Source organism: Curtobacterium phoenicis (assembly GCF_047238015.1).
In the GTDB taxonomy this organism is placed as follows: Bacteria; Actinomycetota; Actinomycetes; order Actinomycetales; family Microbacteriaceae; genus Curtobacterium.
In genome coordinates this window covers 2,741,741-2,969,384 of record NZ_JBDFLZ010000002.1, presented here as the reverse complement: position 1 = coordinate 2,969,384, position 227,644 = coordinate 2,741,741, and the positions used below count along the sequence as shown (strand labels likewise).

At 71.4% G+C, this 227,644-nt stretch carries 214 protein-coding genes, 8 tRNA genes, 1 other RNA gene, 3 pseudogenes and 1 riboswitch (2 of these 227 cut by a window edge); of the genes and pseudogenes, 152 read left to right on the top strand and 74 right to left on the bottom strand.

Going from position 1 to position 227,644, the window contains the following annotated elements; translation table 11 throughout:
- From nadB to ABC270_RS14115, 4 genes are all read left to right on the top strand, one after another.
- Window positions 1–1,438, top strand: partial view of an L-aspartate oxidase gene (gene nadB / locus ABC270_RS14130; protein WP_412881364.1) — the 3' portion only. The gene continues 182 nt to the left of window position 1, outside the view; the window shows 1,438 of its 1,620 coding nt (coding positions 183–1,620); the start codon falls outside the window, past its left edge; it ends in the stop codon at window positions 1,436–1,438.
- Window positions 1,435–2,361 carry a carboxylating nicotinate-nucleotide diphosphorylase gene (gene nadC, locus ABC270_RS14125; RefSeq protein ID WP_412881363.1) on the top strand — a complete coding sequence of 309 codons (927 nt, stop codon included), beginning with the start codon at window positions 1,435–1,437 and terminating at the stop codon, window positions 2,359–2,361. The genes nadB and nadC overlap by 4 nt, the downstream gene beginning before the upstream one ends.
- A gap of 1 nt (window position 2,362) precedes the next feature.
- Window positions 2,363–3,502, top strand: a complete 1,140-nt coding sequence (locus ABC270_RS14120) for a cysteine desulfurase family protein (RefSeq protein WP_412881362.1) — start codon at window positions 2,363–2,365, stop codon at window positions 3,500–3,502.
- Between the two features lie 158 nt (window positions 3,503–3,660).
- Complete coding sequence (locus ABC270_RS14115) at window positions 3,661–3,948, top strand: hypothetical protein (protein WP_412881361.1); 288 nt, start codon at window positions 3,661–3,663, stop codon at window positions 3,946–3,948.
- A 251-nt stretch (window positions 3,949–4,199) separates the two neighbouring features.
- On the opposite strand, the gene ABC270_RS14110 is transcribed toward ABC270_RS14115, so the two are convergent.
- Window positions 4,200–4,673 (bottom strand): MSMEG_6728 family protein, encoded by a 474-nt coding sequence (locus ABC270_RS14110; RefSeq protein WP_412881360.1) that lies wholly within the window; start codon window positions 4,671–4,673, stop codon window positions 4,200–4,202.
- Window positions 4,674–4,768: 95 nt separating this feature from the next.
- Here ABC270_RS14110 and ABC270_RS14105 point away from each other — a divergent pair, with 95 nt between their 5' ends.
- The gene (locus ABC270_RS14105) at window positions 4,769–5,365 is read left to right on the top strand and encodes an NAD(P)H-dependent oxidoreductase (protein WP_412881359.1); all 597 of its coding nucleotides are present in this window, start codon (window positions 4,769–4,771) and stop codon (window positions 5,363–5,365) included.
- 198 nt (window positions 5,366–5,563) lie between these two features.
- Here the strand turns inward: ABC270_RS14105 and aroQ are convergent, their stop codons facing one another.
- Window positions 5,564–6,016 (bottom strand): type II 3-dehydroquinate dehydratase, encoded by a 453-nt coding sequence (gene aroQ, locus ABC270_RS14100; RefSeq protein WP_412881358.1) that lies wholly within the window; start codon window positions 6,014–6,016, stop codon window positions 5,564–5,566.
- A 152-nt stretch (window positions 6,017–6,168) separates the two neighbouring features.
- Here aroQ and ABC270_RS14095 point away from each other — a divergent pair, with 152 nt between their 5' ends.
- Window positions 6,169–7,839 (top strand): sodium:solute symporter family protein, encoded by a 1,671-nt coding sequence (locus ABC270_RS14095; protein WP_412881357.1) that lies wholly within the window; start codon window positions 6,169–6,171, stop codon window positions 7,837–7,839.
- A gap of 21 nt (window positions 7,840–7,860) precedes the next feature.
- Complete coding sequence (locus tag ABC270_RS14090; RefSeq protein WP_412881356.1) at window positions 7,861–8,187, top strand: hypothetical protein; 327 nt, start codon at window positions 7,861–7,863, stop codon at window positions 8,185–8,187.
- Window positions 8,188–8,438: 251 nt separating this feature from the next.
- Here ABC270_RS14090 and ABC270_RS14085 read toward each other — a convergent pair whose 3' ends face one another.
- Complete coding sequence (locus ABC270_RS14085) at window positions 8,439–8,969, bottom strand: hypothetical protein (RefSeq protein WP_412881355.1); 531 nt, start codon at window positions 8,967–8,969, stop codon at window positions 8,439–8,441.
- A gap of 98 nt (window positions 8,970–9,067) precedes the next feature.
- On the opposite strand from ABC270_RS14085, the gene ABC270_RS14080 reads away from it, so the two are divergent.
- Genes ABC270_RS14080 through ABC270_RS14070 form a run of 3 tightly spaced genes read left to right on the top strand, consistent with a single transcriptional unit; the run spans window position 9,068 to window position 10,988 of the window.
- The gene (locus tag ABC270_RS14080) at window positions 9,068–9,484 is read left to right on the top strand and encodes a VOC family protein (RefSeq protein WP_412881354.1); all 417 of its coding nucleotides are present in this window, start codon (window positions 9,068–9,070) and stop codon (window positions 9,482–9,484) included.
- A 33-nt stretch (window positions 9,485–9,517) separates the two neighbouring features.
- Entirely contained in the window at window positions 9,518–10,132 is a 615-nt protein-coding gene (locus ABC270_RS14075; protein ID WP_412881353.1) for a DNA-3-methyladenine glycosylase I, read from the top strand.
- A 37-nt stretch (window positions 10,133–10,169) separates the two neighbouring features.
- On the top strand, window positions 10,170–10,988 hold the full coding sequence (locus tag ABC270_RS14070) for a DJ-1/PfpI family protein (RefSeq protein ID WP_412881352.1): 819 nt from the start codon (window positions 10,170–10,172) through the stop codon (window positions 10,986–10,988).
- 14 nt (window positions 10,989–11,002) lie between these two features.
- On the opposite strand, the gene ABC270_RS14065 is transcribed toward ABC270_RS14070, so the two are convergent.
- Window positions 11,003–11,779: a LysR family transcriptional regulator substrate-binding protein gene (locus tag ABC270_RS14065; protein WP_412881351.1), complete on the bottom strand. Its 777-nt coding sequence runs from the start codon at window positions 11,777–11,779 to the stop codon at window positions 11,003–11,005.
- Between the two features lie 33 nt (window positions 11,780–11,812).
- Between ABC270_RS14065 and ABC270_RS14060 the strand changes: the two genes are divergently transcribed.
- Together ABC270_RS14060 and ABC270_RS14055 are read left to right on the top strand one after the other, a co-directional pair.
- Entirely contained in the window at window positions 11,813–12,202 is a 390-nt protein-coding gene (locus tag ABC270_RS14060) for a DUF5997 family protein (protein ID WP_412881350.1), read from the top strand.
- A 19-nt stretch (window positions 12,203–12,221) separates the two neighbouring features.
- Window positions 12,222–12,737 (top strand): hypothetical protein, encoded by a 516-nt coding sequence (locus ABC270_RS14055; protein ID WP_412881349.1) that lies wholly within the window; start codon window positions 12,222–12,224, stop codon window positions 12,735–12,737.
- Between the two features lie 3 nt (window positions 12,738–12,740).
- Here the strand turns inward: ABC270_RS14055 and ABC270_RS14050 are convergent, their stop codons facing one another.
- Window positions 12,741–13,175: a phage holin family protein gene (locus tag ABC270_RS14050; protein WP_412881348.1), complete on the bottom strand. Its 435-nt coding sequence runs from the start codon at window positions 13,173–13,175 to the stop codon at window positions 12,741–12,743.
- A 208-nt stretch (window positions 13,176–13,383) separates the two neighbouring features.
- Between ABC270_RS14050 and ABC270_RS14045 the strand changes: the two genes are divergently transcribed.
- A complete protein-coding gene (locus ABC270_RS14045; RefSeq protein ID WP_412881347.1) occupies window positions 13,384–13,926 on the top strand; it encodes an Lrp/AsnC family transcriptional regulator in 543 nt (180 codons plus the stop codon).
- On the opposite strand, the gene ABC270_RS14040 is transcribed toward ABC270_RS14045, so the two are convergent.
- Window positions 13,916–14,347, bottom strand: a complete 432-nt coding sequence (locus ABC270_RS14040) for a GNAT family N-acetyltransferase (protein ID WP_412881346.1) — start codon at window positions 14,345–14,347, stop codon at window positions 13,916–13,918. The genes ABC270_RS14045 and ABC270_RS14040 overlap by 11 nt on opposite strands.
- Window positions 14,348–14,470: 123 nt before the next feature.
- Here ABC270_RS14040 and ABC270_RS14035 point away from each other — a divergent pair, with 123 nt between their 5' ends.
- The 10 genes and pseudogenes from ABC270_RS14035 (at window position 14,471) to ABC270_RS13990 (ending at window position 25,930) form a co-directional block, all read left to right on the top strand.
- Window positions 14,471–15,763, top strand: a complete 1,293-nt coding sequence (locus ABC270_RS14035; protein WP_412881345.1) for a hypothetical protein — start codon at window positions 14,471–14,473, stop codon at window positions 15,761–15,763.
- A 91-nt stretch (window positions 15,764–15,854) separates the two neighbouring features.
- Window positions 15,855–18,077 carry a beta strand repeat-containing protein gene (locus ABC270_RS14030; RefSeq protein ID WP_412881344.1) on the top strand — a complete coding sequence of 741 codons (2,223 nt, stop codon included), beginning with the start codon at window positions 15,855–15,857 and terminating at the stop codon, window positions 18,075–18,077.
- Between the two features lie 190 nt (window positions 18,078–18,267).
- Entirely contained in the window at window positions 18,268–19,587 is a 1,320-nt protein-coding gene (locus ABC270_RS14025) for an alpha/beta hydrolase (RefSeq protein WP_412881343.1), read from the top strand.
- Entirely contained in the window at window positions 19,584–22,010 is a 2,427-nt protein-coding gene (locus ABC270_RS14020; RefSeq protein ID WP_412881342.1) for a bifunctional lysylphosphatidylglycerol flippase/synthetase MprF, read from the top strand. Before ABC270_RS14025 ends, ABC270_RS14020 begins: the two co-directional genes overlap by 4 nt.
- Before the next feature lie 137 nt (window positions 22,011–22,147).
- Window positions 22,148–22,281, top strand: a riboswitch (FMN riboswitch).
- A gap of 81 nt (window positions 22,282–22,362) precedes the next feature.
- Window positions 22,363–23,031: a riboflavin synthase gene (locus ABC270_RS14015; RefSeq protein ID WP_412881341.1), complete on the top strand. Its 669-nt coding sequence runs from the start codon at window positions 22,363–22,365 to the stop codon at window positions 23,029–23,031.
- Window positions 23,031–23,702 (top strand): annotated as a pseudogene (gene ribB / locus ABC270_RS14010) (3,4-dihydroxy-2-butanone-4-phosphate synthase); the annotation flags it as partial. The gene ABC270_RS14015 and the pseudogene ribB, both read left to right, overlap by 1 nt.
- Before the next feature lie 35 nt (window positions 23,703–23,737).
- Complete coding sequence (ribH, locus tag ABC270_RS14005) at window positions 23,738–24,217, top strand: 6,7-dimethyl-8-ribityllumazine synthase (RefSeq protein ID WP_412881340.1); 480 nt, start codon at window positions 23,738–23,740, stop codon at window positions 24,215–24,217.
- 72 nt (window positions 24,218–24,289) lie between these two features.
- Window positions 24,290–24,967 carry a TetR/AcrR family transcriptional regulator gene (locus tag ABC270_RS14000; RefSeq protein WP_412881339.1) on the top strand — a complete coding sequence of 226 codons (678 nt, stop codon included), beginning with the start codon at window positions 24,290–24,292 and terminating at the stop codon, window positions 24,965–24,967.
- Between the two features lie 67 nt (window positions 24,968–25,034).
- Window positions 25,035–25,565, top strand: a complete 531-nt coding sequence (locus ABC270_RS13995; protein ID WP_412881338.1) for a hypothetical protein — start codon at window positions 25,035–25,037, stop codon at window positions 25,563–25,565.
- Between the two features lie 158 nt (window positions 25,566–25,723).
- Window positions 25,724–25,930: a hypothetical protein gene (locus ABC270_RS13990; protein ID WP_412881337.1), complete on the top strand. Its 207-nt coding sequence runs from the start codon at window positions 25,724–25,726 to the stop codon at window positions 25,928–25,930.
- Window positions 25,931–26,437: 507 nt separating this feature from the next.
- On the opposite strand, the gene ABC270_RS13985 is transcribed toward ABC270_RS13990, so the two are convergent.
- The 5 genes from ABC270_RS13985 to ABC270_RS13965 form a co-directional block, all read right to left on the bottom strand.
- Window positions 26,438–26,608 (bottom strand): hypothetical protein, encoded by a 171-nt coding sequence (locus tag ABC270_RS13985; RefSeq protein WP_175329491.1) that lies wholly within the window; start codon window positions 26,606–26,608, stop codon window positions 26,438–26,440.
- Between the two features lie 66 nt (window positions 26,609–26,674).
- Window positions 26,675–27,223, bottom strand: coding sequence for a TetR/AcrR family transcriptional regulator (locus tag ABC270_RS13980; RefSeq protein ID WP_412881336.1), 549 nt, complete (start codon window positions 27,221–27,223; stop codon window positions 26,675–26,677).
- A gap of 123 nt (window positions 27,224–27,346) precedes the next feature.
- On the bottom strand, window positions 27,347–28,270 hold the full coding sequence (locus ABC270_RS13975) for a carbohydrate ABC transporter permease (RefSeq protein WP_412881335.1): 924 nt from the start codon (window positions 28,268–28,270) through the stop codon (window positions 27,347–27,349).
- Window positions 28,267–29,334 (bottom strand): carbohydrate ABC transporter permease, encoded by a 1,068-nt coding sequence (locus ABC270_RS13970; protein WP_412881334.1) that lies wholly within the window; start codon window positions 29,332–29,334, stop codon window positions 28,267–28,269. The genes ABC270_RS13975 and ABC270_RS13970 overlap by 4 nt, the downstream gene beginning before the upstream one ends.
- Window positions 29,331–30,635: an ABC transporter substrate-binding protein gene (locus tag ABC270_RS13965; RefSeq protein ID WP_412881333.1), complete on the bottom strand. Its 1,305-nt coding sequence runs from the start codon at window positions 30,633–30,635 to the stop codon at window positions 29,331–29,333. Before ABC270_RS13965 ends, ABC270_RS13970 begins: the two co-directional genes overlap by 4 nt.
- Window positions 30,636–30,876: 241 nt before the next feature.
- On the opposite strand from ABC270_RS13965, the gene ABC270_RS13960 reads away from it, so the two are divergent.
- The 5 genes from ABC270_RS13960 to ABC270_RS13940 all read left to right on the top strand — a co-directional run bounded on the left by ABC270_RS13960 (window position 30,877) and on the right by ABC270_RS13940 (window position 37,170).
- Window positions 30,877–32,952, top strand: a complete 2,076-nt coding sequence (locus ABC270_RS13960) for an aldo/keto reductase (RefSeq protein WP_412881332.1) — start codon at window positions 30,877–30,879, stop codon at window positions 32,950–32,952.
- 134 nt (window positions 32,953–33,086) lie between these two features.
- Window positions 33,087–34,043, top strand: a complete 957-nt coding sequence (locus ABC270_RS13955; RefSeq protein ID WP_412881331.1) for a LacI family DNA-binding transcriptional regulator — start codon at window positions 33,087–33,089, stop codon at window positions 34,041–34,043.
- 304 nt (window positions 34,044–34,347) lie between these two features.
- The gene (locus ABC270_RS13950; RefSeq protein ID WP_412881330.1) at window positions 34,348–35,871 is read left to right on the top strand and encodes an MFS transporter; all 1,524 of its coding nucleotides are present in this window, start codon (window positions 34,348–34,350) and stop codon (window positions 35,869–35,871) included.
- 108 nt (window positions 35,872–35,979) lie between these two features.
- Window positions 35,980–36,510, top strand: a complete 531-nt coding sequence (locus ABC270_RS13945) for a flavin reductase family protein (protein ID WP_400413048.1) — start codon at window positions 35,980–35,982, stop codon at window positions 36,508–36,510.
- Window positions 36,511–36,555: 45 nt separating this feature from the next.
- On the top strand, window positions 36,556–37,170 hold the full coding sequence (locus ABC270_RS13940; protein WP_412881329.1) for a superoxide dismutase: 615 nt from the start codon (window positions 36,556–36,558) through the stop codon (window positions 37,168–37,170).
- Between the two features lie 102 nt (window positions 37,171–37,272).
- On the opposite strand, the gene ABC270_RS13935 is transcribed toward ABC270_RS13940, so the two are convergent.
- Window positions 37,273–37,851, bottom strand: a complete 579-nt coding sequence (locus ABC270_RS13935) for a TetR/AcrR family transcriptional regulator (protein WP_412881328.1) — start codon at window positions 37,849–37,851, stop codon at window positions 37,273–37,275.
- Window positions 37,852–37,992: 141 nt separating this feature from the next.
- On the opposite strand from ABC270_RS13935, the gene ABC270_RS13930 reads away from it, so the two are divergent.
- Complete coding sequence (locus tag ABC270_RS13930; RefSeq protein ID WP_412881327.1) at window positions 37,993–38,967, top strand: carbohydrate kinase family protein; 975 nt, start codon at window positions 37,993–37,995, stop codon at window positions 38,965–38,967.
- Between the two features lie 64 nt (window positions 38,968–39,031).
- Here the strand turns inward: ABC270_RS13930 and ABC270_RS13925 are convergent, their stop codons facing one another.
- The 5 genes from ABC270_RS13925 to upp form a co-directional block, all read right to left on the bottom strand.
- Window positions 39,032–40,450, bottom strand: a complete 1,419-nt coding sequence (locus ABC270_RS13925; RefSeq protein WP_412881326.1) for a serine hydrolase domain-containing protein — start codon at window positions 40,448–40,450, stop codon at window positions 39,032–39,034.
- The gene (locus tag ABC270_RS13920) at window positions 40,447–41,796 is read right to left on the bottom strand and encodes a cryptochrome/photolyase family protein (RefSeq protein ID WP_412881325.1); all 1,350 of its coding nucleotides are present in this window, start codon (window positions 41,794–41,796) and stop codon (window positions 40,447–40,449) included. The genes ABC270_RS13925 and ABC270_RS13920 overlap by 4 nt, the downstream gene beginning before the upstream one ends.
- A complete protein-coding gene (locus ABC270_RS13915) occupies window positions 41,793–42,275 on the bottom strand; it encodes a MarR family winged helix-turn-helix transcriptional regulator (RefSeq protein WP_412881324.1) in 483 nt (160 codons plus the stop codon). The genes ABC270_RS13920 and ABC270_RS13915 overlap by 4 nt, the downstream gene beginning before the upstream one ends.
- 452 nt (window positions 42,276–42,727) lie before the next feature.
- Window positions 42,728–43,495, bottom strand: coding sequence for a winged helix-turn-helix domain-containing protein (locus tag ABC270_RS13910; RefSeq protein WP_412881323.1), 768 nt, complete (start codon window positions 43,493–43,495; stop codon window positions 42,728–42,730).
- Between the two features lie 506 nt (window positions 43,496–44,001).
- Window positions 44,002–44,637: a uracil phosphoribosyltransferase gene (upp, locus tag ABC270_RS13905; RefSeq protein WP_412881322.1), complete on the bottom strand. Its 636-nt coding sequence runs from the start codon at window positions 44,635–44,637 to the stop codon at window positions 44,002–44,004.
- Between the two features lie 76 nt (window positions 44,638–44,713).
- Between upp and ABC270_RS13900 the strand changes: the two genes are divergently transcribed.
- Window positions 44,714–45,145: a nucleoside deaminase gene (locus ABC270_RS13900; protein ID WP_412882101.1), complete on the top strand. Its 432-nt coding sequence runs from the start codon at window positions 44,714–44,716 to the stop codon at window positions 45,143–45,145.
- Between the two features lie 113 nt (window positions 45,146–45,258).
- Here the strand turns inward: ABC270_RS13900 and ABC270_RS13895 are convergent, their stop codons facing one another.
- Both ABC270_RS13895 and ABC270_RS13890 read right to left on the bottom strand, forming a co-directional pair.
- Complete coding sequence (locus tag ABC270_RS13895; protein ID WP_412881321.1) at window positions 45,259–45,633, bottom strand: hypothetical protein; 375 nt, start codon at window positions 45,631–45,633, stop codon at window positions 45,259–45,261.
- A gap of 73 nt (window positions 45,634–45,706) precedes the next feature.
- Window positions 45,707–46,663 (bottom strand): cation diffusion facilitator family transporter, encoded by a 957-nt coding sequence (locus ABC270_RS13890; RefSeq protein WP_412881320.1) that lies wholly within the window; start codon window positions 46,661–46,663, stop codon window positions 45,707–45,709.
- 60 nt (window positions 46,664–46,723) lie between these two features.
- Between ABC270_RS13890 and proC the strand changes: the two genes are divergently transcribed.
- A complete protein-coding gene (gene proC / locus ABC270_RS13885) occupies window positions 46,724–47,554 on the top strand; it encodes a pyrroline-5-carboxylate reductase (RefSeq protein ID WP_412881319.1) in 831 nt (276 codons plus the stop codon).
- Window positions 47,555–47,663: 109 nt separating this feature from the next.
- Here proC and ABC270_RS13880 read toward each other — a convergent pair whose 3' ends face one another.
- A complete protein-coding gene (locus ABC270_RS13880; protein WP_412882100.1) occupies window positions 47,664–48,350 on the bottom strand; it encodes a potassium channel family protein in 687 nt (228 codons plus the stop codon).
- Window positions 48,351–48,366: 16 nt separating this feature from the next.
- Entirely contained in the window at window positions 48,367–49,800 is a 1,434-nt protein-coding gene (locus ABC270_RS13875; protein WP_412881318.1) for a TrkH family potassium uptake protein, read from the bottom strand.
- 74 nt (window positions 49,801–49,874) lie between these two features.
- Between ABC270_RS13875 and ABC270_RS13870 the strand changes: the two genes are divergently transcribed.
- From ABC270_RS13870 to ABC270_RS13850, 5 genes are all read left to right on the top strand, one after another.
- Complete coding sequence (locus tag ABC270_RS13870; RefSeq protein WP_412881317.1) at window positions 49,875–50,390, top strand: ArsR/SmtB family transcription factor; 516 nt, start codon at window positions 49,875–49,877, stop codon at window positions 50,388–50,390.
- A 184-nt stretch (window positions 50,391–50,574) separates the two neighbouring features.
- Complete coding sequence (locus ABC270_RS13865) at window positions 50,575–50,769, top strand: helix-turn-helix domain-containing protein (protein WP_017888579.1); 195 nt, start codon at window positions 50,575–50,577, stop codon at window positions 50,767–50,769.
- Between the two features lie 134 nt (window positions 50,770–50,903).
- The gene (locus ABC270_RS13860; RefSeq protein WP_003792170.1) at window positions 50,904–51,002 is read left to right on the top strand and encodes a 30S ribosomal protein bS22; all 99 of its coding nucleotides are present in this window, start codon (window positions 50,904–50,906) and stop codon (window positions 51,000–51,002) included.
- A 146-nt stretch (window positions 51,003–51,148) separates the two neighbouring features.
- A complete protein-coding gene (locus tag ABC270_RS13855; protein WP_412881316.1) occupies window positions 51,149–51,403 on the top strand; it encodes a glutaredoxin family protein in 255 nt (84 codons plus the stop codon).
- Window positions 51,400–51,693, top strand: coding sequence for a Dabb family protein (locus ABC270_RS13850; protein ID WP_412881315.1), 294 nt, complete (start codon window positions 51,400–51,402; stop codon window positions 51,691–51,693). Before ABC270_RS13855 ends, ABC270_RS13850 begins: the two co-directional genes overlap by 4 nt.
- A gap of 89 nt (window positions 51,694–51,782) precedes the next feature.
- Here ABC270_RS13850 and aspS read toward each other — a convergent pair whose 3' ends face one another.
- Window positions 51,783–53,123, bottom strand: a complete 1,341-nt coding sequence (gene aspS / locus ABC270_RS13845; protein ID WP_412881314.1) for an aspartate--tRNA(Asn) ligase — start codon at window positions 53,121–53,123, stop codon at window positions 51,783–51,785.
- A 154-nt stretch (window positions 53,124–53,277) separates the two neighbouring features.
- On the opposite strand from aspS, the gene ABC270_RS13840 reads away from it, so the two are divergent.
- Window positions 53,278–53,619 carry a hypothetical protein gene (locus tag ABC270_RS13840; protein ID WP_412881313.1) on the top strand — a complete coding sequence of 114 codons (342 nt, stop codon included), beginning with the start codon at window positions 53,278–53,280 and terminating at the stop codon, window positions 53,617–53,619.
- 191 nt (window positions 53,620–53,810) lie between these two features.
- Here ABC270_RS13840 and ABC270_RS13835 read toward each other — a convergent pair whose 3' ends face one another.
- Window positions 53,811–54,185, bottom strand: coding sequence for a MerR family transcriptional regulator (locus ABC270_RS13835; RefSeq protein ID WP_412882099.1), 375 nt, complete (start codon window positions 54,183–54,185; stop codon window positions 53,811–53,813).
- A gap of 58 nt (window positions 54,186–54,243) precedes the next feature.
- Between ABC270_RS13835 and ABC270_RS13830 the strand changes: the two genes are divergently transcribed.
- From ABC270_RS13830 to ccsB, 6 genes are all read left to right on the top strand, one after another.
- Window positions 54,244–55,734: a SulP family inorganic anion transporter gene (locus tag ABC270_RS13830; RefSeq protein ID WP_412881312.1), complete on the top strand. Its 1,491-nt coding sequence runs from the start codon at window positions 54,244–54,246 to the stop codon at window positions 55,732–55,734.
- 79 nt (window positions 55,735–55,813) lie between these two features.
- Window positions 55,814–56,470, top strand: a complete 657-nt coding sequence (locus ABC270_RS13825; protein ID WP_412881311.1) for a histidine phosphatase family protein — start codon at window positions 55,814–55,816, stop codon at window positions 56,468–56,470.
- Entirely contained in the window at window positions 56,467–57,087 is a 621-nt protein-coding gene (locus tag ABC270_RS13820) for a TlpA family protein disulfide reductase (RefSeq protein ID WP_412881310.1), read from the top strand. Before ABC270_RS13825 ends, ABC270_RS13820 begins: the two co-directional genes overlap by 4 nt.
- 44 nt (window positions 57,088–57,131) lie before the next feature.
- The gene (locus ABC270_RS13815) at window positions 57,132–57,830 is read left to right on the top strand and encodes a cytochrome c biogenesis CcdA family protein (RefSeq protein ID WP_412882098.1); all 699 of its coding nucleotides are present in this window, start codon (window positions 57,132–57,134) and stop codon (window positions 57,828–57,830) included.
- Window positions 57,814–59,598 carry a cytochrome c biogenesis protein ResB gene (gene resB, locus ABC270_RS13810; protein WP_412881309.1) on the top strand — a complete coding sequence of 595 codons (1,785 nt, stop codon included), beginning with the start codon at window positions 57,814–57,816 and terminating at the stop codon, window positions 59,596–59,598. Before ABC270_RS13815 ends, resB begins: the two co-directional genes overlap by 17 nt.
- 2 nt (window positions 59,599–59,600) lie before the next feature.
- Window positions 59,601–60,593 carry a c-type cytochrome biogenesis protein CcsB gene (gene ccsB / locus ABC270_RS13805; protein WP_412881308.1) on the top strand — a complete coding sequence of 331 codons (993 nt, stop codon included), beginning with the start codon at window positions 59,601–59,603 and terminating at the stop codon, window positions 60,591–60,593.
- A gap of 277 nt (window positions 60,594–60,870) precedes the next feature.
- Here the strand turns inward: ccsB and ABC270_RS13800 are convergent, their stop codons facing one another.
- Window positions 60,871–61,857 carry an o-succinylbenzoate synthase gene (locus ABC270_RS13800; protein ID WP_412881307.1) on the bottom strand — a complete coding sequence of 329 codons (987 nt, stop codon included), beginning with the start codon at window positions 61,855–61,857 and terminating at the stop codon, window positions 60,871–60,873.
- Window positions 61,858–62,000: 143 nt separating this feature from the next.
- Between ABC270_RS13800 and ABC270_RS13795 the strand changes: the two genes are divergently transcribed.
- The 4 genes from ABC270_RS13795 (at window position 62,001) to ABC270_RS13780 (ending at window position 65,878) form a co-directional block, all read left to right on the top strand.
- Entirely contained in the window at window positions 62,001–62,636 is a 636-nt protein-coding gene (locus ABC270_RS13795; protein ID WP_412881306.1) for a hypothetical protein, read from the top strand.
- 38 nt (window positions 62,637–62,674) lie between these two features.
- Window positions 62,675–63,604, top strand: a complete 930-nt coding sequence (locus ABC270_RS13790; protein WP_412881305.1) for a 1,4-dihydroxy-2-naphthoyl-CoA synthase — start codon at window positions 62,675–62,677, stop codon at window positions 63,602–63,604.
- A 28-nt stretch (window positions 63,605–63,632) separates the two neighbouring features.
- Window positions 63,633–64,769 carry an AMP-binding protein gene (locus ABC270_RS13785; RefSeq protein ID WP_412881304.1) on the top strand — a complete coding sequence of 379 codons (1,137 nt, stop codon included), beginning with the start codon at window positions 63,633–63,635 and terminating at the stop codon, window positions 64,767–64,769.
- Window positions 64,770–64,879: 110 nt separating this feature from the next.
- Window positions 64,880–65,878 carry a 1,4-dihydroxy-2-naphthoate polyprenyltransferase gene (locus tag ABC270_RS13780; RefSeq protein WP_412881303.1) on the top strand — a complete coding sequence of 333 codons (999 nt, stop codon included), beginning with the start codon at window positions 64,880–64,882 and terminating at the stop codon, window positions 65,876–65,878.
- 232 nt (window positions 65,879–66,110) lie between these two features.
- On the opposite strand, the gene ABC270_RS13775 is transcribed toward ABC270_RS13780, so the two are convergent.
- Window positions 66,111–66,431, bottom strand: a complete 321-nt coding sequence (locus tag ABC270_RS13775) for a DUF4229 domain-containing protein (RefSeq protein ID WP_412881302.1) — start codon at window positions 66,429–66,431, stop codon at window positions 66,111–66,113.
- 63 nt (window positions 66,432–66,494) lie between these two features.
- Between ABC270_RS13775 and ABC270_RS13770 the strand changes: the two genes are divergently transcribed.
- Together ABC270_RS13770 and menD are read left to right on the top strand one after the other, a co-directional pair.
- On the top strand, window positions 66,495–66,854 hold the full coding sequence (locus tag ABC270_RS13770) for a PLD nuclease N-terminal domain-containing protein (protein ID WP_412881301.1): 360 nt from the start codon (window positions 66,495–66,497) through the stop codon (window positions 66,852–66,854).
- A 40-nt stretch (window positions 66,855–66,894) separates the two neighbouring features.
- Window positions 66,895–68,625 carry a 2-succinyl-5-enolpyruvyl-6-hydroxy-3-cyclohexene-1-carboxylic-acid synthase gene (menD, locus tag ABC270_RS13765; protein WP_412881300.1) on the top strand — a complete coding sequence of 577 codons (1,731 nt, stop codon included), beginning with the start codon at window positions 66,895–66,897 and terminating at the stop codon, window positions 68,623–68,625.
- Between the two features lie 218 nt (window positions 68,626–68,843).
- On the opposite strand, the gene ABC270_RS13760 is transcribed toward menD, so the two are convergent.
- Entirely contained in the window at window positions 68,844–70,103 is a 1,260-nt protein-coding gene (locus tag ABC270_RS13760) for an isochorismate synthase (RefSeq protein ID WP_412881299.1), read from the bottom strand.
- Between the two features lie 196 nt (window positions 70,104–70,299).
- Here ABC270_RS13760 and ABC270_RS13755 point away from each other — a divergent pair, with 196 nt between their 5' ends.
- The 4 genes from ABC270_RS13755 to ABC270_RS13740 all read left to right on the top strand — a co-directional run bounded on the left by ABC270_RS13755 (window position 70,300) and on the right by ABC270_RS13740 (window position 74,872).
- Window positions 70,300–71,109, top strand: coding sequence for a demethylmenaquinone methyltransferase (locus ABC270_RS13755; RefSeq protein WP_412881298.1), 810 nt, complete (start codon window positions 70,300–70,302; stop codon window positions 71,107–71,109).
- A gap of 30 nt (window positions 71,110–71,139) precedes the next feature.
- Complete coding sequence (locus tag ABC270_RS13750) at window positions 71,140–72,216, top strand: polyprenyl synthetase family protein (protein ID WP_412881297.1); 1,077 nt, start codon at window positions 71,140–71,142, stop codon at window positions 72,214–72,216.
- 81 nt (window positions 72,217–72,297) lie between these two features.
- Window positions 72,298–73,671, top strand: coding sequence for an FAD-dependent oxidoreductase (locus ABC270_RS13745; RefSeq protein WP_412881296.1), 1,374 nt, complete (start codon window positions 72,298–72,300; stop codon window positions 73,669–73,671).
- Between the two features lie 13 nt (window positions 73,672–73,684).
- Window positions 73,685–74,872 carry a heparan-alpha-glucosaminide N-acetyltransferase domain-containing protein gene (locus tag ABC270_RS13740; protein ID WP_412881295.1) on the top strand — a complete coding sequence of 396 codons (1,188 nt, stop codon included), beginning with the start codon at window positions 73,685–73,687 and terminating at the stop codon, window positions 74,870–74,872.
- A 156-nt stretch (window positions 74,873–75,028) separates the two neighbouring features.
- On the opposite strand, the gene cls is transcribed toward ABC270_RS13740, so the two are convergent.
- Together cls and ABC270_RS13730 are read right to left on the bottom strand one after the other, a co-directional pair.
- Window positions 75,029–76,489 (bottom strand): cardiolipin synthase, encoded by a 1,461-nt coding sequence (gene cls, locus ABC270_RS13735; RefSeq protein WP_412881294.1) that lies wholly within the window; start codon window positions 76,487–76,489, stop codon window positions 75,029–75,031.
- A 38-nt stretch (window positions 76,490–76,527) separates the two neighbouring features.
- A complete protein-coding gene (locus ABC270_RS13730) occupies window positions 76,528–77,016 on the bottom strand; it encodes a YajQ family cyclic di-GMP-binding protein (RefSeq protein WP_242088468.1) in 489 nt (162 codons plus the stop codon).
- Window positions 77,017–77,161: 145 nt separating this feature from the next.
- On the opposite strand from ABC270_RS13730, the gene ABC270_RS13725 reads away from it, so the two are divergent.
- From ABC270_RS13725 to ABC270_RS13705, 5 genes are all read left to right on the top strand, one after another.
- Window positions 77,162–77,243 (top strand) — tRNA-Tyr (locus ABC270_RS13725).
- Between the two features lie 57 nt (window positions 77,244–77,300).
- Entirely contained in the window at window positions 77,301–78,131 is an 831-nt protein-coding gene (locus ABC270_RS13720) for an inositol monophosphatase family protein (protein WP_412881293.1), read from the top strand.
- A 149-nt stretch (window positions 78,132–78,280) separates the two neighbouring features.
- Window positions 78,281–79,432: a M23 family metallopeptidase gene (locus ABC270_RS13715; protein ID WP_412881292.1), complete on the top strand. Its 1,152-nt coding sequence runs from the start codon at window positions 78,281–78,283 to the stop codon at window positions 79,430–79,432.
- A 92-nt stretch (window positions 79,433–79,524) separates the two neighbouring features.
- Window positions 79,525–79,596, top strand: a tRNA-Thr gene (locus ABC270_RS13710).
- 33 nt (window positions 79,597–79,629) lie between these two features.
- Window positions 79,630–79,703, top strand: a tRNA-Met gene (locus ABC270_RS13705).
- Window positions 79,704–79,903: 200 nt separating this feature from the next.
- Here the strand turns inward: ABC270_RS13705 and ABC270_RS13700 are convergent.
- The gene (locus ABC270_RS13700; RefSeq protein WP_412881291.1) at window positions 79,904–80,293 is read right to left on the bottom strand and encodes a hypothetical protein; all 390 of its coding nucleotides are present in this window, start codon (window positions 80,291–80,293) and stop codon (window positions 79,904–79,906) included.
- Window positions 80,294–80,404: 111 nt separating this feature from the next.
- Between ABC270_RS13700 and ABC270_RS13695 the strand changes: the two genes are divergently transcribed.
- Genes ABC270_RS13695 through ABC270_RS13685 form a run of 3 tightly spaced genes read left to right on the top strand, consistent with a single transcriptional unit; the run spans window position 80,405 to window position 82,325 of the window.
- Window positions 80,405–80,854, top strand: coding sequence for a MaoC family dehydratase N-terminal domain-containing protein (locus ABC270_RS13695; protein ID WP_083513605.1), 450 nt, complete (start codon window positions 80,405–80,407; stop codon window positions 80,852–80,854).
- Window positions 80,851–81,276, top strand: coding sequence for a MaoC/PaaZ C-terminal domain-containing protein (locus ABC270_RS13690; protein WP_412881290.1), 426 nt, complete (start codon window positions 80,851–80,853; stop codon window positions 81,274–81,276). The genes ABC270_RS13695 and ABC270_RS13690 overlap by 4 nt, the downstream gene beginning before the upstream one ends.
- Window positions 81,273–82,325, top strand: a complete 1,053-nt coding sequence (locus ABC270_RS13685; RefSeq protein ID WP_412882097.1) for a UDP-N-acetylmuramate dehydrogenase — start codon at window positions 81,273–81,275, stop codon at window positions 82,323–82,325. The genes ABC270_RS13690 and ABC270_RS13685 overlap by 4 nt, the downstream gene beginning before the upstream one ends.
- A 74-nt stretch (window positions 82,326–82,399) precedes the next feature.
- On the opposite strand, the gene ABC270_RS13680 is transcribed toward ABC270_RS13685, so the two are convergent.
- Complete coding sequence (locus tag ABC270_RS13680) at window positions 82,400–83,641, bottom strand: pyridoxal phosphate-dependent aminotransferase (protein WP_412881289.1); 1,242 nt, start codon at window positions 83,639–83,641, stop codon at window positions 82,400–82,402.
- Window positions 83,642–83,754: 113 nt separating this feature from the next.
- Between ABC270_RS13680 and ABC270_RS13675 the strand changes: the two genes are divergently transcribed.
- The 6 genes from ABC270_RS13675 (at window position 83,755) to ABC270_RS13650 (ending at window position 87,255) form a co-directional block, all read left to right on the top strand.
- Window positions 83,755–83,827, top strand: a tRNA-Trp gene (locus ABC270_RS13675).
- 34 nt (window positions 83,828–83,861) lie between these two features.
- A complete protein-coding gene (secE, locus tag ABC270_RS13670; protein ID WP_400413601.1) occupies window positions 83,862–84,125 on the top strand; it encodes a preprotein translocase subunit SecE in 264 nt (87 codons plus the stop codon).
- Window positions 84,126–84,200: 75 nt separating this feature from the next.
- Complete coding sequence (gene nusG, locus ABC270_RS13665) at window positions 84,201–85,244, top strand: transcription termination/antitermination protein NusG (protein ID WP_412881288.1); 1,044 nt, start codon at window positions 84,201–84,203, stop codon at window positions 85,242–85,244.
- Window positions 85,245–85,365: 121 nt separating this feature from the next.
- Window positions 85,366–85,797: a 50S ribosomal protein L11 gene (gene rplK / locus ABC270_RS13660; protein ID WP_017888638.1), complete on the top strand. Its 432-nt coding sequence runs from the start codon at window positions 85,366–85,368 to the stop codon at window positions 85,795–85,797.
- 74 nt (window positions 85,798–85,871) lie between these two features.
- Window positions 85,872–86,561 carry a 50S ribosomal protein L1 gene (rplA, locus tag ABC270_RS13655; RefSeq protein ID WP_022834225.1) on the top strand — a complete coding sequence of 230 codons (690 nt, stop codon included), beginning with the start codon at window positions 85,872–85,874 and terminating at the stop codon, window positions 86,559–86,561.
- Between the two features lie 85 nt (window positions 86,562–86,646).
- Complete coding sequence (locus ABC270_RS13650) at window positions 86,647–87,255, top strand: Pr6Pr family membrane protein (RefSeq protein ID WP_412881287.1); 609 nt, start codon at window positions 86,647–86,649, stop codon at window positions 87,253–87,255.
- Here the strand turns inward: ABC270_RS13650 and ABC270_RS13645 are convergent.
- Window positions 87,252–87,833 carry a YqaJ viral recombinase family protein gene (locus ABC270_RS13645; RefSeq protein WP_412882096.1) on the bottom strand — a complete coding sequence of 194 codons (582 nt, stop codon included), beginning with the start codon at window positions 87,831–87,833 and terminating at the stop codon, window positions 87,252–87,254. The two genes, ABC270_RS13650 and ABC270_RS13645, sit on opposite strands and share 4 nt — an antisense overlap.
- 216 nt (window positions 87,834–88,049) lie before the next feature.
- Window positions 88,050–89,261, bottom strand: coding sequence for an ROK family transcriptional regulator (locus ABC270_RS13640; RefSeq protein WP_412881286.1), 1,212 nt, complete (start codon window positions 89,259–89,261; stop codon window positions 88,050–88,052).
- Between the two features lie 144 nt (window positions 89,262–89,405).
- On the opposite strand from ABC270_RS13640, the gene ABC270_RS13635 reads away from it, so the two are divergent.
- The 6 genes from ABC270_RS13635 (at window position 89,406) to ABC270_RS13610 (ending at window position 95,901) form a co-directional block, all read left to right on the top strand.
- Complete coding sequence (locus ABC270_RS13635) at window positions 89,406–90,152, top strand: sugar phosphate isomerase/epimerase family protein (RefSeq protein WP_412881285.1); 747 nt, start codon at window positions 89,406–89,408, stop codon at window positions 90,150–90,152.
- Window positions 90,149–91,303 (top strand): Gfo/Idh/MocA family protein, encoded by a 1,155-nt coding sequence (locus tag ABC270_RS13630; protein ID WP_412881284.1) that lies wholly within the window; start codon window positions 90,149–90,151, stop codon window positions 91,301–91,303. Before ABC270_RS13635 ends, ABC270_RS13630 begins: the two co-directional genes overlap by 4 nt.
- 67 nt (window positions 91,304–91,370) lie before the next feature.
- A complete protein-coding gene (locus ABC270_RS13625) occupies window positions 91,371–92,672 on the top strand; it encodes an ABC transporter substrate-binding protein (RefSeq protein WP_412881283.1) in 1,302 nt (433 codons plus the stop codon).
- Between the two features lie 203 nt (window positions 92,673–92,875).
- Entirely contained in the window at window positions 92,876–93,871 is a 996-nt protein-coding gene (locus ABC270_RS13620; protein WP_412881282.1) for a carbohydrate ABC transporter permease, read from the top strand.
- Window positions 93,864–94,703 (top strand): carbohydrate ABC transporter permease, encoded by an 840-nt coding sequence (locus tag ABC270_RS13615; protein WP_412881281.1) that lies wholly within the window; start codon window positions 93,864–93,866, stop codon window positions 94,701–94,703. The genes ABC270_RS13620 and ABC270_RS13615 overlap by 8 nt, the downstream gene beginning before the upstream one ends.
- A gap of 259 nt (window positions 94,704–94,962) precedes the next feature.
- Window positions 94,963–95,901, top strand: coding sequence for a TolB family protein (locus ABC270_RS13610; RefSeq protein WP_412881280.1), 939 nt, complete (start codon window positions 94,963–94,965; stop codon window positions 95,899–95,901).
- 213 nt (window positions 95,902–96,114) lie between these two features.
- Here ABC270_RS13610 and ABC270_RS13605 read toward each other — a convergent pair whose 3' ends face one another.
- Both ABC270_RS13605 and ABC270_RS13600 read right to left on the bottom strand, forming a co-directional pair.
- Entirely contained in the window at window positions 96,115–96,789 is a 675-nt protein-coding gene (locus ABC270_RS13605; protein ID WP_412882095.1) for an ABC transporter ATP-binding protein, read from the bottom strand.
- A 185-nt stretch (window positions 96,790–96,974) separates the two neighbouring features.
- Window positions 96,975–98,519: an ABC transporter permease gene (locus ABC270_RS13600; RefSeq protein WP_412881279.1), complete on the bottom strand. Its 1,545-nt coding sequence runs from the start codon at window positions 98,517–98,519 to the stop codon at window positions 96,975–96,977.
- 152 nt (window positions 98,520–98,671) lie between these two features.
- On the opposite strand from ABC270_RS13600, the gene ABC270_RS13595 reads away from it, so the two are divergent.
- The 4 genes from ABC270_RS13595 to rplL all read left to right on the top strand — a co-directional run bounded on the left by ABC270_RS13595 (window position 98,672) and on the right by rplL (window position 102,191).
- Window positions 98,672–99,412 (top strand): response regulator transcription factor, encoded by a 741-nt coding sequence (locus tag ABC270_RS13595; protein WP_096897817.1) that lies wholly within the window; start codon window positions 98,672–98,674, stop codon window positions 99,410–99,412.
- Between the two features lie 11 nt (window positions 99,413–99,423).
- The gene (locus tag ABC270_RS13590) at window positions 99,424–100,956 is read left to right on the top strand and encodes a sensor histidine kinase (RefSeq protein ID WP_412881278.1); all 1,533 of its coding nucleotides are present in this window, start codon (window positions 99,424–99,426) and stop codon (window positions 100,954–100,956) included.
- 284 nt (window positions 100,957–101,240) lie between these two features.
- The gene (gene rplJ, locus ABC270_RS13585) at window positions 101,241–101,756 is read left to right on the top strand and encodes a 50S ribosomal protein L10 (protein ID WP_290131240.1); all 516 of its coding nucleotides are present in this window, start codon (window positions 101,241–101,243) and stop codon (window positions 101,754–101,756) included.
- A 51-nt stretch (window positions 101,757–101,807) separates the two neighbouring features.
- Entirely contained in the window at window positions 101,808–102,191 is a 384-nt protein-coding gene (gene rplL / locus ABC270_RS13580; RefSeq protein WP_114849690.1) for a 50S ribosomal protein L7/L12, read from the top strand.
- 184 nt (window positions 102,192–102,375) lie between these two features.
- Here the strand turns inward: rplL and ABC270_RS13575 are convergent, their stop codons facing one another.
- Window positions 102,376–102,669: a hypothetical protein gene (locus tag ABC270_RS13575; RefSeq protein ID WP_412881277.1), complete on the bottom strand. Its 294-nt coding sequence runs from the start codon at window positions 102,667–102,669 to the stop codon at window positions 102,376–102,378.
- An 817-nt stretch (window positions 102,670–103,486) separates the two neighbouring features.
- A complete protein-coding gene (locus ABC270_RS13570) occupies window positions 103,487–104,908 on the bottom strand; it encodes an APC family permease (RefSeq protein ID WP_412881276.1) in 1,422 nt (473 codons plus the stop codon).
- A gap of 125 nt (window positions 104,909–105,033) precedes the next feature.
- Here ABC270_RS13570 and ABC270_RS13565 point away from each other — a divergent pair, with 125 nt between their 5' ends.
- The 6 genes from ABC270_RS13565 to ABC270_RS13540 all read left to right on the top strand — a co-directional run bounded on the left by ABC270_RS13565 (window position 105,034) and on the right by ABC270_RS13540 (window position 114,108).
- Window positions 105,034–106,902: an ABC transporter ATP-binding protein gene (locus ABC270_RS13565; protein WP_412881275.1), complete on the top strand. Its 1,869-nt coding sequence runs from the start codon at window positions 105,034–105,036 to the stop codon at window positions 106,900–106,902.
- Window positions 106,903–107,199: 297 nt separating this feature from the next.
- Entirely contained in the window at window positions 107,200–108,564 is a 1,365-nt protein-coding gene (locus ABC270_RS13560; RefSeq protein ID WP_412881274.1) for a cystathionine beta-synthase, read from the top strand.
- Window positions 108,565–108,632: 68 nt separating this feature from the next.
- Window positions 108,633–109,778, top strand: a complete 1,146-nt coding sequence (locus ABC270_RS13555; protein ID WP_412881273.1) for a cystathionine gamma-synthase — start codon at window positions 108,633–108,635, stop codon at window positions 109,776–109,778.
- 137 nt (window positions 109,779–109,915) lie between these two features.
- On the top strand, window positions 109,916–111,307 hold the full coding sequence (locus ABC270_RS13550; protein WP_412881272.1) for an MFS transporter: 1,392 nt from the start codon (window positions 109,916–109,918) through the stop codon (window positions 111,305–111,307).
- Window positions 111,308–111,317: 10 nt separating this feature from the next.
- Complete coding sequence (locus ABC270_RS13545) at window positions 111,318–111,890, top strand: substrate-binding domain-containing protein (protein ID WP_412881271.1); 573 nt, start codon at window positions 111,318–111,320, stop codon at window positions 111,888–111,890.
- 211 nt (window positions 111,891–112,101) lie between these two features.
- Entirely contained in the window at window positions 112,102–114,108 is a 2,007-nt protein-coding gene (locus ABC270_RS13540) for a S53 family peptidase (protein WP_412881270.1), read from the top strand.
- A gap of 93 nt (window positions 114,109–114,201) precedes the next feature.
- On the opposite strand, the gene ABC270_RS13535 is transcribed toward ABC270_RS13540, so the two are convergent.
- Window positions 114,202–114,783, bottom strand: coding sequence for a TetR/AcrR family transcriptional regulator (locus ABC270_RS13535; RefSeq protein WP_412881269.1), 582 nt, complete (start codon window positions 114,781–114,783; stop codon window positions 114,202–114,204).
- Window positions 114,784–114,949: 166 nt separating this feature from the next.
- On the opposite strand from ABC270_RS13535, the gene ABC270_RS13530 reads away from it, so the two are divergent.
- Both ABC270_RS13530 and ABC270_RS13525 read left to right on the top strand, forming a co-directional pair.
- Window positions 114,950–116,206, top strand: coding sequence for a multidrug effflux MFS transporter (locus ABC270_RS13530; protein WP_412881268.1), 1,257 nt, complete (start codon window positions 114,950–114,952; stop codon window positions 116,204–116,206).
- 150 nt (window positions 116,207–116,356) lie between these two features.
- On the top strand, window positions 116,357–118,243 hold the full coding sequence (locus ABC270_RS13525) for a helicase HerA-like domain-containing protein (RefSeq protein WP_412881267.1): 1,887 nt from the start codon (window positions 116,357–116,359) through the stop codon (window positions 118,241–118,243).
- A 71-nt stretch (window positions 118,244–118,314) separates the two neighbouring features.
- On the opposite strand, the gene ABC270_RS13520 is transcribed toward ABC270_RS13525, so the two are convergent.
- Window positions 118,315–118,959, bottom strand: coding sequence for a hypothetical protein (locus ABC270_RS13520; protein ID WP_412881266.1), 645 nt, complete (start codon window positions 118,957–118,959; stop codon window positions 118,315–118,317).
- A gap of 277 nt (window positions 118,960–119,236) precedes the next feature.
- A tRNA-Ser gene (locus ABC270_RS13515) sits at window positions 119,237–119,324 on the bottom strand.
- Between the two features lie 123 nt (window positions 119,325–119,447).
- Here ABC270_RS13515 and pta point away from each other — a divergent pair.
- Both pta and ABC270_RS13505 read left to right on the top strand, forming a co-directional pair.
- Window positions 119,448–121,556, top strand: coding sequence for a phosphate acetyltransferase (gene pta / locus ABC270_RS13510; RefSeq protein WP_412881265.1), 2,109 nt, complete (start codon window positions 119,448–119,450; stop codon window positions 121,554–121,556).
- Between the two features lie 92 nt (window positions 121,557–121,648).
- Window positions 121,649–122,845, top strand: coding sequence for an acetate/propionate family kinase (locus ABC270_RS13505; RefSeq protein WP_412881264.1), 1,197 nt, complete (start codon window positions 121,649–121,651; stop codon window positions 122,843–122,845).
- A gap of 33 nt (window positions 122,846–122,878) precedes the next feature.
- Here the strand turns inward: ABC270_RS13505 and ABC270_RS13500 are convergent, their stop codons facing one another.
- Complete coding sequence (locus ABC270_RS13500) at window positions 122,879–123,553, bottom strand: NAD(P)H-binding protein (protein WP_412881263.1); 675 nt, start codon at window positions 123,551–123,553, stop codon at window positions 122,879–122,881.
- Between the two features lie 36 nt (window positions 123,554–123,589).
- Here ABC270_RS13500 and ffs point away from each other — a divergent pair.
- The 13 genes from ffs to ABC270_RS13435 all read left to right on the top strand — a co-directional run bounded on the left by ffs (window position 123,590) and on the right by ABC270_RS13435 (window position 145,636).
- Window positions 123,590–123,686: signal recognition particle sRNA small type (gene ffs, locus ABC270_RS13495), an RNA gene on the top strand.
- 515 nt (window positions 123,687–124,201) lie between these two features.
- On the top strand, window positions 124,202–131,791 hold the full coding sequence (locus ABC270_RS13490; protein WP_412881262.1) for a choice-of-anchor G family protein: 7,590 nt from the start codon (window positions 124,202–124,204) through the stop codon (window positions 131,789–131,791).
- A 132-nt stretch (window positions 131,792–131,923) separates the two neighbouring features.
- Window positions 131,924–134,782, top strand: a complete 2,859-nt coding sequence (locus tag ABC270_RS13485; RefSeq protein ID WP_412881261.1) for a DNA polymerase III subunit gamma and tau — start codon at window positions 131,924–131,926, stop codon at window positions 134,780–134,782.
- Window positions 134,782–135,381, top strand: coding sequence for a recombination mediator RecR (recR, locus tag ABC270_RS13480; protein WP_058725994.1), 600 nt, complete (start codon window positions 134,782–134,784; stop codon window positions 135,379–135,381). The genes ABC270_RS13485 and recR overlap by 1 nt, the downstream gene beginning before the upstream one ends.
- Window positions 135,382–135,499: 118 nt before the next feature.
- Window positions 135,500–136,765, top strand: a complete 1,266-nt coding sequence (locus tag ABC270_RS13475; RefSeq protein ID WP_412881260.1) for an aspartate kinase — start codon at window positions 135,500–135,502, stop codon at window positions 136,763–136,765.
- Window positions 136,766–136,791: 26 nt separating this feature from the next.
- Window positions 136,792–137,844, top strand: coding sequence for an aspartate-semialdehyde dehydrogenase (locus ABC270_RS13470; protein WP_412881259.1), 1,053 nt, complete (start codon window positions 136,792–136,794; stop codon window positions 137,842–137,844).
- A 116-nt stretch (window positions 137,845–137,960) separates the two neighbouring features.
- A complete protein-coding gene (locus tag ABC270_RS13465; RefSeq protein ID WP_412881258.1) occupies window positions 137,961–139,448 on the top strand; it encodes a malate:quinone oxidoreductase in 1,488 nt (495 codons plus the stop codon).
- Window positions 139,449–139,497: 49 nt separating this feature from the next.
- Complete coding sequence (locus ABC270_RS13460) at window positions 139,498–140,580, top strand: Rv2578c family radical SAM protein (protein ID WP_412881257.1); 1,083 nt, start codon at window positions 139,498–139,500, stop codon at window positions 140,578–140,580.
- Between the two features lie 127 nt (window positions 140,581–140,707).
- On the top strand, window positions 140,708–141,955 hold the full coding sequence (locus ABC270_RS13455; RefSeq protein WP_412881256.1) for a sensor histidine kinase: 1,248 nt from the start codon (window positions 140,708–140,710) through the stop codon (window positions 141,953–141,955).
- Window positions 141,952–143,088, top strand: coding sequence for a hypothetical protein (locus tag ABC270_RS13450; RefSeq protein WP_412881255.1), 1,137 nt, complete (start codon window positions 141,952–141,954; stop codon window positions 143,086–143,088). The genes ABC270_RS13455 and ABC270_RS13450 overlap by 4 nt, the downstream gene beginning before the upstream one ends.
- The gene (locus ABC270_RS13445) at window positions 143,075–143,776 is read left to right on the top strand and encodes a response regulator transcription factor (RefSeq protein ID WP_242863021.1); all 702 of its coding nucleotides are present in this window, start codon (window positions 143,075–143,077) and stop codon (window positions 143,774–143,776) included. Before ABC270_RS13450 ends, ABC270_RS13445 begins: the two co-directional genes overlap by 14 nt.
- Complete coding sequence (locus ABC270_RS13440; RefSeq protein WP_412881254.1) at window positions 143,776–144,402, top strand: thymidine kinase; 627 nt, start codon at window positions 143,776–143,778, stop codon at window positions 144,400–144,402. The genes ABC270_RS13445 and ABC270_RS13440 overlap by 1 nt, the downstream gene beginning before the upstream one ends.
- 193 nt (window positions 144,403–144,595) lie before the next feature.
- Window positions 144,596–145,636, top strand: coding sequence for an LLM class flavin-dependent oxidoreductase (locus tag ABC270_RS13435; RefSeq protein WP_412881253.1), 1,041 nt, complete (start codon window positions 144,596–144,598; stop codon window positions 145,634–145,636).
- Window positions 145,637–145,960: 324 nt separating this feature from the next.
- Here the strand turns inward: ABC270_RS13435 and ABC270_RS13430 are convergent.
- From ABC270_RS13430 to ABC270_RS13420, 3 genes are all read right to left on the bottom strand, one after another.
- Window positions 145,961–146,034 (bottom strand) — tRNA-Pro (locus ABC270_RS13430).
- A gap of 100 nt (window positions 146,035–146,134) precedes the next feature.
- Entirely contained in the window at window positions 146,135–147,097 is a 963-nt protein-coding gene (locus ABC270_RS13425) for a metallophosphoesterase (protein WP_412881252.1), read from the bottom strand.
- Window positions 147,094–149,658 carry a transglycosylase domain-containing protein gene (locus ABC270_RS13420; RefSeq protein ID WP_412881251.1) on the bottom strand — a complete coding sequence of 855 codons (2,565 nt, stop codon included), beginning with the start codon at window positions 149,656–149,658 and terminating at the stop codon, window positions 147,094–147,096. Before ABC270_RS13420 ends, ABC270_RS13425 begins: the two co-directional genes overlap by 4 nt.
- A gap of 50 nt (window positions 149,659–149,708) precedes the next feature.
- On the opposite strand from ABC270_RS13420, the pseudogene sp36 reads away from it, so the two are divergent.
- Both sp36 and ABC270_RS13410 read left to right on the top strand, forming a co-directional pair.
- A pseudogene (gene sp36, locus ABC270_RS13415) lies at window positions 149,709–149,852 on the top strand (Sp36 family protein); the annotation flags it as partial.
- Window positions 149,853–149,863: 11 nt separating this feature from the next.
- The gene (locus ABC270_RS13410) at window positions 149,864–150,325 is read left to right on the top strand and encodes a RidA family protein (RefSeq protein WP_412881250.1); all 462 of its coding nucleotides are present in this window, start codon (window positions 149,864–149,866) and stop codon (window positions 150,323–150,325) included.
- An 81-nt stretch (window positions 150,326–150,406) separates the two neighbouring features.
- On the opposite strand, the gene acs is transcribed toward ABC270_RS13410, so the two are convergent.
- Complete coding sequence (gene acs / locus ABC270_RS13405) at window positions 150,407–152,362, bottom strand: acetate--CoA ligase (protein WP_412881249.1); 1,956 nt, start codon at window positions 152,360–152,362, stop codon at window positions 150,407–150,409.
- 557 nt (window positions 152,363–152,919) lie between these two features.
- Between acs and ABC270_RS13400 the strand changes: the two genes are divergently transcribed.
- The 9 genes from ABC270_RS13400 (at window position 152,920) to ABC270_RS13360 (ending at window position 161,772) form a co-directional block, all read left to right on the top strand.
- Window positions 152,920–153,924 carry a TadA family conjugal transfer-associated ATPase gene (locus tag ABC270_RS13400; protein WP_412881248.1) on the top strand — a complete coding sequence of 335 codons (1,005 nt, stop codon included), beginning with the start codon at window positions 152,920–152,922 and terminating at the stop codon, window positions 153,922–153,924.
- Between the two features lie 149 nt (window positions 153,925–154,073).
- On the top strand, window positions 154,074–154,874 hold the full coding sequence (locus ABC270_RS13395) for a hypothetical protein (protein ID WP_412881247.1): 801 nt from the start codon (window positions 154,074–154,076) through the stop codon (window positions 154,872–154,874).
- Window positions 154,875–154,987: 113 nt separating this feature from the next.
- Window positions 154,988–155,185, top strand: coding sequence for a DUF4244 domain-containing protein (locus tag ABC270_RS13390; RefSeq protein ID WP_412881246.1), 198 nt, complete (start codon window positions 154,988–154,990; stop codon window positions 155,183–155,185).
- A gap of 10 nt (window positions 155,186–155,195) precedes the next feature.
- The gene (locus ABC270_RS13385) at window positions 155,196–155,498 is read left to right on the top strand and encodes a hypothetical protein (RefSeq protein WP_412881245.1); all 303 of its coding nucleotides are present in this window, start codon (window positions 155,196–155,198) and stop codon (window positions 155,496–155,498) included.
- A gap of 556 nt (window positions 155,499–156,054) precedes the next feature.
- Window positions 156,055–158,835, top strand: coding sequence for a type I DNA topoisomerase (gene topA / locus ABC270_RS13380; protein ID WP_412881244.1), 2,781 nt, complete (start codon window positions 156,055–156,057; stop codon window positions 158,833–158,835).
- On the top strand, window positions 158,832–159,467 hold the full coding sequence (tmk, locus tag ABC270_RS13375) for a dTMP kinase (RefSeq protein ID WP_412881243.1): 636 nt from the start codon (window positions 158,832–158,834) through the stop codon (window positions 159,465–159,467). The genes topA and tmk overlap by 4 nt, the downstream gene beginning before the upstream one ends.
- A 25-nt stretch (window positions 159,468–159,492) precedes the next feature.
- A complete protein-coding gene (locus ABC270_RS13370; RefSeq protein ID WP_412881242.1) occupies window positions 159,493–160,635 on the top strand; it encodes a DNA polymerase III subunit delta' in 1,143 nt (380 codons plus the stop codon).
- Window positions 160,636–160,981: 346 nt separating this feature from the next.
- Entirely contained in the window at window positions 160,982–161,605 is a 624-nt protein-coding gene (locus tag ABC270_RS13365; RefSeq protein ID WP_412881241.1) for a TetR/AcrR family transcriptional regulator, read from the top strand.
- A gap of 91 nt (window positions 161,606–161,696) precedes the next feature.
- Window positions 161,697–161,772: transfer RNA gene (locus tag ABC270_RS13360), tRNA-Thr, on the top strand.
- 132 nt (window positions 161,773–161,904) lie between these two features.
- On the opposite strand, the gene ABC270_RS13355 is transcribed toward ABC270_RS13360, so the two are convergent.
- Window positions 161,905–162,207 (bottom strand): hypothetical protein, encoded by a 303-nt coding sequence (locus ABC270_RS13355; RefSeq protein ID WP_412881240.1) that lies wholly within the window; start codon window positions 162,205–162,207, stop codon window positions 161,905–161,907.
- 160 nt (window positions 162,208–162,367) lie between these two features.
- Here ABC270_RS13355 and ABC270_RS13350 point away from each other — a divergent pair, with 160 nt between their 5' ends.
- The 3 genes from ABC270_RS13350 to ABC270_RS13340 all read left to right on the top strand — a co-directional run bounded on the left by ABC270_RS13350 (window position 162,368) and on the right by ABC270_RS13340 (window position 164,577).
- Window positions 162,368–162,589, top strand: a complete 222-nt coding sequence (locus tag ABC270_RS13350; protein WP_412881239.1) for a hypothetical protein — start codon at window positions 162,368–162,370, stop codon at window positions 162,587–162,589.
- Window positions 162,590–162,873: 284 nt separating this feature from the next.
- Complete coding sequence (locus ABC270_RS13345) at window positions 162,874–163,584, top strand: Ltp family lipoprotein (protein ID WP_412881238.1); 711 nt, start codon at window positions 162,874–162,876, stop codon at window positions 163,582–163,584.
- A gap of 171 nt (window positions 163,585–163,755) precedes the next feature.
- Window positions 163,756–164,577 carry a GAF domain-containing protein gene (locus tag ABC270_RS13340; protein ID WP_412881237.1) on the top strand — a complete coding sequence of 274 codons (822 nt, stop codon included), beginning with the start codon at window positions 163,756–163,758 and terminating at the stop codon, window positions 164,575–164,577.
- Between the two features lie 284 nt (window positions 164,578–164,861).
- Here ABC270_RS13340 and ABC270_RS13335 read toward each other — a convergent pair whose 3' ends face one another.
- The 5 genes from ABC270_RS13335 to ABC270_RS13315 all read right to left on the bottom strand — a co-directional run bounded on the left by ABC270_RS13335 (window position 164,862) and on the right by ABC270_RS13315 (window position 167,208).
- The gene (locus tag ABC270_RS13335; protein ID WP_412881236.1) at window positions 164,862–165,347 is read right to left on the bottom strand and encodes a hypothetical protein; all 486 of its coding nucleotides are present in this window, start codon (window positions 165,345–165,347) and stop codon (window positions 164,862–164,864) included.
- Window positions 165,338–165,682 (bottom strand): phage terminase small subunit, encoded by a 345-nt coding sequence (locus ABC270_RS13330; RefSeq protein WP_412881235.1) that lies wholly within the window; start codon window positions 165,680–165,682, stop codon window positions 165,338–165,340. The genes ABC270_RS13335 and ABC270_RS13330 overlap by 10 nt, the downstream gene beginning before the upstream one ends.
- 223 nt (window positions 165,683–165,905) lie before the next feature.
- Window positions 165,906–166,217 carry an HNH endonuclease gene (locus ABC270_RS13325; protein ID WP_412881234.1) on the bottom strand — a complete coding sequence of 104 codons (312 nt, stop codon included), beginning with the start codon at window positions 166,215–166,217 and terminating at the stop codon, window positions 165,906–165,908.
- Between the two features lie 216 nt (window positions 166,218–166,433).
- Entirely contained in the window at window positions 166,434–166,595 is a 162-nt protein-coding gene (locus ABC270_RS13320) for a hypothetical protein (protein ID WP_412881233.1), read from the bottom strand.
- Between the two features lie 73 nt (window positions 166,596–166,668).
- The gene (locus ABC270_RS13315; protein WP_412881232.1) at window positions 166,669–167,208 is read right to left on the bottom strand and encodes a hypothetical protein; all 540 of its coding nucleotides are present in this window, start codon (window positions 167,206–167,208) and stop codon (window positions 166,669–166,671) included.
- Window positions 167,209–167,627: 419 nt separating this feature from the next.
- Between ABC270_RS13315 and ABC270_RS13310 the strand changes: the two genes are divergently transcribed.
- From ABC270_RS13310 to ABC270_RS13300, 3 genes are all read left to right on the top strand, one after another.
- Window positions 167,628–168,077: a hypothetical protein gene (locus tag ABC270_RS13310; RefSeq protein WP_412881231.1), complete on the top strand. Its 450-nt coding sequence runs from the start codon at window positions 167,628–167,630 to the stop codon at window positions 168,075–168,077.
- Between the two features lie 69 nt (window positions 168,078–168,146).
- Window positions 168,147–168,350 (top strand): hypothetical protein, encoded by a 204-nt coding sequence (locus ABC270_RS13305; protein WP_412881230.1) that lies wholly within the window; start codon window positions 168,147–168,149, stop codon window positions 168,348–168,350.
- Window positions 168,351–168,360: 10 nt separating this feature from the next.
- On the top strand, window positions 168,361–168,723 hold the full coding sequence (locus ABC270_RS13300) for a calponin homology domain-containing protein (protein WP_412881229.1): 363 nt from the start codon (window positions 168,361–168,363) through the stop codon (window positions 168,721–168,723).
- Window positions 168,724–168,725: 2 nt separating this feature from the next.
- Here ABC270_RS13300 and ABC270_RS13295 read toward each other — a convergent pair.
- The 3 genes from ABC270_RS13295 to ABC270_RS13285 all read right to left on the bottom strand — a co-directional run bounded on the left by ABC270_RS13295 (window position 168,726) and on the right by ABC270_RS13285 (window position 170,507).
- Window positions 168,726–168,797, bottom strand: a tRNA-Arg gene (locus ABC270_RS13295).
- A 92-nt stretch (window positions 168,798–168,889) separates the two neighbouring features.
- Window positions 168,890–169,072: a hypothetical protein gene (locus ABC270_RS13290; RefSeq protein WP_412881228.1), complete on the bottom strand. Its 183-nt coding sequence runs from the start codon at window positions 169,070–169,072 to the stop codon at window positions 168,890–168,892.
- A gap of 718 nt (window positions 169,073–169,790) precedes the next feature.
- The gene (locus ABC270_RS13285) at window positions 169,791–170,507 is read right to left on the bottom strand and encodes a hypothetical protein (RefSeq protein ID WP_412881227.1); all 717 of its coding nucleotides are present in this window, start codon (window positions 170,505–170,507) and stop codon (window positions 169,791–169,793) included.
- A gap of 159 nt (window positions 170,508–170,666) precedes the next feature.
- On the opposite strand from ABC270_RS13285, the gene ABC270_RS13280 reads away from it, so the two are divergent.
- Window positions 170,667–171,188, top strand: a complete 522-nt coding sequence (locus tag ABC270_RS13280; RefSeq protein WP_412881226.1) for a hypothetical protein — start codon at window positions 170,667–170,669, stop codon at window positions 171,186–171,188.
- 38 nt (window positions 171,189–171,226) lie between these two features.
- Here the strand turns inward: ABC270_RS13280 and ABC270_RS13275 are convergent, their stop codons facing one another.
- Entirely contained in the window at window positions 171,227–172,327 is a 1,101-nt protein-coding gene (locus ABC270_RS13275; RefSeq protein ID WP_412882094.1) for a tyrosine-type recombinase/integrase, read from the bottom strand.
- A gap of 104 nt (window positions 172,328–172,431) precedes the next feature.
- On the opposite strand from ABC270_RS13275, the gene ABC270_RS13270 reads away from it, so the two are divergent.
- The 3 genes from ABC270_RS13270 to ABC270_RS13260 are packed head-to-tail and all read left to right on the top strand — an operon-like array spanning window position 172,432 to window position 175,606.
- Window positions 172,432–173,457, top strand: coding sequence for a Gfo/Idh/MocA family protein (locus ABC270_RS13270; RefSeq protein WP_412881225.1), 1,026 nt, complete (start codon window positions 172,432–172,434; stop codon window positions 173,455–173,457).
- Window positions 173,458–173,468: 11 nt separating this feature from the next.
- The gene (dacB, locus tag ABC270_RS13265) at window positions 173,469–174,962 is read left to right on the top strand and encodes a D-alanyl-D-alanine carboxypeptidase/D-alanyl-D-alanine endopeptidase (RefSeq protein ID WP_412881224.1); all 1,494 of its coding nucleotides are present in this window, start codon (window positions 173,469–173,471) and stop codon (window positions 174,960–174,962) included.
- A 23-nt stretch (window positions 174,963–174,985) separates the two neighbouring features.
- Entirely contained in the window at window positions 174,986–175,606 is a 621-nt protein-coding gene (locus tag ABC270_RS13260; protein ID WP_412881223.1) for an isochorismatase family protein, read from the top strand.
- Window positions 175,607–175,658: 52 nt separating this feature from the next.
- On the opposite strand, the gene ABC270_RS13255 is transcribed toward ABC270_RS13260, so the two are convergent.
- The 8 genes and pseudogenes from ABC270_RS13255 to ABC270_RS13220 all read right to left on the bottom strand — a co-directional run bounded on the left by ABC270_RS13255 (window position 175,659) and on the right by ABC270_RS13220 (window position 184,008).
- Entirely contained in the window at window positions 175,659–177,497 is a 1,839-nt protein-coding gene (locus ABC270_RS13255) for an ABC transporter ATP-binding protein (RefSeq protein WP_412881222.1), read from the bottom strand.
- A gap of 7 nt (window positions 177,498–177,504) precedes the next feature.
- Window positions 177,505–177,720: a hypothetical protein gene (locus ABC270_RS13250; protein ID WP_290131285.1), complete on the bottom strand. Its 216-nt coding sequence runs from the start codon at window positions 177,718–177,720 to the stop codon at window positions 177,505–177,507.
- Window positions 177,721–178,012: 292 nt separating this feature from the next.
- Window positions 178,013–179,467, bottom strand: coding sequence for an MFS transporter (locus tag ABC270_RS13245; protein WP_412881221.1), 1,455 nt, complete (start codon window positions 179,465–179,467; stop codon window positions 178,013–178,015).
- A gap of 296 nt (window positions 179,468–179,763) precedes the next feature.
- A pseudogene (gene ribA, locus ABC270_RS13240) lies at window positions 179,764–180,387 on the bottom strand (GTP cyclohydrolase II); the annotation flags it as partial.
- 29 nt (window positions 180,388–180,416) lie between these two features.
- Complete coding sequence (ribD, locus tag ABC270_RS13235; RefSeq protein ID WP_412882093.1) at window positions 180,417–181,451, bottom strand: bifunctional diaminohydroxyphosphoribosylaminopyrimidine deaminase/5-amino-6-(5-phosphoribosylamino)uracil reductase RibD; 1,035 nt, start codon at window positions 181,449–181,451, stop codon at window positions 180,417–180,419.
- Window positions 181,452–181,541: 90 nt separating this feature from the next.
- Complete coding sequence (locus ABC270_RS13230) at window positions 181,542–182,114, bottom strand: GNAT family N-acetyltransferase (RefSeq protein ID WP_412881220.1); 573 nt, start codon at window positions 182,112–182,114, stop codon at window positions 181,542–181,544.
- A 7-nt stretch (window positions 182,115–182,121) separates the two neighbouring features.
- Entirely contained in the window at window positions 182,122–183,132 is a 1,011-nt protein-coding gene (gene trpS / locus ABC270_RS13225) for a tryptophan--tRNA ligase (RefSeq protein WP_412881219.1), read from the bottom strand.
- Between the two features lie 33 nt (window positions 183,133–183,165).
- Complete coding sequence (locus ABC270_RS13220) at window positions 183,166–184,008, bottom strand: exodeoxyribonuclease III (RefSeq protein WP_412881218.1); 843 nt, start codon at window positions 184,006–184,008, stop codon at window positions 183,166–183,168.
- 54 nt (window positions 184,009–184,062) lie between these two features.
- On the opposite strand from ABC270_RS13220, the gene ABC270_RS13215 reads away from it, so the two are divergent.
- From ABC270_RS13215 to ABC270_RS13205, 3 genes are read left to right on the top strand one after another with little or no spacing between them, the layout of a single operon-like run.
- Window positions 184,063–184,245, top strand: a complete 183-nt coding sequence (locus ABC270_RS13215; RefSeq protein WP_412881217.1) for a hypothetical protein — start codon at window positions 184,063–184,065, stop codon at window positions 184,243–184,245.
- A gap of 57 nt (window positions 184,246–184,302) precedes the next feature.
- On the top strand, window positions 184,303–185,121 hold the full coding sequence (locus tag ABC270_RS13210; RefSeq protein ID WP_412881216.1) for a tetratricopeptide repeat protein: 819 nt from the start codon (window positions 184,303–184,305) through the stop codon (window positions 185,119–185,121).
- Window positions 185,118–185,402, top strand: coding sequence for a hypothetical protein (locus ABC270_RS13205; protein WP_412881215.1), 285 nt, complete (start codon window positions 185,118–185,120; stop codon window positions 185,400–185,402). Before ABC270_RS13210 ends, ABC270_RS13205 begins: the two co-directional genes overlap by 4 nt.
- A 113-nt stretch (window positions 185,403–185,515) precedes the next feature.
- On the opposite strand, the gene ABC270_RS13200 is transcribed toward ABC270_RS13205, so the two are convergent.
- Both ABC270_RS13200 and ABC270_RS13195 read right to left on the bottom strand, forming a co-directional pair.
- Window positions 185,516–185,788 (bottom strand): HPr family phosphocarrier protein, encoded by a 273-nt coding sequence (locus ABC270_RS13200; protein ID WP_022904964.1) that lies wholly within the window; start codon window positions 185,786–185,788, stop codon window positions 185,516–185,518.
- A 72-nt stretch (window positions 185,789–185,860) separates the two neighbouring features.
- Window positions 185,861–186,631, bottom strand: a complete 771-nt coding sequence (locus ABC270_RS13195) for a DeoR/GlpR family DNA-binding transcription regulator (RefSeq protein WP_412881214.1) — start codon at window positions 186,629–186,631, stop codon at window positions 185,861–185,863.
- 255 nt (window positions 186,632–186,886) lie between these two features.
- Here ABC270_RS13195 and ptsP point away from each other — a divergent pair, with 255 nt between their 5' ends.
- The 7 genes from ptsP to ABC270_RS13160 all read left to right on the top strand — a co-directional run bounded on the left by ptsP (window position 186,887) and on the right by ABC270_RS13160 (window position 194,406).
- Window positions 186,887–188,542 carry a phosphoenolpyruvate--protein phosphotransferase gene (gene ptsP, locus ABC270_RS13190; protein ID WP_412881213.1) on the top strand — a complete coding sequence of 552 codons (1,656 nt, stop codon included), beginning with the start codon at window positions 186,887–186,889 and terminating at the stop codon, window positions 188,540–188,542.
- Window positions 188,543–188,615: 73 nt separating this feature from the next.
- A complete protein-coding gene (locus tag ABC270_RS13185; protein WP_412881212.1) occupies window positions 188,616–190,172 on the top strand; it encodes a PTS mannitol transporter subunit IIBC in 1,557 nt (518 codons plus the stop codon).
- A gap of 85 nt (window positions 190,173–190,257) precedes the next feature.
- Window positions 190,258–190,695, top strand: coding sequence for a PTS mannitol transporter subunit IIA (locus tag ABC270_RS13180; RefSeq protein WP_022907882.1), 438 nt, complete (start codon window positions 190,258–190,260; stop codon window positions 190,693–190,695).
- Complete coding sequence (locus tag ABC270_RS13175) at window positions 190,692–191,849, top strand: mannitol-1-phosphate 5-dehydrogenase (protein WP_412881211.1); 1,158 nt, start codon at window positions 190,692–190,694, stop codon at window positions 191,847–191,849. The genes ABC270_RS13180 and ABC270_RS13175 overlap by 4 nt, the downstream gene beginning before the upstream one ends.
- Before the next feature lie 133 nt (window positions 191,850–191,982).
- Window positions 191,983–192,927 (top strand): NADP-dependent oxidoreductase, encoded by a 945-nt coding sequence (locus ABC270_RS13170; protein WP_412881210.1) that lies wholly within the window; start codon window positions 191,983–191,985, stop codon window positions 192,925–192,927.
- Window positions 192,928–193,032: 105 nt separating this feature from the next.
- Window positions 193,033–193,659, top strand: coding sequence for a DUF805 domain-containing protein (locus ABC270_RS13165; protein ID WP_412881209.1), 627 nt, complete (start codon window positions 193,033–193,035; stop codon window positions 193,657–193,659).
- Between the two features lie 90 nt (window positions 193,660–193,749).
- Entirely contained in the window at window positions 193,750–194,406 is a 657-nt protein-coding gene (locus tag ABC270_RS13160) for a DUF805 domain-containing protein (RefSeq protein ID WP_412881208.1), read from the top strand.
- Window positions 194,407–194,464: 58 nt separating this feature from the next.
- Here the strand turns inward: ABC270_RS13160 and ABC270_RS13155 are convergent, their stop codons facing one another.
- The 6 genes from ABC270_RS13155 to ABC270_RS13130 form a co-directional block, all read right to left on the bottom strand.
- Window positions 194,465–195,106, bottom strand: coding sequence for a TNT domain-containing protein (locus ABC270_RS13155; RefSeq protein WP_412881207.1), 642 nt, complete (start codon window positions 195,104–195,106; stop codon window positions 194,465–194,467).
- Between the two features lie 23 nt (window positions 195,107–195,129).
- Complete coding sequence (locus ABC270_RS13150) at window positions 195,130–195,903, bottom strand: succinate dehydrogenase iron-sulfur subunit (RefSeq protein ID WP_400413309.1); 774 nt, start codon at window positions 195,901–195,903, stop codon at window positions 195,130–195,132.
- Window positions 195,903–197,711 carry a succinate dehydrogenase flavoprotein subunit gene (gene sdhA, locus ABC270_RS13145; RefSeq protein ID WP_412881206.1) on the bottom strand — a complete coding sequence of 603 codons (1,809 nt, stop codon included), beginning with the start codon at window positions 197,709–197,711 and terminating at the stop codon, window positions 195,903–195,905. The genes ABC270_RS13150 and sdhA overlap by 1 nt, the downstream gene beginning before the upstream one ends.
- Before the next feature lie 41 nt (window positions 197,712–197,752).
- Complete coding sequence (sdhD, locus tag ABC270_RS13140; protein WP_412881205.1) at window positions 197,753–198,199, bottom strand: succinate dehydrogenase, hydrophobic membrane anchor protein; 447 nt, start codon at window positions 198,197–198,199, stop codon at window positions 197,753–197,755.
- Window positions 198,200–198,208: 9 nt separating this feature from the next.
- Window positions 198,209–198,658 (bottom strand): succinate dehydrogenase, cytochrome b556 subunit, encoded by a 450-nt coding sequence (gene sdhC / locus ABC270_RS13135; protein ID WP_412881204.1) that lies wholly within the window; start codon window positions 198,656–198,658, stop codon window positions 198,209–198,211.
- Between the two features lie 75 nt (window positions 198,659–198,733).
- Window positions 198,734–199,972, bottom strand: coding sequence for a glycosyltransferase family 4 protein (locus ABC270_RS13130; protein WP_412881203.1), 1,239 nt, complete (start codon window positions 199,970–199,972; stop codon window positions 198,734–198,736).
- A gap of 163 nt (window positions 199,973–200,135) precedes the next feature.
- Here ABC270_RS13130 and ABC270_RS13125 point away from each other — a divergent pair, with 163 nt between their 5' ends.
- From ABC270_RS13125 to ABC270_RS13065, 13 genes are all read left to right on the top strand, one after another.
- Window positions 200,136–201,251 (top strand): mannose-1-phosphate guanylyltransferase, encoded by a 1,116-nt coding sequence (locus ABC270_RS13125; protein ID WP_412881202.1) that lies wholly within the window; start codon window positions 200,136–200,138, stop codon window positions 201,249–201,251.
- Window positions 201,252–201,448: 197 nt separating this feature from the next.
- A complete protein-coding gene (locus tag ABC270_RS13120; RefSeq protein ID WP_412881201.1) occupies window positions 201,449–202,522 on the top strand; it encodes a BMP family lipoprotein in 1,074 nt (357 codons plus the stop codon).
- A 77-nt stretch (window positions 202,523–202,599) separates the two neighbouring features.
- Window positions 202,600–204,120, top strand: a complete 1,521-nt coding sequence (locus ABC270_RS13115; protein WP_412881200.1) for an ABC transporter ATP-binding protein — start codon at window positions 202,600–202,602, stop codon at window positions 204,118–204,120.
- A complete protein-coding gene (locus ABC270_RS13110; RefSeq protein WP_412881199.1) occupies window positions 204,117–205,517 on the top strand; it encodes an ABC transporter permease in 1,401 nt (466 codons plus the stop codon). The genes ABC270_RS13115 and ABC270_RS13110 overlap by 4 nt, the downstream gene beginning before the upstream one ends.
- A complete protein-coding gene (locus ABC270_RS13105) occupies window positions 205,514–206,806 on the top strand; it encodes an ABC transporter permease (protein ID WP_412881198.1) in 1,293 nt (430 codons plus the stop codon). The genes ABC270_RS13110 and ABC270_RS13105 overlap by 4 nt, the downstream gene beginning before the upstream one ends.
- A 19-nt stretch (window positions 206,807–206,825) precedes the next feature.
- Window positions 206,826–207,320, top strand: coding sequence for a cytidine deaminase (locus ABC270_RS13100; protein WP_412881197.1), 495 nt, complete (start codon window positions 206,826–206,828; stop codon window positions 207,318–207,320).
- A 4-nt stretch (window positions 207,321–207,324) separates the two neighbouring features.
- Complete coding sequence (locus tag ABC270_RS13095; RefSeq protein WP_412881196.1) at window positions 207,325–208,623, top strand: thymidine phosphorylase; 1,299 nt, start codon at window positions 207,325–207,327, stop codon at window positions 208,621–208,623.
- Window positions 208,624–208,744: 121 nt separating this feature from the next.
- Entirely contained in the window at window positions 208,745–209,857 is a 1,113-nt protein-coding gene (locus tag ABC270_RS13090; RefSeq protein ID WP_412881195.1) for an adenosine deaminase, read from the top strand.
- A gap of 3 nt (window positions 209,858–209,860) precedes the next feature.
- Window positions 209,861–210,331 (top strand): PTS sugar transporter subunit IIA, encoded by a 471-nt coding sequence (locus tag ABC270_RS13085; protein ID WP_412881194.1) that lies wholly within the window; start codon window positions 209,861–209,863, stop codon window positions 210,329–210,331.
- On the top strand, window positions 210,328–210,606 hold the full coding sequence (locus ABC270_RS13080) for a PTS sugar transporter subunit IIB (RefSeq protein ID WP_058726707.1): 279 nt from the start codon (window positions 210,328–210,330) through the stop codon (window positions 210,604–210,606). Before ABC270_RS13085 ends, ABC270_RS13080 begins: the two co-directional genes overlap by 4 nt.
- A 29-nt stretch (window positions 210,607–210,635) precedes the next feature.
- On the top strand, window positions 210,636–211,499 hold the full coding sequence (locus tag ABC270_RS13075) for a purine-nucleoside phosphorylase (RefSeq protein ID WP_412881193.1): 864 nt from the start codon (window positions 210,636–210,638) through the stop codon (window positions 211,497–211,499).
- Entirely contained in the window at window positions 211,496–213,160 is a 1,665-nt protein-coding gene (locus ABC270_RS13070; protein ID WP_412881192.1) for a phospho-sugar mutase, read from the top strand. Before ABC270_RS13075 ends, ABC270_RS13070 begins: the two co-directional genes overlap by 4 nt.
- A gap of 221 nt (window positions 213,161–213,381) precedes the next feature.
- Window positions 213,382–214,320 carry a hypothetical protein gene (locus ABC270_RS13065; protein ID WP_412881191.1) on the top strand — a complete coding sequence of 313 codons (939 nt, stop codon included), beginning with the start codon at window positions 213,382–213,384 and terminating at the stop codon, window positions 214,318–214,320.
- Between the two features lie 98 nt (window positions 214,321–214,418).
- Here the strand turns inward: ABC270_RS13065 and ABC270_RS13060 are convergent, their stop codons facing one another.
- Window positions 214,419–216,197 carry an acetyl/propionyl/methylcrotonyl-CoA carboxylase subunit alpha gene (locus ABC270_RS13060; protein WP_412881190.1) on the bottom strand — a complete coding sequence of 593 codons (1,779 nt, stop codon included), beginning with the start codon at window positions 216,195–216,197 and terminating at the stop codon, window positions 214,419–214,421.
- Between the two features lie 79 nt (window positions 216,198–216,276).
- Window positions 216,277–217,122: a Maf family protein gene (locus tag ABC270_RS13055; protein WP_412881189.1), complete on the bottom strand. Its 846-nt coding sequence runs from the start codon at window positions 217,120–217,122 to the stop codon at window positions 216,277–216,279.
- A 14-nt stretch (window positions 217,123–217,136) separates the two neighbouring features.
- Here ABC270_RS13055 and ABC270_RS13050 point away from each other — a divergent pair, with 14 nt between their 5' ends.
- The 4 genes from ABC270_RS13050 (at window position 217,137) to ABC270_RS13035 (ending at window position 221,648) form a co-directional block, all read left to right on the top strand.
- Window positions 217,137–218,396 carry a class I SAM-dependent RNA methyltransferase gene (locus ABC270_RS13050; protein ID WP_412881188.1) on the top strand — a complete coding sequence of 420 codons (1,260 nt, stop codon included), beginning with the start codon at window positions 217,137–217,139 and terminating at the stop codon, window positions 218,394–218,396.
- A gap of 119 nt (window positions 218,397–218,515) precedes the next feature.
- A complete protein-coding gene (locus tag ABC270_RS13045) occupies window positions 218,516–219,235 on the top strand; it encodes a response regulator transcription factor (protein WP_412881187.1) in 720 nt (239 codons plus the stop codon).
- A gap of 128 nt (window positions 219,236–219,363) precedes the next feature.
- Window positions 219,364–220,602, top strand: a complete 1,239-nt coding sequence (locus tag ABC270_RS13040; RefSeq protein ID WP_412881186.1) for a sensor histidine kinase — start codon at window positions 219,364–219,366, stop codon at window positions 220,600–220,602.
- The gene (locus ABC270_RS13035) at window positions 220,599–221,648 is read left to right on the top strand and encodes a hypothetical protein (protein WP_412881185.1); all 1,050 of its coding nucleotides are present in this window, start codon (window positions 220,599–220,601) and stop codon (window positions 221,646–221,648) included. Before ABC270_RS13040 ends, ABC270_RS13035 begins: the two co-directional genes overlap by 4 nt.
- Before the next feature lie 542 nt (window positions 221,649–222,190).
- Here the strand turns inward: ABC270_RS13035 and ABC270_RS13030 are convergent.
- Window positions 222,191–222,448 carry an acyl-CoA carboxylase subunit epsilon gene (locus ABC270_RS13030; RefSeq protein ID WP_412881184.1) on the bottom strand — a complete coding sequence of 86 codons (258 nt, stop codon included), beginning with the start codon at window positions 222,446–222,448 and terminating at the stop codon, window positions 222,191–222,193.
- Complete coding sequence (locus ABC270_RS13025) at window positions 222,445–224,040, bottom strand: acyl-CoA carboxylase subunit beta (RefSeq protein WP_412881183.1); 1,596 nt, start codon at window positions 224,038–224,040, stop codon at window positions 222,445–222,447. The genes ABC270_RS13030 and ABC270_RS13025 overlap by 4 nt, the downstream gene beginning before the upstream one ends.
- Window positions 224,041–224,113: 73 nt before the next feature.
- Here ABC270_RS13025 and ABC270_RS13020 point away from each other — a divergent pair, with 73 nt between their 5' ends.
- From ABC270_RS13020 to ABC270_RS13005, 4 genes are all read left to right on the top strand, one after another.
- Window positions 224,114–224,935 (top strand): biotin--[acetyl-CoA-carboxylase] ligase, encoded by an 822-nt coding sequence (locus ABC270_RS13020; RefSeq protein ID WP_412881182.1) that lies wholly within the window; start codon window positions 224,114–224,116, stop codon window positions 224,933–224,935.
- Between the two features lie 4 nt (window positions 224,936–224,939).
- Window positions 224,940–225,488, top strand: coding sequence for a PH domain-containing protein (locus ABC270_RS13015; RefSeq protein ID WP_412881181.1), 549 nt, complete (start codon window positions 224,940–224,942; stop codon window positions 225,486–225,488).
- A gap of 83 nt (window positions 225,489–225,571) precedes the next feature.
- Window positions 225,572–226,879, top strand: a complete 1,308-nt coding sequence (locus ABC270_RS13010; RefSeq protein WP_412881180.1) for a UDP-glucose dehydrogenase family protein — start codon at window positions 225,572–225,574, stop codon at window positions 226,877–226,879.
- Window positions 226,880–226,889: 10 nt separating this feature from the next.
- On the top strand, window positions 226,890–227,644 hold the 5' portion of the coding sequence (locus tag ABC270_RS13005; RefSeq protein ID WP_412881179.1) for a hypothetical protein. 733 nt of this gene lie beyond the right edge of the window; the window shows 755 of its 1,488 coding nt (coding positions 1–755); the start codon lies at window positions 226,890–226,892; its stop codon lies beyond the right edge, outside the window.

The following is a 227,644-nucleotide window of genomic DNA, read 5'->3' as shown; positions in this document are numbered from 1 at the left end:
CACCCACGTCGCGGCAGCCGGCAGCGCCGACGCCCGCGCCGTCGAGGTGCTCTGCACCGACGGACCCGCCCGCGTCCGCGACCTGCTCGCGCTCGGCGTGCCCTTCGACCGGACCGCCGACCCGGCGAGCCTCGACCGTCACGGCGACGACCTCGCCCGCGGTCGCGAGGCCGCGCACGGACGCTGGCGGGTCGTCCACGCCGACGGCGACGCGACGGGAGCGGCGATCGAGCGGACCCTCGTCGACGCCCTGCACCGGCGACACGTCACGATCCTCGAGCGCACCTGCCTCGTCGACCTCGTCGTCCAGGGTGGCGCGGTCGTCGGGCTCGACGTCCTCGACCTCCTCGGCGAACCGCGGCGACTCGACGCCGACGCCGTCGTGCTCGCCTCGGGCGGCGCGGGACACCTCTACCGCGAGACCACCAACCCGCTCGTCGCGACGGGGGACGGGCAGGCTGCGGCCTGGCGGGCCGGGGCCGTCCTCGCCGACCTCGAGTTCGTGCAGTTCCACCCGACCCGCCTGGCCGTCCCGGACGGCGGGCTCGTGTCGGAGGCGGTCCGCGGCGAGGGAGCGGTGCTCCGTGACGCCCGCGGGGACCGCTTCATGACCCGCGTCCACCCGGATGCCGAGCTCGCCCCGCGTGACGTCGTGGCACGGGGCATCGCGGCCGCCGTGCGCGCACAGGGCGGCGCGCCGGTGCTCCTCGACGCCACCGGCCTCGACCCGGACTTCCTCGTCCGACGGTTCCCCGGCCTCACCCGGGCCACACGCGCCGCCGGGTTCGACTGGACCCGCGAGGGCGTCCCGATCGCCCCCGCCGCCCACTACGCCATGGGCGGGGTCGCCACCGACGCCGACGGACGGACCAGCCTGCCCGGACTCCTCGCGGTCGGCGAGGTCGCCTGCACCGGCGTGCACGGTGCGAACCGGCTCGCCTCGAACTCGCTGCTCGAGGGCCTCGTCTTCGCGGTCCGCGCAGCGGACGCGCTCGGCGCACCGCGACCCGACCGGGTCCGCCTGCGGGGCGACGGGACACTGGACGTCGAGACCGTCACCGACGCGGCGGACGCGACCCGTGCCTCCCGGCAGGACCGGACGGGAGGCGCTGCCCACCGCACCGACACCGCGCACGTCCGCCAGGCGGTCCAGTCCGTCATGACGGACCGTGTCGGGCTGCTGCGTGACGCGACCGGCCTCGCGAGCGCGCGCCGCGACCTCGACGCCCTGGGCGTGCCGGCGCCCGTCGGCGTCCGCGAGCACGAGGACCGCGCCCTCCTCGACCTCGCCCGGTTGACCGCCCGCGCGGCCGAGGCCCGCACCGAGTCCCGCGGTGCGCACGCCCGGACCGACCACCCCGACACCGATCCCCGAGCCGCACGACCGAACGGCTGGGTCCTCCGACCCGCGGCCGTCCGCCAGGAGGTACCCGCATGACCGACGTGACGACCAGCACCACCGACCCCGACCGCACCGCCGGTGGCGACCGTGTCGTCGACCCCGGCACCATCCCGCCGCACGTGCTCCGACGCGTGGTCGACACCGCGCTCGAGGAGGACGCGCCGTGGGGCGACGTCACCAGCGAGACCCTCATCCCAGCAGGTGCCACGGCGACCGCGACCCTGGCCGCGCGGGAACCGGGCGTGCTGAGCGGCGGCGGCGTGTTCGTGTCCGTCATGCACGCGGTGGACCCGGCGATCCGGGCCGAGGTGCACGTGGCCGACGGTGCGCGGTTCGTCGCGGAGGACACCCTCGTGACGGTGTCGGGGTCGGCGCGCTCGGTCCTCCGTGCCGAGCGGGTGGCCCTCAACCTCGTGCAGCGGATGTCGGGGGTCGCCACGCTGACGGCGGCCTACGTGGCGGCCGTCGCGGGCACCTCGGCGCGCATCGTCGACACCCGGAAGACGACCCCGGGGCTCCGCGCGCTCGAGCGGTACGCGGTGCGTTGCGGCGGCGGGCGGAACCACCGCACGTCGCTGTCGGACGCCGTGATGGCGAAGGACAACCACCTCGCGGTGCTCCTCGCGAGCGGCATCGACATCGGCGACGCGGTGCGCGCGGCCCGGGAGCGGCTCGGGCACACCGTCCACCTCGAGGTCGAGGTCGACCGCGTCGACCAGGTCGAGCCCGTCGTGGCGGCCGGCGTCGACACGATCATGCTCGACAACTTCGAACCGGACGCGCTCCGGGAGGGCGTCGCGATCGTGGCCGGGCGCGCGCTCGTCGAGGCATCGGGCGGGGTGAACCTCGACACCGTCGCCGCGATCGCCGCCACCGGGGTCGACGTGGTCTCGGTCGGCGCGCTGACCCACTCGGCTCGGGCCCTCGACCTCGGGCTCGACATCGCCGTCTCGGCCTGACGTGTTCTACCTCGACCGCGCCGCCACGACGCCCGTCCGCCGCGAGGTCCTCGAAGCGATGTGGCCGTACCTCACCGGCACGTTCGGCAACCCGTCGTCGACGCACGGTGTGGGCGACGCGGCCGCGCGGGGGCTCGCCGACGCCCGGTCCGCCGTCGCCCGGGTGCTGGGCTGCCGACCGGCCGAGGTCGTGTTCACCACCGGCGGCACCGAGGGTGCGAACACGGCCGTCAAGGGCATCGCGCTCGCGGCGCCGCGGGGTCGGCACGTCGTCACGAGCGCGATCGAGCACGAGGCCGTGCTCGAGAGCTGCCGGTACCTGGAGCGGCACCACGGCTTCGCAGTGACCGTGCTGGCGGTCGACCGCGACGGTGTCGTCGATCCCGACGTGCTCGCCGACGCGCTCCGACCCGACACGACGCTCGTGACGATCGCGCACGCGTCGAACGAGGTCGGGACCGTGCAGGACGTCCGCGCGCTCGCCACGGTGGCGCACGGGGTCGGCGCCCGGTTCCACACCGACGCGGTGCAGTCCGCGCCGTGGCTGCCGGTCGGGCCGGCGGACACCGGCGCGGACGCGGTCTCGCTGTCCGGGCACAAGCTCGGCGCACCGAAGGGGACCGGCGTGCTCGTCGTGCGGGCCGGGACCCCGCTCGAACCGCTCCTGCACGGGGGTGGGCAGGAGCGCGGGCGGCGGTCCGGGACCGAGGACGTCGCCGGTGCCGTCGCGGTCGCCACCGCGCTGACGCTGCACGCGGGGGAGCGGTCGGACGCCGCGGTCCGCGCGACGGCCGTGCGGGACGCCGTGCTGGACGGGGTGACCGCGGCCGTACCCGGGGCGTTCGTGACCGGGTCGCGGACGTCGCGGCTCCCGGGACACGCGTCGTTCTGCTTCCCGGGGGTGCACGGGGAGACGGTCCTGCTCGAGCTGGAGCAGCGGGACGTGGTGTCGTCGTCGGGCAGTGCGTGCGCGGCTGGCAGCACGGAGGCCTCGCACGTCCTCACGGCGCTCGGACTCGACGAGGACACGGCGCGGTCGGCGGTGCGGCTGACGTTCGACGAGTCCCTCACGCCGTCCGACGTGCCCGTGGTGGTCGGTGCCGTGCGGGACGCCGTCCGAGCGGTCCGCGCGCTGGCCTGAGACGGTCGTCGCCCGCCTCGGGCGCTCGTCGTCAGCCCCGGCGCTCATCGCTCGACTGCGGCATCCGTCACTCCCCAGAGGTGGACTAGACGTTCTACTCCATGAGTGGGGACGTGTCCCCCCTTTTGCGGACCCGAGAAGTGCGTCAGGCTGTCTGCATGGCAAACGCGATCACGACTCGGGTCCGGCGGGAGGACCGCTTCCGGGCAGTCCAGCTCCTCCCTGCACCGGCGACCGTGCTCGCGCTCGTCGTGGCCGCCCAGCACGACCTCGGCGCCGGACCCCTCGCGGTCGTGGCCGTCGTCGGAGCCCTCGCGACCGTCGGGAGCGCCCTGCTCCCGATGATCCGGCCGGCCGTCGGCAGAGCAGCCACCCCTGAGCACCGGTCGATGCCTGCACCGACCGAATCGGACCGGTACCGAGAGGACACCGAACACCCCCTCTGAGGAACGGCCCCACCGGACCGGCACCGTCGGACCCGTCCCCCTGTGGGTCGGCGGTGCTCCCGGCCGGACGCGACCCCCTGATCTGCGTCCGGCGCGGGGCACGACATCCCCCTGTCGTCGTGCCCCGCCGCACACCGCGACCCGCCGTGGGCGTGGCGTCGACCCTGCGACGCCGTCCCCCTGACGCCCACGGCGGGCCCGGTGTCGCACCCGCCCGAGCAGTCCGCCCGGACCCTCGGTCGGCGCTCCCGTCAGCGGCGTCGGTCGCGCGTGGGTACCGCGACCGTGCCCGGCCAGACGTAGGCGAGGTCGTCCGGGTCGTCCGGGAACAGCGGCCGGTAGAACTCCGGCGCCTTCTGCAGCAGTTTGGAGCGGTGCGACCGGTGCAGCGCCTCGTCCTCATTCCACGGCGGCACCGCGAAGTCGCCCGAGGCGTAGGCCTCGAGGTCCTCCGGGACGAGCGCCAGGTCCGCCACGGTCTTGTCGCGGCAGGTGTCCGGGTGCCCACGCTCGACCCACACCGCGCACGTCGCGTCCTGGTAGGCCATGAGCGCCGGTCGGTACCCGCGCCACATCGCGGTCACCGGGTGGTTCTGCCAGCCGTAGCCGGGCAAGGTCAGGGCTCGCATGACCTGCAGCGTCTCGACCCGCTGCTTGCCGAGCCGACGGTCGTCGAGCACCTCGGCCGAGGCACGGAAGTCGGCGTACGGCAGGAAGGTCTGCATCGACCGGACGCTACCCGCAGCGCGCTGGCAGGGCTCCCCGACACATGCCGTCACACGCACACCACGGGAGAGTGGAGCGTGTGAGCATCGAGGACATGAGCGCAGCACTCGTCGTCGGCGTCAGCGGCAGCCCGTCGGACCCGTCACGGACCTCGACCCTGGTCGCCGCCACGGTCGAGCGCCTCGGGCAGGAGTTCGAGGACGCCCGGACCGAGACGGTGGAGATCGGTCCGCTGCTCGCCGACCTCGGCGCGGCGGGATCGCGCGAGGCGATGGCCCCGGCGACGATCCGCGCACTCGAGCTCGTCGAGTCGGCCGACGTCCTCGTGGTCGGCAGCCCTGCGTTCCGGGCCGCGTACTCCGGCGCGTTCAAGCTCTTCTTCGACTGGGTCGGACAGTACGACCTCGTCGACACCCCGGTGCTCCTGACCGCCACGGGGGGCAGCGACCGGCACGCCCTGCTCGTCGAGCACCAGATGCGCCCGCTGTTCGGCTTCTTCCAGTCGACGACCCTGCCGCTCGGCGTGTTCGGCAACGAGCGCGACTTCACCAAGCGCGAGGGTGGCTACGACATCGCGAGCGTCGACCTCGAGCTCCGCATCGACCAGGCCGTGCGACGCGCGCTCCCCATCATCCGCGGGGGCTTCGCGACCGCAGGCGCCACCGACGTGCGCCGCCCCGCCGAGTTCTAGCGGATCGCGACCCGAAGCGACCGAAACGCAGGCGGCCGCGAGTGGGCGAGGTTCCACGACTCCCCGCTCACGTTCGCCGCGGTTCCCGAGACGGGCCGCAGGGGCGGCGAGATGCCACGATTCTGGAACTTCGCGACGCGGCGCGACCAGCAGCCGGACGGGAGGCACGGGGCGGGCCCGCACCGCGCCTTCAGGCCGTCAGTCGGTGGGGTCCGCGACGAGCGACGCGACGTGCGCGACGGCCAGCCGGTACCCGTCGGCGCCCGCGCCCGCGATGACGGCGCTCGCCGCGGTCGCGACGTGGTCGACGTGCCGGAACGGTTCGCGCTTCCACGTGTTGGACAGGTGCACCTCGACGACCGGGACGGTGAGTGCCTCGACCGCGTCGTGGAGGGCGACCGAGGTGTGGGCGTAGGCCGCGGGGTTGATCACCACGGCGACGAAGTCGTCGAGCGCCTCGTGCAGCCACTCGACGAGCTCGCCCTCCCGGTTCGTCTGCCGGAAGTCGGCCTCGAGCTCGTGGACCGCCGCCTCGGTGTGCACGATGGCCTCGATCTCGGCGAGCGTCGTCGTCCCGTACTGCGCCGGATCGCGACGGCCGAGGATGTCGAGGTTGGGGCCGTTGAGCACGAGGATGCGCGGTGCGGTCATGCGCCGAGCCTAGCGAGGGGTCGCCGGCACGGAGCGGCACGGGCGTGCCGGGGCGGAACATGTGTCGGCTATGTGAACGGTCACAAACAGGTGTAGCGTCTCCGTCCGGGCCGGCGGAGTTGTCGGCTGCAACACATCGACGTGGAGTGTGAATGGTTCTCGCGGCAGCGAACAGCGGGATCCGGCTCGACTTGGGCTGGGTCGACTACTTGATGATCATCGTGTACTTCGCGGTGGTGATCGGCATCGGGTTCACCGCCCGGCGGCAGGTCCGCACGAGCATGGACTTCTTCCTGTCCGGCCGGTCGATGCCGGCGTGGATCACGGGCCTGGCGTTCGTGTCCGCGAACCTCGGCGCGACCGAGATCCTCGGCATGGCGGCGAACGGTGCCCAGATCGGCATGGCGACCCTGCACTACTACCTCATCGGCGCGGTGCCGGCGATGGTGTTCCTCGGGCTCGTGATGATGCCGTTCTACTACGGGTCGAAGGTCCGCAGCGTGCCGGAGTTCATGCTCCGCCGGTTCGGCAAGGCGCCGCACCTGGTGAACTCGATCGCGTTCGCGGTGTCGAACGTCCTCATCGCCGGCATCAACCTCTACGCCATGGCCATCGTCATCGAGGCCATGCTCGGCTGGCCGGAGTGGCTCGCGATCCTCGTTTCCGCCGCCTTCGTCCTGGCCTACATCACCCTGGGTGGCCTGAGCAGCGCGATCTACAACGAGGTCATGCAGTTCTTCGTGATCATCGCCGGCCTCGTGCCGCTGACGATCGTCGGTCTCCACCGCGTCGGCGGTTGGGGTGGTCTGACCGAGGCGATCAAGCAGACGCAGGGCGTGCAGCACCTCCAGGCCTGGGCAGGCACCGGCATCGGCGACGTCACGAACCCGATCGGGGCGAACTGGCTGGCGATCGTGCTCGGCCTCGGCTTCGTGCTCTCGTTCGGCTACTGGACCACCAACTTCACCGAGGTCCAGCGCGCGTTCTCGGCGAAGAACATGTCGGCCGCGCGCCGCACCCCGCTCATCGCCGCGATCCCGAAGCTCTTCATCCCGTTCATCGTCGTCATCCCGGGTCTCATCGCCGCGGCCGTCGTCGGCAACCAGTTCGCCTCGGGTGCGCTCACCTACAACGACGCGATCCCGAAGCTCATCCAGATGTACCTGCCGACCGGTGTGCTCGGCATCGCGGTGACGGGCCTCCTCGCCTCGTTCATGGCAGGCATGGCCGCGAACGTGTCGTCGTTCAACACCGTCTTCACGTACGACATCTGGCAGCGCTACATCAAGCCGAACATGCCCGACCTGCACTACCTGAAGACCGGACGCTGGGTCACGGTCGTCGGCGTCCTCGTCGGCATCGGGACCGCGTTCCTCGCCGCGCAGGCCGGCAACATCATGACCTACATGCAGACGCTGTTCTCGTTCTTCAACGCACCGCTCTTCGGCGTCTTCATCCTCGGTCTGCTCTGGAAGCGGATGACCACCGCCGGGGCGCTCTGGGGGTACATCCTCGGCATCGTCGCCCCGACGATCACCTGGATCGCGTACCTCGTGAACCCGAAGCTGTTCGCCACCGCCACCGCAGAGACGCTCTACGGCGCGATCATCTCGTTCGTCACCGTGCTCGTCGTCGCCGTGGCCGTGTCCCTCGCCACGAAGCCGAAGGACGTGTCGGAGCTCGGCGGGCTGGTCTACGGCGTCGGCAAGATCGACATGACCGCCGGGGCCGTCGCCACCGACACCGCGTGGTACCGCTCGCCGGCCCTCCTCGGGACCGTCGCGCTCGTGCTGTGCGTCGCCCTCTACCTCCCGTTCCTCTGATCCGCTCGAAGGAGATCGCTCATGCGTGACGACACCACCACGATGACCGAGGAGCAGCAGGCCCTCGTCCGTTCCACCCGCCGACTCGACCTGCGCCGCATCCTCGGAGGCCTGTTCGTGGTCTACGGCGTGATCACGACGATCGTCGGGATCGTCAACTACGGCACCGACCCGGAGAAGACCGGCGGCATCCACATCAACCTGTGGGTCGGGCTCTCGCTGCTCGTCGGCGGCCTGCTCTTCTTCCTGTGGGACCGGCTGAACCCGGTGCCCGCGGCGGACATCATCGGCCAGGCCGAGGCCGAGGAACACCAGAAGGCGGCCGGCGAAGGCCGCGAGCGCGCCTGACACACCGCACCGGTCCGACGGCCGTCCGCTCCGGCGGGCGGCCGTCGGTCGTTCCTGGCGGCGTCGGCCTGGAGGCACGGTGCGCGTCCGTCGCACCGCTGACGCTGTCATCAGGGTCGCGTGACGTTGACACCCGAGCAAGCGCGCGCTTAGTATTGATATGTCGATCGAGTGCTCTCGGTCGGAAGTGATCCCCGGATTACCTGCAGCGAGCGCGGGGCCCGGGGATTTGCGCTGTCGGAGCCGCTTCATCACGCGACGGTGATCTCGGTCACGTCAAGGTGCTCATCCCTCAGTGTTCCGCGTGCACCGCAGGCGATGTCCGCGAGAGCCAGGAGGGGCTCTGCGTCGCCGCGAGCGTGATCCCACACGATCGACCGGCCGGCCCCCTGCGTCCGGAACGCGTCGAGTACTCGGCGATCGGCGCGGTCGAGTGCCGGCCCGCGAGACTCGATCGTCACGTGGCGAACCGCGCGGGACTCCAGCTCGAACACCAGGCGCTCCAGGCAGCGCCGGCGACGACGTTCCGCACGAGCCGGCGCGCCGTCGTAGCGGACGATGATCGTCGCGACCGCCAGCCTGAGCAGGCCGCGCCAGGTGTGACGCTGCACCTCGATCGCCTCGTACCAGTGCAACTTCCTCATCCGTGCCGGTCGCAAGCGCTCGACGGTCCGTCGGAGGGAATCACGCTCGGAGTCATCCACGACCACCGCGGCCAGGATGTACGTAGAGTGGTCGAGTCCGCCGCCGGGCTCTGATTCGTCGCAGTACGCGCGGTGCATCCTCGTAGCATATTGCGTATCACAATCGTTCCGGATCGGAACCGTGCTTGCGGCGCGACGATGGGTGCGAGAGGTTCTGGGGGAGCGAAGGAGCCCTCATGCCCACCATGGTGTTCATCAACCTGCCGGTCGCCGACCTCGACCGGTCGAAGGCCTTCTACGAGGCCCTCGGCTACACGATCAACCCCGACTTCACCGACGAGACCGCCGCGTGCGCCGTGGTCAGCGACACCGTGTACGTGATGCTCCTGACCCACGCGAAGTTCGCCGAGTTCACCGACAAGACGATCGCCCGGCCGGACACGATCGAGGTGATCAACTCCCTGAGCGCTGACTCGAAGGACGACGTGCACCGGATCGTCGACGCTGCCGTCATGTCCGGTGGGAGCGAGGACCGGCCCGAGATGGACCTCGGCTTCATGTACCAGCGGAGCTTCACCGACCCGGACGGCCACCGGTGGGAGCTCGTGTGGATGGACCAGGCCGCCATGCAGGACGGCCCGCCGAGCGAGTAGCAGCGTGTCGGCGGTGGACGACAGGATGGGTGCGTGAGCACCGGAGAACCCGTCGTCCCGCAGTCCCTCGTCGTCGGTGCGGATGGTCTCGCCCGCCCGGTCTGGGCGTCGACCGACGAGATGCTCCGCACGTACTACGACACGGAGTGGGGCATGCCCGTCCGTGACGAGCGGGGGGTGTTCGAGCGACTGTCGCTCGAGGCGTTCCAGTCCGGGTTGTCGTGGCGGACCATCCTCGCGAAGCGCCCGGCGTTCCGCAGCGCCTTCGCGGACTTTGACCCGGACACCGTCGCCGGGTTCGGGGAGGACGACGTCGCGCGACTCGTGGCCGACGCCGGCATCGTCCGGAACCGGGCGAAGATCCTCGCGACGATCACGAACGCGAACGCGACGATCGCCCTGCGTCAGGACGGGGGACTGGCCGACTTCGTGTGGTCCTTCCGGCCGGAGCGGACGCCGGAGCCGGTCACGTTCGCCGACGTCCCGACGAAGTCGGACGAGTCCGTGGCGCTGTCGAAGGCGCTCCGGAAGCGTGGGTTCGCGTTCGTCGGCCCGACCACGATGTACGCGCTCATGGAAGCACTCGGCATCGTCGACACGCACCTGCTCGGCAGCCACCGTCGGGGGACTTCCGGCGTCTGGAGCTGAGCGGTCGCCGGAACGCGTGCGGGGCTACGGTCGGAGCATGACGACGGACCCGGACCCTGCTCCGCACCACGCTCGGACGGTGCCGGTGCAGCCGATCGGCGCCGAGCACGTCGCGGTCCCCGTCGACACCGCCGCGCCCGAGCCGGAGATGCCGGGGGACACGCGTCCGGCGCACGACCCGGCGGAGGTCCGGATCGCCTTCCTCCTGTTCCCGGACGTCACCCAGCTCGACCTCACCGGTCCGGCGCAGGTGCTCGCCCGCGTCCCCGGGGCCTCGGTGCAGTACGTCGCGGCGGCCCTCGACCCGGTCCCGAGCGACTGCGGGCTCGCGCTCGTCCCGACCGCGACGTTCACGACCGCACGGGCCGCGGACGTCCTCGTCGTCCCCGGTGGTGACGGCGCGTTCGAGGCGATGCTCGACCCGGACGTCGTCGCGTTCGTCCGGCGCACGGCGGAGCAGGCGACGTGGGTGACGTCGGTGTGCACCGGCGCGTTCGTGCTCGGAGCGGCGGGGCTCCTGGCGGGCAAGCGCGCGACGACGCACTGGGCCTCGAAGCCGATGCTCGCGGCGTTCGGCGCGGACCCGGTGGAGCGGCGCATCGTCGACGACGGTGCGGTGGTCACCGCGGCCGGGGTCAGCGCGGGGATCGACATGGCGCTGTGGTTGGCCGGTGAACTCGCGGGGCGTCCGGCGGCGGAACGCATCCAGCTGCAGATCGAGTACGACCCGCAGCCGCCGTTCGACGCCGGGGCTGCGGAGCGGGCGGATGCACGACTCGTCACCGAGGCGCGTACCGCGGCCGAGGCGGCACGTGGGGAGCGGGTCGCGCGGGCGGCGGCAGCGGTCATCCGCTGACGCGAGGCCATCCGCTAGCGGTTGCCCTTGGAACCGCGCTTCGGCTTGCCCTTCATGCCGCGCTGCACCTTTCCGCGCCCGGCCTTGCCGCCGCCGGTCTTCCCGCTGGTGCCCTTCGTGGCACCGCGCTTGGCGGTGGTGCGGCTGTTCGCCGCCGTCGCCTTGCCGCCGCGGGAACCGGATCCGGACCCGGCGCGCGACGGGCGCGAGCCGGTCTCCTCGGCGTGGTCCGTGCCTCCCGGCTGGTCCTGACCACCTCGGGAACTGTTCGCGGTCCGACCACGCACCACGCCGATGAACTCCTCCGTGGTCGCGGAGGCGTCCTCCGTGCGCCAGGCGAGCAGGATCCGGGTGCCCGCTGCGTCGGCGAGCGTCCGGGCGACGAGGTCCTTCCGGCTCGCCGCGCGGAACAACGACTGCGGCAGGACCGCGACGCCGACGTTGGCCTCGACCAGGTCCAGCGTCGCGGCGACGTCGGCGGGCACCGGGCCGGCGTCGACCACGTGGACGTCGGTCGCGGCGAGGTCGACCTCGGCGAGGTCAGCGAGCGGGGAGTCCTTCGGCATCGCGACCACCGCGGTCTCGGTCCAGAGCGGGATCGCGTTGTGCCGTTCCGAGACGGGTTCGCGCGCGAAGGCCATGTCGGCCTCGCCGGCGAGGGCATCGTCCACCTCGTCCGCACCGATCGGTCGGAGGCGGAGCTCGGTGTCGGGGAACCGCTCGCGCCAGACGCGGGCCCACTTCGCAGGGGAGACCCCGGGCACGAAGGCGATGGTGAGGGCCTCGGTCATGCAACCGAGCATAGGGGCCGTACCCTGGTGTGCATGGCGCAGGAACAGACCATGAAGCCCGAGACGGCCGCGAAGAAGCTCGGCATCCTGCTGTCGGCCGCCCCGGAGTCCTTCCGTGGCGCGCCGATCAGCAGGACCGCGTTCGACGAGCTCCGGACCGAGCCGCCGGCGTGGCTCGAGGACCTCCGTCGAGACGGCCCGCACCCGCGGCCCGTCGTGGCGCAGAAGCTCGGTGTGTCCATCTCCGGGCTCGCCCGTGCCGGCGTCGACGAGCCGCTCACCACGGCGGAGATCAAGACGCTGCTGCAGGAGATGCCGGAGTGGCTCGTCCAGGAGCGTGCGACCCAGGCCGCGGTGCACGCCGAGAACGCCCGGGTGAAGCAGGACCGCGCGGCGAAGGCTGCCGCTCGCGCCGAGGACTGACGACCCCTCCCGCCCACCGATGACCGCCGTGCACGAGACCGTCGCCGACGCGATGCTCGTCGTGCCGCAGTTCGCCTCCGTGTGCTGCATCGTCGGTGACCGCTACCGACCGCGCGTCGCCGTGATCGTCCCGGCGGCCGTGATGCTCATCGCGATGCTGCTGCCGGTCGTGCACGCCGGCGCGGTGTGGACGTTGCTCGCAGCGACGGTCCTCCTGCTGCTCGCGCCGCTGCCCGTCGTGCGACGGCGTCGGGCCGACGGCCGCCGGGCGGAACCGATGGACGTGCACCGGGCGCTCTCGGCGGTGGTGATGGCCGGGATGCTCCTGATGGGCCACGCGACCGGTGCCGTCGACGGACACGCTGGTCACGGCATCGCGCTCACGGCGGTGCTCGGCGCGGGCGTCATCGGCTACTGCGCGTTCAGCGGTTGGCTGCTGCGCCACGAGTGGGCGCGGGAGGACCGACGTGCCGTCCGCAGCGGCGAGGTCTTCGCGATGACCGTCGCCGTGGTCGGCATGACGCTCGCGATGTAGCGGTCAGTCGCGCGCCGGTTCCTCGGACGACCGCGAGACGCGGTCCTTCGCGGCGCGGAGCGTGTCCTTCGGCACCGGCGGGACACCGCGGCGGATGCCCCGGACCCCGACCACCGCGAGGACGCCCGTGACGACCGCGAACACGACGAGCGTGATCCCCGTCGCTGCCCACACCGGCAGCGCGAGCGCGAGCAGGGCCACCACGAACCCCGCGAGCAGGACGAGCGTGGTGAGGGCGAACGCGACGGCCACGCCCGTGAGCACCAGGCCCGTCCTCGCGCCCTTCGCGCGGGCTCCGACTTCGCGGCGGGCCGCGGCGACCTCCTCGCGGACGGCGCGCAGGAGCGGCTCGAGGGCCTTCTGCACGAGCCCGGCCGTGACGGAGTCGCGGAAGGACGGCTTGGGGGTGTCCTGGTCGTCGGGTTCGGTGGTGCTCACGGGACTCCTGTTCGTCGGCGCAGTGGGATGGCCGGCCTGCGCTCGGGTGCGAGGCTCACCGGCGCAAGCCTGGGGCGCCTGCGCCTGCGCCTGGCTCGGCTGTGGCTCGCCACGCTACGCGTCGCTCCGGATCGGAGTGACACGGACGCGGAGACGGGCCAGCGTCCTCGGGTCGTGCCGTCGCCCCACGGAGCGGTAGCGTCGTGCCATGTCCGACCGAGCCGCCCGCCGTCCTGACCCCACCCCGCGGTTCGACGAGGTCGACGAGCGCATCCTGTGGACCCTGGCCGAGGACGCCCGCATCCCGAACAACCGCCTCGCGGCCGCCGTCGGCATCGCCCCCTCCACGTGCCTCGCCCGCGTCCGTGCCCTCGAGGATGCCGGGGTCGTCCGCGGGTACCGGGCGGACGTCGACGTCGCACGGCTCGGGTTCGCGATCGAGGCGATGGTGTCGGTCCGTGTGCACGCCGCTGCACGGCACGAGCTCCGGGAGTTCGCGAAGCGGCTGCTGCGGGTGCCCGTCGTGCAGGACGTGTCGTTCCTCGCGGGCGACAAGGACTTCCTCGTGCACATCGCGTGCACGTCCACCGAGCAGCTCCGGGACTTCGTGGCCGACGAGCTGAGCGGGGACCCCTCCGTGGCGACCACCCAGACGAACATCGTCTTCGAGCGGCTGGTGGCCGACCGGACGCACCAGGGCCGGTCCTTCGACGAACTCCGCCGGTGGCGAGCGTCGCGGCCTAGCGGGTGAGGGTCATCGGGATGTGCGGGATCCGGTCCTCCGAGTAGGGTGCACCGGAGCGCACGAAGCCGAACCGGCCGTAGAAGTCCTCGAGGTGCTCCTGCGCGCCCAGCTGGATCTCGGGGGCACGGGCCTCGGCGATCGCGGCCTCGATGAGCCGTCCGGCGAGCCCCTGACCGCGGGCGTGCCGAGCCGTGGCGACACGACCGATGCGCTCGCTGCCGTCCGGCTCGCGGAGCAGTCGGACCGTCGCATCGACCGATCCGCGTCCCGCCCAGAACTGCACCGTCCCCGGCTCGAGGTCGCGGCCGTCGATGTCGTCGTAGGCGGCGCCCTGCTCGACGACGAAGACGTCCTGCCGCAGCCGGAGGATCTCGTGCAGCGTCACGGGGTCGAGGTTGCGGGTCGGGGCGCTGAAGATCGGGACCACTGCCGGCCTTTCCTGACGATCCCCCATGAAAGGGGGTGCGATTTCGGTCGGACGGGCGTACCGTACCGGCCAACCACTCTACGTGCGCAGCCAGGATCAGGAGGTGAGCGCATGGATCAGGCGATGCGTGCACCCCTGAGCGCGCTGGTCCGGTACGTCCTGCTGGGCGTCGGACTCGCTGCTGCCCTCGTGCTGCTCTCCCTCGTCCTCGGCGTGCGGTCCGCTTCGGCGTCGACCGCCGTTCCGACGTCCGCCGTGTCCGCCTCCGACCGTCCCGGCCTGCTCGGCGGGGTCACCGAGGGACTCGGGTCGACCGCGCAGGGTGTCACGCGCGGCGTCGGTTCCGTGGTCGGTGAGGCCGTCGACCCCGTCCGCACCGCCGTCGCGCCGAAGCCTCCGAAGGCCGCGTCCCCGGCGCCCGAGACGCCCCCGGCGCCGGCGGCGCAGCCGGCGCCGGCGCCCGCAGCACAGCCTGCCCCGGCCCAGTCCGCTCCGGCGCACCCCGCCGTGCGGCCGGCCCCGGTACCTGCCGCACCCGTCCACACGGCGGCACCGGCGCCCACGGCGCCGCATGCACACGTCCCCGCGGAGCCCGCGGCACCGTCTCCCGCACCGACGACCGCGTCGGGATCCGCGACGGAGGCGACCAGTGCCTCCCGGCCGCTGACCGGGACGCTCGCGACGGCGCTGCACCCCGTCACCGGAACCGTGCAGGAGCTCACCGACGCACGCCCCGTGACCGGTCTCGTCGACGCCCTCGACCGTGTCGTCGATGGGCTGCCGGTCGTCGGACCGGTCATCGGCGACGACGCCCTCGGCACGGTCACGTCGCCCGTCACCGGGCTCGTCGACGACACGCTCGGTGGCGTCGGCGGCACGGTCGGCGACCTCCCCGGCGTGGTCGACGGCACGGTCCCGCTCACGCCGGGAGGCGTGCTCCCGCCGCTCGGCAGCGCGGTGCCGCCCACGACGACCCTGCCTGGAGGCACGACCCCGGTCACCGGGACCGCCCTGCCCCCGGGGGGCAGCGGCTCAGCGGGCACGCCGGTCGCGGCGACGGCTCCTGCCTCCGCGCGTCAGGCCGGGCAGGCCGACGCTGCGGCACCGGTCTCGGCGGTTCGGGCCGCCGCGGTCGGTGACGCGTTGCTCGGCGCTCCCGGAATGGCCGCCGTGGTCGTCGACGGGCGCGCGCTCCTCGTGCCGGAGGGCGGTGCCCCCGTGCACCTGCCGGCCGACGGCCCCGGCGCCACCGGGACCTCCGGCGGTGCCGCCAATGGCTCTGGGCCGAGTGCGCCGGTCGCCACCGCGGCCGGCTCGGCCGCCCGGTTCTCCCTCGCCGCGGGGTCACGCGGCTCCCTCGCCGACGACGTGGTCCCCGCGTCCCTCGTCGGCGACCACGACGTCGCCCCTGATTGAGATCGGTGCGCCTGTCCGCCTCGGCAGGCACACACACACCCCCGACCGTGACCGCGGTCGGGCAACGATCTCGATCAGGAAGTGAACGACCATGAACAAGTACGTCTCGAGAGGGCTGTGGTTCGCCCTCTTCGTCGGCGGCCTGACCCTCGGGGGAGCAGCGGCAGCGAACGCCGCGACGACCTCCGGAGCGGACGGAGCCGTCTCGGGCACGCAGGTCGCCCCGTCCGTCGACGCCCCGGTGTCCGTCTCCGGCAACGCGCTCGGCGTCCTCGGCGACGCGGTCTCCACGGCGACCGGGTCCGGCGCTGCGTCGACCCCGGCGCCCTCGGCTCCGGCTTCGGCTCCTGCTCCTGCTCCGGTCACCTCCGGCGCGGACGGCACCGCTTGGGGAACGCAGGTCGCGCCGGACGTCAGCGTCCCGGTGACGGTCTCCGGGAACGCGATCGGCGTCGCGGGTGACGCCGCGTCGACCGCCGCTCCGGCCGCCCCGGCGTCCTCGGCGTCGACGACCCCGGCCGCCGCGACCCCGAGCACCTCGGGTGCCGACGGCACCGCTTCCGGCACCCAGGTCGCCGGCGACGTGTCCGTGCCGGTGTCGGCGACGGGCAACGCGATCGCCGTCGGCGGGGACGCTGCGAGCGGGTCCACACCGTCCGCCGAGCCCGCACCGGCTCCGGCTCCGTCAGGGGCCGCCACGTCGGCACCGACCACCTCAGGGGACGACGGCACCGCCGCCGGTACCCAGGTCGCGCCCGTCGTGTCCGTCCCGGTGACGGTGTCGGGCAACGGGATCGGCGTCCTCGGCGACGGCACGGCCTCGGGTTCGACGACCGGCGCCGGTCCGACCGGGTCGTCCTCGGGTGGATCCCCGGCGACCACGTCCGGATCCGACGGGCTTCTCTCCGGCACGCAGGTCGGTGGACTCGTGTCGGTGCCCGTGACGATCTCCGGCAACGGGATCGGGGTCGTCGGTGACGGCACGAGCTCGGGTTCGACGGCCGGGACGGCGCCTGCGGGTTCGACGGGTTCGACGCCGTCGGCCGGTGGGACGACGGACGGTTCGGACGGGATCGGTTCGGGCACGCAGGTCGCCCCGGTGATCAGCCTGCCGGTGACGGTCGGCGGGAACGGGATCGGCATCGTCGGTGACGGCACGAGCTCGGGTTCGACGGCCGGGACGGCGCCTGCGGGTTCGACGGGTTCGACGCCGTCGGCCGGTGGGACGACGGACGGTTCGGACGGGATCGGTTCGGGCACGCAGGTCGCCCCGGTGATCAGCCTGCCGGTGACGGTCGGCGGGAACGGGATCGGGGTCGTCGGTGACGGCACGAGCTCGGGTTCGACGGCCGGGACGGCGCCTGCGGGTTCGACGGGTTCGACGCCGTCGGCCGGTGGGACGACGGATGGTTCGGACGGGATCGGTTCGGGCACGCAGGTCGCCCCGGTGATCAGCCTGCCGGTGACGGTCGGCGGGAACGGGATCGGCATCATCGGTGACGGCACGAGCTCGGGTTCGACGGCCGGGACGGCGCCTGCGGGTTCGACGGGTTCGACGCCGTCGGCCGGTGGGACGACGGACGGTTCGGACGGGATCGGTTCGGGCACGCAGGTCGCCCCGGTGATCAGCCTGCCGGTGACGGTCGGCGGGAACGGGATCGGGGTCGTCGGTGACGGCACGAGCTCGGGTTCGACGGCCGGGACGGCGCCTGCGGGTTCGACGGGTTCGACGCCGTCTGCCGGTGGGACGACGGACGGTTCGGACGGGATCGGTTCGGGCACGCAGGTCGCCCCGGTGATCAGCCTGCCGGTGACGGTCGGCGGGAACGGGATCGGCATCATCGGTGACGGCACCAGCACGACGCCGGGCGCCGGGACCGACCCGGGCACGGGCACGGACCCCGGTGACGGCACGGACCCCGGGACGGGTACGGACCCCGGTGACGGCACCGACCCCGGGACGGGCACCGACCCGGGTGACGGCACGGACCCCGGCACGGGCACGACGCCGGGGAGCGGCACGACCGACCCCGGGACCGGGTCGACGCCGGGAGCCGGCACCGGCACGACCACCGGGGCGGCGCCCGTGACGGCGACCACCCCGGTGACCGCGGTCGTCGCGACCGAGGCGACCGGTGCCTCCCGGTCGGCCGCCGTCACCGCGGCCACGGCCGCCGCTGCCGGCACCACCTCTGGGAGCACCGCGACCGGTCTGGCCTACACGGGCGCACCGTCGCCCGTCCTGCCGCTGACCGCCGCGCTGCTCCTGCTCCTCGCCGGTGCCGGAGTGCTCACGCTGCGCCGTCGGCCCTGACCGGACGGGTCGCCGACCCGGCGGTCGCGCCGGGACCACCCTCGCGGGTGGTCCCGGCGCACCGCGCTGCCTGCTGGACCTGCACCTGTGAGCAGCCCGGACGCATCCTGGAAGGTGGTGATGCTGATCCTGTGAGCAGTGGAAGCGCCTCGGCGGCTGGTCGGCAGCCCGCCGGGGCCACGATTGGCACGTGCTCCACGAACTCCTGCGCCTCAAGATCACGGACAGCGACGTCCTCGTCCCGGTCGACATCGTCGCCGGTCTCCTGGTGGTCTGGGCGCTCGTCGTCCGACCGTGGTCGCTCCCGCGGTTCCTCGTCCGGATCGCGGCGATGGGCATCGGGGCGCTCGTGGGGCTCGGCCTCGTGTGGTGGTTCGGCGACGTCCAGGACGCGTTCGGGGTCGCCTTCACCCCGATCACCCGGATGTGGGTGGCGTTCGCGGTCGCGGGCATCGCCCTCTTCCTGACGGTCGCCGTGCAGGGCGGGTGGGGTCGACGGGTCGTCGCACTGGGCGCCGCGTGCGCCGTCGTGCTCGCGGCCGGGCTCGGCGTCAACGTCGACTTCGGGTTCTACAAGGACATCCAGCAGGCGCTCGTCACCAATCCGTACCCGTACAAGGACCTGCCGGTGCTCGCGACGGGGCCGACCACCCGGCCCGCCGTCGACCCGTCCGGGTGGCACGCTCCCGCCGGCATGCCGGCGAAGGGCGAGGCGATCAGCGTCCGCATCCCGGCGACGGTCTCCCACTTCCACGCGCGGAAGGCCGTCGTCTGGCTCCCACCGGCCGCACGCACGGCGCACCCGCCGACCCTGCCGGTGATCGTCGCGCTCTCCGGGCAACCCGGGGAGCCGTCCGACCTGTTCCAGACCGGCGACATGGGGAAGTTCCTCGACCGCTACGCTGCTGCCCACGGTGGGCTGGCCCCGATCGTGGTGTCGCCCGACCAGCTCGGCGCACCGAACCGCAACCCGATGTGCGTCGACTCCCGGCGCCTCGGACGGAGCGAGACCTACGTGATGACCGACACCGTCGACTGGATCCGGAAGCACCTGCCGGTGGCCGCGGCCCCGTCCGGCTGGGCCGTCGCCGGGTTCTCGGAGGGAGCGACCTGCGCGATGCAGTTCTCCTCGGAGTTCCCGGACGTCTTCGGCTCGGCACTCGCCATCTCGAGCGAGCCCGCACCGCTGACCGGGAGCGTGGCGAACAGCATCAAGGTCGCGTTCGACGGCTCCGCGGCGAAGTACCGCGCCGCCGCACCCGCCGCGCTCATGGCGGCGCACGGACACTACGTCGACCACCTCACGGTCTTCGGTGTCGGGCAGGACGACGCGCCGTACCGGAAGTCGACCGCGATGCTCGACGCGGCGGCGCGCAAGGTCGGCATCGCGACGCAGGTCATCGTCTCGCCCGGGTCGGCGCACGACTGGAACACCGTCCGCTACGTCCTCGCCCACGGTCTCCCGCCGGTGATCGCCCACCTCGGCCTCCCCACGAGCGGTGCGCTGTGAGTCCGCAGACCCGCGCATGGCCGGGGCGTGTGCAGCAGACGCTGGGGCGGTACCCGGTCACCGCGGCGCTCGCCCTGCTCGTCCTCGTCACCTCCGTCGCCGGCGTGGTCCTCCGCGTGCAGCACGGCGTGCAGCCCGCGTCGTTCGGCCCGTTCCGGGTCTTCGCTGCATCGACCGGTGTGGTGGCGATCCTCGTGACCATCGCCGGCGTCGTCCTGCTGATCGGTGCGTCGGAACGCCTCATGGGGCCGTGGCGGACGATCGTCGCGTTCGTCGTCACCACCGTGGTCGGCACCGGGGTCGGCGCACTGACCGCGTTCGTGGACAGCGACGGCCGCAACGTCGCGCAGCTCCTGCTCGGCCGCGCAACAGCGTTCGACCCGTGGACCGCGATCGTCGGCACCATCGTCACCGCGAGCGCGTTCGCCGGCACGCTCTGGCGGCGGCGCATCCGGGTGAACGCCCTCGCCGTCGTGGCGGCGCTGCTCCTCTACGCCGGCCACGTGTCGGACCTGTACGCCGTGCTCGCCGCGGCCGCCGGCTGGGTGCTCGGCGAGCTGCTCCGACGGACGCCGAAGCGCACCGGGTGGCTCCGCAGCTCCCACCGGGAGATCCGGGTGCTGCTCGGGACCGCCGTCCTCGTCTCGGCGGTCGGTCCCGTCATCGCGCTCGTCTCGCGGGCGCGTGTCGGACTGCTCGCGCCGCTCGCCGCGGTCGTCGGCGCCGGGCCGGTGAGCCCGGTGCGCGGGTGCCGGGCCGACGGGGTCGCGGGGGAGTGCCTCCGCGGACTGCTGTCGTTCCGCGCGACCGACCCGTGGACGCTCGTCCTCGCCGTGGCACCGCTGCTGGTGCTGCTCGTCGGCGGTCTCGGGCTCTTCCGCGGCAGCCGGTTCGCGGTGTGGCTCGTCGTCGTCGTCGACGTCGTCACCGGTGTGGCCGCCGCCGTCACCTACGGACTCGTCCCGGGGCGTGTCACGGCCCTCCACGGCTTCGAGGACCAGTTCGTCGTCGACGTGTCGATCGCCGCGTCGATCGTGGTGCCGCTCGCGACCGCCGTCGTGCTCGTCCTGCTCCGTCGCTCCTTCACCGTGCTGCCGTCCCGTCGTCGGGTCGTCGGGTTCGCGATCACCGTCGGAGCGTCGGCACTGGTGCTCGTGACGATCGTCCTCGTCGTCGCGGCATCGTCGCCGGCTCGCGTGGAGGACCCCGTCCGGCTCGCGCTCGCCGCCCTCGGCCCGCTCGCGCCGGTGTCGTTCTGGGACCGGCTGCCGTCGCTCGACCCCGCACTCCGGCTCGTCGTCGGCCTGAGCGGGCCGGTGCTCTGGGTCGTCGTCGCGCTCGCCGCGGTGCGGCCGACCGGCGCGGTCGAACCGGACACCGACGCGGACGGCTCGCGGGCCGACCGCGAACGTGCCCGGGCACTGCTGCTCGCCGGCGGGGGCGACACGTTCGGCTGGATGACGACGTGGCTCGGCAACCAGTACTGGTTCGCCGCCGACGGTCGCGCGGGCGTGGCCTTCCGGCGCAACGGTGCGGTGGCGGTGACGGTCGGCGGACCGTTCGGCTGGCCCGATGCACGGCAGCGTGCGCTGACGGACTTCGCCCGGTACTGCGACGACAACGGCTGGACAGCAGCCTTCTACGGCATCGAGGCGGACGTCGCTGGCCACCTCACGCGGCAGGGGTGGGGCACGCTGCCGGTCGCGGAGGACGCCGACTTCGATCCCCGCACCTGGACGACGACCGGCAAGAAGAAGCAGGACGTCCGCACCGCCGTGAACAAGGCCCGGCGCGAGGGGATCACCGCCACGTGGTCGTCCTGGCAGGACCTCCCCGCGTCGACCGTCCGGCAGATCGAGGCGATCTCGGAGGAGTGGGTGGCCGAACGCGAGCTCCCCGAGATGGGCTTCACGCTCGGCGGGGTCGACGAGATGCGGGACCCTGCGGTCCGGACGCTCGTCGCGCAGGACGTCGAGGGCACGGTCCTCGCGGTCACGAGCTGGCTGCCGAGCCACCGCGACGGCCGGGTCGTCGGGTGGACCCTGGACGTGATGCGCCGGACGGACCACGCGCCGAACGGCGTCATGGAGTTCCTCGTCGCGAGTGCCGCGGAGCAGATGCGGGAGGACGGGGCGGAACGGCTCAGCCTGTCGGCCGCGCCACTCGCGCAGGTCTCGAACCCCGAGGCGCCGGCGGACGGGGTGCAGAACCTCCTCGAGCTCGTCGGCGGGGTGCTCGAGCCGGTGTACGGCTTCCGTTCGCTGCTGCGCTTCAAGCAGAAGTTCGGCCCCGAACTGCACCCCCTCGTGCTCGCCTACCCCGACCCCGTGGCGCTGCCGGCCATCGGCATCGCGGTCGTGCGCGCGTACCTGCCCGACCTGTCGTTCCGGCAGGCGGTCGCCTTCGCGCGCGGGCGTGGCTGACCGACGCACCACCGGACGGCCTGGAGGCGCGTGGCGGACCCGCCACGCGCCTCCAGGCGGTCCCGTGTCACGGGACGCAACCGTCGCGACCGGCGCAACCAGACCGTCATGCAAGTGGGGTATCGTTCCCGGTACGCAAGCGCTCCGGGGTCGGTGCAAGTCCGAACCGGTGGTGACAGTCCACGAACTGATGACGGGTGTGAACCCGGCAGAGGTTGACCTGGTGGGATTCCAGGACCGACGGTGAAAGTCCGGATGGGAGGAAGCGCTGACGGGCAGGTCGACCGTGTCGACCCGTCCGCCCGTGTCGACGTCCGTCGGCCACACCCGGAGTCCCGTTGAGAGGACACCAGTGTTCACCGGCATCATCGAGGAACTCGGCACCGTCACCGCCGTCGAGCAGCACGGCGACTCCGTCGCGCTCACCGTCCGCGGCCCCCTCGTCGTCGCGGACGCGTCGCACGGCGACTCCATCGCGACCTCCGGGGTCTGCCTGACCGTCGTCGAGCAGACCCCCGAGACCTTCACCGCCTTCGTCATGAAGCAGACGCTCGACATGAGCGCCCACGGCGCGCTCGTCGTCGGCGACCGACTCAACCTCGAGCGCGCCGCGTCGGTGGGGGACCGCCTCGGCGGTCACATCGTGCAGGGCCACGTGGACGGCACGGCGACCGTGCTCGAGACGTCCGACGGCGACGGCTGGCGGCGGGTGCGGTTCTCGCTCGCACCCGAGCTCAGCCCGCTCGTCGTCGACAAGGGCTCGATCGCACTCGACGGCGTGTCCCTCACGGTGAGTGCGGTCTCGTCGGAGGACACGGCCCCGGACGCCGCGTGGTTCGAGGTCAGCCTCATCCCGGAGACGCTCGAGGCCACGACCCTCGGGCTCCGGGTGCCGGGGGACCGGGTGAACGTCGAGACCGACGTGCTGGCCCGGCACGTGCGGCGGATGCTGCGGCTCGACGCCGCGGCGTCGGCCGCCGGTGGTGCCGCTGCGGCGGACACCGTCCTGGAGGCGCGGTGATGGTCGGCGACGTCACGCACGTCGCGGACGCGGTCACCTCCGGCCCGGGCGAGCACCGCGTCCCGGGACTGTCGAGCGTCGAGGATGCCGTCGCCGCGATCGCCGCCGGCCGTCCGGTCATCGTCGCGGACGACGAGCACCGGGAGAACGAGGGTGACGTCATCCTCGCCGCCGAACTCGCGAGCCCGGAGTGGATCGCGTGGACCGTGGCACACTCCTCCGGGTTCGTCTGCGCGCCGGTGTCGGCCGAGATCGCCGACGCGCTCGACCTGCCGCCGATGGTGGCGCACAACGAGGACCCGCGCGGCACGGCCTACACGGTCACCGTCGACGCCGCCTCGGGCATCACCACGGGCATCAGCGCGCACGACCGCGCCCGGACCCTGCGGGTGCTCGCCGACCCGGCGTCCGTCCGGTCCGACCTGCACCGTCCCGGCCACGTCGTGCCGCTCCGTGCCCGCCCCGGCGGTGTCCGCGAGCGTGCGGGCCACACCGAGGCGGCCATCGAACTCGTGACCGCCGCGGGCCTCCGCCCGGCGGCGGCCATCTGCGAGATCGTCGACGAGGACGGCAGCATGATGCGGCTGCCGCGGCTCGTCGAACTCGGGGCGCGCGAGGACGTGCCCGTCATCACCATCGCCGCGCTCGTCGAGTGGCTGGACGCGGCCGACCGGGCGGGGAAGTCGCCCACGGAAGGAACGACACGATGAGCGGAGCGGGAGCTGCGGAGCGCGGCCACGTCGACGGCACCGGAGTGCGGGTCGCGATCGTCGCCGGGCAGTGGCACGACGTGATCGCGGCGGGCCTCCTCGCGGGGGCGCAGCGCGAGGTCGAGCGGCTCGGCGCGTCCGCGACCGTCATCCCCGTGCCCGGGAGCTTCGAGCTGCCGGTGGTGGCGAAGACGGCGCTCGAGTCCGGGTTCGACGCGGCGGTCGCCCTCGGGGTCATCATCCGGGGCGGCACCCCGCACTTCGAGTACGTGTCGGACGCGGCGACGAGCGGTCTCACCCGGGTCGCGATCGAGACCGGGAAGCCGGTCGGCTTCGGTGTCCTCACCCTCGACGACGAGCAGCAGGGTATCGACCGCGCGGGGCTGCCCGGTTCGAAGGAGGACAAGGGCGCCGAGGCTGCGCACGCGGCGATCGCGACCGCGGTCACCCTGCGGTCGCTGCACGTCCCCGCCTGACCGACGCCCCTCGAGAACGCACCCCTCCGGTGAGGGGTGCGTTCTCGCATGTCCGGGGTGTAGTTTTTGAACGTGTTCGAAAATGATGCTCCGCAAACGAAGCGTGAGCGGACCCGTGCCCGCATCCGCGAGGTCGCCCTGCGCTCGCTGCGTGAGCGGGGTTACGACGCGACCACCATGCGGGGGATCGCGGACGAGGCCGGCCTCTCCGTCGGGAACGCCTACTACCACTTCCCGACGAAGGACCACCTCGTGCAGGAGCTGTACGTCGAGGTGCAGCGCGAGCACCGCGCCCTCGCCGAACCGCTGCTCGAGGGCGTGGACGACCTCGCCACCCGGATCGGGATCGTCGTGCGCACCGGCCTCGGGAACCTGCGCTCATGGCACGCGCTCGCGCCGCAGTTCCTCACGACGGCCATCGCCCCCGGCTCGCCGAACAACCCGATGTCCGCCGAGTCGGCGCCGGCTCGTGACATCGTGCTCGGACTCTTCCGTGATGCCGTGCAGGGATCGCGCGCGCCGTTGCCGGGCACCCTCGGTACCGACCTGCCGCATGCGCTCTGGACCGCCTACCTCCTGCTGACGCTCTTCTGGGTCTACGACGCCTCACCGGGACAGCGACGGACCGACCGGCTCGTCGACGCCGTGCTCGGGGTCCTGCGGTTCGCGCTGCCGATGCTCCGGGTCCGTCCGTTCCGCCGGTCGGTCACGCAGATCGTGGGCATCGTGGCCGGGCGGGACGACGCATGATCCGCCGGGAGCTCGACGACACGACCAGCCCCGTCGCGATCATGCGACGGCTCGAGGGGGTCTTGCGGTGACCGGTCCGGACCAGGGCCGAGACCCGGTGCAGGCGGGCGTCGCGCAGCGGTGGACCGTCGAGGACGCCGGGGCGCTGAACGCTCGTGCCGCAGCCTGGATGCTCGGTGCGACGCTTCCGGCGGCGTCGTTGCTCGGGGTGTTCCTCGCTCCGTTCTTCTCGGACTCGTGGGTCTTCACGGGCGGGCCGTGGTGGTCGGCGATCGGCGGGACCGTCAGCTGGATCGTGCTGGTCGACGGGGTCTCGGCGCTGTTCGTCCTCGGGTCCGCGTTCGTCACCGTCCCGGTCACCTACGCTGCGGGCCGTCTGCTCGAGCGGGCGCGGCGACCGCGGACGCAGGTGATCGTGACCGCGTTGCTCGCCGGGGCCATGGCTGCGGTACCCGCCTGGGTCCTCGGTCTCGACTCCCTTCCGGTCACCGCGCCGATCAGTCTCGCCGCCGGTGCCGCGGGTGCTCTCGCCCGGCGCGGCCAGCAGCGGCACGCTCGTGCTGTCGGTGAGCGGGCGGCGCCGGAACCGCCCGCCTGACGGACGGGTGCCACGCGGGCGGTGCTGACGTACGCCGTCCACGGTGCGCCCCTGACGACCGTCGCGCGCTGTCGGTCCGTGGCCAGCTGGGGTCGGTAGAGGATCCGCTCCCGGTCGCCCTTCGGCGAAGACCCGATGGCGTCGGCAGGATCGAGAGCATGCGCTCTCTCGCCACTGCCCTGTTCATCATCGGCGCTCTGTCGTTCGCGAGCGGCATCGTCTGTCACGTCGTCGATTCGCGCCGAACAGGCAAGCTCTACCGGGAAGAACTTCCGTGGTTCCCGATCATCATCACCGGATGGGTGCTCGCCGCCGCCGAGGTGTTCCTCGGGATCTTCACCACGTTCGGGCAGGGGTTCGGGTGAGCACGGAGCTGACCGCCTCGCATCGCGCTGGCTGGAGCCATGCGATCGACGTCACTTCCGTCGTCCTCGTGTGAAGGCGAGGACACCGCCTACCGCCACGAGCGCAAGGACAACGACGATCCAGATCGGAAACGGGATGCTCCCACCAGGGTTCATCACCGCCAGAGAGTGAGGGGTAGAGGTGGACTCGAGGCTCCGATCGATCGCAACCCGCCGAGGCTGTCCCTCGTCCAGCCCGCCTCCTTGGGTCACTTCTCGCGCCCGCGCCACCGTCCGGTCCCCGACCGCCCATCGCGACTCTGCTCGTAACAGGACAGGCAATCCGGCAGTAGTGCCGGACATCGACCTCCTGGCGGGGCCTGGCCGCCCTGGTGCGGGCAGGTTGGTCGGCGGACGGGAGCTGCGCGCCGGAAGTGAGCCGTGCCTCCAGGCCGTACCCGCTGGGCGGATCAGCGACGACGGCCCCGCACCGGAGGGTGCGGGGCCGTGCGTGCCGTGCGGTGGTGACTACCGCTTGCCGAACACGTGGATCGGCAGGAAGAACGAGATGCACATGAGGATCAAGCCGCCCATGAAGACGAAGGCCTGACCCGACGCGACCTGGAACGCGAAACCGAACAGGTACATCGACACCAGCAGCAGCAGGATCGAGAAAACAGCGGCGATGACGCGGCCCACGGTGGTACCTCCGGAATCAGCGGGTGATGCAGTCGCCAGTCTATCCCCAGGAGTGCGGGTGCTGGTTCACGCCGTGGGCTTCGTGGCGATCAGGCGGTCGACGACGGCGAGCAGGGCCTCCATGTCGACGACCCCACGGGTGGGTCGGACGTCCGTCGTCGCGCCGAGGGAGGCTTGGTGGTAGAGCCCGTCGCCGAGCAGCTTGACGGCCTGCGCCGTCGGCTCGTCGCCGAGCTCGTCGACGAGCGTCTCGAGCCAGGCGTTCTCGGTGTCGTCGAGGGTCCGGCCGGCCTCTTCGTACCCGGCCTGCTGCAGCCGACTGGCGGCGAGGAGGGCGAGGTCGAGCTCGCTGCCGACCCACTGGCAGTTGCGCACGAAGTAGCGCGCGACACCGTCCTCGGCCTCGCGCATCCGCTCGACGTCGATGTGCGACAGGTCGGAGAGCCGCTTGCAGAGCCCCTCGACGAGGGCGGCCTTCGAACCGAAGTGGTAGAGGAGCCCGCCCTTCGAGACGCCGGCGCGCGCGGCGACGGCGTCGAGGGTCGCCGGACGCTCGCCTTCCTCGCACACGATGGCGACGAAGCTGTCCAGGACACGATCGCGGGCGCTTGCCATGCCGGAAGTCTGCCATGCGCGGGACGGGGGAGCGCGCAGCGGTCGCGCTCGGGCAGGCGGCGCACCGCTGCCGGGCAGCGCGCAGGCGCCGTGGGCCATCCTCCACGGCGCCTGCGGGTCGGGTCAGCCCTTGAGTGCTCCGGCTGCGATGTTCGCGATGAAGTGCCGCGAGCCGATGATGAACACCCCGATGAGCGGGAACACGCTGATCACCGCGCCCGCCATCACCGAGCCGAGGTCGGTCGCGTTCACCGAGCTGAGGGACGCAAGCCCGACCTGCAGCGTCTGTCCCTTCGGGTCGATGAGCACGATGAGGGGCCAGACGTAGTCGTTCCACGAGCTGATGAACGTGAAGATCCCGAGGAACGCGAGGCCGCCGCGGAGCATCGGCACGGCGATCGACCACCACGTCCGGAAGAACCCGGCGCCGTCCACCCGCGCCGAGTCGATGATCTCGTTCGGGATCGACCCCGTCGCGAACTGCCGGAGCAGGAAGATGCCGAACGCGTTCGCGGCGCCGGGGACGATGAGCGCCTGGAGTCCTCCGATCCAGCCGAGGTGCGCCATGAGGACGAAGCTCGGCACGAGGGACAGGCTGCCCGGCACCAGGAACGTCGCGAGCATGATCGTGAACAGCGACCGCTTGAACGGGAACTCGTACTTCGCGAACGCGAACGCGGCGAGCGAGTCGAACAGCATGACGAGCACGGCCGTCGCCCCGGACACGAGCACGGTGTTGCCGAGGGCCCGGATCATGTCGACGCTGCTGAACACCGTCGCCAGGTTCTGCATCGTGTGGTCGCTGAACCAGAGCGAGGGCGGGTAGCCGAAGATCTGCGCGTTCGACGACGTCGACATCACGAGCAGCCAGTAAAACGGGAAGATCGACAGCACGACGCCGACGACGAGGCAGAGGTGCGTGACGAGCCGGCCGACCCAGCCGTGCCGGAACCCACGACGATGGTCGTCCGGGCGGTCCGCGACGGCGTTGGGTCGGCCGAGCGCGGCCGCGGTGTTGGTCGTGCGCGGTGCGGTGTCGGCGCTCATGCGCGGTTCCCCTTCGTGGCAACGGTGGCATCGGCTCGGCCGGACGTCGTCGGCGCGAGGGTGCGGGCGGTACGGAGGCGCCGCGGTGTCTTCAGTCCGTCGCGCTCGCTGAGCAGGCGCCAGTTGATGATCGCGAAGACCACGGAGAAGAAGAACAGCACCCAGGCGATCGCCGACCCGTAGCCGAAGTCGAACTGGTTGAAGGCCTGGTCGTACTGGTAGAGCACGATCGTCATGCCGGCCTCGTCCGGTCCGCCCACGGCCTGCCCGTTGAACAGGATCTGCGGCTCCGTGAAGAGTCCGAGGCCGCCGATCGTCGACGTGATCACGGTGAAGAGGATCACCGGGCGGAGCATCGGGATCGTGATCCGGGTGAAGATCTGCCAGGTGTTCGCCCCGTCGACCTTGGCGGCGTCGTACAGCTCCGTCGGGATCGACTGCAGTCCGGCGAGGTAGATGATCGCGTTGTACCCGGTCCACCGCCAGATCACCATGACCGCGATCGTGACCTTGACTCCCCAGTAGGTCGACAACCACCCGACCGGGTCGGCGCCGAGGGCACGGAGCGCGGCGTTGACGAGGCCGAACCCGTCCGAGAACACCGACCCGAAGACGATCGCCATCGCGACCATGCTCGTGACGTTCGGGATGAAGAAGGCGACGCGGTAGAAGCCCTTCGCCCGGATGTTGCCGTGCAGCAGGAACGCGAGCACCAGTGCGAGGAACAGCATCGGGACCGTCGAGATGATCCAGATGATGAAGGTGTTCGAGACGGCGTTCCAGAACCGCGGATCGCCGAGCAGGTACTGGTACTGCGCGAACCCGACCCACGCGGGGGAGCCGACGCCGTCCCAGTCGGTGAAGGACAGGACGATCGAGAACACGATCGGGAACAGCCCGAACACGAGGAACAGCACGTAGAAGGGTGCGATCGCGACGTACTGCGGCCAGAAGCGGCGCAGGCCGGACCGGTGCCCGGCGGCCGCGGTCGAGACGGACGAGGTGGGCGTGCCGCCGACGGTCGGGTTCGCCGTGGTCGCGGGCGCTTCACGGGTCGAGGTCATGCCGCCACACCCCGCTTCGCGAGGACCCGGTCGGTCTGGTCGACGGCGTCCTTCCAGGCCCGCTCGGGGTCCTTGCCGGTCGACTCGACGTTGGTGATCTCCGTGGCGAACGCCCCGATGAAGCGCTCGCGGTTCGAGATGTAGGTCACGGGCACCTCCGGGGCGGCGTCGCGGAAGAAGTCGAGGGGGTCCTGGTCGCCGAAGTAGTCGCCCGGGTTCCGCATCAGGCCGTTGGTGAACGACGCCGGCGTGGAGGGGAAGAGCTGGATGTCGTTGTACGTGTGCGACTGCACCTCGGACCCCGTGATCCACTTCGCGAACGCCACGGCTGCCTCCGGGTCCTTCGACGACTTCGGGACCGCCAGGAACGAGCCGCCGCTGTTGCCCGGGCGCTCAGGCTGCTTCGCGATCCGCCACTTCCCGGACAGGTCGGGCGCGGTGTCGTGGATGACCTGCGTCCACCACGCGCCCTCGATCTGCCCGGCGACACGGCCGGCCACCCACCCGGCGTTCTGGTCGGTGCCGGACTGCAGGTTGCCGGTGATCCCGGCGCGGATCGACTCGACCGCGTTGTCCCAGGCCTTCCGCACGGCACTGTCGTCGCGCTGGTAGAGCGGCTCGTCGTCACGATCGAAGTACCGGGTCGGACTCGCGGCGATGTACTGGTTGAAGAGCTGCGTGGCGGTGATGATCGTCGCCGCGCCGGTCTTCCGCTTGATCTGCTTGCCGAAGTCCCGGAAGTCGGCCCAGGTGCTGATCGCCGCGCCGACCTCGTCGGGCTCGGTCGGGAGGTCCGCCTTGCGCAGGACCTCCTGGTTGTAGAAGAAGCCGGTGGGCCCGGTGTCGACCGGCCAGAAGCACTGGCGTCCGGACGGGGTGCGCCCGAGCGACAGCTTCCAGTCGTAGTACTCCGCCTTCTCGGCCGCCGTGGGCCGGAAGTCCGTGAACAGCTCCTCGTCGGGGAAGTACAGCCAGCAGTTCGAGTTGATCATCAGGACGTCCGGGATGAACGCGTTCCCGGCCAGCGCCGTGCGGAACTTCGTGTCGTACGAGGCGCCGCCGATGAGGTCCGGTCGCAGCCGCTTCGCTCCCTGCCCCGGGATGCCGCCGGCCGCCCGGCGGAGGAACTTCGGGTCGAGTGACCGGTTCCAGTACCAGAGGACCAGTTCGTCGGGGTCCTTCGAGATCGCGGTCCCGGTGGAACACCCGGCGAGGAGTGTGGTGGTGGCGAGTGCCCCGAGGGCTCCTGCGCCGGCCAGGAACCCCCGCCTGCTGAGACGGACGGATGGTGCTGCTGTCACGGACGACCTGCTCTCGTCGTTGAGATTGCCGGACACCTCGGCGGCGCGCTCGTCGGGCAGCGGCCGGCGCACGGGAACTCACCGTCGAGACCCGTGCCGAGCGTTCGACCGTGAACGCTCACGAAGTGGTCAGAGCATGCTCTCCGCGACACGCCGTGTCAAGCCTCCGCGGCATTGTGTCGGGGCGGAGTTCGGGCTAGCGTCACTGCGACCGTGAAGGTTCACGACGAACAGGATCCGCATGTCAGCGCAGACCGCGACCCCCGCCAGCACCCGCACCCAGGAAGGGTGGGCCGTCCTCGGACCGGGTGACATCGCCCGCCGGTTCCTCTCCCAGTTGCCGGCGAGCGGGAACGGCGTCACGGGTGCCGTCGACCCGTCGGTCGGCGGCGTGCTCGTCGCGGCCGGCAGCAGCGACGCGGGCCGGGCGCAGGCGTTCGCGGACGAGGCGGCCGAGCACGGCTTCGCCGACGTCACCGCTGCCGGCTACGACGAGGTGCTCGCCGACCCGCGGGTCGACGCCGTGTACGTCTCGACGGTGCACACCGGGCACGCGCACCTCGTACTCCGTGCCCTCGCGGCCGGCAAGGCGGTCCTCTGCGAGAAGCCCCTCGCGCCGAACCACGGCACCGCGATGGCGCTCGTCGACGCGGCCCGCCAGGCGGGACTCCCGCTGGTGGAGGCGTACATGTACCGTTTCCACCCCCAGACCGCGGCGCTCCGCGAGCTCGTCCGTGACGGCGCGATCGGCGACGTCACGCACGTCGACGCATCCTTCGCCTTCCGCGCCGGCTCCCGCACGGGGCGTCTGTTCGACGTCGACACCGCCGGTGGCGGCATCCTCGACGTCGGCGGGTACCCGGTCACGATGACCGCGGCGATCGTCCAGGCGGCGACGGGCGTCGCGGTCGCGGAGCCGACCGAGCTCACCGCCACGGGGACCCTCGGGCCGACGGGCGTCGACGAGTGGACCACGGCACACTTCACCTACCCGTCCGGCATCACCGCGGTGGTCCGGACCGGCGTGCGGGTGCAGGACGAGAACGCCGTGACGGTGTACGGCACCCGCGGCCGCATCGTGCTCACGGACCCGTGGACGCTCGGCGACGACCCGACGATCGAGGTCCGCACGGTCGACGAGGAGCCCCGCACCCTCTCGTTCGCCGGTGCCGCGCCGTACGCGCTCGAGGCCGACGCCACGACGACCGCCCTGCGCGAGGGTCGCACGGACGCTCCGGAGATGACGACCGACGAGTCGCTCGCGACCGCCAGGACGCTCGACCGCTGGCGCGAGGCGATCGGTCTCCGCTACCCGTTCGAGGCCGAGGACGCCGACATCCCGACCGTCGACGGTGCGCCGTTGACCGTCGCGGCCCACGAGCCGGACCGGGCGGGCAACCCGATGCGGTACGGGGAGATCCCCGGGGTCGGCAAGCGCCTCTCGCGACTGGTGATGGGCGTCGACAACCAGCTGGACCTCGCCCACGCGAGCGCGATCTTCGACCACTTCGTCAGCCGGGGCGGCAACGTCTTCGACACCGGGTACATCTACGGCGGCGGCACGATGGAGGGCCGACTCGGGAAGTGGATCCAGAACCGCGGCGTCCGCGAGGACGTGGTCGTCATCACCAAGGGCGCGCACACCCCGTACTGCGACCCGGAGTCGCTGACCAGGCAGCTGCTCGAGAGCCTGGAGCGTCAGGGCACCGACTACGCGGACATCTACATGATGCACCGCGACAACGAGGACGTGCCTGTGGGGGAGTTCGTCGACGTGCTCGACGAGCACCGCCGCGCCGGCCGCATCCGGGTGTTCGGCGGCTCGAACTGGAGCCTCGCCCGGTTCGACGAGGCCAACGCCTACGCCGCGGCGAACGGGAAGCACGGGTTCGAGGTGCTCAGCAACCACTTCGGCCTCGCCGAGGCGTACGACGTGCCGTGGGCGGGCTGCCGCCACGCGACGGACCCGGAGTCGAAGCGGTGGCTCGAGGAGCGTCAGGTCCCGCTGCTGCCGTGGTCCTCGCAGGCGCGCGGGTTCTTCACCGGTCGTGCGACCCCGGAGGACACGAGCGACGCCGAGCTCGTGCGCTGCTACTACTCGGACGAGAACTTCGAGCGGCTCCGTCGAGCCCGGGAGCTCGGCGAGCAGTTCGGCGTGCCGGCGACGGCCATCGCCCTCGCGTACGTCCTGAACCAGCCCTTCCCGACGTTCCCGCTCTTCGGACCGCGTACGATCGCGGAAGCCCGGTCCTCGATGCAGGGCCTCTCCGTCGACCTCACTCCCGAACAGGTGGCATGGCTGGACCTCCGCGACTGACCGATCCGCAGCACGCCGTGGGCGCGCCGGAGCAGTCCGGCGCGCCCACGGCACCCGCGTCGGACGCGCCTGCCGCGCCGGCGACGCCGCCACCGGCAACACCCCCGACCCCCGCGAGGGCCACGATCATCGACGTGGCCGCCGCTGCCGGGGTCTCCCGGCAGACCGTCACCCGGGCGATGAACGGGATGTCCGGGATCAGCGCCGCGACCAAGGAACGGGTGCTCGCGGTCGCCGAGCAGCTCGCCTACCGTCCGTCGCGGTTCGGGCGGGGCCTCGTGACCGGCGGCGACCACCAGCTCGGTCTGGTCGTCAACGACCTCCGCAACCCCTACTCGCCGCAGCTCGCGTCCGCCGTGTACCGACTCGCGGCAGAGCAGGGCTGGAACGTCATGCTCGCCGACACGACGCTCGCCGGCGACGCCGACCGCATCGTCGCGGCACTCGGCAGCCAGACGGACGTCGTCATCGGCTACCTCGGCAACCGGCGCGAGCGGTGGACCGCACTCCTCGGCTCCGTCCCCATGGTCGAGCTCGACCCGTCCGCCGACCCGCCGACCGCCGCCGTGTGGATCGACCCGGCGGAGGCGATCGAGCAGCTCGCAGACCACCTCGTCGCGACGGGCGTCCGGCACCCCGTCGTCCTCGACAACTCCCAGCCCGGGCAGCCGAGCGCGCGCGGTGTCCTCATGCTCGACGCCCTGCACCGGCGGGGGTACCTGCCGGAGCTCGTGCACGGCCCGCACGGGACGGCGGAGTGCGGCGCGGAGGAGACGACGAAGGTGCTCGCCCGTCGCCGCCGGCTCGACGCGATCCTCGCGTTCAACGACGTGATGGCGCTCGGGGTGCTGCAGGCCTGCAGGCGCGCGGGCAGGGACGTCCCGGGTGACGTCCGTGTGGTCGGCGTGGACGGGCTCCCGCTCGGCGCACTCGTGTCGCCGACCCTGACGACCCTCGCGGTCGACCTCGACGCCGTGGCGCGTGAGGCCCTGGACCTCGCGCTCGGGATGCTCGCGGGGGAGCTGCCGCGCAGCGGCGCCGCCGCGCAGCGCACGGTGCGGCACCGGCTGCTGGTGCGCGAGAGCGCCTGAGGCCGCCAGCCCCCGCCTGACGCCGCTCGATCCGGCGGGCCCCGCCTGACCCGGCGACCCCGACGGGCTTCACGGCCCCCGCGGGTGCGCCAGCTCAGCGCTCCACACGACGGCCTGGAGGCTCGTGTCGGGCCCGCACCGCGCCTCCCGGCCGCCTGTTGGTTGCATTTGCAACCAACACCGTCCAGACGGTACACTAACGGAGTCCTGACGAGGCGCGTGTCGATCTCCGCGCCTCGTCCCGGACCGCCCCCACCGAAGTGCCGTCGACCTGGTCCGGCTCGAAGTCCTCCAGGAGTCCCCCGTGTCCGCTCTGCTCACCAGCTCGGTCCCCACCGTCGCCACCGGCAGCCGCGCCCGACGGTTCGCCGCGCTCGCCGTGTTGATGCTGCCGGTGCTGCTCATCTCGGTCGACAACACCGTGCTGAGCTTCGCGCTCCCGTCGATCAGCCGCGCCCTCGACCCGGACGCCACCACCCAGCTCTGGATCGTCGACGCCTACCCGCTCGTCCTCGCGGGTCTCCTCGTCGTCATGGGGAGCATCGGCGACCGGGTCGGACGCCGACGCATCCTGGTGATCGGAGCGACCGGCTTCGCGCTGCTCTCCACGGCAGCCGCCTTCGCGTCCGACGCGTGGATGCTCGTCGCCGCGCGGATCGCGATGGGCGTGTTCGGTGCGATGCTCATGCCGGCGACGCTCTCGATCATCCGGAACGTGTTCACGGACGCAGGGGAGCGGCGCATGGCGCTCGCCGTGTGGTCGACGATGTTCGCGGCCGGCAACGCACTCGGCCCGCTGGTCGGCGGCGTGCTGCTGGCCCACTTCCAGTGGGGCAGCGTCTTCCTGGTCGCGGTGCCGATCCTCGTGCTCATGCTCGTCGGCGTGCCGTTCTTCGTCCCGGAGTCCCGCGATCCCGCACCCGGCCCGGTGGACGTGCCGAGCATGCTGCTGTCCCTCGGCGCGCTCGCCCCGACCGCCTGGGCGATCAAGTCGGTCGTGCACCCGGAGGAGCGTGGCCTCGCGATCGCGATGCTCGCGGTCGGCGTGGTGTGCGGCATCGCCTTCGTCCGTCGGCAGCTCCGCTCCCGGACGCCGATGCTCGACCTCGCGCTCTTCCGCAGCACGGCGTTCACCGGCAGCGTGCTCATGAACCTCGCGGCGATGTTCTCGCTCACCGGCTTCCTGTTCTTCATCGCACAGCACCTGCAGCTCGTCGCCGGACTCGATCCGTTCACCTCGGGCGTCGTGCTCGTCCCCGGGTCCGTGCTGACGATCGTCGCCGGCCTGGTGGTCGTGCCGATCGTCGCCCGGGTCGCCCCGCGCTGGGTCGTCGCCGTGGCACTGCTGTTCTCCGCGGCCGCGTACGCCATGGTCGCGGTCCTCGGGCACCACGCCACGGTGGTCGGCCTCGGGTTCGCCTTCGTGCTGCTCGGCATCGGGATCGGCGCGTCCGAGACGGTCACGAACGACCTCATCATCTCGACCGCTCCGGCGGACAAGGCAGGCGCTGCGTCCGCCCTGTCGGAGACGGCGTACGAGATCGGGGCTGTGCTCGGGACGGCGGTGCTCGGGACGATCCTCGCGACCGCGTACCGTGCGCACGTGGTGGTGCCCGACGGGTTGTCGTCGACCGCGCACACCGCGGCGCAGGAGACCCTTGGCGGTGCGGTCTCGGCGGCAGCGGACCTCGGCGGCCCGGCCGGACAGGCGCTGCTCGCCTCGGCCCGCGCGGCGTTCGACTCCGGCGTGACGATCACCGGCTCGGTGGCGGCGGTGCTCATGGTGGTGGCCGCGTTCGGTGCCGTGGTGATGCTCCGCCGCCGGTAGCGGGCCACACGGCGCGCCCGGGATCGCGGGAACCTGTGAATCGTTGACCTCAACCCCGGTTCAGGTCCTACGTTGGGACGTGGCCGCGACGGACGCGGTCCACCCCCGATGACAGGAACGACCACGACCACGATGCCCGACGCGCCCGCGAACCTCGCCGAGGCCTACAAGTCCGCCTTCCGGGGCCACCCCGCCGGCGTCGCCGTGATCACCGCCGAGGGGCCCGACGGCCCGACCGGTCTCACGGCGTCGAGCGTCGCGAGCGTGGCGATCGACCCGCCGGTGCTCGTCTTCTCACTGTCGACGAACTCCGGTTCCGCCGGCGTCGTGCTCGGCGCGCCGATCTTCGTCGTGCACCTCGTCGACTCGCTCGGCGTCGCGCTGGCGAAGCGGTTCGCGAGCACCGGGAGCCCCGCCGCGGACGACCCGATCTGGGGCACCCTGCCGTCGGGTGACCGGTACCTGCCCGGCGCCGCGACCGCCCTCCGCTGCCGGCCGCTCTCCACGACGCCGATCGGCTCGTCCACGGTCGTGGTGGCCGAGGTCCTCGACATCGTCGTCGGCCTCGAGCGCGGCGAGCCGCTGGTCTACCACAACCGGGAATTCCACTCCCTCACCGACCGTTCCCGGCTCTCGTGAGCCGCGGAGCACCGTTCCGCCAACCACCGATCGAAAGGACCTCACATGGCTGAGTACACCCTGCCGGAGCTGCCGTACGACTACGCGGCGCTCGAGCCGCACATCAGCGGCAAGATCATGCAGCTGCACCACGACAAGCACCACCAGACGTACGTGACGGGCGCCAACACCGCGCTCGAGCAGCTTGCCGAGGCACGCGAGTCGGGCAACCTGGCGAACGTGAACAAGCTCGAGAAGGACCTCGCGTTCAACCTCGGTGGCCACGTCAACCACTCGATCTTCTGGACCAACCTCGGCCCGGACACGAAGGTCCCGGAGGGCGAGCTCGCCGCTGCGATCGACGAGTTCTTCGGCTCGTTCGAGAAGTTCCAGGCGCAGTTCGCCGCCGTCGCCACGGGCATCCAGGGCTCCGGCTGGTCGGTGCTCGCGTGGGACCAGGTCGGGCAGAAGCTCACCACGTTCCAGCTCTTCGACCAGCAGGCCAACGTGCCGCTGGGTGTCGTGCCGATCTTCATGCTCGACATGTGGGAGCACGCCTTCTACCTCGACTACCTCAACGTCAAGGCGGACTACGTCAAGGCCGTGTGGAACATCGTCGACTGGGAGAACGTCGCGGCGCGCTTCGCGAACGCGAAGTCGCAGAGCTTCGTCACGCTCTGAGTCGGATGCTGCGGGTCGTGTGACACGATCTGGACGACACACTGGAGGCGCGGTGCCGGTCGGCACCGCGCCTCCAGTGTGTCCTGGGGGGCCGTCCGACCGTCACGGAGCGACGGGCAGCGGCGCACCGGACACCAGCCGGTCGGCGACCGCGCGCAGCGCGGCGTCGACGTCGGTGCTGTCCGGATCGACGAGCGCTGCCCACTGCGCTCCCCGCGCGGCACGGATCGCTTCGCCCGCTGCCTGCTCAGCATCGGAGGCGGGGTAGCCGTGGGTCGTGCACCAGGCTGCGACCGTCGCGAGGTGGCGACGGTGCACGAGACGTTCGCGCTCGCGTCCGTCGAGTGTCTCGACCGCGCCGAGCTCGAAGGTGAGGCGCGCCGCGAGGAAGCGTTCCCGGTGCGCGAGTCCGCCGAACACTGCGACGAGCCAGTCGTGGAGCGCGGTGGCGTCGGCGTCGGGGAGCAGTCGGACGTCGGCGAGGTCCCGGTCGAGGTGCTCGACGACGGCGTCGATGAGTGCCTCCCGGGAACCGAAGTGGTACACGATCGGGTAGGCGCTCGTCCCGAGGACCCGGCCGAGGCTCCGGACCGAGACGGCCTCGAGCTTGGTGTCGTGGAGGTGCTCGGCGACCTTCTCGATGATCGCGGGCTTGAGCGTGGGATCGGGTTTCCTGGGCACGGGGTCCTCCGGGACGACTGTCACGGCCGCCGTGTGCGACCAGGAGAAATATTACCGTACGTGCGATGTATTCGTTTACCCGACTCTGAGGGACCTGGGAGGAAAGCGGAGCAATGCTCGGCTCCACGTACACTGGGGCCGATGTCCACGTCCCACGAGCCTGCCGTGCCGCCGCTGCCGCCCGCGACGCGGCGGGCGCTGCCGGCGGACCGTGGGCGCCGTCGGGGCGCCGGGAAACGGTTCCTGGTCGTCGGCGACGTCCTCGACGGCATCCTCGTCCACACCACTGCCGACGCGATGGGCGTCCACGACCCGGCAGCGACGATCCGCCACCGTGCGGTCGGTGCCGGCGGCAACACCGCGACGTGGCTCGGGTGGCTCGGGGCCGAGGTCGACCTCGTGGCCCGGGTGGGAGTGGACGACGTGCACCGACACGAACGAGGACTCGAGGACGCCGGCGTCCGTCCGCACATCCGGTACGACGCACGGTCGAGCACCGGGACCGAGGTCTCGGTGCGGAACCGCGACGGGCGGACGGCGATGTCGGACCCCGCTGCCGCGGGTGTGCTGTCGGCGGCCGACGTGCCCCCAGAGCTCGTCGCCCGCGCGGACATCGTGCACCTGACCGGCGCGGGGATGTTGTCCGGTGGCGGGGCGGGCCGGCTCGCCGAACTCGTGACGTGCGCCCGGTCGGGAGCGGCCCGTGTGTCGCTCGACCCGTCGTCGCCTGCCGTCGTCCGCGCACTCGGAGCCGCGGCGTTCCTCGACGCCCTCGCCGGCGTCGACGTGCTGTTCCCCGGACGTGAGGAAGCCCTGGCGCTCACCGGAGCCTCGGACCTCCGCGAGGCCGTCCGGCGGCTCACCGAACGCGTCCCCCTGGTGGTCGTGACGGTCGGAGCCGACGGCGCCCTGGTCGGGCGGCCCGGGCGGAGTCCCCAGCGTGTGGCGGCCACACCGGCGACGGTCGTCGACACGCTCGGTGCGGGGGACGCCTTCGCCGCGGGGTTCCTCCGTGCGTGGGCGACCGATCCGGTCCGGATCGGCTCGGCCGCGCGGGAAGGGGGCCGGGTCGCAGCGCGGGCGCTGGGGTTCGTGGGCGGCCGTCCGCCGGTCTGACCCGCAGTCGGGTGCGTCCAGGTCCGGTGCGGACGTGGCGACCCTCTGAGGCGGACCTCGACGCTCAGGCCTCGCTCGGCTCGGCCGTCACCGTGAGGGTCTGCACGAGACCGGTGGCGAGCGGTGCCAGTCGGATCTCGACCCGCAGTCGACCACTCGTGCCCGGGAGCCACCACCGGAGGTGCGTCGGCGCGACCGAGTTCTCCTCGACCGGGTCCGCTGCGAGGTCGCCCCCGACGGCGGCGGTGGCCTCGGCCAGGTGCCGACGCCGACGCTCGTAGGGCTCGTCGAGTGCGACGTTGGGGGAGAAGACCCGATCGGCGAGGGCGTCGTCCCAGGCGGTGAGGAGCGTCGAGACGCGCCGCTGGGCAGAGCGGGCCTGTGGGAGCACCTCGACGCCGACCGTGGTGGCCGGTCGTGCGGCAACGTCCGCGTCGAGCAGGACGTCGAGGGCCTCGGTGGCGGCCTGTGACACCTTGGCCTGCGTGGCGTTCTCGAACGCGACGACGCCGATGCCGTGTCGGGTGGACCAGCGCATGTGCGCGGAGAAGCCCGGGTAGCCACCGGAGTGCGAGGCGATCGGTCCGTGTCGGTCGTCCTGCTCCACGAAGAGTCCGAAGCCGTACGCCGTCGGACGGCTCGAGCCCGGGACCGCGACCGGCGGGACGACCCGCATCGCCTGCTGCATGAGCCGTCGATCGGCCGGTGGGACCGGTCCGGGCTCGGGCTGGTCCGAGAAGGCCGAGGCCAGGTGCCCGCCCCAACGGGAGAGGTCGGCGACCGTCGAGAACAGTCCTCCGATCGAGGAGAAGGCTCCCGGACCGGTCATCGGCAGGGGCTCCCACGTGCCGGCGTACGGGCGGACCCCGGTCACGACGAAGCCGTTCGCGTCGTCGGCGGAGAACACCGTGTCGTGCAGCCCGAGGGGGCCGAGCACGCGGTGCGTCGCCGCTGTCGTGTAGGGCTCTCCGGCGGCGACCGCGACGACACGGCCCAAGAGTGCGTAGCCGAGGTTGGAGTACGCGAACCCGGTACCCGGGACGGTGTCGAACAGCAGTCCGTCGGCCAGCACGGTGTCGAGCTCGGCGTCGGTGATGGACTCTTGGCGGTCCGCCCAGGGGTCGTCGGTGGGGAACCCGGCGGACATGGTCAGCAACATCCGTACGGTGGGCACGGGGGAGTCCGGTGTCGGCAGCTGTACCGCGCGGAACGCCGGGACGAAGTCGGTGACCGGGGCGTCGAGGTCGAGTCGGTCGTCGGCGACGAGCGTGAGCAGGGTCGCCGCCGTCACGCTCTTCGTGCACGACGCGATGCGGTAGAACGTCGACGCGTCCGGCGCGGAACCGTCGCCTCGGTCGCCGTGACCACCCGACGCCACGAGTCCGTCCGGACCGAAGACGCCCCAGACCGAGCTCGGCGCCACGCTCCGCGCGACGCGGTCGGCGAAGACCGCGTCGACCCGGGCGAAGGTGTCCGGTGTCACGATCGCCGCATCCGGTCGTAGGCGTCGAGCGCGCGCTGCCGGGTCTCCTTGAGGTCGACCATCGGCTCGGGGCGGTCCTCGTCGGCGGGCACCCACCGACGCACGTACTCGCGGTGCGGATCGAAGCGTTCGAGCTGACGGTCCGGGTTGAACACGCGGAAGTACGGCGCCGCGTCGAAACCCGATCCCGCCACCCACTGCCAGTTGCCCGGGTTGTTCGCGGCGTCCGCGTCGACGAGGGTGTCCCAGAACCACCGTTCGCCCACACGCCAGTCCACGAGCAGGTTCTTCACGAGGAAGCTCCCGGTCGCCAGACGGACGCGGTTGTGCATCGCCCCGGTGTGCCAGAGCTCCCGCATGCCGGCGTCGACGAGGTCGAAGCCCGTCGTGCCGGTCCGCCACGCGTCGAGCTCGGCCTCGGAGGCGTCACGCCAGGGGAAGGCGTCGAACTCGCGGCGGACGTTGACCGTCGCGATGTCCTCGCAGTGGAAGTACTCGTTCCAGTTGAACTCGCGCCAGGCGAGCTGCCGGAGGAACGCCGGCGCCTGCTGCCGCTGCGACGGCTCGAGCTGTCCGTGCAGGCGGTGCCACACCTGGTACGGGCTGATCTCGCCCCAGCGCAGGTGCGGGGAGAGGCCGCTCGTGGCCTCCGTCGACGGTTCGTCGCGCTGGTCGTAGTCCTCGAGTGCGTGCTCGACGAAGTGCTCGAGGCGACGGTGCGCTCCACGCTCGCCCGGGGTCCAGGCGTCGCGGAGACCGGCGGCCCAGTCGGGCTTCGTCGGCAGCAGGGCCCAGTCGTCGAGGTCGTCCCCCGTCGCGTCTGCGGGCGCGGGGAGGTCGCGCGGCTTCGGCAGGGGGTGCCGGGGCTCCGGCATCGCCTGCGCCGCGCGCCAGAAGGGCGTGAAGACCTTGTACGGCTCGCCCTGACCGGTCGTCACCGTCCAGGGCTCCCAGAGCAGGTTGGCGGCGAAGCTGTGTGCCTCGACGTCGCGGTCGTGCAGTGCGGACTTGATGCCGGCGTCGATCTCCCGCTCGGCGTGCCCGTAGCGGCGGTTCCAGAAGACGGCATCGGCGGCGGTCTCGTCGACGAGGGCGTCGATGACTTCGGCAGCAGCGCCGCGGCGGAGGACCAGCCGGGACCCGCGCTCGCGCAGCGCGTCGTCGAGGGCGGTCAACGAGTGGTGGAGCCACCACCGTGCCGCGGCGCCGATCGACCGGACGCCCGGGGACTCGTCGTCGAGGACGTACACGATCGTCAGCGTCCCGCCGTGGTCGATGCCCGCCCGGAGCGCCGGGTTGTCCGCGAGACGGAGGTCGTCGCGGAGCCAGACGATCGCGCCGGTCACACGGAGGCCGTGTCGGGAGCGGACCGTCGAGCCGGCACCACGGTCCCCGCCGCGCGGCGGACCTTCGTGCAGAGTTCGGTGAGGGTGCGGAGCTCGACGTCGGTGAGCCCGGCACCGAGCTGCGCGGCGATGCTCGCGGCGTGCTGGACGGCGACGGACCGGTAGACGTCGAAGCCGTGCGGGGTGAGGGCGACGTAGACCCCCCGTGCATCGGTGGGGTCGGGCTGCTTCTCGACGATGCCGCGCGAGGCGAGGCGGTCGACGAGGCGGCTCACACTCGGCTGGGTGAGGAGGAGGTGCCCGGTGAGGTCACGCATCCGCGACCGCCGACCCGGTTGGGTGGAGAGGTTGAAGCAGACGTCGTACTCGTTGAACGAGATCTCGTCGCCGGGGAACTCTGCGTTGAGGTTCCGCATCACCTGCACCTGGGCGCGGAAGAGGGCCTCCCATGCCGTGACCGCAGTGGCCTTGTCGCTCACCTTGCTGCTCCCTCCGGTCCGTCGCCCAACCCTACCGACGACACCCGACAGACGGACGAGGGCCGGCCGTCCGAAGACGACCGGCCCTCTGCCTTGCAGGACGAGCGCAGTTCCGGAAAGCACGAGGGCCGGCCGTCCGAAGACGACCGGCCCTCTGGCTTGCAGGACGAGCGCAGTTCCGGAAAGCACGAGGGCCGGCCGTCCGAAGACGACCGGCCCTCTGGCTTGCAGGACGAGCGCAGTTCCGGAAAGCACGAGGGCCGGCCGTCCGAAGACGACCGGCCCTCTCCCTTGCACCAAGAGTGTCCTGCAATCACATTCCACAGGCGGTGCCACAGCAAACACTGCCTGCGAGGACGATCGTATAACGAAGCGGTAACGGCACGCTAGGCCCCGCGCGACCCGTTCGCTGCGAGTTCACCAGGAGCGGTCGATGTCCTCGCCGTGAGCGATCAGAAGAGATCGGGCGACGGCGTCGACGCGTACCGGACCGCGACGTCCGCGTGCCGGTCGAAGCGGTAGCCGACACCGCGGACCGTCCGGACGATCTCCTCGAACGCACCGAGCTTCGACCGCAGCCGCCGCACGTGGACGTCGATCGTCCGCTCGTTCGGCGTCTCGTCCTCGCCGTCCGACCACAGGCCGTCGATGATCGCGGAGCGGTCGACGGTCCTGCCCTCGCGCAGGACGAGGAACTGCAGGAGCTCGAACTCCTTGTAGGTCAGCGGCGCCGGCTCACCGTCGAGCGTGACGCGCTTGCGGGAGATGTCGATGACGACGCCGGACTCCTCGGGTTCGGGCTTCTCGGCCTGCTTCCGGGCGGCGACGGCGGAGCGGTCCTGCAGGGCGAGGCGGACGACGTCGACGTCACGGCCGCCCGAGCCCTCGGCGGCGACGGCGACCGCGGCGTAGGTCTCCGACGTCGGCACGAGCTGCGCGGTCAGGGCCTTGAGCTGCTCGACCACGGCCGCGAGGGTCGTGCCGGCCGCGGCGGCCTTCGCCTCGTCGATCCCGACGTAGAGCGCGAACCCGCGGGCTTCGGTGCCCTCGGGCAGTGCGCGGTTGCGCTGCGGTGCGATGACCGGACTGGTCGGCACCGCGCTGGCCTGCGGCGTGACCGCCTGGGGGCGTGGTCGCAGCGGCGTCACGGTGCCGAGGTCGGTCGGCGCGGGGGCCGAGGTGCGGAGCGGCGTGCGGGGCTGGGCGATGGTGAGCGACATGGCTGGTTCTCCGGGAGGAAGGTCGCGGTGCTGCTGACGGTGCGACCGGTGTCGAATGCGTCGGCCCGGGTACGGCGGTCTGCCGAGGATCCTCCACGGTCCTGCTGCGGACCGGGGAGCCCGGGAAGCGGGGAGTGTCGCGTCCGACGAACGGCGTCGTCGACGCGGTGGTCACCCGGGGATCACGCCTGCGCGACGGGGGTGGGGTCGCGGGGGATCCGGCTGGAAGGGGTGCCGGTCAGGCACACATTCGACAACGCATGACCGACATCGCCGGCATCATCATGCCGGTGGTCCCCACTGCCCCGGAGGTGGAGCACGCCTCGATGAGGACGCGGGCGGACACGGTTGCAGTCATGGCACGAGTATGGGTGGGATACCAACGCGGTGTCAACCGTCCGCCCGGACGGTGCGTTCCGCGAGCACACGGGGAACGGACGGGAGGCCCGTGGCGGATCCGCCACGGGCCTCCCGTCCGTCTGGTGGCCGCGAGCGCGACCTGTCGTCTACTCGGCCAGGCCGTAGAGGCGGTCGCCGGCGTCGCCGAGACCGGGCACGATGTACCCGTTCTCGTCGAGCTTCTCGTCGAGCGCGCCGAGGACGACCGACACGTTGCGGTCGCCGACGGCCTGCTCCACGGCGGCGAGGCCCTCCGGGGCACCGAGGATGCACACGCACGTGACCTCTTCGGCTCCGCGGTCGAAGAGGAAGTCGATCGCGGCGGCGAGGGTGCCACCGGTCGCGAGCATCGGGTCGAGCACGAAGCACTGCCGGCCGGAGAGGTCGTCGGGCAGGCGCTCGGCGTAGGTCTGCGGCTCGAGGGTCTCCTCGTTGCGCGCCATGCCGAGGAAGCCGACCTCGGCCGTGGGGACGAGCTTGACCATGCCCTCGAGCATGCCGAGCCCTGCGCGGAGGATCGGGACGACGAGCGGGCGGGGCTTCGCGATCGCGACGCCCATGGTGTGTGCGACCGGGGTGTCGATCGGCGTGGCGGTGACCCGGACGTTCCGCGTGGCCTCGTACGCGAGGAGGGTCACGAGCTCCTTGGTCAGGGCGCGGAACGTCGGCGAAGGGGTCGTCCGGTCGCGGAGCACCGAGAGCTTGTGCGTGATGAGCGGGTGGTCGGCGACGTGGACTCGCATAGGGTCGAGCCTACCGTGCTGCCGACTGCCTGGAGGTCCCGTGGAAGCACCCGCCGCCCGGCCCTGGATCACCGCGATGGAGGCCGCGCTGGTCGAGGCACGAGCGTGTCTGGCGACCGGTGACGTGCCCGTCGGCGCCGTCGTCGTCGATGCCGGAGGGGTCGTCGTCGCGACCGGGCGCAACGAGCGTGAGGCGCGGCAGGACCCGACCGCGCACGCCAAGGTCCTCGCGCTCCGTGCCGCGGCCGAGGTCACCGGCGACTGGCACCTGGCGACCCACACGCTCGTCGTGACGCTCGAGCCGTGCGTGATGTGCGCCGGAGCGGTCCTCGCCGCGAGGGTGCCGCGGGTCGTGTTCGGCGCGTGGGACCCGAAGGCCGGCGCGACGGGCAGCGTCTACGACGTCGCACGCGACCGTCGGTTGCCGCACCGGTCCGAGGTGGTCGGCGGGGTGCTCGAGGTGCCGTGCGCGGCCCTGCTCGACGACTTCTTCGCCGCCCGCCGCTGAGGCGGGCCGGCGGCCGACCCGCGGGTCGCCGGGGCGACCGCTGATCGGACGGGAGGCCCGTGGCGGGGTCGCCACGGGCCTCCGGTCCGTCGGGTCGGCGGGCCGTCAGGCCGTCACCAGACGACGGCGATGAGCACGTTCACGATCGCGAGCGCTCCGGCCGAGTGGAAGAACGGCAGGGCGGCCTTGTCCTTCGCCTGTCCGGCGTCGGCCCGCTTCTGCCGCGCACGCGCGACGAACGCGAGCACGAGCGCGACGAGGGCGATGACGAGCTTGACGCCGAGCTTGGCGTGGTTCGCGCCACCGTCGGTCGTCGCGTCGATGACCCCCATCAAGCCGAGACCGGTGACGAGCTGCACGACGAGGCCGATGACGATCCAGTTCGTCTCGAAGCCGCCCTTGCGGCGCACCTGGAACAGGAACGAACCGATCACGGCCGCGAGGCCGATGAAGTGGAGGATGAGCAGGACGTCACGGAGCGCGGTCATGACGCCATCGTGCAACATCCGACATGCGGGTCGCCAGCAAGGGCAACCTCAGTCGGTCCCGCTGCTCCGCCGCTCAGTCGGCAGCGCGGAGGACGATCGCTTCGGTCGGTGGGCGCGGTCCGGTCCGGAGCACGTCCGGTTCGACGTAGATGACCCGGGCGATCGGTACGGCCTGACGGACCCGGTGCTCGACGGTGTCGATGCCCGCGGCGACGTCACCGAGCCGTCGGTCGCCGTCGACCGCGACCTTCACGCCGACCATGAGCTCGTCCGGGCCGAGGTACAGCGTCTTGATGTGGATGATCGCGTCGACCTCGGGTCCGTCGAGCACGGCCTCCTTGATCTTGGCAACGTCGGCGGCGGTCGCGCCCTCACCCACGAGCAGGCTCTTCGTCTCGACGCCGAGCACCAGGGCCACGGCGATGAGCAGCACCGCGATGAGGATCGTGCCGATCGCGTCGAACACCCCGTTGCCGGTGATCGCCGTCAGGCCGACGCCGAAGAGCGCGAAGACGAGGCCGGTCAGCGCGGCGGTGTCCTCGAGCATGACGACCGGGAGTTCCGGCGCCTTCGCCCGACGCACGAACTGCACCCAGGACAGCGAGCCCTTGTTCGGCCGGGCCTCGCGGAGCGCCGTCCGGAGCGAGAAGCCCTCCAGACCGATCGCGATGACGAGCACGAGCAGGGGGAGCCACCAGCTCTCGAGCGGGTGGGGGTGCCGCAGCTTCTCGATGCCCTCGTACAGCGAGAAGACGCCGCCGACGGAGAACAGCACGATCGACACGACGAACGCGTACACGTAGCGCTCGCGGCCGTAGCCGAACGGGTGCTCCTCGTCCGCGGCCCGCCGAGCGCGACGGCCGCCGAGCAGGAGCAGGAGCTGGTTGGCGGAGTCGGCGAGGGAGTGCACGCCCTCCGCCAGCATCGACGCCGAGCCGCTGATCAACGCCGCGACGAACTTCACGATCGCGATGCCGACGTTCGCACCGAGTGCGGCGAGGATCGCCTTCGTGCCTCCGGAAGCGCTCACGGGTACCCCTTCAGTCCTGGCCTGACTGATGATCCTAGGCCGTCGGTAGGGTCGGGGGTCATGACCATCGAACTGCCCCGCACCGCTCTCCTCGGCGTCGGCTCCATGTCCGGCGCGGTCCTCGACGGGCTCCTCGCCGCCGGTCTCGACCCGTCGACGGTCGTCCTCACGACGAAGTCGGAGGAGTCCGCGGCGGCACACCGTGCACGGGGGCTCGACGCGCACGCGAGCGATGCCGAGCCCGACGCGAACCGCGAGGCCGTCCGTGGCGCGGGGCTCGTCGTCGTCGGGGTGAAGCCGTACGTGATCGCCGACCTGCTCGCCGAGGTCGCGGACGACCTCGCCCCGGGGACGGTCCTCGTCAGCGTCGCCGTCGGCACCACCACCGCGAGCATGGAGGCGGCGGTGCCCGAAGGCGTGCGGGTCGTCCGGGCGCTGCCGAACACGCCGATCGGGGTCGGGCGTGGCGTCACCGGGATCAGTGCCGGGGCGTCGGCGGACGACGACGCCGTCGCGCTCGCCTCGTCGGTGTTCTCCGTCTCGGGCTCCGTGATCGAGGTGCCCGAGTCGCAGCTCGACGCCCTTTCAGCGGTGTCCGGCTCCGGCCCCGCCTACGTCTTCCTGCTCGTGGAGCAGTGGCAGCGGGCGGCGGAGGAGCTCGGGTTCACGCCGGAGCAGGCCGCGACGATGGTGCAGGGGACCCTGAGCGGTGCCGTCGCGCTCCTCGAGTCCTCCGAGAAGACCCCGGCGGAGCTCCGTCGGGCCGTGACCAGCCCGAAGGGCACCACCGAGCGTGCGGTCGCGGTCCTGCAGGAGGCCGACCTGTCGGCGACGCTGCTGCGCGCGTCCCGCGCGGCGATCGCGCGGGCCGAGGAGATCGCGGCCGGCTGACACGGCTGCTCCCGGCCGTCACCACGGAACGGCCGGGAGGCGCGGGGCGGGCCCGCACCGTGCCTCCAGGCCGATGCGTGGCCGGGTCGCGGGCCGTCACCCGCCGCATTCACTCCAGCGCGGCGAAGCGCTCCAGGTCGGCCGTCGCGCCGGAGACGATGATGACGTCCTCCTCGCCGATCACGCTCTCCGGCGTGGCGGGGACGAACGCCTGCCCCGGCGTCTTGATCCCGAGCACCGTCAGGCCGAAGCGCGTCCGGATGACCGTCGTCGCCAGGTCCTTCCCGCGGACCGCGGCCGGCGGGAACATCTTCACGACGGCGAAGTCGTCGTCGAACTGGATGAAGTCGAGCATCCGGCCCGAGACGAGGTGCGCCGTCCGCTCGCCGGCCTCGCGCTCCGGGTAGACGACGTGGTTCGCGCCGATGCGGGAGAGGATGACGCCGTGCGAGCGGCTGATGGCCTTCGCCCAGATCTGCGGGATGCCGAGGTCCACCAGGTTCGCCGTGATGAGCACGCTCGACTCCAGGTCGGAACCGACCCCGACGACGGCGATCGCGAAGTCCTGCGCGCCGATCTGCCGCAGAGCGTCCATGTCGGTCGCGTCGGCCTGTACCGCGTGGGTCACCCGGTCGGACCACTTCTGCACGAGCCCGGCGTCCGTGTCGACGACGAGGACCTCGCGGTGCTGCCGCTCGAGCTGCCCGGCGGTCGCGGCGCCGAACCGCCCGAGGCCGATCACCAGGACCGGGGCGTCGTGGCTGACGGCGCCGGCGAGCGGGTGGGTGGACGGCAGCGGCGTGCGGGAACGGTCAGCCAACGATCGGCCTCTCCTCGGGGCGGCGGAACAACTGCCGGCTCTGGCTGGCGGCGAGGGCTGCGGCGATCGTCACTGTACCGACCCGGCCGAGGAACATCGTGGCGGCGAGCACGTACTTGCCGGCCTCGGGAAGTTCGGCCGAGATGCCGGAGGACAGGCCGCACGTGGCGAACGCCGAGATCACCTCGAACAGCACCCGGTCCAGCGAGTCACGCGTGATCTGCAGGAGCGTGATCGTCGAGACGGCGACGATGGTCGCGCCCCACAGCACGACGGCGACCGCGACGCGGAGCACGTCGCTCGGGATCCGGCGACCGAAGGCCTCCATGCTCTGCCGGCCGCGGGCCTCGGCGACCGCGGCGAGGAAGAGCACGGCGAGGGTGGTCACCTTGATGCCACCGGCCGTCGATGCGGAACCGCCGCCGATGAACATGAGCATGTCCGTGACGAGCAGACTCGCGCCGTGCATCTGCTCGACGTCGATCGTCGCGAAGCCGCCCGAGCGCGTCATCGTCGAGAAGAAGAGCGCCTGGAACGCCGTGTGCCCGGCTCCGGCCTCGCCGAGCGTGGCCCTGTTGGAGGCCTCGAGCGCCGTGTAGACCACCGCGCCGACGACGAGCAGCACGGCGCTCGTGACGAGGGTCAGCTTGACGTGGAGCGACCAGCGCCGCGGCGTGCGGAACTGCTTCGTGATCGTCCGGATCACGGGGAAGCCGATCGACCCCGCGACGACCGCGATCATGAGGAGCGACAGGAACCAGTAGTCGTTCGCGAACGGGGTGAGCCCCTCCGCGTTGGGGGAGAAGCCCGTGTTCGTGAAGGCCATCGCGGCGTAGTAGAAGGCGTCACCGACCGCTGTCCAGAACGGGTAGCCGGCGACGAGTACCGACGGGAGCAGCAGCAGGCCGACCGCGATCTCGATCGTCAGCGTGCTCACCGCGACCGTCGCGAGCAGCGTGCCGACCTCACCGAGCCGGACCGCCTGTCCCTCCGGCACGGCACCGTGGTGGGTGCGGAGCGGGTTGGAGTCCCCGGCGGCCATGAGCTTCGCCCGGAGACCGAGCCGTCGGGTGACGACGAGGCCGAGGATCGACGCGAACGTGAGGACCCCGACCGCGCCGATCTGCGTGCCGATGACGATGACAACCTTGCCGAACACCGACCAGTGCGTCGCCATGTCGACGGTCGCGAGCCCGGTGACGCACACCACGGACGCCGCGGTGAAGAGCGCGTCGGAGAAGTGCGTCGGTCGCCCGTCCGCAGCAGCCCAGGGCGTCGTGAAGAGCACCGTGAACACCAGGATCAGTGCCACGAACACGAGGATCGCCAGACGGGACGGACTCGCCCGCAGGACTGTTCCGACCTGGGTCAGGCGACGACGCGAGGCCGACGGCCCCACGCGCAGCTCCTCCGTGCGGTCCAGCATCGTCGTATGCCTCCGGGGACATGGGCGGGTCGGATGGCATGGTACATCCGAGACGGGCCGGATAGCCTTGCTCCATGGCCGACATCTTCTCCGTCGTGGCGGACCCGACCCGACGCGAGCTGCTCGGAGCACTCCTCGCCGCGTACGGCTCCGACGTCACCGGCGGGGAGCTCAGCGTCGGACAGCTCGTCGAGAAGCTCGGCGTCAGCCAGCCAACCGTGTCGAAGCACCTCAGGGTCCTCCGCGACATCGGGCTCGTCTCGAGTCGCGAGGAGGGGCAGCACCGCTTCTACCGCCTCGACCCGGAGCCGCTCCTGCCGCTCGAGGAGTGGGTCCTGTCGTTCACGGGCGCCGTCGACGCGGACGGCACCCCGGCCACGACCGCGTGGACGCCCGACGGGCAGCCGGTGTCGGTGCGGCGCAACGGGGCCGCGGGCAAGGCCACCGTCGAGGTCGGCACGGAGCTCGGCCGCGTGATGGCCGAGGCGTCCTACCGGGCCTCGGCTGCGCTCACGGGGGCGCAGCAGGGCTGGGAGCGCGTGGTCGATCGGGGCCGGAAGCGCTTCACCCGTCGGGGCGACGAGGACTGAGCGCGCTCGCTCGTCGGTGCAGGGGTCCGCGGCGCGATGGCTCGTCGCCGTCCGTGGCCGAGTCGTGACCGTGTGCCTGGACACGGATTCCCGCAGGCCTCTACAGTGATCAGAGACCACACAGGTCACACCAACCCGTGCGTCCGACACCCGTCAGCCCGCGCGAGTCTCCCGAAGGCGGATCATGACCGGCAGTTTCGACGACGTGCGCTTCCTCACCGTGGCCGAGGTCGCGGAGATGATGCGCGTCTCGAAGATGACCGTGTACCGCATGGTGCACGCCGGCGAGCTCCCGGCCATCCGCTTCGGTCGGTCGTTCCGCGTGCCGGAGTCCGCGGTCGCCGACGTCCTGCGCGGCGGCGTCGCCGACGTCGGCTGAGCGCCGCTCCGCGCCGGTGCGGCCGCTGTGTTCGACAGGACCGGCGCGCTCCGCTAGACTCGGCCGGGTTGATTTTCCGCGGTCCCGACGGGCGCGGTGTCCACACATCAGCATCGTTCCGAGCGAGGTCCACTATGGGTTCTGTCATCAAGAAGCGCCGCAAGCGCATGGCGAAGAAGAAGCACCGCAAGCTCCTTCGCAAGACGCGTCACCAGCGTCGCAACAAGAAGTAAGTCGAGTACTTGCACCCGAAGCCCCGGTCCGCCGGGGCTTTCGTGTTCCTGCCCTCTGGTCGACCCGTCTCGGGCTGCCCGGCCGCACGGGCTGCGTACACCACGCTGGCCGGAGGGCCTCGGGCACCGGCCGGTACGCTGACCCCATGCCCGCCGTGACCCTCCTGACGAAGCCCGGATGCCACCTCTGCGACGACGCCCGACCGATCGTCGAGCAGGTCGTCGCCGAACACCCCGGTGCCACGCTGGAGGAGCGGTCGATCCTCGACGACGACGCCCTCCGCGAGGAGTACGCGGAGGACATCCCGGTCGTCCTAATCGACGGGCGCGTCCACAGCAACTGGCACGTCGACGCCGACCGGCTGCGCCGTGCCCTCGAGAAGGCAGAGGCCTCCGCATGATCCACCACGTCGTCGCCTGGACCCTCCGCGAGGACGTCGACCGCGACGCCTCGATCGCCCGCGTCCGCGAACTCCTCACGGGCCTGGTCGGGACCGTGTCGTCGATCCGTTCCCTCGAGGTCGTGGAGAACGTCGCCTACCCCGACAAGAACTCCGACCTCGCCGTGGTCGCGACCTTCGACGACCTCGCCGGGCTCGACGCCTACCAAGTGCACCCCGACCACCAGGCTGCGGCCGCGGAGATCCGCGGACTGGTCACAGGGCGGGCGGCCATCGACTGGCAGAGCTGAGCCGCGCTTCCCGGCTGGTCGGTCCGACCCGCGCGGAACGCGACAGCCCCCTCCCGGCAGGGAGGGGGCTGTCGTCGTGTGGCGCGGGACTACGGGGTGAGGCGCGTCGGTCCGCGGAACAGGTAGGTGACCTCGCGGATCGACGGCTCGTGCAGCGCGAGCATGAGCACGCGGGCGAGGCCCATGCCGAAGCCACCGTGCGGCGGGACGCCGTAGCGGAAGAAGTCGAGGTACCAGTTGATCTCGGCGGTGTCGAGGCCCTTCTCCTCCGCCTGGGCGGCGAGCCGGTCGACCCGGTGCTCACGCTGCGCACCGGTCGAGATCTCGGCGCCGTTGAACAGCAGGTCGTAGCTGTTCGTGAGCGTCGGGTCGTCCTCGTGGCGCATGTGGTAGTACGGCCGGATCGAGGCGTCGTAGTCGGTGACGAACACGAACTCGGAGCCGTGCGTCTCCTTGGCCCAGGCGCTCACGCGACGCTCGCCCTCGGGGTCGAGGTCGCCGTCGGCACGGACGACGTCGTAGCCGCTGTCCGCGACGATCTGCCGGGCCTCCGCCAGGGTGACGCGCGGGAACGGGGCGGTCGGCACGACGAACTCGAAGCCGAAGACCTCCTCGATCTCCGTGCCGTACTTCTCCTTGACGGCCGTGAACCCGGCGACGAGGACCTCCTCGTGCATGGCCATGACGTCCTGGTGTGACTCCACCCAGGAGATCTCGGCGTCGACGCTCGTGAACTCGGTCGCGTGGCGGCTCGTGAACGAGGGGTCGGCGCGGAAGGCGTCGGCGATCTCGAACACCGCGCCGAACCCGGCCGGCTGCGCCATCTGCTTGAAGTTCTGGGGCGACTGCGCGAGGTACGCGGTGGTCTCGAAGTACTCGAGCTGGAAGAGCTCGGCCCGGGACTCGGACGCGGAGGCCATCAGCTTCGGCGTGTGGATCTCGATGTAGTCGCGGTCGACCCAGTACGAGCGGAACGCGTGCTCCATCGTCGTCTGGATGCGGAAGATGAGGTTCTGCTTGCGGTTGCGGAGGTCGAGGAAGCGCCAGTCGAGCCGCTTGTCGAGCGAGGAGTCGTCGGCGATCGGGGTCTCCGGGATCGCGGCGCTGACCACGTCGAGCGACCCGACCTTGACCTCGAGGCCGCCGAGCTTGACCCGCTCGTCGTGCTTCAGGGTGCCCTGCACGTGCACGAAGGTGCCGTGGGCGAGGCCCGAGATCTCGTTCGTGATCGCCAGAGCTGCCTGCGCGGCGTCGTCGCCGTCCTCGGCCTCGCGGGTGGCGGGGTTCACGAGCTGCGCGGCGCCGGTCTCGTCGCGGAGCACGACGAACTGCACCTTCTTCTGGTCTCGGACGGTCTCGACCCATCCGGCGACGGAGACGGGGCCGTCGGGGAGCGCGGCGAGTTCGGCGATGCGGGTGCGTTCGATCACGGGGATCGAGTCTAACCGGCTCGGTCCGGGGCCGCTCCTCCACACCCGATGCGTCGGGTCGGCCCGTCCACAGGTCTGCCTGGAGGCGCGGGTCGCCGTGCTCCGATCCGTAGCGTCGTCGACGTGGCCGGGTCGCGAGTTCGGGGGAGGTCCCATGACGGCAGGGACGGAGGGGCTCGCGGCCTGGCCGCCTGCGGCGGTGGCGACGGTGGTCGCGGCGGTCGTGACGACAGGGCTCACGTTGGCGGCGGCGGTGGTCGGCGGCTCGTGGACGGTCGTGCGGTGGCGACGGGACGTCGCGCGCGAGGAACGCGACCGCTACTGGACGCGACTCACGTGGGCGCTCGACCTGATGTCGTCCGAGGACGTCGGGCGCTCCGACCTCGGTTTCCTCCTCGCGGAGGCGATGTACGACATGCAGAGAGTTCCCGCGGGCGAGGAACCCGGTGCGAAAGTGCTCGAGGAGATCATCGAGCAGAAGCGGAGGATGCCGTGAACGAACATATCGCCGGCGCGCGCGACCGCCTGTTCCGCAAGTGGGAGCACGATCGGGAGCACCGGCTCACTCCCGAAGAGGTCGCATCCATCGACTCCGCGGTCGACCGTGCCCGAGTGCGCGCGGCTGGCTGGCGGGCGTACGTCGCGGACCGGAAACGCCAGATCGCCGCCGAGCAGGCCGGGGCGCGGTCAGGGGAGCGAAGCGCGGAGTGAACCGAGCGTGCCGATGAACTCCTCGGCCATGCCGGCGCGCTCGACGAGTTTCGCGTGTCGGGCCCGCGCGTCCTCCAGGAACTCGTCCAACCGTGCGGCCAGGGCCGGTTCGTCATCGGCCGCCCGGGTGCGGAGGGCATCGACGACCCGCAGGAGTTCCGCCATCTCGTCGAGCGTGAACCCGAGGGGCTTCATACGACGGATGACCAGCAGTCGTTCGAGGTCTTCGGCGGTGTAGACGCGGAAACCCCCCGATGTGCGCCCGCTCGGCACGAGCAGCCCGACCTCGTCGTAGTGCCGGATCGTGCGCAGGGACATGCCGGCCCGGTCGGCCAGCTCCCCGATGTGCATCGTCTCCACGGAACCAGCGTACCGACCCTACCCTCACGTGAGGGTAGGGTTGCCGACGATGTCCGCGATCACGCACTCCCCGACGCCCGCCACCGTCCTCGGGGCACTCCGTTCCCCTCGCCTGCTCACCCGTGAGGTCCTCGCCGGCGTCGTGACGGCGCTCGCCCTCATCCCCGAAGCGATCTCCTTCTCGGTCGTCGCCGGCGTCGATCCCGCGGTCGGTCTGTTCTCCAGCGTCGTCATCGCCGTGGTGATCGCGATCGTCGGCGGCCGTCCGGCGATGGTGTCCGCCGCCGCCGGCTCGGTGGCACTCGTGATCGCGCCGCTGGTCCGCGACCACGGCATCGCCTACCTGGTCCCCGCGGTGCTGCTCGGCGGGGTGGTGCAGATCGTGCTCGGTCTGCTCGGGGTCGCGCGGCTCATGCGGTTCATCCCGCGCAGCGTGAACGTGGCGTTCGTCAACGCCCTCGCGATCCTCATCTTCACGGCGCAGCTCCCGAACCTCTTCGGGCACGACGTGCCGTTCGTGGTGTGGCCGCTGACGGCCCTCGGCATCGCGGTGATCGTCGGGTTCCCGTTCCTCACCAGGGCCGTGCCGGCGCCGCTCGTGGCCGTGGTCGTCATCACGACGATCACGATCGTGTTCGGGGTCGCCGTGCCGACAGTGGGGGACGAAGGTGCGCTGCCGACGGCCCTCCCCGGGTTCAACGGCGTCACCGTCCCGTTCACGTTCGAGACCCTGCAGATCATCGCGCCGTACGCGTTCGGGATGGCCGTGGTCGGGCTGATCGAGACCCTGCTCACCGCGCAGCTCGTCGACGCGATCACGGAGACGGGGTCGAGCGCGTGGCGCGAGTCGTGGGGGCAGGGCGTCGCGAACATCGCGTCCGCGTTCTTCGGCGGGACGGGCGGTTGCGCGATGATCGGGCAGACCGTCATCAACGTGAAGACCGCAGGGGCGCGGACCCGGATCTCGACCTTCGTCGCGGGCGTCTCGGTGCTCGTCCTCACGATCGTCCTGCACGATCTCGTCGCGCAGATCCCGATAGCGGCGCTCACCGCGGTCATGGTCATGGTCTGCGTCGCGACGTTCGACTGGCACAGCATCCGACCGAACACCCTGCGCCGGATGCCGCTCGGCGAGACAGTCGTGATGGTGCTCACGGTCGTGGTCGTCGTCGCGACGGACAACCTCGCGACGGGCGTGCTCGTCGGGGTCGTCGCGGCCGCGCTGGTCTTCGCCCGGCGAGCAGCCCACGTCGTGTCGGTCGTCCGCGAGCCCGTGGACGAGCACACCGTCCGGTACCGGGTCCGGGGCGCGCTCTTCTTCGCCAGCTCGAACGACCTGGTGACCCGGTTCTCCTACGCCGAGGACCCGGAGCACGTCGTCGTGGACATGGCCGACGCGCACGTCTTCGACGCGAGCACGGTGGCCGCGCTGGACGGCGTCGAACAGCGGTACGCGCAGCACGGTTCGACCGTCCGGGTGGAGAACCTCAACACCGGGTCGGTCGCCATCCACGGGCGTCTGTCCGGCCACCTCGGCTGAGCGTCCGGCTGAGCGTCCCCGCAGCCGTGAATCCCCTGGGCGGGGAGTGGGAGCGTCCGGGCGACCTAGACTGGAGGCCATGCCCGCGACCCGAGTCCACCTCGTCCGTCACGGCGAGGTGCACAACCCCGGCCGTGTCCTCTACGGTCGGCTCCCGGGCTTCGGACTGAGTGACCTCGGCAAGCAGATGGCGGCCGCCTCGGCGACGGCGTGGCACGACGCCGGTGTCGACGTGCGGCGGATCGTCGCGTCGCCGCTGCAGCGCACCCAGGAGTCCGCCGCGCCCTGGGCCGAGGCCTACGGACTCCCGGTGGCCCTCGACGAGCGTCTCATCGAGCCCACGAACCGGTACGAGGGGCAGCCTCCGGGCTTCACGAAGCGGTCGATCGCTCGACCGGCCGAGTGGCCCTGGATCGCGAACCCCTTCCGCCCGAGCTGGGGTGAGGCGTACGAGTCGATCGCGAACCGCATGCTCGCCGCCGTCGCCACGGCCTGGGAGAGCGTGGACGAGGGCGACGTCGTCCTCGTCAGTCACCAGCTGCCCATCTGGATGGTGCACCGTCGACTCGCGGGGGAGCACCTGTGGCACGACCCGCGGCAGCGGCGCTGTGACCTCTCCAGCATCACGACCCTCGAGCGTGTGCCCGCCACGCCGACCGGTCGCTTCACCGAGGTCGGGTACGCGGATCCGGCCGAACGGCTCCGGGCGACCGCGATCGACGAAGGAGCAGTGTGAGGACCACCAGCAAGCGAATCGCGACGGTGGCGGCCACGGCGGTCATCGCCGCGCTCGCCCTCGCCGGGTGCTCGTCGAGCAACGACGCGCTCTCGAAGCAGTACGGCAACGGGACGACGCAGAACTACATCTCCGGCAACGGCGCGGTGACCGAGGTCGCCGTCGACAAGCGCACCGACCCGATCTCGTTCGACGTGGAGAGCATGACCGGGGAGCGGCTGTCGTCGAAGGCCCTCAGGGGCAAGGTCGTCGTCGTCAACTTCTGGTATGCCAGCTGCCCGCCGTGCCGTGCCGAGGCGAAGTACCTCACCACGGTCGAGCGGAAGTACTCCACCGACCAGGTGCAGTTCATCGGCGTGAACGTCCGCGACGAGCAGGGCACCGCCGAGGCCTTCGAGCGCACGTTCGGCGTCGACTACCCGACCGTCCTCGACGCCGGGACCGGTTCGATGCAGCTCGCGATGTCCGGCCAGGTCGCCCCGAACGCGGTCCCCGCGACGATCGTGCTCGACGAGAAGGGTCGGGTCGCGGCCCGCGTCCTCGGCGCCGTCGACGGCCCCGGCATCCTCGACACCCTGATCAGCGACGAGCTCACCGGGAAGGCCAAGGCCTCCTGACCGTGGCCAGCAACCCCTTCGCCGACGCGATCCTCAGCGGCCAGATGGCCGTGGCGCTGCCCGTTGCCGCGCTCGCGGGACTCGTGTCGTTCCTGTCGCCGTGCGTCCTGCCGCTCGTCCCGGGCTACCTCGGGTACGTCGGCGGTGTCGCGGAGGGCGGGCAGCGCAAGGGGCGGGTCGTCCTCGGCGTGCTGCTCTTCATCCTCGGGTTCACCGCGGTCTTCGTCGCCTACACGACGGTGTTCGGAGCGCTCGGGTTCTGGCTCGTCCGGTGGCGCGAGCTCATCACGCAGGTGCTCGGCGTCGTCGTCGTGCTCATGGGCCTCGTGTTCGTCGGGCGCTTCACGTTCATGCAGCGCACGATCAAGCCGAGCTGGACGCCGGCCACCGGGCTCGTCGGCGCACCGCTCCTCGGCATCGTGTTCGGCCTCGGCTGGACGCCGTGCCTCGGCCCGACCCTCGCCGCGATCAACCTGCTCAGTGTGCAGTCCGGCAGCGCTTGGCAGGGGATGTGGCTCGGGGTGGCGTACTGCCTCGGCCTCGGGATCCCGTTCGTCCTCGTCGCGCTCGGCGCCGGCTGGGCGACCGGGGCGATCCGCGCGGTGAAGCGCCACATGCGCATCGTCAACATCATCGGAGGAGCGATCCTGATCGTCATCGGTCTGCTCATGGTCACCGGCATCTGGTCGGCCGTCATGTCGAGCCTCGGGGCGGTGATCCAGAGCTTTGTCCCGGCAGTCTGACCACGAGGCCACGGTCGACGTCGACGCCCGGGGCGGGACCCCGGCGCGGGACGCTGACGCCGAGGCGCAGGAGGGCACCGACCTCGTCTCCGACCCGCAGCGGCCGTCCGACCACGTCGACAGTGCGCCCGCACCGCGGAGCCGGACCGAGTCGGGCGGCGCGGACGTCGCGCAGCCGAAGCTCGGCCTCGTCGGGTACCTCCGGTTCTTCTGGCGCCAGCTGACGAGCATGCGCACGGCGCTGTTCCTGCTGATGCTGCTCGCGCTCGCCGCGATCCCGGGGTCGCTCGTCCCGCAGCGCACCGCCGACCCGAACGGCGTCGTGCAGTACAAGTCGGACCACCCGTCGCTCTACCCGGTGCTCGACAAGCTGCAGGTCTTCGACACCTACACGTCCGTGTGGTTCTCGGCGATCTACCTGCTGCTCTTCGTGTCGCTGATCGGCTGCATCGTCCCGCGGACGAAGCACCACTGGCAGGCACTGCGCACCCGGCCGCCGAAGACGCCCGTCCGGCTCGGCCGACTCGCGGGCTTCCGGTCGGTGCCGGTGGACGCGACCAGCGTCGGGACCGGGTCCGACGGGGCGGGCGCCGCCACGGGCCTCCCGTCCGTCGACCACGCGGTCACGCGCGCCATGGCGATCCTGAAGCGCTCCGGCTACCGCGTCGAGCGCTTCGGCGACTCGGTGAGCGCGGAGCGCGGGTACCTGCGCGAGACCGGCAACCTCGTCTTCCACGCCGCCCTCGTCGGAGTGCTCCTGGCGGTCGGCGTCGGCGGTGGCTTCGGGTTCACCGGTCAGCGTCTGCTCGTCGAGGGGCAGACCTTCTCGAACAGCCTCGTGGCCTACGACTCGTTCAACCCGGGGCGGTGGTTCCGACAGTCCGACCTGCAGGGCTACAACCTCAAGCTCGACAAGTTCGTGACGAAGTACGAGGAGAAGAACCTCAACGCGCTCGGCCAGGCGCTCGACTACGACGCCACCGTCACGACCACCACGAAGAGCGGTGCGACGAAGACCCAGCGGCTCGGCGTGAACGACCCGGTGTCGATCGGCGGGACGAACGTGTACCTGCTCGGCAACGGCTACGCCATGCAGGTGACCGTCCGCGACGGCAAGGGCAACGTGGCGTTCAAGGACGTCGTGCCGTTCCTGCCGCAGGACGCGAACTACACATCGGTCGGTGTGATCAAGGTGCCGGACGCGAAGCCGGACCAGCTCGGCATCCAGGGGTTCTTCTACCCGACCGCGCAGGAGATGTCGACCGGCGCGTTCACCAGCACCTACCCCGACACCGAGAACCCGCTGCTGAGCCTGCAGGTCTACACGGGGAACCTCGGTCTCGACGACGGTGTCCCGCAGAGCGTCTACACGCTCGACACGAGCGGACTCAAGGAGATCGCCGGCACGCGGGCGGACACGGCCTCGGTGCAGCTGAAGCCCGGCCAGACGAAGCAGCTGCCCGACGGTGCCGGGTCGATCACGTTCGACGGAGTGAAGCGGTACGTCTCGCTCGACGTGCACCACGACCCGTCGCAGCTCTGGGTCGGCGGCTTCGCACTGCTCTCCACCCTGGGCCTCCTCACCTCGCTCTTCGTGCCACGCCGCCGCGTGTGGGTGAAGGCCGTCCCGCGGAAGGGCGCCGAGCACGGCGAGTACGACCTCGAGTACGCGGGGCTCGCCCGCGGTGAGGACCCCAACCTCGAACGTGCCGTCGCGGACATCGCACAGCGGCACGTGTCAGACCTCGGCGTTAGGATGCCCCAGTGAACATGACCGCGACCCTGGCCAGCTACTCGGTCGTCCTGACCTACTCGGCGATGGCCGTGTACGTCATCGCGTTCATCGCGTTCGCGCTCGACATGGCGAAGCGCGCGGGCAACGTCGCGGCGGGCGAGTCCGCCGCCGCTGCTCCGGCCGTCGCAGCCACCGCCCAGACCGTCGCGACCGTCCGCGGTGGGACGGTCGTGCTCGAGAAGGTGGACACCGGCACCCCGGCCGACCCGACGAAGCGTGGGACGAAGTTCGAACGCGTCGGCATGGCGATGATGATCCTCGGGGTCATCCTGCACATCGGTGCCGTCGTGCTCCGGGGCATCGCGGCCGACCGCGTGCCGTGGGGCAACATGTTCGAGTTCTCCCTCACGGGGACGGCGCTCATCGTGCTGATCTTCCTCGGGGTCCAGCTCTGGCAGAACCTCAAGTTCCTCGGTGTCTTCATCTCCGGCCTCACGCTGATCCTGCTCGGCGTCGCGACCGTGAACTACTACGTCCCGGTCGTGCCGCTCGTGGCCGCGCTGCAGTCGTACTGGCTCGTCATCCACGTGTTCGTCGCCATCGCCGGTACCGGGTTCTTCGCGCTCGGCGCCGGCCTCGCGGTGTCGCAGCTCGTGCAGACCTACCGCCAGGGCCGCCCGGTGTCGAAGAAGCTGCGCTTCATGGAGACCCTCCCCGACGCCGACCGGCTCGAGGTGCTGAGCTACCGGGTCATCCTCGTCGGCTTCGTCCTCTGGACCTTCACGCTCATCGCCGGCGCGATCTGGGCCGAGCGGGCCTGGGGCCGCTACTGGGGTTGGGACACGAAAGAGGTCTGGACCTTCATCATCTGGGTCCTCTACGCGGGCTACATCCACGCGCGGGCGACCCGCGGGTGGCGTGGTGCGCGGTCGTCGTGGCTGGCGCTCATCGGCTTCGGTGCGGTGATGTTCAACTTCTCCGTCGTCAACGTCTTCTTCAAGGGCCTGCACAGCTACTCGGGCCTGTGAGCGCGGGGCGCTGACGCGCCCACGACCGGACGGGAGGCACGGTGCCGGCTGGCACCGCGCCTCCCGTCCGTCTGTGCGTGTGCGTGTCCATGCGCGCGGCCGGCCTGGTTTCGGTCCTCCCGAGGTTCCAGAACATTGGCATCTGCTTCGCGTCACGTGCTCGCCGTGCAACCTCGATGGACGTGAGCGGCAAGTCATGGAACCCCGACCGGGGCCGGCGGGGTGCAAGGAGCCGGAGGGGCCGGGGTGCCGGGCGAGCGCGGCCGCGTCGCGCCGCTCAGGCAGCGAGCACGGCGTGCACACGTCGCACGCGGTCGAGCCACCACGCGGTGCGATCGGGTGACGCAGCGTGCCGTTCGAGCTGGTCGTGGTCGACGTCGACCCGGCGTACGGGGATCCGCCCGTCCACGGGGAGCAGCGGGTCGGCCGACACGTCCGCCGCGAACATCGCCGCCGTCCCGAGTCCGGCGGCGAACCCGGTCGCCATCGAGCGCGCCGCGAGGAACGCACCCATCCCGAGCCCGACGGAGGTGTCGAGTGCGCTCGACACGACGCAGGGGAGTCCCGCCTCCGCGACGATCCCGGCAGCAGCGGTCACGCCGCCGAGCGGCTGCGCCTTCACGACGAGGACGTCCGCGGCGCCGGCCCGGGCGACCGCGAGCGGGTCGGAGGCCTTGCGGACGCTCTCGTCCGCCGCGATCCGCACCCCGAGGCCGTCGATGCGCGACCGCAGCTCGGCGAGCCCCGGGACGGTGGCGACCGGCTGCTCGGCGTACTGCAGGTCGAACGCCGCGAGCCGCTCCAGGGCGACGACGGCCTGGTCGACCGTCCAGAGTCCGTTGGCGTCCACCCGGACGGCGGCGTCCGGGCCCATCACCCGTCGGACCTCCGCGACGCGTGCGACGTCGTCGTCCAGGGTCGTTCCTGGCTCGGCCACCTTGACCTTGGCGGTCGTGCAGCCGGGGTAGCGGCCGAGCAGCTCGGCGACCCGCGCCGGGTCGATCGCGGGCACCGTGGCGTTGACCGGCACGGAGTCGGCGTCGGGCTCGTGCGTCCTCCAGCCGAAGTCGATGGTCGCACGGAGCCACGCGGCCGCCTCGGCGTCGTCGTACTCGACGAAGGGCGAGAACTCGGTCCAGCCCTGGGGGCCGCGGAGGAGCACTGCCTCGCGGGAGGTGATCCCGCGGAACCGGACGCGCATCGGCAGGGACACGACGTGGGCGTCGGCGAGGAGTTCAGCGAGGTCGGGGAGCACGATGACCATCCTCCCAGGAGCGTCCAGGGTGCCCCACGGTTGTTCGGAGGGGACCGCCAGCGCAGCGCACTAGCATGCGACGGTCGGCCTCGGTCGGCGCTGACGTCGGCGGGGCCCGAGCCCGCCGGACGATCGACGTAGAGGGAGGCTCGGTGTCGCCGGATCCGCAGCGAGGAGCAGCACCACGCGGTGCGACTCCGCAGCAGCGCGCCACCGCAGCGCAGCAGCAGCGGACAGCCCAGCAGCAGCGGGTCGCACAGCAGCAACGAGCCGCGCAGCACCAACGAGCCGCGCAGCAACCGCAACGAGCGGCGCAGCCCCGCACCGCCTCGCGGCCGCAGACCCAGCAGCAGCGGCCCGGCGCCGTCCAGGCCCGCGCCACCGGAACCGCGCGCTCCACCGGTCAGCCGGACGAGTTCGCCCGACTGGTGCAGCGGAACACCGTGGACGTCCGGAACACCCGCGGAGCCACCCGCCGTCGGCGCAACCCCCTCGTGGGCAAGATCGCCCTCGGCCTCGCGGTGGTGTGCGCCGCGATCGACGCGAGCGCCTTCGCCGTGTTCGTGGGCGGCGACACCACCTTCGCGTTCGGCATCTGCTTCGTGACGGTCTTCCTGACGCTCGTGGCTGCGGTGCTCGGCTTCATCGCGGCCGTCGGGTCGCTCGGTCGCTGGTACGGGGCGATCGGGGTCGTGGTGGCCTTCCTCGCCAACCCGGTGATCCTCATCGTCCTCATCGTGATCGTGGCGCCGGAGCTCCTGACGGACATGGGCGGCAGCGCCTCCTGACGGGTCGACCACCCGGAGCCCGGCGGTACGTTGGAGGCATGCCTGCCCCTGTCTCCTACCTGTTCGACCCCGACGTCTGGACCGAGGCTCCGATCGCGGAGCACTTCACCGACATCACGTACCACAAGCACGTCTCGCAGGGGATCGTCCGCGTCGCGTTCGACCGTCCCGAGGTCCGGAACGCCTTCCGCCCGCGCACGGTCGACGAGCTGTACCGCGCCCTCGACGACGCACGCCAGGACCCCCGGGTCGGAGTCGTGCTGCTGACCGGCAACGGCCCGAGCCCGAAGGACGGCGGCTGGGCGTTCTGCTCCGGCGGCGACCAGCGCATCCGTGGCCGCAGCGGCTACCAGTACGTCGGCGAGGAGGGCGCTCCGCCCGAGGGGGTCGACCCGGCTGCGGCGCAGGCGTCGATGGGACGCCTCCACATCCTCGAGGTCCAGCGGCTCATCCGCATGATGCCGAAGGTCGTCATCGCCGTGGTGCCGGGGTGGGCGGCCGGGGGCGGCCATTCGCTCCACGCGATCTGCGACCTCACGATCGCGAGTTCCGAGCACGGTCGCTTCAAGCAGACCGACGCCGACGTGGGGTCGTTCGACGGCGGGTACGGCAGCGCCTACTACGCGAAGCAGATCGGGCAGAAGTTCGCGCGGGAGGTCTTCTTCCTGGCGCAGGAGTACTCCGCGCAGCGCGCGTACGAGATGGGTGCGGTGAACGCTGTGGTCCCGCACGAGGACCTCGAGCGGGAGGCGATCCGCTGGGGCGAGATCATCCTCGGCAAGTCCCCGACGGCGATCCGGATGCTGAAGTACGCGTTCAACGCGGTCGACGACGGCATGGTCGGGCAGCAGGTCTTCGCGGGCGAGGCGACGCGCCTCGCCTACGGCACCGACGAGGCCGTGGAGGGCCGCGACTCCTTCCTCGAGAAGCGCAAGCCCGAGTGGACGTCCTTCCCGTGGCACTACTGACGCCCGACCGGGTCGCGGGGCGGGCCTGATGCCCCGTCCGCTGGTCGCGCTCGGCACGTCCGACCCGTCCGCCGTGCTGCACGGCCTGGAGGCAGCACTCGCGGGCGGCCCCGCCCTGCTGCCCGTCGCCGAGGATGCGCCGGCGCTGCCGACACCGCCTCCGGCCGACGTCCCGCAGCGGGTCGCCCTGGTGGTCGAGACGAGCGGGTCCACGGGGACGGGCAAGCGGGTCGCGCTGTCGTCCGAGGCGCTGCTCGCCGGCGCAGCTGCCGCCGACGCAGCACTCGGTGGACCGGGATACTGGCTGCTCGCGCTGCCGACGCACTACATCGCCGGGCTCAACGTCCTCACGCGGTCGATCGCCGCGGGGACGACGCCCGTCCTCGTGCCACCGGGACACTTCGACCCGGTCGCCTTCGCCGACGCCGCGAGCCGGCTGGTGACCGACCGTTCGGCACCGAACCGGTACACCTCGCTCGTCCCGGTGCAGCTCGCCCGGGTGCTCGACGACGAGCGGGCCACCGCGGCCCTGGCCGGGTTCGACGCGGTGCTCGTCGGCGGGCAGGCGACTCCGGAGTCGCTGCGGGAGCGTGCGCGTGCCGCCGGGGTGCGGATCGTGACGACCTACGGCGCGAGCGAGACCAGCGGCGGGTGCGTGTACGACGGTGTACCGCTCGGACCGGTGCACGCGACGGTCGACGACGGTGAACTGCTGCTCGCCGGACCCGTCCTCGCCGAGGGGTACGTCGGTGACGACGAGCGCACGGCGCGGGTGTTCACGGAGCTCGACGGGCTGCGCTGGTACCGGACGGGTGACGCCGGCGAGGTCGTTGACGGCCGGGTCCGCGTGACCGGTCGGCTCGACGACGTCGTGATCTCGGGGGGCGAGAAGGTCCCGCTCGGTGCCGTCGAGCGGATCGTGCGTGGCCTGCCCGGACAGGAGGGTGCGGTCGTCACCCGTCGGGCTTCGAGGGAGTGGGGCGAGGTGCCGGTCGTGGTCACGGACCGTCCGCTGGACCTCGATCGGGTCCGCGAGGCCGTCGGCGCCGTGCTCGGCCGAGCCGCCCGACCGGCCGACGTCGTGGTGGTCGAGCACCTGCCGATGCTCGCGAGCGGCAAGCCCGACCGCCGGGCGGTCCACGCGCTCGCCGACCCGACCGCCTGACGGAGCCGGACCGACGCGGTCGGGCGATCCGCGCCTCCGCACCGATGCCCCGGCCGTCGGCCCCCGCGCGGTCGCGGCCCTCATGGCGAACGCCGGTACGATGATCGGCCGTGGCACGATCGAAGCAGCAGAGCCGTCCCAAGGGCCGGAGTGGCAACCCCGCGAAGGCCGCAGGCCTGCAGCGGGGCGGACAGCGGAAGGCGACCGCACGCGACTGGATCGGCGGCGCCCGCCTGCGGACCCTGACGCTCGGTGTGGTCCCCGTGGTGCTCGGCACCGCCGTCGCGTTCGTCGACAGTGGTGAGCCCGGCGACTTCGGCGACTACCTCGCGAAGGACGGACACCTCGCGATCGCCCTCCTCGCGCTCGCGGTCGCGCTGTTCCTGCAGATCGGGGTGAACTACAGCAACGACTACTCGGACGGCGTGCGCGGGACCGACGAGTACCGGGTCGGACCCGCTCGGCTGACCGGCGCTGGGATCGCGAAGCCCCGCACGGTGCTGACCGTCGCGCTGACGTTCTTCGGCCTCGCCGCCGTCGCCGGGATCGTCATCGTGGTGCTGACCGGCCTCTGGTGGATCCTGCTCGTCGGCGCGGCCGCGATCGTCGCCGCGTGGTTCTACACCGGTGGCAAGCGGCCCTACGGGTACAACGCCCTCGGCGAGGTCTTCGTGTTCGTGTTCTTCGGTCTCGTCGCCGTGCTCGGGACGCAGTACACGCAGATCCAGCAGGTCACGACGAGCGGGTGGGCGGCGGCCGTCGCGGCCGGGTTCTTCGCCTGCGCGGTGCTCATGGTGAACAACGTCCGGGACATCGACGAGGACCGGGCGGCCGGCAAGCGGACCCTGGCGGTGGTGCTCGGTCGGCCGGTCGCGCGGACGCTGTACGGGCTGTTCCTGATGCTCCCGTACGTCGTGCTGCTCTGGTTCGTCCTGCTCTACTTCCGGACCGGGCTGACGTACTTCTCGCTGCTGCTCGCGCTCCCGGCCCTCGTGATCGGCGTCTCGTCGAGGAAGCCGCGCGAGCTGATCACGGCCCTGCAGCTGTCGTCGTTCGCGTCCCTGGCGTACGGGGTGGTGCTCGGCATCACGCTCGCCGTCCAGCCCTAGGCGGCAGCGGCGCTGCGCTGCGTCGGCGCCGCGCTGCATGCAGCGCCCCGGCCTTCCGGCCTTCCGGCCTTCCGGCGCGGATTGCGTCCGCACGACCAAAGGCGCCCCGAACCGCCGGATCGCGTGGTTCGGGGCGCCTTTGGTCGTGCGAGCGGCGCGGCGCGGCATCGCGAGCAGCGCGGCGTGCGTGCGGCACGGCATCGCGGACGGCGCGGGCCGCCGGCGCCGCGCGTCAGGCGTCGTCGCGACGCGTGGCGTGCCGGTCGGCGTCGGAGACCGGCTGCTCGCGCGGGGCCTCGCCGTCGGCGGCGTCGACGAAGTCGTCCTCGAAGTCGGTGTCCGCGTCGTGCGCCGGACCCGGTCGGCGTTCGGCGAGGCTCAGCGCGACCCGGTGGCGGAGCTTCCCGAGGGCGATGTACGACACGAGCAGCCCCACGAGGGCGGCGATGATCGTGGCCCAGTACCAGCGCATCGGCGTCAGGACGAGCAGCAGCACGAGGGCGGCCGCGAAGATGCCGAGACGCGCCAGGGAGTAGAGGAGCCACGCTTTCACCCGACAAGTGTACGAACCGTCGGGTGGCAGGTCCTGTACAGGCGCCGTGCCTAGACTCCGTGCATGGTCCGACTGTGGCTGATCGTCGTCGTCGCCGCCGTGGCGTTCACGGTGTGGACGGCCATCGACTGCGCCACGATGCCCCGCCAGCGCGTGCGGTCACTGAGCCGCGGCGTGTGGATCCTCCTCGTGATCGTCCTCCCCGTCGTCGGCGGTGTCCTCTGGCTGCTGCTCGGTCGCGCGCCCGCTGGCCCGGCCCCCGCGCAGCGGTACCGTGGACCCGAAGACGACCCGGACTTCCTCGGCGGCGGACCCACGCCGCCGGAGCGGTCCCGCACGGACAAGGACCAGGACGACGCAACCCTCCGAGACCTCGAAGAGCAGTTCCACGACCGGGACGACGACGGACGCGAGAACTGCTGACCGCGACCCGGCCAGCAGCGCCCCGGTCGACACCGCCGGCATGCGCCGCAGCCCGGCGACCGACTTCGCCGTCGCCCTCCTGCAGGAACTCGCCCGCGCCGGCGTCACCGACGTCGTGGTCAGCCCCGGGTCCCGGTCGCAGGCCCTCGCCCTCGCCGCCGTGGCCCTCGAGCGTGCGGGCGGCGCCACCGTGCACGTCCGGCTCGACGAGCGCACCGCGGGGTTCTTCGCGCTCGGCCTCGCGGTCGAGACGGGTCGCCCAGCCGCGGTGGTGACGACGAGCGGCACGGCCGTCGCGAACCTGCACCCGGCCGTCCTCGAGGCACACCACTCCGGCGTCCCGATGATCGTCCTGAGCGCGGACCGCCCAGACGAGCTCCGCGGCATCGGCAGCAACCAGACGACAGTGCAGCCCGGCATCTTCGGCTCCGCGGTCTCGTTCGTCCGCGACGTCCAGGCACCGGTGGCCGACACACCCGCCGCCGAACTGCACCGTTCGGCCCGTGAGCTCGCGCGGCAGGCCGTCGCCGCGGCCGCTGGACACGAGGGGCAGCCCGGGCCGGTCCAGCTCAACGTCGCCTTCCGCGAACCACTGTCCGCCGGACTCGCCGAGGGCGCCGTCGCGACCGTCCCGGACGACGAGGTCGACACCGCGTACGCCGCCCGCCGCCAGCACACCGGGCTGCCCGTCGCCGAGCTGGCCCCGGACGACGAGCCCGCGACGGTCGTCATCGCCGGGCACGACGCCGGCGAGGACGCCGAGCGGATCGCGTGGGAGCTCGGTGCGCCGCTCATCGCCGAGGTGTCGAGCGGTGCGCACTTCGGCCGGCACCTCGTCGTCGCCTACCGGCAGCTCCTGGGGGACCCTTCGTTCGGCGGAGCCGTCCGTCGCGCCGTCGTGCTCGGGCACCCGACGCTCAGCCGTGAGGTCCCCGCGCTCCTGCAGCGGGCCGACGTCGAGACGGTCGTGGTCCGCGCTCCGGGTGCCGACGTGTACGACCCGGCCCGCGCCTCCCGTCCGGACGCGGCGACCACCGTCGTGTCCGGCGTCCGCGTGACGGGTCGCACCACCGCGGCACACCGCGCGTGGGTGGGACGCTGGGTCGTCGCGAGCCGCGCGCTGCTCGGTGCGGGTGACGCCGCTCCCGACCTCGACGCGAAGCGGTCGCCGGACCGGGCCGAGCGGAACCGGTTCCTGCGCGACGAGGTCGCGCTCCGCCGACGTCCCGTCGACCGTGCGATGCTCACCGAGGCCGTGTGGGGCGCGACCTGGCCGCACGACCGGCTCGTGCTCGGAGCGTCGCAGCTCATCCGCGTCGCCGACGGGCGGGTCCCCGGCAAGAAGCTGCGCGTGCACGCCAACCGCGGCCTCGCGGGCATCGACGGCACCGTGTCGACCGCCCTCGGCATCGCGGCGGCGCTCGAGCGGTCGTCCGCGTCGATCGGGACGACCCGCGTGCTCGTCGGGGACCTGACCTTCCTGCACGACCTCGGCGCCTTCGTCACCGGGACCGCGGAGCGCACGCACCGGGTGCAGGTGGTCGTCGGCAACGACGGCGGCGGCGCGATCTTCCGGGGGTTGGAGGTCGCGGCGACCACGCCGGAGGCGGACATGACGCGCATGATGAGCACGCCGCAGCACGTGGACGTCGAGCGGGTCGTCACCGGACTCGGGTGGGAGTACCGACGCGCGGCGACGTGGGGCGACCTCGAGGCGGTGCTGACCGACCCGGCCGAGCGGGTCGTCATCGAGGTGCCGCTGGCCGACTGAGCAGCGTCGGCGACGCGGCGTGGTGCCGCGGGTCGCGTCGGCGGGACGCACGGCAGGTCGGCCTGGAGGCACGGCGGGTCGGCCTGGAGGCACGGTGTCGGCCCGCCACGGGCCTCCCGTCCGCCCGGCGGTCGCGCCGTCATGCCGGCCGGCACGGCGTCCGGCGGGTGGCCGCGTGGTCAGGCGAGCGCGTCGGTGATCGGCGGGTGGCCGCGCGGTCAGGCGAGCGCGTCGGTGATCGGGCGGAACTTCAGCGCGGTCTCGGCGACCTCGCGCTCCGGGACCGACCCCGCGACGATGCCCGCTCCGGCCCAGGCCCGCACGGTGCCGTCCGGGGTGATCCGGGCGCTGCGGAGCGCGAGCATCCACTCGCCGTCCCCGTTCGCGCCGAGCCAACCGACCGGCCCCGCGTAGCGTCCACGGTCGACGCCCTCGAGCTCGGCGACCAGCCGCACGGCGACGTCGGTCGGGGTGCCCGCGACGGCCGCGGTGGGGTGCAGGGCGTCGGCGACGTCGAGCGAGGTCGTCCCTGCGGGCAGGGTCGCCTGCACGTCGGTCGCGAGGTGCCAGAGGTTCGGGAGCTGCAGCCGGAAGGGCTCGGGATCGGCGCGGAGGTCGGTCGCGAGGGGACGCAGCGCGGCGAGCAGGCTCTCGACCGCGAAGGCGTGCTCCTCGACGTCCTTCCGACTCGAAGCCAGGGCCTCGGCGGCGGCACGGTCCGACACCGGGTCGTCACCGCGTGCGGCGCTGCCGGCGAGCACCCGTGCCGACACCCGCGTGCCGTCGGTCCGTGCAAGCGTCTCGGGCGTCGCACCGATGATCCCGTCGACGGCGAAGGTCACGCACTGCGGGTACGCGTGGGCGAGGTCGAGGAGGAGCGCGCGCTGGTCGGCGTCCTCCGGCAGCGTGCCGACGAGGTCGCGCGCCAGGACGACCTTGCGCGCGTCGCCTGCACTGATGCGCCGAACGGCCTCGGCGACCGAGCGGGCGTAGGCGTCCTCGTCGATGCGTCCGGGGGTGAGCGCCACCCGGACGTGACCACCGACGCGGGGGACCGGCACCGAGGTGCGGCGGAACGCGAGCGGTGCCGGGTCGGGCGTGGTGTCGACCGCGGTCAGCCAGGCCTTCCCGCGACGACGCCCGATGACCACGCGGGGGACGATGAGCACGCTGGTGTCGGCGGAGTCGTCCGCGAACGCGAAGGCGCCGAACGCGACGAGCCCCGACCCGCGGAGCTGCACCGGGTCGTCGACCTCGGCCGCCGCGACGACCGCACGCCACGCCGCGGAGGCGTCGCGCATCCGCGACGGACCGCTGAACTCGAACCGCAGGGCCTCACCGATCCCGACGATCCCGTCACCGCCACGGACGAAGGCCAGCGGGCCGTCGTGCAGGGTGTGGCGGAGGACGGCGCCCGGGTCGTCGAGGATCCGGGTCGAGACCGTCAGCGGCGGGGCGGCCGTGGTGGTTCGGTGCACGACCCGATCGTACGCGCCGCTCTCGGGCCGGGCCGTCGCGGGCTCCCCGCAGCACCCGGGCCGGGCCGTCGCGGGCTCCCCGCAGCACCTGGGCCGGTCCGCCGCGGGCGCCGTGCGGCGGCCGTTGCGGACGCGTCCGGGCCACGCCCCGCGGGCTCACGGGAACGCCCGGGTGCGGACCTCTAGGATTGGTCGGGTGAGCAGAGCGGACCTGAACAAGCGGCCGGACGAAGTGGCGGCCATGTTCGACGACGTCGCGGCGAAGTACGACCTCACGAACGACATCCTCTCCGCGGGCAACGCCCCGCTGTGGCGCGTCGCGACGGTCCGGGCGGTCGACCCGCAGCCGGGCGAGAAGGTGCTGGACATCGCCGCCGGCACCGGTACGAGTTCGGCGGCGTTCGCGAAGAAGGGCGCCGAGGTCACGGCGCTCGACCTCTCCGCGGGCATGATCCGCGTCGGCCGTGAACGCCACCCCGAGATCACGTTCGTCGAGGGTGACGCCGAACACCTGCCCTTCGACGACGACACGTTCGACGCCGTCTCGATCTCGTTCGGCCTCCGCAACGTCAACGACCCGCAGCAGGCGCTCGTCGAGATGCTCCGCGTCCTGAAGCCCGGCGGTCGCCTCGTGATCTGTGAGTTCTCCACGCCGCCGCTCGCGCTCCTGCGCTTCGGCTACGGCACCTACCTCAAGCGGGTGCTGCCCGGCGTCGCGAAGCTGTCGTCGAGCAACCCCGCCGCCTACCGCTACCTCGCGGAGTCGATCGACGCGTGGCCGGAGCAGCAGGTGCTCAGCCAGTGGCTGCGCGGCGTCGGCTTCACGATGGTCGCCTACCGGAACCTCACGGCCGGTATCGTCGCACTGCACCGCGGCCGCAAGCCCGTCGCGGGCACGGTCCGCGCCTCGGTCGCCCGTCGCGCGAAGGCCCGCCGTGCGCACCAGGTCACCGGCGAGCAGCCGCGCGTCCAGCCGGGCACCGACGCCGCCGACCACGACGGCTGAACCATCCCCTCCCCGAGTACGGAGCAGCACTTGAACCCGAGCGTCCCGGTCGCACGTCGCGCACCGAGTCTCCGCGCCTCGCTGGGCATCGGCGAACGGCTGTTCGCGTCCCCCGCCGACCGACGGTTCATCACCGCGGTGGACGACGGGCTCGAGGTCGTCGAGCACGCGCTCGAGGCCGCCATGCACTCGGCCGACACGCTGGCCGACACCACGAGCCGGTACCTCCTCGCCGCCGGCGGCAAGCGCATCCGACCGACGCTGACGCTCCTCATCGCCCAGCTCGGCCGCGGTGTCACGGACGAGGTCGTCAAGGCCGCCGTGAGCATCGAGACCACGCACCTCGCATCGCTGTACCACGACGACGTCATGGACGAGGCACCCGTCCGCCGTGGCGTGCCCGCGGCGCACGTGACCTACGGCAACAACGTCGCGATCCTCACCGGCGACCTGCTCTTCGCCCGCGCGAGCCTCATCACCGCCGACCTCGGGGTCGAGGGCATCCGGATGCAGGCGGAGACCTTCCAGCGGCTCTGCCTCGGACAGCTGCACGAGACGACCGGCCCGCGCGAGGGGGAGGACGCCGTCGCGCACTACATCCAGGTGCTCAGCGACAAGACCGGTTCGCTCATCGCGACCGCCGCACGCGCGGGTGTCCTGTTCTCCGGGGCGGACCGGGCGTACCTCGAGCCCGTGGCGGTCTTCGGTGAGAAGGTCGGCGTGGCCTTCCAGCTCGTGGACGACGTCATCGACCTCGCGCCGGCGGGGGACCGCACCGGCAAGATCGCGGGGAACGACCTCCGTGCCGGCGTCGACACGCTGCCCCTGCTCCACCTCCGTGCCCTCGCGGCGACCGACCCGGACGCCGCGGCGCTGCTCCGACGGATCGAGGACGACGTGCGGGACGCCGACGACGACGCCGTGGACACCGAGGCGTACCAGACCGCGGTCGCCGCCCTCCGCGACCACGAGGCGACCGCCACGACCCGGGCCGTCGCGGTCCGCTGGGCCGAGGAGGCCGTCGACGCCCTCGGTCCGCTGCCCGACGGTACCGTGAAGAAGGCCCTCACCCGGTTCGCGGAGTCCGTCGTCGACCGCAGCCGCTGAGATCCGGCCGACGGCACCCATCCGCGCCGCCGAGCCGCGCGACCCCGGGAGCACCCCACCCGAACGAACTGGAGACGATCAGTGCCCACCCTCCGACTCGCCATCGTCGGCGCCGGTCCCGCCGGCATCTACGCCGCGGACATCCTCCTCCGCGAGGCACACGGCCACGACGTGTCGATCGACCTGTTCGAGCAGCTCCCCGCGCCGTACGGCCTCGTCCGCTACGGCGTCGCGCCCGACCACCCCCGCATCAAGGGGATCGTCAACGCTCTCCGCGACGTCCTCGACCGCGGTGTCGTCCGCCTGTTCGGGAACGTCCGGTTCGGCGAGGACATCACGCTCGAGGACCTCAAGAAGCACTACAACGCGGTCGTGTTCTCGACGGGTGCGATCAAGGACGCCGACCTCGACATCCCCGGCATCGACCTCGAGGGATCGTACGGCGCCGCGGACTTCGTGAGCTGGTTCGACGGCCACCCGGACGTCCCCCGCACCTGGCCGCTGACGGCCGAGAGCGTCGCGGTGATCGGCAACGGCAACGTCGCCCTCGACGTCTCGCGCATCCTCGCGAAGCACGCCGACGACCTGCTCCCGACCGAGATCCCGGACAACGTGTACGAGGGCCTCAAGGCGAGCCCCGTCACCGACGTGCACGTCTTCGGCCGCCGCGGTCCGGCCCAGGTGAAGTTCACGCCCCTCGAGCTCCGCGAGCTCGGGGAGGTCCGGGACGTCGACATGGTCGTGTACGACGAGGACTTCGACCACGACGAAGCCTCGCTCGCGGCGATCCAGACGAACAAGCAGGTCATGGTGATCAACCGCGTCCTGAACCAGTGGCGCGAGCGCGAGGTCGGGCAGGCCAGCCGCCGCCTGCACCTGCACTTCTACGCGAAGCCCCTCGAGCTGGTCGGCGACGGGGACGGACACGTCGCCGCGATCCGGTACGAGCGCACCCGGCCGAACGGCGAGGGCGGTGTCGAGGGCACGGGCGAGATCCGCGAGGTCCCGGTCCAGGCCGTCTACCGCGCGGTCGGCTACTTCGGCTCGCCGCTGCCCGGCCTGCCGTTCGACGAGCGCCAGGGCATCATCCCGAACCGTGAAGGCCAGGTCCTCGGCGAGGACGGTCAGCAGCTCCCGGGCGTCTACGCGACGGGCTGGATCAAGCGCGGACCGGTCGGGCTCATCGGACACACGAAGTCCGACGCGATGGAGACCGTGCAGCACATCGTCAACGACCAGGCCTCGTGGTGGACCCCCGAGGACCCCTCCGCTGAGGCCGTCCCGGCGCTGCTCCGCGAACGCGGGATCGCCTACACGGACCTCGACGGCTGGCACAACCTCGACGAGCACGAGCTCGCCCTCGGTGCCGCTGCCGGCCGCGAGCGGATCAAGGTCGTCCCCCGTGACGAGATGGTGGACGTCTCGCTCGGCCGGGCCGCCGCACCGACCAGCTGACGGACCGCCCGCCGTGACCACCGCAGCACGCCCCGTACCGCCCGACGCGGTGCGGGGCGTGCCCGCGTCGGGGCCGCGGCTGCAGGGCGTCGACGTCGCCCGCGCGATCGCCCTGCTCGGCATGGTCGCCACGCACGTCGGTGACGTGCCGGACGCCGTCGACTGGTCCGACCCGACGACGTGGGCCGCCGTCGCGCACGGGCGGTCCTCGTCGCTCTTCGCCGTGCTCGCCGGGGTGTCGATCGGCCTCACGAGCGGCCGGACCCGGCCGCCCGGGCCCCCGCTGATCGGGCGGATCCGGGCGAGACTCGCGATCCGCGCCGTCGCGGTGGTCGGGATCGGCCTGCTCCTCATGGCGCTGGACACGCCGGTGTACGTGATCCTGCCGACCTACGGCATGCTCTTCCTCCTCGCGATCCCGGTGTTGCGGGTGCGCGCCCGGTGGCTCCTCGCCCTCGCTGCCGCCTGCGCTGTCGCATCACCCGTCGCAGCGCTGGCGGTGCTGCCCGTGTACGCGGACGCCGGCATGTGGGAGGTGCAGCTCGGGCTGGTGTACCCCGTGGTCACCTTCCTGGCGTACGTGCTGGTCGGCCTCGGGGTCGCCCGGGCGGGCAGCCTGGGCCCCCGCCGCCGGTCCCCGGACGACGCGCCAGCGGCATCCGGGCCGTGCCGGTGGGGAGAGGCGCGGACCACCCAGGTCGCACTCCTCGCGTCCGGAACGCTGGTCGCCGTCGTCGCGTACGTCGTCGGGAACCTGGTCGCACCGGTCCCTGCGGATGCCGCCTGGGCGTCCTTCCCCGGCGTGCCGTTCGCCCCCGAGGGCAGCACGCCCGCGCAGGCCCTCGCGCAGGAGTTCCTCTCGCCGCGGGACCACTCGTCCTCGATCGTCGACGTGGTCGGGACCGCCGGGGTCGCGGTCGCGGTGACGGCGCTCTGCTGCCTGCTCGTCGACGGACGCGGCCGCGCCGTCCAGCGGATCGCGTTCCCGCTCGTGGCCGTCGGCGCCATGCCGCTGTCGGTCTACGCGTTCCACCTCGTGGTGATCGCGTTCCTGCCCGAGTACCCGCAGAGCGCGGTGGCGTGGGGCTGGTTCGCGATCGGCTCGGTGCTGTTCGCGATGACGTGGCGGACGTTCCTCGGTCGGGGTCCACTCGAACGCCTCCTCGCCCGGCTGACCGCAACCGTCCCGCTCACCCGCTGAGCGAGGTCGGCAGGAGGCCCCGCCCGTCGAACCAGCTCGACTGCGCGGTTCGACGTCGTTCGCGGGGTTCGACGCGCGGGGCGGGATGTCGAGCGCGATCGCTCCGCGTCGAGGTGAGCCGACCTGCCGGAGCCGACCCGTGCCTCCCGGCCGTGGCTACTGCAGCGCCGCCGTGAGCCGCGCGACGTTGTCGAGCACCTTCGACCGGCGCGGACGGTCCACCCACGAGTCGAGCGTCAGCTCGAAGCTGTGCTCCTTGTAGGCGTCCTGCACCCCGCGGAGCGCGTCGACGAACCGGCTCCCGCGGACCATCACCGACACCTCGAGGTTGAGGCTGAACGACCGCATGTCCATGTTGCTCGACCCGATCACCGCGACCTCGTCGTCGATCGTGAAGTGCTTCGCGTGCAGGATCGTCGGCGCACGGTACAGCCAGATCTTCACGCCCGCGCGGAGCAGCCCCTCGTAGTAGGAGCGCTGCGCGTGCCAGGTCATCGCGTGGTCGCCCATCTCGCCGACGAACAGCTCGACCTCGACGCCGCGCTGGGCGGTCGTCGTGATGGCGTAGAGCATCGAGTCGTCGGGCACGAAGTAGGGCGACGTGATCGACACCTTCGTCTGCGCCGAGTAGAGCAGCGCGTTGAAGAGGCGGAGGTTGTTCTCACCGTCGAAGCCCGGACCGGACGGCACCACCTGGCAGTCGAGGGCGTCCCCGCGGTCAGCGCGCTGGACCGGGTCGCTCTCGCGGAGGAGCAGCTCGTCGGTCTCGCTGTACCAGTCGGTCACGAACAGCGCGTTGAGCCCGGCGACGACCGGTCCCTCGAAGCGGGCGAACAGGTCCTTGTAGGCCATGTGCCGCTTCTTGTGCGACTCGAGGTCGTACGACTTGTCGATGAGGTTCTGCGACCCCGTGAAGGCGACCGATCCGTCGATCACCAAGATCTTGCGGTGGTTCCGGAGGTCGGGACGCTGGAACTTCCCCTGCAGGGGCTTCAGCGGCAGCATGAGGTGCCACTCGATGCCGGCGCGGTCGAGGAACGCGAGGGTGTCCTTGTAGTCCGGGTAGCCGCGACTCGCCCAGTGGTCGAGCAGGAACCGCACGGTGACGCCCCGTGACTTGGCCCGGGCGAGGGCCTCGAAGAACGGCCGGGTCGTGTCGTCGAGCGTCGCGATGTAGAACTCGACGTGCACGAACCGACGCGACTGGTCGATCGCACGCGTCATCTCGGCGTACGACTCGTCGTAGTCCGGGTAGAGCTCGGCGGAGTTGCCGCCGACCAGGGGCATGGAGCCGAGCCCGCGGTTCAGCGTGACGATGCTCTCGAGCCACGGCGGCCACGGGTGGTCCTTGCGGACGCGGTCCATGCCCTCGGTCTGGTCGAGGATGTACTGGTTGATCTCCGCCTGCTTGTCGCGGCGGTCACGTGGCAGCTTCGTCGACCCGATGATCAGGAACACGATGAACCCGATGTACGGGATCAGGAAGATCGCGAGGAGCCAGGCCGTCGCGGTCTGCGGCTTCCGGTTGATCGGGACGTAGATGATCGAGAACACACGGATCGAGAGGTCGAGCAGGACCAGCAGGATCGTGATCGCGACGGAGAGCCAGTGCTCCACGGTGACGTCGTCGGTGTCGGGTCAGGCGGACGCGGGCGTCAGCGGAAGTTCACGAACTGCAGCGGGACGTCGAACTCTTCGCCCTTCAGCAGCTGGATCGTGTTCTGGAGGTCGTCGCGGCTCTTCGAGGAGACCCGGAGCTCGTCGCCCTGGATCTGGCTCTTCACGCTCTTCGGCGCCTGTGCGCGGAGGAACGCGCCGATCTTCTTCGCGACGTCCTGCTCGATGCCGTTCTTGAACTTCACCTCGATGCGGAACTCCTTGCCCGAGGGGAAGGGGTCACCGGCGTCGAGGCTCTTGAGGCTGATGCTGCGCTTGATCGCCTTGGACTGCAGCACGTCGAGGACGGCGCGCGCCCGCTCCTCGGAGTTCGCCTTGATGAGGACGTCCTCACCGCTGAACGCGATCGATGCCCCGGCGCCCTTGAAGTCGTAGCGCTGTTCGATCTCCTTGGCCGCCTGGTTGACGGCGTTCTCCGCCTCCATCTTGTCGACCTTGCTCACCACGTCGAAGGAACTGTCTGCCATGCGGGACAGCCTATCGGCGGCCGGGAGGCACGGTTCAGGACCGCGGACCGACCGCGGTCGACGGGGTGGTCACGACCACCCCTGCGCATCGGCTATGCTGTTCTGCGCGCCTCCGGTTGGTGATCACACGGGCTGGGTGCGCGATGGCGAGTTACCCAAGCGGCCAAAGGGATCTGACTGTAAATCAGCCGGCGTAGCCTTCGGGGGTTCGAATCCCTCACTCGCCACGTGTCGCAAGCCCCCTCCTCGGAGGGGGCTTCGTCGTTCCCGGGCAGGATGGGTGCATGTCCACGCATCCCACGCCGTCCGAGTACGCCGACCTCGCCGAGTCGATCGCACGGGAAGTCGCCGCGCTCGCCGCCCGTCGCCGCGCCGAGGGGGTCGAGGTCGCTGACCGGAAGTCGAGCGTGGTCGACGTCGTCACCGCCGCCGACCGAGAGGTCGAGGACCTCGTGCGACGCCGGATCGCCGAAGCACGCCCGGACGACGCGGTCCTCGGCGAGGAAGCGGGCGGTACCGACGGGACGAGTGACGTCACCTGGGTCGTCGACCCCATCGACGGCACCGTCAACTACCTCTACGGACGCCCGGACTACGCCGTGAGCATCGGCGTCGTCCGCGGCGCGCCGGACCCCGCGACCTGGGAGCCGGTCGCGGGCGTCGTCGTCGCGCCGGCCACGGGCACGGTGTTCCGCGCCGTCGCAGGCGGGGCCGCGACCCGGGACGGTGCACCGATCGCGGCCGCGTCGCCCGCGTCGCTCGCCGAGACGCTGCTGTCGACGGGGTTCGCCTACACGGCCGAACGTCGCCGCGGGCAGGTCGCCGTGCTCGCGGAGCTCATCGGGAGCGTCCGGGACATCCGTCGCGGGGGATCGGCGGCACTCGACTGCTGCGCGGTGGGGGACGGCACCGTCGACGCCTACTACGAGCGCGGGATCAACCCGTGGGACATGGCAGCCGGGTCGATCGTGGCCGCGGCCGCCGGCGCCGAGGTCCGCTCGTGGCAGGCGGGGGACACACGCTCCTTCCTGTTCGCGAGCCCTGCGGTGGCCGACGAACTCGAGGCGCTGCTGCACCGCGCCGAGGCCGCTGCGCTGGGCGTCGCGCCCGCCTGACCGGCGCGCTCGCCCTCGGAGTGGGGGAGCGCCGGACCGGGGGACACGACTGGCGGGCAGTGTTGTCCTTTGCTACCGTTCAGGGGTTCCGTTACCGGCTCGTTACCAACGGCCCCACACTTCCCCCGATCAGGATCAGCACCGAACGCATGCCCGACGCCTCCACCACGCCCGCACCGACCGACGTCACCGTCGACGCACCGACCCCGGTCGTCCACCTGACCCGACGAGCGCGCATCGAGGCCGAACGAGCCGCTGCCCGCACCACTGCACCGATCGGCACGACCGACGAGTTCGCCGCGATCGTCGGCGCTCCCGTCGACGCCGCGGCACCGGCCTCGCCGGTCGACCTCGCGCCCGCCTCACCGGCCGACCTCGCGCCGACGTCGCCGGTGCTGCCCGTCGCCGACGCCGGACCGGCCACCCCGCCCGCGCCGACGTCGCCGGTCGTCGCGCCGTCAGCCGAACGCGCCGGATCGGCACCCGAGCGTCGTCCCGCGGCGGGCGCCGCCGCGGTTCCGTCGCGCCGCGTGGCGTCGTCCGCGCGGGTCCGTCCGGCACGTCGTCCCGCTGCGCCCGCACCGACGTCGGCACCGGCTCCCGCCGGCACGGCCTTCCGCCGCACCGCTTCGCGCGTCACCGCGGTCGGCGCCCTGCTCTTCGTCGCCGGGCTCGTCGTCTCGACCTCGCTCCCGGCGCAGGCGCTCTACACGCCGGAGGCGGACTCGGCGTCGGCACGGTCGGCCGCGTCGGGGAGCGCCCAGTCCCTGAGTGTCGGGCAGGCCGCCGACGGTTCGACCACGCGCGACCAGTACACGGTCTCCGATGCCACGCAGTACGCCCACACCGACGCGTCGGCCTTCACGAACGACGCTGGCGGCACCATCCAGTGGCCGTTCCTCACCGGCGTGCCGATCACGTCCGGCTTCGGCGGACGCCAGGTCGCCGGGTGCTCGTTCTGCTCGACGAACCACATGGGCGTGGACTTCGCGCCGGGCGAGGGGACCCCGATCCGGGTCATCGCGGACGGTGTGGTGACGAAGGTCCAGGCGCACGACGGCGGCTTCGGCAACGACGTCTGGGTGACCCACGACGTCGACGGCAAGCAGTTCGTCAGCGTCTACGGCCACATGAAGGACAACACGTTCAAGGTCGTCACCGGGCAGCAGGTCTCGGTCGGCGACGAACTCGGCGAGGTCGGCAGCACGGGCAACTCGACCGGGCCGCACCTGCACCTCGAGATCCACGTCGACGGCGTCCCGGTGGACCCGCTGACCTGGCTCGAGCAGAACGCGGACTAGCGGTCCCGCGACGGCACGCCCGGGCGTCGAGCCCGGTTCCGGATCACCGTCGCGAGTCTGCTACTCTCGTGTGGTGCCGTTCGCGGCACATCGCCCCGATAGCTCAGTGGTAGAGCACTTCCATGGTAAGGAAGGGGTCGTCAGTTCAATCCTGACTCGGGGCTCCGACCCGGAGCGTGTGTCGCCTCCGGATCCCCGGCGGGGTAGCTCAGTTGGTTAGAGCACACGGCTCATAATCGTGGTGTCGCGGGTTCAAGTCCCGCCCTCGCTACAGCAAGGCCCGGCGCGTTCGCGTCGGGCCTCTCCTGTTCCTGCTGCGCTCCGAACCGTGCGGGTCGGGGCTCGCTGTCGTGGACGTCGCCCGGAGGCGCGCGACGACCGAGCACGGTGCGGTGTCGTCCACACGGTGCTGCGGAACGACCTCGCACCGTGTGCCGCGGCTCGCACCGTGCACCCGTCCGCGGCCGACCGTCAGTGCGCGCCGTGGTCCGTCCGGTCGACGAGCACGCCGGCGGAGCGCAGGGCCCCCTCGACCGCATCCGTCACCTGTCGCCAGGCCGTGCGACGCCGTTCCGCCCCGATCGTCCCGCCGACCACCGCGGTGCCGTGGTGCAGCGGACGGACCGTGATCGTGGTGGACGCTCCGGCCACGGTCGTCGAGAGTTCGTAGTGCCGGAACTGGCGCGACGGATGCACGAGCGCGCCGAGCAGGGTCGTGAGGAACCGGCTCCCGCTCCGCGCCCGGATCGTCCCACCGATGGTCGTCACCTCGTGCCCGCTCCGACGCAGGGCCGCGCTCGCGACCTCCATCGCCGCGCGCCGGTCCCCGGTGTGGACCGCGTACTCCGTCCGTGCCTCCATCGCCGCTCCCTCCCCGAGCTCGTGCGACACCCCCCGACGTCGCTCGTGCAGCCTAGCCGATGCATCCTCATGGATCTCGAACGTCAGGAGGTGCTCGGTAGACTGCCGGACGTGTCTGTGAACCCCGAGCTCGTCGGCAGGACGTTCCCGCCGGCCCCGCCCTACCTGGTCGGTCGCGAGAAGGTGCGCGAGTTCTCCCGCGCCGTCTTCGCCACGAACCCGATCCACCACGAGCCCGAGGCCGCCCGTGCCGCCGGCTACGACGACGTGGTGGCACCGCCGACGTTCGCCGTCGTGGTGCAGGAGGCCACGCTCGCGCAGCTCCTCGCCGAGCCCGACGCCGGCATCGACTTCTCGCGGGTCGTGCACGGCGAGCAGGCCTTCACCTACGACCGGCCGATCGTGGCCGGCGACGAACTGACCGCGACCCTGACCGTCACGAGCGTGAAGACCCTCGGCGGCAACGCCATGGTCACCGCCGAGAGCACGATGAACGACGCCGCGGGGGAGCACGTCGTCACGGCGACGTCCACCCTCGTGGTCCGAGGAGACGACGCATGACCACCGCACCAGCGACCTCGTTCGAGGTCGGCACCGTCGTGGCCGAGCGCGAGGTGCACCTCACCCGCGACTCGCTCGTCCGGTACGCCGGTGCCTCCGGCGACTTCAACCCGATCCACTACCGCGACGACGTCGCCGCGTCGGTCGGGCTCCCTGGCGTCCTGGCGCACGGCATGCTCACGATGGGCCTCGCCGTCCAGCCCGTGTCCGAGTGGCTCGGCGACCGCGGCTGGGTGACGCGCTACGGCGTGCGGTTCACCCGCCCCGTGGTCGTCCACCCGCAGGACGGCGCGACCGTCGGCGTCGTCGCCAAGGTCGGCACCGTGGACGACGCGGGCCGCCCCCAGCGCATCGACCTCACCGTGACCGCCGCCGGGCAGACCGTGCTCGGCAAGGCGCAGGTCACGGTGGCGTTCCGCTGACCGTGACGGACGCGTGGCTCGCCGACCTCACGACGCTCCGCGTCGGTGGTCCCGCGGGCACCGTGCTCACCGCGACGACGACCGACGAACTCGTCGAGCACACCCGCACGGCCTGGCAGGACGACGACTGGCTCGTCGTCGGCGGCGGGAGCAACCTGCTCGTCGCCGACCAGGGCTTCGACGGCACGGTCGTGCTCGTCCGTACCCGCGGTGTCGACGCGGTGCTGCCCGACGACCCGGGGGCCGACGGCGTCACCGTCCGCGTCGCGGCCGGTGAACCGTGGGACGCCTTCGTCGCGCAGACGGTGGCGAACGGCTGGACCGGCCTGGAGGCACTGAGCGGCATCCCGGGCACGGTCGGCGCCGCCCCCGTGCAGAACATCGGCGCCTACGGGGTCGAGTTGTCCGACGTGCTCACCCGGATCGAGTTCCTCGACGCGTCGACGGGGGAGCGCACGTGGGTGCCGGCGGCCGAGCTGGCGCTCGGCTACCGCTCCTCGACCCTCAAGCACGGCCGACGCGGCGTGGTGCTCACGGTCGAGTTCCGCCTCGGTGTCGCCGACGACGACGGCGTCCCGGTCCGTTACGCCCAGCTCGCTGGGTCGCTCGGCGTGGAGCTCGGGGAGCGGGTCGCTCCGGCGACGGTCCGTGACGAGGTGCTGCGGCTCCGCGCGTCGAAGGGCATGGTGCTCGACGACGCCGACCCGGACACCTGGAGCGCCGGGTCCTTCTTCACCAACCCGATCGTGTCCGCCGCCTTCGCCGAGACCCTGCCCGCCGATGCGCCGCGTTGGCCCGCCGGCGAGGACGTGAAGCTCAGCGCCGCGTGGCTCATCGAGCACGCGGGCGTCCACCGCGGGTACGTCCTGCCCGGCTCGCGCGCGGCGATCTCGTCGAAGCACACGCTGGCGCTGACGAACCGCGGTGGGGCGTCCGCGGAGCAGGTGGCCGAACTCGCGCGGTACGTGCAGGTCACGGTGCTCAACCGCTTCGGGGTCACGCTCGTGCCGGAGCCGGTCGTGGTGGGGGACCTGCTCGCCGCAGGCTGACCGCCGGAGCCGGACCGAGCCTCCAGGACGACGACGGCCCACCTCGCCGGAGGTGGGCCGTCGTCGGGCCGGGACTACCCGAAGAGCCTCGCCAGGCGCGCGACACCCTCGGCGATGTCGTCGTCGCCCAGCGCGTACGACAGGCGGAGGTACCCGGAGGGGCCGAACGCCTCGCCGGGGACGACCGCGACCTCGGCGTGCTCGAGGATGAGGTCCGCGAGCTCGAGCGTGGTCGTCGGCGTGGAGCCGGCCCACTCGCGACCGAGCAGTGCCGTCACGTCCGGGTACACGTAGAACGCGCCCTTCGGCGTCGGGGTGACGAAGCCGGGGATCGCGTTGAGGCCCTCGACGATGGCGCGTCGGCGGCGGTCGAACGCCTCCCGCATCGCGACGACGGGCTCCTGCGGGCCGTCCAGCGCGGCGATCGCTGCCCGCTGCGAGACGTTCGAGACGTTGCTCGACAGGTGCGACTGCAGGTTCGAGGCGGCCTTGACGGCGTCGGCCGGGCCGATGAACCAGCCGACGCGCCAGCCGGTCATCGCGTAGGTCTTGGCGACGCCGTTCACCAGGATCGTGGTGTCGGCGAGGGCCGGGACCGCGTCGAGGATGCCCGTGAAGCGGATGCCGTCGTACACGAGGTCCTGGTAGATCTCGTCGCTGATGACCCAGACGCCGTGCTCGAGCGCCCACTCGCCGATCGCCTTCGTCTGCTCCGCGGAGTACACCGAGCCGGTCGGGTTCGAGGGCGAGCAGAACAGCAGCGCCTTGGTCCTCGGGGTGCGTGCGGCCTCGAGCTGCTCGACGGTGACGAGGTAGTCCTGGTCGCTCCCGGCGAACACGTCGACGGGGACGCCCCCAGCGAGCCGGATGGCCTCCGGGTAGGTGGTCCAGTACGGCGCCGGGAGGAGGACCTCGTCGCCGTCGTCGACGATCGTCTGGAAGGCCTGGTAGACCGCCTGCTTGCCGCCGTTCGTCACGATGACCTGCGACGGGTCGACCGACACGCCCGACTCGCGGGCGGTCTTGTCGGCGATCGCCTGCTTCAGCTCGGGCAGCCCGGTGGCGGGTGTGTAGCGGTGGTTCCGCGGGTCCTGCGCGGCGGCGACGGCGGCGTCGACGACGTGCTGGGGCGTGGCGAAGTCCGGCTCGCCCGCGGCGAACGAGATGACCGGTCGACCCGCGGCCTTGAGCGCCTTCGCCTTCGCATCGACCTTGAGGGTCGCGGACTCGGCGATGGCCGCGATGCGCGACGCGATGCGCTGCTGCGGGGCGGCGGGGTTGGCGGTGGACTCGGGGCCTTCGGCTGCGGTGCTCACGGGGTCAAGCCTATCGGCGCGGCACGCCGGAGCATCCGTCAAGTGGACACCGTGTGACGGACTCCCGTACACTCGACCACCGGAACGCGGATCGGCGACGTGACGTGTTCCGAAGGGCGGTGGCTCAATTGGTAGAGCAGCGGTCTCCAAAACCGCAGGTTGCAGGTTCGAGTCCTGTCCGCCCTGCACATCTGGAAGGGTAGAAGTGGCGAGCAAAGACGTGGAAGCGACGGCGGACGACGTCGTCGCCAAGGCGAAGCAGGACCGCGCATCGCGTCGCGGGCCGTTCGCTGCCATCGCCCTGTTCATCCGGCAGGTCATCGGCGAGCTCCGTAAGGTGGTCACGCCGACCCGCAAGGAGCTCTTCAGCTACACCGGCGTCGTCCTGGTCTTCGTGATCGTGATGATGGTCCTGGTGTCGGTCCTCGACTTCGTGTTCGGGCTCGGCGTCGGCTACGTCTTCGGCAACGGTCCGACCGCCTGATCCGGTCCGACCGACCGCAGGCCGGGCTGATGGCTCGCCAACCCGATCCGCACCACCGAACGGAAAGAATCGACATTGTCTGACAACTCCCGCGACGACATCGACCTCGCGACGGCTGCCGAGCAGTCCTCCGAGGTCGAGGAGAACCAGGAAGGCGACGTCGAGACCGGCGAGCAGCTCGCTGCCGAGTCCGCTGAGGAGCGTGCGATCTCGGTCGAGGACGCCGACGACAAGTCCCTCGGTCTGAGCGACGAGCCCGACGACGGCACGGTCGACGCCGGCCTCGACGAAGCGCTCACCGCACTGCAGGAGTCGCGCGACCCCGAGGCCGACGCGGTCGTGGACGACGCCCTCGAGATCGACTCCGCCGACGAGGCCGAGGCCGCCGTCGAGGCAGTCGAGGACGAGGAAGAGGTCGAGCTCGAGGCGGAGTCCGCCGAGCAGGCGAACGAGACCCTCGCCGCCGACGAGGCACTGGACGCCGAGGACGAGCCTGCCGAGGTCGACCCGTACGAGGCCTTCAAGGCCGAGCTGCGGATGAAGCCGGGCAAGTGGTACGTCATCCACTCCTACGCGGGCTTCGAGCGTCGCGTGAAGTCGAACATCGAGAACCGCATGGTCTCGATGTCGATGGAGGACTACATCTACCAGGTCGAGGTCCCGATGGAGGACGTCGTCGAGATCAAGAACGGGCAGCGCAAGCTGGTCACCCGCGTCCGGATCCCCTCGTACGTGCTCGTCCGCATGGACCTCAACGAGGACTCGTGGTCGGTCGTCCGGCACACCCCGGGTGTGACCGGCTTCGTCGGCAACGCCCACAACCCGACCCCGCTCCGCTTCGACGAGGCCTTCGGCATGCTGAAGTCGCTCGTCCAGGTCGCCGAGGCCGCTCCGGCCAAGGGCGGCGCGAAGTCCGGCGGCGCCGCGCAGGCCCAGCCGCAGGCCGAGGTCGACTTCGAGATCGGCGAGACGATCACCATCAAGGAAGGCTCGTTCGCGGGCCTGCCGGGATCGATCTCCGAGATCAAGCCGGAGAGCGGCAAGCTCACGGTCCTCGTCTCGCTGTTCGAGCGCGAGACCCCGGTCGAGCTGAGCTTCGACCAGGTCACCAAGCTGTAGTAAGCTACCGAGGTTTGGCCCCGCACGCTGAGCGTGTGGGGCTTCACCGCGGTCCGGAACGGCCGGGCCCGCGGGAGAGTGCACGGATCCCCGTGCGTTCGATTCCAGGAGGAAACAAGTCATGGCACCGAAGAAGAAGGTCACGGGCCTGATCAAGCTGCAGATCAACGCGGGCGCCGCCAACCCGGCCCCGCCGATCGGTCCCGCGCTCGGTCAGCACGGCGTGAACATCATGGAGTTCTGCAAGGCGTACAACGCCGCGACCGAGTCGCAGCGTGGCAACGTCGTGCCGGTCGAGATCACCGTCTACGAGGACCGTTCGTTCACGTTCGTCCTCAAGACCCCGCCGGCCGCCGAGCTCATCAAGAAGGCTGCGGGTGTGCAGAAGGGGTCGTCGACCCCGCACACGGTCAAGGTCGCCAAGATCTCGATGGACCAGGTCCGTCAGATCGCCGAGACCAAGCAGGCCGACCTGAACGCCAACGACATCGAGCAGGCCGCGAAGATCATCGCCGGCACCGCGCGCTCGATGGGCATCACGGTCGAGGCCTGATCCACACCCCCAACACCCTTCCGTGGGAGAGCCACGCCGGCTCGTCAACCACGTAGCTCCCAGAGGAGAACACCATGGCGAAGAAGTCAAAGGCCTACCAGGCCGCGGCCGCGAAGATCGAGGCCGACAAGTTCTACACCCCGACCGAGGCCGTCGCCCTCGCGAAGGAGACCGGTTCGGCGAAGACCGACTCCACCGTCGAGGTCGCGCTGAAGCTCGGCGTCGACCCCCGCAAGGCGGACCAGATGGTCCGCGGCACGGTCATCCTGCCGCACGGCACGGGCAAGACCGCCCGCGTCATCGTCTTCGCGGTCGGTGCTGCTGCTGAGGCCGCCATCGCCGCCGGCGCCGACGAGGTCGGTGGCGACGAGCTCATCCAGAAGGTCGCCGACGGCTACACCGCCTTCGACTCGGCCGTCGCGACCCCGGACCTCATGGGCAAGGTCGGTCGTCTGGGCAAGGTGCTCGGCCCGCGTGGCCTCATGCCGAACCCGAAGACCGGCACCGTGACCCCGAACGTCGCGCAGGCAGTCAACGACATCAAGGGCGGCAAGATCGAGTTCCGCGTCGACAAGCACGCCAACGTGCACTTCGTCGTCGGCAAGGCCTCGTTCACGCCGGAGCAGCTCGACGAGAACATCTCGGCCGCGCTCGAGGAGATCGTCCGCCTCAAGCCGAGCTCCTCGAAGGGCCGCTACATCACGAAGGGGTCCGTCGCGACCACCTTCGGCCCCGGCATCCCGCTGGACGTCAACAGCATCTGATCTGCTGATCAGTCCGAGGAGACCCGCACCGGTGACGGTGCGGGTCTTCTCGTCGTCCGGGTCCGTGTCCCGGTAGCGTGGCCCCGTGCGCACCCTCGTGAACGCCCTGCGACTCGTCGCCGTCATCGCCGTCGCGTCGGCGATCCTCGCGCAGTGGCTCGTGAGCTCGAAGCTCCCCGTCTACAACCCCTTCAACTTCTTCGGCTACTTCACGATCCAGTCGAACATCCTCATCGCGCTCGCCCTGGCCGCCACCCTGGTGGTCGGGGTCCGCCGGAAGCAGAGTCCACTCGGGCTCAGCATCTTCCGAGGCGCATCGACCGTGTACATCGCGACGACGGGCATCGTCTACAACACCCTGCTCGTCAGCGTCGACGTGCAGACCTCGGTGCAGTGGTCGAACGACGTCCTGCACAGGGTGATGCCGGTCTACGCCGTGCTCGACTGGCTGCTGTTCTCCGACCGTGCTCGACTGCTCTTCCGCCACGTGTGGTGGTTCCTGATCTACCCCGCGGTGTGGCTCGTCGTGATCCTCATCCGCGGCGCGACGGACGGCTGGGTGCCGTACCCCTTCCTCGACCCGTCACTCGGGTACGGGGTCGTCGCGCTGTACTGCCTCGGCGTCGCGGTCTTCATCGCGCTGATGGGCCTGCTCGTCGTCGGGATGAGCCGACTGCGGATCGTGAAGGTCTAGACCCGGTCGCGGCGCAGTGTGTCCAGCACGCGGTCAGCGAGGTCGATGAGGACCCGGATCTGGTCGTCGTCGCGGTCGACCCATCGGCACTCGGGCTCGTCGTGCGCGGGGACGAAGTCGTCGTGGCGCTCCCAGACGAACAGGGTGCGGTCGGCTCCGAGCACGTACTGCTGCCACCAGATCTGCCGGAGGTAGTGGCGGGGGATGCTCCGCCAGCCCTTCGCGGTCGTCTTGATCTCGGCGAGCACGAGACGCCCGTCGCCGTCGTGCCCGACGCCGTCGGGGGTGGCGAGGTGCGCGCGGTTCGCGGCGGCGTGGAAGAGGTGCGCCGACGGCTCGATGCCGTGCGTCGCGGCGACCCACGCGGCGATGACGGGTTCGCGCTCCCGACCGTGCTCGGTGTACACGTTTCCCGAGAACCGGGAGCCGTAGCGCTTGTCGGCGACGACGGCGTGGACCGCGCGGAGCGAGGCGAGCCGCGCGACGTCCGTGGCGGTGATGCCCATCGCCCGGGCTCGGAGCCAGGCGACACGGTCGGAGGAGTGCGCGACGATCCGCTCGGTGTGCCCGCGGAGCACCGTGAAGGTGTCGTGTCCGGACGCGACCGGTGCACCCGACGCGACGGACCCACCGGACGTGGTGCCGGAGCCGACCGTGCGCGAGCCCGGCGCCGGCGTGGCGGAGGCGGGCACTGCCTCCAGGCCGGGGTCCAGGTCGCCCCACAGCGTGGGCTGCACGATCGTCACCACACGATTCTCACCCCGCCCACCGACGTGACGGAAACCGACGCGCGGTCAGGACACCAGCGCGCGTCCCTCGGCGAACGCGACCAGTTCGTCGACACCGGCGGGGGAGAGTGCGTAGTCGATCGCGAGTGCCGCGGCCCCGTGCAGCGCCGCGTGCGATCCCGCGCGGGACTGCGCGATCACGAGGTGCTCGGTCGCGAGCGGCATCGACCGGGCGTACACGACCTCGCGGACGCCGGCGAGGAGGTGCTCGCCGGCGCGCGTGACCGACCCACCGAGCACGATCACCGACGGGTTCATGAGCGAGACGCAGGTGGCGAGCACCTCACCGATGTCGCGGCCGGCCTGGCGGACCGCTGCGATGGCGTCGAGCTCGGCGCGCGCCACGAGGTCGACGACGTCGCCGCTCGTGTGGACGTCGTGGCCCTTCGCCCGGAGCGCGCGGGCGATCGCCGGTCCCGAGGCGACGGCCTCGAGGCAGCCGGTGTTGCCGCAGTGGCAGGGGATGTCCTCGGCCCGGCCGACGCGGACGTGACCGATGTCGCCCGCGGTGCCCTGGGCGCCGCGCTGCAGCACGCCGTCGGACACGATGCCGGACCCGATGCCGGTGGCGACCTTGACGAAGAGCAGGTGGTCGACGTCGATCCAGCCGCGCTGCCGTTCCCCGAGCGCTGCGATGTTGACGTCGTTGTCGAGGAGGACGTGGGCGGCGACGTGCTGTCGGAGCCAGCCGGGCACGTCGAAGCCGTCCCACCCGGGCATGATCGGCGGGTTCGCCGGCCGGCCCGTGGAGAACTCGACGGGACCGGGAACGCCGATGCCGATCGCGATGACGTCGTCGCGGGCACGGCCCACCTCGGCGAGCAGCTCGTCGATGACGGAGACCAGCCACGACAGGGTCGGCACCGGTCCGGCGGCGATGTCGATGCGCGCGTCGCGCGAGGCGAGCGGCGCCCCGGTGAGGTCGGTCACGGCGACCCGTCCGTGCGAGGCGCCGAGGTCGGCGGCGACCACGAGTCGTGCTCGGGGGACCAGCGCGAGCTGCGCCGGAGGGCGTCCCCCGGTCGAGGCGGCGGTCTGCACCGGGCCGACGAGCCCGACCTCGACGAGGGCGTCGAGGCGCACGCCGATGGTGGAGCGTGCCATCCCCGTCAGGGCGGCGAGCTCGGCCCGGGTCCGTGGCACACCGTCACGGAGGATCTGGAAGAGCTCGCTCGTCCCGACCGGCGGCGACGCTGCCGTCCGAGCCAAGTCGACCATGCGGCGAGTAGAGCACACATCGAACAGGTCGCGCAACGAAGTGCGTCGAAGTGTTCGCGACTTTTGCTTGACCGCTGTCAGAAGTGGTCATAGTGTGACGCTCGGTCAGTGACGACCACACCGTCTCGACGAGGAGAACCCCTGGTGACACAACCGCTCTCGGTCCAGCTCTACACCGTCCGCGACGCCCTCTCGGCCGATCTGCCCGGCACGCTGCAGCGCATCGCCGACATCGGCTACACGAACGTCGAACTCTTCGGCTACGTCGACCGAGCCGCTGAACTGCGCGACGCGCTGGCCGCCGCCGGGCTCGTCGCCCCGAGCGGACACGCGCGACTGCTGGATGCCGGCGAGCAGGACCTCGAGGCGATCTTCCACGCGAGCGTCACGACCGGCATGACGACCCTCATCGACCCGCACATCGACGAGGCGCGCTGGACCACCCGCGAGGACGTCGAGGCCATCGCCCGCGAGCTGAGCGAACTGGCCCCCCGCGCCGCGGACCACGGACTGACCCTCGGCTACCACAACCACGCGTTCGAGTTCTCGAACCGCATCGACGGCGTCTCCGCCTACGAGGTCTTCGCGGACGCGCTGTCCGACGACGTCGTGCTCGAGCTCGACACCTACTGGGTGACGGTCGGTGGGGACGACCCCGTCGCGATCATCGGCAAGTACGGCGACAAGGTGCAGTTCCTGCACGTCAAGGACGGCGACGGTTCGCACGACGACAAGAAGCAGGTCGCGGTCGGCGACGGCGTCATGCCGGTCCGCGAGATCGTCGCAGCGGCGCCGGAGGCACTCCACGTCGTCGAGCTCGACGACCACGAGGGCGACGTGTTCCAGGCCGTGGCCGACTCGTACACGTTCCTGCAGGGGGTCCGCGCATGACGACCGACACGACGGTGGGCACCACGCCCGCGACGGACGTCACTCGCCGCACCGGCCCGGTCGGCGTCGGGGTCATCGGTGCCGGCGTCATCTCGGACCAGTACCTCTCGAACCTCACCGTCTTCCCCGACGTGACGGTCCACTTCATCGCCGACATCGACCTGCCGCGCGCAGCCGCCCAGGCCGAGAAGTGGGGTGTCCCGGGCTCCGGCACCGTCGAGGAGCTGCTCGCGCACGACGACATCGAGATCGTCGTGAACCTGACGATCCCGGCTGCCCACGTCGAGGTCGCGGAGCAGATCCTCGCGGCCGGCAAGCACGTGTGGGGCGAGAAGCCCTACGCCCTCGACCGCGAGAGCGCGACCCGGCTCCGGGACGCCGCCGTCGCGGCCGGCACGACCGTCAGCGTCGCACCCGACACGTTCCTCGGCGCCGGTCTCCAGACAGCGCTGCGCGCCGTGCGGGACGGTCGGATCGGCGCGCCCCTCAACGGCCTGACGCTGTTCCAGAGCCCCGGCCCCGAGTCCTGGCACCCGAGCCCCGAGTTCCTCTTCGCGGTCGGTGCCGGCCCGCTGTTCGACATCGGCCCGTACTACCTGACGACCCTCGTGCAGGTGTTCGGCCCGGTCTCGAAGGTCACCGCCACCGCGTCGAAGGCCCGTGCGACCCGCGTCATCGGCTCCGGGCCGAAGGCGGGGACGGAGTTCCCGGTCGAGGTGCCGACGAACCACTCGGCGCTCATCGAGTTCGCGAACGGTGGCAGCGCGCAGAGCGTCTTCTCGTTCGAGTCGACCCGCGGCCGCACCGGCTTCGTCGAGATCGCGGGGGAGACGGGCACCCTCGTGTTCCCGGACCCGAACAACTTCGACGGCGACACCGAGCTGTACGCGGCCGGTGCCGACGAGCCCGAGACGATCCCCGCGGTCGGCTCCACCTACTCGCGCGGCACCGGCGTGGTCGACCTCGCCCGCTCCATCCGCGCCGGTGTCGGCAACCGGGTCCCCGGTGCCCTCGCCTTCCACGTCCTCGACGTGATGGTCTCCATCGCCGAGAGTGCCGAACGCGGGGAGGCGGTGCTCGTCGAGAGCACGGTCGACCCGTCCCCGACCCTCCCCGAGGGCTGGGACCCCGCGGAGTCGACCCTGGCCTGACGGCCGCGGACGCCCCGTACACAGCAGCACCCGACAGCACCATCTCAACGACGAGAAAGAGAGAGTCATGCGCACTGCCATCCGCGCACTGGCCATCACCGCGGCCGCGGCACTCACCGTGACCGGCCTCGCGGCCTGCTCCTCCGGAGGCTCCGGTTCGTCCGGCGACTCCAAGACGCTCACGTACTGGGCGTCGAACCAGGGGACGTCCCTCCAGAACGACAAGGAGGTGCTCACCCCTGTCCTCGAGAAGTTCACCAAGGAGACCGGGATCAAGGTCAACCTCCAGGTCATCGGCTGGAACGACCTGCAGACGAAGATCACCACTGCCGTCACCTCCGGTCAGGGTCCGGACGTGGTCAACATCGGCAACACCTGGGCGACGTCGCTCCAGGCCACCGGCGCCTTCCAGGAGTTCGGTTCCTCGGAGATGAAGGCGATCGGCGGTGCCGACAAGTTCGGCAAGGTCGCGCTCTCCACCGGTGGCGCGCCCGGCAAGACCGTCACGAGCGTCCCGCTCTACGGTCTCGCGTACGGCCTCTACTACAACAAGCAGATGTTCAAGGACGCCGGCATCGAGGCGCCGACGACCTGGGAGCAGCTCGTCACCGACGCCAAGAAGCTGACGACCGGCGGCAAGTACGGCTTCACCATCGCCGGCGGCTCGTACACCGAGAACTCGCACTTCGCGTTCATCAACTCGGCGCAGAACGGCGGCGAGTGGTTCGACTCGAAGGGTGAGCCGACGTTCACCCAGAAGGCGAACGTCGACGGCATCAAGCGCTACCTCGACCTGATGCAGACCGACAAGGTCGTCAACACGTCGAACGCGCAGTACGACAACGGCACGCAGGCGGTCTCGGACTTCGCGAACAAGAAGGCCGCGATGATGCTGACGCAGAACAACGCGAACGCCACGATCACCTCGAACGGCATGAAGTCCGACGAGTTCGGCGTCGTCCCGTTCCCGGCGCCCGAGGGTGAGAAGGACATCGCGTCGTTCCCCGCCGGCATCAACCTGTCCATCTTCAAGAACACGAAGAACAAGGACGGCGCCCTCAAGTTCGTCAAGTACATGACGAGCGCGGACACGCAGGCCACGCTCGACAAGCCGTACTCGGCGCTGCCGGTGCTCGCCTCCGCTGCTGACTCGGTCAGCGACGAGCAGACGAAGACGTTCCTCGACATCTACAACAACAAGGCCAAGCCGCTCCCGCTGGTGCCCGCCGAGGACCAGTTCGAGTCGACGGTCGGCAAGGCGATGAACGACATGTTCGCCAAGATCGCCACCGGCGGCACAGTGTCCGACAGCGACATCAAGTCGGCGCTCCAGACCGCCCAGGACCAGGTGTCCCAGGCTGCCGGTTGATCCGCCTGGAGGCCCGGGTCGCGTCCGCCAGGACGCGCCCCGGGCCTCCACCCCTCGCGTCCACCCCGTGGACGTGACGGTCACAGCACCCCACCCGGCCACGCGCCGGGGGTGAGCCGATCGGCTCACGCACGCCGCGCCTCCCGGCCGCTGCCCCGGTCGTCGCGCCGCACCCGATCCTCCACCTCGCCGAAAGGCCCCGCATGTCCACCTCGGTCCTGCCTGATTCCGAGCGCATCGACCTGACCCACACCAAGGCGCCGACCCTGTCGGGGCCCCAGCCGGGTCGGAAGCCGAAGCGTCACTGGCTGCCGTACGCGCTCGTCGCGCCGGCGATCCTGTTCGAGCTGCTCATCCACATCGTCCCGATGCTCACCGGCATCTGGATCTCGTTCATGCAGCTCACCAAGTACTTCATCGCGAACTGGGGAGCCGCTCCCTTCGCCGGGCTCCGGAACTACTCGGTCGCGATCGACTTCGACCAGGCGATCGGCCAGGGCGTCCTCAACTCGTTCCTCATCACCTGCGCGTTCACGATCCTGGTGGTCGGCCTGTCGTGGACGTTCGGGATGGCGGCGGCGGTCGCGCTGCAGAAGCCGTTCAGGGGGCGCGGCCTCTTCCGCACGCTCTTCCTCGTGCCGTACGCGCTGCCGATGTACGCGGGCATCATCACGTGGAAGTTCATGTTCCAGCGGGACTCCGGCGCGATCAACCACGTCCTCGTCGACCAGCTGCACCTCTTCAGCGGCCAGGGACCGTTCTGGCTGATCGGGTCGAACGCCTTCGTCTCGGTCGTCGTCGTCGCGATCTGGAAGACCTGGCCGTTCGCGTTCCTCATGCTGATGGCCGGCCTGCAGTCCGTGCCGAACGACGTCTACGAGGCCGCCTCGGTCGACGGTGCGAAGCCGTTCCGCCAGTGGCGCTCGATCACGCTGCCGATGGTCCGTCCCGTCAACGTGACCCTGGTGCTCGTGATGTTCCTCTGGACGTTCAACGACTTCAACACGCCGTACGTCCTGTTCGGCTCGACCGCGCAGCCCCCGGCCGCGGACCTGCTGAGCTTCCACATCTACAACGCGTCGTTCATCACCTGGAACTTCGGCTCCGGGGCCGCGATGAGCGTCCTGCTCCTCATCTTCCTGCTCATCGTCACGGGCATCTACCTCGCCGTGACCAACCGGAGGTCCGTCCGTGCGTGAGACAGTCGGCGCCAAGTCGTTCAAGATCGTCACCATCGTCCTGCTGACGCTGTTCACGGTCGTCCCGCTCTACGTCATGATCACGACGGCCATGAAGCCGCTCGGCGACGTCCAGAACAACTTCACGTGGATCCCGTCCACGATCACGTTCCAGCCGTTCATCGACATGTGGTCGACCGTCCCGCTGGCGAAGTACTTCGTCAACTCGCTCGTGGTCTGCACGGTCGCGACGCTGTTCTCGCTCATCATCGCCACGTTCGCCGCCTACGGGGTCTCGCGGTGGAACTTCAAGGGCAAGAGCACGTTCACCACCGCCGTGCTGTCGACCCAGATGTTCCCCGGCGTGCTGTTCCTGCTGCCGCTGTTCCTCATCTTCACGAACCTCGGCAACACGCTCGGCATCCAGCTCGTCGGGTCGTGGACCGGCCTCATCATCACCTACCTGACGTTCACGCTGCCGTTCTCGATCTGGATGCTCGCGGGCTACTTCGAGACCATCCCGCGTGAACTCGACGAGGCCGCGATGGTGGACGGCTCCGGACCGATGGGCGCCCTGTTCCGGGTGATCCTGCCGTCGGCCCGGCCGGGGCTCGTGGCGGTCGGGATCTACTCGTTCATGACCGCCTGGGGCGAGGTGCTCTTCGCCTCGGTGATGACGAACGGCGACGGGCAGCTGCTCGCGAACGGTCTGCAGCAGTACTCGACGCAGACCAACGTGTACTGGAACCAGATCATGGCGGCGTCGCTCGTGGTGTCGGTCCCCGTGGTGGTCGCGTTCCTCATCGTGCAGCGGCAGTTCGTGGCGGGTCTGACCGCCGGCGCGGTGAAGTAGGCGCCACCACCCCCGGGAGGCGCGGTGCGGGTCGGACCCGCACCGCGCCTCCCGTCGATCTGCCGCGCGACGCTTTCGTGAAAGCGACTGATCGGCGCGTGCGGACGCGCGCAGACTGTCGCTTCCGGACGCCCGCCGCCGAGCTCGGACGCGAAAGCGACAGATGCCCACGGCACAGGCCCGCACCATGTCGCTCTCGCGAGGGCGACATGGTGGTGGCACCGCGACACCTCCCGCCAGGAACCGACAGGATGGACCCATGAGCGAACCCCGCGGACGGCAGCTGCTGCCGGGTCAGACCAGCCGCGTGCACGTGTACGACGTCGGGTCACGGACGAGCCGACTCGTGTTCGAGTCGTCGACCGTGCTCGTCGAGGCTCCGAACGTCCTCGACGACGACACCATCGTGCTGAACGGGGACGGCGACCTCTGGCTGCTGCGCCTCCCGGAGCCGGGCTCCGTGCTCGACGAGACCGCGCTCGTGCCGGTCCCGATGCCCGGTGTCGAGGAGATCAACAACGACCACGTGCTCGACCCGTCGGACGGCTCGGTCGTGGTCAGCGCGCGGAACGGCGAGCTCTACCGGGTGCCGCTGCCCGACGGGGGCGCAGCGACGCAGCTGACCGACACGACGACCGCGCTCCCGACGACGCGGAAGTTCTACCTCCACGGCATCGCTCCGGACGGGAGCGCCCTCGCGGCGATCGTCGGCGAGCGCAGCCCCGACGGCGTCTGGACCACCGACGTCGCGAGCGTCGACCCGACCACCGGCGAGCCGACGTTCCGCACACGTGACGGGTTCCCCGACGACGGGTGCACGATCACGCCCGACGGCGGGACCTGGCTGTTCAACACCGAGCGCTTCACCCCGGGGACAGCGCAGCTCGCGAGCCTCTGGCCGGGCCAGGACGAGCCGGTGCGGATCACGAACGACGACCGGGTGAACTGGTTCCCACACCTGTCGCCGGACGGGTCGCACCTGCTGTACCTCTCGTACGAGCCCGGCGTGCAGGGGCATCCGGCCGACCACCGCGTGGAGCTGCGGCTGCTGCCGGGGGTGCTCGTGCGGGGAGCGCGGATCGCCGTCCTCCCGGAGACGCTCGTCACGCTCGACGGCGGGCAGGGGACCGTGAACGTGCCGCCGTGGTCGCCGGACTCGCGGTGGTTCGCGTACTGCGACTACCCGGTGGGCGGGTAGCGCGAGGGGGCCCACCCGAGACTCGCCTCGGCGGACGATTTCGCGGCAACCAGACCGCGAAACTGTCCGCCGGGCCGAGACTCGGGCTGCTCGGGCTGCTCGGGCTGCGTGGGCTGCGCGGGGCGCGCGCGGGCTGCGCGGGGTGCGCGGGCTGCGCGGGCTGCGCGCGGGCTGCGCGGGGTGCGCGGCTGCGCGGGCGGCGCCCGGGCGCACCTACACCTCGCGGACCTGGCCCTGCTTGATGTGCAGCCGGCGCTCGGCACGCCGTGCCACCCACGAGTCGTGCGTGACGATGACCACGGTCAGCCCGCGCTCCTTCCACTGCCGCTCGATGAGCCCCATGATCTCGTCGCGCGTCCCCTCGTCGAGCGCGCCGGTCGGCTCGTCCGCCAGGAGCACCGACGGGTTCTTCACGAGCGCCCGTGCGATCGCGACGCGCTGCTGCTGGCCGCCGGAGAGCTCGGCCGGCAGGTGGTCGAGCCGCTCGCCGAGGCCGACGTCGCGGAGCGCCGCCGTCGCACGTTCGCGGATCTCGGCCTTCGACCGGTTCGCGACGGACCCGGCGAACGCCGTCTCGACGTTCTCCAACGCCGTCAACGTCGGGATGAGGTTGAAGCTCTGGAACACGAACCCGATCTCGGTCGCCCGCAGGTCGGTCAGCGCGCCGTCGCCGAGCCTCGCCACGTCGTGGTCGCCCAGCACGACGCTCCCGGCACTCGGCCGGTCGAGCGCGCCGAGCATCTGCAACAGCGTCGACTTGCCGCCGCCGGTGGGCCCCTGGATCGCCACGAGCTGCCCCTGCGGGATCGTCAGGTCGACGTTCGTGAGCGCCGTGACCGTCCGCTTCTTCTGCCGGTACGTCTTGCTCACGTTCTGCAGGCGGTAGATCGGCCTGGAGGCACGGCTCGCGTCCGGCGCGGACGTTGCGGTCGCTGGTGTGGTCACGGTGGCTCCTGTCGTGTCGGTGGTGGTGGGTGTCGCCGGGTCGGCGCCGGTCGGTCCGGACGCCCCGGGGACCGTGTCGGCTCCCGGTGCGGGGTGGACGGGGGTCGCGCCGGGGCGTGGGGCGGGCATCAGGCGACGCTCCGCAGGGCCTCGGCGGGCCGGAGCCGGCTCGCGCGCCAGCCGCCGAGCGCGCCCGCGATGAGCCCGCCGAGGATCGCCAGGCCGATGGCGACGAGGATGACCTCGACGGTGACGGGCGCGTGCAGGACGACGTCGGTCGTGCTCGCGGTCGAGGCGCCGCCGCCGAAGCCGCCCGCCGGTGTGCCGCCGGTCGTACCGTTCCCGGCGGCTGCGGTCGCCGCGCCACCGGGCATGCCCCCGCCGCCGGCGCCACCGCCGCGCGTCGAGGACGTGGCGCTCGCCGAGACCGTCGGGGCGATGACGTTCACCACGAGGATGCCGACGAGCCCGACCACGGCGCCGAGCACGCCGCCGATGAGGCCCTGGACGAGCGACTCACCGGCGACCTGGCGCGTGATGCGGCCGTTCGACCAGCCGATCGCCTTGAGTGTGCCGAACTCCCGCGTGCGTCGCGTGACGCCGGAGATCGTGAAGAGGATCGCGATGAGGAACGCCGCCGCGAGGACGACGACCGACAGCCACGTGCCGAGGTTCGACACGAGCGTCGACGCGGTGCTGAGCGAGCCGGAGACGCTCGACGCGAGGTCGGCCTCGGTCGACACGGTCGCGGTCGAGAGCTTCTGCTGGAGGGCGGTCTTGATCGTGCTCACGTCCGACGAGGACTCCGCGGAGACGTAGATCGAGGTGACCTTGCCGTCGAGGTCGGCGAGGGACTGCGCGGTGTCGAGGGGGATGTAGGTGTTCGACCCGGTGGTGCTCGACGATCCGGTCGACGCGACGATGCCGATGACGGTGAACTTCGTGCCGCCGATCTCGAGCGTGTCCCCGACGGTCTTGTCCTCGCTCTTCGCGTAGGAGCTGTCGAGCACGACGACGTCCTTGCCGGCGTCGGCCGACGTGAACGTCCGGCCCTTCGTGGTCTCGGTGCTCGTGAGCGGGCCGACGGTGTCGCCGGAGACCGGGATGCCCGTGACGGTGAAGGAATCGACGGAGAACGACCCGCCGCCGAAACCGCCGCCCTCGCCGCCGCTCGGCGGGCCCTGCTGCGCGCCGCTGCTGCCGGAGGAGCTGCTGCCGCTGTTGTTCCCGGTCGAGCTGCTCCCGCTGCTGTTCTGCTGCACCTTGCCGGAGAACGTCGTGTCCTCGAGCGTGAGCACGCCGGTGGCGGCCTTCACCCCGGCGGTCGACGTGACCGTGGAGAGGTTCGACGCGTTCAGCGTGCTCGTGCCGCGGGCGACCGCGAGCCGGGACTGCGAGAGGTCGGTCGACCCGCTGTCGCTGCCCGATCGGCTGCCGAAGTCGAAGGACGGTCGTCCGGTGCTCGACGACGACGGCTGCTCGGTCTTCGTGACGGTGATGTCGGTGCCGACGCCGTACACGGACGACAGGACGCTCGACTGGGCGGACTTCACGCCGCTCGCGATCGACGACACGATGACGACCAGGGCGATCGCGAGCGCCATGCCGACGGCGATGATCACCGTCTGCTTCCGGCGGTTCGTGAGCTCGCGCCTGAGGTAGGTCAGGAACATGGTTCTCCTCGGTGTTGGGGACGGGGAGACCGTATGGAGGCAGTCGATGAGCCGCGCTGCTCGTTCCGATGGATCAGCTATGAGGAATGATCCACAGGGCGGACATCGGAGCATCTCAGACCGCTCATAGGAAACGCTCGATACTCGGTTTTGTGACCATCTCCCAGCCTGCCGCAGCCCCGCGCCTCACACGTGCCGACGGATCCCCGTTGCGCATCCTCGTCGTCGACGACGAGGCCAGCCTCACCGACCTGCTCTCCATGGCGCTCCGCTACGAGGGTTGGGACGTCAAGAGCGCGAACGGCGGGCAGGACGCCCTGAGCACCGCTCGGGAGTGGAAGCCCGACGCGATGGTGCTCGACGTGATGATGCCGGACCTCGACGGCCTCCAGGTCCTCAGCCGGCTGCGCCAGAACAACGACGACACCCCGGTGCTGTTCCTCACCGCGAAGGACTCCGTCGAGGACCGCGTCACCGGCCTGACCGCCGGCGGCGACGACTACGTCACGAAGCCGTTCTCGCTGGAAGAGGTCGTGGCACGTCTACGAGGCCTCATCCGTCGCTCGCAGATCTCGATCTCCGAGGCCGGCGACTCCCGCATCGTCGTCGGCGACCTCGTGCTCGACGAGGAGTCGTACGAGGTCTCCCGCGCGGGTCGGCCGATCGAGCTCACCGCGACCGAGTTCGAGCTGCTCCGCTTCCTCATGCGGAACCCCCGCCGCGTGCTCTCGAAGGCGCAGATCCTCGACCGGGTGTGGTCGTACGACTTCGGCGGCAAGAGCTCCGTCGTCGAGATCTACATCTCCTACCTGCGCAAGAAGATCGACGCCGGTGAGACCCCGATGATCCACACCGTGCGGGGCGTCGGGTACGTCATCAAGCCGACGTCCTGAGGTCCGGCGCAGTGACCCTCCGTCGACGGCTGGTCCTCAGCATCGTCGCCCTCGTCGTGGCCGTCAGCGCGGTCATCGGCGCGGGCAGCATCATCGCGCTCGCGTCCATCCAGACCGGCACGATCGACTCCCAGCTGTCGAAGGCGACCGAGCGTGCGAGCACGAAGTTCGGCGAGGGACAGCAGAACCCGAACGGGCAGCGGCCGAACGACGACGCACTGGCCCCGCTCGGACAGGCGGCCGGCACGCTGACCGCCTACTACGGCACCGGTGGGGTGGCTGCCGGCATCGTCATCAACGAGGACAGCTCCCGGTCCCAGCTCACCACCGACGAACTGCAGCGGCTCGGGCAGGTCAAGGTCGGGGTCGAACCCGCCACCCTCGACCTCGGCGGCGCGCTCGGGAAGTACCGGGTCGCGGCCGTGCAGGTCGACAACCCCGTCGTGGGGAACGCCGTCCTCGTCGTCGGGCTGCCGATGTCGCCCGTGTACGAGAGCGTCTGGTCGCTGCTCCTCGTGGTCGTGGTTGTCGTGGGGCTCGCCCTCGTCGCCGGGTCGGTCGTCGCCGCGGTCGTCGTCCGGCGCTCGCTCCGACCGCTCGAACGGGTCGCGGAGACGGCGTCCGCCGTCGCCCGAATGCCCCTCGAGCGCAGCGACGCCCTGCAGGACGTCCGGGTCCCGGACGCCGACCCCCGCACCGAGGTCGGCCGCGTCGGTGCCGCGTTCAACCGCATGCTCGGCCACATCGGCGGGGCCATGCAGGCCCGGGAACGCTCCGAGCAGAAGGTCCGGCAGTTCGTCGCGGACGCCTCGCACGAGCTCCGCACCCCGCTCGCGTCCGTCCGGGGCTACGCCGAACTCACCCGTCGGATGGGCGCCGACCTGCCGGAGGACGTCGTCTACGCGATGAGCCGGATCGAGTCCGAGTCGAAGCGGATGACGAGCATGGTCGAGGACCTGCTGCTCCTCGCACGCCTCGACGAGGGCCGGGAGATCCAGTTCGAGGACGTCGACCTCACCGGGCTCGTGCTCGACGCGGTGAACGACGCGCACGCGGCCTCGCCCGGGCACGTCATCGAGGTCGACGTGCCCGAGGAGCCGGTCGAGGTGCTCGGCGACGCAGCCCGGCTCCACCAGGTCATCGTCAACCTCGTCACGAACGCCAGGACGCACACCCCCGAGGGCACCCGGATCACGGTGGGCATCGCCCGCGTGTCCGACGGTGTCGACCTCACCGTGCGGGACACCGGCCAGGGCATCGATCCCGAGTTCCTGCCGAAGCTGTTCGAGCGGTTCGCCCGCGCCGACAGCTCACGCTCGCGCACGGTCGGGTCAACGGGGCTCGGGCTCGCCATCGTCGACGCCGTCGTGCAGGCGCACGGCGGTCGGGTCGAGGTCACGAGCGAGCCGGGGGACACCGTGTTCACGGTCCACCTGCCCGTCGCGCCGCCGTCGGCTGCCGAGGGCGGCGCGGCCGACGCGTCCGCAGAGGGCGACCCGGCGGACTGGTCGGAGACGCCCGAGGCCGCTCCCGCGGCCACCTGACGGCCTGGAGACACGGTGCGGGCCCGCCCCGCGCCTCCCGGCCGTCGTTTGGTGACGCCTGCGGCGTCTGGTACAGTTCTCGAAGCCAAAGACCGCCGGATGTCGCTGCGCTCGCAACGTGTTTGTGAACGCCGCGACCGAAGGTCCTCCAACGTGAGGCATCCCGCGCAGGTGTTCCGAACCACTCCCGCCGTTCCGGTGGGGGCAGCTCCGAGCCTCTGTGCGCCGGAGCTTTTTTCGTTCGTGGGCCTGGGGCTACCGGCAAGAAACCCCCAAGGAGAACCATGGCGAACAAGGAAGCTGCGGTCGCCGAGCTCACGGAAGCATTCCAGAGCTCGAACGCCGTTCTGCTCACCGAGTACCGCGGTCTCACGGTCGCGCAGCTCAAGGAGCTCCGCAACTCGATCCGTGAGCACGCCACGTACGCCGTGGTGAAGAACACGCTGACCAAGATCGCGGCGAACAACGCCGGCATCTCGTCGTTCGACGACGAGCTCGCCGGTCCGTCCGCTCTCGCCTTCGTCCACGGTGACACCGTCGCCGTCGCGAAGTCGCTGCGTGCATTCGCCAAGGCGAACCCCGAGCTCGTGGTGAAGGGTGGTTACTTCGACGGTAACCCGCTCTCCGCGACCGAGGTGGACAAGCTCGCCGACCTCGAGTCCCGTGAAGTGCTGCTCGGCAAGCTCGCCGGCGCCTTCAAGGCCTCGCTGTTCGGTGCTGCGTACCTGTTCCAGGCACCCCTCTCGCAGGCCGTCCGCACCGTGGACGCCCTCCGCGAGAAGCAGGAGTCCGCGGCCTGATCAGGCACGCGTTCCACAACCACACCACGCATTAGCAAGTAGGAGAAAATCATGGCGAAGCTTTCGCAGGACGAGCTCATCGAGGCCTTCAAGGAGCTCACGCTCATCGAGCTCTCGGACTTCGTGAAGAAGTTCGAAGAGGTCTTCGAGGTCACCGCTGCTGCCCCCGTCGCGGTCGCCGCGGCCGGTGGCGCTGCTGCCCCCGCCGAGGAGGTCGAGGAGAAGACCGAGTTCGACGTCGTGCTCAAGTCGGCCGGTGACAAGAAGATCCAGGTCATCAAGGAGGTCCGTGGCCTCACGTCGCTCGGCCTCGGCGAGGCCAAGGCGCTCGTCGAGACCGCTGACGCCAAGATCCTCGAGGGCGTCAACAAGGAGACCGCTGACAAGGCGAAGGAGGCCCTCGAGGCCGCCGGCGCCACGGTCGAGCTCGCGTAACTCCCGACCCATCAGGTTTGAAGGCCGTCGCCCCTCGGGGCGGCGGCCTTCGTCGTGCGCGGGGCGCGGCGGCGGGCCGTGCGTGGTCTGCGGCGGGGTCCGCGCGGTTGGCCGAGTCTCGGCTGGGCGGACACTTTCGCGGGCCTGAGGCCGCGAAAGTGTCCGCTGGGCCGAGTCTCGTTCGTCAGAGCCGAACGCCGTGCGAGCGGAAGAGCGCGCGGAAGCGGTCGAGATGGACGAGGTGCCACCAGGTCGGCCGGATGACCGCGGTCACTTCGGGCTGGCGCCGGAGCCGGTCCTCGCGCAGCTTCTCCCGCCAGAGGGCGTCCTCGGCTGAGAGCCCGGCGCGCATGGACGGGTCCGTGTACTTCTGCTTCCCGTCGAACTCGACGATGACACCGAGATCGGGGAGCCAGAAGTCGACGCGGTCCGACCCTCCGCCGTTTCGGAACACTCGTTGCGGTTCGATGCGTTCCACTCCGCTCTCACGGAGCCGGACGGCCGTCAGCGATTCACCGGGCGACTCGTGTCGCGCGTCCAACGAATCGGCGACGAGCTGAGCGCGACGGGAGCCCCGACTCGGTCCGAGCGGCAGTGCTCGCCGGAAGTCCTCGACCGTCAAGGCGCCGCAACGAACCGGGTGGTCGACGGCGACGGCTGCCATGTGTGGCTCGCTCGTCAGCGCCACCGCGACGGCGGTCGTGAGCACATCCGTGACCGGCACTCCATCGAACCGAGCCGGCGCGGTCCCGAGCGGGACGGGGAGGTGCCCGTGCGAGACCACTCCTGCTCGGTGCTGGACGCCCGGAACGGACGGGTCGACGACGTGGACACGGTCCGGTAGTGGTCCGACGAAGGGCCATCCGTGGATGAGCGCGGCCGTCTGATGCGAGAACGTCGCCGACGAGCCGAGCACCGGTGCCATAGCCCACGCGCGAACCAGGTGCCGGTCCGACTCCGACAGCGACCGCCAGTGCTGCGTGTCGATGTAGGTCCGGGCGTGGAGTCGGACGAGCTTGCCGGCGGCGTGCAGCCTCCGGAGCCGTCGCGCAGTAGATGGGTCCGAGACGGCAGCGCGGACGATCGGTGGTCGTGTTCGGTGGTATCGCATCCGGCCACCGTGGCGTGCAGAGACCCGTACGCAGCAGGAGCGAGCGGGTGCGTGGACAGTTGCTCGTCGTCGCGGACCTGTGGACGAGTGCCGAGACTCGGCGGCGCGGACACTTTCGTGGGTTCCGCACCGCGAAAGTGTCCGCGGAGCCGAGTCTCGGTGCGCAGCGGGGTCGCGGGCCGCGTCAGCGCAGGGTGCTGTGGCGGCGGCCCCAGAGGAGGTAGAGCGCGGCGCCGACGAGCATCCACACGCCGAACGCGATCCACGTGCCGGCGCCGAGGAACACCGCGAGCAGCACGCAGCACAGCGTCCCGAGCACGGGGACGACCGGGAAGAGGGGGACCCGGTAGGAGCGCTCGAGCCCGGGCTGCGTGCGGCGGAGCACGATCACGGAGACGTTGACGAGGGCGAAGGCCACGAGCGTGCCGATGCTCGTCGCGTCGGCGAGCTCACCGAGCGGGACGAGGGCGGCGACCACGGTGACGACGATGCCGACGATCAGGGTGTTCGCGACCGGGGTGCCCGTGCGGTGCGACACCCGGCCGAAGACCTTCGGCACGAGGCCGTCGCGCGCCATCGTCAGGAGGATGCGCGTCTGCCCGTAGAGCACCGTGAGCACGACGCTCGCGATGGCGATCACGGCGCCGACCGAGAACACCAGCGCCACCCAGGGCTGGCCGGTGACCTCGACGACGATCCGGACGAGCGACGCCTCGGAGTCGGAGAAGGACGTCCACGTGCGAGCGCCGATCGCCGCGATCGCGACGAGGATGTAGAGCGCAGTGATCAGGGCGATGGAGCCGATGATCGCGCGGGGGAGGTCGCGGCGCGGATCCTTGGCCTCTTCTCCGGCGGTGGAAGCGGCATCGAAGCCGATGTACGAGAAGAACAGTCGCGAGGCCGCGGCGGTGACGCCGGCTGCGCCCATCGGTGCGAGGGGTTCGAAGTTGCCGGCCCGGAAGGCGGTGAAGGCCACCACGACGAAGAACACCAGCAGTGCGATCTTCACGATCACCATGAGCGTGTTCACCCAGGCGCTCTCCCGCGCGCCGGGCAGCAGGACCACCGTCGCGAGGAGCACGAGGACCGCCGCGGGCAGGTTGACCAGGCCACCGTCCCCGGGCGGGGCGGAGATCACCGCGGGCAGGTGCAGTCCGAACACGCGGAGGGTCTCGTCGACGTACTCGCTCGCCCCGACCGCCACCGCGGCGACCGACACCGCGTACTCGAGGACGAGGCACCAGCCGCAGACCCAGGCGATGCCCTCGCCCATGGTCGCGTACGTGTAGGAGTAGCTCGAGCCCGACGTCGGCACGGCACCCGCCATCTCGGCGTACGACAACGCCGAGAGCAGCGCCGCGACACCCGCGAGGACGAACGAGATCCAGACGGCGGGCCCGGCGAGCGGCACCGCGGTGCCGAGCACGACGAGGATGCCGGTGCCGAGGGTCGCGCCGACACTGATCATCGTGAGGTGCCAGACCCCGAGCGAGCGGCGGAGCGGCTCACCGTTGACACCCCGGGCGGCTTCGGCCCGGAGGTCCTTGATCGGTTTGCGGCGGGCGAGCTGCTGCCGGAGAGACACGGGGGACTGCGCGGACGACATGGGACCTCGGGGTGGCAGGACGGGGACGCCCGATGGTGGCATGCCCCCCGTGCGGGGTCAAACCGACGGCGACGATGTCGTTCCCCGGCGGTACCGTTGCACTGGTCGACGCAGGAGGCACACGCATGAGCATGGGACACGGTGGACGCGGCCCACGCCCCGGAGGACGGATCTCGAGCGGCGACTACGCCGCGCAGAAGGCCGCGAACGCCGAGGCGCCTCGGATCCCGCACCTGCTGCAGCGCATCTCCGGCCTGTTCGTGCCCCACCGTGCGTCGATCGTGCTGACGGTCGTGCTGGTGCTCGTCGGCGCGGCGCTGTCCGTGATCCCGCCGCTCCTGACCCAGCGCGCCTTCGACGAGGGGCTGTTCCCGAAGGGCGGGGGTGGTCCCGACCTCCCGGTCCTCTACGCCCTGGTGGCGGGCATGGTCGGCCTGTGGATCGCGAGCGCCGGCATCGGCGTCTGGCAGACCTACCTGACCGCGACGGTCGGCAACAAGGTCATGGGCGCGATGCGGATGCGGCTCTTCGGCCACCTGCAGCGCATGGAGCTCGCCTTCTTCACCCGCACCAAGACCGGGGTGATCCAGTCTCGGCTGCAGAACGACGTCGGCGGCGTCGCGAGCGTCCTGAACAACACGATCTCCTCGGTGCTCGGCAACACCGTGACGGTCATCGCCGCGGTCGTGGCGATGCTGCTGCTCAGCTGGCAGATGACCCTCGTGGCGGTCGTGCTGCTCCCGCTGCTCGTGATCGCCCAGCGTCGCGTCGGGCAGGTGCGTGCCCGCATCGCCGCACAGACGCAGGAGTCGCTGTCGGACATGACCGCGATCACGCAGGAGGCGCTGAGCGTCTCCGGCATCCTCCTCGCGAAGAGCTTCAACCAGCAGCGCAGTGAGACCCAGCGCTACGGCGACGAGAACCGCAACCAGATCCAGCTCCAGGTCCGACAGCAGATGTCCGGTCAGTGGTTCTTCGCCATCGTGCAGATCTTCCTGTCGATCATCCCGGCGATCATCTACGTCGTCGCGGCCTGGCTGATCATCGGCGGCGTCCCGATCACGGCCGGCACGATCGTGGCGTTCACGACGGTGCAGTCCCGCCTGCTCTTCCCGACGGTCGGCCTGCTGCGCGTGGTGCTCGACCTCCAGACGTCGGGCGCCCTGTTCGCCCGGATCTTCGAGTACCTCGACCTGAAACCGGCGATCACCGACTCCCCGACGGCGAAGCCGGTCGACGAGTCCCGGCTCGGACACGTCGCCTTCGACCACGTCACGTTCGCCTACCCGGACGGCGAGCCCGACAACCCGACGCTCCGCGACGTCTCCTTCGAGCTCCAACCCGGCCAGTTCGCGGCGTTCGTCGGGCCGTCCGGGGCGGGCAAGACGACGGTGTCGTACCTCGTCCCGCGGCTCTACGAGGCGACGGGCGGCAGCGTCCGGTTCGCCGGTGCCGACGTCCGCGACATCGAGCACGAGGACCTGATGCGGCACGTCGGGATCGTCAGCCAGGAGACCTACCTCTTCCACGCGTCGATCGGCGACAACCTCCGCTACGCCAGACCCGACGCGACCGACGCCGAGCTCGAGCAGGCGGCCCGAGCGGCCAACATCCACGAGACGATCGCCTCGTTCCCCGACGGGTACGACACGATCGTGGGGGAGCGCGGCTACCGGCTGTCCGGCGGTGAGAAGCAGCGCATCGCGATCGCGCGGGTGCTGCTCAGGGACCCGCCCGTCCTGGTCCTCGACGAGGCGACGAGCGCGCTCGACTCGATCTCGGAGCGGGTGGTGCAGACGGCGCTCGACACCGCCGCCGCCGGCAGGACGACCATCTCCATCGCCCACCGGCTGTCGACCGTCCGCGACGCCGACGTCATCTTCGTGCTCGACCACGGTCGCATCGTCGAGCAGGGGACGCACGACGAGCTCCTCGAGCTCGGCGGCACCTACGCGACCCTCCACCGCCAGCAGAACCTGCCGGTCGGCGCCTGATCGCTGCTAGCCCACCTGGACGCGCGGTGGCGCGGGCGGACTGGAGGCACGGTGCGGCAGGGAGCACCACTCCCGTCCGCGACGGAACGGCGGGACCGGCGTGGCGGGCAGACGCCGCGCCCCCGTCCGTCCTCCGTCCCGTCGTCCGGTCGAACCCGCAGCTCGCCCGTGACACCGGTGCCGTCATCGACCGACGGCACCAGGACGTCGCGGACACGATCGCGGCCCGGGCCGGTCAGCTGCAGCCGGGCGTCACGTCCGGGGGAGCGTGAGGGACGCCCGCCTAGACTCGGGCGCGTGCGTTACGCGAACTCCGTCGTCGACCTCGTCGGCGACACCCCGCTCGTCAAGCTCAACCGGGTGACCGAGGGCATCCACGCGACCGTCCTCGTGAAGGTCGAGTACCTCAACCCCGGCGGATCGTCGAAGGACCGCATCGCCACGCGGATCATCGACGCGGCCGAGGCATCAGGCGACCTCCGCCCCGGCGGCACGATCGTCGAACCGACCTCGGGCAACACCGGCGTCGGGCTCGCCCTCGTGGCGCAGCAGCGTGGCTACCGGTGCGTGTTCGTGCTGCCGGACAAGGTCGGCGAGGACAAGCGGAACGTGCTCACCGCGTACGGCGCCGAGATCGTGGTCACCCCGACCGCGGTCCCGCCGGAGCACCCCGAGTCGTACTACTCGGTGTCCGACCGGCTCGTGCGGGAGATCCCCGGCGCCTACAAGCCGAACCAGTACGCGAACCCGAACGGCCCGCGCAGCCACTACGAGACCACCGGCCCGGAGATCTGGCGCGACACCGAGGGGCGGATCACGCACTTCGTCGCCGGCGTCGGCACCGGTGGCACCATCTCCGGCACCGGGCGCTACCTCAAGGAGGCCTCGGACGGACGCGTCCGCATCGTCGGCGCGGACCCCGAGGGCTCGGTGTACTCCGGCGGCACCGGCCGGCCGTACCTGGTCGAGGGCGTCGGCGAGGACTTCTGGCCCGCCGCGTACGACGCCGGGGTGCCGGACGAGATCATCGCCGTCACGGACGCCGAGTCGTTCGCGATGACCCGGCGGCTCGCCCGCGAGGAAGGCCTGCTCGTCGGCGGCTCGAGCGGCATGGCCGTGGTCGCCGCGCTCCGGGCCGCCCGCGACCTCACCGAGGAGGACGTCGTCGTGGTGCTCCTGCCCGACGGCGGCCGCGGCTACCTCGGCAAGATCTTCAACGACCGGTGGATGCGCTCGTACGGCTTCGCCGAGACGGACGACGCCCGCACGGTCGGCTCGATCGTGGCGGGGAAGGACGGCCGGTTGCCCGACCTCGTGCACGCCCACCCCTCCGACACCGTGCGCGACGTGGTCGACATCATGTCGAAGTACGGCGTCTCGCAGATGCCGGTCCTCAGCGCGGAGCCGCCCGTCGTCATCGGCGAAGTCGTCGGGGCCGTCGCCGAGAAGGACCTCCTCGAGCAGGTGTTCACCGGCGCGGCGTCGATGACGGACGCGCTCACGCCGTTCGTCGGGGACCCGCTCCCGCTGATCGGCATCGGGGAGTCCGTGTCGGCAGCCCGGCGCGCCCTCGAGACCGTCGACGCGCTGCTCGTCGTCGAGGACGGCAAGCCCGTCACGGTCCTGACCCGCCACGACCTGCTCACGTCCCTGTCCGAGTGACCGACCGCCGGACCGCCCGTCCGTCCGACCGCCCGTCTGCCCGCCCGAACGACCGAGGAAGCACCAGCATGACCGAGTTCAGCACCCGCGCCGTCCACGCCGGCCAGGAGCCCGACGCCGGGACCGGCGCCGTCATCCCGCCGATCCACGTCACGTCCACGTACGCGCAGGACGGCATCGGGAACATGCGCGCCGGCTACGAGTACTCCCGCGGCGGCAACCCGACCCGCGACGGTCTGCAGACCCTGCTCGCCGACCTCGACGGTGGTGTGGCGGCGTACTCGTTCGCGTCCGGCCTCGCCGCGGAGGACGCCCTGCTCCGCGCCTACCTCGAGCCCGGGGCCCGCGTCGTCATGGGCAACGACGTGTACGGCGGGACGCACCGCCTCGTGAACCGGGTGCACGTGCCGTGGGGCGTCCAGCTCGTCGTGGTCGACATGAGCGATCAGGACGCCGTGCGGGCCGCGCTCGAGGGTGCCCCGGCGAAGACCGTGCTCTGGGTCGAGACGCCGACGAACCCGCTCATGAAGATCGCCGACATCGCCGCGCTCGCCGAGCTCGGGCACACCGCCGGGGCACTCGTCGTCGTGGACAACACGTTCGCGTCGCCGTACCTCCAGCAGCCGATCGCGCTCGGCGCGGACGCCGTCGTGTACTCGACCACGAAGTACCTCGGCGGCCACTCGGACGTCGTCGGCGGGGCGGTCGTGCTCGCCGACGAGGCACTGGCGGAGCGGGTGGCGTTCCTGCAGTTCGGCGCCGGGGCGATCTCGTCGCCGTTCGACGCCTTCCTCACCACCCGCGGCATCAAGACGCTCGCAGTCCGGATGGAGCGGCACTCCGCGAACGCGCAGGCCGTCGCCGAGTCGCTCGTCGGCGCCCCCGGCGTCGAGCGGGTGTTCTACCCGGGGCTGGCCGACCACCCTGGGCACGACGTCGCGGCGCGCCAGATGCGGAGCTTCGGCGGCATGCTGTCCCTCTCGCTGTCAGGCGGTGCCGCCGCGGCGAAGCGCTTCGCGGAGTCGACCGAGGTCTTCACGCTCGCGGAGTCGCTCGGCGGCGTCGAGTCGCTCATCGGGTACCCGAGCGAGATGACGCACGCGTCGGTGCGGGGGACCGAGCTCGAGGTGCCGGACGACGTCGTGCGGCTCTCGGTCGGCATCGAGGACGCCGACGACCTGATCGCGGACCTGCAGCAGGCCTTGAAGCGCTGACGCGTCGGCGCGCCGACGCGCGGACAGGCTGGCGCGCTGACGAGACGACCTGGAGGCTCGTGACGGCGCCGCCACGAGCCTCCCGTTCGTTCCCTCCCGGCCCCGCGACCGTCGCCCGCCGCTCCTAGGATGGTGCGGTGAGCACCGCCGCCCCGACGAGGACCAGCATCTTCAGCGGGCGCTACGCGCTCGCCACCGTCGGCATGGTCGCGATCGTCGCCGTGGCCGCGTTCCAGAACCTGGCGATGACCACGGTCATGCCGGAGATCAGCCGCGACCTCGACGGTGAGACCCTCTACGCCCTGGCGTTCGCCGCGCCGCTCGCTGCGGGGGTGCCGGGCATGGTCCTGGCGGGCAACTGGACCGACCGCTCCGGGGGCCGCCTCGTCGCGTGGGTGTCCGCCGCGTTCTTCGCGATCGGCACCGCGCTGGTGATGACCGCGCCGACGATGGAGGTCTTCCTCGCCGGTCGGCTCGTCGAGGGCTTCGGCGCGGGCGCGATCGACGTCGTCCTCTACGTGCTCGTGGCGCGGATCTTCCCGGACGAACTGCACGGGCCGGTGTTCGCCGGGTTCGCCGCGGCGTGGGTGCTCCCGGCGCTCGTCGGACCGGCACTCGCGGGCATCGTGACCGACGTCTGGGGCTGGCACTGGGTGTTCGCGGGCGCGCTCGCCATCGCGGTCGTCGGGTTCAGCGTGCTCGTCCCGACCCTCCGCCGCCTGCACCCGCCGGCCGCCGAGGTCCGGGCGCCGTGGCAGCGCGTCCGCATCGGCTGGTCGGTGGCCGCCGCCGTCGCGATCCTGCTCCTCAACGTCGCTCCGGACCTCGGCGCGTGGGCCCGTGTAGCGGCGGTGGTCATCGGCGTCGTCGGCACCTGGGCGGCCCTGCGCCCGCTCGTCCCGACGGGGACGTTCCGCGCCGCGCCGGGCCTGCCGTCGGTCGTGCTGCTCCGGGGCCTCGTCGCCGGGTCGTTCTTCGGCAGCGAGGCGTACGTCCCGTTCCTCCTGCAGGCGAAGCACGGGCTCTCCGCGTCCACCGCCGGCCTCGCGCTGACCGTCGCCGCGCTGAGCTGGGCCGGCGCGAGCTGGCTGCACGGACGGCTCGGAGAGGCCCGGCTGACCGCGGCACGGACGTTCGCCGTGGGCCTCGGCCTCGTGCTCGTGAGCCTGCTCGCCGCGTTCGCCGTCGCGACGTTCGACCTGCCGTGGTGGGTGCTCGTCGTCGGCTGGTTCGTCGGGGGAGCGGGCATGGGGGCGATCTACCCGCGGACGTCGATGCTCACACTGCGGTTCTCGGGGGAGGGCGACGACGGCTTCGCGTCGAGTGCGCTCACGATCGCGGACGCCTCCGGCAGCGTGGTGGGCCTCGCGCTCACCGGGCTGCTCTTCGTCGGGACCGGCGGAGCGGACACGGACGTGTCGTTCCCGCTCGTCTTCGGTGGCATGGTCGTCGTGTCACTGCTCGCGTGGACGGCGGTCCGCCGCCTCGGGCCGGTCCCGCCCCCGTCGCCACCCACGGTCGACGGGTAGCGTGGCCGACGTGTCCGCCCGCATCGTCGCCGCAGCCGTCGCCCTCGCGACGGTCCTCACCCTGACCGGGTGCCAGGGCGCGACGTCCGCGGCGCCGACACCGGTGCAGAGCAGCGACCTGACGAGCTCTGACGGCGGCTTCGACCAGAACGCGGTCGTCGGCGTCGTCCTGCTCCACAGCGCCTCCACGCCGGGGAAGACCTCGGGTGGTGTGCCGCTCGCGACGCGGTTCCGCGACGACCTGACCGCGGCCGGCTTCCGACCGGACGTCCGGGTCGCCGGCGCGGACGACGCCGCGAGCGACCAGCGGCGGGCACTGCGGGCGCTGGTGCAGCGCGGCGCGAAGGCGGTCCTCGTCCAGGCGGCGGACCCCGCGTCGCTCTCGGGCGCGTTGCAGGTCGCCCACGACGCCGGTGTCGTGGTCGTCGCCGTCGGGGACCCACTGCCGGCGTCGGGGACGGGCGGCGACGGCGTCTCCGCGGATTACCGTGTGCAGGGGAGCGACTCGGACGCTGCCACGGTCGCGAAGGCCACGGCGGTCGTCGAGTCGCTGCAGCGCGGCGAGAAACCGGATCTCGGCTGAACCGTCCGCGCAAGTGGGACGACCGGTCTCCGAGCCAGTCCCCAGCAGCCTCGCCCGTCGCCGCGGAACGACGCGGTCGACCGCTGAGCGGAAGGACAGCCGCCACCCCCGGACGGGTGACGTCCGTCGTCGGTGGAACCACCGACTGTCCGATGGTTCCACAAGCTCACTACAGTCGGCTCACCCCAGCTCCACGGTGAGAGGACCCGAAGTGCAACGACGCCCACCGACCCCCGGTCGGACCGAACCCCGCAGGACCCGCACCGCCCTCGTCGCCCTCGCGACGGCGGCGTGCACGATCGGCGCCGTCGCCGTGACGGCCGGCCCCGCCGACGCGGCCACGCGCCACGTCCTGCCCGACTCCACCCCGACCTGGGCGACGAGCGCGAACGACACCGGCACGGTCGCCGCGAGCACCGATGTCGAGGGCGAGGTCTACCTGCCGCTGCGCGACCAGCAGGGCGCCGAAGCCCTCGCCACCGCCGTGTCGACGCCCGGCACCTCGCGCTACCGGAAGCCGCTCAGCCCGTCCGCATGGATCGCGAAGTACGCGCCGACGAAGGCGTCGGCCGACGAGGTCACCGGGTACCTCCGGGCGCAGGGCCTCACCATCACGGCGGTGCCGGCGAGCCACGAGTTCGTCGTCTTCCGCGGACCGGCCTCCGTCGTCGGCTCGGTGCTCGGCACGAGCCTGCACACCTACCACCACGCCGGCAAGACGCTCGTCGCCCCGGCCTCGGCCCCGTCCCTGCCGTCCTCGATCGCGGGCCTCGTCAGCGGGGTCAGCGTCGACCAGGGCCGGCTGCTCACGCACCCGGAGCTCGTCCAGCAGGGCGAGACGCCGGCCACCTCGGCGCCCGCCCACAGCCTCCGTCAGCAGGCCACCGGCCCGACCGGCATCCAGGCGAAGTGCTCGCAGTACGACGGGCAGAACACCGCGACCGTGCCGGCAGCCTACGGGCAGACGCAGGTCCGCACCTTCGCCTGCGGCTACGTCCCGAAGCAGATCCGTTCGGCCTACGGCGTCGACGGCCTCGCCGCGAAGGGCGTCCAGGGCCAGGGCCAGACTGTCGCGATCATCGACGCGTACGCCTCGCCGACGATCGTGCAGGACACCAACAGCTACTCGAAGCAGAACGGCGAGCCCGTCCTGACGAGCGCCACCTTCGCGCAGAGGATCCCGTCGCCGTCGCAGTTCACCGACCAGGTGCTGTGCCAGCAGCCGAGCGGGTGGCAGGGCGAGGAGACGCTCGACGTCCAGTCCGTGCACGCCGTCGCCCCGGCCGCGAAGATCCTCTACGTCGGCGGCACGAACTGCGGCGGCGGGCTCGACGTCGCGATGTCGAAGGTCCTCGACCAGGGCCTCGCGCACCTCGTCAGCAACAGCTACGGCGACGTCGGCGAGAACGTGCCGCTGTCGAGCATCCGTGGCCAGGAGAACCTCCACATCCAGGCAGCGGGCGAGGGCATCGGCCTGTACTTCTCGAGCGGGGACAACGGCGACGAGTCCGCCGCCCTCGGCAGCGCGCAGCCGGACTTCCCGGCCTCCAGCCCGTGGGTGACCGCGGTCGGTGGGACGAGCCTCGGCATCGGCGCGAACGGCCGCAAGACCTTCGAGACCGGGTGGGGCGACGTCCTCGACCAGATCGTGTCGAGCGACCGGGGTGACGTGTACGCCGCTCCGCTGCCGGGCAACCTCGTCGGTGGTGGCGCGGGCGGTGGTCGGAGCACGCTCTTCGACCAGCCCGCGTACCAGAAGGGTGTCGTGCCGTCGTCGCTGGCCAACGGCAAGCGCGTCTCGCCGGACCTGGCAGCGCTCGCCGACCCGTACACCGGCTTCGCGATCGGCATCCGCCCGATCACGGACGACAGCACGCTCGCGACCGGTGACTTCGTCAACGAGACGTACGGCGGCACCTCGCTCGCGTCTCCGCTGACGGCAGCCCTGATGGCGATCGTCCAGCAGTCGACGCACGTGCGGCTCGGCTTCGCGAACCCGTCGCTCTACGCCACGTACCGTGCCACGCCGAAGGCGTTCCACGACGTGCAGCCGCCGAGGTCGCCGATCGCGCTCGCGTACACGAGCGCGACGAGCGGCAAGGACTACCTCGTGACGCTCGACCACGACACGTCGCTCACCACCGCGAAGGGGTACGACGACGTGACGGGGCTCGGATCGGTGTCCTTCAGCGGAATCACACGGGCGGCGCAGCGGTAGCGCGTCGCTGACGCGACCCAGGACGGACGGGAGGCCCGGTGCCAGCTGGCACCGGGCCTCCCGTCTGCTGCGCGCGCGGCGCGGGGCGACGTGTCAGCGCCACCAGGCCGGGAACGACAGCGTGATCGTCCGGACGAGCGCCTTCCGTGACCGCCGAGGGCCGGCGAGCCACGCTTCGATCGCGCCGACGAAGCCCTGGGCGACGAACCCGGCCGCGACGTCGTCGAGGAGATCGGGCCGACCCTCGACCGGGAGCTCCCGGATGTGCTGCGCGCTCGAGACCGTGAAGTGGTCGACGAGGAGGCGGTGGAGGGAGCCGTCCTCCGGGTCCGGCAGGGCCTTGCCGTAGATGTCCTTGTACGCGACGACGTGCTCCACGACGGCGTCGATGCCGCGGCGGGTGATGGCCTCGAGCTCGTCCGGATCGGCGCCGCGCTCGAACGCGGCGCGACGGGCGGCGGCGTCGTCGTCGCGGATGCGGTCGAGCTCGGGCGTGAGCACGTCGGCGAGCAGCGAGCCGGGGGAGACCGCGTGCGAGTAGAACGTCGCGCGGTTGATGCCTGCGGCGCGCGTGACGTCGGCGACGGTGATGCTCGACACGGGACGATCGGCGGCGAGGCGCAGGATCGCTTCGCGCAGGGCCGCGGTCGTGTGCAGGATCCGGGCGTCCACCATGACACCCACCCCCTTCTGTCCAGATCGCCCGGTCCGCCGGGCAGTCCGAACGTACCGCATGTCAGGGGACGCACAGGTGCGGTTAGGATGGTTCCGCGGACGAATCGATTCGAGTCGGGTCCGTGCTCCCGCCGCCACCCCTCCTCACCGTCGAAGGACCCTGCTCGTGACCGCGCCCGCCACCACCGGTTCGCTCCGCGTCGTCCTGCACCCGGGGGACTCGCTCTCCCGTGGGCAGCGCCTCGTCTACGTCTTCGTCCTGGGCGCCCTCACCGCGCTCGGGCCGTTCACCATCGACCTGTACCTGCCGGCGTTCCCCGCGCTGAAGGAGCAGTTCAGCGTCACCGACGGCGCCGTGCAGTTGACGCTCACCGCGACGACGCTCGGCTTCGCGATGGGGCAGTTGCTCGTCGGGCCGTGGAGCGACAAGGTCGGTCGTCGGCTCCCGCTCATCGTCGCCACGAGCGTGCACGTCCTCGCCTCCGTCGGGGCGGCGACCGCACCCGACATCGAGCTCCTCGGGCTGTTCCGCGTGCTGCAGGGCATGGGGGCCGCAGCCGGCGGTGTGGTCGCCATGGCGACCGTGCGTGACCTGTTCGGCGGCAAGCCCCTCGTGCGCATGCTGTCCCGCCTGGCGATGGTGAACGGTCTCGCGCCGATCCTCGCTCCGCTCATCGGTTCGCAGATGCTCCGCTTCACGAGCTGGCGCGGCATCTTCGTCTTCCTCGCGTGCTACGGCCTCGCCGTGGTGATCGCCTCGCTCCTGCTCATCGTCGAGACCCTGCCGCCGGCTCGTCGGCACGAGGCCGGGCACTCGAGCGTCGGCCAGCGCTACCGTGCGCTCTTCACCGACCGGATCTTCGTCGGCGTGGCCCTCATCGGCGCGATGGTCTTCAGCGGCCTGTTCTCCTACCTCAGCGCGTCGCCGTTCCTCTTCCAGCAGGTGTACGACCTCAACGCGCAGCAGTACGGCCTGCTCTTCGCGGTGAACTCGATCGGCGTCGTGCTCGGCGTGCAGATCTCGTCCCGCATCGCGCAGCGCGTCGGCCCGCAGTGGATCCTGGCGTGCTCGACCGCGACGCTGTTCCTCGCCGCCGTGGCGATCATCGTGCTCGACCTGCTCGGCGCCGGGCTCGTCGGGGTGCTCGTGCCGCTGTGGTTCTTCATCGCCGCCTGCGGGTTCTCGTTCCCGCTCGTGCAGGTGATCGGCCTCGCAGCCCACGGCAAGGAGGCGGGCACCGCAGCGTCACTCCTCGGTGCCCTGAACTTCGGCGTGGCCGGGCTCATCTCGCCCATCGTCGGGTGGCTCGGCATCACCACCGCGGCGCCGATGGCGGCCGTGATGGCGTGCACGTCCGCCGTCGCGATCACGCTGCTCTGGGTGGTCGTCCGGCCCCGGACGGTGCCGGCGCTCTCGCACTGACGCGGCGCTGCGCGCGCCGCCCCGGTCGCGGCTGCGCTGGCCGTCGCTGTCGAACGACGTGACCGTCGTCGGACGACGTCGACCGTGTCGTCCGACAGCGGCGCGCGAGGGCACCGGACCGACTCGTGCTCGCGTTCGTATGCTGAGCGCATGAGCGACGCGGTGGAGCAGGCACGGGCGGCGGCAGCGGCTGCGAAGGCCGCGGCGGACGAGGCGCGGCGGCTCGCCGACGAGGCGGCGGCACGGGCCGAGGAGCTCGCGGCAGCGTTGGCGGCGTCGGGGACCGGCCCCGTGCCTCCCGGCAGTGCACCGGCGTCCACGGACGCGACCGGGCCGCTCGGACCGGACGCGGTGTCGGCGGTCCGTGACGGCTACCGGGTGGCCGGCAGCTCCCTCGAACTCGGCGCCCTCGTGAACGGCCAGGCGCTGCCCGACGTGCAGGTCCGGATCCCGCTCGGCATGCTCAACCGGCACGGCCTCGTGGCGGGCGCGACGGGCACGGGCAAGACCCGCACGCTGCAGCTGCTCGCCGAGCAGATCGCCGCGAACGGCGTCCCCGTGTTCGCCGCAGACGTCAAGGGCGACCTGTCCGGCCTCGCAGTGCCGGGCACGAGCAGCGAGAAGCTCCTCGCCCGCACCGTCGGCATCGGGCAGGACTGGCAGGCGGTCGCGAGCGAGGCCGAGTTCTACAGCCTCGGCGGGCAGGGCACCGGCGTCCCGATCCGCGCGACGGTGTCCGGCTTCGGACCGTTGCTGCTGTCGAAGGTGCTCGGGCTCAACGAGACGCAGGAGTCCTCGCTCGGACTCGTCTTCCACTACGCCGAACAGGCCGGGCTGCCGCTCGTCGACCTCTCGGACCTCCGGAGCGTGCTGACGTTCCTCGTCAGCGACGCCGGCAAGGAGGAGCTGGCCGAGCTCGGCGGGCTGTCGAAGCAGACCGCCGGCGTGATCCTCCGCGAGCTCATCACCTTCGCCGACCAGGGTGCCGACCAGTTCTTCGGCGAGCCCGAGATCGACACGCAGGTGTTCCTCCGGGCCGCCGCGGACGGCCGAGGCGTGGTCAGCCTGCTCGAGGTGCCGGGTGTGCAGGACCAGCCGCAGGTGTTCTCGACGTTCCTCATGTGGCTCCTCGCGGACCTCTTCAACGAGCTGCCCGAGGTCGGCGACCAGGACAAGCCGAAGCTCGTGTTCTTCTTCGACGAGGCGCACCTGCTGTTCGACGGGGCCTCGAAGGACTTCACCGACCAGATCGTGCGCACCGTCCGGCTCATCCGCTCGAAGGGCGTCGGCATCTTCTTCGTGACGCAGACCCCGAAGGACGTGCCGAACGACGTGCTCGCGCAGCTCGGGTCGCGGATCCAGCACCAACTGCGCGCGCACACCCCGGACGACGCGAAGGCCCTCCGGGCGACGGTGTCGACGTACCCGTCGAGCGACTACGACCTCGGCGAGGTCCTCACGTCGCTCGCCACCGGCGAGGCGATCGTCACCGTCATGAACGAGAAGGGGGCGCCGACCCCGGTGGCCTGGACCCGGCTCCGTGCCCCGCAGGGATCGATGGACCCGATGCCGGCAGCCGACCTGGAGGCGCGGGTGCAGTCGTCGCCGCTCCTCGCCACCTACGGCACCCGCGTCGACCCTGATTCGGCACACGAGATGCTCGCCCGCCGCATGGAGGCGGCCGCCGCGGACGCGGCCGCCGCCGACGCGGCGAAGGCCGCCGCGGCAGCCGCCGCCGAGGCCGAGAAGGAGGCCGCGCGGGCGCAGGCCACAGCGGCGAAGGAGGCGGCCGCGAAGGCGAAGCAGGAGGAGCGTGACCGTGCGGCGGCGCAGAAGGAGTACGAGAAGGCGCAGCGGGAGTTCGAGCGGGCCGAGCGTGCTGCCGCGTCGCGGCGGTCGGGTCGGTCGAGCACCCGGACGACGACGTCCCGGAAGGCGGGTGACCCCCTGTCGGAGCTGCTCGGGTCCGGGCTCGGTCGGACCATCGCCAAGGAGGTCGTGCAGGGCATCTTCTCGACGCTGCGCCGGCGCCGCTGAGCGTCGGGCGGGCGGGCGGCTCGTTGAGCGGGCTGCCGGGCGGGCGGCTCGTTGAGCGGGCTGCCGTCGGGTCAGGCGGTGAGGAGGCCGGCGGTCTCGACGACGAGGAGGCCGCCGACGACGAGCGCCGCGAGCAGCCCCACGACGATGAACGCCCGGGAGCGCTCGTACCACGCGCGGCTCGAGGGCCAGCGCCGAGCGAACTCACGCGAGGACAGGGGCTTCGGCTCCTCCGTCACGGTCACGCCGAGTTCGTCGACGACGCGGTCGAGCCCGGCGTCGCCCCAGACGTCGCCCCGCAGCCGGAAGAGGTGCGAGCCGTCCGCGGCGAACGCCACGAGCTCGCGGACCGACCGATCGACGGATGCGCCGTACGTCTCGACGAGCAGGATCCGGTCGACCGCGTCACGGGGGATCCGGCGGCTCGCGGAGAGCACACCGCGGACGTCGACCGTGGTGGCGTCGACGCCGACGTAGGCCGTGCCGAGCCGGACGACCGCCGCACCCACGACGACGGCGAGGAGCACGACGATCGCGGCCATGAGCGCCCACAGTCGGAACGGGAAGGACACCCAGACGAGGGCGACGGCGAGGGGGACGGCGGAGAAGGCGATGCTCAGGGCGGTCGACCGGACGAGCGCGCTCCGGGGACGGACGACGAGGTCGTAGGTCCGGACACGCGGTCGTACCGCCGCCTGCGCAGTCATGTCCCCCACGTCGGATCCTCCTGAGATGCGGGCACAGCGGCTCACGCTGCCGAGCGACGCCCCTGCCGCTCGTGTCCCGTGGCGTCCCGTCCCGGGGACACCGTCCGGCCAGCATAGGCGACCGACGGGTATCGGGGACAGCCCGTTCCACCCCGCGGCGGCGTGTCCTGGCCACCGCACGCGGATCGGGGTGCGGAGCGGTCCACAAGGTGGGGGACCGGGCGGCGCACTCGGGCCGGGACGACGAAAGCGCGAGGCCTGATCGGTCTCGCGCTTTCGAAGGTGATGGCGGAGGATAGGGGATTCGAACCCCTGAGGGCTTGCACCCAACACGCTTTCCAAGCGTGCGCCATAGGCCACTAGGCGAATCCTCCAGGCGCCACCTCGCGGTGACGACACCCCATGGTACAGGTCCGCGGGGGTGTGGATGACCATGCGCATCCACAGATGGGAATCCGCCCGGATGTCGGGACATGACCGACGGCTACCCTGGATCCGTGTCGACCCGCATCTACATCACGTCCGCAGAGGGGCACACGGGCAAGAGCACCGTCGCCCTCGGAGTCCTCAAGACGCTCGCCCGCACGGTCGGCCGGGTGGGCGTGTTCCGGCCCGTGGCGCGGTCCGTGCACGAGCCCGACTACGTGCTCGAACTCCTGCTCCAGCACACTGCGGTCGGCATCTCCTACGACGACGCGGTCGGGGTCACCTACGACGACGTGCACGCCGACCCGGACGCCGCGGTCGCGACGATCCTCCGGCGGTTCGCCCAGGTCGAGCAGCAGTGCGACGCGGTCGTGGTCCTCGGGTCGGACTACACGGACGTGGGCAGCCCCACCGAGCTGTCGTTCAACGCCAAGGTCGCGACGAACCTCGGTGCTCCCGTGCTGCTCGTGCTCGGCGGACGCGACTCCGCCGACCGAGGCGCCCGCACGCCCGAGGCCATGGCCCAGGTGGCGGACGTCACGACGAGCGAACTCCGGGCGGCACACGCGCAGCTCCTCGGCGTCGTCGTCAACCGAGCGGACCCCGACCGCCTCGCCGACATCGTGACGAGCGTCGGCGCCGCCGTGCACGACGACCACGCCGGGGTCCCGGTCTGGGCGATCCCGGAGGACCCGGTGCTCGTGGCGCCGACGGTCCGTGCCCTGCTCGAGGCGACCGACGCCACGCTGGTCCGCGGCGACGAGGCGCTGCTCGACCGTGAAGCCCTCGGCACCGTCGTCGCCGGGATGAGCATGGAGAACGTCCTGCCACGGCTCATCGAGGGTGGCATCGTCGTCGTCCCGGGGGACCGCAGCGACGTCCTCATCGCCATGCTGCTCGCGAACCAGTCCGAGACGTTCCCGAGCCTCGCCGGGGTCATCCTGAACGGTGGGTTCGAGACGGCGCCGCAGATCTCGCGGCTGCTCGAGGGCCTGTCGAGCTCCCTGCCGATCGCGCAGAACACGCTCGGCACGTACGACACGGCGCTCCGCATCACCCAGACCCGGGGCCGGCTCGCCGCCGACTCACCGCGCAAGGCCGACCTCGCACTGGCGCTGTTCGAGCAGCACGTCGACGCCGACGAGCTCCGCGACCGCCTGCAGGTCACGCCGTCCGGGGTCGTCACGCCGCTCATGTTCGAGCACGGCCTCCTCGACCGCGCGCGCGGGTACGGCAAGCACATCGTCCTGCCCGAGGGCGACGACGACCGCATCCTGCGGGCAGCGTCGACGCTCCTCGCGCGCCAGGTCTGCCGGATCACGATCCTCGGCGAACCGGCGGCCATCCGGGCCCGCGCGACCGAGCTCGGCCTCGACCTCGAGCAGGCGCAGCTCCTCAGCCCGTTCGACCCCGAGCTCCGGGAGCGCTTCGCCGAGGAGTACGCCCGACTCCGGGCGCACAAGGGCATGTCCGTCGAGCTCGCCCGCGACACCGTCACCGACGTCTCGTACTTCGGCACGCTCATGGTGCAACTCGGCCTCGCCGACGGCATGGTCTCCGGGGCGAAGCACACCACGGCGCACACGATCCGGCCGTCCTTCGAGATCATCAAGACCCGCCCGGAGACCTCGATCGTGTCGAGCGTGTTCCTCATGGCCCTCGCCGACCGGGTGCTCGTCTACGGGGACTGCGCGGTGATCCCGGACCCGACGAGCGAGCAGCTCGCCGACATCGCGATCTCCTCGGCCGAGACCGCGACGCAGTTCGGCATCGACCCCCGGGTCGCGATGCTCAGCTACTCGACGGGCGACAGCGGCTCCGGAGCCGACGTGGACAAGGTGCGGGCGGGTACGGCGTTCGTCCGCGAGCGCCGCCCGGACCTCCTCGTCGAGGGCCCGATCCAGTACGACGCGGCCGCCGACCCGACGGTCGCGAGCACGAAGATGCCCCACTCCCCGGTGGCGGGCAAGGCGACGGTGTTCATCTTCCCCGACCTCAACACCGGCAACAACACGTACAAGGCCGTGCAACGGTCGGCCGGCGCGGTCGCGATCGGCCCGGTGCTCCAGGGCCTCCGCAAGCCGATCAACGACCTCTCCCGCGGTGCGCTCGTCAGCGACATCGTCAACACCGTCGCTATCACGGCCATCCAGGCCGGCACCGCGACGGAACCCGCTTGATCCGGCGCCGCACCCGGCCAGCCACCCAGCGGCGTGAGCCGACCCACCATCCGCGCACCGCGCCTCCAGTCCGAACGGAAAGGCACCCACCCGTGACCGCAGCCCTCGTCGTGAACTCCGGATCGAGTTCGTTCAAGTACCAGCTCATCGAGCTCGACGACGAGCGGACCCTCGCGTCCGGCCTCGTCGAGCGCATCGGCGAGTCCGCCGGGGCCTGGAAGCACACGAACGCGATCACGGGGGAGTCCTCCTCGAACGACGCCGCGAGCGTGCCGGACCACGCCGCTGGGTTCCAGGCGATGCTCGACGCCTTCGGGAAGGTCGGACCGTCGTTCGACGAACACCCGCCCGCAGTCGTCGGCCACCGCGTCGTGCACGGCGGCACCACCTTCGACGCCGCCACCGTTGTGACGGCCGACGTCGAGCAGCAGATCGAGGACCTGTCGTCCCTCGCACCGCTGCACAACCCGGCGAACCTCGAGGGCATCCGCGCGGCGAAGCAGGTGTTCGCGGACGTGCCGCACGTCGCCGTGTTCGACACCGCGTTCCACCAGACGATGCCGCCGCACGCCTACACGTACGCGATCCCGTCGGACCTCGCGGAGCGGTACGGGATCCGTCGGTACGGCATGCACGGTACGAGCCACAAGTACGTGTCCGAGCAGGCGGCCGTGTTCCTCGACCGCCCGCTGTCCGAGCTGAAGACGATCGTGCTGCACCTCGGCAACGGGGCCAGCGCGGCGGCGATCGACGGCGGTCGGTCGATCGAGACCTCGATGGGCCTCACCCCGCTCGAGGGCCTCGTGATGGGCACCCGCTCCGGCGACCTCGACCCCGCGGTCCTCGTGCACCTCCACCGTGAGGCCGGGCTCGACTTCGACGAGCTCGACGACATCCTCAACAAGCGTTCCGGTCTGCTCGGGCTCACGGGCAACGGGGACATGCGCGACGTGCAGGACGCGGCGTCCAAGGGCGACGAGGTCGCCGAGGCGGCGCTCGCCGTGTACCGGCACCGCATCCGCCGGTACGTGGGCGCGTACACGGCGCAGCTCGGCGGGCTCGACGCGGTCGTCTTCACCGCGGGGGTTGGGGAGAACAACGCCCTGCTGCGTCGGCGCGTGCTCGCCGGGCTGGAGCACCTCGGCATCGAGATCGACCCGGACCGCAACGAGCTGGCCTCCCGGGAGGCCCGCCGCATCTCCACGGACGCCTCACGTGTCGCGGTGCTCGTCATCCCGACGAACGAGGAGCTCGAGATCGCCCGGCAGTCGGCTGCGGTCGCACTGTAGCGGCGCGGCGGCGCGACCGCGCCGCCGCGCACGTCAGCTGAGCGCGGCGAGCGCTGCCGGGATCGGGGTGTTGCCGCTCGTCACCTCGAACTGCACCCCCACCGCGAGGTCGTCGACGAGCGCGTGCAGGGCCAGTGCGGCGACGTCAGCCCGGGGGATCGAGCCGCGGGGGACCGTCCGACCGACGTCCACCGTGCCCTGCGGCGGGGTGTCGAGCAGCGCACCGGGGCGGATGATCGTCCACCGGAGGTTCCGGGCACGGATGTTCGCATCGGCCTCGGACTTCGCCCGCAGGTAGACCTGGAACACGTCGGCGTCGCTCTGCGCCGGGACGACGGCCCGCTCCGGGTCGTAGCTGTCCGCCGCCATCGCGGAGATCATCACGTAACGCTGGATGCCGAGGCGTTCCGCGGCGTCGGCGAGCAGGAGCGCTGCGTCCCGGTCGACGCTGAGCTTCCGTTCGGCTCCGCTGTTCGGGCCGGCACCCGCAGCGAACACCACCGCGTCGACCCCTCGGAGCCGCAGCGCGAGCTCGTCGTCGTCGAGCTGCTCGAGGTCGGCCACGAGCGCGGTGGCGCCCTGCTGCTCGACGTCCGGGACGTGGGCGGGGTTCCGGACGATCGAGACGGCGTCGTGTCCGGCATCGGTGAGCTGACGGGCGAGGAGGAGGGCGATCTGCCCGTGGCCTCCGGCGATGGCGATCTTCATGTGTCCGATACTGCCCGTCGCGTCCGGTAGACTTCCGGAGGCTCCCCACGTGACGCCATCCAGGCCAACTCCCCCAGGGCGGAAACGCAGCAAGGGTAACCGGGCTCTGGCGGGTGCGTGGGGAGTCTTTTCGTGCGCCGACGGGGTAACCGGGGCTGCGCTTCCTCAGTGCGCGGTGCGTGGGGAGTCTTTTCGTGCGCCGACGGGGTGACCGGGGCTGCGCTTCCTCAGTGCGCGGTGCGTGGGGAGTCTTTTCGTGCGCCGACGGGGTGACCGGGGCTGCGCTTCCTCAGTGCGCGGTGCGTGGGGAGTCTTTTCGTGCGCCGACGGGGTGACCGGGGCTGCGCTTCCTCAGTGCGCGGTGCGTGGGGAGTCTTTTCGTGCGCCGACGGGGTGACCGGGGCTGCGCTTCCTCAGTGCGCGGTGCGTGGGGAGTCTTCCCGTGCGCCGACCGTTTCGAGCGCCGATCGTTTCGCGCGCCCGGCGCGGTCCGGTGACGGTTTCGTCACGGCCCGCGGACAGATTCCTGATCGTGTGTGAAGATCGGTCCCAGGAACCCCCAACCAGGGTTCCGACCCTCCACCGCCTCACCAGCGGGGGAGTTCCGAGGATCAGGTGGCGGGTGCGCCCGCCAGGAACGGGACACGCATGCGCGAGCACGTGTCGTCGCGGCGTACCGTCGTGGCGGGCATCGGGGAACGACGGATCGAGGATGCCGGGAGGCGTGCTCGACGACGATCACCGCGCGACCGGCGCCAACTGCTGCGCGGTGCTGTCGTCGCCACGGTGACGGCGCTGGTCGCCGCCGCCGTGGCGATCCACCCGGCGACGGCAGCGCAGTCCGACGTCGCCGAGGCCGAGGGGGTCCTGCTCGGGGGTTCGGGCATCGTCGACGTCGACTCGATCGCACGGCTCGGCGGGGCGTACTCCGCCCGGGCCGCGACGAGCGGGGGCGGCACCACGAGCCAGCCGCTCGACCTCACCGCCGTGAACGCGCTCGGGGTTCGACTCGGGAACAACCTCGACCTGCTCGGGTCGAACGGCATCCTGACGCTCGGCGTGGACGGGCAGTACGCCCGCAGTTCGGCGACCGGAGCGACCGCCTCGGCCGGGCTCCTGACCGACGACGGTGCGATCGGGGTGGGATCGGGGACCGGCACGAACGCGGCGACGCTCGACCTGCGTCCGCTGCTGTCCCGCGTGGGTGCGGACACGTCGGTCCTCTCGACCGGACGGCTGCAGGTCGGCGCGCTCGCCTCGACGATCACCGCGACGCGCGGGGCGACCGTGACGACGTCGAGCGACTACCGGATCGCCAGCGCACGGCTCGACCTCACAAGCCCCGCGGTCGCCGGGCTGAGCACGTCGCTCCGGAGCGACCTCCGGTCGTTCTCGACCACGGTGAACACGACCGTCGGCGCCAACGGGGCGCTCTCCGGCGTCACGACCGGTCTCACGGCCGAACTCCAACGCCTCCTCCGGACCACCGCGCTCGGCGCGCTCGTGAACGTCGACGGCACCACGGTCAAGGCGTCGGTGAACCTCAACCTCGACGACACCCTCACGCAGGTGCTCGCCCAGCCCCTGACCGACGGCGCGGTGACGATCACCCCGTCGACCGGCGCGATCACCGTCGACCTCGACAAGCTCACGGCGCTCAACGGCCAGCCGGCGAACACACCGGTGCTGACGGACGCGGCGGTGGCGTCGATCAACCAGAGCATCGCCACGATCCTCGGGACCCAGCTGCCGACGGCGCTGCGGACGGCCGTGGTGAACACGATCAACTCGACCGCCGTGCGCATCGACGTCGCGGCGAACGTCCGCACCGCGGTCGGGGCCCTCGACCCGATCACCATCCGGGTGGACTCGACCCTCGGGCAGCTCGCCGGCACCGCCCCCGGCACGCCGACGACGACCATGACGGGCGGCCCGCTCGCGCTGTCGCTCCTGGGCACGCTCCTCACCCCGGCGATCACCTCGCTCGTGATCCCGGCAGCGCAGACGCTCGTCCGACCGCTCGTGACCGGCACCGCACTCGACGACCTCGGGACCGCGCTGCGGGCCACGACGACCGCGGTCGCGCGGACGCTCGCACCGGTCGTGCTGCTCCTCCGCCAGGTCGTCGACCTCACGGTGAACGCGCAGGACACGAGCACCGGCTTCCGCGACGGCCGCGGCTACGACACCGGCGCTCGGAGCGTGCACGCCCTCCGGCTGTCGGTCCTGCCCGGCGCGAACGTGGCGACCGTCGACCTCGCGACCTCGACCGTCCGGGCCGCGGCCTTCGCGACGCCGACGATCACCGCGCCGACCGCGGGGCAGCAGTTCAGCGTGCCCACCGCGGCCGCGACGCGCAGCATCACGGTGAGCGGTGCGGGCGAACCCGGCGCGACGATCCGCGTCGACCTCGGCGGCGGCCGCACCGGTACCGCGACCGTCGCGGCGAACGGCACGTGGACGACGACGGTCGCGAACGTGCCGACCGGCGAGTACACGGCCACCGCGACGCAGACCGTCGGAGGCACGGCCGCGGGCACCGCCTCGCAGCGCTTCACCGTCGTCGCACAGCAGCCGCTCGTGGTCACGACGCCCACCGCCGGCCAGGCGTTCACCATCGCGGGGGCCTCGACCACGGTGACGGTCACCGGTACGGCGACGCCCGGTGCGCGCATCGACGTCGACCTCGGTGGCGGGCGCACGGGGTCGGCGACCGTCGCGGCCGATGGGTCCTGGAGCGTCCCGGTCGCGGACCTGCCGACCGGCAGCTGGACCGCCAGCGTGACCCAGACCGTCGGGGACTCGACGTCCGCACCCGTCACCCGGTCCTTCCGCGTCGTGCAGGCAGCTGACCTGACGATCGCGTCGCCGAGCGCTGGGCAGGACCTCCCGCTCGCCGGCACCACCCGCGAGGTCGTCCTGTCCGGGACGGCGCAGCCTGGGGCCACGGTCGACGTCGACCTCGGCGGCGGCCGCACGGCGACGACGACGGCTGCGGCGGACGGATCGTGGTCGGCGACCGTGCCGGACGTGCCGGCCGGCTCGTACGACGCAGCCGTGACCCAGACCGTCGGCGGGTCGACGAGCGAGCCGGTGCGTCGCGCGTTCACCGTCACGGCCGCCGAGCGGTTGACGATCACCGCACCCGCGGACGGCAGCACGATCCGTGTGGCCGACCCGACCTCGACCACACCCGTGACGGTCCGCGGCACCGCTGCTCCGGGAGCCCGGGTGTCGGTCTCGATCGGCGGAGCGTTCGCGGCGACGACGACCGCGGGCGACGACGGCCGGTGGAGCGCCACCTTCGCCGGCGTCCCCGTGGGGGAGCGCACCGCCACCGCGACGCAGACGGTCGCCGGCACGACGTCGGACCCCGTGTCGAGCGACTTCGCCGTCGCGACGGGTGCACCCCTCGTGCTGACCGCGCCCGCGGACGGTGCCGTGCTGACGGTGCTCACCGCCGACGACACGACCGACCTCCGCGTCACCGGCACGGCGCAGCCCGGCGCCACCGTGGACGTCTCCCTCGGCTCGGGGCTCACGGCCAGCACGACCGCCGACGACGAGGGCGACTGGACGCTCAGCGTGGCCGGGGTGCCGGTCGGGATCCGCACGCTCAATGCCACGCAGACGGTCGGCGACACCACCTCGCCGGTGGTCACGAGGACCCTCACCGTCCGGGCCGCCGCGGCACTGACCGTCACGACGCCGACGCAGGACAGCAGCACGACCGTCGCCACCGCCGACTCAACGATCGACGTCAGGGTCTCCGGTACGGCCGAGCCCGACGCCGACGTGGACGTCCGGCTCGACGGCGGCGCGGTGGTGACGACGACCACGGGCAACGACGGCACCTGGTCGGTGACCCTGCCCGACGTCGACGTCGACGACCACACCGTGCGGGTCACGCAGACCGTCGGCGGCGCCACGTCCGAGCCCGTCGACCGGGACTTCTCGATCGTCGCCGGCGCCCCGGTCGCCATCGACACACCGGTCGCCGACGCCGAGATCGCGGCCGGCCCCGGTGGCTCGGCTCCGGTCGTCGCCACCGGCACCGCCGAACCCGGTGCCACCGTCACGGTCCGCTTCGACGACGGTGACCCGATCGAGGTCACGGCGGGCCCGGACGGACGCTGGACCGCACCGGCGACCGGCAGCGTCCGGCTCGACACCGACGACCACATCGTCACCGCGGTCGCGACCGTCAACGGCACGCAGGGCGACACCGTCTCCCGTGCCTTCTCGGTCGTGCCCGGGACGGCCATCACGATCGAGACCCCGCCCGTCGGCACGCGCATCGTCGTCGTCGACGAGGACGCCCGCGCGACGGTCCCGATCACCGGCACGGCCGAACCCGGCGCCGCGGTGTCGGTCTCCGTGGACGGCGGAACTGCCCTCACGACGACGGCCGACCCGACCAGCGGCGCGTGGACCGTCACCGCGACCGGCATCGCGCCGACCGGCACGCACACCGTCAACGCGACGCAGACCGTCGGCAGCGTGAGCACGAGCGCGATCCCGACCACGTTCCAGGTCGTCACGGCCGCGCCCGTCCGGATCACCGCACCGACGACCGACCCGATCCGCGTCGCGGGCGAGGACGTCACGCGCGACGTGCGCGTCACGGGCACGGCGCAGCCCGGCGCGACGGTCACCCTGTCGGTGCCCGAGCAGGACGACCGCACCACGACCGCCGCTGGCGACGGGTCCTGGTCGGTGACCCTGCCGGACCTCGGCGTCGGTGCGTACACCGTGTCGGTCACCCAGGAGGTCGCGGGCGCGACGTCCACGCCGGCGGAGCGGACGGTGACGCTCGAGGCCGCCGACCCCGTGGAGATCACGTCGCCGGGCGCCGGGATCCTGTACGTGCCGGACGCCGGGGACACCCGTCCGGTGACGGTCGTCGGCACCGCCGACCCCGGTGCCCCGGTGCGGGTGACCCTCGCCGACGACGAGCTGACCACCACCGCGGACGACGACGGCGACTGGACGGTCGTCTTCACCGCCGTGCCGGAGGGCGACCACCCGCTCGTCGCGACCCAGACCGTGGGCGGCACCACTGCCTCCAGTCCGGAGCAGACCGTGGAGGTGCGCGCAGCCGCGGCGCTCGCGATCACCGAGCCCGAGGACGACGCGACCATCACCGTCGCGGACGCCACCGGGACCGTCGACGTGACGGTGACGGGGACGGCGCAGCTGGACACGGACGTGACCGTCCGGCTCTCCACGGGAGCGTCGCAGACGGTGACGAGCACTGCGGACGGTGACTGGACGCACACGTTCACGGACGTGCCGGTCGGGGACCACCGTGTCACGGCGACGCAGTCGGTCGACGGGCGGCAGTCCGCGCCGGTGACCGTCGACGTGACGGTCGCCGCCGGTGCGCCGCTCGTCGTCCGGACCCCGGCCGGGGCCACGACCGTCACGGTCGCGGACGAGGACGCGACGACCGACGTCGACTTCGCCGGCACCGGCGCTCCCGGTGCGGAGGTGACCGTCGACCTCGGTGGCGGCCGCACCGCCACGGCCCCCGTGCGCCAGGACGGTACATGGGACGCCACCGTCGAGGACGTCCCGGTGGGATCGTCGACGGCGTCGGTGACGCAGTCGATCGGCGGCACCACGAGCGCCGCCGTCGAGCGGTCCGTCTCGGTCGTGGCCGCGGCGGTGCTCACGATCCGGCAGCCCTCGGACCCCGTCACGGTCGCCGGACCGGACGCCACCACGACCGTCACCGTCGCGGGCGACGCCCAGCCGGGCGCCACCGTCGAACTCACCGTCGACGACCGCGACCCGGTGCGGACGACGGCGGGCGCGGACGGGTCGTGGAGCATCGACGTCCCGGACCTGGGCGTCGCGACGCACACGGTCAGCGCGACGCAGACGGTCGGCGGCTCCACCTCGACCACACCGCTCGAGCGCGACGTCGTCGTCGTGGCCGGTGACCCGGTGACGGTGACGGAGCCGACGGCGGGGCAGGAGTACACCGTCGCCGGACCGGACGCCACCACCACGGTCGACGTCGCCGGGACGGCCGAGCCCGGCGCCACCGTCGTGGTCGACCTCGGCGGCGGCCGCAGCGAGTCCACCACGGCCGACGAGGACGGCGACTGGTCGGTCTCGGTGCCGGACGTGCCGGCGGGCGACCCGACCACGGTCCGGGTCACGCAGCGGATCGGCGACACCGTCTCCGAGCCGGTCGAGGTCCGGGTGAGCGTCGCCGTCGCGGACCCGATCACGATCGCCACACCGGGCGACGGGACCGTGGTCCGGGTCGCGCAGCTGGACTCGCAGGTCGCGGTCACGGCGGCCGGCGCGGCCGACGCGGGCGCCACCGTCCGTGTGACCATCGACGGCGGGGACCCGGTCACGACGACCGCGACGGGCGGCACCTGGAGCGTCGACCTCGGGACGGTCGGCACCGGCGAGCACACCGTGCGCGCCACCCAGACGATCGGGGCGTCCACCTCGCCCGCGGTCACGAGCACGTTCACCGTCACCGCCGGTCGCGCGCTCACGCTGACCAGCCCGGCAGCCGACGCCACGATCACGGTGCCGAACGGGACGACGTCCACCGACGTCCCCGTGTCCGGCACGGGCGACCCCGGTGCGACCGTCCGCCTCGTCGCCGACGACGGCGCGCCCGTCGAGGTCCTCGTGGACGGCGACGGCCGCTGGTCGACGACCCTCCCGGGCGTGGAGCCGGGCGACCACACGATCGAGGTGCGGCAGGTCGTCGGCGGCACGGTGTCGACGCCGATCGACCGCGCGTACACCGTCGAGGTCGCACCGGCCGAGGCCATCGTCGTGACCGCCCCCGCCGAGGGCACGGTCTACCGCGTGGTCGGCGGGTCCACCACGGTCACCGTGAGCGGCACCGCGGCCCCGCGAGCGGCGGTCAACGTCCGTGTCGACGGCGGCGACCCCGTCACCACGACCGCGGACGAGGACGGCGACTGGTCGGTCGTCGTGCCGTCGGTCGGCACCGGGGTGCACACGGTCGCGGCGTCGCAGCGCATCGGCTCGGAGTCGTCGTCCGCACCGGCGGTCGGCTTCACCGTGGATGCCGCGAGCGGCGTCGACGTCCGGACCCCCGTCGACGGCCAGGTGTTCACGGTCCCGAGCGGGACCGCGGACGTACCGGTGTCCGGCACCGCAGAACCCGGTGCGCGCGTCAGCGTGGACATCGACGGGCGCACGCAGACCACCCTCGCCGGCGGTGACGGGTCCTGGACCGTCACGGTGCCGGGCGTGCCCGCGGGTGACCACACCGTCGCGGTCACCGAGACCGTCGGCGGCGTCACCTCGCGGCCGGTCACGGTCGGCGTCACCGTGGTGGTCGCGCAGCCCACGGGCATCACGATCACCAGCCCGACGCCCGGTCAGCTCATCCCTGCCACGGGCACGGGCGACACCGGTTCGTTCACCGTCCGCGGGACCGCGACGCCCCGCGCACTCGTCGTCGTCACCCTGTCCGACGGGCAGTCGAGGACGACGACCGCGGACGCCACGGGGACCTGGAGCGTGACCTTCGACCGCCTGCCGGAGGGCGAGTGGACGATCCGCGCGACCGAGAGCGTGAACGGGGTCGCCACCGCCGCCGAGCCGGTCGCGGTCGTGGTCGCCGCGGTGGACCCGCTCGCGATCACGGCCCCGACGCCCGGGGCGCACCAGCAGGCGAACGCGGCCGGGTACACCGACTGGCGCGTGACCGGGACGGCGGACCCCGGCTCGACCGTCACCCTGTCGGTCGACGGCGGGGCGCCGGTCACGGTCACCGCGGGGGCGGACGGCTCCTGGAGCGTCGTGCTCCGGCTGCTCGTCGGTCCGCACACGATCAGCGTCACGCAGACGGTCGCGGGAGCGACGTCCGCGGCGCAGTCCGTGCGCGTCGTCGTGGACGCGGCGCCGTCCGTACCGGGTGAGCCGGGTGAGCCGGGTACGCCGGGTACGCCGGGCACGCCGGGCACGCCGGGCACGCCGGGCACGCCGGGCACCCCGGGCACCCCGGGTGCTCCGGGTGCTCCGGGCACCCCGGGTGCTCCGGGCACCCCGGGTGCTCCGGGCACTCCGGGGGCGCCCGGCAACGGCAGCGGTGTCGGGACGGGCGGCGGTCTCGCCTTCACCGGGGTCGACGTGGCACCCCTCGCGAGCGCGGCAGCCGGACTCGTGGTGCTCGGGTTCCTGCTCCTCGGTCTGTCGCGACTCGCCCGCGGGGTGCGTCGCCGCAGGGGCTGACGCCGATCGCGACGCGACCAGGAGACGGACTGGAGGCACGGTGCACGCCCGCACCGTGCCTCCCGTCCGTCGGTCGGCCGGGTCCTGTGGAGACGGCTGGTGGTGTCGGCGGTGCCGACTACCCTTGGTCGCGTGGTCACCGCCCTGTATCGCCGTTACCGGCCCGAGAACTTCGCCGAGCTGATCGGGCAGTCCCAGGTCACCGATCCGCTGCGCACCGCGCTGCGGACGAACCGGGTCAACCACGCCTACCTCTTCAGCGGCCCCCGCGGCTGTGGCAAGACGACGTCGGCGCGGATCCTCGCGCGCTGCCTGAACTGCGCCGAGGGGCCGACCGACACGCCGTGCGGCGTGTGCCCGAGCTGCGTCGAGCTCGCCCGCGGCGGCGGCGGGTCGCTCGACGTCATCGAGATCGACGCGGCGAGCCACAACGGCGTCGACGACGCGCGCGACCTCCGCGACCGTGCGGTGTTCGCCCCCGCCCGCGACCGCTACAAGATCTTCATCCTCGACGAGGCCCACATGGTCACGCCGCAGGGCTTCAACGCCCTGCTCAAGCTGGTCGAGGAACCGCCGGAGCACGTGAAGTTCATCTTCGCGACGACCGAGCCCGAGAAGGTCATCGGCACCATCCGCTCCCGGACCCACCACTACCCGTTCCGACTCGTGCCGCCCGCCGCGATGCTCGAGTACGTCGAGCAGCTCTGCCAGCAGGAGTCCGTGTCGGTGGCTCCCGGCGTGCTGCCGCTCGTCGTGCGTGCCGGCGGGGGATCGGTCCGCGACACCCTGTCGCTGCTCGACCAGCTCATCGCGGGCAGCGAGGACGGTGCGATCGCCTACGAACGCGCTGTCGCACTGCTCGGCTACACCGACGCCGCGCTCCTCGACGACGTCGTGGACGCGCTCGCTGTGGCCGACCCGGCGTCCGCGTTCGCCGCGGTCGACCGCGTGGTGCAGACCGGGCAGGACCCGCGGCGCTTCGTGGAGGACCTGCTCGAGCGTCTCCGTGACCTCATCGTCGTCGCCGCCACGAACGAGAGCGCGGCCGCCGTGCTCCGCGGGGTGTCGCCGGAAGAGCTCGACACGATGACCCGGCAGGCCGGCGTGTTCGGCGCCACCGGACTCTCCCGGGCGGCCGACATCGCGAACCGGGCGCTCTCCGAGATGACCGGCGCGACCTCGCCCCGTCTGCACCTCGAGCTGATGACGGCGCGCATCCTCGTGCCGGAGAGCGACGACACCCAGCGCGGTGCACTCGCCCGGGTCGAGCGGCTCGAGCGACGGATCGGTGTCGGTGACGCCGGTGGGCACCAGGCCGAGCCCGTGCGGGCTGCCGGCGGTGCAGAGTCGAGCCGAGGCCAGGCCCCCGCTGCTCCGACGCCGACCCAGGCATCGACGACGTCCCCCGCGCGCCAGGCCGCGCCCGACGCCCCGGTCGCCACCGCCCCGGCGCTCACCGCCCCGGCCGCCGTCGCTCCGGGTGCTCCCGTATCGACCGCTTCCGCGCCTGCCTCCGGTGGTCCGGCGCAGCCCGGGCGCTCCGCCGGTGCGCCCGCGTCGTCCGTCGCCGCTCCGGGGCAGGAGTCATCGCCCGCGCCGGGCACCGCAGCCCGTGACGCCGCCGCTTCCTGGGCAGCAGCGGTGCCGAGCGCACCGAGCCCGTCGCAGGCCCCGGGTCCGTCGTCCGCAGCCGCGCCGCAGTCCGAACGGCCCTCGGAGCCCGTGAGCTCCTCGTCCACCGGGCAGGGGACGGCCGTCGGCGACGAACCCGCGGTGCAGCCGGTCGGTGTCGTCGGCTTCCAGCAGATGCGTGACGCATGGCCGCAGGTCGTCGAGCACGTGCAGCGTGCCAAGCGTTCGGCGTGGTCCGTCGTCGTGACCGCCCAGGTGACGGCGCTGCGGGACGACGTGCTGACCCTGACGTTCCCGAGCCAGCAGGACGTCGCGTCCTTCAAGGAGATGTCCGACCCGTCGGCCAGCGTGAGCGAGCTGCTCCGAGCCGCGATCGTGGACGTGCTCGGCATCCGCGTGAAGTTCGTCGCGCGGGGGCCGGCCGCGGCCGGAGCCCCGCAGCGTCCGGCGCCCGAGCAGCAGGGGCCGGCCTCGGAACCGCAGCGGCAGCAACGTCCTGCGCCCGAGCAGCAGCGTCCGGCCTCGGAACTCCAGGAGCCGCGGGAGCCGCAGCGGCAGCAGGAACGACAGCCGCAGCAGCAGGAACGGCAGCCGCAGCAGCAGGAACGGCAGCCGCAGCAGCAGGAACGGCAGCCGCAGCAGCAGGAGCGCCGGCCAGGACCGACGCAGCAGCCGGCCGAACCGAGTGCACCCGTCACCCAGTGGGCGGTCGCCGCGATCCCGACGACGGACCCGACCTCCGGCGTCGTCCCCGAGTCGGTCCAGCCGACGTGGGGCGCCCCGTTCGGCCAGACCGACCCGAACGAGCCGGTGGCGCCGGCAGAACCGCAGCGCCCAGCAGACCCCGCGGCTGACGCAGCGCTCGCCGCGCAGCTCCGCCCCGCGTCGTCCTTCTCGGCACCGGCGCCCCGTGCCGCTCCGTCGTCTGCCACCGGTGTCGAGCCGGCCACGACGGACGAGGCCGCACCGACCGCCGAGGCTGCACCGGCCGATGACGCTGCACCGACCGCTGGGCGCGCTCCGAGCGCCGCCGCGCCGAGCCCGACCGCGACGCCGTCGACCGACGTGCCGGTGGACGACTACCCGCTCGACGACGAACCGTACGACGACGGCGCGCCCTTCCCGGATCCGGGGTACGGCGCCCCGATCGGTGGACCTGGACAGCGCGCCACCGTCCCGACGCAGCAGCAGCGAGCGCCGGACCAGGCCGTGCCGCAGCAGGCCGCACGCACCGCTCCGCCCCCCGCCCCGCAGGTCCGCCGCACCGCCGTCGCCGGCCGCTACGGCGAGGCCGTCGTCCGCGAGATCCTCGGTGCGCAGTTCATCGAGGAGACCGCCCTCCACGAGGACGGTGCCTGATGTACGACGGCATCGTCCAGGACCTCATCGACGAGTTCGGCCGCCTGCCCGGCATCGGTCCGAAGTCGGCGCAGCGCATCGCGTTCCACATCCTCCAGACCGAGTCGTTCGACCCGACGCGGCTGTCCGAGCTCCTCGCCGAGGTCAAGGAGAAGGTCCGGTTCTGCGAGGTCTGCGGCAACGTCACCGAGAACGTGCAGTGCAGCATCTGCCGTGACCCGAGACGGTCCCCGAGCGTCATCTGCGTCGTCGAGGAAGCGAAGGACGTCGCGGCCATCGAACGGACGCGGGAGTTCCGCGGGCTGTACCACGTGCTCGGCGGCGCCATCAGCCCGATCGACGGCGTCGGGCCGGACGACCTCCGGATCCAGCAGCTGATGACCCGCCTGGCGGACGGCACCGTCGACGAGGTCATCATCGCCACCGACCCGAACCTCGAGGGAGAGGCGACGGCGACGTACCTCAGCCGCCTCCTCGTGCCGATGGGCATCCGGACCACCCGTCTGGCGTCCGGGCTCCCGGTCGGCGGCGACCTCGAGTACGCCGACGAGGTCACCCTCGGCCGCGCGTTCGAAGGCCGGCGCCTCGTCGGCGGCTGACCCCCGCGCAGGATCGTTGCGTCGAGGCCCGCCCCGACGCAACATCCACGAAACACCCTCTACGATTGTCGGAACCGCGCGCTCCGCGCGTCCGCCCCGTCCCCAGGAGTACCAACCCGTGGCCTTGATCGTGCAGAAGTTCGGTGGATCGTCCGTCGCGGACGCCGAGAGCATCAAGCGCGTGGCGAAGCGGATCGTCCAGACGAAGAAGGCTGGCAACGACGTCGTCGTGGCCGTGTCCGCGATGGGCGACACCACCGACGAACTCGTCGACCTCGCCCACTCGGTGACACCCATCCCCGCCGGACGCGAACTCGACATGCTCCTCACGGCGGGGGAGCGCATCTCGATGGCGCTGCTCGCGATGGCGATCAAGAGCCTCGGAGTCGAGGCGTCGTCGTACACGGGCAGCCAGGCGGGCATGCTCACCGACGCGCAGCACGGCAAGGCCCGCATCGTCGACGTCACGCCGAAGCGCGTGCGTGAGGCACTCGACGCCGGGCACGTCGCGATCGTCGCCGGGTTCCAGGGCTTCAACCGCACGACGGGCGAGATCACCACGCTCGGCCGGGGCGGCTCGGACACCACGGCCGTCGCGCTCGCAGCAGCCCTCGACGCGGACGTCTGCGAGATCTACACGGACGTCGACGGCATCTTCACCGCCGACCCCCGCGTCGTGCCGCGGGCCCGGAAGGTCGACCGCATCACGAGCGAGGAGATGCTCGAGCTCGCGGCGTCCGGCGCGAAGGTCCTCTACATCCGTGCCGTCGAGTACGCCCGTCGGCACGGCGTCACCCTGCACGTCCGCTCCTCGTTCTCCAACGCCGAGGGCACCATCGTCTACAACCCTGCAGAGGGGGAAACCGTGGAAGAACCGATCATCACCGGCATCGCCGGAGACCTCTCCGAGGGCAAGATCACCGTCGTCGGCGTGCCCGACACCCCCGGCAAGGCCGCCGAGATCTTCACGATCGTGGCCCGCGCCGGCGCGAACATCGACATGATCGTGCAGAACGTGTCCGAGGCGGTCACGGGCCGGACGGACATCTCGTTCACCCTCCCGAAGGACCAGGGGCAGGGCGTCCTGACCGCCCTCGAGGTGGCGAAGGCCGACATCGGCTACGAGAGCATCCAGTACGACGACCAGATCGGCAAGCTCGCCCTCGTCGGCGCCGGGATGCGCACGAACGCCGGCGTCTCGGCCCAGCTGTTCCGGGCGCTGCACGAGGCCTCGATCAACATCGAGATGATCTCGACGTCGGAGATCCGGATCTCGGTCGTCACCCGCGCCGACACCCTCAACGACGCCGTCCGGGTCGTGCACGAGGCGTTCGGCCTCGACGGTGAGACCGAAGCCGTCGTCTACGCCGGCACCGGCCGCTGAGCCCGCAGAGCCACCAGGAGCACCACATGAGCAACCCCACCGTCGCCGTCGTCGGCGCCACCGGGCAGGTCGGCGCGGTCATGCGTCGCCTGCTCGAGGAGCGCGCGTTCCCCGCCGACCGCGTCCGCTTCTTCGCGAGCGCCCGCTCCGCCGGCACCACGCTCCCGTTCCGCGGCGAGCAGATCGTCGTCGAGGACTCCGAGACCGCGGACCCGTCGGGCATCGACATCGCGCTCTTCTCGGCCGGCGCCACGGCATCCCGCGCCCTCGCGCCGAAGTTCGCCGCCGCCGGTGCCGTCGTCGTGGACAACTCCAGCGCCTGGCGCATGGACCCTGACGTCCCGCTCGTCGTCAGCGAGGTCAACCCGCACGCGATCGACGACGCCCCGAAGGGCATCATCGCGAACCCGAACTGCACGACGATGGCGATCATGCCCGTCCTGAAGGTCCTCGATGCCGAGGCCGGCCTCCGTCGCCTCGTCGCGACGACCTACCAGGCCGTCTCGGGCTCGGGCCTCGCCGGGGTCGAGGAACTGCTCGGCCAGGCGCGCGCCGCGCTCGAGCAGGACACCGCGCAGCTCACGCACGACGGCGCCGCCGTCACCTTCCCCGACCCGGTCAAGTACGTCCGCCCGATCGCGTTCGACGTCGTCCCGCTCGCAGGCAGCATCGTCGAGGACGGTCTCGGCGAGACCGACGAGGAGAAGAAGCTCCGCAACGAGAGCCGCAAGATCCTCGAGCTGCCCGACCTCCTCGTCGCCGGTACCTGCGTCCGCGTCCCTGTGTTCACCGGCCACTCCATCTCGGTGAACGCCGAGTTCGACCGGCCGCTGTCGCCCGAGCGCGCGACCGAGATCCTCGCGAGCGCACCCGGCGTCGAGCTGTCGGACGTCCCGACGCCGCTGCAGGCCGCCGGTCAGGACCCCTCGTTCGTCGGCCGCATCCGCGCCGACCAGTCCGCGCCGGAGGGGCACGGCCTGGCGTTGTTCGTCAGCAACGACAACCTCCGCAAGGGCGCCGCGCTCAACGCGGTGCAGATCGCCGAGGCGATCGTCGCCCGTCGCGCCGTCGCCGCCTAGGGACGGCCGATCCGGACGGACCACGGCCGGACGGGAGGCACGGTGCCAGCCCGCACCGTGCCTCCCGGCCGTCACGGGGTCACCCCGCTCCCACCGCTCGACGGTAGGATCGACGGGTGGCAGTGAAGCAGGTGGATCCGATCGACGTCGTCCTGGTCGGGGGTGGCATCATGAGCGCCACGCTCGGCGCCATCATCCACCGGCTGGAGCCGAGCTGGAAGATCCGCGTGTACGAGCGCCTGGGCAGTGTCGCGCAGGAGTCCTCGAACCCGTGGAACAACGCCGGGACGGGGCACTCCGCCCTCTGCGAGCTGAACTACACGCCCGAGCTGGCCGACGGGCGCGTCGACATCAGCAAGGCCGTCGGCGTCAACGAGCAGTTCCAGGTCTCGCGGCAGTTCTGGTCGTTCCTCGTCGAGCAGGGCGCGCTGCCGGAGCCGTCGAACTTCATCAACCCGACGCCGCACATCTCCTTCGTGTGGGGTGCCGAGAACGTCGAGTACATGCGCAAGCGGTACGAGGCGCTGAAGGACCATCCGCTGTTCGCCGGGATCGAGTACTCGGACGATCCCGCGCAGATCCGGCAGTGGGCACCTGCGCTCATCCCGGGCCGCAAGAAGGACCAGCCCATCGCGGCGACGTACTCCGCGGCCGGGTCGGACGTGGACTTCGGCTCGCTCACCCGGCAGCTCTTCGACCAGCTCGAGGTGGACGGCGTCGAGTTCGAGTCCTCGCACGAGGTGACGAAGATCACCCGTTCGAAGATCAGCGAGGGGTGGGTGCTCGACGTCCGGAACGAGATCGGTCGGTCGAAGCAGCGCATCGCCGCGAAGTTCGTCTTCGTCGGTGCCGGGGGCGGGGCACTGCACCTCCTGCAGAAGTCCGGCATCCCGGAGATCCGCGGGTACGGCGGCTTCCCGGTGTCGGGGGAGTTCCTCCGCACTGACGACCCCGAGGTCGTGCAGAAGCACTCTGCGAAGGTCTACGGCAAGGCGAGCGTGGGAGCGCCCCCGATGTCGGTGCCGCACCTCGACACCCGCATCGTCGACGGCAGCGCATCGCTCATGTTCGGCCCGTACGCCGGGTTCAGCCCGAAGTTTCTCAAGCAGGGGTCCGTGCTGGACCTGTTCAAGAGCATCCGGCCGCACAACCTCCGCCCGATGCTGAGCGTGGCGTTCTCGAACTTCGACCTCGTCCGGTACCTCGTCGGCCAGCTGCTCGCCTCGAAGCAGACGAAGTTCGACGCCCTCCGCGACTTCATGCCGACCGCGCAGCCGGAGAACTGGCACCGCATCACGGCTGGACAGCGCGTCCAGGTCATCAAGCCCGACGAGGAGAAGGGCGGCGTGCTGCAGTTCGGCACCGAGGTCATCACCGCGGCCGACGGCTCGATCGCCGGACTCCTCGGCGCGAGCCCCGGAGCGTCCACGGCCGTGCCGATCATGCTCAAGCTCCTCGAGCGCTGCTTCCCGGACCGTTGGGCCGGCTGGCAGCCTGTCGTCCAGCAGATGGTCCCGACCTACGGGAAGGACCTCGGCGACGACCCGCAGCTCGCGGACGAGACGCTGGAGCGCACCGCGAGGGTGCTCGGCCTGCACCACTGAGCAGGCGCCGCGGCTTGCGCACTGTTCGAACGTGTGTTCGAATGGCGGCATGCGGTGGAGCGGACAGGCGATCGACGCGTCGCAGGACGACGCACTTCCGGGCATGGAGTCGAACAGCGGGTTCGTCCGGAGCGTGACGACGCCGGAGTTCGCCGGGGTCACGTTCCACGAGGTCCTGGCGAAGAGCGCCCTGAACCGCGTGCCGAGTGCCGACGGCGACGGGACGTACGGGTGGACGATCAACCCGTACCGCGGGTGCAGTCACGCGTGCGTGTACTGCTTCGCGCGCCCGACGCACACGTACCTGGAGTTCGACGGCGGCGCGGACTTCGACCAGCAGATCGTCGTGAAGACCAACGTGGCGGAGGTCCTGCGGCGCGAGCTCGCCAAGCCCACGTGGGAAGGGCACCCGGTCGCCCTCGGCACGAACACCGACCCGTACCAGCGTGCTGAGGGCCGCTACCGCCTGATGCCCGGTGTGATCGAGGCGTTGGCCGACGCCGGCACCCCGTTCAGCATCCTGACGAAGGGGACGCTGCTGCGCCGTGACCTGCCGCTCCTCGCCGCCGCGGCCGAGCGGGTGCCCGTCGACCTGGCGATGTCGATCGCGGTGTACGACGACGACCTCCAGCAGTCGGTCGAGTCGGGGACGCCGACCACGGCGGCGCGCCTGGCCACGGTCCGCGCGATCCGGGACGCCGGGCTCGACTGTGCCGTGTTCCTCATGCCCGTGCTGCCGTACATCACGGACACGAAGGCGCACCTCGACGAGGCGGTCGGTCGTGCCGTCGCGGCCGGTGCGACGAGCATCATGTACTCGGCGCTGCACCTGCGCCCCGGGGTGAAGCCGTGGTGGGCAGCCTGGTTGCGGCAGCACCGCCCGGACCTGGTCGAGCGCTACCGGTCGATGTACCTCGACAACACGTACGCGCCGAAGGACTACCGACGCTGGTTGGGGGAGCGGATCCGGCCGATCCTGCGCGCGCACGGGGTCGGTCTCGGCACGGTCGACCCGACCACCGGATCGATGGGACACAGCGTCGACCGCACGCGTGTGATGCCGCTCAAGCGGGCAGCACCGGACTTCGCGGAGCGGCGTACCGTGACCCGGACATCGCCGACGTTGTTCTGACATCCGCTCCGCGTTCGGGGGACACCCGATGTCGGAGCGGGCCGGTATCATCGGGCGGGTCGCTGTCGCAACCTCGTTTCGGGGTACACGGACGGCGGCGAGACCTACCCGGAAGGACGACCCGCCCGTGCTCGGCATCCCCACGCACCTCGCGCCGCGCGTGAATGCCTGGTCGACCGTGCGCGCCTTCCACGCGGCTGCCGTCGGGTCGATCGCCGCGGCGGCGATCGCGCTCCTGCTGCTCGGCGCGAGCGACCCGGGCGCACGGGTGATCGGGGCCGTGCTCGCGCTCGTGCCCATGCTCGGGATGATCGGCGTGCACGTGCAGTTCGGCACGTGGCGATCGGCCGTCGCGTTCCTCGTCGTCGGCGGCGTGTGCGTGTGGTGGTTCGCCACGGTCGTGCAACGCGAGGTCGACGTGCCCTGGGTGGCGTCCTACCTGCTGTCCCTCGCGGTGATCCCGCTCGTGCTCGTCGGCGGCGCGGGCGCGGTGCCCGGGCGGGTGGTGCTCTGGTCGGTCGGCGGCTTCCTCGTCGGTCGCGGGGCTGCCCTCGTCGCGCTCGTGCAGACCGGCGGCACCCCGCACCCGCTGGTGCTGGCGTGGGTGACCCTCGCGTTCGTGGTCGCCCTCGTGCTGTTCACCAGCCGCGCCACCGCTCGGTCGACGCGCGTCCAGCCCGAGCTCCTGCGGTCCGCGCGTGAGGAGCACGTCTCCGCCTACCGCGCGGGCGTCGAGGCCGAGGCTGCGGCGATCCTGCACGACACGGTCCTCAACCACCTCGGGGCCATCGCGCTCGCCCCGGACGGCCCGATGGACCGTCAGCTCGTCCGGACGGTGGACGCCGACCTCGCCGTCCTGACCGGGCGATCCTGGCTGCCGACGCCGGGCGTCGACGACGAGTCGGCGGTCGACGGCCCCGGTACCCGGGTCAGCGCGTTCGAGCGGCTGCTCGAGGACGAGCGCGATCGCGGCCTCGAGATCGCGATGACCGGCGAGCAGTCGTCCCTCGCGCGCCTCGACGAGCGCACGCTCGACGCCCTCGTGCGGGCGGTCGGACAGTGCCTCGCCAACGTCCGCAAGCACGCCGGCGTGGACACGGCCGAGGTGAGCGTGTTCGACGACGGCGCGTCGACCACCGTGATGGTCGTCGACGACGGACGCGGGTTCGACGAGTCGGCGACCGCCGCCGACCGCATGGGGCTCCGCGGCTCGGTCCGGCAGCGCATCGAGCGGGTCGGTGGTTCCGTGCAGGTGTGGTCGTCGCCGGGGGCTGGGACGAGCGTCATGATGACGGTCCCGGTGGCGGGGCCGGCTGACCTCGGAGCGACGGCAGCGCGCTCGGTCGAGGACGACGAACCGGAGCGTGCCCGGTGACGGCCCCGCGCCGGACCGCCCAGCAGTACGACCCGCTCGGCGCCATGGGATCGCGACCGTTCGCGGTGCTGATCGGTGCCGCGGGGACGCTGTGGGCGCTGCTGGTGTCGCTCTTCGACCGTGACGTCGTCGGGAGCGCCGGCCTGAGTGCGCTCACGGTGCTGCTGGTCGCGGCGTCGGCGACGGTGGTGATCGCCGCCTCCAGTCCGTTCCGCGCGCCGTTCACCCGGGGCGCGTACGTGGCACACGTGGCGCTGCTCGCGGCCGCCTCGGTGACGAGTGTCGCGGCGCAGTGGGGGCCCGACCGCAACGCCCTCAACGACTTCATGTGCCTGCTCACGGCGACCGGCATCGTGATGACGGCGCCGTACCGGCCGTGGACGGACCTCGCGACCGGTGGATTCGTGCTCGCCGTGGTGAACGGCGTGACCTGGGGTGTGGCGGCCGCGGTGTTCCCGCACCAGGTACCGGTGGCGGTCGCGGCGTTCCTGGCCGCGGCGCCGACCCTCGTGCTGACCGGGGCGTCCGCGGTGTTCGCGTCGACGTTCTCCGGGCTCGCCGAGCGGGTGCAGATCCGCGCCGGCTCCTACTCGGTCGAACGTGCCGAGCAGGACGGCATCGCGGCGAGCGTGCAGCAGGACCGGTCGACCGTCCTCGACGACGAGGTCGCACCGTTCTTCGCCGAGCTCCGCACCCGCGACGTCATCACCGACGTCGACCGGGCCCGGGCGCGAGCCATCGCCGACGGCCTGCGCCGTGGCATGGTCGCGGATGCCGACCGGACCTGGTTCGAGTACGCGATCCGGACCGAGGGCGGCGAGCGGTCCGTCGTGGACGATCCCGACGGGCTGCTCGCGACGCTCGACGTCGACCAGCGGACGGTCGTCCGGACGTTCCTGCGCGCGACGCTCCGTGCCGCCGCCGTCGATCCGGCCGGCCTCGTCGTGCGGGCCCGTCCGACACGGGGGAACCGGGTCGAGGTCGCCGTCGACGTCGTCGTCGCGGACTCTGACATCGGGATCCACCGCACGTTCGATCCGTACCTCGCCGTCCTCCGCGTCACGTTCCCCGACCTCGACGTCGCGGTCCGACCATCCGCCCTCGCACTAAGGTTCTCGTATGACCAGCACTGACCCGAACCGGCTTTCGGAGGGCGGTCCCGTCCTCCCGACCCCGGGGACCCGCCGGGTGCGGTTGGCCATCCTCGACGACCACGAGGTGCTGCTCGACTCGCTGTCGAGCTGGATCGCCGTCAACGCCTTCGACTTCGACCTGGCCCTCACCGCGCACACCTGGCTCGAGATGGTCCACAGCGACAGCTTCCCGACCGACCTCGTGTTCCTCGACTTCCAGCTCAAGGAGCCCGTGTCGATCGAGGCTCGCGTCCGCACCTGCCGCGCCGCCGGGGCGAAGGTGATCGTCCTCTCCAGCGTCGACAGCCGCGAGTCCCGCGACCGCGCCCTCGCCGCCGGAGCGGCGGCGTTCCTGTCGAAGTCGCTGCCCATGCGCGAGGTCATGGACGTCGCCCGCGAGATCATGGGGGTCGCCCGCGAGACGCCGCCGCAGCGCGACTGGCGGCCGCTGCCGACCGGGGCGAACGCACACCAGCGCCCGAAGCTCAGCCACGGCGAGGAAGAGGCCCTGCGCCTGTACGTGTCCGGCTACTCCACCAACGAGGTCGCCGCACAGATGAACGTGCAGTACGAGACCGCGAAGACCTACCTGCGACGCGTGCGCGAGAAGTACAGCAAGGTCGGGCGTCCCGCGTCGAAGAAGTCCGACCTCATCCGTCGCGCGGCGGAGGACGGGTTCCTCGCGTAGTGGCGAAGCTCTACTTCCGCTACGGCGCGATGAACAGCGGCAAGAGCACCGGGCTGCTGCAGGCGGCCTACAACTACGAGGAGCGCGGCCAACGGGTCCTACTCGCCAAGCCGGCGGTGGACACCAAGGGTGACCACGAGATCGTCTCCCGGCTCGGCGTCACCCGGACGGTGGACGTCGTGTTCGCCCCGGCGGACGACGTCCGCGCTGCCGTCTCCGCCGCGGGAGCAGCCGATCCGGAGTCGGCGCGGCTCGACGGCATGGTCCGGCCAGTCAGTTGCGTGCTGGTCGACGAGGCGCAGTTCCTGACGCCGAAACAGGTCGACGACCTCCTCCGCATCGCGGTTCTCGACGGCATCCCGGTGCTCGCCTACGGCATCCGCACCGACTTCCGCACGGAGGCGTTCCCCGGCAGTGCGCGGCTGCTCGAGATCGCGCATTCGCTCGAGGAACTCAAGACGATCTGCCGGTGCGGCCGCAAGGCGGTCTTCAACGCACGGCTGATCGACGGGCGGTTCGTCTTCGACGGGTCGCAGGTCGCCATCGACGGCGAGGACGTCACCTACAAGTCCCTCTGCGCCAACTGCTACCTCACCGAGTCCGGCGGGCACCTCGACGGCGACTGACGGTCGCCGCCTGCGGCCGGTCACCACCGGACGGCCGGTCGCCACGTGACGGCCGGTCGCCACGTGACGGCCGGTCACGACGTGACGGCCGGTCACCACCTGACGGCCGGGAGGCGCGGTGCGGGCCCGCCACGCGCCTCCAGGCCGTCGTGTGATCCGGAATGCACGCGGGCCGGGCAGCGTTGGCGACCACATGAGCGACGCATCCGTGCACCTGTCCGTCCTCGACCTGGCCACCCGCGAGTACGGCCAGTCCAACACCGATGCCCTGCAGGGCTCGATCGACATGGCGGTGCACGCGGAGCGGCTCGGCTACGAGCGCATCTGGGTCGCCGAGCACCACGGGATGCCGGGGATCACGTCCTCCGCGCCGGCGGTGCTGCTGAGCGCGGTGGGTGCCGCGACGTCGACCATCCGCATCGGATCCGGGGGAGTGATGCTGCCGAACCACGCACCGCTCGTGATCGCGGAGCAGTTCGGGACACTGCGTGCGCTCTACGGTGACCGCGTGGACCTCGGCATCGGGCGCGCCCCGGGGACCGACGGCGCCACCGCGATGGCCCTGCGGCGCACCGACCGTCTCGACGTCGACGACTTCCCGCAGCAGCTCGCGGACCTCATCGGGTTCTTCACCGGCATGGACGCCGAGAACCCGCTGTCGCGCATCCGCGCCGTGCCCGGGTACGGCGACGTCCCCGAGTTCTGGCTGCTCGGCTCCTCCGGCTACAGCGCCCAGGTCGCCGGCGCCCTCGGCGTCTCGTTCGCCTTCGCCCACCACTTCGCCTCCGACAACACCGAGGCGGCGCTCGCCCTCTACCGTGACTCGTTCCGCCCCTCGCGCTTCCGGTCCGAGCCGAACGCGCTCATCGGCGTGCAGGTCGTCACCGACGAGGACCCCGCGGTGATCGCCGAGCAGTCGGCCCCGGGGATGATCTCGTTCATCCGCATGCGGCAGGGCGCGAAGCCCGAGCCGGTGTCGATGGAGGAGGCCCGCGCGTACGAGTTCTCGGACCTCGAGCGTCGGTTCATCGAGGCCCGCACGGCCCGGCAGGCGTACGGCAACGCGGACGAGGTCGCGGCGAAGATCAACGCGCTCGTCGAGTCCACGGGAGCGAACGGCGTCATCGTCGCACCGGGGGCTGCGCAGGCGCGGTACCGGCACCAGGCGCTCGACGTCGTGGCGCGGTTGCACGCCGAGGGGCGGCTCGTGCGGGCGGCCGCTGCGGTCGCCTGAGCCCGCGGCGCTCGCTCGTCGGGGACGCCCGTCGAGGTTCCAGGATTCTGGAGTCTCGACGGGCGTCGTCGTCCTCGGTGGAACCTCGACGGACGGCGCACGGCGAGTCGTCGAACCTCGACGGACGGCGCACGGCGAGTCGTGGAACCTCGACGGACGGCGCACGGCGAGTCGTCGAACCTCGGCGCGACGTGCACAGCGGCGGCGCGGCGCAGCTGCCCACGACGACCCGGGCGCCCTGCGACGACCCGGACGCCCTGCGACGACCCGGGCGCCCTGCGTTGCAACGAGAAAGGCCCTGGTCGTGTGACCAGGGCCTTGCTGTCGGGGTGACAGGATTTGAACCTGCGACCTCCTCGTCCCGAACGAGGCGCGCTACCAAGCTGCGCCACACCCCGCGGTGTGATCACTCCGAACCGGAGCAACCCCAGAAGTCTACCGGATGATCGAGGGTGCTCACGACCATCTCCGTGACGCCCGGGCGCGTCGGACTGGCGTTCAGTCGGTCCTCGCCGTGAGCGTCACGACGACGGCTTCCGGGCGGCAGGAGAACCGCACGGGGGCGTAGATCGACGTGCCCAGTCCGGCCGACACCTCGAGCCACGACCAGTGGTTCCGGTGCTCCCACTTGTGCAGCCCGCTGACGTACCGGCGGGGGAGGTCGCAGTTCGTGACGAGCGCGCCGAGCCCTGGCACCTGGACCTGTCCACCGTGTGTGTGCCCGGCGAAGATTACGTCCGCGCCCTGCGTCACGAAGGCATCGAGCACGCGGCGGTACGGCGCGTGGGTGATCGCGATGGAGACCGGCGCGGGGCCGTCCTCGTCCTCGGACCACGGGACGTCGCTGCGCATCTCGTCGACGTTGGTGGGGAGGAGGTCGAGCCGGTCCCAGTCGCGGTGCGCGTCGGACGTCCCGAACAGCTCGAGCCGCGAGCCGCGGAGCTCGATCGCGTGGGCATGGTCGTTCACGTCGAGCCAGCCGAGCGACTCGAAGAACGCCGTCTGCCGGTCGATGTCGAGCTCGACCGGACGCGGCCCCCTGCCCGACCCGTGCGTGCTCGGGCCGCCGAAGTACTTGAACGGGTTCCGGGGCGTGGGGCCGTAGAAGTCGTTCGAGCCGTACGCGAAGGCTCCGGGCACTCCGCGGAAGGGTTCGAGCGCGTACTCGACCGCGGAGTTCGCAGTGGCGTGGCCGAGGTTGTCGCCGGTGTTCACCACGAAGTCGGGTTCCACCAGGCTGAGGTCGCGCAGCCACTGCTGCTTGTCCGCCTGCCACGGCGCCATGTGGATGTCCGAGAGGTGCAGCACGACGATGTCCCGGGACCCCGGCGCCAGGACCGGAACGGTCTCCCACCGGATCCCGAACCGCCGCCGCTCGACGAGCGAGCCCCATGCGGCAGCGGCACCGCTCACGGCCGCGCCCGCTGCGAGGACCCCGAGCGCGGCGCGGCCGCGCGTCACTTGCAGCCCTTCGGCGCCTTGCCGTCCTTCGTGCCGTACAGCTTCACGGTCACGGCGGAGTCCTTGCCCACGACGGAGTCCGCTGCGGGGTCGGTCGATGCGACCTTGCACTCCTTGGAGCCGCCGCCCTTCTCGAACTGGTCGGAGACCGACACGTTGCTCAGGCCGGCGGACTCGAGCTGCGAGCGGGCGCTGCCGACGTCCTTGCCCGACACGTTCGGCACCGACGCCTGCGAACCGTCACTCGTGTAGACCGTCACGCTCGCACCCCTGGAGAGGTACGACCCCGCGACCGGCGAGGTCTTGGCAACCTGCCCCGCATCGCCTGTGCCGGGCTGCGCGCCGCCGTCGATGTAGCTGAACCCAGCGGCCGACAGCGTCGATCGTGCCTCGTCGGCGGTCTTGCCCGTGACGTCCGGCACCGCGATGCTGTTGCCGCGGAGGGCAGACTGGTCCGGCGTGGTGAACGGTCCGGCCGGGTAGGCCGCGTTCACCGGGGTCTGGGCCTGCTGCCAGACGTTTGCACGCGCACCGGCGTAGGTGCCGTTGACGCCGTTGCTGAAGTGACGGAGGTTCGTCAGTTTCCCGTCGGTGTTGCCCTGCCAGTACGCGGTCGCGACTTTCGAGCTGCTGCCGACGAGCCAGATCTGGTTCCCGTCGTCCGTCGTACCGGTTTTGCCGAACAGCTCGGTGCCGTCGGGCGTCTGGGCACCGACAGCAGTGCCGCCTGAGATGGTGCCCTTCATCGCGTAGATGGCCGCCTGCGCGATCGAGGGTTCAATGGCCTGATTGCAGTCGCGCGGTTGTCCGCCGAGCTTCTTGCCCGCAGCGTTCGTGATCTGCTCGATCGCGATCGGCTTGCAGTAGAGACCGTTCGCTGCGACCGCTGCGTAGGCGGCGGCCATCGTCATCGGGGCGATCTCGTTGATGCCGAGGACGGAAGTCGGGTTGGACTTCAGCTCCCCGCCGTCAGCGCGGTGCACCCCGAGCGACTCCGCGGTCTTCTTGATGTCACACAGATCAAGTTGCTGTGCCATGTTGAGGAACGCGAGGTTGATCGAGAGAGCGGTCGCTCGGGCCACGGTGTAGTTCCCGCTCTCGCCGGGGGAGTCGTTCTTGGGGGTGTACCCGCCGGCGTAGTACGGCGCACCGCACTCGGTCCACCCGGTCTCCATCAGCTTCGGTGTTCCGCTGACCGTTTCATTCAGCCCGTGCCCGGCCTTCAACCATTGCAGCAATGTGAACAGCTTGTACGTCGAACCGGTCTGGAAACCGCCGGAGTTGCCGTACTTGTAGTCCACGCTGTAGTTGATCGAGGTCGAAGTGGACGCGGACTTCAGCGACTGGTCGTAGTCCTTGTTCTGCGCCATCGTGAGGATTCGGCCGGTTCCGGCCTCGATCGAGTTGAGCGTCGCGCCGAGCTTGAGGTTCGTCTCCGCCTTGTTGTCGTAGGTGTTGAGGATCTGCTTCTGCTGGGCGTTGAGGTCGATGTTCAGCGTCGTCTGGATCTTGTACCCACCGTTGCGCCAGGCGGTGTCTCGCTCCTTCTGCGTGCCACCGAGCTGCGACATGCCCTTGACGACCTTCACGGCGTAGTCGCAGAAGAACTGCGAGCCGTCGCCGACCGAGGCTCGGCAGCCCTGGGTCGGCTGGGTGAGGTGCACGTAGTCCTTCGGGCTCGACGCGATGGCCTTGTCGAAGGCTGCCTTGTCGATGTGCTTCTGCGCGTGCATCGACTTGAGGATGACGTCGCGACGGGCCTTGTTCGCCTCGTAGTTCTTCGGCGTCGAGAGGTTGCGGGTGTTCGGCGACTGCACGATCGCGAGGATCGACGCTGCCTCGGCCGGCGTGAGGTCGGTCGCCGACTTGTTGAAGTAGTGCTGCGCGGCGGCCTGCACGCCGTACGTCTGGTCGCCGAAGTAGGCGATGTTGAGGTACCCGGTGAGGATCTCCTTCTTGGAGTACTTCTTCGCCAGGCCGATCGCGAGCTTCATCTCCTCGAGCTTGCGGGGGATGGTCGTCTCGGTGGCCTCGTTGTAGGCCTTGAGACGCTCCTTCTCGGTGGGGAGCTCGAGCGCCTGCTGCATCTTGATGTTGCGGACGAGCTGCATGGTGAGCGTCGACCCACCGCCGGACTCGCCGAGCCCTCCGGCGAGGCTGCCGACGCCCGCACGCACGAGCGACGTCATGTCGACGCCGCCGTGGTCGTAGAAGCGCTTGTCCTCGCCGTCGATGGCCGCGTTCTTCAGGTTGTCGCTGATCTGGTCGAACTTGAGTTCCTGGCGGTTCTGGTCGTACACCGTCGCGAAGTGCACGCTCTTGCCGCCCTGGTACGCGTAGAGCTCGTTGCGCTGCGGGAGGTCACCGATCTCGATGTACTCGGGGAGTGACTCGAAGACGCCGATCGTCGAGGTCGTCGTCACGCCGGCGACCGCGATGGCCGGGGTCACGCCGATCGTCACGAGGAGACCGGCGAGCACGCTGAAGCCGACGAATCCGACGAAGGCACCGACTGCGGAGACGGGTTTGGTCCGCGAGGCAGACGTCTTCTGGGCAGACATAGGATGCAGCCTAAACGACACCGCCGACTGAAAGGCTGGCAAGGAACCGCATGACCCGCTGGGAATACCTCACGACGCCGTTGATCATCCACAACACCACGGCAATCCTCAACAACTTCGGCGACGAGGGCTGGGAGCTCGTCCAGGTCGTCACCGGTCCCGAGGGCGGACTCGTCGCGTACCTGAAGCGTCCGAAGGCCGACGCATGAGCGTCACGGAGCGCCTCGCCGAGCTCGGCTTGACCGTCCCCGCGGTCGCCGCGCCGGTCGCCGCCTACGTCCCCGCGGTCGTCACCGGTCGGTACGTGTACACGGCCGGCCAGCTGCCGTTCGTCGACGGCGCACTGCCCGTCACGGGCAAGGTCGGCGCCGGTGTCGACCCGGAGACCGCGACCGCCGAGGCGCGCACCGCAGCGCTCAACGCCCTCGCGGCCGTCCAGTCGGTCGCCGGATCGCTCGACCGCGTCGCGCGCGTCGTGAAGGTGACGGTCTTCGTGGCGTCGGACCCGTCGTTCACCGGGCAGCCGGCCGTCGCGAACGGGGCCTCCACGCTGGTCGGCGACGTCTTCGGAGACGCCGGCGTGCACGCGCGCAGCGCGGTGGGCGTCGCGGTCCTGCCGCTGGACGCACCCGTCGAGGTCGAGCTGGTGGTCGAACTGACCGACTGACGGACCGTCGGCCGCCCCCCCGCAACGCGAGTCGCGCCTCCTGTCCGGACCGGACGGGAGGCGCGGCCTGCGTGAGCAGACCTACATGAGTTCCGCGATGGTCGCCATGATCGTCGGGTCGGCCAGCGTGGTCGTGTCGCCGATGCGGCGGCCCTCGGCCGCGTCGCGGAGGAGGCGACGCATGATCTTGCCGGAGCGCGTCTTGGGGAGCTCGGGGACGATGACGACCTGCCGGGGCTTCGCGATCGCGCCGATGCGCTTGCCCACCCAGTCGCGCAGCTCCTTCGCCGTGGCGTCGCGGTCGACGTCCTCCGCCGCCTCGGCGGTGAGGATCACGAACGCGACGACCGCCTGACCGGTCGTCTCGTCGGCCGCACCGACGACGGCTGCTTCGGCGACGCCCTCGTGGCCGACGAGTGCCGACTCGATCTCGGCCGTCGAGAGGCGGTGGCCGGAGACGTTCATGACGTCGTCGACGCGGCCCTGCACCCAGATGTCGCCCTGCCCGTCGAGGCGTGCGCCGTCGCCGGCGAAGTACCGGCCCGGGAAGCGCGACCAGTAGGTCTCGACGAAGCGGTCGGGGTCGTTCCAGATGCCGCGTGCCATCGACGGCCACGGGTCGGCGATGGTGAGGTAGCCGCCCGCACCGGGTTCGACGCGGTGGCCGTCCTCGTCGACGATCTCGGCGGTGATCCCGGGCAGCGGGGTCTGCGCGGCACCGGGCTTGAGCTTCGTGACGCCCGGCAATGCGGAGATCATGATCGCGCCGGTCTCGGTCTGCCACCACGTGTCGACGATCGGCGTGCGGTCGTGGCCGATGACCTGGCGGTACCACTGCCAGGCCTCGGGGTTGATGGGTTCGCCGACGCTGCCGAGCAGTCGCAGGGTCTCGAGGCTCCGGGCCTCGGGGATCTGCCGGCCGGCCTTCATCGCCGCGCGGACCGCCGTCGGCGCCGTGTACAGGACGGTGACGCCGTAGGAGTCGACCAGGTCCCACCAGCGGCCGGGCTTCGGTTCGTCGGGGGTGCCCTCGTAGAGCACCTGCGTCACGCCGTTCGCGAGCGGGCCGTAGACGACGTAGGAGTGCCCGGTGATCCAGCCGATGTCGGCCGTGCACCAGTAGACGTCCTTCTCCGGGTGCATGTCGAAGACGTTCCGGTGCGTGTACGTCGCCTGCGTGAGGTAGCCGCCCGAGGTGTGCACGATGCCCTTCGGTTTCCCGGTCGTGCCCGAGGTGTAGAGGATGAACAGCGGCGTCTCGGCGGGGAAGGCCTGCGCCTCGTGTTCCGGCGCGGCCTTGGCGAACTCGTCGTGCCACCAGAGGTCGCGGTCGTTCCAGGCGATCTCGTTGCCGCCGCGCTTGACGACGAGGACGTGCTCGACGCTGTCGGTGCCCTCGCCCTCGAGGGCCTCGTCGACCGCCGGCTTCAACGCCGAGACCGCGCCGCGGCGCCAGCCGCCGTCGGCCGTCACGACGAGCTTCGCCTCGGCGTCCTCGATGCGGGCGCGCAGGCTCTCGGCGCTGAACCCGCCGAAGACGACCGAGTGGATCGCGCCGATGCGGGCGACGGCGAGCATCGTCACGACGGCCTCGGGGATGAGCGGCAGGTAGACCACGACGCGGTCGCCCCGGCCGACGCCGAGGTCGGTGAGCATGTTCGCGGCGCGCTGCACGTCGGCGGTGAGTTCGGCGTAGGTGATCCGCCGCGTGTCGCCGGGTGCGCCCTCGAAGTGGATCGCGACCCGTTCTCCGTTGCCCGCCCGGACGTGTCGGTCGAGGCAGTTCTCGGCGACGTTGAGCTCGCCGTCGGCGAACCACTTCGCGAACGGGGCGTCTGACCAGTCGAGGGTCTGCGTGAACGGCGTCCGCCAGTCGAGGAGGGTGCGAGCCTGCTCGGCCCAGAAGCCTTCACGGTCGGCAGCGGCGGCCTCGTGCAGGTCCTCGCGGGCGACGGCGTCGGCGACGAACTCCGGCGACGGGGGGAACGTCGGGCCGTCCTCGTGGCGGGGTGCGGCGTCGGTCGGGGTCGGGGACATCGGTGTCCTTTCGCGTCGGCATCGGAGCAGCACCCGTGGTGCTGCCGGCAGCACCCGGAGACTACCCCTGCCCCGTCCGTCACGGATCTCGTGTCGGGGTTGCCGTTGAGGGGTGTTCGTGGGGTACAGTGTTCATCACCGGACTCGTTTCCGGTGGCGTCGGCCGTGATTCCCCCCAATCCGCCGATGTCCAGGCGGCACCCGTTCCCCCCAACAGGTGCCGCCTCTTCTGTTTCCCGGGGTCGTCGTGCTGCAGCCGTTCCGCTCGGACACATGTGTCCCGCACGGATCCGCGCGGGTACGCGGATGAGTGGACAGACCGGTCCATGCTGACGCATCGACGTCGAAAACCGCCGGTGCGGGGTCGCGACTGCTCGACGGCGCTGTCGACGGGAGCGGTCGGCGTCGGCTGTCGGTGCCGGGGGTGCATCGGCGACTGGGGTACGGCTTTCTGCAACGGGGGACAAAGTTGTCCGTTGCTGTGGATTCGATGCCGTTGTGCACCGCACAGCGACGTCCCCGTACCGCGTGTCGGGATGCCCCTACCGTCACCGGACATGCACCGACACCGAGCCGCCCCAGCGCCACCGTTCCTGCCCGGGGTGGCCCCGCCCCGTTCGGAGCGCGCCGTCCGGGCCGAGGAGTTCGAGGAGCTCGCAGGCCTCGTCCGCGACGCCACGGTGACCGACGTGCTCGCCGTCGGAGGACGCGGGACGTGGGTCGACCGCGGCGCAGGACTCGAGCGGGCCGGTCCCGTGCTCGGCGAACGACGCGCCCGCGAACTCGGCGCCGCGCTCGTCGCCCGTGGCGGTCGGCACGTCGACGAGAGCACGCCGATGGCCGACGTCCGGCACGACGACGGGATCCGCGTGCACGTCGTGCTCGCGCCGGTCGCGGTCACCGGGACCGCCCTCTCGATCCGGCTCCCGCGCCCGGGGCGTCCGACGCTCGCCGCCCTCGAGCGCAGCGGGACGTTCGAGCGGGTACCGCGTCGCGTCGTCGAGCGGGCCGTGGCCGAGCGGCGGAACGTCCTCGTCAGCGGTGCGACCGGCAGCGGCAAGACGACGCTCCTCGCCGCCATGCTCGCTGCCGTCCCGCACGACGAACGCATCGTCACGGTCGAGGACGTCGCCGAGCTCCGCATCGACCACCCGCACGTCGTCGCGCTCGAGGTCCGGCAGGCGAACGCCGAGGGCACTGGGGCGATCGACCTCGCCCGGCTGCTGCGCGAATCGCTCCGGATGCGGCCCGACCGCGTGGTCGTGGGGGAGTGCCGCGGAGCCGAGGTCCGCGAGCTGGTGTCCGCGCTCAACACCGGGCACGAGGGCGGGGCCGGCACCGTGCACGCCAACGGTCTCCCGGACGTGCCGGCCCGGCTCGAGGCGCTCGGTGCGCTCGCCGGGTTCGACCCGCCCGCGCTGGCCCGGCAGGCGGTGAGCGCCTTCGACCTGGTGCTGCACGTCGAGCGTCGTCGCGGCGTGCGACGGCTCGCCGGCGTGGGCACCCCGGTGCTGGGGACGGACGGGAGGCTCGGCGTGCGCCCGGTGGACGGGTGGCGGTGACGAGGCGGTGGCGAGGCGGTCGTGTCCTCGCGTCCGAGCGGCGGGCAGCGGCCGAGGGGGCAGGGCCGCCCGGTGCGGCGGCGGGGCCGAAACCGCGGCGGCGTGGCGCGGCGTCGGACCACGCAGCCGCTGCGGCCGCTGCGGCGCGGATGCTCGAACGCGTCGCGACGCTCGTCTCGGCAGGCGTGCCACCACCACGGGCGTGGCACCTCGTGGGCGGCCTTCCCCCTGCGGCCACGCCCGCCTGGCACGACGTCCGCGCGGTCCTGCTGGTCGCCGAGCGCACCGGTGCCCCCTCGGCCGTGGCGCTCCGGGCGCTCGCCCGTGCCCTGCGCCGCTCCGCCGCCGGTGACCGCGCCGTGTGGGTCGCCCTCGCCGGGCCGCGCGCGAGCGCCCGCGTCGTCCTCGCGTTGCCCGTCCTCGGGGTCGGGCTCTCGTCCACGTGGGGCGCGGGCGCCGTGGAGGTCCTCGTCGGGTCGCCGTTCGGGTGGGGGTGCCTGGCGCTGGCCGCCGGTCTGGTGGCACTCGGCCGCCGGTGGACGAACAGGCTGGTCCGTGCCGCGTCGCCGGACGGACACCTCCCCGGCGTGCTGCTCGACGCGTGGGCGGTCGCGTTGTCCGGCGGCGGATCCTGGACGGACGCCGGACTCGTCGTCGAGGAAGCGTTGCGCGCGTCCGGGCGCGCGGAGACGGACGCGGTCGAACGAGCACGGCTCACCGAGGTGCTCGCCCTCGCCCGCCGCGCGGGGGTCCCGGCCGCCGCGCTGCTCCGCGCCGCCGCAGAGGACGTCCGGGACGACGCCGCCGCGGCCGGACTCGCAGCGGCCGAGGGGCTCGCCGTGCGCTTGGTGCTGCCACTCGGGGTGTGCGTCCTGCCCGCGTTCGTCCTCGTCGGCGTCGTGCCGGTGGTCGCCGGCGTCCTCTCCTCCACCGTCGTGGGCGTGCGGTGATCCCTCCACAGTCCGGGCAGCGGGAGGTCATCGGGACCCCGGCGGCGGCGAGGCTGTTCGACACGGCCGGGCGGTCGTCCGGCCGACCGGAGAGAAGAGGAACGAGGAACACCATGCACCAGCACCGACAGCCGACGCGGTGGCGACAACTCCGCGCCCGGATGGCCGACGACCGTGGATCGGCGACCGCGGAGTACGCCGTCGTGATCCTCGCTGCCGTCGCCTTCGCCGGCGTGCTCGTCGCCGTCATGCGCTCCGGTGAGGTCCAGACGATCCTGACCGAGCTCGTCCGCGGTGCCCTGTCGCTCTGATCGCGGATCGGTGACGGTGGAGTTCGCGGTCGTCCTGCCCGCCGTGGCGGTCGTGTTGACGCTGCTCGTCGCGGCCGTCGTCGCGGTCGACCGGCAGGGGACCCTCCAGCTCGCAGCCGCCACAGCGGCGCGAGCGGCAGGACGCGGTGACGAGGAGGCGGCCGCTGCGGCGGTCGCCTCCGTCCCCGGCGCGTCGGCTTCCCACCGGACGCAGGCGGGGCTCGTCTGTGTCGAGCTCGCCGTCCCCGCGCCGGGGGTGTTCGCCGCCGTCGTGCTGCGCGCAACGGGCTGCGCGGCGGAGCAGGGCGGGTGAACGTGCGACCGGGCACGGTCGGTGCGTGCGCAGTTCGGGTGGGCTGGTGTACGGGCCGGTCCGTCGTGGGTGCGGGATCGCGGCGCGTCACGCGCGGTGCGGACCGCGGTTCGGTGACGGTGCTGCTCGCCGTCGTCCTCGGCATCGGTACGGCCGTCGCCACCGTCGGCACGGTGGCAGCGACCCACCGCGTGGCCGTCGTCCGGGCGCAGGCGACCGCGGACGCAGCAGCGCTCGCCGCGGCGGCCGCCCTCGTCGGGCTGGTCCCCGGCGACCCCTGCGCCCGCGCCTCGGCCGTCGCAGAAGCCGGTGGAGCGCGACTCGCCGCCTGCTCGACGGCCGACGCGCACGCCCGGGTGACCGCCACGGTCGGGAGCAGTGCGTTCGCCGTGAGCGCAGACGCCGTCGCGGGACCACCGAGCGGAGCGCGCCACCTCTGTGTGTATGGTGTGCACGTCGGCCCCCGGTCATCGATGTCTCGGTCGACCCGGACGGCGAGTCACACCGGCGACCTCGCAGGTCCAGGGCCGACGAGCACCATCGATCAAGGAGACACGTGCCAGGCACGAAGAAGCTCGTGATCGTCGAGAGCCCCGCGAAGGCCAAGACGATCGCGCAATACCTCGGTGACGGATACGAGGTCCAGGCGTCAGTCGGCCACATCCGCGACCTCGTCGAGCCCAAGAACCTCCCCGCGGAGCTCAAGAAGGGCCCGATGGGGAAGTTCTCGGTCGACGTCGACAACGGCTTCGAGCCGTACTACGTCGTCTCCGACGCGAAGAAGAAGACCGTCTCCGAGTTGAAGCGTGCGTTGAAGGACGCCGACGAGCTCTTCCTCGCCACTGATGAGGACCGCGAGGGCGAGGCCATCGCATGGCACCTGCTCCAGGTGCTGAAGCCCAAGGTGCCGGTGAAGCGCATGGTGTTCCACGAGATCACCAAGGAGGCGATCCAGCGCGCGCAGGAGGCCACCCGCGAGCTCGACACCGCACTGGTCGACGCGCAGGAGACCCGCCGCATCCTCGACCGTCTGTACGGGTACGAGGTCTCGCCCGTGCTCTGGCGCAAGGTCGGGCCAGGCCTCTCCGCCGGTCGCGTGCAGTCCGCCGCCACCCGTCTCGTGGTCGACCGCGAGCGCGAGCGCCTGGCGTTCGTCTCCGCCAACTACTGGGACCTCACCGCCCGGTTCGAGAAGCGCGGCGACACCGCGTTCACCGCCAAGCTCGCCCGCATCCAGGGCACCCGGGTCGCTTCCGGGCGCGACTTCGACGACCGCGGCGCGCTCTCGGGCGACGTCGTCCGGCTCGACGAGGCCTCGGCCGCCGCGCTGACGACGGTGCTCGAACGCGCCGGGGACGCCGTCGTGCGCTCGGTCGACTCGAAGCCGTACACGCGCCGCCCCGCCGCGCCGTTCACCACCTCGACGCTGCAGCAGGAGGCCGCGCGCAAGCTCCGCTTCTCCGCGCGCCAGACCATGAGCGTCGCGCAGTCGCTCTACGAGAACGGCCACATCACCTACATGCGGACCGACTCCTCGTCGCTCTCGCAGCAGGCCGTCAACGCCGCCCGGAAGCAGGCCGCGGCGCTCTACGGCGCCGAGACGGTCCCGGACAAGCCACGCAGCTACGCGGGGAAGAGCAAGAACGCGCAGGAGGCGCACGAGGCCATCCGCCCCGCCGGCGACACGTTCCGCACGCCCTCCCAGATGGAGAAGGTGCTCCGCGGCAACGACTGGAAGCTCTACGACCTCATCTGGAAGCGCACCGTCGCCTCGCAGATGGCGGACGCCAAGGGGTCGACGGCGTCGGTGGTCCTCGGTATCAGCTCCACCGAGTCGGTCGAGGGGATCGCCGCGACCGCGAACGGCACCGACGCCGAGTTCACCGCGTCGGGCACCGTGATCACCTTCCGCGGCTTCCTCAACGCCTACGAAGAGGGCCGCGACGAGGAACGGCACGAGGCGAAGACCGACGGCGAGGACGCGAAGCTCCCGCAGATGGCGCAGGGCGACGCGCTCGGCGTCTCGGACGTCGAGGCCAAGGGGCACGACACCTCCGCGCCGCCGCGGTACACGGAGGCGAGCCTGGTGAAGACGCTCGAGGAACTCGGGATCGGCCGTCCGTCCACCTACGCGGCGATCATCTCGACGATCATCGACCGCGGGTACGTCACCCAGCGGGGCAGCGCGCTCGTCCCGAACTGGATCGCGTTCAGCGTGGTCCGTCTGCTCGAGGACTACTTCGGTGACCTGGTGCAGTACGACTTCACCGCCTCGATGGAGGACGACCTCGACCGCATCGCGAGCGGCGACGAGGACCGCGTCGACTGGCTCAAGGGGTTCTACTTCGGCGGCGGCGACCAGCGCGGCCTCCGGACCGTCATCGACAACCTGGGCGAGATCGACGCGCGCGACATCAACTCGGTCGAGCTCGCCCCCGGGCTGACGCTCCGCATCGGTCGGTACGGGCCCTACATCGAGGTGCCGAGCGACGACCCGGAGAAGCCGCGTCGCGTGAACGTGCCCGAGGACCTCGCTCCGGACGAGCTGACCGCCGAGAAGGCCCGCGAACTCGTCGAGGCACCGGTCCTCGGTGACCGTGTGGTCGGCATCAACCCCGAGACCGGGAAGGAGGTCCTCGCGAAGGACGGCCGGTTCGGTCCGTACGTGACCGAGCGCACGCCCGAGCCCGAGCCCACCGTCGACCCGGCCACGGGTGAGGTCACCGAGGCCGCGCCCGCCGCCGCGGAGCCGACGACCGCCACCGCGACCACCACCACCGCGAAGAAGACGACGGCGAAGAAGACGACGACGAAGAAGGCCGCCGCGCCGAAGGAGCGCACCGCGTCCCTCTTCAAGTCGATGGACCCGCAGACGGTCGACCTCGAGACCGCGCTCAAGCTCCTCGACCTGCCCCGGACCGTCGGGCAGGACCCCGAGTCCGGCGAGGACATCACGGCGCAGAACGGCCGGTACGGCCCGTACCTCAAGAAGGGCACCGACACCCGGACGCTCCCGAGCGAGGACGCGATCTTCGACATCGACCTCGCCGGTGCGCTCGAGCTGTTCGCCCAGCCGAAGTACGGCGCCAAGCGCTCGGCGACCGCTGCGCTCAAGGAGTTCGACGCGGACCCGGTGTCCGGCACGCCGATCAAGGTGAAGGACGGCCGGTTCGGTCCGTACGTCACCGATGGTGAGACGAACGCCACGATCCCGCGCGGCGAGGACGTCGAGGCGGTCGACTTCGAACGAGCCGTCCAGCTCCTCGCCGACAAGCGAGCAAAGGGTCCGGTGAAGAAGAAGGCGCCTGCGCGCAAGACCGCGGCCAAGAAGAAGTGACCGGCCGGTTCATCACCCTCGAGGGAGGCGACGGCGCGGGCAAGACGACGCAGGCCGAGCGCCTCGCGTCGTGGCTCGGTGAGCACGGCCGAACGGTCGTCCGGACGCGCGAGCCCGGGGGCACGGACCTCGGGCTGCGGATCCGCGACATCGTGCTGCACGAGCGCGGCCACGTGGCGCCCCGCGCCGAGGCCCTGCTCTACGCGGCCGATCGAGCGCACCACGTCGCGACGGTCGTGCGTCCCGCCGTCGCACGCGGGGACGTCGTGCTGCAGGACCGCTACATCGACTCGTCCGTCGCGTACCAGGGCGTGGCGCGCGGCCTCGGCGCCGAGCACGTCCGCTCGGTGTCGGACTGGGCGACCGAGGGACTGACTCCGGACCTCACGATCCTGCTCGACCTCGACGTCAGCGTCGGCCGTGCACGGGTCGCGGCCGCACGCGGAGACACCTTCGACCGGCTTGAGTCCGAGGCAGCCGCGTTCCACGAGTCCGTCCGCCGGGCGTTCCTCGACATGGCCGCCGCGGAGCCCGACCGCTTCCTCGTCGTCGACGCCTCCGCGGACGCCGACACCGTGCAGCACACGATCCGCGCGGCAGTCGGTCCCGTCGTGGGGATCGACCCGGCATGACGGTGGTCGCTGCCAGGATGACCGCATGAGCGTGTGGGACGGCCTGACCGGGCAGGAGGAAGCGGTCGCTGCCCTGCGTCGCGCGGCCGAGGCGCCCGAGGGCACCGGGGGGATGACGCACTCGTGGCTCATCACCGGTCCGCCCGGGTCGGGCCGCTCGAACGTCGCGGCGGCGTTCGCGGCAGCACTGGTCGGTGACGGCCCCGACGACGACCACACGCTCCGGCAGATCACGGCGCGGACCCATCCGGACGTCTCGGTCCTCACGACGCAGCGGGTGATCATCACGATCGACGAGATCCGGCAGCTCGTGACCTCGTCGTACTACTCGCCGTCCGTCGGCCGGTACCGCATCGTCATCGTCGAGGACGCCGACCGCATGACGGAACGCACCTCGAACCTGCTGCTCAAGGCCCTCGAGGAACCCCCCGAGCGCACGGTCTGGATCCTGTGCGCCCCGAGCGAGGCCGACCTGCTCCCCACGATCCGGTCCCGGGTGCGCTCCGTCCGGCTGCGCGTGCCCGGCATCGAGTCCGTCGCGGACCTCCTCGTCGCCCGCACCGGGGTCGACCGGGTGCTCGCGATGGACGCCGCCCGCCAGGCCCAGAGCCACATCGGCATGGCGCAGCGTCTCGCGACGAGCGCGGACGCTCGTGACCGTCGTCGCCGCACCCTCTCGACGGTCCTCGGCGTGCGGAGCGTCGGCGACGCCGTGACGGCCGCCGCCGAGTTGCTCGCCGTCGCGGACGAGGACGCCAAGGCCATCACGCAGGAGCGCGACGGGGAGGAACGCGACGCGGCCCTGCGCTCCCTCGGTGTCGAGCCCGGCGGCACGATCCCGCCGGCCCTCCGGTCCCAGCTGCGCGCGCTCGAGGATGACCAGAAGCGCCGGGCCACCCGGAGCCTCCGGGACGGCCTCGACCGCATCCTGGTGGACGTGTCGTCCCTGTACCGGGACCTGCTGCTGCTCGGGTTGGGCGCGCCCGCCGAGCCGGTCAACCTGTCCATGCGTGACGAACTCGAACGGGCGCTCCCGTCGGTGCCGCCGGCGGCTGCGCTCGAGGTGCTCGACGCGGTCACGACGGCCCGGGCGAGGATCGCCGCCAACGTCGCGGCTCTCCTCGCGCTCGAGGCCCTGCTCGTGACCATCGCGCGCGCCGCGCGCTGACGGGGTGCGCCGCGCGCTGACACACCGCGCAGCGGTGACGGAGTGGGTCGGCCGCTGACAGCCCGCGCCGGCCGTCGGCGAGCTGCGCCGGCCGCTGTCGGCCGCGCCGCGGTGACGAGTCGTGCCGCGCGCCGAGAGACCGTGTCACGCTGGCCAGTCGCGCCGCGGTGACGGGCCGCGTCGTACCGCGCGCTGTCGAGCCGCGCCCTGCTGGCCCCTGCCGCACCGACAGCCTGGAGGCACGCGCCCAGCCCGCCGCGCGCGTCCCGTCCGTCCTCGCCCACGTGGCGGCACGCCTGACGCAACCCACAGCCTCCCGGCCGATCCCGCGTGGGAGAATCGCGGCATGTCCGACGCAGCTCCCGGCCTGCGCGAGCGGAAGCGCCTCGCCACCCGACTCGCCATCCAGCAGGCGGCGCTGCGCATCGCAGCGGAGGACGGCCTCGCGGCCGTCACGGTCGACGAGATCTCCCGCCGCGCCGACGTCTCCCCGCGCACGTTCTTCAACTACTTCCCGAGCAAGGAGCAGGCGATCCTCGGGGACGACCCCACGCTGCCGGACGACGACGCCCTCGCCGGGTTCGTCGCGGGCGGTCCGACGGGCGACCTCCTGCAGGACCTCGGCGACCTCCTCGTGCACTCGACGCAGGCGCTCATCGACGAGCGCGGGCTCATCGCGGAGCGGCAGGAGGTGCTGCGCGCCAACCCCGAGCTGTTCTCCCGTCGGATGGCCTCGATGAAGGAGTTCCAGCACGAGATCGAGGTGGCGGTCACGCGTCGTCTGGAGCCGACCGAGCCGGACCCCGACGCACGCCGGCGGCAGGCTCGTCTGGCGTCGATCGTGGCGCTCGGCACGCTGCGGCACGCGTGGTGGGAGTGGTCGGAGCAGGGCGGCGACGTGCACCTCGTCGACGAGCTCGAGCGGTCCTTCGCCGACCTCGGCGCGCTGGTTTCGCGTTCACTGGTCTGAGCCTGTATAGTCATTGCTCGTGCCGCTCCGGCAACGGAGCGCCAGACGCACCGTTCTCGGAGCGTCACGATGCCCCGGCAACGGGGCGTCCGCCGCCTTAGCTCAGTCGGCAGAGCGATTCACTCGTAATGAATAGGTCGTCGGTTCGATTCCGACAGGCGGCTCCACACAAAAGCCCCGGTCAAGACCGCTTATAGCATCCTTGGCCGGGGCTTCTTTGTCCGCCCCGGTGCACACAGCGGTACACGCATTTACGTTGGGGCGGTGTGCCGATACCAATCGGTGGACGAGGGCAGCGCTCAATCTCGCTCGGGGAAGTTCGTCACTGCGATGCGGCCGAACTTCACTGCCCGAGCAACGGAGAGAAGCTCGCCAGCGAGCGAGGAGACTGCATCGGAAAGACTGCGGACGGACTCCTCGAGCGTGTCGCAGCGATCCTTGCCGGACATCTCCTGCAGCCGATCGAGCTGGGTTGGGATGGCCGAGTGTGCGGGGTCGATCACAGCACGGATTCGTTCGTAGTCGAGAGTTGAGACGTTGTCGGAACGGCCTGCAACCTGTACGGCGGGAGCTTCGCTGACAATCTCGAGGTTTTGAGTCATGCTCGAACCCTATCCGCCAGATGCGTCTTGCCCACGAGATTGTGCTCGCGTTAGTGAGATCGTCCGTAGTTAGCTGGCGGACGTGAACAATCGTCAGGCGGCTCTCATTGCCGCTAGCAACCTCAAGTCAGATGCGACCTCAGCCGTTAGACTCTCGCGGGTGCTCGCCGCTTGGCTCGAGGAGTTGGACTTGGCTCACGATGAGGGGCGTCTGCCCCTCACGTTCGAGCTCGTCACGAAGGCGATCGAGGCTGGGAGTGATCTCGAACTGGCACAGCGATCTCCGATTGTGAAGATATGGACTGCTGACGACCGGCCAGTGGTGGGGCTAGCCGACGGGCGGAGCTACACCTGGTACGGATCTTGGTCTCGGAACTACTGAGGGCTAACGGCCAAAGTGACCGCGAGGCCGAGGGCTGATGGGGCTCCTCTCCCGGAGAGCAGGCGCATTGGCCGTGGCGTTGGCCTGAACGTGACACAGCGTGGCGTCTCGGCGAGCGCCAGGCGTGGTCCGATCTCTATCTCGTCGAAGGAACACGTGACGATCCGGCTCGGGAAGGGGTTCAGCTTCCGGATCTTCTGATCCGCGTGCCTCGGACTAGGGTCGCGGTTTCCTCAACTCTGCCCGTATGCTCAGGCGGTCCACAGCAGTAACCAGGGCAACCGATGACCGACTACCAGCCCGCGCCCACCACCACGCAGACCGCACCGAAGCGATCCAACCCGCTCGGCCTCACTGCCCTGATCGTCGGCATCGTCGCGATCGTCGGGTGCGCCATCCCGTTCGTGAACTTCGTGTCGATTTTCCTCGGCGTCGTGGCGTTGGTGCTTGGCATCATCGGTCTCATCCAGAAGAACCGGACCCGCGGGCTAGCGATCGCCGGCACGATCCTCGGCGGCATCGCACTCATCGTCGGGATCACGACCGCGTCGATCTACTCCGCGGCGATCAGCAGCGTGTCTGGGTCTCTCGAGTCGTCCGCGCCGGCCGCAACCGAGGACGCGGCCTCGTCCGCCCCGTCGCAGGAGGCATCCGACGACGCATCCGAGAGCTCGAGCGACTCGGACGTCCCCGCCGAGTACACCTCCGCGCTCAAGTCGGCGCAGAACTACTCCGACACCCTGCACCTGTCGAAGGAAGGCATCCGCGCACAGCTGACGTCCGACGTCGCCGACCAGTTCTCCGACGAGGCCGCCGCCTACGCCGTCGACCACGTCGAGGCCGACTGGAACGCGAACGCGCTCGCCACGGCGAAGAACTACCAGGACATGATGAGCATGTCACCCGAAGCGATCCGCGACCAGCTCACCAGCAACATCGCCGACAAGTTCACCCAGGACCAGGCCGACTACGCCGTCGCACACCTGAACGACTAGGTTGCCCGCACGCGACCGGTCAGTGCTGGCCGCCAGCGGGGCCGGCGGAACTGCTCCACCCTGTCGGGACATGCCGACCCCGCGCCAACGACGAAACAGCCCCACCGACCCACGAGGGTCGGTGGGGCTGTGGTCGTTCGTTGCCGTGCCTCTGAGATAGTCTCGTTCCTCGTGACAATCGACGGTCGGGACGGCGTGCCCGCGCGCCCGATCTACGCAAAGATCGAGTGGTGCTTCCAGAACCTGGCCTGGGTGCCGGCGTGGTTGGGAGGCATCTCGACCGCGTTCGGCGGGTTTGCGTTCGTCGTATCCGGCACTCCGGGCACGGACGAGTTCTCGGGACGGTGGTTCGCGACGGGTATTTCGGTGACGGTGCTGGGGTTGGCGCTGTCTGCCGTCGTCGAGCACAGCAGACGGAAGAACAAGGAGAGCCTGAGCTCTGAGGCAGGCGCGTTCCAAGTCGCACTCGAGCAGGGTTTCGTGCCGAGCCTTGAGGACCTGACCAAGATGGTCGGCAAGCCTCAGGCCAATCGCCAGCGCGACTACCAGCGGGTCATCGATCGCGCGAGCCAGGTACTCAGCATCAGCTTCGCGGCAGACGTTCGTGTCGTCGTCTACCGATCCACGGACGCCGGAGCAGGGTCCCGGCAGCTGGCCGTCGAGACTCACACCGGGCGGCGGGGCAAGCCCAAGCCCTTCACTGAGGGGGATGACGGACGCGGGGACGCGGTATTCGAGTGGCTTGGAGAGGGAACGCCCCTGTTCGTCGCTGACCTGACTGCTGAGCAACTTCCCGGATGGCAAGGCAGCGGGAAGGGCTACAAGACGTTCATCTCGGCCCCAGTCACAGTGGACGGCGTACCGAAAGGCATGCTGACCGTCGACGCACCTATGCCGGGTGACCTGGACGAAACCGACAGCAGTCTTGTGGAGTCGCTCGCTGCGCTCGTCGGAGTGGCGTTTGCTCTGCACACTCCAAAGGATCGAGCGTAAAGATGTCATCAGCTGGAGTTACACTCAACGTCAGGGAGGAAAAAATTATGGCAACTACGAAAACCCCCCGCCCCTCCAAGAAGCGTGCAGACCTGTCCAATCCGGACGTCGTGAAGGCGCTTCGCGAGCAGGCTGAACAGTTGGTTCGCACGGAAGCCTCTCGGCGACGCCAGCGTCGGCTGCACGCCCGGATGTCCAGCTAACCCCCGACCTCATCAACGACACGAAGCCCCCACCGCTGATTCGGTGGGGGCTTCGCTCGTTCTAGCGGCGCTCGCCGCGGCCTAGTCGGCTGATTCGGGAGCGATGATCTGCTTGATCTGAGCGGCGGTGAGGGTGTCGTAGTCGAAGTCCTGCTCGTCCTCGAGGAGTTCGCGGATGTGCTGGCTAAGTGGCGGTGGCGTGTCCTGCTTGCCCCACGCGGCCCGCCAGTCGTGGACGAACTCGCGAACCGCGTCCCGCATCCGGGTGATGCGGCCGTAGAGCGACCCAACGACCTTTTTCATGGCGTCGAGCTCGGAGCGCTGCTTGTCGGACTCTTCACGCAGCGGCTTCGTAGCGTCAGCGATGCCCTTCGCGACTTCCTCACGGATGTACTTCGCGAGGTCGAACGCCTGCGTGAAGCCGGCTTCCTGCTGCTGCCGCTTCGCGTCTGCTTTCGCGCCGCGGCGGGCCGTCCACGCGGTGATGAGACCCGTCGCGATCACGGCGACCGCTCCGCTTATCGCGACGACGATCGTCGGGTCCGGGCCCGTCTGGGCTACGGCCATCCGTTCACCTCCCGGTCGCGAGCGATGTCGCGCAGCCGCCACCGGGGAAGCTCGGTCATCGAGTAGATCGCGGCCGCCACCGCACCGCGGCCGAGGTTGTACGTGAAGCCGGCCGCGAGCGGCGAGTCCCGCCACATCGCCCACCAGCGCACGGTGACGATCGGCCAGTCGACCTCGTCGCGCCAGGTGCCGTCCTCTTCGTCCTTCGACTTGTAGCGGGTCGGCAGCTCGGGCTGCTCGGCGATGATCGCCGGCAGGATCCGCATCGTGACCGGCTCGGCGTTCCGGCGGGCTCGCTTGTTTGCAGCCTTCGGCGCAGGGCCTCGTCCAGGCATGTGGGGCTCCCGTTTCGGGTGAAGCCCTCGAGGCCGTTTCGGTCAGGCGGGCAGGTGGCGCGCCCGGCATTGAAATGTCAGGGCTTGGTGAAACTCGGCGAAAACCCCCGGACCCGTACACAGCCTCAGCCACAGCACCTCTACAACCAGGACCGACCCGGGGGGAGGGGGTGGTGGGGTGCCGAAGAGTTTGAGGAGAGTTTGGGGCTGGTGAAAGTGACGTTCAGCGCAGTCCTGGGTGCTTCTCGCGCGGCTTGCGGGCCGATGGAACCCGTGTGAAGCGTCGTGCTCGTGCTGCTTCTTGCGCGGTCTTCTTGTCGTGGTGCCATGAGCACAGCCACTGTAGGTTCGCGAGGTCGTGGTTGTCGCCGTGCACGATGTGGTCGCAGTCTGTGCCGACCTCAGTGCAGCGTGTGCCGTCGCGCATGATGGCTTGGCAGTGTCCGCCGGCACGGTCGCGGACGGTCGCGCGTCGTTGTTGCCAGTCGCGTGGCAGTCGTTGCTTGCGTGTGCTGCCTGACCACTGCTCACCCACGTTGTGCTCCTGCGTTCAGTCGCCGTCGAGGACTTGCCATGGCCAGAGCGGCGCGCTGTCGCTGTCGTAGCCGATGGGCTCGAGCGGGATGCGCGTGCTGGTTCTGGTGCGGTGTGCGCTGATGGGGTCGGTCGGGCCGGGCGGCGGGCTGGGGTATCCGGTTGGCGGGGTCTCCGGGTACCCGGCCGGTCGCGCCCCTCCGGTCATCGCTGGCCCCTACCCGGCTTCGACCGGGAGGTAGGTCACGGTCCCGTCGGTGAGCATGACGTCCACACCGATGATGAGACCGACCGCGCGCTTGACGTCGAAGCGGTCGATCTCGGCGGTGGTCTTATGTCCGTGCTGCTTGAGCAGGGCGCGGATCTGGGTGAGCGTCATCGGGGCCTCCTAGGTCGTCGGGCGCTTCCGCTCGGCTCGCAGATCGCCGGCACCATGGCGACCCAACCGCCCGTCACCCTTTGCCAGAGGCATGCCGGAGGTAGTTGCGGTAAATCTCTTCGGCTCTAGCCTCAACGTCCCTGCGTAGGGCAGCGGCTTCTTCCGCGCTCTCTGTTGCTTCCTTTGCTTCACGGATGCCTCGGGCCGCGTAGAGCAGCGATACGAGTCCGGCTATACCAGAGATAGCGGCCGCGGCGATGTCGGGAATCCGGGAGTAACCGCTGGTGGTGGAGATGAAGTAGCCGACGATTCCGAGGAGTGCGGCTGATGCGACTGCGAGTAGGACGATGCCGATGACTCGGAGCGCTTTCTTGCCGCGGCCGGGCGCGTTCCGACGTTCGAGCTTTCGGACATTGGTGTCGATCTGGCTGCGTAGGACGTCCCGTGCATGTTGCTCGGTCTCGTCTAGAGCGTTCATTGCGTCGGCTGCTGTCTTGATATCGGAGAGCAGCCGAGTGACGCTGCGCCGGTCTCCTACGGTGAACAGCCAGCCGACAACGGCGATGATCACCGGGATAATGATCTTGCTGAGCGCATCGCCGAGTTGGTCCACTTCTGGAGCGTATCGGTCGGTCTCCAGCTCGTGCGACATCATCCGTGACCTGAATGGCTGAGCTCTTCTAGCTGAGGTGGTCGCCGCTCACGTCCCGGGTCTGCGTGTCACCAGCAGGTTGCCAAGGGAGGACGGCGCGTTGGGCCCGCATCGTGCTCGACCCGAGCGAGTGCGATGCGGGAGTAGATCCCCGAGCTCGACGCAGCGCGATGGCGGAATGTGATCTGCGGGCACGAGGAAGTGTGAGGGCTCGTTTCGAGGAGCGTCCTCCGGAGAGCGAGACCTTCGAACGGAGGCTGACGACGCCCCGATGGTCAACTGCGGATGCTCAGGTTTGCGACAGCGAGGGTGGCCGGCCGAAGTCGAACCGCGGTGGTTGAAGGCTAACGGCTGACGCCAGTTGGCCGAGAGCTTCTTCCATGGGGATCTTTTCAAGCAGCAAACGCTTGTCCGGGGAGCTGGCTGTGCTGTCGGCTCGGCATGACAGGCTGGCGGCGTCGTTCGCCACATTGGAGGCGGACGTAGCGCGCATGTCTCCCGCCGCTGGTGTGCGAGCGGAACGGAAGCCGCCGAGGTCATGGTGGGCCGTTCCGTCGGTTGCCATCGTCGCGATGCTGATCGCGTTCGCGGTAGCTCAGTTCGTGTACACGAAGGATGCCGGCAGCCCTTTCCGGGCTCTCGCCGACGTGATCGGCGCGGTCTTGGTCGTGCTGTCCGTGGTCGCTCAGAGCATCCTAGTCGTACTTGACAGTTGGGGGATCGCCGAATCGGACCGTACACGTTTCATCACGTCTGTTGTCGCGATCGTCGTCGGACTAGCTGGCGGCGTCTTCGTCGTCATCGGCGCATTGAATGCTCACGGAGCCTGAGTCTGGGCGTCAAGGAAAGGGCTGGGCGTTCGGAGATTTAGGGGCTGTGGTGCTGGTTAGGCTCACAGCATGGCCGGAACCATCTTCGTTGTCGTCTTCCTGCTGCTGCTGCTCGGAATCATCCTCGGCGGCGTCGTTCTCCTCCTCCGCGACACCCCCGCGCGGCGGGCGAAGGAGCGCCCGGCCGTCGTGAAGCGCCTCGCAGAGCGCGAAGTCGAACTCGAAGACGCGAAGGCGCGTATCCGAGAAGGGCGCGACGAGGAGGCCTTTTAGGATCGGGGCTATGCAAAGCAAACTGATCGGTACGGCTGCAAACGGTTCCTCGTTCCCGGTGCTGCTCGAGTGGCCTGCCCGAGGGCCGCAAATCATCGCCGTGAGGCGGATCGACGTGCGGGGTGAGGTGCCGGGGAAGCATCTCGGATTCGACCTCTTGCTCGATCCTGCTGGCATCCCGATCAGCGAGCCGAGCGGTTCGCTCGGCTTCCAGATGGACCTCACGATCACGTCGAACGGACAAGCCCGCCACGCGACTGACGGGGTCACCTACTACAACGGCGACCTCGTGCCGGAGTGGATTCAGCTGCAGACAGGAATTCCCGCTGATGTCTCATTCGATGAGGTGACGATCGAACTCCGGCTTTCGTGAGGAGCGCCCCGGCAGATTCGAACTGCCTACCTACGAGGTAGAAGCTCGCTGCTCTTCCGCTGAGCTAGGGGCGCAAAACGCATGCCCGCGAACCGATGGTTCACGGGCATGCGTCGTTGCTCTAATTATAGAGGCTGGATGAACACCCCCGCAAGTACGGGGCGGATCAATCGTCTCCGGCAATCGCGTCCCAAGCGGCTTCCTTCGTCGTGTAGATGCTGAGTTCTCGACCTTCGTGTCCAACCGCTGCCGTGAAGCCTCCGAGTTCTTCCTTGATGCGCCCCATGCGGCTTCCATCGGTGCGCAGTGCGAACCAGCCGTTTTTCGCGTCTTCGTACTTCTGCGTCATACCTCAAGCCTGTCGAGAAACGCGTGCAGGTGCGGTTGACGCGCCTACCGCCGTACGCGCGGGCCGTAGGCGCTCCAGCCGTTGAGGTACGGGGCGAGGTCTTGTGCCGTGGGCGTCGGGAAGTTGGGTTTCGCCAGCGCACCGAACGGATCAAGTTGTCGGCATACCCGCTCGCCAATCGCGATCCATTCGTCCGTGGCGGCGTGGTCCTCTTGTCCGCGCCTTCGGCGCTGTAGCTCCTCGATGAAGGCCGCAACCTCCCGCTGACGCCTCCATTCCCCGCTTGTTCCACGAGCAAAGCCTCTTCCTGGCTCGCTCGGAACAGGGCCTTTGCGCGTGTCATAGCTGCCGCCCAGTCTCGATCGCGCTTCTCTTCGGCCGCCTTCGCTCGCCGGTCTGCCGCTTGCCGTTCAAGCTGCACGACGCCGAGCCGCTGGAAAACCTCGCCGAGGCGGTTCTCGAGCTGCTGCGTCCTTGTGTCGCCCCACTTGGATCCGTCGAACCCGAACCCTGGCCGAGCGACTCGTAGCTCCAGCTTCCCCGTCGGAACGAACCAGTAGTTCCGGTTGCGTTGCCATCGCGGAAGGCGCTGAACCTGGTCATAGCGCTTCCGGTCAAACGATCCACCGCTGGACCAGTCGAACTTCTCGGCACCGCCAGCGGCGACCTCGCGGACCTGCACGCGCAACACGGCTGCGCCTGCTTCGAGCTCGACGTGTCAACTCCACTCTCTGGCCGAGCCTCCATTGCGTCGGGTGCGCTCGTCCACGGCGCGGGGATCTCTAGTGGTGACGCCGGCTTTGGCTGCATGCCGGACGATCGATTCGATGATGCGTGCAGCTCTGGCGAGTGACTCCTTCGTCACAAACTGGTCGTCTTTCGACTCCAAAAATGTCTTTGCGAGCGCACCGAGGTGGGACTTTTGAGCAACTGCTTGGACCTCGGGTATCTCGACCAGGTCCCAGTACCAATCCCGGTACTCCAACCGCAGCTGTCTCTGATCCTTCCGGCTGGGGTGGGAAAGGTGGAGTCCCTTGCCTCGGGGGCGGTACTCGCTCTTATTAAAGCGCCATACAAGCTTCGGGTAGTCGACATCGTCGTCGCGGCCGTTCAGGTCCAAGCACCCTCCGGCGGATTTGAGTCGGTCTGCGAGGGCTGCCAGGTCGTCCGCGACGTCTGCCGTTTCGTCCTCGGCAGTTTCCGCAGTCGTTGACCGTGTGAGCTCGGCGATACGAGAGATACCAGCGTCTGTCAGGGTCGCCTTCCAGCTCGGTCCATGGCCCGCGACGCGAACTAGTCCGCGACTCGCCAGCGCCTTCGCTGTGATGCGGTGTCCGTAGTTGTCATCGACGTACTCGCCGGCCGGGCAGCCACGCTGAACCCATCGCAACAGCCGGATCTGCTTGTCGTTGAGATGACTTGTAGGGTGCAGCACCCCTCGATGATGCCCTTGCTTGACGACTTGCGAAACACCGCACGCAACCCGCCAGACCTTTGCGTCTTGCTCCACCTGGGCTAGCTTCACACGATCGGGAAGCAGCACGTCGGGTCCTCGCTGCCTACCGCCAGCCCAGCGTCAGAGAATGGAGCACCCGTGACCCTGCCACCCGACTTGACCGCTGTAGCGGGCGTCCTCGTCACGGCTGCGCTCGGAGCCATCGCTGTTGTGCGAGAGCAGAGCGCAATGCGGCAGCTAGAGCGCATCACCGCCATCCTGAAGGATGCACCCGAAGGGACGATTACTCAGCGCAGGTTACAGGTCTTGCAGGAGCATTTGACTCACCGGGTCAGCTTGCAGTATCGATTACCCAAAGGGGCTGAAGCTCAATTTCTTGGTCTCACAATGGCGGGATCCTCGATCGCCCTGCTGCTCATCACGTTATTCGATATGACAACGAGTCTAAACCGTCGGGTCCGGGGTCACACAGTTCTTCACTGGTACTGGACGCAAGATCGCCTGGCTCTGTGGGACTATCTCTGGCCGAATCTCATCATGTACGGATTCTGTTTCGGCGGGCTCGGTCTTGCGTTGTATGTTCTCGATCGGAGAACGAAAGCGCGAAAGGGCGTCGCAGCAACCATCAAAGAGAATGAGGTGTATCGTCGGTTGCTTTGACCGCTTCAAAGCCTCAGCTCGCGACGGAACTGCGTCGCCTAATTCCTGAGCGCGAAGTGTGCTCCGAGTCGATCCATCGCTTCGCGGGCGGCCGCGGAGGACACGTGCTGGTACTTGCGGGTGACGGCTTCGGACTGGTGGCCGACGATCTCGCCGATGATCTTCGCGTCGACGCCGAGCTCCATGAGTATCGTCGCCGTCGTGTGCCGGGCCCAGTGCGTCGTCGGGACGGGGGAGCCCGGCTTGCGGTCCTCGTCAGCGATGACGCCTGCCTCGAAGAGGATGTCGCGCCAGGTCTGCTCGTCCTCACCCCACAGGTACGGCTCACCGTTCGGTTTCCGCCAGATCAGGCCGTAGGGGTTCGGCCGGTCGGCGGTCTTGATGAGGTAGCGGCGGAGGGCTTCGGCGAGCGCCGGCATCAGGGGAACGTACCGGGGCTTGCCTGACTTCGGGCGAATGAGGCAGAGGCGTCCGTTGAGCTGCTGGTACTCGAACCCGTCGGGGATCCGGAGTCGTCGGTTCGAGCAGGAGCCGGCGCGCTTCTTGCCGCATCGCCAGGTGTCGTCGTCGAGGCGGCCGCACCCGTGCTCGAACGGCACTTCGGACAGGGCCCACTCGACGCCGATGGTGGGCTGCTCGGAGTCGAGGTCGAGGGACTCGAGGCGCGCGCCGATGCGTTCGCCCTGGCGGAGGCCGCTGAGCAGTGCGACCCACCAGCGGGTGCCGTCGTCGTGCTCGGCTGCGACCTTGAGGACGGCGAGCGCCGCGTCTGTGCTGAGTGCGCCGCGGTTCGACTCGCCCTGCACGGGCGCGCTGACGTCCTCGCAGACGTTGCGAGCGGCGATGCCCTCGACCCGAGCTGACTCGAGCATGAGCGACAGCACCTGGTACGCCTTCCGCGACGTCGCCGACGTCCGGCCAGCGTCGGCGACCGCCTTCGTCATGATGCGCACGTCGGACGGTTTGAGCAGCGCGACCTTCTTCGCGCCGATTGTGGGGACGATCCAGTTCCGAGCCACCGACTCGTAGGACAGCAGCGTGTTCGGCTTGAGGTTCGGCTTCCCGACCGTCTCAAGCCAGTGCGTCGCCCACTGGTCGAGCGTCGTCTTCGTGTCGAGTGCGGTGCCGTGCTGCTTGATCTGGTCCTTGATCGCGTCGAGCTAGGGTCCGCAGAACCCCCTCTGGCTCCCGGGCCGGAGGGGGTTCTCCCGTTCGTGGACGCGTCGCCTGGTAGACAGGCGGCATGACGGTTCGGTGGGGAGTGCTCGGGACGGGCGGCATCGCGCGCTCGTTCGTCGGTGACTGTGCGGCGGTCGGTGTCGAGTTCGTCGCGGTGGGCAGCCGCACGGCAGCGTCGGCGCAGGCGTTCGCGGACGAGTTCGACATCCCGCGCGCGCACGCTTCCTACGAAGACCTCGTCGCCGACCCCGAGGTCGATGCGGTGTACGTGGCCACGCCGCACTCGCGCCACGCCGCGGACGCCCTCCTGGCGATCGCGCACGGCAAGCACGTGCTGGTCGAGAAGGCGTTCACGATCACGGCCACGGAGGCCCGTGCGGTCGCGGACGCCGCGCGCTGCGCAGACGTCGCGGTGATGGAGGCGATGTGGACCCGCTTCCTGCCGCAGACGGCGATGATCCGGCAGGTGCTCGCCGAGGGGCGCATCGGTCGTCCACGGCTCGTCGAGGCCACGCACCACCAGGCCCTGCCGTCGGACCCGCGGCACCGGCTGAACGACCCGGCGCTGGGCGGAGGAGCACTGCTCGACCTCGGGATCTACCCGGTGTCGTTCGCCGTCGACGTCCTCGGGCTGCCGGAGTCGGTCGTGGCGTCCGGCACGCTCAGCGAGCAGGACGTCGACACGCAGATGGGCATCGTGATGACCCACGCCGGCGGGACGCAGTCGACGGTGCACTTCGCGCTCGACCTCGCGAGCCCGAACACGGCGTCGATCATCGGCGAGGACGGCCGCATCGACCTCGACCCGACCTGGTTCACGCCGACGACGTGGCGCATCCGCGACCGTGACGGCGTGGTGGTCGAGGAGTTCGACGGGCGTGAGGAACGCACCGGCTACGGACACGAGGCGCGCGCGTTCGAGACGATGATCGAGACCGGGACGCACGAGGGCGGGCCGATGGACCTCGAGGAGTCGGTCGGGATCATGGCGCTCCTCGACGAGGTCCGGCGCCAGGTCGGCGTCCGCTACGCGGCCGACGAGCAGGCGGATGCGGAAGACGGCCTGGAGGCTCCTCCCGCAGTTCCGTAGGATCGTTCGCGATGTCCGAGCCACAGCCTTCCCGCCCGACCCTCGCCGAGCGCGCCCGTCAGGCCGTCACCGCCTTCCGCGGATCGGTCGCCCGACGCCCGGTGCCGTGGATCGCGGGTGGTCTCGCAGGCGTGCTCGTCCTCGGTTCCGGCGGTGCGGTCGCGGTCGCCGCGGCCACCATGTCCGACCCGGCCGAGCCGGTCCGGACCACCGCGGCGGCGCCGTCGGCCACCGCGTCGCGCACCCCGTCCGTGAAGCCCTCGGCGACCCCGACCGCGACCGCGCGCGCCGTCCCGGAGGACCCCGACGGGCCGACCGCGCTCCGGACGTGCACCATCGACCAGGCAGCAGGAGCAGCCGGACTCGGGTCGTTCGAGGGGGCCGTCATCAACGCGGAGACGGGCAAGGTCCTCTACTCGCACGCCGGCGACCAGCCGAAGCAGACCGGCAGCGTCATGAAGACCCTGACGACCGCGACCGCGCTGGCCGACCTCGGGGGCAGCTACCGCATCCCCACGACGGTCACGAAGGAGGGGGACGGCGCGATCGCCCTCGTCGGGCACGGGGACGCGACGCTCTCCGCCGGCGGGGCGACGGTCTACCCCGGAGCCCCGACGCTCGGCCAGCTCGCCCAGCAGGTGAAGGCGAAGCTCGGCAGCTCCCCGGTCTCGACGATCGTCACGGACGACACGTACTGGAGCGACGCCGACGCCTGGGACCCGACGTGGCCCGTGTCCGAGCGGACGATCGGCTACCAGCCCGAGATCACCGCGCTCATGGTCGACGGCGACCGCGCGAACCCCGGAGCGGCGACCTCCCCGCGCTCCACCGACCCCGTCGGACGTGCCGGAGCGGCGTTCCGCACCGCGCTCGCGAACGCCGGGGTCGTCGGGGCCGCGAACGCGCAGATCGTCAAGCGCGCCACCACGTCGACGGACACCATCGCCACGGTCTCCTCGCAGCCGGTGTCGACCCTGATCGGCCAGATGATCCCGAACTCGGACAACACCCTCGCCGAGATGCTCGCGCGGATCTCGTCGAAGGAGTCCGGGGCGGACGGCTCCGCGGCCTCACTGACAGGGGTGTACCAGGCTGCGCTGAAGACCTACGGGGTCGACCCGTCCGGCATCGTGATCAAGGACGGCTCGGGCGAGAGCGCGGCGAACGCGGTGTCGCCCGAGTTCGTCGCGAAGCTCATGGTCCCCGTGCAGGCCGGTGCGAAGGGCCTCGGCACGCTGTCGAATGCCCTCCCGGTCGCGGGCGTCTCCGGGACGCTCTCGAGCCGGTTCACCGGCGCGAACGCCGTCGCCCGGGGCAAGGTGCACGCGAAGACCGGGTGGATCGACTCGGCGAACACGCTCGGCGGCTGGATGGACGCGGCGGACGGCACCCGCCTGACGTTCGCGTTCTACGCCATCGGTTCGTCGCGGGCGGCGGCACTGCCCGCGCTCGACGCGGTGACCGCCGCGACGTACTCCTGCGGGGCGAAGCTCACCAGCTCCTAGCCGGCCTGGTGCAGGATGGAGCCATGGTCAGGGCACTGCTCGTCGTCGACGTCCAGAACGACTTCACCGAGGGCGGTGCGCTCGGGGTGACCGGTGGCGACGCCGTCGCGGAGCGCATCTCGGTGTTCCTCGGGCAGCACGCGGGGGAGTACGACCTCATCGTCGGCTCCCGTGACTGGCACCACGGGGACGACGACAACGGCGGGCACTTCGCCGGCGCGGAGGGCCCCGACTTCGTCGACACCTGGCCCGTGCACTGCGTCCAGGACACCCCGGGAGCGGACTACCACCCGGCGTTCGACACCGCGTCGGTGGACGTGCACGTCTACAAGGGCCAGGGAGCCCCGGCGTACTCGGCGTTCCAGGGCCGCACCGCCGACGGCGTCACGCTGGGCGAGGTGTTCGAGGAGCACGACGTCCGGGAGGTCGACATCGTCGGCATCGCCACCGACCACTGCGTCCGGGCCAGCGCACTCGACGCGCTCGAGGGTGGCGCGGCCGTCACCGTGTACGAGGACCTCGTCGTCGGGGTGGACCCTGCCCGCAGCGCCGCAGCGCTCGACGAGGTCCGGGCGGCCGGCGGGCTCGTCGACCTCAGCGACACCGACGAGGGCCTGCACCGCCCGGGCGGCGCGCGCATCTGACGTCCCGGCACGCACGCTGTCGCCGCCGCGAGCCGATGCCGGCGGGGCCGCGTCAGACCAGGAGCTGGTGCTTCGCCAGGTCGCGGTAGAGCGGCGTCGACTCGACGAGCTCCGAGTGCGTCCCGACCCCGACGACCCGTCCGTGCTCCAGCACGACGATGACGTCCGAGTCGACCACGGTGGACAACCGGTGGGCGATGACGAGCAGTGTGCGGTCCTCGGCGACGGCGTCGATCGCGAGCCGCATCTTCTGCTCGTTCACCCCGTCGAGGGACGACGTCGACTCGTCGAGCAGCAGGATCGGCGGGGCGGCGAGGAGCGCGCGGGCGATGGCGAGGCGCTGCCGTTCACCGCCGGAGAGCATGACGCCGTCCTCACCGACCTGGGCGTCGAGGCCGCGGGGGTCGCGGTGCAGGACCTCGCTGAGGTTCACGGCCTCGAGGACACGGACGCAGTCGTCCTCGGACGCGTCCGGCGACCCGAGCAGCAGGTTGGCGCGGATCGTGCCGGCGAGCACCGGGGCGTCCTGCTCGACGTAGCCGATCTGGGCCCGGAGCTCGTCGCGGTCCAGCCCGCGGACGTCGACGCCGCCGAGCCGGATCACGCCGTCGGTCGGGTCGTAGAACCGTTCGATGAGCGCCAGGGTCGTCGACTTGCCGGCGCCCGACGGACCCACGAGGGCCACGCGCGACCCGCGCGGGACCCGGAAGGAGACGTCGTGCAGCACCGCGTCGTCAGCGGAGGCGTGCTCGTCGTGGCGATCCGTGCCTCCAGGCCGGTCCGTCGCACCGTCGGGACCGGTCGCCTGCGCGCCGGCCGCGTACCGGAACGACACGTGCTCGAACGTGATGGCGTCGTCGCTCGGAACGGCGGCCGCGACGCGGACGGCACGGTCGTCCTGGTCCTCCGTGGGGAGGTGCAGGATCTCCTCGATGCGACCGAGGGCGCCGAGTGCCTGTGCGACCGCGACCGCCGCGCCCATCGCCTGGCCGAGCGGCATGATCATCATGAAGAGCAGCAGGATGAACGTGATGAGCGTGGCGATCGTGATCGTCCCGGCGGCGACCTGCGCGCCGCCGACACCGAGCACCGCGATGAACGCGACCTGCATGACGATGCTCGCGACGGGCACCACGAACGCGCTCATCTTCGCGATGTCGAGGCCGCGCCGGTAGGCCTCGGTGGCGTGGCCGTCGACCTCGGCGACCTCGCGCTCCGTGGCACCGGCGGCACGGATGGTGCGGACGGCGCCGATGCCGCGCTCGACCGCGGCGGTGAGGTCACCGACCTTCTCCTGCGCCTTCTTCGACGCGACGCGGATCCGACGGCTGAGGCCACCGACCACCACGATCGCGACGAGGACGATCACGACGGTGATGCCGAGCAGCAGCGGGTCGATGATCGCCATCGCGACGATCGCGCCGATGAAGGTCAGCGCGCCACCGATCGACTCGATGAGCCCCTGGGTGAGCACGGCGCGGAGGAGCGTGGTGTCGCTGCCGACGCGGGAGACGAGGTCACCGGTGCGCCGGGTGTCGAACTCCGAGATCGGGAGGTTCAGGATGCGCGCGATGAGCTTGCGGCGGGTGCTCAGCACGACGCCCTCGCCCGCGCGCTGGAGCAGGAAGTGCTGGACGCCGTTCAGGAGGCCGGAGACGATCACGAGCACGACGAGGGCCCACACGAGCATCGACAGGGTGTGGCCGTGCTGCACGGCCGTGACGACCTGGTTCACGAGGAGGGGCTGCGCGAGGGACGCACCCGCGCCGAGGACGCTGAGCACGATGATCACGGCCATCGCGGGCTTGTTCTCGAACAGGTAGCTCAGCAGGCGGCCGAAGCTGGCGCGCGGGCCGTCGGTCTTCTTGGGGCGGGCGAACGGGAAGCTCATCGTGTTCCTAGTCTCTGCCGTACTTCTTGTGCACTGCCTGGCGGCTGACGCCGAGGAGCGTCGCGATCTCCTGCCAGGAGGCACCAGCGTTGCGGGCGCGGCGGGCGGCGAGTTCCTCGGTGCGGTCGAGGGCCTTGCGGAGCTCGCGCACGGATGCGAGTGCGGCGAACGGGTCGTCGCCGTCGGCGCCCGAGGCCAGGGTCGTGATCGTCGGACCGTCCATCGTGTCAACCTACATTGACGGCCGGGTGCGTGTCAACGTGGGTTGACGGGCGGGGGTGGTGTGGTGTCTGGTCCGAGTGCGACGTTGCACGCGTCGATCACGAGGTGTTTCGTCGCTTGATGCACGCGCATCCGATGCGAACGAATCGGGCGACGGGACGCGCGTCGAACGACGGGCGGGAGGTCGAAACGCGCGCGTTTCGTGGTCCCCGTCCGCGCGACCACACAACGGACGGGAGGCGCGGTGCTCGCTGGCACCGCGCCTCCCGTCCGGACGTGCGCACCCGGGTGCGTTACGGGGCGAGGCTCCCCGAGGAGCGCACGTGGCCGTCGCCGGCCGCCGCGTCGGCGGGCACGCCGAGCACGCGCTCGGCCTCCGCCTCGCCGAAGTCCGCGTGCCTGGTCTCCTTGACGAAGAACAGCGCGACGAGCGTCACGACCGCGGCGATGGTCAGGTAGAGCCCGACGAGGAAGATGTTCCCGTCGGCCTTCCACAGCGCGAGGGCAACGGTCGGGGCGAGCGACGCACCGAGGATCGATGCGACGTTGTACGCCACCGCCGACCCCGTGTACCGGACGTTCGTCGGGAAGAGCTCGGGCAGCAGGGCGCCCATCGGCCCGAACGTCAGACCCATCAGCGACAGCCCGACGATGAGGAACGTCACGACCGTGATCGGCCCGTGCGACGCGGCGAACCAGATCTGGAACGTCAGGCCGAACAGGGCGATGCCCGCGGTGGTCCACAGCAGCGTCGAGCGGCGGCCGAACCGGTCCGCGAGGAACCCGGCGACCGGGGTGAGGATGCCGAAGAACACCACACCGATCATGAGCAGCGTCAGGAACTCGCCACGGGAGTAGCCGAGGCCGATCTTCGGGACGAGCGGACCGGCCGTGGCGCCCGTCGTGCCGTAGGTCAGCGTGAAGGTCGTCATGAAGTAGAAGAGCACGTAGGTCGCGACCATGCCGAAGGTGCCGACGATGAGCGGACGCCACGAGGTCCGGAACACCCGCGCCAGCGGGACCTTCGCGACCGTGCCGGACTCCTGTACGCCGCGGAACACGGTCGACTCGACGAGCTTGAACCGCACGTAGAGGCCGACGATCACGAGCACGGCGGAGAGCAGGAACGGGATGCGCCAGCCCCACGCCTGGAAGTCGGCGTTCGCCGTGCCGTCCGCGGCGGCGGGCATCGCCGCGTTGATGGCGATGAAGAGCCCGTTCGCGAGCAGGAACCCGATCGGGGCGCCGAGCTGGGGGAGCGAACCGAACACGCCGCGCTTGCCCTTCGGTGCGTTCTCGGTCGCGAGCAGGGCCGCGCCGGACCACTCCCCGCCGAGTCCGACGCCCTGTGCGAAGCGCATCACGGCGAGCAGCACCGGCGCCCAGATGCCGATCGAGTCGAACGTCGGCAGGCAGCCGATGAGGAACGTCGCCGTCCCCATGACGAGCAGCGACGCCACGAGGGTGGCCTTGCGACCGATGCGGTCACCGAAGTGGCCGAAGATGATCGAGCCGACGGGCCGGGCGAAGAACGCGAGGGCGAACGTCACGAACGACGACAGCTGCGAGGCCGTCGGGTCCTCGTTCGGGAAGAACAGCGTCGGGAAGACGAGGACCGCGGCGGTCGCGTAGACGTAGAAGTCGTAGAACTCGATGGAGGTCCCGACGAGGCTGGCGATGACGACGCGGGAGCGCGGGTTGCCTGCGGGTGCCGGGGTGGTCGTGCTGGGTGCCGATGCGGCTGACATGCGTTTGTGGAGACTCCGAGGGGAGCACCCGGGATGGGTGCAGCGGTGTTCCGGACGGCGGACACCGGTCGGTTCGCGCAGGTGGCGCGTCGCCGATCGGGTGCGTTCGGTGGGTGGTGGACCGCTTGTGACGGGGGCTCACAGCCTACGACAGATGTCGCTTTCCTGCGAATCCGCAGAGAACGAACGGCCGGGAGGCGCGATGCACGTCGTCCGTGCACCGCGCCTCCCGGCGGACGGTCGCTCTGGCGGGCCGACGGTCGCACGGCCCGCTGCCGTCGCGCCGGTCCGTCGGCTCAGCTCGCTGCGCCGGCCTCGAGGTGTGCCGGCAGCTGGTGACCCATGCGGTCGCGCTTGGTGTCGAGGTACCCGGCGTTCTGTGCGGAGATGCCGACGACGAGCGGGACGAGCGCCTCGACCGCGATGCCGTGCTCCTCGAGCTGGCGGCGCTTCTCCGGGTTGTTCGAGAGCAGTCGGACGCTCGTGATGCCGAGGTCGGCCAGGATCCCGGCAGCGCCGCCGTACTCGCGCGAGTCGGCGGGCAGCCCGAGCGCGAGGTTCGCGTCGAGGGTGTCGAGCCCGTCCTCCTGCAGGCGGTAGGCCTTGAGCTTGTTCGTCAGGCCGATGCCGCGGCCCTCCTGCCCGCGCAGGTAGACGACCACACCGCCCTCGGCCGCGATGGTGTCGAGCGCCGCGTCGAGCTGCGGCCCGCACTCGCACTTCAGCGACCCGAACGCCTCACCGGTCAGGCACTCCGAGTGCACCCGGACGAGCGCGCCGTCACCGGGGGTCGAGCCGTCCGGGAGCGCGCCGATGATCGCGACGTGCTCCGCGCCCGTGACGAGGTCGCGGTAGGCCCGCATCTCGAACGTGCCGTGGGTGGTCGGGACGTTCGTGGACACCTCGAACTGGACCGGGCTCCCCGGCGTGGGGGAGGTCAGTGCGTCGGTCATCGTGTGCTCCGGTCGTTCTGGGGCGCCGTTCCAGGGTGCGCGGCGCCGTGCGGCCGAGCCCGGACCAGGAGGTCGGGACCCAGACTGGTGGTCGATGTTACGTCCAACCGCAGGCGGTCGGTCATGCTTCCCACGCCGAGGTCGTCGACCGCGACGCGGGGTCCGCCGAGCAGCACGGGGGCGACGTAGACGAGGTACTCGTCCACGAGTCCGGCCGCGATGAGCGCGGAGGTCAGGGTGGGGCCGCCCTCGACGAACACGGAGTGCACGCCGTGGTCACGGAGGGAGGCCAGGGAGGCCGCGAGGTCGTGCCCGGGCAGCGTGACGAGCCCACGCGGGTGCCGACGGAGCGCCGCCGTGTCCGGGACCCGCCGGTCGCCGAACACCACCGGCAGGGGCTGGTCGGCGAGGAGCTCGCCCGCGTCGCCCCGCGCCGTGAGGGAGGGGTCGTCGGCGAGCACGGTGCCGGTGCCGACGAGGATCGCGTCGTGTGCGGCCCGCTGCTCGTGGACGTGCTGGCGCGCTGCCGCGCCGGTGATCCACTGACTGCTCCCGTCGGCCGCCGCGGCGCGGCCGTCGAGGCTCGACGCCCACTTCGCGGTGACCCACGGCCGACCGAGCCGCACCGAGAGGAGCCACCGCTCGAGGAACGCCTCGGACTCGTCGGCGAGGACACCGGACACGACGTCGACACCGGCGGCACGGAGTCGGTCGGCGCCGCCGTGGACGTGCGCTCCGGGGTCGTCGATCGCGTACACGACGCGTCCGATGCCCGCTTCGATGAGGGCGAGCGCGCAGGGGCCGGTGCGTCCGGTGTGGTTGCAGGGCTCGAGGGTCACGACGGCCGTGGCACCGCGGAGCAGCGCTGGGTCGACCTTCGCCATCGCGTCGACCTCGGCGTGCGGCGTACCGGCGCCCTTGTGCCAGCCCTCGGCGAGGACGGTTCCGTCGGGGGAGAGGATCACAGCCCCGACCCGCGCGTGGTCGCCGACGGCGGGGCCGAGCGCCGCGATCTCGAGGCCGCGGCGCATCGCCCGGACCTCAGCCGGGGTCGCGGTTCCGGAGGGGGTGCTGGTCACGCTTCGACACTACCGGCGAGAAGTCGGTGACACGTCATTGGGCTACACGCTGTGGGCGAACGACGCTGTGGGCCATGACAGGTCGGACGCTGGCACGCCGTCTGCGCGGCGCCGTGCGTGCCAGGCCGGGGTGGGGCCGCCGTCGCGCCCGGGGTTGGCCGCCGGACCGGTGCCGGTGAACCAGAACTGCGCGGCACGGGCGACCGCGGCGGAAGCGGTGTTGCCCACGTAGCACTCCCACGCGACGTCCGGAGCGCCCTGCTCGAACGCCCACGACACCACGAGCTCGAGGGTCTCGTGCATGAGCCCGGCGCCGCGAGCGGAGGGCGCGAGCCAGAACCCGACGTCGCGCCGCACGGTTCGGTAGCCGATGACCCCTTCGAGCAGGGAGGACCCGCTGCGGCGGATCGCCCACGTGTACTCGCGGTCCGACGCCCAGCCGGGGCCGACGAGGGCGTCCACGAAGGAGCGCGCGTGCTCGGCGGCGTACGGCTGCGGCACGGTCGTCCACCGGGCGACCTCGGGGTCCTGGCAGCCGGCGACGATGGCTGCGGTGTCCGCGCGGGTGGGCACGTCGAGGCGCACCCGCGCGGACTCGAGGACGACCGGGATCACGTCGTGCTCAGCTGCGGACGCGCGGGACGAAGCCGATGCGGTCGTACACGCGTGCGAGGGTCTGCTGCGCGATCGACTCCGCCCGGTCGGCGCCGACGGCGAGCAGCCGGTCGAGCTCGGCCGGGTCGTCGAGGAGCTCGAGCGTCCGTGCGCGCACCGGCTCGAGCTCGGCGACGACGGCGTCGGCCACCTCACCCTTGAGGTCGCCGTACCCCTTCCCCTGGAAGGACGCCTCGAGCGCGGCCACCGGGGTGCCGGTGAACGCCGACAGGATGGACAGCAGGTTCGTCACGCCGGGCTTCGCCTGACGGTCGGCCCGGATCTCGCGCTCGGTGTCGGTGACCGCCGAGCGGATCTTCTTCGCGGTGCGCTTCGGGTCGTCGAGCAGCCGGATGAGCCCGTTGTCGGACGCCGCCGACTTGCTCATCTTGTTCGTCGGGTCCTGCAGGTCGTAGATGCGCGCGGTGTCGGTGAGGATGCGGGCCTCGGGAACGACGAACGTCTCGCCGAACCGCGAGTTGAAGCGTCCGGCGAGGTCCCGCGTCAGCTCGACGTGCTGCCGCTGGTCGTCACCGACCGGCACCACCTTCGTGTCGTACAGCAGGATGTCCGCCGCCATGAGGATCGGGTACGTGAAGAGTCCGACCGAGGCAGCGTCGGCACCCTGCCGCGCCGACTTGTCCTTGAACTGGGTCATCCGGCTGGCCTCACCGAAGCCCGTGAGGGTGTTGAGCACCCACGCGAGCTCGGCGTGGGCGGGCACCTGCGACTGCACGAAGAGCGTCGCCTTCGACGGGTCGATGCCCGACGCGATGTACTGCGCTGCCGTCGCGCGGGTGTTCGCGCGGAGCTCGGCCGGGTCCTGCGCGGTGGTGATCGCGTGCATGTCGACGACGCAGTAGATAGCGTCGTGGTCGTCGAGCAGTGTCCGCCACTGCATGAGCGCGCCGATGTAGTTGCCGAGGTGGAGCGATCCGGCCGATGGCTGGATGCCGGAGAAGATGCGGGTCGTGGTCATGCTGGTGTCCTGTTGCGCTGGAGCGGGAGGGGATCAGATCTCGTAGTCGACGACCACGGGGGCGTGGTCGGACCATCGCTGGTCGTAGGCCGCGGCGCGGTCGACCGTGTATTGCGAGACCTTCTCGGCGAGTTCGGGGGTGGCGACGTGGTAGTCGATGCGCCAACCGGAGTCGTTGTCGAACGCCTGGCCGCGCCACGACCACCAGGTGTACGGGCCGTCGACGTCGCCGGCCTGCGCACGGCCGACGTCGACCCAGCCGAGGCCCGGCCCGGTCGAACCGTCCGCGCCCTCGACCTGCTCGCCCTCGGCGCCGAAGAACCGGGAGAAGTAGGCGCGCTCGCGGGGGAGGAACCCGGCCCGCTTCACGTTGCCCTTCCAGTTCTTGATGTCGCGCTCGTCGTGCCCGACGTTGAGGTCACCCACGACGACCGCGAGCGGGTTGTGTGCCCGGAGCTCTGGCAGTCGCTCGGTCATCGCGTCGAGGAACTTCCACTTCTCGTCCTGCTTCGGGGTGTCGACCTCGCCCGAGTGCACGTACGTCGACACGACCGTCACCGTGGTGCCGTTGATCTCGTAGTCGGCCTCGAGCCAGCGGCCGGCGGAGTCGAACTCCTCCGCCCCCAGCGCGACACGGTGGATCTGCGCCCGGTGCCGGGACGCGATCGCGACGCCCGCGCGGCCCTTCGTCGAGGCGGGGTCGTGCACGATGTCCCACTCGTCACCGAGGAGCCCCGCGAGGTCGTCGCTCGACGCACGGACCTCCTGCAGGGCGAGGACGTCGACGTCGCGCGTGGCGAGCCAGTCGCCCATGCCCTTCCGGAACGCGGCACGGACGCCGTTCACGTTGACGGATGCGAGGCGCAGGCGTGTCATGCCGCCCAGCCTATCGGCGGCCACGGACAGCCCCGCCCGCCGTAGGCTCCGGCAATGACCGTCGTGTGGGAGATCGAGGGGGACACCGGAGCGACGAGGAGTCTCGCCGACGACGTCGACGACCTGCCCGGGTTCCTCCACGATCTCGCCGACGACCTGCAGGACTTCATCGCCGAGAGCAGCTTCGGCCGGGGCGAGCTCCGCCCGATCCCGCCGATCCCCCCGGAGCGCTCGTAGCCGCGACCCCCGTGCGCGGGGCGTGTCCGCCCGCTCGAGGCCGGCCACGATGAGGCCGTGAGCGACTCTGCCGCCGAACCTCCGCTCTGGCGCCACCCGCAGGTCGAGCGTGCCCTCGTGGCTGCGGCGGAGCTGCTCGAGCACGGCTGGCCCGAGGACGCCGTCGAGCCGCTGACCGGTGCGCTCGCCCTGCACGGCGACGACGCGGAGGTGCTCCGGATCCTCGCGGTCGCGTTCTGGTCGGCCGGTGACCTCGACGCCGCGCGCACCGCCGTCCGCCGAGCGATTACCACCGATCCCGATGACGTCGAGGGGTACCTCCTCGCCGCGCACCTCGCCGAGGAGGCCGACGACGTTGTCGAGGCCCGGTCGGCCTGGGCGGCAGCCGTCGAGCTCGTCCCGGGCGACGGCGGCCTGGCGGCAGCGCAGCTCGTCCTCGACCTCCGCACCGGACAGGTGGACGCGGCGACCTACGCCGCCGCGACCCGGGCCGCCACCGCGCACCCGCAGCACGCACAGGTGAACCTCGCCCTCGCATGGCTGGCCGCCCGCGAGGGCTACCCGGGCACCGCCGAGCGCGCCCTCGTCGCCGCGGTGGCGGCGACCCCCGCGGACCCGTGGCCCCGCTGGCAGCTCCTCCGAGCACGCGAACGCCGTGGCAGCACGATCGCGGTGCTCGCCGACGCCGCACTCGTCCTCGCGGAGCACCTGACGCGGCCGGCCCGCTCGGCGCGTTCCGTCGTGCCGTCGTCCGTCTGGCGTCGCTGGGGACGGCGTTCATCGTCGTCGGTCTCGTGCTCGCCGGCACCGTGGGGGTGCTCGTCGGCACGATGGTCGACGACCCCCTGCCCCCCGAGCTGTGCTGCGCGGCGTTGATCGTCGGAGTGGTCCTCGCCCAGGTCGCGGTGCTCCGCCGGCTCGGTCGGGCGCTCCCGACGGGGTGGCGGCCGTTCGTGGGGCTGGTCCGGCGTCGAGTGCCCGGCGTCGTGGTCGTCCCCGTCCTGCAGGCGGCGACGCTCGTCGCGGCAGGCGTCCTGCTCGTGCTCGCCGGCACGGGTGCCCCGGGGCTCGCGGACGGTGTGGCCGCAGCCGCGGCCGGAGGTGCGCTCGTCGCGGCCATGGGCACGGCGGGGTTCCTGGGACGCTGGTACGCGTGATCGGTCCCCGCGCGGCTGCGGCGGTGACCGGATGACGGACGGGAGGCGCGGTGCCAGCCGGCACCGCGCCTCCCGTCCGTCCGGTGGTCGCGTCGAGGACGCGACCTGCCCGATCAGGCCGCGTCGTGGTCCGTCTGCAGGAACTCGACGAGGTCGTCGGCGGTCTTCTCGGCGTCGTCGCCCGACACCGTGAGGGTGACCTCGTCGCCGTTCTCGATGCCGAGGCCGAGCAGCGCGAGGATGCTTCCGGCGTTGCCGGACTTGTCGCCCTTCGCGATGGTGACCTGGTGGCCGGACGCGGTCACGGTCTGGACGAACAGGGACGCGGGGCGGGCGTGCAGGCCGGACGCGCTGGCGACGGTGACGGTGCGGGTGGCTTCGGACATCGAATGGACTCCTGTCGATGGGTGGTGGCGCTCATGGTAGCGAGCGCTGGGTGGGGCGGGTCCCGGCAGCGGTCAGGAACGACCGGGCCAGAACACCTCGGTGCCGGCGGCCTCGACCTCGCGGACGAGGTCGGCGTTGACACCGGGGTCGGTGATGATCGTGTCGATCGCGGCGAGGGGAGCGACGCGGCCGAACTCCTCGCGGCCGAACTTGGTGTGGTCGGCGAGCAGGATGCTCCGCCGGGCCGACTTGATCATGGCGGACTTCACGGCGGCCTCGGCCATGTTGTGCGTCGTGAGACCGCGCTCGGGCGTGATGCCGTTGATGCTGATGAACGCGACGTCGACGCTGACCATCCCGATGAGCTGGTGCGTCCACGTCCCGACGCCCGCGAGCGAGTCGCTCCGGATGTTGCCGCCGAGCAGGTGCAGGTCGAGCCCCTGCCGGTTCGCGACCGCCATCGCCACGGGCAGGGAGTGCGTCACGACCGTGAGACCGCGGTCGGTGGGGAGCATCTCGGCGAGGCAGATGGTCGAGGTGCCGGCGTCGATCATGATCGAGCCGTTCTCGGGCAGCTCCTCGAGCGCGGCCTGGGCGATGACCATCTTCTCGGCCTGGTTGATGCCGCCGCGGTCACCGACGCCGGGGTGCAGGGTGATGCGCTCGACGGGGATCGCGCCGCCGTGCGCCCGTCGGACGAGCCCGCGGCGTTCGAGCGACGTGAGGTCGCGGCGGATCGTCTCGGGGGTCACCTCGAGCGACTCGGCGAGGTCCTTCACGTCGACCCGCCCCTGGGCGCGGGCCTGTTCCACGATGCGCTGGTGGCGCTCGGGTGCGTACATCGTGAGCCTCGTCGTCTCGTGCGGGTGGTGCGGGGGATCGGGCCGGAACGGACACGCTCGGGCACGTCTCGATGCTCGATGCCCGTTTCGTTCTGGACGCCAGACGCAAACGGGCATCTGTTTCTGCATTTTATCCCCGGATGTGTTTGTTTGTCAACGAGGATCGATGTAGTGTGCTCCCAGTCGCTCGACCGCGACGCCCACTGCACCACCGCACCGCACCGCCCCACCGCGCGTGAGATGAAGGAGTCTCGAATGCCCGAACTGCTCGGCACCGGCGTCGGCCGCGGCGTCGCCCACGGACCGGTCCTCCGGATGGCGGACCCCCTCGGCGCTCCGTCGCAGGACGCGCTGACCGGTTCGGCGGACGAGGCGAAGCAGCAGGTCGCGACCGCGCTCGCCGCGGTGGCCGAGGACCTCAACAAGCGCGGACAGCTCGCCGGCGGGGACGCCCAGGCCGTGCTCGAGGCGCAGGCGCTCATGGCGCAGGACCCGACGCTCCTCGACGACGTGCACGCCCGCATCGACGGTGGCACCAACGCCGAGCGTGCGGTGTTCGAGGCGTTCGGCCAGTTCCGCGACCTCCTCGTCCAGATGGGCGGGTACATGGGGGAGCGCGCGGCGGACCTCGACGACGTCGCCCAGCGCATCATCGCCAAGCTCCGTGGTGTCCCGGCCCCCGGCGTCCCCGAATCGGACACCCCGTTCGTCCTGGTCGCCCGCGACCTCGCCCCGGCCGACACGGCGCTCCTCGACCTCGACAAGGTGCTCGCCCTCGTCACACGCGACGGCGGCCCGACCTCGCACACCGCGATCCTCGCCCGCGCGAAGGGCATCACCGCCGTCGTCGGCGTCACCGGGGCGGACGAGCTCGCCGACGGCACCGAGGTCGTCGTCGACGCCGCCGCCGGCACGGTCGTCACCGACCCGTCCGCCGAGCTCGTGGCCGCGGTCGAACAGCGCATCGCCGACCGGCTCGCCGCAGCCGAGGCCCCCCTCACCGCCGGTGCCCTGGCCGACGGCCACACCGTGCCCCTGCTCGCGAACCTCGGCAGCCCCGCCGACGCCGCGGGCGCCGTCGCTCTCGGTGCGGAGGGCGTGGGGCTCTTCCGCACCGAGTTCCTCTTCCTCGACTCGCCGAAGGCCCCGACCGTGGCCGAGCAGCAGGAGTCCTACACGCGCCTGCTCGAGGCGTTCCCCGGCAAGAAGGTCGTCGTCCGCGCGCTCGACGCCGGCGCCGACAAGCCCCTGCCGTTCCTCACCGACAAGGACGAGGAGAACCCGGCGCTCGGACGCCGCGGCCTCCGTGCCCTCCGGAACCACGAGGAGGTCCTGCGTGACCAGCTCACCGCCCTCGCGCAGGCCGACGCCGAGACCGAGGCCGACCTCTGGGTGATGGCACCGATGGTCGCCGACGCCGAGGAGACCGAGTACTTCGTCACCCTCGCGCGCGAGCTCGGCATCCGGACCGCCGGCGTGATGGCCGAGGTGCCCTCGCTCGCGCTCATGGCCGAGCAGGTCTTCACCTCCGCCGACTTCGTGTCGATCGGCACGAACGACCTGACGCAGTACACGATGGCCGCCGACCGCATGCTCGGTACCGTCGCGTCCTACCAGGACCCGTGGCACCCCGCCGTCCTGCGTCTCGTCGCGCAGCTCGGCGCAGCCGGGGCCGACGCCGGCAAGGCCGTCGGCATCTGCGGTGAAGCCGCAGCTGACCCGCTCCTCGCCGTCGTGCTCGTCGGCCTGGGCGCCACCACCCTCTCCATGACCCCCGCGGCCCTGGCCGACGTGCGCGCCGAACTCGGCAAGCACACGCTCAACCAGGCCCGCGAGATGGCGAAGGCGGCACTCGCCGCGTCGACCGCTGCGGCTGCCAAGTCCGCCGCGGCCGCCGCGCACGCCGTCTAGCCCGCAGCACCACCGCAGCACAGCAGCACCCACCCCTCCACCACTGCAGCACCCATCACAGAAAGCCAGGCACATGACAACGTCGTCCGTTGCAGCGCCCGACGCTCCCGCGAAGTCGCGGGGCGGCGCACGCGTCGCCGTGCAGAAGTTCGGCACCTTCCTCTCCGGCATGGTCATGCCCAACATCGCGATCTTCATCGCGTGGGGCATCATCACGGCGTTCTTCATCGAGACCGGCTGGACCCCCGTGGGGATCCTCGGCGGCTTCGGTGAGACGAACGGCGTCGCCAACCCCGGCGTCGTCGGGCCGATCCTCACCTACCTGATCCCGCTCGCGATCGCGATCCAGGGCGGCCGCATGGTCTACGAGACCCGCGGTGCCGTGGTCGGCTCGATCTTCGCGATGGGTGTCATCCTCGGCGCCAACGGCACCGTGATGATCCTCGGCGCGATGATCTGCGGGCCGCTCGGCGCGTACCTCATCAAGCAGGTCGACAAGATCTGGGACGGCAAGATCCGCCCGGGCTTCGAGATGCTCGTGAACAACTACGCGGCGGGCATCCTCGGGTTCGTCCTGGCGATGATCGGGTTCTTCTGGCTCGCCCCGATCTTCAAGGCGATCGCGAACGGCCTCGGCGCGGCGGTCGAGTTCCTCATCAACCACTCGCTCCTGCCGCTCGCGAGTGTCATCATCGAGCCGGCGAAGGTGTTCTTCCTCAACAACGCCATCAACCACGGCGTGCTCGACCAGCTCGGTGCCGCGCAGGTGAAGGAATCGGGCAAGAGCATCCTGTTCCTGCTCGAGGCGAACCCCGGCCCCGGCCTCGGCATCCTGCTCGCCTTCACGTTCTTCGGTGTCGGCATCGCCCGCTCGACCGCTCCCGGCGCGATCATCATCCAGTTCCTCGGTGGCATCCACGAGATCTACTTCCCGTACGTGCTCCAGAAGCCGGTCCTCTTCATCGCCGTCATCCTCGGTGGTGCCACCGGTGTCGCGACCAACGTCGCGTTCCACTCGGGCCTCGTCGCCCCGGCGTCCCCGGGTTCGATCTTCGCGGTGATCGGTTCGACGGCGAAGGACAGCTTCGTCGGCGTCATCCTCTCCGTGGTGCTCTCCGCGGCGGTCTCCTTCGCGGTCGCGTCGTTCTTCCTCATCGCCACCCGCAAGCGCGACCTGGCGAACGGCGGCGGCGACATGAGCGCCGCGATGGCGAAGCTCCAGGCCAACAAGGGCCGTGACGTCAACGCCGCGACCTCTGGCCTGCTCGGCAACAACAGCCCGGCGAACGAGGAGGAGGCCGAGGCCTCGCTCGGCGGCGTCGGGTCGGCGACCACCGCGACGGCCACCCGCGTCGAGAACGTCGTCTTCGCCTGCGACGCGGGCATGGGCTCCAGCGCGATGGGCGCGAGCGTCCTCCGCAACAAGGTGAAGAAGGCCGGCATCGAGGGGGTCACGGTCGTCAACAAGGCGATCGCGAACCTCGACGGCACCGAGGACCTCATCATCACCCAGGAGGAACTGACCGACCGTGCTCGACAGAAGAACCCGGGGGCGCAGCACGTGTCCGTCGGCAACTTCATGAACGCGCCGCAGTACGACGAGGTCGTCGAACAGCTCAAGAACCAGTAACCAAGTGCAGTATCGGAGGGGACGGGCCACGGCTCGTCCCCTCCACACGTCCACGACGCCACGTCACGAAGCAAGGAGAACGCCGATGCCCGTCCTGCAGGAGAGCCAGATCCGGATCCACACCGAGGACACCGCCCCGACCAAGTCGGAGGCGATGAAGGAGGCTGCCGAGATCCTCGAGGCTGCGGGCGCGGTCACCGCGGACTACTACCCGGCGATGCTCGAGCGTGAGAAGAGCGTCTCGACGTACATGGGCAACTTCCTCGCGATCCCGCACGGCACGAACGACGCGAAGGACGCCATCAAGTCGTCGGCGCTGTCGTTCATCCGCTACGCCACCCCGATCGACTGGGACGGCAACCCCGTGCGCTTCGTCGTCGGTATCGCCGGCGTGAACAACGAGCACCTCGACATCCTCTCGAAGATCGCGATCGTGTTCTCCGACGAGGACGAGGTCCAGAAGCTGACCGATGCGCCCGACACCGCGGCGATCCTGTCGATCCTCGGTGAGGTCAACGAGTGAGCGACCGCACCGCCGTCCACTTCGGCGCCGGGAACATCGGCCGCGGCTTCGTCGGCCTGCTCCTGCACGAGGCCGGGTACGAGGTCGTCTTCGCCGACGTCGCCGCGCCGCTCATCGACGCCCTCGCCGCCGCCGACTCGTACACCGTGCACGAGGTCGGCCAAGACGCGAAGGACCACGAGGTCACCGGCTTCCGCGCGCTGAACAGCGCGCAGGACGAACCGGGCGTCATCGCCGAGGTCGCCGCCGCGGACGTCGTCACCTGCGCCGTCGGCCCGAACGTCCTGAAGTTCATCGCGCCGGTCATCGCCGCCGGTCTCCAGCAGCGCGACGCGGGTGCGCCGCCGCTCGCCGTGATGGCCTGCGAGAACGCGATCAACGCGACCGACCGCCTCCGCGAGTTCATCGTCGAGGCACTGCCCGCCGAGACCCGCGACCAGGCGCTCGCCAAGGCCGTGTTCGCGAACACCGCTGTCGACCGCATCGTGCCCGCGCAGCCCGAGGGCGCCGGCCTCGACGTCACCGTCGAGACCTACCACGAGTGGGCCATCGACCGGACGCCGTTCAACGGCTCCGAGCCCGACATCCCCGGTGCCCACTACGTCGACGGGCTCGCGGCGTCGATCGAGCGCAAGCTCTTCACGGTCAACACCGGCCACGCCACGGTCGCGTACCACGGGTACCTCGCGGGCGCGGACAAGATCGCGGACGCCATCGCCATCCCGGCTGTGCGCTCCGAGCTCGAGTCGGTCCTCGCCGAGACGAGCGACCTGCTCGTCCGTCGCCACGAACTCGACCCCGAGGTGCACCGCGCCTACGTCGAGGCGATCATCGCGCGGTTCGAGAACCCGCACCTGCCGGACACCGTGACCCGCGTGGGCCGGCAGCCGCTCCGCAAGCTCTCGCGCGACGAGCGCTTCGTCTCGCCGGCCGCGGCCCTCGCCGAGGACGGGACCGAGCCGACCGCGCTGCTCGACGCGATGGGTGCCGCGCTCCGGTTCGACGTCGCGGACGACGAGCAGAGCGTCCAGCTGCAGGAACTCCTGCGGTCGGACAGGACCGACGGCGAGATCGCCTCGGAGATCACCGGGCTCGACGATCAGCACCCGCTGCACGCCGCGTTCGCGGACCGGGTGCGCGCAGCGCGCGCCTGACGGACCACGTCAGGACGCCGGACGGGAGGCGCGGTGCCAGCTGGCACCGCGCCTCCCGTCCGTTGCTGGGATCGTTGGTCCGCCGTGGCGCCGGGCGCGCGCGGGTCCAGTCGCGGCGCGTAGCGTCGAGCGCATGACGAAGCACTGGGTTGCACCGCGGTTCGGCGGCAGCGAGGTCCTCGAGTTCACCGACACCGAGGTACCCGCTCCGGGGCCCGGCGAGGTCACGATCGCGGTCCACGCCGCCGGCATGAACCCCGCCGACACGAAGCACACCCGCCAGGGCGACCCGTCCGACCTGCCGATCGCCGTCGGCTACGAGGTCGCCGGCACCATCAGCGCGATCGGGCCCGACACCGAGATCGCCTCGGGCGGGGGAGCCGTCGGCGACGAGGTCCTCGCGTTCCGCGTCGAGGGCGGCTGGGCCGAGGAACTGACCGTGCCCGCACGTGACGTGTTCGCGAAGCCCGCGTCGCTCGGATTCCCGGAGGCAGCGAACCTCCTCCTCGCCGGGACCACCGCGGCCGACATGCTCCGGGTCACCCGGGCCTCCGGCGACGACACCGTCCTCGTGCACGGCGCGGCCGGAGCCGTCGGCGTCGGCCTCCTCCAGCAGCTCCGGCTGCTCGGGGCCCGGGTCATCGGGACCGCCTCGGAGCGGAACGCCGACGTCGTCGCGGACTTCGGCGGGGAGTGGATCGCGTACGGCGACGGACTGGAGGACCGGGTCCGAGCCCTCGTCGGCGACGGCACCGGAGACGGCGTCACCGTGGCGCTCGACTGCGTCGGCACCGACGAAGCCGTCGATGTGTCCCTCGCGCTCGTCGCGGACCGTTCGCGCATCGTGACCATCGCGGCGTTCGGACGAGCGGAGTCCGACGGCATCCGAGCCATCGGCGGTGCCCAGCCGGAGAGCAAGGCGTTCCGGGACTCCGTGCGGCAGCGGCTCATCGACCTCGCCGGCGAGGGGCAGCTCGTCGTGCCCGTCGCCCGGACCTTCCCCCTCGCCGAGGCGAAGGGCGCAGCCGAACTCCTGGAGTCGCAGCACCCGGGCGGGAAGCTCGCGCTCGTCCCCTGATCGGGGGTGGCGCGGTCCTGGCACCGTGCGCAACGGTCTGGTTGACTCGGCAGCGTTCCTGCGTCCGCAGGGGCTGCCGATCAGATCCAGCAGGGGGATTTCCCGATGAGTGACCAGTACCCGCCGCAGAACCCGAACGGGCAGGACCCGTACGGCCAGCAGCAGCAGCCGTACGGGCAGCAGCAGCCGTACGGGCAGCAGCAGCCGTACGGCCAGCCCCAGTACGGGCAGCAGCAGTACGGCCAGCCTGCGCCGACCGGGCCGAACGGCGAGCCGCCGCTCTGGGCGCCGTGGTACGGCATCTCGTTCGGCGCCGCGATCAAGCGGTTCTTCAAGAAGTACGTCCGGTTCGACGGGCGCGCGAGCCGGAGCGAGTTCTGGTGGTGGGCGCTCGCGAACGGGATCGTGACGGCCGTGCTGTACGTCATCTACATCATCGGGTTCGCGAGCTCGGATCGTCAGACCACGACCACCAGCACCAGCGTGCAGTCCACCGTCACGTCGCCGTCGCCGCTCTTCATCATCGGTGGCATCCTGCTCTTCCTCTGGGCGCTCGCCGTGCTCGTCGGGAACCTCGCCCTCGTCTGGCGTCGCCTGCACGACGCGAACCTCGCCGGTCCGTTTTTCTTCCTCGGGTTCATCCCGATCGTCGGCGGCATCATCCTGCTCGTCCTCTACCTGCTGCCCTCGAAGCCCGAGGGTGCACGGTTCGACCAGCCGCAGCGCGGCTGAGCGACCCACGACGGTCGAACGGCTCTCCCGGGTGACCGGGAGGGCCGTTCGTCACGGACACGACGAAGCAGTTCCCGGAGGGACCCGAACATGACGAACGACGGTACGCCGCAGTGTGGGCCGCCGCAGCAGCCGTACGGCCAGCAGGGGTACGGGCAGCCGCCGTACGGCCAGCCGCCGTACAGCCAGCAGCCGCCCCCGTACGGGCAGCAGCCGTACGGGCAGCAGCTGTACGGTCAGCCGCATCCGATGTACCAGGCCCCGCCACCGATCCCGCTCGGACCGGACGGCACACCGCCGCTGTGGGCGCCCTGGTACGGCATCGGGTTCCTCGACGCGTTCATCCGCTTCTTCAGGAAGTACGCACGGTTCGACGGCCGGGCCAGCCGGAGCGAGTACTGGTACTGGGTCCTCGCGAACGCGATCGTCACGGTCGTGCTCATCGGTGCGTTCTACGCGATCCTCATCGCGACGCTCGTCGGCGGCAGCAGCGTCGACGCGTACGGCCGCAGCGTCGGCGATGCCGCACCGTCCCCGTTCGCCTTCGTGTTCCTCGGGCTGTGGTTCCTCTGGTGGCTCGCGACCCTCGTGCCGAACATCGCCCTCGGGTGGCGCCGTGTGCACGACGCCGGCCTGCCGGGGCCGGTGTGGCTCGCCGCGCTCTTCGTCTCCGTCGCGGGGATCGTGCTCGGCTGCCTCGCGTCGAACCCGGTCGGCGCGCAGTACGACCGACCCGACCTCGGCTAGACCATCCTCACGACGAAGGGCCCTCCCGACTGGAGGGCCCTTCGTCGTGCGGCAGGCGTCAGACCACGCGGACGCGGGCGAGCGAGCCGTCGACGACGAGGTCGCGTACGGTGACCGAGGGATCGGCCGTCTCGAAGCGCATCGCGCCTCCGGGTTGGTCGAACCACGGCTGGACGAAGCGCACCGTCACGAGGAACGGCCGTTCCACGACGTAGCGGTGGGTCTCCGGCGCCGACGCCACGTGCGGCGGCAGCGACCGCTGGGGGAGCGGGGTGTCGAGCGGGTGCAGGAGGTAGCCGTCCGGGCCACCGATGCGGTCGACGGGCACGCCGGCCGGGATCTGGATGGTCAGCCCACGCTCGCCGGCCTGCGACACCTGCTGCGCGAGCTGCGGGTACGTCGAGGCCGCGCGGTCCCGGAGGCCGTCGAGTTCGTGCCGCGGGATGTCCCGCGGAGCCGGGAACGGGCGGTTGAGGAACCGACGGAGCATCTCCACGGCGTCGTCCTCGCCGTTCGCCGTCGCCAGGCGCCGGGCGGTCCCGTAGTCGACGACCTCGAGCGCGTACTCTGCCGGCCCGACCTGGGCGATGCGGAGTGCCCCCTCCACCGGCGGCTCGTGCAGGGTCTCCCCGGGGAGTTGCACGTACCGGACGGTGTAGCCGAGCTGGTCGAGGATGGGGCGGGTCTCCGCGAACGTCATGGGCGCGAGCCTACCGGGCCGACCTATGCCTTCCCCCGCATGATCGCCTGCTTGACCTCCGAGATCGCCTTCGTGACCTGGATGCCGCGCGGGCAGGCGTCGGTGCAGTTGAAGGTCGTCCGGCAGCGCCAGACGCCCTCCTTGTCGTTGAGGATGTCGAGCCGGACGTCCGCGGCGTCGTCGCGCGAGTCGAAGATGAACCGGTGCGCGTTCACGATCGCGGCCGGGCCGAAGTACTGCCCGTCCGTCCAGAACACCGGGCAGGACGACGTGCACGCGGCGCAGAGGATGCACTTCGTGGTGTCGTCGAACCGGGCGCGGTCGGCCACGGACTGCACGCGCTCCTTGCCCTTCTCGGGGGCGGAGGACGCCTGGAGGAAGGGCTGGACCTCGCGGTAGGACGCGAAGAACGGCTCCATGTCGACGACGAGGTCCTTCTCGAGCGGCAGGCCCTTGATCGCCTCGACGTAGATCGGCTTCGAGACGTCGAGGTCCTTGATGAGGGTCTTGCACGCCAGACGGTTGCGCCCGTTGATGCGCATCGCGTCGGATCCGCAGACGCCGTGCGCGCAGGAGCGGCGGAACGTGAGCGAACCGTCCTGCTCCCACTTGATCTGGTGCAGTGCGTCGAGGATGCGGTCGGTCGGCAGCATCATCACGTCGAAGTCCTGCCAGCGCGGCTCGTCGTCGACGTCCGGGTCGAACCGGCGGACGATGATCGTGACGGGGAACGATCCGGGAGGGGCGTCCTGCACGGTCTGGGTGCGGGGTGCGTCGGAGACCAGGGTGTCGGTCATCAGTACTTCCTCTCCATCGGCTCGTAGCGCGTCACGACGACGGGCTTCCAGTCGAGCGTGATGTGGTCGTCGGCGAGCGACGAGTGCGGGTCGCCCGTCAGGTACGCCATGGTGTGCTGCATGTAGTTCTCGTCGTCGCGCTTCGGGTAGTCGTCGCGCATGTGGCCGCCGCGGCTCTCCTTGCGGTTGCGGGCGGAGTAGACCACGACCTCGGCGAGGTCGAGCAGGAAGCCGAGCTCGACGGCCTCGAGCAGGTCGGTGTTGAACCGCTTGCCCTTGTCCTGCACGGAGACCTGCAGGAAGCGGTTGCGCAGCTCGTGGATGGTCTCGGTGACCTTCGCGAGCGACTCGTCGGTCCGGAACACCTGCGCGTTGCGGTCCATCTCCTCCTGCAGTTCCTTGCGGAGTGCCGCGACCCGCTCGGTGCCGGTGGACGCGCGGAGCTGGTCGAGCATGTCCTTGACGCCCTGCTCGGGGTGCTCCGGCAAGGGCAGGAACTCGGCGGTCTGGACGTACTCCGCCGCGTTGTTGCCCGAGCGCTTGCCGAACACGTTGATGTCGAGCAGCGAGTTCGTGCCGAGGCGGTTCGAGCCGTGCACGGACACGCAGGCGCACTCACCGGCGGCGTAGAGCCCGGGGACGACCGTCGTGTTGTCGTACAGGACCTCGGCCTTGACGTTCGTCGGGATCCCGCCCATCGCGTAGTGCGCGGTCGGCATGACCGGCACCGGCTCGACGACCGGGTCGACGCCGAGGTACGTCCGGGCGAACTCGGTGATGTCGGGCAGCTTCGTCTCGAGCACCTCGGCGCCGAGGTGCGTGCAGTCGAGGAGGACGTAGTCCTTGTTCGGACCGGCGCCCCGGCCCTCGGCGACCTCCTGCACCATGCACCGCGCTACGATGTCGCGCGGCGCCAGGTCCTTGATGGTCGGGGCGTAGCGCTCCATGAAGCGCTCGCCCGAGGCGTTGCGGAGGATCGCGCCCTCACCGCGGGCGCCCTCGGTCAGGAGGATGCCGAGTCCGGCGAGTCCGGTCGGGTGGAACTGGAAGAACTCCATGTCCTCCAGCGGCAGGCCGGTGCGCCAGACGATGCCGACGCCGTCGCCGGTCAGGGTGTGCGCGTTCGAGGTCGTCTTGAACATCTTGCCGAAGCCACCCGTGGCGAAGATCATCGCCTTGGCGTGGAAGACGTGCAGCTCGCCCGTCGCGAGCTCGAAGGCCACGACGCCCGCCGGCTGCTTGCGGGTGACGCCGTCGTCGCCCGTGACGTCGACCATGATCAGGTCGAGCGCGTAGAACTCGTTGAAGAAGTTCACCCCGAGCTTGACGCAGTTCTGGAACAGCGTCTGCAGGATCATGTGCCCGGTGCGGTCGGCCGCGTAGCACGCACGGCGGACCGGGGACTTGCCGTGGTCACGTGTGTGACCGCCGAAGCGCCGCTGGTCGATCTTGCCCTCGGGCGTGCGGTTGAACGGCAGACCCATGTTCTCGAGGTCGATGACGGCGTCGATCGCCTCCTTCGCCAGGATCTCGGCGGCGTCCTGGTCGACGAGGTAGTCACCGCCCTTGATCGTGTCGAACGTGTGCCACTCCCACGAGTCCTCTTCCACGTTCGCGAGGGCCGCCGCCATGCCGCCCTGGGCCGCTCCGGTGTGCGAGCGGGTCGGGTACAGCTTCGAGATCACGGCCGTCTTCGCCTTCGGACCGGCCTCGATGGCAGCGCGCATGCCGGCGCCGCCCGCGCCGATGATGACGATGTCGAACTGGTGGTGGTGCACGGTGATGTCTGACGGGGTGTTTGCAGGCACGGGGGTCTTTCGTTCAGGGGTGGAGCGGGCGTTCGGGGCTGCTAGCGGGCCGGGCAGAACGACGGCAGGTCCGCGGCGGCAGCGCCGGCGGGACACGGGTCGAACGTCCAGCACACGAGCAGGCCGAGGACGATCAGCGCGACGCACGCGATGAGGATCGCGACGAGGAGCGTCTTCCGGATGCCCGGCTTCGACACGTAGTCGTTCACGATCGTCCGCATGCCGTTCGAGCCGTGCACCAGCGCGAGGACCAGCATGAGCGAGTCCCACACCTGCCAGAACGGGTTGGCCCACTTGCCGGCGACGAACGCGAAGTCGATCTGCTTGACGCCCTCGCCCGCCACCATGTTGACGAACAGGTGGCCGAAGATCAGCACGACGAGCAGGACGCCCGACGCGCGCATGTAGATCCAGCCCCACTTCTCCCAGTTGGTGCTGCGGCGAGCAGCCTGTGCGCTGCGGGGCGGTTCGATGGTCTGCGTGGTCATCTGGTGCTCCTAGTGGAAGTCCGCGACGAGGTTCATCAGCTGGCGCGGCAGGAAGCCCGCGATCGCGATCGCCCAGAGGACGATGACGATCCAGAACATCGCGCGCTGGTACTTCGGGCCCTTCGACCAGAAGTCCACCAGGATGATGCGCAGCCCGTTGAACGCGTGGAACACGATCGCCATCACCAGGGCGATCTCACCGAGGTTCATGAGCGGCGTCTTGTACGTGCCGATCACGGCGTTGTAGGCCTCGGGCGAGACCCGGACGAGCGCGGTGTCGAGGATGTGCACGAGCAGGAAGAAGTAGATCGCGACACCGGTGATGCGGTGCAGCACCCACGACCACATGCCGGTCGAGCCCCGGTACAGGGTGCCTTGCGGCGTGCGAGAGGCGCGGGGCGCCTCGATCGTCACGCGGGGTTCAGCGGTTGCCGTCCCCCCTGCGGTCTGCTCGGCCATGAGCGAGTCCTCCCGTAGGACGGGCCCGCCGATCGGCGAGCCGTTGCCGTTGGTGTTCTGTGGAACACCCCCATCCTATGCTCGCGCACTGACGTTCTCGTGCCAACGTGCCCGGACCGCCCGCGTGGCCGCCGGCGGCGCGCCGATCGTCCGCGCGGTGTCGTGGTGCGCGAGCAGCTGGTCGCCCACGGCCTCCCACGTCGTCCCCTCGACGCGCAGCCGCCCGGCCGAACCCATCCGCGCCGCCAGCACGCGGTCGTGGTGGAGCCGGAGCACCGCCCGACGGAGCGCCTGCGGTTCGTCCGGGTCGTAGAGGTCGCCGTCCAGACCCGGGGCGACGAGGTCGACCGGCCCGCCGGATGCCGGCGCCACGACCGGCAGGCCGGTCGCGTGCGCCTCCTGGAGGGTCTGGCCGAAGGTCTCCGCCGGCCCGGTGTGGACGAAGACGTCGAGGGCGGCGTAGGCGTCGGCCAGCGCGTCGCCGCGCAGCGGGCCGGTGAAGTGCACGTCCAGGTGGCGGAGCCGACGCTCCAGCAGGGGCCGGGAGGGGCCGCCTCCCGCGACGACCACCCGGATCCCCGGGATGCCGCCGAGTTCGGCGAGCCGCTCGACCTCCTTCTCCGGTGCGAGCCGACCGACGTAGCCGACGATCGTCTCGCCGCCCGGCGCGAGCCGGCGCCGGAGCGCGCGGACGTGCGGCGTCCCACGACGTGCGGGGTGGAAGAGGGCGGTGTCGACGCCGCGACCCCACCGTGCGACCCGCGGCACACCGTCCTCGGCGAGCATCGCCGCGGTGGCGCTCGACGGCGCGAGCGTCAGCGACGCTCCCTCGTGGATCCGCCCGAGGATCTTCCGCACCAGCGGGACGGTCGCGGTCAGGCCGTTGCGGCGGGCGAAGCCGGCCACGTCGGTCTGGAAGACGGCGACGGAGGGGATGCCGAGCCTCCCGGCCGCCGTGATGGCACGCCCGCCCAGCAGGAAGGGACTCGCGGCGTGGAGCACGTCGGCGCCGGAGGCGGCGAGGATCGTGTCGAGCACCGGGTGGGGGAGGGCGACGGGGAACTGGCGGTACGCGACCGCCGGCACCCGGTGGACGTCGTACCCGTTGAACCGCTCGACGTGGTCCTTCGGCCGGAGCTGTGCGATGCCGGGGGTGTCCGGCGCGATGACGACCGCCCGGTGCCCGCGGAGCCGCAGGTGGTCGAGGACCGCGATGACGCTCGTGGTCACGCCGTTGAGGGTGGGCAGGAAGCTCTCGGTCACGACGGCGACGGTCCGCTGGGACGTGCCGCGCTCCACGCTGCGTGCGCTCATGGTGCAGCCCATGCTCCACGCGTGCCGTGACGGGGTGGTGGGGGCCGCGTGAACGGCGGACACGGCGGGGGTGAACAGGTCGTGCCGCCTTGCGGGAGCGCGCATGCGGGAAACGTGCGGTCACCGCCCAGGTGCCGGCGCCACGGACCGGTACGGTGAGCGGGTGTCTGACGAGCTCCGTGACTTCTACGCGATCATCCCCGCCGGCGGCATCGGGTCCCGGCTCTGGCCGCTGTCGCGCGCCGATGCCCCGAAGTTCCTGCACGACCTGACCGGGTCCGGGACGTCCCTGCTGCGGCAGACGTGGGACCGGCTGGCGCCGCTCGCCGGTGACCAGCGGATCATGGTCGTCACCGGGCGCGCGCACCGCGCCGCGGTCGAGGCGCAGCTGCCCGGCATCGCGGACCACAACGTCGTGCTCGAGAGCGAGCCGAAGGACTCCACCGCCGCGATCGGCCTCGCCGCCGCGATCCTCCGACGTCGTGAGCCCGACGTCGTCGTCGGGTCGTTCGCCGCCGACCACGTGATCGGCGACGCCCGCGGCTTCCGTCGTTCGGTGCGTGAGGCCGTCGCCGCGGCCCGGGCCGGCTACGTGACCACCATCGGCATCACCCCCACCGAGCCGGCGATCGGTTTCGGCTACATCCACGCCGACGGCGCGGCACTGGACGTCGAGGGCGCCTCGACCGTGCACGCGGTGGAGTCGTTCGTCGAGAAGCCCGACCTCGAAACGGCCCGGGGTTACCTGGAGGAGGGCAACTACCTCTGGAACGCCGGCATGTTCATCGCGCGTGCGGACGTGCTGCTCGCCGAGATCGGCCGGACGAAGCCCGACCTGCTCGCCGGCATCGAGGAACTCGCCGACGCGTGGGACACCTCCTCGCGCGGCGCCGTGGTCGACGCCGTCTGGCCGGCGCTCGAGAAGATCGCGATCGACTACACCGTGGCCGAACCCGCTGCGGCGGCCGGTCGGATGGCCGTCGTGCCCGGCGACTTCGACTGGGACGACGTCGGCGACTTCGCGTCGCTGGCGAAGCTGCAGTCCGGCGGACGGGCGAACAACCTCGCGGTGCTCGGTGACGGCGCCCGCATCCTCGCCGACTCGGCCAGCGGCATCGTGGTGTCGCACAGCCAGCGGCTCATCTCGCTCATCGGGGTCGAGGACATCGTCGTCGTGGACACCCCGGACGCCCTCCTCGTGACCACGAGCGCGAACGCCCAGCGGGTCAAGGGTGTGGTGGACGCACTGAAGATCAGCGGCCGCGGCGACGTCCTGTAGCGCTCCATCACGAAAAGCGTTTGACGGCGCGCGGACACTGGCGTCGCGTTACGGGCACGTTTCCGCCGGATCGCGATCCCGTAACCGATCGCGAGCCCGTCAGCAGGGGGTTCTGTACCGGTCGGACTGTCGTGTACTGTCGCCACGATCGCCCGGAACCACAGCTCCGGGCCAACGCCCCCGGAGGAATCACCCAAGTGTCATCCCGCACCCGCAAGATCGCGCTCAGCGGCCTCGCCCTGGCCGGCACGGTCGCCGTGCTCGCCGGCTGCTCCGCCGCCCCGTCCGACAACGCCTCGGCCAAGAAGACCGACTTCCGTCCCTGCATGGTCTCCGACTCCGGCGGCTTCGACGACAAGTCCTTCAACCAGCTCGGCTACGAGGGCCTGCAGGACGCCGCCAAGGAACTCGGCGCGACCTACAAGTCCGCGGAGTCCAAGGACTCGACGGTCTACGACTCGAACATCGAGCAACTGATCAACCAGAACTGCAAGCTCATCGTCACGGTCGGCTTCAACCTCGCCGACGCCACGAAGAAGCAGGCCGCCGCGAACCCCGACACGAACTTCGCGATCATCGACGACAACTCGATCAAGGCGAAGAACGTGAAGCCGATCACGTTCGACACCTCGCAGGCGGCGTTCCTCGCCGGCTACGCGGCCGCGTCGTACTCGAAGTCCGGCGTCGTCGGCACCTTCGGCGGCATGCAGATCCCGACCGTCACGATCTTCATGGACGGCTTCGCGGACGGCGTGCAGTACTACAACGAGCAGAAGAACAAGGACGTCAAGGTCGTCGGCTGGAACGAGTCGACCCAGAAGGGCTCCTTCACGGGCGGCTTCGAGGCCGGCACGCAGGCCAAGGCCGTCGCGCAGACGCTCCTCGACCAGAAGGCCGACGTCATCCTCCCCGTCGGCGGTCCGATCTACCAGTCGGCGGCCGAGGCCATCAAGGACGCCGACAACGGCTCCGTCCTCATCGGCGCGGACAGCGACCTCTACGAGGCCGACCCCCGCTACAAGGACATCGCGTTCACCTCGGTCGAGAAGGGCATGCGCCCCGCGACCCGCGACGTCGTCGAGCAGGCCGCCAAGGGGGACTACTCGAACGAGCCGTACGTGGGCACCCTGAAGAACGAGGGCGTCGGCATCGCGCCGTTCCACGACTACGCCTCCAAGGTCGACAGCGGCCTCGAGGGCGAGCTCGACAAGATCAAGTCCGGCATCATCGACGGCTCGATCACGGTCAAGACCGAAGCGACCGTCAAGTAACACCACGGATGCGGGCGGGGGAGGAATCCCTCGCCCGCATTCCCGTGCCCCGACACGAGGAACTGCGCAGCACAGACATGAAGCTCGAACTCCGCGGCATCACCAAGCGGTTCGGATCGCTGGTCGCCAACGACCACATCTCGCTCACCGTCGAGCCGGGAGAGGTCCACTGCCTCCTCGGTGAGAACGGCGCCGGCAAGTCCACCCTGATGAACGTCCTGTACGGCCTCTACCAGGCCGACGAGGGCGACATCCTCCTGGACGACGTCGTCCAGGACTTCGACGGCCCCGGCGACGCCATGCGCGCCGGCATCGGCATGGTGCACCAGCACTTCATGCTCGTGCCCGTCTTCACCGTCGCCGAGAACGTCATGCTCGGTCAGGAGCAGACCACGTTCGGCGGTCGGCTCGACCTCGCCGGCGCCCGGGCCCGGGTCAAGGAGATCTCCGACCGGTTCGGCTTCGACGTCGACCCGGACGCCAAGGTCGAGGACCTCCCCGTCGGCGTGCAGCAGCGCGTCGAGATCATCAAGGCGCTGTCCCGTGACGCGAAGGTGCTCGTGTTCGACGAGCCGACCGCCGTGCTCACCCCGCAGGAGACCGACGAGCTGATGGCGATCATGCGGCAGCTCCGCGAGGCCGGCACCGCGATCGTGTTCATCACGCACAAGCTCCGCGAGGTCCGCGAGGTCGCCGACCGCATCACCGTGATCCGGCTCGGCAAGGTCGTGGGCGAGGCCTCGCCCACCGCGACGAACAACGAGCTCGCCGCGCTCATGGTGGGCCGCGCCGTCTCGCTCGTCGTCGACAAGACGCCGGCGTCCGGGGGTGAGGACGCCCTCGTCGTCGACCACCTCACGGTCACCGACCCGTCCGGCGTCGTGCTCGTCGACGACGTGTCGTTCACGGTCCGCCGCGGCAAGGTCCTCGCGATCGCGGGCGTCCAGGGCAACGGGCAGACCGAACTCACCGAGGCCCTGCTCGGCCTCGAACCCGTGCACGCCGGGCACGTCACGCTCGACGGCGCCGAGATCACCGGCCGCACCGTGAAGCAGATCCTCGACGCGGGCGTCGGATTCGTGCCGGAGGACCGCAAGGAGGACGGCCTCGTCGGCGAGTTCACCATCGCCGAGAACCTCATGCTCGACCGGGCCGACCACGCCGAGTTCGTCCGCGCGGGCACGATCCGCAGCGCCGAGCGCGACGCGTTCGCCGACGAGAAGATCGCCGAGTTCGACATCCGCACCCCCTCCCGCACCACCGCCGCGGGCCGGCTCTCCGGCGGCAACCAGCAGAAGATCGTCCTCGCCCGCGAACTCAGCCGCGACCTCCGGCTCTTCGTCGCCGCGCAGCCCACGCGCGGCATCGACGTCGGCTCGATCGAGTTCGTGCACAAGCGCATCGTCGCCACTCGCGACACCGGTGTCCCGGTCATCGTCGTCTCCACGGAGCTCGACGAGGTCGTCGCACTCGCCGACCGGATCGCGGTGATGTACCGCGGCGCGATCGTCGGCATCGTCCCCGCGGACACCCCCCGAGACGTCCTCGGCCTCATGATGGCAGGCGAACTGCCCGAAGGAACGGAGCTGGCAGCGTGAGCACCACGCCACCCGACAACAGCGCGAGCAGCACGCAGCCCGACAACAGCGCGAGCAGCACGCAGCCCGACACCAGCGCGAGCAGCACGCAGCCCGACGGAGCGCCGGTCACCGACGACCGCCTGCAGGAGGAGGCCGCGACGCCCCACCTCATGACGGACTCGGCCGCCGACTCCGAGCGTCGCGCCGGCGGCGACAGCTGGAGCACCGCGCTCCAGGGCATCGTCAACGGGTCGGTGCTCGTCACCGTCCTCGCCGTCGTCCTCGCCCTCGTGGCGTGCGGCATCCTCATCGCGATCACCGACGAGAACGTCCGCACCGCAGCCGGGTACTTCTTCGCCCGGCCGTCCGACACGTTCCAGGCGATCGGCTCCTCGGTCGGTGGCGCCTACGCCTCGCTCTTCGAAGGCTCGGTGATCAACTTCGGCGCGAGCTCGTTCGCGCAGGCCATCGTGCCGATCACCCGGTCGCTCGACTACGCCGTCCCGCTGATCGCGGCCGGCCTCGGCATCGCGGTGTCGTTCCGCGCCGGCCTGTTCAACATCGGCGGCCAGGGACAGATCCTCATGGGTGCCGCGGCGGCCGGGTGGGTCGGGTTCTCGTTCGACCTGCCCGCGATCGTGCACATCCCGCTGACCATCATCGCCGGCATCGTCGGCGGTGCGGTCTGGGGCGGGATCGTCGGACTCCTCAAGGCCCGGACCGGCGCCAACGAGGTCGTCCTGACGATCATGCTCAACTACGTCGGGCTCTACCTCGTCAGCTACATGCTCCGCACGCCGGGGCTGCTGCAGGCCAAGGGCAGCCCGAACCCCATCTCGCCGGCCATGAAGGACAGCTCGGTGCTCCCGCAGCTGTTCGGCCCGCGGTACGGCATCGACCTCGGGTTCGTCGTGGCGATCCTCGCGGTGGTCGTCGTGTGGTGGCTCCTCAACAAGTCGTCGCTCGGCTTCCGGTTCCGCACGATCGGTGAGAACCCCCGTGCCGCCCGGGTCGCCGGCATGAGCGTCCCGTCGCTCACCATCTGGGTGATGCTCATCTCGGGTGCCCTCGTCGGCATCGCGGGTGCGTACCAGGTGCAGGGCGCGGTGACGAGCGGCTTCACGTCGAACATCGACGCCGGCATCGGCTTCGACGCCATCACGGTCGCGCTCCTCGGACGCTCGAAGCCGTGGGGCGTCTTCTGGGCCGCGATCCTCTTCGGTGTGCTGAAGAACGGCGGCTACGCGATGCAGGCCGCGAACGGCATCCCGATCGACATCGTCGGCGTCATCCAGGCCCTCATCGTCCTCTTCATCGCGGCGCCGCCGCTCGTCCGCGCGATCTTCCGGATCCCGCAGCCGGGCGCCCGCCGCCGAACCCGCACCGAGCAGAGCAAGAAGGCGGTCGCCGCGTGAGCACCATGACCCCCACCGCGGTCCCCGCACTCCCCGCCCAGGGCCGCGACCTCGAGACCACCCGCAGTTGGAAGACCGCGATCGGGTACGGCGTCTTCACCGTGATCGCCCTGCTGCTGTTCGGGCTCGCGCACCGACCGGGCACGGCGACCTTCCGCCTGTCGTCCGCGGGTGACTTCTTCGCCCTGCCGAACCTGCCGCTGCCGTCCACGGCGACCGGCATCGTCGTCATCGTCCTCCTCGCGCTGGCCACCGTGTACGCGGTCGTCGAGACACGTGCCAACCGTCGGGTCCGCCTCTGGGTGACGGCGCTGTTCGCGATCGTGTTCGTCGTCGGCTTCCTCGCCTGGGCCGTCGCGGGCGACTCGATCACCATCCCGGGCATGCTCGTGGGCGCGCTCGGCCTGAGCGTCCCGCTCGTGTTCGGTGCCCTCGGCGGCGTGATCTCGGAGCGCGTGGGCGTCGTGAACATCGCCATCGAGGGCCAGTTCCTCGCGGGTGCGTTCACCTCGGCCCTCGTGGCGTCCGTCACGGGCACGCCGTGGGCCGGCCTCGTCGGAGCGGTCGTCGCGGGCGTCCTCGTGTCGTTCATCCTCGCGGCGTTCAGCATCAAGTACCTCGTCGACCAGGTCATCGTCGGTGTCGTCATCAACGCGTTCGTCTCCGGTCTGACCGGCTTCCTCTACTCGCAGGTGCTCTCCCCGAACGAGTCGACGCTCAACGTCGGTCTGCGGTTCCCGAAGCTCGAGATCCCGCTCCTGCACCAGATCCCGATCATCGGCCCGATCTTCTTCGAGCAGACCGTCGTGGTGTACCTCGCGTACGTCGCGGTGGCCGTGGTCACGTTCTGCCTGTTCAAGACCCGCTGGGGCCTCCGCCTCCGCTCGGTCGGCGAGCACCCGCAAGCCGCGGACACGGTCGGCATCAACGTCAACCGCACCCGGTTCTGGAACGTGTCGCTCGCCGGCGCCATCGCCGGCCTCGGCGGTGCCTACTTCACGCTCGACGCCGTGGGCGGGTTCACGAAGGACATGACCGCCGGTGCCGGCTACATCGCCCTCGCCGCCGTCATCTTCGGCCGCTGGGACCCGATCCGTGCGACCCTCGCGGCCCTGCTGTTCGGCTTCGCGTCGAACCTGCAGAACGCCCTGAGCGTCGTGCAGGGGTCGCCAGTCCCGAGCGAGTTCCTGCTCATGCTGCCCTACGTGGTCACGATCCTCGCGGTCGCAGGCCTGGTCGGGCAGGTGCGCGGCCCCGCCGCGGCGGGCAAGCCCTACATCAAGAGCTGACGGCCTGGAGGCACGGCACATGACCGACACGAACCCCTCGGGCGACCGGCCGGTCGCCCCGGCCGACGGGGCGGACGCCGCCACGGGCCTCCAGGCCGACGCCGCGTCCGCCGACGTCGACTGGAGCGTCCTGCGGGACGCTGCCACGGCCGCGATGCGGCACGCGTACGCGCCGTACTCGTCCTTCCCGGTGGGGGCCGCGGCGCTCACCGACGACGGGCGCGTCGTCTCCGGCTGCAACGTCGAGAACGCGTCGTACGGTGTGACGCTCTGCGCGGAGTGCTCGCTCGTCTCGCAGCTGCACATGACCGGTGGCGGCAAGCTCGTCGCGTTCACGTGCGTCGACGGCGACGGCGCGACCCTGATGCCGTGCGGCCGCTGCCGACAGCTGCTGTTCGAGCACTCGGCGGAGGGCATGCTGCTCGAGACCGTCTCGGGCATCCGCACCATCGAGGAGGTCCTGCCGGACGCCTTCGGGCCCCGCACCCTCGTCACCTACCAGCAGGAGCACTGACCGCATGGCCGTCGAACCCTTCGACACCGTCGACCTCATCCGCACCAAGCGCTCCGGCGATGCCCTCGGCACCGCCGAGATCGACTGGCTCGTCGACGCCTACACCCGCGGGTACGTCGAGGACCCGCAGATGGCCGCGCTCGCGATGGCGATCTTCCTGAACGGGATGGAGCGGCGGGAGATCAAGGACCTCACGCTCGCGATGATCGCGTCGGGGGAGCGGATGTCGTTCGACTCGCTCGGCAAGACGACCGTCGACAAGCACTCGACGGGTGGTGTCGGCGACAAGATCACGCTGCCGCTCGCGCCCCTCGTGGCGTCGTTCGGCGTGGCGGTGCCGCAGCTGTCCGGTCGCGGGCTCGGGCACACGGGCGGGACGCTCGACAAGCTCGAGTCGATCCCCGGGTGGCAGGCGTCGCTGTCGAACGACCGCATGCTGTCGATCCTGTCCGACGTCGGCGCCGTCATCTGCGCCGCGGGCTCCGGCCTGGCCCCCGCCGACAAGAAGCTCTACGCGCTCCGCGACATCACCGGGACGGTCGAGTGCATCCCGCTCATCGCGTCGAGCATCATGTCGAAGAAGATCGCCGAGGGCACGGGGGCGCTCGTGCTCGACGTCAAGTTCGGGTCCGGCGCGTTCATGCCGACGTACGACGCCTCGCGCGAACTGGCCCGGACGATGGTCGACCTCGGGAACGACGCCGGGGTGAAGACCTCAGCGCTCCTGACCGACATGGAGGTCCCGCTCGGGCTGACCATCGGCAACGCGCTCGAGGTCCGTGAGTCCGTCGAGGTGCTGGCGGGCGGGGGTCCGGCCGACGTCGTCGAGCTCACCGTCGCGCTGGCGACCAAGATGCTCACGCTGGCCGGGCTGCCGGACGCCGACCCGGCCGCCGCGCTCGCCGACGGGCGTGCGATGGACACCTGGCGCCGCATGATCGAGGCGCAGGGCGGCGATCCGTCCGTGGCGCTCCCCGTCGCTCGCGAGCAGCACGTCGTCACCGCGCCGTCCTCGGGCGTGCTCGACTCGCAGGAGGCGCTGCCGTTCGGTGTCGCGGCGTGGCGTCTGGGCGCCGGTCGTGCGCGCGCGCAAGACCCGGTGCAGGCGGGCGCCGGCATCGAGCTGCACGTCAAGCCGGGCGACACCGTGTCGGCGGGGCAGCCGCTCTGGACGCTGCACACCGACGAGCCGGAGCGGTTCGACCGGGCGCTGGAGTCGCTCGAGGGCGCGTGGTCGATCGGTTCGTCCGACGCCGCTGCGGCGGTCCGCGGGCCGATCGTGCGGGAGCGCATCGCGGGGTGATCCTGCCCGTGCCGCTGCTGGCGCCTTCCTGCGCTCCGTGTGGGGAGCCTCCAGTCCGGCCGTCCGTCTGTTGTGCACAGGTGACGGCGCGCGGTCGGAGACCACCGATAGCCTGGAGCGCATGAGCGCCGACGCCACGACCTACCGCCTGCCCGACGCCGGAGCGGTCATCAACGACCTGCCCAAGGTGTCGCTGCACGACCACCTCGACGGGGGGCTGCGGCCTGCGACGATCGTCGACCTCGCGTCGTCGGCCGGTGTCGACCTGCCGACCACCGATCCCGCGGCGCTCGGGCAGTGGTTCGCCGACCAGTCCAACTCGGGCTCGCTCGTGGAGTACCTCAAGACGTTCGACGTCACCACCTCGGTGATGCAGACCGCTCCGCAGCTGCACCGGGTCGCGAAGGAGTTCGTCGAGGACCTCGTCGCCGACGGCGTCGTCTACGGTGAGGTCCGCTGGGCACCCGAACAGCACCTGCAGGGTGGGCTGACACTCGACCAGACGGTGGAGGCCGTGCAGGCCGGCATCGAAGAGGCCGTCGACGCCGCCGGTGGCTCGATCCGCGTCGGCCAGCTCGTCACCGCGATGCGGCACGCCGACCGCGCGCAGGAGATCGCCGAACTCGCCGTCCGCCACCGCGACCGCGGCGTCGTCGGCTTCGACATCGCCGGCGCCGAGGCCGGGTTCCCGCCCGCGAACCACCGGGCCGCGTTCGACTGGCTGGCCGCGCAGCTCTTCCCGGTCACGGTCCACGCGGGCGAGGCCGACGGGCTCGCCTCGATCCGGTCGGCGCTCGTCGACGGTCGTGCGCTCCGCCTCGGGCACGGCGTCCGGATCTTCGAGGACATCACGCTGTCCGACGCCGGCGACGGTTCGACCCTCGCCTCCCTCGGTGAGATCGCGTCGTGGGTGCGCGACCGGGAGATCCCGCTCGAGGTCGCGCCGCAGTCGAACCTGCAGACCGGCGCGATCGCCGCGTGGGGTGACGAGCTCGCCGACCACCCGTTCGACGTGCTCTACCAGCTCGGGTTCCGCGTGACGGTCAACACCGACAACCGCTTGATGAGCAACACCTCGTTGTCCAAGGAGCTCGCGCTCCTCGCCGGCACGTTCGGCTACGACCTCGACGACCTCGCGGCGTTCCAGATCAACGCTGCGTTGGGCTCGTTCCTCCCGCTCGAGGACCGCGAGGAGATCATCGCCACCATCACCGCAGGACACCAGGAGGCCTAGGACGTGCCGCTCCCACCGCTGCCGGACGACGCCGTCGTGCTCGGAGCGTCCGCGTCCTCGTGGCGCGACGCGCTCCGGCTGACCGGTGACGCCCTCGTCGCCTCCGGTGCCACCACCGAGCCGTACACCGACGCCATGGTCGAGATGGTCGAGGAGCACGGCCCGTACATCGTGATCTCGCCCGGTCTCGCGTTCGCGCACGCCCGACCGGGATCATCGGTGCTGCGGGACGGCCTCGCGCTCGTCACGCTCGCGGCGCCCGTGGCGTTCGGACACCCGCACAACGACCCCGTCCGGGTCGTGCTCGGGCTCGCGGTGGCCGAGGTGGGGACGCACCTGGAATCGATCGGCGAGATCGCGAACACCTTCAACGACGACACCGTGACCGCGCGGTTGGCGGACGCGAGCACCGCGGCGGAGGTCCGGGCGATCCTCGGCGTCGCGACACCCGGAGCTGCCGGGGGTGCGTCGTGAAGATCGTGACGATCTGCGGCGCCGGCATCGGGTCGAGCGGGATCCTCAAGGTGAACGCCGAGAAGGCGTTGGCGTCGCTCGGGCTGAGCGCCGCCGTGGTGGCCGCCGACGTCGCCTCGGTCCGCGACGTCGCCGAGGACGCGAACGTCATCCTGACGAGCCAGGAGTTCGTCGAGGCGATCGGGGACACCTACGCCGAGGTCATCGTCATCCGGAACCACTTCGACCAGGGCGAGATCACGGCGGCGGTGGACCGGGCGCTCGGGGAGCACTGAGGCGTTCCGCGCCCCTCTAGAGTTGGGTCATGAGCACGGACAACCCGCTGAACGACCCCGCCGCCGACCCCTTCGAGGTCGCACGCGCCGCCGCTGACGTCATCGCGTCGAAGTCGGGGATCGAACGGCACGACATCGCACTGACCCTCGGATCCGGATGGGGCAAGGCTGCCGACATCATCGGGGAGACGGTCTCCGAGATCCCCGCGTCCGAGGTCCCCGGCTTCAGCGCCTCGGCCGTCCCCGGTCACTCCGGCACGGTGCGCTCGATCGCCCTGCCCGACGGTCGTCACGCGCTCGTCATCGGGGCCCGGACGCACTACTACGAGGGCCACGGTGTCCGCCGGGTCGTGCACAGCGTCCGCACCGCTGCGGCGACGGGCGCCTCGGTGATGATCCTCACGAACGGCGCCGGTGGCATCAAGGAGCACTGGACGCCCGGCACACCGGTCCTCATCAGTGACCACATCAACCTGACCGCCGACAGCCCGCTCGAGGGCGCGACGTTCGTCGACCTCACCGACCTCTACTCGGCGCGGCTCCGAGACATCGCCCGCTCCGTCGACCCGTCGCTGGACGAAGGCGTCTACACGCAGTTCCGCGGCCCGCACTACGAGACCCCGGCCGAGGTGCAGATGGCGAAGACCATCGGCGGGCACATCGTCGGCATGTCGACCGCGCTCGAGGCCATCGCCGCGCGGCAGGCCGGCATGGAGGTCCTTGGCTTCTCCCTCATCACGAACCTCGCGGCCGGCATCCAGAAGACGCCGCTGTCGCACGCCGAGGTGCTCGAGGCCGGTCGCGAAGCCGAGCCGCGCATCGCCGACCTGCTCGCCCGCGTCGTCGCGGCGATCGGGTCGTCGCCGGCCGCCGCCGACGGGTCCGCACGGTGAAGCTCGACGTCGAGGCGGTCGTCGCGGCCGGACGGGCCTGGTCCGCGCAGGACCCCGACGACGAGACCCGTGCCGAGCTGGACGCCGCCGTCGCGGCAGCGGCGGGCGGGGACGGGCCTGCCGTGCAGGAGCTCGCCGCGCGTTTCGCCGGTCGTCTGGCGTTCGGCACCGCGGGACTGCGCGCCGAGCTCGGGTACGGCCCGCTGCGGATGAACCGTGTCGTGGTGACACAGGCCGCCGCGGGACTCGCCCGCTTCCTCATCGACTCCGGTCGGTCGCGCAGCGTCGTCATCGGGTACGACGGGCGGGTCAACTCGGACGTCTTCGCCCGCGACTCCGCCGAGGTCATGCGCGGCCTCGGGCTCGACGTGACCCTGCTGCCGTCCGCGTTGCCCACCCCCGTCCTGGCGTTCGCCGTCCGGCACCTCGGGGTCGGCGCGGGGGTGATGGTCACGGCGAGCCACAACCCTCCGCGTGACAACGGCTACAAGGTGTACCTCGGCGAGGGCGACGAGGGCTCGCAGATCGTCCCCCCGGTCGACGCGACCATCGCCGCAGCCATCGACGCCGTCGCGGCCGGGTCGATCGCCGACCTCCCCCGGGCGACGGACTACACCGTGGCGGGCCCGGACCTCCTCGACGCCTACGTCGCCGCGACGGCCGCCACCGTACCTTCGCCGGCGCTCCCCGCGCCGGACCAGCCGACCGTCGTGTACACGGCGATGCACGGCGTCGGGTGGGAGACCGCACGTGCCGTGTTCGAGCGGGCCGGGTACGCGGTCCCGGACACCGTCCCGGAGCAGATCCAGCCGGACGGTGCCTTCCCGACGGTGTCGTTCCCGAACCCGGAGGAACCGGGCGCGATGGACCTCGCGATCGCACGTGGCCTCGCGGCTGGTGCCGACCTGGTGATCGCGAACGACCCCGATGCCGACCGCCTCGCGCTCGCGATCCCGGACGGCGCGGGCTCCTTCCGACGGCTCTCCGGCAACGAGGTGGGGTGGCTCCTCGGGTGGCAAGCCGCTGCCCGCGCGGCCTCCGACGGACGGGGCGGCACGCTCGCTGCCTCCATCGTGTCCTCGCCCGCACTGGCTCGGGTCGCCGATCAGCACGGCCTGGCCTACCGCGACACGCTGACCGGCTTCAAGTGGGTGTCGCGCGTACCGGACCTGGTGTTCGGCTACGAGGAGGCGCTCGGGTACCTCGTCGACCCCGACGTCGTCCGTGACAAGGACGGTATCTCCGCGGCCCTGGCGCTGCTCGACCTCGCGACGACGCTCGCGGCCTCCGGCCAGACCATCGCCGACCGCCTCGAGGCATTCGCCGCCGAGTTCGGCGCGTTCGCGTCCGGGCAGGTGTCGACACGAGTGGACGACCTCGCGCGCATCGGCGAGATCATGGCCGCGCTGCGGGCCGACCCGCCGTCGTCGCTCGGTCCGGTGGCCGTGCGCTCGGTGACGGACTACGCGGACGGGGCCGACGGGTTCCCGCCGTCGGACATCCTGCGGTACGACCTCGAGGGCGACGCCCGCGTGATCGTCCGGCCGAGCGGTACCGAGCCGAAGGTCAAGGTCTACATCGACACGGTCGCGGGGACCTCGGCCGAGGCGCAGTCCCTCGTCGACGCCCTCGCCGACGCGGTCCGCCCCCTCGTGTCGTAGGTCCCCGCCACTGCCCCGCTCGCGCCGGAGACGGAACCAGGTTCCGGGCACAGCACCGCGCTTTTTCGCGGTGCTGTGTCCGATCCACGGTGTAGAAGCACGCATGTCACCCGAGTGGAGCCCCTCTCGGCGTTCCTCCACAGCACGTCGCCAGTGTGCTCGCATCCACAGCGCTCACCCGGTCGACCAGCGCGTGCCCGCAGCCGACTGATGATGTGGCGATGGACCGGCTTCCGCTCTTCTCCGTCCCCGCCGACGAGAGCGCTGCACGAGGTGTGCGACGGCGACGCGTGGACGGTGAGCGTGTGCGCGTCGGCTACGGGATCACAACCTCGGCCGCTGCGTTCCGCGATGCTGCAGAAGCGACTCGTCACCGCGCCAGGATCGACGCTGTCGTCAGCCGCTCGAAGCCCGGTCTCATCGTCTCGCACGAGTCGGCCGTGGTCATGCACGGGCTCCCGTGGTTCGGTCCGCTCCCCGAACGGGTCCTGCTCACAGACCCCGGGCGAGACCGAGCGCAACGGCTACGGTTCAGCGACAAGGTGCCGGCTCGTGGTCGTCGAGTGAGCACGGTCGCCGTCGACGGCATCGAGACGACGGACCTGGTCGAGACCGCTGTCGACGTCGCGCTCCGCTGCGATCGCGGTCACGCCATCGTCGTGCTCGACGCGGCGCTCCGGCGTGGTGTCCCGCGCGAGATGCTCGTCGTCGAACTGTCACGTCGGACGAACCGGCGGAGCACTGCTCGGGCGCGCAGACTCATCGATATTGCCGACGGGCGCACCGAGTCACCAGGGGAGAGCTTGACCCACCTCGTCGTCCACGATCTCGGACTCCCGGCGCCGGTCCTGCAGCACGAGTTCCGCGCCGTCGGTCATGTCGTCGCCCGAGTCGACTTCTGGTTCCCCGAGCAGGGCACCGTCATCGAGTTCGACGGCCTCGCCAAGTACCGAGACCGTGCCCTGCGAGGAACGCGCGCTCCGGAGGACGTCGTGGTCGATGAGAAGCTCCGTGAGGACGCCGTCCGTGCACTGCCAGATGTTCGTGGCCTCGGCAGGGTGACGTGGCGTGACGTCTTGCCCGGCGGAGCCGCTCCAAGCGTCTTCGCTCGTGCCGGCCTGCCCGTGCGGCGAGCCATCCGGACAACTCCGCCGTGGTGAAACATCGCGGAACGGACACAGCACCGTGGAAAAGCACGGTGCTGTGTCCGAAACCTGGTTCCGCGGACGCGCCGCGGCCCCGGCGAGCGCGCGGCGCGCTACGCGAGCTCGAGCAGCACGTGACCGGACGAGATCGTCTGGCCGACGGGAGCGTTGAGCGCCTTGACGACACCGTCGCGGGTCGCCTGCACGGGCTGCTCCATCTTCATGGCCTCGAGCACGACGAGCAGGTCGCCCTTCACCACGGTGTCACCCTCGGCGACCGCGACCTTCACGACGGTGGCCTGCATCGGCGAGGTCACCGACCCGGACGACGCGAGGCCGCCGCGGACGCCCGAGGAGCGACGCTTCGGGGGAGCGGACGGACCCGCGGGGCGACGACCCGCGGCACCGGCAGCGCCGCCGCCGACGATCGACGGTATGGTGACCTCGATGCGCTTGCCCTGCACCTCGACCACGACGGTGTCGCGCGACGCCGGAGCGGGCAGCTCCTCGGTCGCACCGCTCCACGGCGGGATGTCGTTGACGAAGTCGGTCTCGATCCACTGCGTGTAGACGCTGAAGGGCGTGTCGTCGTCCGTGGCGAACGCCGGGTCCGACACGACCGCGCGGTGGAACGGGAGGACGGTCGGCAGGCCGGTGACCTCGAACTCCGCCAGGGCGCGACGCGAGCGCTCCAGCGCCTCGGCACGGGTGGCGCCGGTGACGATCAGCTTCGCGAGCATCGAGTCGAACGAGCCGGAAACGACGTCTCCCGAGACGACACCGGAGTCGATTCGGACACCGGGGCCGGACGGGGCGTTGAAGGCGTGCACGGGGCCCGGCGCGGGGAAGAAGTTGCGGCCCGCGTCCTCGCCGTTGATGCGGAACTCGAACGAGTGCCCCTTCGGCGCGGGGTCCTCGTAGTCGAGCACGCCGCCCTCGGCGATGCGGAACTGTTCACGGACGAGGTCGATGCCCGTGACCTCTTCCGAGACGCAGTGCTCGACCTGCAGGCGCGTGTTGACCTCGAGGAACGACACGGTGCCGTCGGCGCCGATGAGGAACTCGCAGGTGCCGGCGCCGACGTAGCCGACCTCGCGCAGGATCGCCTTCGACGACTCGTACAGGCGCTCCAGCTGGGCGTCGGTCAGGTACGGCGCCGGCGCCTCTTCCACCAGCTTCTGGTGACGGCGCTGCAGCGAGCAGTCACGCGTGGAGACGATGACGACGTTGCCGTGTTCGTCGGCGAGGCACTGGGTCTCGACGTGGCGCGGCTTGTCGAGGTACTTCTCGACGAAGCACTCGCCGCGACCGAACGCGGCGATCGCCTCGCGGGTGGCCGACTCGAACTGCGCGGCGACCTCCTCCCGCGTGCGGGCGACCTTCAGACCGCGACCGCCACCGCCGAACGCCGCCTTGATGGCGACCGGCAGGCCCACCTCGTCCGCGAAGGCGATGACCTCGGCGGCGTCCGCGACGGGCTCGATCGTCCCGGGTGCGAGCGGCGCGCCGACCTTCTCGGCCACGTGGCGCGCGGACACCTTGTCGCCGAGCCGCTCGATCGACTCGGGCGAGGGGCCGATCCAGGTGAGCCCGGCGTCGATGACGGCGCGGGCGAAGTCGGCGTTCTCGGCGAGGAACCCGTACCCGGGGTGCACGGCGTCCGCGCCCGAGCGGCGGGCCACGGAGATGATCTTGTCGATGACGAGGTAGGTCTCGGCGCTCGTGGTGCCGTTCAGCGCGTACGCCTCGTCGGCGAGACGAGCGTGGAGGGCGTCACGGTCCTGGTCGGCGTAGACCGCGACCGATGCCTTGCCTGCGTCGCGGGCCGCGCGGATGATGCGGACGGCGATCTCGCCGCGGTTCGCGATGAGGACCTTGCTGATACGGGGCATGGTAAGTCAGCGTATTCGTGCTGCCGCGGCCCGAATTGACCGGCGTCCACAAAGAACGCACGCGAAGAAGTGTGGATGTCTACATCGACCAGAGGTCGTGCCACGTCGCCCCGAACCCGCGCAGCAGCATCGCGCGCAGCACGGGCAGCGACAGCCCGACCACGGCCGACGGCGCTCCGTCGATGCGGGTGATGTACGCGGCCGCCCGGCCGTCGATCGTGAACGCCCCGGCGACCTCGAGCGGCTCCCCGCTCGCGACGTACGCGTCGATCTCGTCGTCGGACACGTCGTCGGCGAAGGTGAGCACCGCGCTGTCGACCGCGACGACGCGGTCGCCGTCGGCGACCATGGCGGAACCGCCGGGCGCAGCGTCACTGATCAGGCCGTCACCGGCAGCAGACGCAGGCAGCGGTCGGACGGGAGGCGCGGTGCGGGCCGGCCCCACGCCTCCCGTCCGGGACGTCGCCGCGTCCGTCCCGCCGGACGCGTCCGTCCCGCCGGACGCGTCCGTCCCGCCGGACGCGTCCACCGCCGCGGCGCGGTCCGCGCGGCGGTCGAGCACGCAGTGCCCGCTCCACAGCGTCCCACCGCCCACCGCGAGCATCTGCCGCCAGCGCTCCCGTGCGACCGCCGGGTCGTGGGGCTTGCCGTAGAGGGTGCCGTCGACCTCGAAGGCGGAGTCGCCGCCGAACACGAACCCGTCGACCGGACGTCCGGCGACCTCCGCGTCGGCGACGGCCGAGGCCTTCGCGACGGCGAGCAGCGAGACGAGCTCCGGACCGGACAGCTGCCGGCCGAGCGTGGCCTCGTGCGCGGCGACCGCGGCGTCCTCGTCGACCCCCGGTGCCACGAGCACCGGCTCGATCCCGGTCTGGGCGAGCAGGGCGCGGCGGGCGGGGGACGTACTCGCGAGGTACAGACGCATGGGAACATCGAACCATGGGTGAATCCGTCGGAACGCTGCTCGAACTCGACGTCACCGGGATCGCCCACGGCGGCATCTCGGTGGCACGGCACGAGGGACGCGTGGTCTTCGTCTCGGACGCGATCCCGGGCGAGCGCGTCACCGCACGGGTGACCGAGGACCGCAAGAAGTCGTTCTGGCGGGCCGACACCGTCTCGGTGCAGGAGCCGAGCGAGCACCGTGTCGAGCACGTCTGGCCCGAGGCCGCGCTCGATCGCGACCCGGCTGCCCGGGCCGGTGGTGCGGAGTTCGGCCACATCGCCCTCGCCCACCAGCGCCGGCTCAAGCACGACGTCCTCGTCGACGCCTTCTCGCGGTTCGCACGCACCGACCTCGCCGAGGTCCTCGGGCACGACGTCACGGTCGAGGCGGTCCCCGGCGACGACGCGGCGAACGGCACCGGCTGGCGCACCCGCGTCCGCCTGCACGTCGACGCGGACGGCACCCCCGGCCCCTTCGCCGCGCGGTCGCACACCGTCGTCCCCGTGACGTCGCTGCCGCTCGCGAGCGCCGCCGTGCAGGAGGGTGCACCGCTCGGTCGCGGATCGATGCCCGGTGCCTCGGTGATCGACGTCCTCGCCCCGTCCGGCTCGGAGGGCGCGCGGCTCGTGATCGACACGCAGTCGCCGACGGTCGTCACCGAGATGGTGGGGGAGCGCACGTTCGCGGTCGACGACAACGGGTTCTGGCAGGTGCACCGGCAGGCGCCCGCCGTCCTGACCGCCGCCGTGCAGGACCTCGTGGACCGCGACCGCCTCGACCCGGAGGGGCAGCACCTCGACCTCTACGGCGGGGTCGGGCTGCTCGCAGCGGCGCTCGGCGACCTCGTCGGGCCGCGCGCGAAGCTCACCAGCGTGGAGGGGTCCGAACGGGCGACCGAGCACGCGCAGGAGAACCTTGCCGAGTGGATCGGCGCCCGGGCGGAGACCGGCCGTGTCGACCGGTGGCTCGCCCGCACCGCCGCCGGCGCGTCGCAGCCGGAGCGCGCCCGCCTCCGTGCGGGCACGGTCGTGCTCGACCCGCCGCGGTCCGGCGCCGGCCGCGAGGTCGCCGTGCAGATCGCGGCGCTGCAGCCCGCGCAGGTCGTCTACGTCGCCTGCGACCCGGTCGCGCTCGCCCGCGACGTGGCGACGTTCGCCGACCTCGGGTACCGACTCGAGGCGCTCCGCGCGTTCGACCTCTTCCCGCACACCCACCACCTCGAGGCCGTGGCCCGCCTGGTGCCCGCCGCCTGACCGCCGCACGGCGCGTCCCGGGGCCAGCGCTCCGGACCTGGGTCCGACCTGGGTATCCTTGGCCGGTGATGACGACCCGGTTTCAGGGGCCGGGCCGCGCATCGGAACGAGAGGCCACCGTGGCAGCAGCAACGACACCCACCACCGGGACGACCGAGGGCGTGCAGACCGGGCCGGTCCGCGTCGCGATCGTCGACGACCACGAGTCCGTGCGGCTCGGCATCCAGGCCGCGTGCCAGAACGAGGGCTTCGAGGTCGTCCTCACGGCAGCGAGCGTCCCGGAGTACATCCGGGAACTCGGGGACCGTGAGGTCGACGTCGTCGTGCTCGACCTGTCGCTCGGCGACGGATCGACCGTCACCGAGAACGTCAAGGGGGTGCAGGGGACCGGTTCGGCCGTGCTCGTGCACTCGATCGCGGACCGCGTCGCGAACGTGCGCGAGGCGCTCGCCGCCGGCGCCGCCGGTGTGATCCCGAAGTCCTCCGCCACCAAGACCGTCATGGCCGCCGTGGCCACGGTCGCCCGCGGGGACGTGCTCAACAACCTCGAGTGGGCGAGCGCGATCGACGCCGACCGGGACTTCGCGAAGGCACAGCTCGGTCGACGCGAGCGGGAGATCCTCCACCTGTACGCATCGGGCCTCCCGCTCAAGCTCGCCGCGCAGCAGCTCGGGATCGGCTACTCGACGGCGCGCGAGTACCTCGACCGCATCCGCGTGAAGTACGTCGAGGTCGGTCGACCCGCCCCGACGAAGGTCGACCTCCTCCGCCGCGCGGTCGAGGACGGCATCCTGCCCGGCCTCGACTCGGGGATCGACCCCGACACCGACGGCCGCTGACGCCGATGAGGGTCGCGTCCGGGGCGGCGCCGGCGTCGGGCCCCGGCCCGGCGTCGGGTGGACGCGAGGTGTCCGGGGCCGGTGGGGCGTCCGGGAGCGCCGCTGCGTCCCGACCGGCGTCGCCAGGGGTGCCTGAACCGGTACCCGCCGGGGGAGCGCCCTTCGGGGCCGATCCGTCGCGCAACGTCCGCGCGACCATCACCCAGGCGTCGGTCGAACGTGCGTTCACCATCCTCCTCGCGATGGGCGCGGTCGGGCTCGGCGCCGTCGACGCGCCGCAGGTGATCGGCCAGCTGCCCTTCCTGCACCCGGTGTGGGGCCCGGTGATGATCGTCGCGCTCGCCGCGTCGTTCGTGTTCATCGGGGTCGCCGCCTTCCTGCCGCGCCTCGCCCAGCCCGCGCAGATCGTCTGCGCGCTGGTCTTCCTCGTCGCGCTCGTCACGTGGCCGCTCACCGTGCAGGACGCGATCCCGCCGACCCAGCAGCCGTGGCCGTGGTGGTTCATCACCATCGGTTCGACCGCAGCCGCGATGGGCTTCGCACCGTGGCGTGCGACCGTCTACACCGCACTCGCCCCGGCGGTCTTCGTGGTCATCCGGCTGACCCCGATCGGCGGTGACGTCGGGCTCACGCGCGCCCTGCTCGACGGCGTCTACACGGCGATCCTCAGTGGCGCCGTGCTCGTCATCGCGGTCGTGCTGCGTCGGGCGGCCACCGCGGTCGACGCGGCGCAGGCCACGGCGGTGCGCCGGTACTCGGCCGCCATCCGCGAGCACGCGACCGAGGTCGAGCGGGTGCAGGTCGACGCGATCGTCCACGACAGCGTGCTGACCACCCTGCTCTCGGCCGCGCGAGCGGAGACCGTCGACGCGAAGGCCCTGGCGGCGAGGATGGCGCGGAACGCCATCGACCACCTCGCGGCCGCGGCGGCCGACACCCCGGGCGCCGCCGCTCCGGTGTCCCTCGTCGACCTCCGTGCCCGCATCTGCAGCGCCGTGTCCGCCCTCGCCGCTCCGGTCCGGCTGGTGGAGCGACGGGTCGGTGCGGTCCCGCTGCCCGCCGTCGTGGCCGACGCGTTGGCCTCCGCCGCGCTCCAGGCAGCGGTGAACTCGGTGCAGCACGCGGGTGGTACGGGGGTGGACCGCTGGATCGTCGTCGAGCAGCGGGGGCCGGGCGTGCACATCGAGGTCGTGGACGACGGAGCCGGGTTCGACCCGGCCGGGATCCCCGCCGAGCGACTCGGCGTGCGTCGGTCGATCATCGAGCGTGTCGAGGCCGTCGACGGGACCGCCGAGGTCGTCTCGTCACCCGGTGGTGGCACCTCCGTGCGGCTCGACTGGGCGCCGGCGACGGGGGAGTCCTCGTGAAGGTCTCGCTGCCGACCGGCGTCGCGATCGGCCTCGCCGCCCTCTTCTCGCTGTACCACCTGGTCCTGGCGGCCACGACGCTGCCGCGCGTGGACGACGTCGCGCCGATCATCGCCTGCATGCTCCTCTACGCGGCCGCCACGGGAGCCGCACTGTTCGCCCCCGGCCGATCGCTCCCCGTCTGGGCGTCGTGCTTCTCGCTCGCGACGGCCGTGGTCGTGCCGATCGTCGCCGCCCCCGTCGTGGAGCCGGGCTCCGGCCCCGGCTCCTCGACGTGGTGGGTCGCGGCCGTCGGCACGCTCATGGTCGTCCTCGTCGTCCGCGGACGGGGCCCGTTCGCCTGGGTCGGGGTCGGCTTCCTGACGGTGCACACCGTCGCGTGGGCGGGACTCGGGTCGCTCGGGCAGCTCGGGGTCGCTCCCGACGTCGCATGGGTCGCGATCGCGGCGGTGTTCTCGAGCGCGATGAACCGGGCCACCCGGGTGCGCCGGGACTTCACGCGCGCCGAGCAGGAGACCGTGGACTGGCAGGCCGCCCAGGACGCCCACGTGTTCGAGCGGCAGTTCCGGCTCAGCCAGACGACCCGGATGGCCCTCCCGATGCTGCAGCGGATCGTCGACGCGCACGGCGAGCTGTCCGAGGCCGAGCGCGACGAGTGCCTGCACCTCGAACAGGCGATCCGCGACGAGATCCGCGGTCGGTCGCTGCTCTCCGACGACGTGCGCGCCGAGGTCATGCAGCTCCGACGGTCCGGCGCCACCGTGCAGCTGCACGACGACGGCGGGCTCGACGACCTCGAGGCGGACGACATCCGACGCATCCACGCGCAGGTCGCGGACGCGTTGCGGCAGGCTCGGGGCGCGGACAACGTCATCGTGCGGACGGTGGCGGAGGGAGCGGACACCGCGGTCACGGTCGTCGGCCTGCGGCTCGACTCCGCCGCGAGCGAGTCCGCGGCGCTGGGTGCCGACCTCGACGACGAGGACGGCGACGAGGACGACTCGGTGGCGCTCTGGATGGAGATCCCGCGGCACGTGGCCGTCTGAGCGGCTCGAGCCCGTTCGTCGATGGCTCGGCCCGGGCAACGGCCTGGAGGCCCGTGGCCGGTCGCGGACGCCGGCTCGGGTCCGGCGCGCGCAGCGGCCGGGCAGAGCCGGGCGGACAGCCGGCGGCCGGCGGACACCCGGGAACGGGGAACGGGCCGGTCGGGATCCGACCGGCCCGTTCACGACCCGAGTCTGAGCGACAACCCGAATATCGCCCTGACTCGCAGCGGGCGGTGGCGTCGTACCCTAGTCGGCCACCGTCCAGCGATGTTCTTCTGTGAAGGACACCGAACACAGACAATGATGCCGACCCGGACCACGGATGTCAGTCGTCATTATGGGGGACAAATCCGCCCGAATCGGCCGACTTCCAGGAAACCTGTCCCCCGAACGAGGGGAGACTGCCCGGGAAGTGTGCCCTGCAACGCGATCGGGGCACCCGTTGCCAGGGGTACATCGTCGCCCGGTTCCCCCCGGGACTCAAGCACACCGCGCGGATCGGTCAGGCGCAGGGGTGCACAGGCACCGGCCCCGGGGAAACGTCAGCGCAGCGAACGAGCCCAGGCGCCGGGGCCGTGCTCCAGCGGACGGCGGAGTCCGCGGGTCGAGGCGTCCCATCCGGCGCGCGGTGAGGCGGTGACCTCGGCCCGTCCTGCGGCCGCGACCTCGTCGGCCTGACGCTGGAGCACCGCGACGACCGCGGCGAGCTCCTCCGGGGTCGGCTCGCCGGACACGACCCGCACGTCGGCGACCGCAGCGGGTGCGTCGGTCGGGACGGCGGCTGCGTGCTTGCCGGTCACAGCGGAATGTTCCCGTGCTTCTTGGGCGGCAGTGAGGCTCGCTTGCCGCGGAGGGCCCGCAGCGCCTTGATCACCGAGACCCGCGTCGCGTGCGGCTGGATGATCCCGTCGAGCTCGCCACGCTCGGCCGCGAGGTACGGCGACGCGACGTTGTAGGTGTACTCGTTGGCGAGCTTGGTCCGGACGGCGGCGACGTCCTCGCCGGCCTCCTCGGCACGCTTGATCTCCGAGCGGTACAGGATGTTGACGGCGCCCTGGCCGCCCATCACGGCGATCTCGGCGGTCGGCCACGCCAGGTTGATGTCCGCCCCGAGCTGCTTCGAGCCCATCACGATGTACGCGCCGCCGTAGGCCTTGCGGGTGATGACCGTCACGAGCGGCACGGTGGCCTCGGCGTAGGCGTACAGCAGCTTGGCGCCGCGGCGGATGACGCCGGTCCACTCCTGGTCGGTGCCGGGCAGGTAGCCGGGGACGTCGACGAGCGTCAGGATGGGGATGCCGAACGCGTCGCAGAACCGGACGAAGCGCGCGGCCTTCTCGCCGGCGTCGATGTTCAGCGTGCCGGCCATCGCCTGCGGCTGGTTCGCGATGATGCCGACCGTGCGGCCCTCGACGCGGCCGAAGCCGATGAGGATGTTCGGCGCGAAGAGGGGCTGCACCTCGAGGAACTCGCCGTCGTCGACGACGTGCTCGATGATCGTCGTGACGTCGTACGGCTGGTTCGTCGAGTCCGGGATGACGACGTCGAGTTCGTGGTCGGCGTCGGTCGTCTCGAGCTCCGGCGCGACGTCGTACGCGGGCGGGTCGGACAGGTTGTTGTCCGGGAGGAAGCCGATCAGCGAGCGCGCGTAGTCGAGCGCGTCGGTCTCGTCCTCGGCCAGGTAGTGCGCGACGCCGGAGACCGCGTTGTGGGTCTGGGCACCGCCGAGCTCCTCGAAGCCGACGTCCTCGCCCGTGACGGTCTTGATGACGTCGGGGCCGGTGACGAACATGTGGCTGGTCTTGTCGACCATGATCACGAAGTCGGTCAGGGCGGGGGAGTACACCGCACCGCCGGCCGCCGGCCCCATCACGATCGAGATCTGCGGGATGACCCCGGACGCCTGGGTGTTCAGGCGGAAGATCTCGCCGTACTTGCCGAGCGCGACCACGCCCTCCTGGATGCGGGCGCCGCCGGAGTCGAGGATGCCGATGATCGGCACGCCGGTCTTCAGCGCGTGCTGCATCACCTTGATGATCTTCTCGCCGGCGACCTCGCCGAGGGAGCCGCCGAAGACCGTGAAGTCCTGCGCGTAGACCGCGACGCTCCGGCCGTGGATCGTGCCGACGCCCGTGACGACCGCGTCGCCGTACGGCCGCTTGGCGTCCATGCCGAACGCGGTGGTGCGGTGCCGGACGAACTCGTCGAACTCCACGAAGGAGTTGTCGTCGAGGAGCTGCTCGATGCGCTCCCGGGCGGTGCCCTTGCCCTTCGCGTGCTGCTTCGCGATGGCTGCCTCGCCCGCTGCGGTCACGGCTTCGTGGTACCGGTCGCGGAGGTCGGCGAGCCGGCCGGCGGTCGTCGAGAGATCGGGGGTGTCACCTTGAGTCACCCGCTCACCCTACCGGCGGCTCCCACGCCCACGGTTGGAGGTCGTCCACGGTTCCGGCCCGTAGATTGCGTGCATGTCCACACCCGAGTCGTCGTTCCCGGTCACCCGCTCCCAGGTCGAGGCCGACGGTGCGGTCCTCGTGGTCCCGGCGACGACCGGCTCGACGAACGCGGACCTCCTCGCGGCCGCTGCGGACCTGCCGCACGGGAGCGTGGTGGCGACGCTCGACCAGACCGCCGGGCGGGGCCGGCTCGACCGCTCCTGGTCGGCTCCCGCCGGACAGACCCTCGCGGCGAGCCTGCTCGTCCGCACCGACCTCGACGACCGCTCGCGCGGCTGGTTGCCGCTCGTCGCCGGACGCGCGATGCGGGACGCGGTGTCCGCCCGCCTGGGCGGCGGGGCGGAGGCGGGTCGTGCCTCCAGGCCGGTCGTCGAGGTGAAGTGGCCCAACGACGTGCACGTCGACGAACGGAAGGTGTGCGGCATCCTCTGCCAGGTCGCGGCCGACGGCAGCGTCGTCGTCGGCGCCGGGGTGAACCTCACGATCCCCGCGGACGCGCTGCCGACGCCCACCGCGACCTCGCTGGCGGTGGCCGGTGCCTCCGGCACGGCGCCGGAACTCGCCGACGCGGTGCTCGCGGACTTCAGGGCGGCCGTCCTGGAGGCGGTGGCCGCCCTGTCGACGGGCGGTGCGGCGGCCGAGGCGGTCCGGACCGGCGTCCGTGCCGCGTGCGGCACGATCGGTCGGCGCATCCGGCTGGAGCTGCCCGACGGCTCCGTCGAGGAGGCGGACGCCGTCGGCATCGACGACGACGGCCGCATCACGATCCGGCACCGGGACGGTGCGACCAGGGGCGTCGCGGTCGGCGACGTCACGCACCTGCGCTATGCATGAGGGCATGATCGCCGAGCCGCCCCCGGAACGCGTCGTCGCCCGGCTCCGGCCGCACGCGCGACGGCTCGTCCGTCCAGCGGTCTTCGTCGTGCTCGTGACGGCGGCCGGGGGCTTCGGGTTCGGGGTGTTCCGGGCCCAGCTCGCCTGGCTCAACGTCGTCGTGGCGCTCCTCACGCTGCTGCTCGTCGTGCTCGGCGGGGTCGTGCCGCTCGTCCGGTGGATGTCCCAGCGCTACGTGCTCACCACGCGGCGCCTCGTCGTGGTGCACGGTCTCGGCACCCGGACCCGCCGGGAGCTCCTCCACGCCCGCGGCTACGACGTCACGGTGCGACGCCGCGGCCTGCAGGGGGTGTTCCGGTCCGGGGACGTCCTCGTCTTCCCGGGGGACGATCCGGTCGTCGTGCTCGCGGACGTGCCGCACGCGGACCTCGTCGTCGCGGTGCTGCACGACCTCGTCGAGGCGTACGAGGCGCGCCGGCGACATCGTGAGCCGGACTGGGACGAGATCGTCGGCGGCTCGGAGCGGCCGCCGTGGGGCGACGTCCGCGCCTGACGTCGCCCGGCTCCGCTCCCCGTCGCCGTGCCGGACGCGCGGCGTTCGGTGTACGGACACGCAGGAACCGGTACCGTCTTCCCGTGCGTATCTCTGTCATCGGCTGCGGTTACCTCGGTGCCGTGCACGCCGCCTCCATGGCCAAGCTCGGGCACGACGTCGTCGCGGTGGACGTCGACCCGGCGAAGATCGAGCGACTCGCGGCGGGCGAGGCCCCCTTCTTCGAGCCCGGTCTGCCGGAGATCCTCGCCGAGGCACTCGCCTCCGGGCGCATCCGCTTCACCACGGACATGGCCGAGGTCGCCGGAGCCACCGTGCACTTCCTCGCCGTCGGCACCCCGCAGGGGCCGACCGGCGCGGCCGACCTCACCTACGTCGACGCCGCGGTCGCGTCGCTCACGCCGTACCTCTCGGCCGGCGAGTACGTCGTCGGCAAGTCCACCGTCCCGGTGGGCACGGCGGCCCGGCTCGCGGCCGAGGTCGAGCAGGCCGTCCCGGGCACGACCCTCGTCTGGAACCCGGAGTTCCTGCGGGAGGGCTTCGCCGTGCAGGACACCATCTCGCCCGACCGGCTCGTCTACGGCGTCCCCGCGGGCGAACGGGGCGAGCGTGCGACGGCCGTCCTCGACGAGGTGTACGCGTCGGCGCTCGCCGAGGACACCCCGCGGTTGGTCGTCGACCTGCCCACCGCCGAGCTCGTCAAGGTCAGCGCCAACGCGTTCCTCGCGACGAAGATCTCGTTCATCAACGCGATGGCCGAGATCGCCGAGGTCGTCGGCGCCGACGTCACCGCGCTCGCCGACGCGATCGGGCACGACGCGCGCATCGGCCGCAAGTTCCTGAACGCCGGTCTCGGGTTCGGCGGCGGGTGCCTGCCGAAGGACATCCGGGCGTTCCAGGCCCGCGCCGCCGAGCTCGGTGTCCCCGAGTCGCTCGCGTTCCTCGCGGACGTCGACGCCGTCAACCTCCGCCGCCGCGACCACGTCGTCACCCTGGCGCAGGAGCTCCTCGGCGGGGACGTCACCGGCAAGCGCGTCGCCGTGCTCGGGCTGGCGTTCAAGCCGAACTCCGACGACGTCCGCGACTCCCCGTCGCTCGACATCGCCGGTCGGCTGCAGGCGCTCGGCGCGCACGTCGCCGCGTACGACCCGGAGGCGATCGGGACGGCCCGCCGGGTGCGGCCGGAGCTGGACTACGTCGAGTCCGCCGCCGATGCCCTGCGCGGTGCCGAACTCGTCCTCGTGCTCACCGAGTGGAACGAGTTCCGCGAGCTCGACCCGGCCGACGCCGCAGCACTCGTCGCGGCGCCCGTCGTGGTCGACGGCCGCAACTGCCTCGACCGCGACGCCTGGACGGCGGCCGGGTTCACGCTCCGTGGCATGGGTCGCTGAGCGTCCCCGCATGCGGGACCGCATCGGCACCTTCCTCGTCAGCGGACTCCGCGGGCGTGACTGGGCGACGCCCGTCGTGCTCGCCGCGACGCTGTTCCTGCTCCTCGCGTCGGTGGCGCGCAGCTTCTCGGGGCTGCCCCTGAGCAGCGCCGACGAACCGGCGCACGTCGACTACGCCCTGCGGGTCTGGCACGGGCAGCTGCCGCAGCTGCTCGACGGCGTCCGGTTCCGGCCGGGATTCGGCTCGACCCCGCCGGTGCAGTGGGTCGCGCAGCACCCGCCGCTCTTCTACCTCCTGCTCGCCCCGGTCGTCGGACCGCTCGTCGACACCGGCCACCCCCTGCAGGCGGTGCTCGCCGCGCGGCTCGTCGACGCCGTGATCGTCGCCCTCGTGGTGCCCGCCGCAGCGTGGGCCGCGGCACGGTGCTTCCCCGGTGCACGACGGCTGCCGGCCACCGTCGCCGTCGTCGCCGCGTCCACGCCGCTCCTGGTCGTGCAGGGCGGCGTCGTCTACAACGACGCACTGTCCGCCCTCGTCGGGGTCCTCGGCTGCGGCGTCGCCGGCGCGGCCCTGCGGTCCGGCGTGACGACGCGGCTCCTCGTCGGTGGGTCCCTGGTGGCCGCCGCCGGCATGACCACGCGGCTGTCCTTCGCCCTCTGGTTCGTCGCGATCGTGGTGGCGTTCGTGTTCGCGCGGTCGATCCGCGTCCCGCGCCTGCGCGGGGTGTGGGGGCGGGTGCTCGTCGCACTGGGCCCGGTGGTCGC

Bases quoted from the DNA above. Each gene is read 5' to 3' on its own strand.
- nadC (WP_412881363.1), top strand. From the start codon at position 1,435: ATGACCGACGTGACGACCAGCACCACCGACCCCGACCGCACCGCCGGT.
- ABC270_RS14115 (WP_412881361.1), top strand. From the start codon at position 3,661: ATGGCAAACGCGATCACGACTCGGGTCCGGCGGGAGGACCGCTTCCGG.
- ABC270_RS14110 (WP_412881360.1), bottom strand. From the start codon at position 4,673: ATGCAGACCTTCCTGCCGTACGCCGACTTCCGTGCCTCGGCCGAGGTG.
- ABC270_RS14105 (WP_412881359.1), top strand. From the start codon at position 4,769: ATGAGCGCAGCACTCGTCGTCGGCGTCAGCGGCAGCCCGTCGGACCCG.
- aroQ (WP_412881358.1), bottom strand. From the start codon at position 6,016: ATGACCGCACCGCGCATCCTCGTGCTCAACGGCCCCAACCTCGACATC.
- ABC270_RS14095 (WP_412881357.1), top strand. From the start codon at position 6,169: ATGGTTCTCGCGGCAGCGAACAGCGGGATCCGGCTCGACTTGGGCTGG.
- ABC270_RS14090 (WP_412881356.1), top strand. From the start codon at position 7,861: ATGCGTGACGACACCACCACGATGACCGAGGAGCAGCAGGCCCTCGTC.
- ABC270_RS14085 (WP_412881355.1), bottom strand. From the start codon at position 8,969: ATGCACCGCGCGTACTGCGACGAATCAGAGCCCGGCGGCGGACTCGAC.
- ABC270_RS14080 (WP_412881354.1), top strand. From the start codon at position 9,068: ATGCCCACCATGGTGTTCATCAACCTGCCGGTCGCCGACCTCGACCGG.
- ABC270_RS14070 (WP_412881352.1), top strand. From the start codon at position 10,170: ATGACGACGGACCCGGACCCTGCTCCGCACCACGCTCGGACGGTGCCG.
- ABC270_RS14065 (WP_412881351.1), bottom strand. From the start codon at position 11,779: ATGACCGAGGCCCTCACCATCGCCTTCGTGCCCGGGGTCTCCCCTGCG.
- ABC270_RS14060 (WP_412881350.1), top strand. From the start codon at position 11,813: ATGGCGCAGGAACAGACCATGAAGCCCGAGACGGCCGCGAAGAAGCTC.
- ABC270_RS14055 (WP_412881349.1), top strand. From the start codon at position 12,222: ATGACCGCCGTGCACGAGACCGTCGCCGACGCGATGCTCGTCGTGCCG.
- ABC270_RS14045 (WP_412881347.1), top strand. From the start codon at position 13,384: ATGTCCGACCGAGCCGCCCGCCGTCCTGACCCCACCCCGCGGTTCGAC.
- ABC270_RS14035 (WP_412881345.1), top strand. From the start codon at position 14,471: ATGCGTGCACCCCTGAGCGCGCTGGTCCGGTACGTCCTGCTGGGCGTC.
- ABC270_RS14030 (WP_412881344.1), top strand. From the start codon at position 15,855: ATGAACAAGTACGTCTCGAGAGGGCTGTGGTTCGCCCTCTTCGTCGGC.
- ribH (WP_412881340.1), top strand. From the start codon at position 23,738: ATGAGCGGAGCGGGAGCTGCGGAGCGCGGCCACGTCGACGGCACCGGA.
- ABC270_RS13990 (WP_412881337.1), top strand. From the start codon at position 25,724: ATGCGCTCTCTCGCCACTGCCCTGTTCATCATCGGCGCTCTGTCGTTC.
- ABC270_RS13980 (WP_412881336.1), bottom strand. From the start codon at position 27,223: ATGGCAAGCGCCCGCGATCGTGTCCTGGACAGCTTCGTCGCCATCGTG.
- ABC270_RS13975 (WP_412881335.1), bottom strand. From the start codon at position 28,270: ATGAGCGCCGACACCGCACCGCGCACGACCAACACCGCGGCCGCGCTC.
- ABC270_RS13970 (WP_412881334.1), bottom strand. From the start codon at position 29,334: ATGACCTCGACCCGTGAAGCGCCCGCGACCACGGCGAACCCGACCGTC.
- ABC270_RS13960 (WP_412881332.1), top strand. From the start codon at position 30,877: ATGTCAGCGCAGACCGCGACCCCCGCCAGCACCCGCACCCAGGAAGGG.
- ABC270_RS13945 (WP_400413048.1), top strand. From the start codon at position 35,980: ATGACAGGAACGACCACGACCACGATGCCCGACGCGCCCGCGAACCTC.
- ABC270_RS13940 (WP_412881329.1), top strand. From the start codon at position 36,556: ATGGCTGAGTACACCCTGCCGGAGCTGCCGTACGACTACGCGGCGCTC.
- ABC270_RS13930 (WP_412881327.1), top strand. From the start codon at position 37,993: ATGTCCACGTCCCACGAGCCTGCCGTGCCGCCGCTGCCGCCCGCGACG.
- ABC270_RS13910 (WP_412881323.1), bottom strand. From the start codon at position 43,495: ATGTCGCTCACCATCGCCCAGCCCCGCACGCCGCTCCGCACCTCGGCC.
- upp (WP_412881322.1), bottom strand. From the start codon at position 44,637: ATGCGAGTCCACGTCGCCGACCACCCGCTCATCACGCACAAGCTCTCG.
- ABC270_RS13900 (WP_412882101.1), top strand. From the start codon at position 44,714: ATGGAGGCCGCGCTGGTCGAGGCACGAGCGTGTCTGGCGACCGGTGAC.
- ABC270_RS13895 (WP_412881321.1), bottom strand. From the start codon at position 45,633: ATGACCGCGCTCCGTGACGTCCTGCTCATCCTCCACTTCATCGGCCTC.
- proC (WP_412881319.1), top strand. From the start codon at position 46,724: ATGACCATCGAACTGCCCCGCACCGCTCTCCTCGGCGTCGGCTCCATG.
- ABC270_RS13875 (WP_412881318.1), bottom strand. From the start codon at position 49,800: ATGCTGGACCGCACGGAGGAGCTGCGCGTGGGGCCGTCGGCCTCGCGT.
- ABC270_RS13870 (WP_412881317.1), top strand. From the start codon at position 49,875: ATGGCCGACATCTTCTCCGTCGTGGCGGACCCGACCCGACGCGAGCTG.
- ABC270_RS13865 (WP_017888579.1), top strand. From the start codon at position 50,575: ATGACCGGCAGTTTCGACGACGTGCGCTTCCTCACCGTGGCCGAGGTC.
- ABC270_RS13860 (WP_003792170.1), top strand. From the start codon at position 50,904: ATGGGTTCTGTCATCAAGAAGCGCCGCAAGCGCATGGCGAAGAAGAAG.
- ABC270_RS13855 (WP_412881316.1), top strand. From the start codon at position 51,149: ATGCCCGCCGTGACCCTCCTGACGAAGCCCGGATGCCACCTCTGCGAC.
- ABC270_RS13850 (WP_412881315.1), top strand. From the start codon at position 51,400: ATGATCCACCACGTCGTCGCCTGGACCCTCCGCGAGGACGTCGACCGC.
- ABC270_RS13840 (WP_412881313.1), top strand. From the start codon at position 53,278: ATGACGGCAGGGACGGAGGGGCTCGCGGCCTGGCCGCCTGCGGCGGTG.
- ABC270_RS13835 (WP_412882099.1), bottom strand. From the start codon at position 54,185: ATGCACATCGGGGAGCTGGCCGACCGGGCCGGCATGTCCCTGCGCACG.
- ABC270_RS13830 (WP_412881312.1), top strand. From the start codon at position 54,244: ATGTCCGCGATCACGCACTCCCCGACGCCCGCCACCGTCCTCGGGGCA.
- ABC270_RS13825 (WP_412881311.1), top strand. From the start codon at position 55,814: ATGCCCGCGACCCGAGTCCACCTCGTCCGTCACGGCGAGGTGCACAAC.
- ABC270_RS13815 (WP_412882098.1), top strand. From the start codon at position 57,132: ATGGCCGTGGCGCTGCCCGTTGCCGCGCTCGCGGGACTCGTGTCGTTC.
- ccsB (WP_412881308.1), top strand. From the start codon at position 59,601: ATGACCGCGACCCTGGCCAGCTACTCGGTCGTCCTGACCTACTCGGCG.
- ABC270_RS13800 (WP_412881307.1), bottom strand. From the start codon at position 61,857: ATGGTCATCGTGCTCCCCGACCTCGCTGAACTCCTCGCCGACGCCCAC.
- ABC270_RS13790 (WP_412881305.1), top strand. From the start codon at position 62,675: ATGCCTGCCCCTGTCTCCTACCTGTTCGACCCCGACGTCTGGACCGAG.
- ABC270_RS13785 (WP_412881304.1), top strand. From the start codon at position 63,633: ATGCCCCGTCCGCTGGTCGCGCTCGGCACGTCCGACCCGTCCGCCGTG.
- ABC270_RS13770 (WP_412881301.1), top strand. From the start codon at position 66,495: ATGGTCCGACTGTGGCTGATCGTCGTCGTCGCCGCCGTGGCGTTCACG.
- menD (WP_412881300.1), top strand. From the start codon at position 66,895: ATGCGCCGCAGCCCGGCGACCGACTTCGCCGTCGCCCTCCTGCAGGAA.
- ABC270_RS13730 (WP_242088468.1), bottom strand. From the start codon at position 77,016: ATGGCAGACAGTTCCTTCGACGTGGTGAGCAAGGTCGACAAGATGGAG.
- ABC270_RS13720 (WP_412881293.1), top strand. From the start codon at position 77,301: ATGTCCACGCATCCCACGCCGTCCGAGTACGCCGACCTCGCCGAGTCG.
- ABC270_RS13715 (WP_412881292.1), top strand. From the start codon at position 78,281: ATGCCCGACGCCTCCACCACGCCCGCACCGACCGACGTCACCGTCGAC.
- ABC270_RS13700 (WP_412881291.1), bottom strand. From the start codon at position 80,293: ATGGAGGCACGGACGGAGTACGCGGTCCACACCGGGGACCGGCGCGCG.
- ABC270_RS13690 (WP_412881290.1), top strand. From the start codon at position 80,851: ATGACCACCGCACCAGCGACCTCGTTCGAGGTCGGCACCGTCGTGGCC.
- rplK (WP_017888638.1), top strand. From the start codon at position 85,366: ATGGCACCGAAGAAGAAGGTCACGGGCCTGATCAAGCTGCAGATCAAC.
- rplA (WP_022834225.1), top strand. From the start codon at position 85,872: ATGGCGAAGAAGTCAAAGGCCTACCAGGCCGCGGCCGCGAAGATCGAG.
- ABC270_RS13640 (WP_412881286.1), bottom strand. From the start codon at position 89,261: ATGGTCGACTTGGCTCGGACGGCAGCGTCGCCGCCGGTCGGGACGAGC.
- ABC270_RS13630 (WP_412881284.1), top strand. From the start codon at position 90,149: ATGACGACCGACACGACGGTGGGCACCACGCCCGCGACGGACGTCACT.
- ABC270_RS13625 (WP_412881283.1), top strand. From the start codon at position 91,371: ATGCGCACTGCCATCCGCGCACTGGCCATCACCGCGGCCGCGGCACTC.
- ABC270_RS13620 (WP_412881282.1), top strand. From the start codon at position 92,876: ATGTCCACCTCGGTCCTGCCTGATTCCGAGCGCATCGACCTGACCCAC.
- ABC270_RS13610 (WP_412881280.1), top strand. From the start codon at position 94,963: ATGAGCGAACCCCGCGGACGGCAGCTGCTGCCGGGTCAGACCAGCCGC.
- ABC270_RS13600 (WP_412881279.1), bottom strand. From the start codon at position 98,519: ATGTTCCTGACCTACCTCAGGCGCGAGCTCACGAACCGCCGGAAGCAG.
- rplJ (WP_290131240.1), top strand. From the start codon at position 101,241: ATGGCGAACAAGGAAGCTGCGGTCGCCGAGCTCACGGAAGCATTCCAG.
- rplL (WP_114849690.1), top strand. From the start codon at position 101,808: ATGGCGAAGCTTTCGCAGGACGAGCTCATCGAGGCCTTCAAGGAGCTC.
- ABC270_RS13570 (WP_412881276.1), bottom strand. From the start codon at position 104,908: ATGTCGTCCGCGCAGTCCCCCGTGTCTCTCCGGCAGCAGCTCGCCCGC.
- ABC270_RS13565 (WP_412881275.1), top strand. From the start codon at position 105,034: ATGAGCATGGGACACGGTGGACGCGGCCCACGCCCCGGAGGACGGATC.
- ABC270_RS13555 (WP_412881273.1), top strand. From the start codon at position 108,633: ATGACCGAGTTCAGCACCCGCGCCGTCCACGCCGGCCAGGAGCCCGAC.
- ABC270_RS13535 (WP_412881269.1), bottom strand. From the start codon at position 114,783: ATGGTGGACGCCCGGATCCTGCACACGACCGCGGCCCTGCGCGAAGCG.
- ABC270_RS13525 (WP_412881267.1), top strand. From the start codon at position 116,357: ATGAGCGACGCGGTGGAGCAGGCACGGGCGGCGGCAGCGGCTGCGAAG.
- ABC270_RS13500 (WP_412881263.1), bottom strand. From the start codon at position 123,553: ATGAAGATCGCCATCGCCGGAGGCCACGGGCAGATCGCCCTCCTCCTC.
- ABC270_RS13490 (WP_412881262.1), top strand. From the start codon at position 124,202: ATGCGCGAGCACGTGTCGTCGCGGCGTACCGTCGTGGCGGGCATCGGG.
- recR (WP_058725994.1), top strand. From the start codon at position 134,782: ATGTACGACGGCATCGTCCAGGACCTCATCGACGAGTTCGGCCGCCTG.
- ABC270_RS13470 (WP_412881259.1), top strand. From the start codon at position 136,792: ATGAGCAACCCCACCGTCGCCGTCGTCGGCGCCACCGGGCAGGTCGGC.
- ABC270_RS13460 (WP_412881257.1), top strand. From the start codon at position 139,498: ATGCGGTGGAGCGGACAGGCGATCGACGCGTCGCAGGACGACGCACTT.
- ABC270_RS13445 (WP_242863021.1), top strand. From the start codon at position 143,075: ATGACCAGCACTGACCCGAACCGGCTTTCGGAGGGCGGTCCCGTCCTC.
- ABC270_RS13435 (WP_412881253.1), top strand. From the start codon at position 144,596: ATGAGCGACGCATCCGTGCACCTGTCCGTCCTCGACCTGGCCACCCGC.
- ABC270_RS13420 (WP_412881251.1), bottom strand. From the start codon at position 149,658: ATGTCTGCCCAGAAGACGTCTGCCTCGCGGACCAAACCCGTCTCCGCA.
- ABC270_RS13410 (WP_412881250.1), top strand. From the start codon at position 149,864: ATGAGCGTCACGGAGCGCCTCGCCGAGCTCGGCTTGACCGTCCCCGCG.
- acs (WP_412881249.1), bottom strand. From the start codon at position 152,362: ATGTCCCCGACCCCGACCGACGCCGCACCCCGCCACGAGGACGGCCCG.
- ABC270_RS13400 (WP_412881248.1), top strand. From the start codon at position 152,920: ATGCACCGACACCGAGCCGCCCCAGCGCCACCGTTCCTGCCCGGGGTG.
- ABC270_RS13395 (WP_412881247.1), top strand. From the start codon at position 154,074: ATGCTCGAACGCGTCGCGACGCTCGTCTCGGCAGGCGTGCCACCACCA.
- ABC270_RS13390 (WP_412881246.1), top strand. From the start codon at position 154,988: ATGCACCAGCACCGACAGCCGACGCGGTGGCGACAACTCCGCGCCCGG.
- ABC270_RS13370 (WP_412881242.1), top strand. From the start codon at position 159,493: ATGAGCGTGTGGGACGGCCTGACCGGGCAGGAGGAAGCGGTCGCTGCC.
- ABC270_RS13365 (WP_412881241.1), top strand. From the start codon at position 160,982: ATGTCCGACGCAGCTCCCGGCCTGCGCGAGCGGAAGCGCCTCGCCACC.
- ABC270_RS13355 (WP_412881240.1), bottom strand. From the start codon at position 162,207: ATGACTCAAAACCTCGAGATTGTCAGCGAAGCTCCCGCCGTACAGGTT.
- ABC270_RS13345 (WP_412881238.1), top strand. From the start codon at position 162,874: ATGACCGACTACCAGCCCGCGCCCACCACCACGCAGACCGCACCGAAG.
- ABC270_RS13335 (WP_412881236.1), bottom strand. From the start codon at position 165,347: ATGGCCGTAGCCCAGACGGGCCCGGACCCGACGATCGTCGTCGCGATA.
- ABC270_RS13330 (WP_412881235.1), bottom strand. From the start codon at position 165,682: ATGCCTGGACGAGGCCCTGCGCCGAAGGCTGCAAACAAGCGAGCCCGC.
- ABC270_RS13320 (WP_412881233.1), bottom strand. From the start codon at position 166,595: ATGACGCTCACCCAGATCCGCGCCCTGCTCAAGCAGCACGGACATAAG.
- ABC270_RS13310 (WP_412881231.1), top strand. From the start codon at position 167,628: ATGGGGATCTTTTCAAGCAGCAAACGCTTGTCCGGGGAGCTGGCTGTG.
- ABC270_RS13305 (WP_412881230.1), top strand. From the start codon at position 168,147: ATGGCCGGAACCATCTTCGTTGTCGTCTTCCTGCTGCTGCTGCTCGGA.
- ABC270_RS13300 (WP_412881229.1), top strand. From the start codon at position 168,361: ATGCAAAGCAAACTGATCGGTACGGCTGCAAACGGTTCCTCGTTCCCG.
- ABC270_RS13290 (WP_412881228.1), bottom strand. From the start codon at position 169,072: ATGACGCAGAAGTACGAAGACGCGAAAAACGGCTGGTTCGCACTGCGC.
- ABC270_RS13270 (WP_412881225.1), top strand. From the start codon at position 172,432: ATGACGGTTCGGTGGGGAGTGCTCGGGACGGGCGGCATCGCGCGCTCG.
- dacB (WP_412881224.1), top strand. From the start codon at position 173,469: ATGTCCGAGCCACAGCCTTCCCGCCCGACCCTCGCCGAGCGCGCCCGT.
- ABC270_RS13260 (WP_412881223.1), top strand. From the start codon at position 174,986: ATGGTCAGGGCACTGCTCGTCGTCGACGTCCAGAACGACTTCACCGAG.
- ABC270_RS13255 (WP_412881222.1), bottom strand. From the start codon at position 177,497: ATGAGCTTCCCGTTCGCCCGCCCCAAGAAGACCGACGGCCCGCGCGCC.
- ABC270_RS13250 (WP_290131285.1), bottom strand. From the start codon at position 177,720: ATGGACGGTCCGACGATCACGACCCTGGCCTCGGGCGCCGACGGCGAC.
- ABC270_RS13245 (WP_412881221.1), bottom strand. From the start codon at position 179,467: ATGTCAGCCGCATCGGCACCCAGCACGACCACCCCGGCACCCGCAGGC.
- ribD (WP_412882093.1), bottom strand. From the start codon at position 181,451: ATGCGCCGCGGCCTCGAGATCGCGGCGCTCGGCCCCGCCGTCGGCGAC.
- trpS (WP_412881219.1), bottom strand. From the start codon at position 183,132: ATGACCACGACCCGCATCTTCTCCGGCATCCAGCCATCGGCCGGATCG.
- ABC270_RS13220 (WP_412881218.1), bottom strand. From the start codon at position 184,008: ATGACACGCCTGCGCCTCGCATCCGTCAACGTGAACGGCGTCCGTGCC.
- ABC270_RS13215 (WP_412881217.1), top strand. From the start codon at position 184,063: ATGACCGTCGTGTGGGAGATCGAGGGGGACACCGGAGCGACGAGGAGT.
- ABC270_RS13200 (WP_022904964.1), bottom strand. From the start codon at position 185,788: ATGTCCGAAGCCACCCGCACCGTCACCGTCGCCAGCGCGTCCGGCCTG.
- ABC270_RS13195 (WP_412881214.1), bottom strand. From the start codon at position 186,631: ATGTACGCACCCGAGCGCCACCAGCGCATCGTGGAACAGGCCCGCGCC.
- ptsP (WP_412881213.1), top strand. From the start codon at position 186,887: ATGCCCGAACTGCTCGGCACCGGCGTCGGCCGCGGCGTCGCCCACGGA.
- ABC270_RS13185 (WP_412881212.1), top strand. From the start codon at position 188,616: ATGACAACGTCGTCCGTTGCAGCGCCCGACGCTCCCGCGAAGTCGCGG.
- ABC270_RS13180 (WP_022907882.1), top strand. From the start codon at position 190,258: ATGCCCGTCCTGCAGGAGAGCCAGATCCGGATCCACACCGAGGACACC.
- ABC270_RS13170 (WP_412881210.1), top strand. From the start codon at position 191,983: ATGACGAAGCACTGGGTTGCACCGCGGTTCGGCGGCAGCGAGGTCCTC.
- ABC270_RS13165 (WP_412881209.1), top strand. From the start codon at position 193,033: ATGAGTGACCAGTACCCGCCGCAGAACCCGAACGGGCAGGACCCGTAC.
- ABC270_RS13160 (WP_412881208.1), top strand. From the start codon at position 193,750: ATGACGAACGACGGTACGCCGCAGTGTGGGCCGCCGCAGCAGCCGTAC.
- ABC270_RS13155 (WP_412881207.1), bottom strand. From the start codon at position 195,106: ATGACGTTCGCGGAGACCCGCCCCATCCTCGACCAGCTCGGCTACACC.
- ABC270_RS13150 (WP_400413309.1), bottom strand. From the start codon at position 195,903: ATGACCGACACCCTGGTCTCCGACGCACCCCGCACCCAGACCGTGCAG.
- sdhD (WP_412881205.1), bottom strand. From the start codon at position 198,199: ATGACCACGCAGACCATCGAACCGCCCCGCAGCGCACAGGCTGCTCGC.
- sdhC (WP_412881204.1), bottom strand. From the start codon at position 198,658: ATGGCCGAGCAGACCGCAGGGGGGACGGCAACCGCTGAACCCCGCGTG.
- ABC270_RS13130 (WP_412881203.1), bottom strand. From the start codon at position 199,972: ATGAGCGCACGCAGCGTGGAGCGCGGCACGTCCCAGCGGACCGTCGCC.
- ABC270_RS13115 (WP_412881200.1), top strand. From the start codon at position 202,600: ATGAAGCTCGAACTCCGCGGCATCACCAAGCGGTTCGGATCGCTGGTC.
- ABC270_RS13100 (WP_412881197.1), top strand. From the start codon at position 206,826: ATGACCGACACGAACCCCTCGGGCGACCGGCCGGTCGCCCCGGCCGAC.
- ABC270_RS13095 (WP_412881196.1), top strand. From the start codon at position 207,325: ATGGCCGTCGAACCCTTCGACACCGTCGACCTCATCCGCACCAAGCGC.
- ABC270_RS13090 (WP_412881195.1), top strand. From the start codon at position 208,745: ATGAGCGCCGACGCCACGACCTACCGCCTGCCCGACGCCGGAGCGGTC.
- ABC270_RS13075 (WP_412881193.1), top strand. From the start codon at position 210,636: ATGAGCACGGACAACCCGCTGAACGACCCCGCCGCCGACCCCTTCGAG.
- ABC270_RS13065 (WP_412881191.1), top strand. From the start codon at position 213,382: ATGGACCGGCTTCCGCTCTTCTCCGTCCCCGCCGACGAGAGCGCTGCA.
- ABC270_RS13060 (WP_412881190.1), bottom strand. From the start codon at position 216,197: ATGCCCCGTATCAGCAAGGTCCTCATCGCGAACCGCGGCGAGATCGCC.
- ABC270_RS13055 (WP_412881189.1), bottom strand. From the start codon at position 217,122: ATGCGTCTGTACCTCGCGAGTACGTCCCCCGCCCGCCGCGCCCTGCTC.
- ABC270_RS13050 (WP_412881188.1), top strand. From the start codon at position 217,137: ATGGGTGAATCCGTCGGAACGCTGCTCGAACTCGACGTCACCGGGATC.
- ABC270_RS13020 (WP_412881182.1), top strand. From the start codon at position 224,114: ATGTCCACACCCGAGTCGTCGTTCCCGGTCACCCGCTCCCAGGTCGAG.
- ABC270_RS13015 (WP_412881181.1), top strand. From the start codon at position 224,940: ATGATCGCCGAGCCGCCCCCGGAACGCGTCGTCGCCCGGCTCCGGCCG.